The organism is Pelagibacterium halotolerans (genome assembly GCF_044811015.1).
In the GTDB taxonomy this organism is placed as follows: Bacteria; Pseudomonadota; Alphaproteobacteria; order Rhizobiales; family Devosiaceae; genus Pelagibacterium; species Pelagibacterium halotolerans_A.
In genome coordinates, this window is the sequence record NZ_CP085243.1 from 279,284 (window position 1) to 509,969 (window position 230,686).

Annotated in this window: 203 protein-coding genes, 5 tRNA genes and 1 pseudogene (2 of these 209 cut by a window edge); 120 read left to right on the forward strand and 89 right to left on the reverse strand. The window is 60.6% G+C overall.

Features of this window, described 5'->3' with window-relative positions:
- Positions 1 to 855, forward strand: the 3' portion of a protein-coding gene (locus LG281_RS01480) for a division plane positioning ATPase MipZ (protein WP_404403657.1). The gene continues 21 nt to the left of window position 1, outside the view; 855 of the gene's 876 nt are visible here — the last part of the coding sequence; its start codon lies off the left edge, out of view; it ends in the stop codon at positions 853 to 855.
- Between the two features lie 185 nt (positions 856 to 1,040).
- On the opposite strand, the gene LG281_RS01485 is transcribed toward LG281_RS01480, so the two are convergent.
- Together LG281_RS01485 and LG281_RS01490 are read right to left on the reverse strand one after the other, a co-directional pair.
- Positions 1,041 to 1,322, reverse strand: coding sequence for a hypothetical protein (locus LG281_RS01485; RefSeq protein WP_404403659.1), 282 nt, complete (start codon positions 1,320 to 1,322; stop codon positions 1,041 to 1,043).
- 50 nt (positions 1,323 to 1,372) lie between these two features.
- Positions 1,373 to 2,869, reverse strand: a complete 1,497-nt coding sequence (locus tag LG281_RS01490) for an SPOR domain-containing protein (protein ID WP_404403661.1) — start codon at positions 2,867 to 2,869, stop codon at positions 1,373 to 1,375.
- A 411-nt stretch (positions 2,870 to 3,280) separates the two neighbouring features.
- Between LG281_RS01490 and clpS the strand changes: the two genes are divergently transcribed.
- Together clpS and clpA are read left to right on the forward strand one after the other, a co-directional pair.
- Positions 3,281 to 3,640, forward strand: a complete 360-nt coding sequence (gene clpS / locus LG281_RS01495; RefSeq protein WP_404406582.1) for an ATP-dependent Clp protease adapter ClpS — start codon at positions 3,281 to 3,283, stop codon at positions 3,638 to 3,640.
- A gap of 13 nt (positions 3,641 to 3,653) precedes the next feature.
- The gene (clpA, locus tag LG281_RS01500) at positions 3,654 to 6,089 is read left to right on the forward strand and encodes an ATP-dependent Clp protease ATP-binding subunit ClpA (RefSeq protein WP_404403663.1); all 2,436 of its coding nucleotides are present in this window, start codon (positions 3,654 to 3,656) and stop codon (positions 6,087 to 6,089) included.
- A 73-nt stretch (positions 6,090 to 6,162) separates the two neighbouring features.
- Here clpA and LG281_RS01505 read toward each other — a convergent pair whose 3' ends face one another.
- From LG281_RS01505 to LG281_RS01530, 6 genes are all read right to left on the reverse strand, one after another.
- Positions 6,163 to 6,582, reverse strand: a complete 420-nt coding sequence (locus LG281_RS01505; RefSeq protein ID WP_404403665.1) for an HIT family protein — start codon at positions 6,580 to 6,582, stop codon at positions 6,163 to 6,165.
- A 66-nt stretch (positions 6,583 to 6,648) separates the two neighbouring features.
- Positions 6,649 to 7,812 (reverse strand): GNAT family N-acetyltransferase, encoded by a 1,164-nt coding sequence (locus tag LG281_RS01510; RefSeq protein ID WP_404403667.1) that lies wholly within the window; start codon positions 7,810 to 7,812, stop codon positions 6,649 to 6,651.
- A 174-nt stretch (positions 7,813 to 7,986) separates the two neighbouring features.
- On the reverse strand, positions 7,987 to 8,742 hold the full coding sequence (locus tag LG281_RS01515) for a glycerophosphodiester phosphodiesterase family protein (protein WP_404403669.1): 756 nt from the start codon (positions 8,740 to 8,742) through the stop codon (positions 7,987 to 7,989).
- A complete protein-coding gene (locus tag LG281_RS01520) occupies positions 8,742 to 9,200 on the reverse strand; it encodes a RidA family protein (RefSeq protein ID WP_404403671.1) in 459 nt (152 codons plus the stop codon). The genes LG281_RS01515 and LG281_RS01520 overlap by 1 nt, the downstream gene beginning before the upstream one ends.
- Complete coding sequence (locus LG281_RS01525) at positions 9,190 to 10,503, reverse strand: DNA polymerase IV (protein WP_404403673.1); 1,314 nt, start codon at positions 10,501 to 10,503, stop codon at positions 9,190 to 9,192. The genes LG281_RS01520 and LG281_RS01525 overlap by 11 nt, the downstream gene beginning before the upstream one ends.
- An 8-nt stretch (positions 10,504 to 10,511) precedes the next feature.
- On the reverse strand, positions 10,512 to 10,781 hold the full coding sequence (locus LG281_RS01530; protein WP_404403675.1) for a DUF3572 family protein: 270 nt from the start codon (positions 10,779 to 10,781) through the stop codon (positions 10,512 to 10,514).
- A gap of 101 nt (positions 10,782 to 10,882) precedes the next feature.
- Between LG281_RS01530 and LG281_RS01535 the strand changes: the two genes are divergently transcribed.
- Both LG281_RS01535 and LG281_RS01540 read left to right on the forward strand, forming a co-directional pair.
- Entirely contained in the window at positions 10,883 to 11,257 is a 375-nt protein-coding gene (locus tag LG281_RS01535; protein ID WP_404403677.1) for a response regulator, read from the forward strand.
- Positions 11,258 to 11,312: 55 nt separating this feature from the next.
- A complete protein-coding gene (locus LG281_RS01540) occupies positions 11,313 to 12,683 on the forward strand; it encodes a PleD family two-component system response regulator (protein WP_404403679.1) in 1,371 nt (456 codons plus the stop codon).
- Positions 12,684 to 13,077: 394 nt separating this feature from the next.
- On the opposite strand, the gene LG281_RS01545 is transcribed toward LG281_RS01540, so the two are convergent.
- The 14 genes from LG281_RS01545 to ruvX form a co-directional block, all read right to left on the reverse strand.
- Positions 13,078 to 13,464 carry a DUF1801 domain-containing protein gene (locus LG281_RS01545; RefSeq protein ID WP_404403681.1) on the reverse strand — a complete coding sequence of 129 codons (387 nt, stop codon included), beginning with the start codon at positions 13,462 to 13,464 and terminating at the stop codon, positions 13,078 to 13,080.
- Positions 13,465 to 13,484: 20 nt separating this feature from the next.
- Positions 13,485 to 13,910, reverse strand: coding sequence for a DUF1801 domain-containing protein (locus tag LG281_RS01550; protein ID WP_404403683.1), 426 nt, complete (start codon positions 13,908 to 13,910; stop codon positions 13,485 to 13,487).
- 11 nt (positions 13,911 to 13,921) lie between these two features.
- The gene (locus tag LG281_RS01555) at positions 13,922 to 14,146 is read right to left on the reverse strand and encodes a hypothetical protein (protein ID WP_404403685.1); all 225 of its coding nucleotides are present in this window, start codon (positions 14,144 to 14,146) and stop codon (positions 13,922 to 13,924) included.
- Between the two features lie 62 nt (positions 14,147 to 14,208).
- Complete coding sequence (locus LG281_RS01560; protein WP_404403687.1) at positions 14,209 to 14,640, reverse strand: SRPBCC domain-containing protein; 432 nt, start codon at positions 14,638 to 14,640, stop codon at positions 14,209 to 14,211.
- Entirely contained in the window at positions 14,637 to 14,960 is a 324-nt protein-coding gene (locus LG281_RS01565; protein WP_404403689.1) for an ArsR/SmtB family transcription factor, read from the reverse strand. Before LG281_RS01565 ends, LG281_RS01560 begins: the two co-directional genes overlap by 4 nt.
- Positions 14,961 to 15,176: 216 nt before the next feature.
- Positions 15,177 to 15,344: a 50S ribosomal protein L33 gene (rpmG, locus tag LG281_RS01570; protein WP_404403691.1), complete on the reverse strand. Its 168-nt coding sequence runs from the start codon at positions 15,342 to 15,344 to the stop codon at positions 15,177 to 15,179.
- Between the two features lie 100 nt (positions 15,345 to 15,444).
- Positions 15,445 to 15,882 carry a DUF983 domain-containing protein gene (locus tag LG281_RS01575; RefSeq protein ID WP_404403693.1) on the reverse strand — a complete coding sequence of 146 codons (438 nt, stop codon included), beginning with the start codon at positions 15,880 to 15,882 and terminating at the stop codon, positions 15,445 to 15,447.
- Between the two features lie 5 nt (positions 15,883 to 15,887).
- Positions 15,888 to 18,155, reverse strand: a complete 2,268-nt coding sequence (gene rnr / locus LG281_RS01580; RefSeq protein WP_404403695.1) for a ribonuclease R — start codon at positions 18,153 to 18,155, stop codon at positions 15,888 to 15,890.
- Between the two features lie 87 nt (positions 18,156 to 18,242).
- Positions 18,243 to 20,789 (reverse strand): type I DNA topoisomerase, encoded by a 2,547-nt coding sequence (topA, locus tag LG281_RS01585; protein WP_404403697.1) that lies wholly within the window; start codon positions 20,787 to 20,789, stop codon positions 18,243 to 18,245.
- A gap of 221 nt (positions 20,790 to 21,010) precedes the next feature.
- Positions 21,011 to 22,126 carry a DNA-processing protein DprA gene (dprA, locus tag LG281_RS01590; RefSeq protein ID WP_404403699.1) on the reverse strand — a complete coding sequence of 372 codons (1,116 nt, stop codon included), beginning with the start codon at positions 22,124 to 22,126 and terminating at the stop codon, positions 21,011 to 21,013.
- 1 nt (position 22,127) lies between these two features.
- On the reverse strand, positions 22,128 to 22,727 hold the full coding sequence (gene plsY, locus LG281_RS01595) for a glycerol-3-phosphate 1-O-acyltransferase PlsY (RefSeq protein ID WP_404403701.1): 600 nt from the start codon (positions 22,725 to 22,727) through the stop codon (positions 22,128 to 22,130).
- Positions 22,724 to 24,022, reverse strand: a complete 1,299-nt coding sequence (gene pyrC, locus LG281_RS01600) for a dihydroorotase (protein WP_404403703.1) — start codon at positions 24,020 to 24,022, stop codon at positions 22,724 to 22,726. The genes plsY and pyrC overlap by 4 nt, the downstream gene beginning before the upstream one ends.
- On the reverse strand, positions 24,019 to 24,984 hold the full coding sequence (locus LG281_RS01605) for an aspartate carbamoyltransferase catalytic subunit (protein ID WP_404403705.1): 966 nt from the start codon (positions 24,982 to 24,984) through the stop codon (positions 24,019 to 24,021). The genes pyrC and LG281_RS01605 overlap by 4 nt, the downstream gene beginning before the upstream one ends.
- A 68-nt stretch (positions 24,985 to 25,052) precedes the next feature.
- Positions 25,053 to 25,517 carry a Holliday junction resolvase RuvX gene (ruvX, locus tag LG281_RS01610; RefSeq protein ID WP_404403707.1) on the reverse strand — a complete coding sequence of 155 codons (465 nt, stop codon included), beginning with the start codon at positions 25,515 to 25,517 and terminating at the stop codon, positions 25,053 to 25,055.
- Between the two features lie 79 nt (positions 25,518 to 25,596).
- Between ruvX and LG281_RS01615 the strand changes: the two genes are divergently transcribed.
- The 6 genes from LG281_RS01615 (at position 25,597) to LG281_RS01640 (ending at position 29,670) form a co-directional block, all read left to right on the forward strand.
- Positions 25,597 to 26,136 carry a hypothetical protein gene (locus LG281_RS01615; RefSeq protein WP_404403709.1) on the forward strand — a complete coding sequence of 180 codons (540 nt, stop codon included), beginning with the start codon at positions 25,597 to 25,599 and terminating at the stop codon, positions 26,134 to 26,136.
- Between the two features lie 126 nt (positions 26,137 to 26,262).
- On the forward strand, positions 26,263 to 26,550 hold the full coding sequence (gene gatC, locus LG281_RS01620) for an Asp-tRNA(Asn)/Glu-tRNA(Gln) amidotransferase subunit GatC (protein ID WP_404403711.1): 288 nt from the start codon (positions 26,263 to 26,265) through the stop codon (positions 26,548 to 26,550).
- An 8-nt stretch (positions 26,551 to 26,558) separates the two neighbouring features.
- Positions 26,559 to 27,023 (forward strand): GNAT family N-acetyltransferase, encoded by a 465-nt coding sequence (locus LG281_RS01625; RefSeq protein ID WP_404403713.1) that lies wholly within the window; start codon positions 26,559 to 26,561, stop codon positions 27,021 to 27,023.
- A 20-nt stretch (positions 27,024 to 27,043) separates the two neighbouring features.
- The gene (gene gatA / locus LG281_RS01630) at positions 27,044 to 28,528 is read left to right on the forward strand and encodes an Asp-tRNA(Asn)/Glu-tRNA(Gln) amidotransferase subunit GatA (protein WP_404403715.1); all 1,485 of its coding nucleotides are present in this window, start codon (positions 27,044 to 27,046) and stop codon (positions 28,526 to 28,528) included.
- A complete protein-coding gene (locus LG281_RS01635) occupies positions 28,525 to 29,286 on the forward strand; it encodes a pentapeptide repeat-containing protein (RefSeq protein ID WP_404403717.1) in 762 nt (253 codons plus the stop codon). Before gatA ends, LG281_RS01635 begins: the two co-directional genes overlap by 4 nt.
- A 69-nt stretch (positions 29,287 to 29,355) precedes the next feature.
- Entirely contained in the window at positions 29,356 to 29,670 is a 315-nt protein-coding gene (locus LG281_RS01640; protein WP_404403719.1) for a hypothetical protein, read from the forward strand.
- A gap of 31 nt (positions 29,671 to 29,701) precedes the next feature.
- Here LG281_RS01640 and LG281_RS01645 read toward each other — a convergent pair whose 3' ends face one another.
- The gene (locus LG281_RS01645) at positions 29,702 to 29,959 is read right to left on the reverse strand and encodes a YjhX family toxin (RefSeq protein ID WP_404403721.1); all 258 of its coding nucleotides are present in this window, start codon (positions 29,957 to 29,959) and stop codon (positions 29,702 to 29,704) included.
- A 278-nt stretch (positions 29,960 to 30,237) separates the two neighbouring features.
- Between LG281_RS01645 and LG281_RS01650 the strand changes: the two genes are divergently transcribed.
- The 3 genes from LG281_RS01650 (at position 30,238) to gatB (ending at position 32,651) form a co-directional block, all read left to right on the forward strand.
- Entirely contained in the window at positions 30,238 to 30,552 is a 315-nt protein-coding gene (locus tag LG281_RS01650) for a chorismate mutase (protein ID WP_404403723.1), read from the forward strand.
- An 8-nt stretch (positions 30,553 to 30,560) separates the two neighbouring features.
- A complete protein-coding gene (locus LG281_RS01655; protein ID WP_404403725.1) occupies positions 30,561 to 31,076 on the forward strand; it encodes a GNAT family N-acetyltransferase in 516 nt (171 codons plus the stop codon).
- Positions 31,077 to 31,166: 90 nt separating this feature from the next.
- Positions 31,167 to 32,651 (forward strand): Asp-tRNA(Asn)/Glu-tRNA(Gln) amidotransferase subunit GatB, encoded by a 1,485-nt coding sequence (gene gatB, locus LG281_RS01660; protein WP_404403727.1) that lies wholly within the window; start codon positions 31,167 to 31,169, stop codon positions 32,649 to 32,651.
- Positions 32,652 to 32,907: 256 nt separating this feature from the next.
- On the opposite strand, the gene LG281_RS01665 is transcribed toward gatB, so the two are convergent.
- The 3 genes from LG281_RS01665 to purM form a co-directional block, all read right to left on the reverse strand.
- Positions 32,908 to 33,807, reverse strand: coding sequence for a DMT family transporter (locus LG281_RS01665; protein WP_404403729.1), 900 nt, complete (start codon positions 33,805 to 33,807; stop codon positions 32,908 to 32,910).
- Positions 33,808 to 34,132: 325 nt separating this feature from the next.
- Positions 34,133 to 34,756 carry a phosphoribosylglycinamide formyltransferase gene (gene purN / locus LG281_RS01670; protein ID WP_404403731.1) on the reverse strand — a complete coding sequence of 208 codons (624 nt, stop codon included), beginning with the start codon at positions 34,754 to 34,756 and terminating at the stop codon, positions 34,133 to 34,135.
- Positions 34,753 to 35,829, reverse strand: coding sequence for a phosphoribosylformylglycinamidine cyclo-ligase (gene purM, locus LG281_RS01675; RefSeq protein ID WP_404403733.1), 1,077 nt, complete (start codon positions 35,827 to 35,829; stop codon positions 34,753 to 34,755). The genes purN and purM overlap by 4 nt, the downstream gene beginning before the upstream one ends.
- Before the next feature lie 134 nt (positions 35,830 to 35,963).
- Here purM and LG281_RS01680 point away from each other — a divergent pair, with 134 nt between their 5' ends.
- The 4 genes from LG281_RS01680 to LG281_RS01695 are packed head-to-tail and all read left to right on the forward strand — an operon-like array spanning position 35,964 to position 41,542.
- The gene (locus LG281_RS01680) at positions 35,964 to 37,079 is read left to right on the forward strand and encodes an AI-2E family transporter (RefSeq protein ID WP_404403735.1); all 1,116 of its coding nucleotides are present in this window, start codon (positions 35,964 to 35,966) and stop codon (positions 37,077 to 37,079) included.
- Positions 37,060 to 37,815 (forward strand): hypothetical protein, encoded by a 756-nt coding sequence (locus tag LG281_RS01685; protein ID WP_404403737.1) that lies wholly within the window; start codon positions 37,060 to 37,062, stop codon positions 37,813 to 37,815. The genes LG281_RS01680 and LG281_RS01685 overlap by 20 nt, the downstream gene beginning before the upstream one ends.
- Positions 37,816 to 37,835: 20 nt before the next feature.
- Positions 37,836 to 40,010: an RNA degradosome polyphosphate kinase gene (locus tag LG281_RS01690; RefSeq protein WP_404406583.1), complete on the forward strand. Its 2,175-nt coding sequence runs from the start codon at positions 37,836 to 37,838 to the stop codon at positions 40,008 to 40,010.
- A complete protein-coding gene (locus LG281_RS01695; RefSeq protein WP_404403739.1) occupies positions 40,007 to 41,542 on the forward strand; it encodes a Ppx/GppA family phosphatase in 1,536 nt (511 codons plus the stop codon). The genes LG281_RS01690 and LG281_RS01695 overlap by 4 nt, the downstream gene beginning before the upstream one ends.
- Positions 41,543 to 41,660: 118 nt before the next feature.
- On the opposite strand, the gene rnd is transcribed toward LG281_RS01695, so the two are convergent.
- Complete coding sequence (gene rnd, locus LG281_RS01700) at positions 41,661 to 42,818, reverse strand: ribonuclease D (RefSeq protein WP_404403741.1); 1,158 nt, start codon at positions 42,816 to 42,818, stop codon at positions 41,661 to 41,663.
- Positions 42,819 to 42,970: 152 nt separating this feature from the next.
- Between rnd and aspS the strand changes: the two genes are divergently transcribed.
- The 3 genes from aspS to LG281_RS01715 all read left to right on the forward strand — a co-directional run bounded on the left by aspS (position 42,971) and on the right by LG281_RS01715 (position 48,826).
- Positions 42,971 to 44,758, forward strand: coding sequence for an aspartate--tRNA ligase (gene aspS, locus LG281_RS01705; protein ID WP_404403743.1), 1,788 nt, complete (start codon positions 42,971 to 42,973; stop codon positions 44,756 to 44,758).
- Between the two features lie 102 nt (positions 44,759 to 44,860).
- Positions 44,861 to 46,438: an EAL domain-containing protein gene (locus LG281_RS01710; protein WP_404403745.1), complete on the forward strand. Its 1,578-nt coding sequence runs from the start codon at positions 44,861 to 44,863 to the stop codon at positions 46,436 to 46,438.
- Positions 46,439 to 46,543: 105 nt separating this feature from the next.
- The gene (locus LG281_RS01715) at positions 46,544 to 48,826 is read left to right on the forward strand and encodes an NADP-dependent malic enzyme (RefSeq protein WP_404403747.1); all 2,283 of its coding nucleotides are present in this window, start codon (positions 46,544 to 46,546) and stop codon (positions 48,824 to 48,826) included.
- Between the two features lie 49 nt (positions 48,827 to 48,875).
- Here LG281_RS01715 and LG281_RS01720 read toward each other — a convergent pair whose 3' ends face one another.
- The 5 genes from LG281_RS01720 to LG281_RS01740 all read right to left on the reverse strand — a co-directional run bounded on the left by LG281_RS01720 (position 48,876) and on the right by LG281_RS01740 (position 53,865).
- Positions 48,876 to 50,354, reverse strand: a complete 1,479-nt coding sequence (locus LG281_RS01720) for an AMP nucleosidase (protein ID WP_404403749.1) — start codon at positions 50,352 to 50,354, stop codon at positions 48,876 to 48,878.
- Positions 50,355 to 50,646: 292 nt separating this feature from the next.
- Entirely contained in the window at positions 50,647 to 51,069 is a 423-nt protein-coding gene (locus tag LG281_RS01725) for a DUF1801 domain-containing protein (protein WP_404403751.1), read from the reverse strand.
- A 9-nt stretch (positions 51,070 to 51,078) separates the two neighbouring features.
- On the reverse strand, positions 51,079 to 51,663 hold the full coding sequence (locus LG281_RS01730) for a DUF1176 domain-containing protein (RefSeq protein ID WP_404403753.1): 585 nt from the start codon (positions 51,661 to 51,663) through the stop codon (positions 51,079 to 51,081).
- A 119-nt stretch (positions 51,664 to 51,782) separates the two neighbouring features.
- Complete coding sequence (locus tag LG281_RS01735) at positions 51,783 to 52,382, reverse strand: Spy/CpxP family protein refolding chaperone (RefSeq protein WP_404403755.1); 600 nt, start codon at positions 52,380 to 52,382, stop codon at positions 51,783 to 51,785.
- A 226-nt stretch (positions 52,383 to 52,608) separates the two neighbouring features.
- The gene (locus LG281_RS01740; protein ID WP_404403757.1) at positions 52,609 to 53,865 is read right to left on the reverse strand and encodes an aminopeptidase; all 1,257 of its coding nucleotides are present in this window, start codon (positions 53,863 to 53,865) and stop codon (positions 52,609 to 52,611) included.
- 127 nt (positions 53,866 to 53,992) lie between these two features.
- Between LG281_RS01740 and LG281_RS01745 the strand changes: the two genes are divergently transcribed.
- Entirely contained in the window at positions 53,993 to 55,189 is a 1,197-nt protein-coding gene (locus LG281_RS01745) for a TIGR03862 family flavoprotein (RefSeq protein WP_404403759.1), read from the forward strand.
- 554 nt (positions 55,190 to 55,743) lie between these two features.
- On the opposite strand, the gene LG281_RS01750 is transcribed toward LG281_RS01745, so the two are convergent.
- Together LG281_RS01750 and LG281_RS01755 are read right to left on the reverse strand one after the other, a co-directional pair.
- On the reverse strand, positions 55,744 to 56,517 hold the full coding sequence (locus LG281_RS01750) for an inositol monophosphatase family protein (RefSeq protein ID WP_404403761.1): 774 nt from the start codon (positions 56,515 to 56,517) through the stop codon (positions 55,744 to 55,746).
- A 9-nt stretch (positions 56,518 to 56,526) separates the two neighbouring features.
- A complete protein-coding gene (locus LG281_RS01755) occupies positions 56,527 to 57,651 on the reverse strand; it encodes an ROK family transcriptional regulator (protein WP_404403763.1) in 1,125 nt (374 codons plus the stop codon).
- 159 nt (positions 57,652 to 57,810) lie between these two features.
- On the opposite strand from LG281_RS01755, the gene LG281_RS01760 reads away from it, so the two are divergent.
- The 6 genes from LG281_RS01760 to LG281_RS01785 all read left to right on the forward strand — a co-directional run bounded on the left by LG281_RS01760 (position 57,811) and on the right by LG281_RS01785 (position 64,327).
- Entirely contained in the window at positions 57,811 to 58,833 is a 1,023-nt protein-coding gene (locus LG281_RS01760; protein WP_404403765.1) for an ABC transporter ATP-binding protein, read from the forward strand.
- Positions 58,826 to 59,686 (forward strand): ABC transporter permease, encoded by an 861-nt coding sequence (locus LG281_RS01765; protein WP_404403767.1) that lies wholly within the window; start codon positions 58,826 to 58,828, stop codon positions 59,684 to 59,686. The genes LG281_RS01760 and LG281_RS01765 overlap by 8 nt, the downstream gene beginning before the upstream one ends.
- Positions 59,683 to 60,507: an ABC transporter permease gene (locus tag LG281_RS01770; RefSeq protein WP_404403769.1), complete on the forward strand. Its 825-nt coding sequence runs from the start codon at positions 59,683 to 59,685 to the stop codon at positions 60,505 to 60,507. The genes LG281_RS01765 and LG281_RS01770 overlap by 4 nt, the downstream gene beginning before the upstream one ends.
- A 31-nt stretch (positions 60,508 to 60,538) precedes the next feature.
- Positions 60,539 to 61,639 (forward strand): extracellular solute-binding protein, encoded by a 1,101-nt coding sequence (locus LG281_RS01775; protein WP_404403771.1) that lies wholly within the window; start codon positions 60,539 to 60,541, stop codon positions 61,637 to 61,639.
- A gap of 134 nt (positions 61,640 to 61,773) precedes the next feature.
- Positions 61,774 to 62,628: a glycerophosphodiester phosphodiesterase family protein gene (locus tag LG281_RS01780; RefSeq protein ID WP_404403773.1), complete on the forward strand. Its 855-nt coding sequence runs from the start codon at positions 61,774 to 61,776 to the stop codon at positions 62,626 to 62,628.
- A 46-nt stretch (positions 62,629 to 62,674) separates the two neighbouring features.
- On the forward strand, positions 62,675 to 64,327 hold the full coding sequence (locus LG281_RS01785; protein WP_404403775.1) for a Na/Pi cotransporter family protein: 1,653 nt from the start codon (positions 62,675 to 62,677) through the stop codon (positions 64,325 to 64,327).
- Between the two features lie 472 nt (positions 64,328 to 64,799).
- Here LG281_RS01785 and LG281_RS01790 read toward each other — a convergent pair whose 3' ends face one another.
- Positions 64,800 to 65,540: a hypothetical protein gene (locus LG281_RS01790; RefSeq protein WP_404403778.1), complete on the reverse strand. Its 741-nt coding sequence runs from the start codon at positions 65,538 to 65,540 to the stop codon at positions 64,800 to 64,802.
- Between the two features lie 47 nt (positions 65,541 to 65,587).
- The gene (locus tag LG281_RS01795; protein ID WP_404403780.1) at positions 65,588 to 69,289 is read right to left on the reverse strand and encodes a vitamin B12-dependent ribonucleotide reductase; all 3,702 of its coding nucleotides are present in this window, start codon (positions 69,287 to 69,289) and stop codon (positions 65,588 to 65,590) included.
- A gap of 557 nt (positions 69,290 to 69,846) precedes the next feature.
- On the opposite strand from LG281_RS01795, the gene LG281_RS01800 reads away from it, so the two are divergent.
- Together LG281_RS01800 and LG281_RS01805 are read left to right on the forward strand one after the other, a co-directional pair.
- Positions 69,847 to 70,230 (forward strand): NADH:ubiquinone oxidoreductase subunit NDUFA12, encoded by a 384-nt coding sequence (locus LG281_RS01800; RefSeq protein ID WP_404403782.1) that lies wholly within the window; start codon positions 69,847 to 69,849, stop codon positions 70,228 to 70,230.
- 43 nt (positions 70,231 to 70,273) lie between these two features.
- A complete protein-coding gene (locus LG281_RS01805) occupies positions 70,274 to 70,663 on the forward strand; it encodes a DUF2155 domain-containing protein (RefSeq protein WP_404403784.1) in 390 nt (129 codons plus the stop codon).
- A gap of 143 nt (positions 70,664 to 70,806) precedes the next feature.
- Here the strand turns inward: LG281_RS01805 and aat are convergent, their stop codons facing one another.
- The 6 genes from aat to LG281_RS01835 form a co-directional block, all read right to left on the reverse strand.
- Complete coding sequence (aat, locus tag LG281_RS01810; RefSeq protein WP_404403786.1) at positions 70,807 to 71,439, reverse strand: leucyl/phenylalanyl-tRNA--protein transferase; 633 nt, start codon at positions 71,437 to 71,439, stop codon at positions 70,807 to 70,809.
- Positions 71,440 to 71,480: 41 nt separating this feature from the next.
- Positions 71,481 to 72,827: an acetyl-CoA carboxylase biotin carboxylase subunit gene (gene accC / locus LG281_RS01815; RefSeq protein ID WP_404403788.1), complete on the reverse strand. Its 1,347-nt coding sequence runs from the start codon at positions 72,825 to 72,827 to the stop codon at positions 71,481 to 71,483.
- Between the two features lie 9 nt (positions 72,828 to 72,836).
- A complete protein-coding gene (gene accB, locus LG281_RS01820; RefSeq protein WP_404403790.1) occupies positions 72,837 to 73,334 on the reverse strand; it encodes an acetyl-CoA carboxylase biotin carboxyl carrier protein in 498 nt (165 codons plus the stop codon).
- 50 nt (positions 73,335 to 73,384) lie between these two features.
- A complete protein-coding gene (gene aroQ, locus LG281_RS01825; protein WP_404403792.1) occupies positions 73,385 to 73,816 on the reverse strand; it encodes a type II 3-dehydroquinate dehydratase in 432 nt (143 codons plus the stop codon).
- 89 nt (positions 73,817 to 73,905) lie between these two features.
- Positions 73,906 to 74,757 (reverse strand): DsbA family protein, encoded by an 852-nt coding sequence (locus LG281_RS01830; protein WP_404403794.1) that lies wholly within the window; start codon positions 74,755 to 74,757, stop codon positions 73,906 to 73,908.
- Positions 74,758 to 74,787: 30 nt separating this feature from the next.
- Complete coding sequence (locus LG281_RS01835) at positions 74,788 to 76,161, reverse strand: M48 family metalloprotease (RefSeq protein ID WP_404403796.1); 1,374 nt, start codon at positions 76,159 to 76,161, stop codon at positions 74,788 to 74,790.
- 166 nt (positions 76,162 to 76,327) lie between these two features.
- Between LG281_RS01835 and LG281_RS01840 the strand changes: the two genes are divergently transcribed.
- Positions 76,328 to 77,482, forward strand: coding sequence for a pyridoxal phosphate-dependent aminotransferase (locus tag LG281_RS01840; protein WP_404403798.1), 1,155 nt, complete (start codon positions 76,328 to 76,330; stop codon positions 77,480 to 77,482).
- Between the two features lie 72 nt (positions 77,483 to 77,554).
- On the opposite strand, the gene LG281_RS01845 is transcribed toward LG281_RS01840, so the two are convergent.
- Positions 77,555 to 80,149: an Rne/Rng family ribonuclease gene (locus LG281_RS01845; protein ID WP_404403800.1), complete on the reverse strand. Its 2,595-nt coding sequence runs from the start codon at positions 80,147 to 80,149 to the stop codon at positions 77,555 to 77,557.
- 760 nt (positions 80,150 to 80,909) lie between these two features.
- On the opposite strand from LG281_RS01845, the gene LG281_RS01850 reads away from it, so the two are divergent.
- From LG281_RS01850 to LG281_RS01865, 4 genes are all read left to right on the forward strand, one after another.
- On the forward strand, positions 80,910 to 82,163 hold the full coding sequence (locus tag LG281_RS01850) for an N-acetylmuramoyl-L-alanine amidase (RefSeq protein WP_404403802.1): 1,254 nt from the start codon (positions 80,910 to 80,912) through the stop codon (positions 82,161 to 82,163).
- A gap of 220 nt (positions 82,164 to 82,383) precedes the next feature.
- A complete protein-coding gene (locus tag LG281_RS01855) occupies positions 82,384 to 84,804 on the forward strand; it encodes a penicillin-binding protein 1A (RefSeq protein ID WP_404403804.1) in 2,421 nt (806 codons plus the stop codon).
- 408 nt (positions 84,805 to 85,212) lie between these two features.
- A protein-coding gene (gene prfB, locus LG281_RS01860; protein WP_404403806.1) for a peptide chain release factor 2 occupies positions 85,213 to 86,332 on the forward strand; the annotation gives its coding sequence in 2 pieces (ribosomal slippage) (positions 85,213 to 85,281 and positions 85,283 to 86,332; 1,119 coding nt in all).
- A 77-nt stretch (positions 86,333 to 86,409) separates the two neighbouring features.
- Positions 86,410 to 87,336, forward strand: coding sequence for a pirin family protein (locus LG281_RS01865; protein ID WP_404403808.1), 927 nt, complete (start codon positions 86,410 to 86,412; stop codon positions 87,334 to 87,336).
- A gap of 1 nt (position 87,337) precedes the next feature.
- Here LG281_RS01865 and LG281_RS01870 read toward each other — a convergent pair whose 3' ends face one another.
- Positions 87,338 to 88,465, reverse strand: a complete 1,128-nt coding sequence (locus tag LG281_RS01870; protein ID WP_404403810.1) for a peptidoglycan DD-metalloendopeptidase family protein — start codon at positions 88,463 to 88,465, stop codon at positions 87,338 to 87,340.
- Between the two features lie 78 nt (positions 88,466 to 88,543).
- On the reverse strand, positions 88,544 to 89,092 hold the full coding sequence (locus LG281_RS01875; protein ID WP_404403812.1) for a peroxiredoxin: 549 nt from the start codon (positions 89,090 to 89,092) through the stop codon (positions 88,544 to 88,546).
- 417 nt (positions 89,093 to 89,509) lie between these two features.
- On the opposite strand from LG281_RS01875, the gene LG281_RS01880 reads away from it, so the two are divergent.
- Positions 89,510 to 92,890 (forward strand): AsmA-like C-terminal region-containing protein, encoded by a 3,381-nt coding sequence (locus LG281_RS01880; RefSeq protein WP_404403814.1) that lies wholly within the window; start codon positions 89,510 to 89,512, stop codon positions 92,888 to 92,890.
- 30 nt (positions 92,891 to 92,920) lie between these two features.
- On the opposite strand, the gene tyrS is transcribed toward LG281_RS01880, so the two are convergent.
- Together tyrS and LG281_RS01890 are read right to left on the reverse strand one after the other, a co-directional pair.
- Positions 92,921 to 94,174 carry a tyrosine--tRNA ligase gene (gene tyrS / locus LG281_RS01885; RefSeq protein ID WP_404403816.1) on the reverse strand — a complete coding sequence of 418 codons (1,254 nt, stop codon included), beginning with the start codon at positions 94,172 to 94,174 and terminating at the stop codon, positions 92,921 to 92,923.
- Positions 94,175 to 94,219: 45 nt separating this feature from the next.
- A complete protein-coding gene (locus tag LG281_RS01890) occupies positions 94,220 to 94,882 on the reverse strand; it encodes an alpha/beta hydrolase (protein WP_404403818.1) in 663 nt (220 codons plus the stop codon).
- 242 nt (positions 94,883 to 95,124) lie between these two features.
- On the opposite strand from LG281_RS01890, the gene LG281_RS01895 reads away from it, so the two are divergent.
- The 7 genes from LG281_RS01895 to LG281_RS01925 all read left to right on the forward strand — a co-directional run bounded on the left by LG281_RS01895 (position 95,125) and on the right by LG281_RS01925 (position 102,037).
- Positions 95,125 to 96,270: a cysteine desulfurase family protein gene (locus LG281_RS01895; protein WP_404403820.1), complete on the forward strand. Its 1,146-nt coding sequence runs from the start codon at positions 95,125 to 95,127 to the stop codon at positions 96,268 to 96,270.
- A gap of 31 nt (positions 96,271 to 96,301) precedes the next feature.
- Entirely contained in the window at positions 96,302 to 97,840 is a 1,539-nt protein-coding gene (gene sufB, locus LG281_RS01900; RefSeq protein ID WP_404403822.1) for a Fe-S cluster assembly protein SufB, read from the forward strand.
- Positions 97,841 to 97,932: 92 nt separating this feature from the next.
- Positions 97,933 to 98,685: a Fe-S cluster assembly ATPase SufC gene (gene sufC / locus LG281_RS01905; protein WP_404406585.1), complete on the forward strand. Its 753-nt coding sequence runs from the start codon at positions 97,933 to 97,935 to the stop codon at positions 98,683 to 98,685.
- An 11-nt stretch (positions 98,686 to 98,696) separates the two neighbouring features.
- Complete coding sequence (gene sufD / locus LG281_RS01910; protein ID WP_404403824.1) at positions 98,697 to 99,908, forward strand: Fe-S cluster assembly protein SufD; 1,212 nt, start codon at positions 98,697 to 98,699, stop codon at positions 99,906 to 99,908.
- Positions 99,908 to 101,125, forward strand: coding sequence for a cysteine desulfurase (locus tag LG281_RS01915; protein WP_404403826.1), 1,218 nt, complete (start codon positions 99,908 to 99,910; stop codon positions 101,123 to 101,125). The genes sufD and LG281_RS01915 overlap by 1 nt, the downstream gene beginning before the upstream one ends.
- A 119-nt stretch (positions 101,126 to 101,244) precedes the next feature.
- Positions 101,245 to 101,643 carry an SUF system Fe-S cluster assembly protein gene (locus LG281_RS01920; protein WP_404403828.1) on the forward strand — a complete coding sequence of 133 codons (399 nt, stop codon included), beginning with the start codon at positions 101,245 to 101,247 and terminating at the stop codon, positions 101,641 to 101,643.
- 1 nt (position 101,644) lies between these two features.
- Positions 101,645 to 102,037, forward strand: a complete 393-nt coding sequence (locus LG281_RS01925; RefSeq protein WP_404403830.1) for a HesB/IscA family protein — start codon at positions 101,645 to 101,647, stop codon at positions 102,035 to 102,037.
- A 44-nt stretch (positions 102,038 to 102,081) separates the two neighbouring features.
- Here the strand turns inward: LG281_RS01925 and LG281_RS01930 are convergent, their stop codons facing one another.
- The 3 genes from LG281_RS01930 to parE form a co-directional block, all read right to left on the reverse strand.
- Positions 102,082 to 103,155 carry a GGDEF domain-containing protein gene (locus tag LG281_RS01930; RefSeq protein WP_404403832.1) on the reverse strand — a complete coding sequence of 358 codons (1,074 nt, stop codon included), beginning with the start codon at positions 103,153 to 103,155 and terminating at the stop codon, positions 102,082 to 102,084.
- A gap of 243 nt (positions 103,156 to 103,398) precedes the next feature.
- Positions 103,399 to 104,760: a DEAD/DEAH box helicase gene (locus LG281_RS01935; protein WP_404406587.1), complete on the reverse strand. Its 1,362-nt coding sequence runs from the start codon at positions 104,758 to 104,760 to the stop codon at positions 103,399 to 103,401.
- A gap of 373 nt (positions 104,761 to 105,133) precedes the next feature.
- Entirely contained in the window at positions 105,134 to 107,146 is a 2,013-nt protein-coding gene (gene parE / locus LG281_RS01940; protein WP_404403834.1) for a DNA topoisomerase IV subunit B, read from the reverse strand.
- A 537-nt stretch (positions 107,147 to 107,683) separates the two neighbouring features.
- Between parE and LG281_RS01945 the strand changes: the two genes are divergently transcribed.
- Together LG281_RS01945 and LG281_RS01950 are read left to right on the forward strand one after the other, a co-directional pair.
- The gene (locus LG281_RS01945) at positions 107,684 to 108,577 is read left to right on the forward strand and encodes a sulfotransferase domain-containing protein (RefSeq protein WP_404403836.1); all 894 of its coding nucleotides are present in this window, start codon (positions 107,684 to 107,686) and stop codon (positions 108,575 to 108,577) included.
- A 278-nt stretch (positions 108,578 to 108,855) separates the two neighbouring features.
- Complete coding sequence (locus LG281_RS01950) at positions 108,856 to 110,370, forward strand: ABC-F family ATP-binding cassette domain-containing protein (RefSeq protein WP_404403838.1); 1,515 nt, start codon at positions 108,856 to 108,858, stop codon at positions 110,368 to 110,370.
- Here the strand turns inward: LG281_RS01950 and LG281_RS01955 are convergent.
- Entirely contained in the window at positions 110,367 to 111,335 is a 969-nt protein-coding gene (locus tag LG281_RS01955) for an AraC family transcriptional regulator (protein WP_404403840.1), read from the reverse strand. The genes LG281_RS01950 and LG281_RS01955 overlap by 4 nt on opposite strands.
- An 89-nt stretch (positions 111,336 to 111,424) precedes the next feature.
- On the opposite strand from LG281_RS01955, the gene LG281_RS01960 reads away from it, so the two are divergent.
- The gene (locus LG281_RS01960; RefSeq protein ID WP_404403842.1) at positions 111,425 to 112,273 is read left to right on the forward strand and encodes an alpha/beta fold hydrolase; all 849 of its coding nucleotides are present in this window, start codon (positions 111,425 to 111,427) and stop codon (positions 112,271 to 112,273) included.
- A 65-nt stretch (positions 112,274 to 112,338) separates the two neighbouring features.
- Here the strand turns inward: LG281_RS01960 and glnA are convergent, their stop codons facing one another.
- Both glnA and LG281_RS01970 read right to left on the reverse strand, forming a co-directional pair.
- Complete coding sequence (glnA, locus tag LG281_RS01965) at positions 112,339 to 113,748, reverse strand: type I glutamate--ammonia ligase (RefSeq protein WP_404403844.1); 1,410 nt, start codon at positions 113,746 to 113,748, stop codon at positions 112,339 to 112,341.
- Between the two features lie 99 nt (positions 113,749 to 113,847).
- Positions 113,848 to 114,186, reverse strand: a complete 339-nt coding sequence (locus LG281_RS01970) for a P-II family nitrogen regulator (RefSeq protein ID WP_404403846.1) — start codon at positions 114,184 to 114,186, stop codon at positions 113,848 to 113,850.
- A 312-nt stretch (positions 114,187 to 114,498) separates the two neighbouring features.
- On the opposite strand from LG281_RS01970, the gene LG281_RS01975 reads away from it, so the two are divergent.
- The 10 genes from LG281_RS01975 to LG281_RS02020 all read left to right on the forward strand — a co-directional run bounded on the left by LG281_RS01975 (position 114,499) and on the right by LG281_RS02020 (position 124,736).
- Positions 114,499 to 114,583: transfer RNA gene (locus tag LG281_RS01975), tRNA-Leu, on the forward strand.
- Positions 114,584 to 114,640: 57 nt separating this feature from the next.
- Positions 114,641 to 116,029 carry a trigger factor gene (gene tig, locus LG281_RS01980; RefSeq protein WP_404403848.1) on the forward strand — a complete coding sequence of 463 codons (1,389 nt, stop codon included), beginning with the start codon at positions 114,641 to 114,643 and terminating at the stop codon, positions 116,027 to 116,029.
- 380 nt (positions 116,030 to 116,409) lie between these two features.
- A complete protein-coding gene (locus LG281_RS01985; protein WP_404403850.1) occupies positions 116,410 to 117,879 on the forward strand; it encodes an NAD(P)H-hydrate dehydratase in 1,470 nt (489 codons plus the stop codon).
- A 180-nt stretch (positions 117,880 to 118,059) separates the two neighbouring features.
- The gene (locus LG281_RS01990) at positions 118,060 to 118,689 is read left to right on the forward strand and encodes an ATP-dependent Clp protease proteolytic subunit (protein ID WP_404403852.1); all 630 of its coding nucleotides are present in this window, start codon (positions 118,060 to 118,062) and stop codon (positions 118,687 to 118,689) included.
- Positions 118,690 to 118,865: 176 nt separating this feature from the next.
- Positions 118,866 to 120,143 (forward strand): ATP-dependent Clp protease ATP-binding subunit ClpX, encoded by a 1,278-nt coding sequence (gene clpX, locus LG281_RS01995; RefSeq protein WP_404403854.1) that lies wholly within the window; start codon positions 118,866 to 118,868, stop codon positions 120,141 to 120,143.
- A gap of 165 nt (positions 120,144 to 120,308) precedes the next feature.
- Positions 120,309 to 120,707 carry a hypothetical protein gene (locus tag LG281_RS02000; protein ID WP_404403856.1) on the forward strand — a complete coding sequence of 133 codons (399 nt, stop codon included), beginning with the start codon at positions 120,309 to 120,311 and terminating at the stop codon, positions 120,705 to 120,707.
- 209 nt (positions 120,708 to 120,916) lie between these two features.
- Positions 120,917 to 123,346, forward strand: a complete 2,430-nt coding sequence (gene lon / locus LG281_RS02005) for an endopeptidase La (RefSeq protein WP_404403858.1) — start codon at positions 120,917 to 120,919, stop codon at positions 123,344 to 123,346.
- A 137-nt stretch (positions 123,347 to 123,483) separates the two neighbouring features.
- Positions 123,484 to 123,990 carry a hypothetical protein gene (locus LG281_RS02010; protein ID WP_404403860.1) on the forward strand — a complete coding sequence of 169 codons (507 nt, stop codon included), beginning with the start codon at positions 123,484 to 123,486 and terminating at the stop codon, positions 123,988 to 123,990.
- Positions 123,991 to 124,203: 213 nt separating this feature from the next.
- Positions 124,204 to 124,476: an HU family DNA-binding protein gene (locus LG281_RS02015; RefSeq protein ID WP_231805397.1), complete on the forward strand. Its 273-nt coding sequence runs from the start codon at positions 124,204 to 124,206 to the stop codon at positions 124,474 to 124,476.
- Between the two features lie 184 nt (positions 124,477 to 124,660).
- A tRNA-Val gene (locus LG281_RS02020) sits at positions 124,661 to 124,736 on the forward strand.
- A gap of 22 nt (positions 124,737 to 124,758) precedes the next feature.
- Here the strand turns inward: LG281_RS02020 and LG281_RS02025 are convergent.
- Both LG281_RS02025 and LG281_RS02030 read right to left on the reverse strand, forming a co-directional pair.
- A complete protein-coding gene (locus LG281_RS02025; RefSeq protein ID WP_404403862.1) occupies positions 124,759 to 125,076 on the reverse strand; it encodes a YbjQ family protein in 318 nt (105 codons plus the stop codon).
- Positions 125,077 to 125,096: 20 nt separating this feature from the next.
- Entirely contained in the window at positions 125,097 to 125,306 is a 210-nt protein-coding gene (locus tag LG281_RS02030) for a hypothetical protein (RefSeq protein ID WP_404403864.1), read from the reverse strand.
- Positions 125,307 to 125,574: 268 nt separating this feature from the next.
- On the opposite strand from LG281_RS02030, the gene LG281_RS02035 reads away from it, so the two are divergent.
- Positions 125,575 to 125,651: transfer RNA gene (locus LG281_RS02035), tRNA-Asp, on the forward strand.
- 152 nt (positions 125,652 to 125,803) lie between these two features.
- Here LG281_RS02035 and LG281_RS02040 read toward each other — a convergent pair.
- The gene (locus LG281_RS02040) at positions 125,804 to 126,022 is read right to left on the reverse strand and encodes a hypothetical protein (protein ID WP_404403866.1); all 219 of its coding nucleotides are present in this window, start codon (positions 126,020 to 126,022) and stop codon (positions 125,804 to 125,806) included.
- Positions 126,023 to 126,238: 216 nt separating this feature from the next.
- On the opposite strand from LG281_RS02040, the gene LG281_RS02045 reads away from it, so the two are divergent.
- The 9 genes from LG281_RS02045 (at position 126,239) to LG281_RS02085 (ending at position 138,635) form a co-directional block, all read left to right on the forward strand.
- Positions 126,239 to 127,717: an ABC transporter substrate-binding protein gene (locus tag LG281_RS02045; RefSeq protein ID WP_404403868.1), complete on the forward strand. Its 1,479-nt coding sequence runs from the start codon at positions 126,239 to 126,241 to the stop codon at positions 127,715 to 127,717.
- Between the two features lie 36 nt (positions 127,718 to 127,753).
- Positions 127,754 to 128,701 carry an ABC transporter permease gene (locus LG281_RS02050; protein WP_404403870.1) on the forward strand — a complete coding sequence of 316 codons (948 nt, stop codon included), beginning with the start codon at positions 127,754 to 127,756 and terminating at the stop codon, positions 128,699 to 128,701.
- Positions 128,698 to 129,561 carry an ABC transporter permease gene (locus tag LG281_RS02055; protein WP_404403872.1) on the forward strand — a complete coding sequence of 288 codons (864 nt, stop codon included), beginning with the start codon at positions 128,698 to 128,700 and terminating at the stop codon, positions 129,559 to 129,561. The genes LG281_RS02050 and LG281_RS02055 overlap by 4 nt, the downstream gene beginning before the upstream one ends.
- Entirely contained in the window at positions 129,558 to 131,141 is a 1,584-nt protein-coding gene (locus tag LG281_RS02060; RefSeq protein WP_404403874.1) for an ABC transporter ATP-binding protein, read from the forward strand. The genes LG281_RS02055 and LG281_RS02060 overlap by 4 nt, the downstream gene beginning before the upstream one ends.
- A 95-nt stretch (positions 131,142 to 131,236) precedes the next feature.
- Entirely contained in the window at positions 131,237 to 131,890 is a 654-nt protein-coding gene (locus LG281_RS02065) for a protein-L-isoaspartate O-methyltransferase (protein ID WP_404403876.1), read from the forward strand.
- A gap of 214 nt (positions 131,891 to 132,104) precedes the next feature.
- Positions 132,105 to 133,460, forward strand: a complete 1,356-nt coding sequence (locus tag LG281_RS02070) for a TolC family outer membrane protein (protein WP_404403878.1) — start codon at positions 132,105 to 132,107, stop codon at positions 133,458 to 133,460.
- 221 nt (positions 133,461 to 133,681) lie between these two features.
- The gene (locus LG281_RS02075; protein WP_404403880.1) at positions 133,682 to 134,380 is read left to right on the forward strand and encodes a DUF2497 domain-containing protein; all 699 of its coding nucleotides are present in this window, start codon (positions 133,682 to 133,684) and stop codon (positions 134,378 to 134,380) included.
- Between the two features lie 123 nt (positions 134,381 to 134,503).
- Positions 134,504 to 137,221 carry a valine--tRNA ligase gene (locus tag LG281_RS02080; protein ID WP_404403882.1) on the forward strand — a complete coding sequence of 906 codons (2,718 nt, stop codon included), beginning with the start codon at positions 134,504 to 134,506 and terminating at the stop codon, positions 137,219 to 137,221.
- 274 nt (positions 137,222 to 137,495) lie between these two features.
- On the forward strand, positions 137,496 to 138,635 hold the full coding sequence (locus LG281_RS02085) for a tetratricopeptide repeat protein (protein WP_404406589.1): 1,140 nt from the start codon (positions 137,496 to 137,498) through the stop codon (positions 138,633 to 138,635).
- An 8-nt stretch (positions 138,636 to 138,643) separates the two neighbouring features.
- Here LG281_RS02085 and xth read toward each other — a convergent pair whose 3' ends face one another.
- The 3 genes from xth to erpA all read right to left on the reverse strand — a co-directional run bounded on the left by xth (position 138,644) and on the right by erpA (position 140,525).
- Complete coding sequence (gene xth, locus LG281_RS02090; RefSeq protein ID WP_404403884.1) at positions 138,644 to 139,444, reverse strand: exodeoxyribonuclease III; 801 nt, start codon at positions 139,442 to 139,444, stop codon at positions 138,644 to 138,646.
- 14 nt (positions 139,445 to 139,458) lie between these two features.
- The gene (locus LG281_RS02095) at positions 139,459 to 140,070 is read right to left on the reverse strand and encodes a LysE family translocator (protein ID WP_404403886.1); all 612 of its coding nucleotides are present in this window, start codon (positions 140,068 to 140,070) and stop codon (positions 139,459 to 139,461) included.
- A gap of 104 nt (positions 140,071 to 140,174) precedes the next feature.
- Positions 140,175 to 140,525, reverse strand: a complete 351-nt coding sequence (gene erpA / locus LG281_RS02100; protein ID WP_404403888.1) for an iron-sulfur cluster insertion protein ErpA — start codon at positions 140,523 to 140,525, stop codon at positions 140,175 to 140,177.
- Positions 140,526 to 140,616: 91 nt separating this feature from the next.
- Here erpA and LG281_RS02105 point away from each other — a divergent pair, with 91 nt between their 5' ends.
- From LG281_RS02105 to LG281_RS02160, 12 genes are all read left to right on the forward strand, one after another.
- Positions 140,617 to 141,822: a deoxyguanosinetriphosphate triphosphohydrolase gene (locus tag LG281_RS02105; RefSeq protein WP_404403890.1), complete on the forward strand. Its 1,206-nt coding sequence runs from the start codon at positions 140,617 to 140,619 to the stop codon at positions 141,820 to 141,822.
- Between the two features lie 47 nt (positions 141,823 to 141,869).
- Positions 141,870 to 143,621, forward strand: a complete 1,752-nt coding sequence (gene argS / locus LG281_RS02110; RefSeq protein WP_404403892.1) for an arginine--tRNA ligase — start codon at positions 141,870 to 141,872, stop codon at positions 143,619 to 143,621.
- An 86-nt stretch (positions 143,622 to 143,707) separates the two neighbouring features.
- Positions 143,708 to 145,579: an SPOR domain-containing protein gene (locus LG281_RS02115; protein WP_404403894.1), complete on the forward strand. Its 1,872-nt coding sequence runs from the start codon at positions 143,708 to 143,710 to the stop codon at positions 145,577 to 145,579.
- Positions 145,580 to 145,663: 84 nt separating this feature from the next.
- A complete protein-coding gene (locus LG281_RS02120; RefSeq protein WP_404403896.1) occupies positions 145,664 to 146,449 on the forward strand; it encodes a segregation and condensation protein A in 786 nt (261 codons plus the stop codon).
- Between the two features lies 1 nt (position 146,450).
- On the forward strand, positions 146,451 to 147,137 hold the full coding sequence (gene scpB, locus LG281_RS02125) for an SMC-Scp complex subunit ScpB (RefSeq protein ID WP_404403898.1): 687 nt from the start codon (positions 146,451 to 146,453) through the stop codon (positions 147,135 to 147,137).
- Between the two features lie 127 nt (positions 147,138 to 147,264).
- Complete coding sequence (tatA, locus tag LG281_RS02130) at positions 147,265 to 147,486, forward strand: twin-arginine translocase TatA/TatE family subunit (protein ID WP_404403900.1); 222 nt, start codon at positions 147,265 to 147,267, stop codon at positions 147,484 to 147,486.
- 38 nt (positions 147,487 to 147,524) lie between these two features.
- Positions 147,525 to 148,250, forward strand: coding sequence for a Sec-independent protein translocase protein TatB (gene tatB, locus LG281_RS02135; RefSeq protein ID WP_404403902.1), 726 nt, complete (start codon positions 147,525 to 147,527; stop codon positions 148,248 to 148,250).
- A 3-nt stretch (positions 148,251 to 148,253) separates the two neighbouring features.
- Positions 148,254 to 149,099, forward strand: a complete 846-nt coding sequence (gene tatC / locus LG281_RS02140; protein ID WP_404403904.1) for a twin-arginine translocase subunit TatC — start codon at positions 148,254 to 148,256, stop codon at positions 149,097 to 149,099.
- A 100-nt stretch (positions 149,100 to 149,199) separates the two neighbouring features.
- Positions 149,200 to 150,504 (forward strand): serine--tRNA ligase, encoded by a 1,305-nt coding sequence (gene serS, locus LG281_RS02145; protein ID WP_404403906.1) that lies wholly within the window; start codon positions 149,200 to 149,202, stop codon positions 150,502 to 150,504.
- A 9-nt stretch (positions 150,505 to 150,513) separates the two neighbouring features.
- Positions 150,514 to 151,293 (forward strand): 5'/3'-nucleotidase SurE, encoded by a 780-nt coding sequence (surE, locus tag LG281_RS02150; protein WP_404403908.1) that lies wholly within the window; start codon positions 150,514 to 150,516, stop codon positions 151,291 to 151,293.
- A 2-nt stretch (positions 151,294 to 151,295) separates the two neighbouring features.
- On the forward strand, positions 151,296 to 151,958 hold the full coding sequence (locus tag LG281_RS02155) for a protein-L-isoaspartate(D-aspartate) O-methyltransferase (protein ID WP_404403910.1): 663 nt from the start codon (positions 151,296 to 151,298) through the stop codon (positions 151,956 to 151,958).
- 88 nt (positions 151,959 to 152,046) lie between these two features.
- On the forward strand, positions 152,047 to 153,222 hold the full coding sequence (locus LG281_RS02160) for a peptidoglycan DD-metalloendopeptidase family protein (RefSeq protein ID WP_404403912.1): 1,176 nt from the start codon (positions 152,047 to 152,049) through the stop codon (positions 153,220 to 153,222).
- Between the two features lie 42 nt (positions 153,223 to 153,264).
- Here the strand turns inward: LG281_RS02160 and LG281_RS02165 are convergent, their stop codons facing one another.
- Positions 153,265 to 154,143, reverse strand: coding sequence for an ATP-binding protein (locus LG281_RS02165; RefSeq protein ID WP_404403914.1), 879 nt, complete (start codon positions 154,141 to 154,143; stop codon positions 153,265 to 153,267).
- A gap of 167 nt (positions 154,144 to 154,310) precedes the next feature.
- Here LG281_RS02165 and yajC point away from each other — a divergent pair.
- The 4 genes and pseudogenes from yajC to LG281_RS02185 form a co-directional block, all read left to right on the forward strand.
- Positions 154,311 to 154,640: pseudogene (gene yajC, locus LG281_RS02170) on the forward strand (preprotein translocase subunit YajC); the annotation flags it as partial.
- A gap of 274 nt (positions 154,641 to 154,914) precedes the next feature.
- Positions 154,915 to 157,455, forward strand: coding sequence for a protein translocase subunit SecD (gene secD, locus LG281_RS02175; protein ID WP_404403916.1), 2,541 nt, complete (start codon positions 154,915 to 154,917; stop codon positions 157,453 to 157,455).
- 9 nt (positions 157,456 to 157,464) lie between these two features.
- Positions 157,465 to 157,854 carry an Mth938-like domain-containing protein gene (locus tag LG281_RS02180; protein ID WP_404403918.1) on the forward strand — a complete coding sequence of 130 codons (390 nt, stop codon included), beginning with the start codon at positions 157,465 to 157,467 and terminating at the stop codon, positions 157,852 to 157,854.
- A complete protein-coding gene (locus LG281_RS02185; RefSeq protein WP_404403920.1) occupies positions 157,854 to 158,711 on the forward strand; it encodes a phytoene/squalene synthase family protein in 858 nt (285 codons plus the stop codon). Before LG281_RS02180 ends, LG281_RS02185 begins: the two co-directional genes overlap by 1 nt.
- 162 nt (positions 158,712 to 158,873) lie before the next feature.
- On the opposite strand, the gene trmFO is transcribed toward LG281_RS02185, so the two are convergent.
- Positions 158,874 to 160,259: a methylenetetrahydrofolate--tRNA-(uracil(54)-C(5))-methyltransferase (FADH(2)-oxidizing) TrmFO gene (gene trmFO, locus LG281_RS02190; RefSeq protein WP_404403922.1), complete on the reverse strand. Its 1,386-nt coding sequence runs from the start codon at positions 160,257 to 160,259 to the stop codon at positions 158,874 to 158,876.
- A 193-nt stretch (positions 160,260 to 160,452) separates the two neighbouring features.
- Positions 160,453 to 160,602 (reverse strand): DUF1127 domain-containing protein, encoded by a 150-nt coding sequence (locus LG281_RS02195; protein ID WP_404403924.1) that lies wholly within the window; start codon positions 160,600 to 160,602, stop codon positions 160,453 to 160,455.
- A gap of 148 nt (positions 160,603 to 160,750) precedes the next feature.
- Between LG281_RS02195 and LG281_RS02200 the strand changes: the two genes are divergently transcribed.
- Positions 160,751 to 161,407, forward strand: a complete 657-nt coding sequence (locus LG281_RS02200; protein WP_404403926.1) for a glutathione S-transferase family protein — start codon at positions 160,751 to 160,753, stop codon at positions 161,405 to 161,407.
- On the opposite strand, the gene LG281_RS02205 is transcribed toward LG281_RS02200, so the two are convergent.
- The gene (locus tag LG281_RS02205) at positions 161,404 to 162,009 is read right to left on the reverse strand and encodes a hypothetical protein (protein WP_404403928.1); all 606 of its coding nucleotides are present in this window, start codon (positions 162,007 to 162,009) and stop codon (positions 161,404 to 161,406) included. The two genes, LG281_RS02200 and LG281_RS02205, sit on opposite strands and share 4 nt — an antisense overlap.
- A gap of 185 nt (positions 162,010 to 162,194) precedes the next feature.
- On the opposite strand from LG281_RS02205, the gene LG281_RS02210 reads away from it, so the two are divergent.
- Entirely contained in the window at positions 162,195 to 162,719 is a 525-nt protein-coding gene (locus LG281_RS02210; RefSeq protein ID WP_404403930.1) for a hypothetical protein, read from the forward strand.
- Positions 162,720 to 162,725: 6 nt separating this feature from the next.
- On the opposite strand, the gene LG281_RS02215 is transcribed toward LG281_RS02210, so the two are convergent.
- From LG281_RS02215 to LG281_RS02230, 4 genes are all read right to left on the reverse strand, one after another.
- On the reverse strand, positions 162,726 to 163,253 hold the full coding sequence (locus LG281_RS02215; protein WP_404403932.1) for a hypothetical protein: 528 nt from the start codon (positions 163,251 to 163,253) through the stop codon (positions 162,726 to 162,728).
- A complete protein-coding gene (locus tag LG281_RS02220) occupies positions 163,250 to 163,696 on the reverse strand; it encodes a hypothetical protein (protein WP_404403934.1) in 447 nt (148 codons plus the stop codon). The genes LG281_RS02215 and LG281_RS02220 overlap by 4 nt, the downstream gene beginning before the upstream one ends.
- 232 nt (positions 163,697 to 163,928) lie before the next feature.
- Positions 163,929 to 164,004: transfer RNA gene (locus LG281_RS02225), tRNA-Lys, on the reverse strand.
- Between the two features lie 168 nt (positions 164,005 to 164,172).
- A complete protein-coding gene (locus tag LG281_RS02230; RefSeq protein ID WP_404403936.1) occupies positions 164,173 to 165,009 on the reverse strand; it encodes a hypothetical protein in 837 nt (278 codons plus the stop codon).
- Positions 165,010 to 165,144: 135 nt separating this feature from the next.
- Between LG281_RS02230 and glmU the strand changes: the two genes are divergently transcribed.
- The 3 genes from glmU to LG281_RS02245 all read left to right on the forward strand — a co-directional run bounded on the left by glmU (position 165,145) and on the right by LG281_RS02245 (position 169,206).
- Positions 165,145 to 166,491: a bifunctional UDP-N-acetylglucosamine diphosphorylase/glucosamine-1-phosphate N-acetyltransferase GlmU gene (glmU, locus tag LG281_RS02235; protein WP_404403938.1), complete on the forward strand. Its 1,347-nt coding sequence runs from the start codon at positions 165,145 to 165,147 to the stop codon at positions 166,489 to 166,491.
- Between the two features lie 11 nt (positions 166,492 to 166,502).
- A complete protein-coding gene (gene glmS / locus LG281_RS02240) occupies positions 166,503 to 168,329 on the forward strand; it encodes a glutamine--fructose-6-phosphate transaminase (isomerizing) (protein ID WP_404403940.1) in 1,827 nt (608 codons plus the stop codon).
- 94 nt (positions 168,330 to 168,423) lie between these two features.
- A complete protein-coding gene (locus tag LG281_RS02245) occupies positions 168,424 to 169,206 on the forward strand; it encodes a DUF502 domain-containing protein (protein ID WP_404403942.1) in 783 nt (260 codons plus the stop codon).
- Here the strand turns inward: LG281_RS02245 and recG are convergent.
- Positions 169,153 to 171,261, reverse strand: a complete 2,109-nt coding sequence (gene recG / locus LG281_RS02250) for an ATP-dependent DNA helicase RecG (RefSeq protein WP_404403944.1) — start codon at positions 171,259 to 171,261, stop codon at positions 169,153 to 169,155. The two genes, LG281_RS02245 and recG, sit on opposite strands and share 54 nt — an antisense overlap.
- A 185-nt stretch (positions 171,262 to 171,446) precedes the next feature.
- Here recG and LG281_RS02255 point away from each other — a divergent pair, with 185 nt between their 5' ends.
- From LG281_RS02255 to LG281_RS02265, 3 genes are all read left to right on the forward strand, one after another.
- Complete coding sequence (locus LG281_RS02255) at positions 171,447 to 171,725, forward strand: succinate dehydrogenase assembly factor 2 (RefSeq protein ID WP_404403946.1); 279 nt, start codon at positions 171,447 to 171,449, stop codon at positions 171,723 to 171,725.
- Positions 171,726 to 171,790: 65 nt separating this feature from the next.
- Positions 171,791 to 175,213, forward strand: a complete 3,423-nt coding sequence (gene mfd / locus LG281_RS02260) for a transcription-repair coupling factor (RefSeq protein ID WP_404406591.1) — start codon at positions 171,791 to 171,793, stop codon at positions 175,211 to 175,213.
- A gap of 147 nt (positions 175,214 to 175,360) precedes the next feature.
- Complete coding sequence (locus LG281_RS02265) at positions 175,361 to 176,044, forward strand: invasion associated locus B family protein (RefSeq protein WP_404403948.1); 684 nt, start codon at positions 175,361 to 175,363, stop codon at positions 176,042 to 176,044.
- Positions 176,045 to 176,108: 64 nt separating this feature from the next.
- Here LG281_RS02265 and LG281_RS02270 read toward each other — a convergent pair whose 3' ends face one another.
- Complete coding sequence (locus LG281_RS02270; RefSeq protein WP_404403950.1) at positions 176,109 to 177,266, reverse strand: FAD-dependent monooxygenase; 1,158 nt, start codon at positions 177,264 to 177,266, stop codon at positions 176,109 to 176,111.
- Positions 177,267 to 177,485: 219 nt separating this feature from the next.
- Here LG281_RS02270 and LG281_RS02275 point away from each other — a divergent pair, with 219 nt between their 5' ends.
- The 4 genes from LG281_RS02275 to LG281_RS02290 all read left to right on the forward strand — a co-directional run bounded on the left by LG281_RS02275 (position 177,486) and on the right by LG281_RS02290 (position 180,715).
- Positions 177,486 to 178,454, forward strand: a complete 969-nt coding sequence (locus tag LG281_RS02275) for a quinone oxidoreductase family protein (RefSeq protein ID WP_404403952.1) — start codon at positions 177,486 to 177,488, stop codon at positions 178,452 to 178,454.
- Between the two features lie 68 nt (positions 178,455 to 178,522).
- A tRNA-Ser gene (locus LG281_RS02280) sits at positions 178,523 to 178,612 on the forward strand.
- A 25-nt stretch (positions 178,613 to 178,637) separates the two neighbouring features.
- Positions 178,638 to 179,042, forward strand: a complete 405-nt coding sequence (locus LG281_RS02285) for a thiol-disulfide oxidoreductase DCC family protein (protein WP_404403954.1) — start codon at positions 178,638 to 178,640, stop codon at positions 179,040 to 179,042.
- A 5-nt stretch (positions 179,043 to 179,047) separates the two neighbouring features.
- On the forward strand, positions 179,048 to 180,715 hold the full coding sequence (locus tag LG281_RS02290; RefSeq protein ID WP_404406593.1) for a DUF4166 domain-containing protein: 1,668 nt from the start codon (positions 179,048 to 179,050) through the stop codon (positions 180,713 to 180,715).
- Here the strand turns inward: LG281_RS02290 and LG281_RS02295 are convergent.
- Positions 180,673 to 180,855 (reverse strand): hypothetical protein, encoded by a 183-nt coding sequence (locus LG281_RS02295; RefSeq protein ID WP_404403956.1) that lies wholly within the window; start codon positions 180,853 to 180,855, stop codon positions 180,673 to 180,675. The two genes, LG281_RS02290 and LG281_RS02295, sit on opposite strands and share 43 nt — an antisense overlap.
- Before the next feature lie 145 nt (positions 180,856 to 181,000).
- A complete protein-coding gene (locus LG281_RS02300) occupies positions 181,001 to 181,213 on the reverse strand; it encodes a hypothetical protein (protein ID WP_404403958.1) in 213 nt (70 codons plus the stop codon).
- Between the two features lie 175 nt (positions 181,214 to 181,388).
- On the opposite strand from LG281_RS02300, the gene LG281_RS02305 reads away from it, so the two are divergent.
- From LG281_RS02305 to LG281_RS02355, 11 genes are all read left to right on the forward strand, one after another.
- Positions 181,389 to 182,063: an allophanate hydrolase subunit 1 gene (locus LG281_RS02305; RefSeq protein ID WP_404403960.1), complete on the forward strand. Its 675-nt coding sequence runs from the start codon at positions 181,389 to 181,391 to the stop codon at positions 182,061 to 182,063.
- Entirely contained in the window at positions 182,060 to 182,968 is a 909-nt protein-coding gene (locus tag LG281_RS02310; protein WP_404403962.1) for a biotin-dependent carboxyltransferase family protein, read from the forward strand. Before LG281_RS02305 ends, LG281_RS02310 begins: the two co-directional genes overlap by 4 nt.
- Positions 182,965 to 183,687 (forward strand): 5-oxoprolinase subunit PxpA, encoded by a 723-nt coding sequence (locus LG281_RS02315; RefSeq protein ID WP_404403964.1) that lies wholly within the window; start codon positions 182,965 to 182,967, stop codon positions 183,685 to 183,687. The genes LG281_RS02310 and LG281_RS02315 overlap by 4 nt, the downstream gene beginning before the upstream one ends.
- A 207-nt stretch (positions 183,688 to 183,894) precedes the next feature.
- Positions 183,895 to 184,821 (forward strand): septal ring lytic transglycosylase RlpA family protein, encoded by a 927-nt coding sequence (locus tag LG281_RS02320; RefSeq protein WP_404403966.1) that lies wholly within the window; start codon positions 183,895 to 183,897, stop codon positions 184,819 to 184,821.
- Positions 184,822 to 184,916: 95 nt separating this feature from the next.
- A complete protein-coding gene (locus LG281_RS02325; protein ID WP_404403968.1) occupies positions 184,917 to 186,074 on the forward strand; it encodes a D-alanyl-D-alanine carboxypeptidase family protein in 1,158 nt (385 codons plus the stop codon).
- Between the two features lie 30 nt (positions 186,075 to 186,104).
- Positions 186,105 to 186,776, forward strand: coding sequence for a dTMP kinase (tmk, locus tag LG281_RS02330; protein ID WP_404403970.1), 672 nt, complete (start codon positions 186,105 to 186,107; stop codon positions 186,774 to 186,776).
- Positions 186,773 to 187,798 (forward strand): AAA family ATPase, encoded by a 1,026-nt coding sequence (locus LG281_RS02335; protein ID WP_404403972.1) that lies wholly within the window; start codon positions 186,773 to 186,775, stop codon positions 187,796 to 187,798. Before tmk ends, LG281_RS02335 begins: the two co-directional genes overlap by 4 nt.
- A 9-nt stretch (positions 187,799 to 187,807) precedes the next feature.
- The gene (gene metG / locus LG281_RS02340; protein ID WP_404403974.1) at positions 187,808 to 189,364 is read left to right on the forward strand and encodes a methionine--tRNA ligase; all 1,557 of its coding nucleotides are present in this window, start codon (positions 187,808 to 187,810) and stop codon (positions 189,362 to 189,364) included.
- Positions 189,364 to 190,143 carry a TatD family hydrolase gene (locus tag LG281_RS02345; protein WP_404403976.1) on the forward strand — a complete coding sequence of 260 codons (780 nt, stop codon included), beginning with the start codon at positions 189,364 to 189,366 and terminating at the stop codon, positions 190,141 to 190,143. Before metG ends, LG281_RS02345 begins: the two co-directional genes overlap by 1 nt.
- 2 nt (positions 190,144 to 190,145) lie before the next feature.
- Positions 190,146 to 190,979: an MBL fold metallo-hydrolase gene (locus LG281_RS02350; protein WP_404403978.1), complete on the forward strand. Its 834-nt coding sequence runs from the start codon at positions 190,146 to 190,148 to the stop codon at positions 190,977 to 190,979.
- 78 nt (positions 190,980 to 191,057) lie between these two features.
- Positions 191,058 to 192,491 (forward strand): MFS transporter, encoded by a 1,434-nt coding sequence (locus LG281_RS02355; protein WP_404403980.1) that lies wholly within the window; start codon positions 191,058 to 191,060, stop codon positions 192,489 to 192,491.
- A 68-nt stretch (positions 192,492 to 192,559) separates the two neighbouring features.
- Here the strand turns inward: LG281_RS02355 and LG281_RS02360 are convergent, their stop codons facing one another.
- The 9 genes from LG281_RS02360 to LG281_RS02400 form a co-directional block, all read right to left on the reverse strand.
- Positions 192,560 to 193,312, reverse strand: coding sequence for a carbonic anhydrase (locus tag LG281_RS02360; RefSeq protein ID WP_404403982.1), 753 nt, complete (start codon positions 193,310 to 193,312; stop codon positions 192,560 to 192,562).
- Between the two features lie 195 nt (positions 193,313 to 193,507).
- On the reverse strand, positions 193,508 to 194,707 hold the full coding sequence (gene uxuA / locus LG281_RS02365; RefSeq protein ID WP_404403984.1) for a mannonate dehydratase: 1,200 nt from the start codon (positions 194,705 to 194,707) through the stop codon (positions 193,508 to 193,510).
- A 35-nt stretch (positions 194,708 to 194,742) separates the two neighbouring features.
- Complete coding sequence (locus LG281_RS02370; protein ID WP_404403986.1) at positions 194,743 to 195,822, reverse strand: ABC transporter ATP-binding protein; 1,080 nt, start codon at positions 195,820 to 195,822, stop codon at positions 194,743 to 194,745.
- Between the two features lie 28 nt (positions 195,823 to 195,850).
- Positions 195,851 to 196,906 (reverse strand): carbohydrate ABC transporter permease, encoded by a 1,056-nt coding sequence (locus tag LG281_RS02375; RefSeq protein ID WP_404403988.1) that lies wholly within the window; start codon positions 196,904 to 196,906, stop codon positions 195,851 to 195,853.
- Entirely contained in the window at positions 196,899 to 197,867 is a 969-nt protein-coding gene (locus LG281_RS02380; protein ID WP_404403990.1) for a carbohydrate ABC transporter permease, read from the reverse strand. The genes LG281_RS02375 and LG281_RS02380 overlap by 8 nt, the downstream gene beginning before the upstream one ends.
- A gap of 78 nt (positions 197,868 to 197,945) precedes the next feature.
- On the reverse strand, positions 197,946 to 199,217 hold the full coding sequence (locus tag LG281_RS02385; protein WP_404403992.1) for an ABC transporter substrate-binding protein: 1,272 nt from the start codon (positions 199,215 to 199,217) through the stop codon (positions 197,946 to 197,948).
- Positions 199,218 to 199,267: 50 nt separating this feature from the next.
- On the reverse strand, positions 199,268 to 200,323 hold the full coding sequence (locus LG281_RS02390; RefSeq protein WP_404403995.1) for a Gfo/Idh/MocA family protein: 1,056 nt from the start codon (positions 200,321 to 200,323) through the stop codon (positions 199,268 to 199,270).
- The gene (locus LG281_RS02395) at positions 200,320 to 201,333 is read right to left on the reverse strand and encodes a Gfo/Idh/MocA family protein (RefSeq protein WP_404403997.1); all 1,014 of its coding nucleotides are present in this window, start codon (positions 201,331 to 201,333) and stop codon (positions 200,320 to 200,322) included. Before LG281_RS02395 ends, LG281_RS02390 begins: the two co-directional genes overlap by 4 nt.
- Positions 201,330 to 202,373, reverse strand: coding sequence for a Gfo/Idh/MocA family oxidoreductase (locus LG281_RS02400; RefSeq protein WP_404403999.1), 1,044 nt, complete (start codon positions 202,371 to 202,373; stop codon positions 201,330 to 201,332). The genes LG281_RS02395 and LG281_RS02400 overlap by 4 nt, the downstream gene beginning before the upstream one ends.
- A 132-nt stretch (positions 202,374 to 202,505) precedes the next feature.
- Between LG281_RS02400 and LG281_RS02405 the strand changes: the two genes are divergently transcribed.
- The 3 genes from LG281_RS02405 (at position 202,506) to LG281_RS02415 (ending at position 206,135) form a co-directional block, all read left to right on the forward strand.
- Entirely contained in the window at positions 202,506 to 203,234 is a 729-nt protein-coding gene (locus tag LG281_RS02405; protein ID WP_404404001.1) for a GntR family transcriptional regulator, read from the forward strand.
- A 20-nt stretch (positions 203,235 to 203,254) separates the two neighbouring features.
- A complete protein-coding gene (uxaC, locus tag LG281_RS02410) occupies positions 203,255 to 204,637 on the forward strand; it encodes a glucuronate isomerase (RefSeq protein ID WP_404404003.1) in 1,383 nt (460 codons plus the stop codon).
- 151 nt (positions 204,638 to 204,788) lie between these two features.
- Complete coding sequence (locus tag LG281_RS02415) at positions 204,789 to 206,135, forward strand: mannitol dehydrogenase family protein (protein WP_404404005.1); 1,347 nt, start codon at positions 204,789 to 204,791, stop codon at positions 206,133 to 206,135.
- On the opposite strand, the gene LG281_RS02420 is transcribed toward LG281_RS02415, so the two are convergent.
- The 3 genes from LG281_RS02420 to LG281_RS02430 all read right to left on the reverse strand — a co-directional run bounded on the left by LG281_RS02420 (position 206,125) and on the right by LG281_RS02430 (position 209,577).
- Positions 206,125 to 208,593 carry a heavy metal translocating P-type ATPase gene (locus LG281_RS02420; RefSeq protein WP_404404007.1) on the reverse strand — a complete coding sequence of 823 codons (2,469 nt, stop codon included), beginning with the start codon at positions 208,591 to 208,593 and terminating at the stop codon, positions 206,125 to 206,127. The two genes, LG281_RS02415 and LG281_RS02420, sit on opposite strands and share 11 nt — an antisense overlap.
- Before the next feature lie 103 nt (positions 208,594 to 208,696).
- Positions 208,697 to 209,152, reverse strand: coding sequence for a c-type cytochrome (locus LG281_RS02425; protein WP_404404009.1), 456 nt, complete (start codon positions 209,150 to 209,152; stop codon positions 208,697 to 208,699).
- Positions 209,149 to 209,577, reverse strand: a complete 429-nt coding sequence (locus tag LG281_RS02430) for a DUF411 domain-containing protein (protein WP_404404011.1) — start codon at positions 209,575 to 209,577, stop codon at positions 209,149 to 209,151. Before LG281_RS02430 ends, LG281_RS02425 begins: the two co-directional genes overlap by 4 nt.
- 1,072 nt (positions 209,578 to 210,649) lie before the next feature.
- On the opposite strand from LG281_RS02430, the gene LG281_RS02435 reads away from it, so the two are divergent.
- From LG281_RS02435 to mazG, 12 genes are all read left to right on the forward strand, one after another.
- The gene (locus tag LG281_RS02435; protein WP_404404013.1) at positions 210,650 to 212,764 is read left to right on the forward strand and encodes an FAD-binding protein; all 2,115 of its coding nucleotides are present in this window, start codon (positions 210,650 to 210,652) and stop codon (positions 212,762 to 212,764) included.
- Between the two features lie 76 nt (positions 212,765 to 212,840).
- Positions 212,841 to 213,788, forward strand: a complete 948-nt coding sequence (locus LG281_RS02440; RefSeq protein ID WP_404404015.1) for a carboxypeptidase-like regulatory domain-containing protein — start codon at positions 212,841 to 212,843, stop codon at positions 213,786 to 213,788.
- 37 nt (positions 213,789 to 213,825) lie between these two features.
- Positions 213,826 to 214,581: a c-type cytochrome gene (locus LG281_RS02445; protein WP_404404017.1), complete on the forward strand. Its 756-nt coding sequence runs from the start codon at positions 213,826 to 213,828 to the stop codon at positions 214,579 to 214,581.
- Positions 214,582 to 214,787: 206 nt separating this feature from the next.
- Positions 214,788 to 215,870: a LacI family DNA-binding transcriptional regulator gene (locus tag LG281_RS02450; protein WP_404404019.1), complete on the forward strand. Its 1,083-nt coding sequence runs from the start codon at positions 214,788 to 214,790 to the stop codon at positions 215,868 to 215,870.
- A gap of 2 nt (positions 215,871 to 215,872) precedes the next feature.
- Positions 215,873 to 217,129 (forward strand): extracellular solute-binding protein, encoded by a 1,257-nt coding sequence (locus LG281_RS02455; RefSeq protein WP_404404021.1) that lies wholly within the window; start codon positions 215,873 to 215,875, stop codon positions 217,127 to 217,129.
- A gap of 74 nt (positions 217,130 to 217,203) precedes the next feature.
- Complete coding sequence (locus tag LG281_RS02460; RefSeq protein ID WP_404404023.1) at positions 217,204 to 218,271, forward strand: carbohydrate ABC transporter permease; 1,068 nt, start codon at positions 217,204 to 217,206, stop codon at positions 218,269 to 218,271.
- Position 218,272: 1 nt separating this feature from the next.
- Positions 218,273 to 219,151 (forward strand): carbohydrate ABC transporter permease, encoded by an 879-nt coding sequence (locus LG281_RS02465; protein ID WP_404404025.1) that lies wholly within the window; start codon positions 218,273 to 218,275, stop codon positions 219,149 to 219,151.
- A gap of 20 nt (positions 219,152 to 219,171) precedes the next feature.
- Positions 219,172 to 220,170, forward strand: coding sequence for a hypothetical protein (locus LG281_RS02470; RefSeq protein WP_404404027.1), 999 nt, complete (start codon positions 219,172 to 219,174; stop codon positions 220,168 to 220,170).
- Complete coding sequence (locus tag LG281_RS02475; RefSeq protein WP_404404029.1) at positions 220,163 to 221,248, forward strand: ABC transporter ATP-binding protein; 1,086 nt, start codon at positions 220,163 to 220,165, stop codon at positions 221,246 to 221,248. Before LG281_RS02470 ends, LG281_RS02475 begins: the two co-directional genes overlap by 8 nt.
- Positions 221,249 to 221,409: 161 nt before the next feature.
- Complete coding sequence (locus LG281_RS02480; RefSeq protein WP_404404031.1) at positions 221,410 to 221,679, forward strand: usg protein; 270 nt, start codon at positions 221,410 to 221,412, stop codon at positions 221,677 to 221,679.
- A 176-nt stretch (positions 221,680 to 221,855) separates the two neighbouring features.
- Entirely contained in the window at positions 221,856 to 222,965 is a 1,110-nt protein-coding gene (locus tag LG281_RS02485; RefSeq protein ID WP_404404033.1) for an NADH:flavin oxidoreductase/NADH oxidase, read from the forward strand.
- Between the two features lie 13 nt (positions 222,966 to 222,978).
- Positions 222,979 to 223,812, forward strand: a complete 834-nt coding sequence (gene mazG / locus LG281_RS02490) for a nucleoside triphosphate pyrophosphohydrolase (RefSeq protein ID WP_404404035.1) — start codon at positions 222,979 to 222,981, stop codon at positions 223,810 to 223,812.
- On the opposite strand, the gene hflX is transcribed toward mazG, so the two are convergent.
- From hflX to LG281_RS02520, 6 genes are all read right to left on the reverse strand, one after another.
- A complete protein-coding gene (gene hflX, locus LG281_RS02495) occupies positions 223,795 to 225,153 on the reverse strand; it encodes a GTPase HflX (RefSeq protein ID WP_404404037.1) in 1,359 nt (452 codons plus the stop codon). The two genes, mazG and hflX, sit on opposite strands and share 18 nt — an antisense overlap.
- Positions 225,150 to 225,395: an RNA chaperone Hfq gene (gene hfq / locus LG281_RS02500; RefSeq protein WP_231805250.1), complete on the reverse strand. Its 246-nt coding sequence runs from the start codon at positions 225,393 to 225,395 to the stop codon at positions 225,150 to 225,152. The genes hflX and hfq overlap by 4 nt, the downstream gene beginning before the upstream one ends.
- A gap of 184 nt (positions 225,396 to 225,579) precedes the next feature.
- Positions 225,580 to 227,013, reverse strand: coding sequence for a potassium transporter TrkG (locus tag LG281_RS02505; RefSeq protein WP_404404040.1), 1,434 nt, complete (start codon positions 227,011 to 227,013; stop codon positions 225,580 to 225,582).
- A 9-nt stretch (positions 227,014 to 227,022) separates the two neighbouring features.
- Entirely contained in the window at positions 227,023 to 228,399 is a 1,377-nt protein-coding gene (gene trkA / locus LG281_RS02510; protein WP_404404042.1) for a Trk system potassium transporter TrkA, read from the reverse strand.
- Between the two features lie 14 nt (positions 228,400 to 228,413).
- Entirely contained in the window at positions 228,414 to 229,793 is a 1,380-nt protein-coding gene (locus LG281_RS02515) for a sigma-54-dependent transcriptional regulator (RefSeq protein WP_404404044.1), read from the reverse strand.
- Positions 229,794 to 230,686: the end of an ATP-binding protein gene (locus LG281_RS02520; RefSeq protein ID WP_404404046.1), read on the reverse strand. 1,423 nt of this gene lie beyond the right edge of the window; 893 of the gene's 2,316 nt are visible here — the last part of the coding sequence; its start codon lies beyond the right edge, outside the window; its stop codon occupies positions 229,794 to 229,796.

Below are 230,686 nucleotides of genomic sequence, written 5' to 3' on the forward strand. Positions count from 1 at the left end.
CTTGGCAATGAGAAGGGGGGCTCGGGCAAGTCCACGACCGCTTTTCACCTTGCCGTCTATCTGCTCAGCGAAGGGTTTCGCGTCGCCACCATCGACGCCGACAGCCGGCAACAGACCCTGACCGCCTATATCCGCAACCGGCGTGCATGGGCCAAGGAAAAGGCGCTCAGCGTTCTGCATCCGACGCATTTTCATCTGCCGCAATCACGCGGCGATTCCGTCTCTAAGAACAAGATGATGGAGTTCGAAATGCTCCGGCAGGCGGTGACCGAAGTCGAGAACGATATCGACTTTCTGGTCATCGACACCCCAGGCTTCGATACGCATCTCACGCGGCTGGCACATTCGCTCGCGGACACGCTGATTACTCCGCTCAATGACAGTCTGATCGATCTCGACGTTATCGCGCGGCTCAATCCCGATACCGCGGAGATTATCGAACTGAGCCATTATACCCGGCTCGTTCAGCGGGCACGCAAGGAGCGGTTGGCGATCGACGGGCGAAGTATAGATTGGGTGCTGGTGCGTAACCGGCTTTCGACGCTTAGCTCGCGCAATATGCGGCTGGTGCAGGCCGGGGTTGAGAACATCTCGGCGAGGCTCGGATGCCGGATCGCCGACGGCATCGCCGAGCGGGTGATCTTCCGCTCGCTGTTTCCCATTGGGATGACGGTATTCGATTCGCTGGACGAAGATTGGCTGGGGGGTATTCCGACCATGAGTTTCGTCAGCGCGCGACAGGAATATCGCCGGTTGGTCGACGCCCTGGCGCTGCCGCATGATTCACAGAGCGGTGGAGGGCGTCGTGCGTCTTTGAGCGCGACTGGAGGACAGCTCGAGCATCATTTGGCTTGAGAGCTTGACCCAAAAGTCCGACGGGTCGGCTTGGCGGGTCTTTGTTGGCCGGAATCGAAGAGGAATTTTAGCCAATATGTGCAATATATCGCCCAAAATTCCTCCTCGATTCCGACCAAAAATCCCTCGCCAATCCTCCGCTGCGGACTTTTGGGGCAGGCTCTGAGCCGTTAACGACCGGATCTTCAGGCTTCAGGTGGAAAGTGGAGTCGGACGGCGCGGCGGCCGCCGGGGGCGAACACATCGACATCGATCATGACACGGGGCATGACCATGCGGCGGGTGCGCGCTGAAAGCGCCATAACGACCCCAAGCAGATCGGTGACCCGGCGATGGACCGGACGCGGCGCCTCCAGCCCCTTGAGCATCGCTCGCAGGGCCGAGTCGCGCACGCCCTTATCTTCCGAGGCAAGCGGCGAGCCGGGCTCGAAATGGGCAAGTTGGGTCAGCGGGGTCGTGTCGCTCATTGGGGCTACTCCGTTACATCTGCACCAAGATTGGCGATAGGGCGGCGGCGTTATCCTTGTACGGCGAGGCAGCTCAGCTGTTGCCGGGTGAGCTGATCGCACGTCGCGCTCGCCTGATTGCGGTCGGCGAAGCCGGCGAACCGGGCGCGGTAGAAGGTCTGGCCGTTGCGATTGAAGGTTTCGACGTAGCTCCGTAGGTCAGCGAGCTGGGCGTAGGTGCTCGTGGCTTCGGCGATGAGCGCATTAGCACCGTCCTCACTGTTTGCCGCGCCAACCTGGACGATCCAGCCGCCGGTGGGGACCGCGTTGGCGGAGTTGGTGACCACGGGATCGATCGTAAGACCTTCTGGACGCGCTACCGGCGACGGTGCCACGATCTCACCCGCCGCATTGGTCGTCGGGCCCAGTTTGAGTGTCTCGGCGATCCAAGCGCCGATAGGATCGTTGGCCGGGTAGGAGGGCTGTTCGGTGGGCGGTACGCCTGTGGCGACATAGGTGGCCTGTTCGAGCGCGCTATCGCCCGGACGTGTTGGGATATCCTCGGCGGAGACGACCTGGAACGGGATGTCCCGGGGTTCGGGCGGAACAGGCTGTGTCGCGTGATCGATCGATGCAACCTGAATGGGTGCGCCAAGATCGATGGGTGAAGACGGCACAAGGTGCGGCGGGCGCGCCGGTGGCAGGCCGTCGAGCGGCGCCGAAGCCGCGGCGACGCGGACGCTGGAGCCGGTGCCCAGAAGCGTCGGACGCGCGATCATCGCTTCGCGCCAATAGTCGCCCGAGCGCGCCTTGGGCATATAGGTGCGCACGAGGTCGGCGACGCGGGCGTTGCGGGATGCGCCGGTGTTGAAGCCCAGGCCGATGACCACGATGTGGCGGTTGTTGGCCCGCGCTGCCGTCATGAGGTTGTAGCCCGAGGCATTGATATAGCCGGTCTTGATGCCGTCGACGCCGTTCTGGCCCAGGAGCCGGTTGTGGTTGCCGTAGGTATTGCCGTTATATGTGAAGCTGCGCGTCTGGAAATATTCGTAATAACTGGGGAAGTGCAGGTAAATGGCACGTGCAAGCGTGGCCTGGTCGGCGGCGGTTGTTACCTGGCCGCTATCGGGCAGGCCAGAAGCGTTCTTATAGGTCGTCCGGCTCATGCCAAGCGCGCGCGCGGTCTGGGTCATGCGGACGGCGAATTCACTCTCGGTGCCGGAGATGTTCTCTCCGATCACGCGGGCAACGTCGTTGGCCGAAAGCGTCACGAGCGCCTTGATCGCGTCCGCGACCTTTATCGTCGAGCCGGCGCGAACATAGAGCTTGGTTGGAACGGCGGCGGCGGCGTGGGCGGAGACGCTCAAGCGGGAGTCGAGTGAAAGCCGGCCCGCTTCGAGTTCCTGGAAAAGGATATAGAGCGTCATCACCTTGGTAAGCGACGCGGGGTAGCGCAGGTCGTTGGCGTGGTCCTGATAGAGGACCTGCCCCGTCTTGGCGTCAACAACAATGCCGGCATAGGCGCGCGGAACATTGCCAGCGCTCGCGGGCGCGGTGACAAAGGTCACTGCGAAGAGAGTTAAGATCACTGAGAGGACAAGACGCGCAATCGAACTGCGCGCAGAAAAACGACGCTCTAGGGCCTGCACCCGGAACTCCAACTCTTTACTTATCGGCGCAAAACGCAGCGCCGTTACTCAACTCGTGCGAGCAGGCCACCTTGTCCCCCAAATGACCTGTTGCCCGCAGATACCAGAGAGGAAATTAGTCCCCGCGCGGTTACAAATCGGTAAAGCACTTAAAATTTGTGCCAAATTCGCGTGTCAGGCATTCACGTGCGATTGATGTGACGAGGCCCCTTAACATGCGCCAAGATTTCCCTACATAATGGGGCCCATCTAAACGCTAGTGGACGACTCGCCGTGACCATCTTCGCTTCGGTAGCCGCACCCAGAACGCCCGATCGCCTGGCCGCTTCGATGCTGCCGGCCACAGGGTCGGATTTGTGCATGGGACCGGGCGGGAAACAGGACGATGACGGAGAGGGGCAGACCGGGCTCGTTACGAAAACCCGGCCGAAAACCAAACGTCCCAGCCTTTACCGCGTTCTGCTTTTGAACGACGACTACACGCCGATGGAGTTCGTGGTCCTTATATTGATGGAAGTGTTCAACAAGTCGCAGGACGATGCGACGCAGATCATGTGGCAGGTTCACAATCAAGGTGTGGGGGAATGCGGGGTCTTTCCATATGAGGTGGCCGAAACCAAGGTCACTCGTGTGATGGACGCCGCACGGCGCAACCAGCATCCGCTGCAATGCGTGATGGAAAAGCAATAGGAAGCGAACAGATATGCCTTCATTCTCCCGCGGCCTCGAAAAGGCACTGCACCAGGCAATGAACCTCGCGCGCGAACGCGCCCACGAGTTCGCGACACTCGAGCACCTGTTGCTGGCCTTGACCGAAGACCGCGATACGATCGCCGTTCTGACGGGCTGCGATGTCGATATCGAGGCCCTACGAGCCGATCTTGAAGAATTCATCGACGAGGAACTCGACAGCCTCGTCGTGCCCAATGGGCAGGATGCGCGGCCGACCGCCGCGTTCCAGCGCGTGATCCAGCGCGCGGTTATCCATGTGCAATCCTCCGGCCGCGAAGAGGTGACCGGGGCTAATGTGCTCGTGGCGATTTTCGCCGAACGCGAGAGCCATGCAGCCTATTTCCTCGAGCAGCAGGACATGAGCCGGCTCGACGCCGTCAACTTCATCTCGCATGGGATTGCTAAATCCGGCCGCAATGCGGACCGGCCCGTGCGCGGCGCGGAGGAAGGCGGGCCGGGGTTCTCCGAGGACACCGAGCGTGGCGGTTCAGGCGGCGCGCAGCAGAGTTCGGCGCTGGCCGATTTCTGCATCAACCTCAACGAGAAGGCCAGGAAGGGCAAGATTGATCCGCTGATCGGGCGTGGACCCGAGCTCGAGCGGACGATCCAGGTTCTGTGCCGGCGGTCCAAGAACAACCCGCTCTATGTGGGCGATCCCGGTGTGGGCAAGACGGCGATTGCCGAAGGGCTCGCACGGCGGATCGTCGAGGGCGAGGTGCCTGAAGTTCTCGAGGACGCCACGATCTATGCGCTCGACATGGGCGCATTGCTCGCGGGTACGCGCTATCGCGGCGATTTCGAGGAACGCCTCAAGGCGATCATGAAGGAACTCGAGAAGAAGGAGAATGTCATTCTCTTCATCGACGAGATCCATACGGTGATCGGTGCGGGGGCGACCTCGGGCGGGGCGCTCGACGCGTCGAACCTTTTGAAGCCCGCGCTGGCTTCGGGGGCGATCCGGTGCATCGGGTCGACGACCTACAAGGAATACCGGCAGTTCTTCGAAAAGGACCGGGCGCTGGTGCGGCGGTTCCAGAAGATCGACGTCAACGAGCCGACGATCCCTGACGCCATCGAGATCATGAAGGGGTTGCGGCCCTATTTCGAGGACTACCACAAGCTCAAATACACCGACGATGCCCTCAAGGCGGCGGTGGAACTTTCGGCGCGGTACATTAACGACCGCAAGCTGCCCGATAAGGCCATCGACGTTGTCGACGAGACGGGTGCGCGGCAGATGCTCGTCATCGAGAGCCAGCGCAAGAAGACGATCAATGTCGAGGATATCGAGGCGACGGTGGCGACGATTGCGCGGATACCGCCCAAATCGGTGTCCAAGTCCGATACCGAAGTTCTGGCCAATCTCGAAACCAACCTCAAGCGGGTTGTGTTCGGGCAGGACAAGGCCATCGAGGCGCTCAGTTCGGCGATCAAGTTGGCCCGTGCCGGGCTACGGGAGCCCGAAAAGCCGATTGGGTCGTATATGTTCACGGGCCCGACCGGCGTCGGCAAAACAGAGGTGGCGCGGCAGCTTGCCGATACGCTCGGCGTCGAGCTTTTGCGGTTCGACATGTCCGAATATATGGAACGCCACACCGTCTCGCGGCTGATCGGCGCGCCTCCGGGCTATGTCGGGTTCGACCAAGGCGGCCTGATGACCGATGGGGTCGACCAGCATCCGCATTGCGTGCTCTTGCTCGACGAGATCGAAAAGGCGCATCCGGATCTGTTCAATATCCTTCTTCAGGTGATGGATCACGGCAAGCTGACCGATCATTCGGGCAAGCAGGTCGATTTCCGCAATGTCATCTTGATCATGACGTCGAATGTCGGCGCGACCGAGTTGGCCAAGGCGCCGATCGGGTTCGGGCGCGTGCGTCAGGAAGGCGACGACGAGGAAGCGATCAACCGGATGTTCACGCCGGAATTCCGCAATCGGCTCGATGCCATCATCTCGTTCGCGCCGCTGCCGCCTGCGACGGTGCAGCGGGTTGTCGAGAAGTTCGTGCTGCAGCTTGAAGGGCAGCTTGCCGAACGGGGTATCACCATCGAGCTGACGCCGGAGGCCGCGGACTGGCTTGCGGTCCGGGGCTACGACGAACGCATGGGCGCGCGGCCGCTGGGCCGCGTGATCCAGGAGCACGTCAAGAAGCCGCTGGCCGAGGAGGTGCTGTTCGGGCTGTTGCAGAAGGGCGGTTCGGTCAAGGTCACCGTTGTCGGCGAGGGCGATGAGGCGCGGCTCGAACTGGTGTCCGTGCCGCCGCGTCCGGCGCGGCCCAAAGCCATTACCGGCCCCAAGGGCGGCAAGAAGCCCGCGAGCAGCCGTGCCAAGTCGACGGCTTCGAAGGCGAAATCCGGTGGCTCCGGCCGGTCGAAAAAGACCAAGGACGCCGAGCAGGACACCTGAACGGCACCGGGTATCTGAAATGCGAAAGGCCGGCAGGGATGCCGGCCTTTTTGCATGGCGTTGTTGGCAGAGCCTACAACGCGGCGCGGATCATTTCGGCGAGCGCGGTCAACTCGCCGGTGTCGGCCATGTCCCCGCTATGGGGGCGGAGTGGTACTCCTTCATAAATCGGGATGATATGGAAGTGCAGGTGGAAGACCGTCTGGCCGGCGGCAGGCTCGTTGAACTGGATGACCCGGAGACCGTCGGCCTCCATGGCGGTGGCGACGGCCTTGGCGACGATCTGGGTCTTCTTGACGAGATTTGCGAGGACCTCCGGATCGGCGTCCAGGAGGTTACGCGAGCCAGTCTTGGGGATCACCAGCGTATGACCCTTGGACTGGGGCATGACGTCCATGAAAGCGAGAGTTTCGTCGTCCTCGTAGACTTTGACCGATGGAATTTCGCCCCTGAGGATCTTGGCAAAGATGTTGTCCGGATCGTACGCGCTCATGATGCCCTCGCTGCTCTGAGTATTGCCCAGCTATAACGCAACGCGCGTCCTGCTCAAACGGTTCGGTCAGCTCTTGTGGAAGGGCGTATGCTCGGACAGCACGATATTTTGGTGGTCGATGGCGCGGCGTTCGCCGGCGAGGTAGTCGGCGACGGCACGGCGCAGGCCGGGATGGACGATGTGGTGGATCGAGCGGGTGACGACCGGCGCGTAGCCGCGTGACAGCTTGTGTTCGCCCTGGGCGCCGGCTTCGATGCGCTTGAGGCCGTGGCGAATCGCGAAATCGATGGCCTGGTAGTAGCAGAGCTCGAAATGGAGGAAGGGCACGTCGCGTACACAGCCCCAGTTGCGCCCATAAAGCGTGTCCGAGCCGATGAAGTTGAGCGCGCCCGCGATGTAGTCATCACCGTCTTTTGCGAGGATCAAGACGATGCGATCGGCCAACGCTTCGGAAACCCGTGAGAAGAATTCGCGGTTGAGATAGGGGCGCCCCCATTTCCGGCTGCCTGTGTCCATATAGAAGGCGTAGAACGCGTCCCAATGGGATTCAGTCAGATCGCCGCCGGTGACCCATTCCACTTCCAGCCCGTCAATGAGTGCGTCGCGGCGTTCGCGACGGAGTGCCTTGCGTTTGCGGGATTGCAGGGTGGCGAGGAAATCGTCGAAACTTTCATAGCCGTCATTGCTCCAGTGGAACTGTGTGTCGTGGCGTATGAGCCAATCGGCTTTTTGGGCGACGGTCTCTTCTTCCGCAGGGACGAACGTCGCGTGAACCGAGGACGCCCCGAGCCGTTCGGCGAGAGTTTCGGCAGCGCGCAGGAGGGTGGTGCGGGTTTCGAGGCTGCAGTCGCGTGTTAGCAGCTTGGATGCTGTGGCGGGCGTGAAGGGGACCGCGCTTTGCAGCTTGGGGTAGTAATGCCCGCCCGCGCGCTCGATGGCGTCTGCCCATGCGTGGTCGAAGACGTATTCGCCCATCGAATGGGATTTGAGAAAAAGCGGCATCAGGCCGACGGGCGTCTGCCCGCGCGAAACGAGGATATGCTGGGGCTGCCAGCCGGTCTGCGCCGTGGCACAACCTGACTCTTCGAGCGCGAGGAAGAAATCGTGCTCTAAAAAGGGGTTGTCAGGCTTTCCTCGACCATTGGATGCAAGTGCGTTCCATTGGTCTTTGGGTATCGAAGCTGTCGATGGGTGAACTGAGATTGTAAGCTCAGAGGTAGGGTCTGTCATCAATTGTAAATAGGGGTTTGACGGGCCATATCCGGAGGGTTTTGCATAAATCGTCCACTCCCGGCGGCTTTTCGCGCGCGAAGGGGACAACCCTGCGCGGCGCAAAAAGCCTTGGCATTGAACGATTTATGCAAAATCAAACCCCTATTTACAATTGATGACAGACCCTAGTAGTCACGAACCGGGGTCGAACCCTTCAAAGACGATTTGATCGGCGTGGCGTAGCACCTCGGGCACATGCGCCTTATCCTTGACCGTCCAGCTCATCACCTTGGTGCCAAGAGCGCGGCAGAACCGGATCGCGGGGAGCGCGAGTGCAGTGCGTTCGCACGAGACAAATGTGAAGCGCGAGACCGGCCAGTGCAAGAGGTGACGCAGCACAAATCTTTGTAACGGGCTGTATTGCCCGTCCCATTCGGGATTGCGGTAGGCGTAGGTGACGATGCCGAGCGGGCCTTTGTAGCCTGCGTCCCGAAGCGCCTTGAGCGTATGCGGATCGAAGGATTTGAAGACCAGTGGGCCTTGATAGGATTTTGCGGCCTCGACGGCGCGCTTTGTGAGAGCGTCGCGGGCAGCGGGATTGGCCTGGTGCTTGATCTCGACGACGAGCGGCGTGCGGTTGGCGATCTGGTCGAGGAACGCGGCGAAGGTTTGTGGGCGGTCACCGGCTTTACTTAAAAGGAGTGGCGTGTTGCAGATGTCGTCGGCGGTCACGTCGTGGATGGAGCCGCTGCGGCCGGTCAGCCGTTCAAGGTCATGATCGTGGAAAACCACGGCCTCGCCGTCCCCGGTGAGCTGCAAATCGCACTCGATGGCGAAGCCGCGGGCGATCGCGGCCTCGAAGGCGGAGGCGGAATTCTCGATAACCCCTTCGTCCCGATTGTGCAGACCACGATGGGCAATGGGTTGATCGAAGGGGGAGGAATTCATCAGGTGTCCAGCTCGATCACGGCGTCGATTTCAACGGCGGCGCCAAGGGGTAGGGAAGCCACGCCGAACGCAGCGCGGGCGTGCTTACCGGCGTCATCCAACAGTTTTATGAACAGATCGGAGGCGCCGTTCGCGACGAGGTGCTGCTCGTGAAAATCCGGGGCGGAGGCCACGAGGACCGTCAACTTGACGATGGATTTGATGTTGGAAAGAGCGGTATTGGCGTTGACTTGGGCGAGAATATTGATCGCACAGCGCTCGGCGGCTTTCTGGCCGGCGGCGGTGTCCATATCCTTGCCGAGCTGCCCTTTGATGACGGCTCCGTTGTCGTCGGTCGAGATCTGCCCGGAGACGTAAAGCAGATTACCCGAACGCCTCACCGGTACGTAGCTTGCGGCAGGGGCGGAAGGGGTGGGCAGGGTGTAGCCGAAATCGTTGAGGCGCTGGTCAATCGTCATTACCGGACTCCTTTGGTGTCTCTTTGTGCTCGGGCTTACGATAAAGCCTCCCGCTGACGAGGGCATCTCTGCCGAAGCGGGAACGGACCTTGTCCACAGCCCTTTCGGCAGCCGCCTTGCGGGCGACCTGCGGCTCAATCAGGTCGACCGGATCGATGCCGCTTGCCGGTTCGAGCCCGGTGACGCCGATTCCGAGCAGACGGAAAGCGGTGCCGTCGATTTCGCGCGCAAGCAGCTTTTCACCGGTTTCATAGAGCGTATGGGCCAATTGGGTTGGTATCGTCAAATGCTGGGCGCGGGTGCGGGATTTGAAGCCAGCGGTCTTGAGTTTCAGCGTAACCGTATCCCCGACATAGTTCTGCTTTTTGAGGCGTTCGGAAAGGCGCTCGCAAAGCGAGAAAAGCCGCTTTGACAGCGTTTCGAAGTCTGAATGGTCCTGGTTGAAGGTGGTTTCGGTGCTGATGGATTTCGTTTCACGCGCGGTCGTGACCACCCGAGCGTCCTCCCCGCGAGAAAGCCGGGCGAGGCGCGCTCCGATTTCGCCATAGCGGCGCATCAGGTCTTCGGGCGGTTGAGTCTGGAGCTGTCCGATTGTGGTGAGGCCGTCCTTGCGCAGGGTTTCGGCCATGGCGTTGCCGACGCCGTAAATCATGGTGATGGGCTTTGAGGCGAGGAATTCGACGGTTTCTGCCTTGCCGATGACGGCGAAGCCGCGGGGCTTGTCGAGGTCGGATGCCATCTTGGCGAGGAATTTGTTATGGCTCAGGCCAATTGAAACAGTGACGCCGATTTCATCTTCGATGCGCCTGGCAAAACGGGCGAGGATGACGGCGGGAGCTGCCTTGTGGACCCGCTGGGTGCCGGTCAGGTCGATGAAGGCTTCGTCGATGGAGATGGGTTGGACGAGCGGGCTGAGGCTATCCATAGCCGCGCGAATATCCCGGCTGACGGCGACGTATTTCGCCATGTCGGGCTTGATGACAATGGCGTCCGGACAGAGTCGCCTGGCCTTGAACATGGGCATGGCCGAGCGCACGCCGGACATGCGAGCAATGTAGCAGGCGGTGGAGACGACACCGCGCACACCGCCGCCGACGATGACGGGCTTGTCGATGAGTGAGGGGTCGTCGCGTTTTTCGACCGAGGCGTAGAAGGCGTCGCAGTCGACGTGGGCGATCGAAAGGTCGAAGAGTTCATCATGGTCGATGAGTCGGGGCGAGCCGCAGCGCGGGCAGCGCTCGGGGAGGGTAGGAGCGGTGCCTTCCCTAAAACAGTCACGGCATAGATATGGCGCGGTGGCCATGGTGGTGCTCAGCTTTGTGGATTGAACCGATACCAAGCGCGCATGACGCGCTCTGCCGGCAAGTTGGCGTTGGCGCACATGGCGAGCAGCAGCGGCTCGTTACGGGCGAAATAGTCAATGAGGCCGTGCTGAAGGCCTTCGGTGCCGACCGCGGCGCGCAGGCTTTGGGGCGAATAGCCGCAAAGCGACATGAAGCGTTCCAGCTCCGTCACATCGGCTGCGAGCCAGGTGAGGCATGCGTCGGCGATTTCGCTGATTTCAGTTGCCTGCTCGCGCATTGGTAAAGACTCGCCTATTTCTTGTTTCGTAACGGTTTGATGGTACCGGAACAATATAGCAACAGGAAGCATCGGCGCGAATCCGATTGCAGAGAGGCCCTATGCCCAAGACGGTAATGATCGTGGAAGACAATGAGCTCAATATGAAGCTTTTTCACGATCTGCTCGAATCGCGCGGATATGGCACGATCCAGACCCGGAACGGTATGGAAGCGCTTGAGCTTGCGCGCGAGCACAAGCCGGATCTGATTCTGATGGACATCCAGCTTCCAGAAGTCTCGGGACTGGTTGTCACCAAATGGCTCAAGGAAGACGAAGACCTCGCGCCCATTCCGGTCATTGCGGTCACGGCTTTTGCGATGAAGGGTGACGAAGAGCGTATCCGTCAAGGCGGGTGCGAGGGCTATATCTCCAAGCCGATTTCGGTGCCTCACTTTTTGGAAACGATTGAAAGCTACATTGGGAAAGCGGATTAGGTGCTAACCCTTATCCCCTGCCAAAGAGTTTCCCTGTAGCCGCGAGGACTGCCCGGTGACCGCCCGTGTCCTGATCGTTGATGATATCCCGACCAACGTCAAACTGCTCGAGGCACGCCTTCTGGCCGAGTATTTCGACGTCGCGGTCGCCTATTCGGGCAAAGACGCGATCGAGATCTGCCGGACGCAGGAGATCGATATCGTCCTTCTGGACGTGATGATGCCGGAAATGGACGGTTTCGAGTGCTGCCGGATCCTGAAGGCTGATCCGCGGACATCCCATATTCCAGTGGTTATGATCACGGCGCTCGACCAACCTTCGGACCGGGTCGAAGGGCTCAACTCGGGAGCAGACGACTTCCTCACCAAGCCCGTCGACGACGTGCAGCTTATGGCGCGGGTCAAGAGCCTCGTGCGGCTCAAGGTCCTGACCGATGAACTGCGCGCGCGGGCGATCACCAGCCAGGAGCTGGCGCTCGAGGACGCAGCGCGTACGATCAACGGCATTAAAACCGGCGACGGGCGAATCCTGATTATCGATACCGATACCGCGCGTGCCGAACGCTTGCGCGATTACCTGTCCAATTCTCATTCGGTGAGCCTTTTGGCCAATCCCGCGGATGCGGTCTTTCAGACCTCGGGCGGCGATTATGAACTGGCTATCGTGAGTATGGGGCTTGAGGGATTCGATCCGTTACGCGTGTGTTCGCAACTGCGGACGGTCGAGCAGACGCGGTCGTTGCCCATCATTCTGGTCGCTGACGAGCAGGATCGGCCACAGGTCATTCGTGCGCTTGATCTGGGCGTCAACGATTTCATCATGCGTCCGGTCGAACGCAACGAGCTCGCTGCGCGGGTCCGAACACAGATCCGGCGCCAGCGCTATACGGTCGAGTTGCGCGAGAGCCTCAACAACACCATGGCCATGGCCGTGATCGACGAGCTCACCGGGCTCTATAACCGCCGCTATTTCGACCGGCACATGGCCATGCTTTTGAGCAAATCTCAAGAGCAGGATCGCGATATGGCGCTAATGCTGCTCGACATCGACTACTTCAAGGCGGTCAACGATACCCACGGACACGACGTCGGCGACAAGATCCTCAAGGAATTCGCGTTGCGCCTGCAGCGCAATATCCGTGGCGTCGATCTGGCGTGCCGGTTCGGTGGCGAGGAGTTTGTGGTCGTGATGCCCGATACTGACGCACGACAAGCCGAACACGTAGCCGAGCGCGTGCGGGGCTCCATGGCGGATGAAGCGTTCCGTACCGGCCTCGATTTGCCGCTCAGCATCACCGTGAGTGCCGGACTTGCCTTCAACCAATTCGCTGACGATACGCCGGAATCCATCATAAAACGCGCCGACATCGCGCTTTACCGCGCCAAGCGGGGCGGGCGGAACCGGGTGGTTTCGGATGCCGCTTAGCTCGCGCGATAGTTCGCTAAAACTTTAGCGATTAGGGTTAACCTTTCATTATTAATGTCGAAACCGGGCTCTGAAAGCCCCGGTATGCTTGGCGTTTGCCGACGCGCAGATTATGTTTGAGGTGCTGCAGCGGCAACGCCATTGGCGCCCGCTACAGCAAATCTCCCTACGGCTTTCAGGTCCGCCGCAACTCCTGGTACCGTAGGGCGGCTGGTCCGGTGACGGAAAGAGTGGCCTCTTCGAAAACCGCCCCGGGCCAGCCACTTCTTAACTCCCCAACAGGTTTTGCGTTCCAGACGCGATTTGATAAAATTTGATCAAATCGTTTTGGCGCATTTGCATCGGCCACATCCGAGGACATAGCCGGGGTGTTTTGCCGGGTGCACGCTGCCTGTCAGCGTTTGGTCGCCGCCTTCTTCTCTTTGGTCTTATTGTATTCGATCGCGGCGCGAACGAGGCTCTGGAGAGCGCTTTCGTCGATCGTGTCGCCTTCGAAGATATCGATCGCGCGCCATACGTTGCCGTTAAAGCCTGCATTGAATAGGCCGTCGGGATCGGGGAGGCTCGCGCCTTGGGCGAAGGTCAGTTTCACCTTCTCCTTGTGGGCATTGCCGACGACGATGTTGCCGTTTTGGCACCATACCGGGCTGCCCATCCATTTCCATTCCTCGGTGATCTCCGGGGCGGCTTCAAGGATGGCCTTGCGGACGTTGGCAAGGGTCGCGCCGCGCCAATCGGGAATGTCTTCGATATACTGGTCAATGCGTTCGGACGGATTCAAGTTGGCTCTCCTTTACGCTTTTACAAACGTTCCCCAGGCAATTGGCTGGCTTGTTTGACCCAATCGGCAAACTGGTCTTCGTCGATCTCCTCGCCCTCGTGGATGTGGAAATACCGGACCTGCGGGTACTTGGATTTCACCGGGGGTTCAGGGTCCAAGGATGCGCCGTCGAAGAAGGTTACTTTGATGTATCTGTCGAAGCAGTGGAAGCTGAGGAACCAGACTGGCCGCGCGACGCCATAGAATGGCGAATTCCATTTGATTGCCTTATCCACGCCGGGAATTGTGCGCTCGACGATCTCGTCGATGCGGCGCCCGACGTCCTGCTTCCAGCCGGGCATGGCGGAGATGTATTCCTGGACGGGGCCGTCGCCATAGCCCTTGGCGATCTGCGGGTTGCCGCCTGAAAGCAGGACGGGTTTCTTTCCAGCAGCTTTATCCGCCATCGGACTTGCTCCTATATGTTGGTGCGCCGTGTGCTCCGCCACTTTGTCGCATAGGGCTGTATGTACATGTAAAGCCCTGTGAACATGAGAAAGGCAAGCGGGGCCAGAGGTAGGTAATAAGCCCACATTGGCGGTTCGCTTCCCATGCCGAGGGTGACAAAGATGCCAGCGACGACCAGCGTGAAGACGACGGCCATCCAGCGGTGAAATTGCCGAATCCATGAACTCCAATTCATGATGAGCTCCTTTCGATGGGGGGAGGTGCGCCCGAGATAAGCCGTCCGGGCGCTTCCAGGGACTATTCGAGCCGTTCGAGCAGGCCTTCGAGGTTGGCGAAGAATTCTTTCCAACCGGCATGTGCGCCGCCATAGGCCTGTTTCTGTTCGGGCCGGAAGCCGGATTGCTCGACGCGCAGTTGTGTGCCGTTCGCCGTTGGGGTCAGGGTGAAGACGACTACGCTGTGTAACCTGTAGGCTGGATCTTCATGCTCGAAATTCCAGGTGTAGGACAGTGTCTTGTGCGGCTCGACTTCGAGAACCTCGCAATCGAGAACGCCGCCCCAGGTTCCGGTCAATTGGAACTTGTGGCCCACATCCGGCTTGAAGTCGTTCTTCATCAGCCAGTCCTCGATCAAATGCGGTTGGGTAAGCGCGCGCCAGAGTTTTTCGGGCGGATGTGGAAATTCCCGTTCAACGACGGCTGTGCGTGTTTCGGTGGCGGTCTCGTTCATTGGTCCATCCTTTTGAGTAAGTCCTCAAGATCGTCGAACCGGCTTTGCCAGAAGCCCGCCATCTGACGGGTCCAGTCCACGAGGGGCGATAGTGCGTCGAGTTGCGCGCTGTAGTGGGTGTGGCGGCCTTCGTGGCGGTCGCGCACCAGTCCAGCCTGCTTGAGGACGCCAAGGTGTTTGGAGACGACCGGCTGGGACACTCCGGCCTGTTCGGTCAGAGCGCCGACGGTTTTTTCGCCTTCACGGCACAGGCGCTCGAAGATCGCTCTGCGGGTCGGATCGGCAAGCGTTCTAAAAAGGACATCGGGAGCGTTCGACATTTTGATATATACCTGTATAGCTATGGATCAATGTATAGCTGACGGGGTATATGTGTGTCAACGGATTGTTTATCTGCTTTCCTATGCGAGATTTTAGTCCAAATACCATATCTCTTTAGCTATGGATTTTTCTGTTCCGCAGAGGAGGCGCCGAAAACGCGCAATAAAAAACCCCGCCGGAGCGGGGTCTTTTCGTCTGGAGCGAAAGCGCCGATCTTATTTGATCTTGGCTTCCTTGAACTCGACGTGCTTGCGTACGACCGGATCGTACTTCCGGAAGGAAAGCTTTTCGGTTGCCGTGCGGGTGTTCTTCTTGGTCACGTAGTAGAAACCGGTGTCCGCGGTCGAAACCAGCTTCACTTTGATGGTGTTGGACTTTGCCATTGCGGTCGCCTTTGAAAAAATCGGCCGCGCGGCGATTTTGGCGCGCGGCAGGAAATCAGGTTGGGCGCAAACTATGCATTTTGCGCCGGAAGTCAAGTGCTCAGCTTGGCTCTCCGAATGTGTCCGGGACAGCCCGTGCATCGAAGCCGTGCATGCGTTTGGCCCATTGCAGGCCGACGACGGCGCCTTTGACAAGCGGCAGCAGCCAAAGGCACAGGAGCGTTGCGAGCGGCAGCATGGTCCAAAGGTAGAAGGTTGGATGCACCCGATAGACCATCTCGATGTGGAGCATGAGTCCGACGATGATGTGGCCGACAATGAAGATCACCAAATAGGGTGGGGCGTCGTCGGCGCGGTGGTGGAAGAGTTCTTCCCCGCAGTTGGGGCAGGTGTCGGCGACTTTGAGATAGGCGCGGAACATCTTGCCTTCGCCGCAGGCAGGGCATTTGCAAGCAAGGCCCCGCATCATGGCCCGCCCGATATCGCGATGTTCCGGTTCAGCGGGTAGATCTTGGGCGGTCGTATCGATGATGGGCATCGGTGCTATCTCCTCGCGCGCCGTCCGCGCGGGTTCGGTTTCGCCCTACGTTGCGGGCGGCCGCGTCCGGGAGGCCTGACACGTTCCCCTTCAGATAGAATCTCAAAGCGCAATGCGCCAGCCATCGGCGCTGCTTCAAGCAGTCGCACCTCGACCCTGTCGCCGATGCGGAAGCGCTCGCCGGTGCGTTCGCCGATCAGGGCCTGCTGATCCTCGAAATAGCGGAAATAGTCGGTGCCGAGCGAGGAGGCGGGGACGAAGCCGTCTGCCCCTGTCTCATCGAGCCGGACGAAGAGACCTGCCGTGGTGACCCCGGCGATCTTGCCCTTGAAACGCGCACCGATCTTGCCCGCGAGGAAATGAGCGAGCAACCGGTCGGCGGTCTCGCGCTCGGCGGCCATGGCGCGGCGTTCGGTTGCGGAGATATGCTGGCCGATCTGGTCGAGCCGGGCTTCTTCGGCTTCGGTGAGGCCATCATCGCCCAGATCGAGGGCGCGGATGAGGGCCCGGTGAACGATGAGGTCGGCATAGCGGCGGATGGGCGAGGTGAAATGCGCGTACCGGTCGAGGCTGAGGCCATAATGGCCGTAATTACCCGGTGCGTATTCGGCCTGAGCCTGGCTGCGCAGGACCATTTCGTTGACCTGCTCGGATTTGCCCGCCTTTTCGGCACGGTAAAGGATCTGGTTGAAATCGCTCGGACGTATCGCCTTGGAGCGCGGGGTGGGCAGTTCGAGCGATTTGAGGAATTCACCCAGCGCAATGACCTTCTCCTCGCTCGGGGCGTCGTGGACACGGTAGAGCAGGGAGAGATTGTGCTTTTCCAGCGTTTCGGCTGCACAGACATTGGAGAGGATCATCATCTCTTCGATCAATCGGTGCGCTTCGAGACGTTCGGGGACGTAGATGTCGGCGACCATGCCGTTTTCGTCGAGCTTGATGCGGCGCTCGGGCAGGTCGAGCGCGAGCGGACCGCGCTTGTCGCGGGCTTTCGAGAGGGCGGCATAGGCGGCCCAGAGGGGCTTGAGGATGGGATCGAGCAGGGGGCCGGTCACATCGTCGGGGCGCCCATCGATGGCGGCTTGGGCCTGGCTGTAGCTGAGCTTGGCGGCGGAGCGCAGCATGACGCGGTGGAAGCTGTGGCGCTTCTTGTTGCCGTTGGCGTCGATGACGATGCGCAACGCCATAGAAGCGCGGTTCTCGCCTTCGCGCAGGGAACAGAGGTTATTGGAAATCCGCTCGGGCAGCATGGGGACGACGCGGTCGGGGAAATAGACCGAATTGCCCCGGAGGAAGGCTTCCCGGTCCATATCCGAGCCGGCGCGGACATAGTGCGATACGTCGGCGATGCCGACATGGATGATGAAGCCGCCGGGGTTGTTGGGATCGGTGTCGGGCTCGGCGTGGACGGCGTCGTCGTGGTCCTTGGCGTCAGCCGGGTCGATGGTGACGAACGGGATCTCGCGCCAGTCCTCGCGCCCCTTCATGCCGGCTTCCTTGGCGGCGAGGGCCTCTTTTTCGACCGAGGCGGGGAAGCGGTAAGGGATTTCGAGCGCATGGAGCGCGATGAGGCTCACCGCGCCTTCGGAATGCGGGTTGCCGATGACATTGATCACCTTGGCGCGCGGGATCATCATCCTGCCGCGCACGGTGACTTCGACCTCGACAAGGTCGCCGTCGCGGGCCTTGCCCAGATCGTCGCCCTCGATGCGCATTTCGCGCGCCTTGCGTTCGACCGGGACGAGGCGCGCGCCGCCCTCATCGATCCGGACGATACCGATATCGGCCTTGCGGGGCTTGTCGAGCACCTTCATTGCGCGGCCGGTATAGACCGGCACGGCGCCCTCACCGCGCTCGATGCGGGCAAGGATGCGGTCGCCGGGGGCCGGGACGACGCGAGCGGATTTGGGGACGTGGATACGAACGACGGGCTTTTCGCCTTCGTCCTCGTTCCATTTTGCAGGGAAGGCGTAAAGATCGTCGGGATCGGCATCGGCGGGAATGTCGAGGACCGTGACGGCGGGCAGTTCGCTCGTCACGCGGATCGCCTTGCGCGAACGGGCGAGGAGGCCTTCGGCTTCCATGTCCTTGAGGAGCACCTTCAGTGCGACGCGATCGTCGCCCTTGATGCCGAAATGGCGCGCGATTTCGCGTTTGGAGTTGATCTCGGGGAATTCCGAGACCGCTTCCATGATCTCTTCACGCGTCGGGATAACGCCCGGTCCGTAGCGGGCGGGGGTTTTGGATTTTGTTGTCGTTGGGCGCTTGGCCATGAATCAGTCCTTATGACCGGCCTGCATCCCGGAAATGTGCGCTGCGCTCCTGTTTGGCACAAGAGCGCGCAAGCACGATTTGAGGGGCTAGGCCTCGGTCTTTTTCTTCGCCGCCGCCTTCTTTTTGGGCGCGGCCTTGGTTTTCGTTTTGCCCTTGGTGCCCGCCTTTGCGGCGACCAGTTCGAGGGCTTGTTCTTTGGTTACGGCTTCGGGCTCGATCCCCTTCGGGAGTGTCGCATTGATTTTGCCGTGATTGACGTATGGGCCGTAGCGGCCTTTGCGCACAGTGATTGCGCCGCCGTCCGGGTGATCGCCCAATTCCTTGATGACGCTTGCGGCACCGCGCGTGCCATTGCCGCCATTGGCTTTTTTTTCGGCGATCAAATCAACCGCGCGATTGAGGCCGACGGTGAAGACTTCCTCCACATCGGGAAGGTTGGCATAGGTGCCGTCATGCAGGACGAACGGACCGTAGCGCCCAATGCCCGCGGTGATCGGTTTACCGGTTTCGGGATGTGTGCCCACTTCTCGGGGAAGCGAAAGGAGCTTGAGCGCCTTTTCGAGGTCCAGCGACGCGGCGTCCCAGCCGCGCGGGATCGAGGAGCGCTTGGCCTCCTTGCCGTCCCCGAGCTGTACATATGGGCCGAAGCGGCCGGTTTTCAAGAAGACCTCTTCGCCGGTTTCCGGATCGACGCCCAAGACACCGTCGCCCGGAGTGGCTTCCGCCGCCTGGCCGGTGGCGCTTTCTGCGAGCTGTTGGGTGTGGCGGCACTCGGGGTAGTTCGAGCAGCCGATGAAGGCGCCGTATTTGCCGAGCTTCAATGAGAGCTGGCCGGTGCCGCAGGTCGGGCACAGGCGCGGATCTGAGCCGTCCTCGCGCGGCGGGAAGATATGGTCGCCCAGAAGGTCGTTGAGCGCGTCGAGGACTTCGGAGACGCGGAGATCCTTGATCTCGCCCGTGTGCTTGGAAAAATCATCCCAGAAGTTGCGGAGCACTTCCTTATAGTCGATGCCACCAGCCGAAATCTCGTCGAGCTGCTCTTCGAGACCGGCGGTGAAGCCGTATTCGACATATTTGGTGAAGAAGCTCTGGAGGAAGGCTATGACGAGGCGGCCCCGGTCCTCGGGGACGAGCGCACGCTTTTCAAGGCGGATATAGTCGCGGTCCTTGAGTGTGCCCAAGGTCGAGGCATAGGTCGAGGGCCGGCCGATACCGAGCTCTTCCATCTTCTTGATGAGGCTCGCTTCAGTGTAGCGGGCAGGCGGCTGGGTGAAGTGCTGTTCAATGTCGACCTTTTCGAGCGCGGGCGTATCGCCGACCGCGAGCGCAGGGAGTTCACGGCTGTCCTCGTCATCCTCGGAGGTCTTTTCGATGCCATAAACACCGAGGAAGCCGGGGAATGTGACAACCGAACCGGTGGCGCGCAGGGTGATGGCGCGACCTTGCGCAGCGACGTCGATGTCGGCTGTGGTGCGTTCGATTTCGGCCGAGCGCATCTGGCTGGCGAGCGCCCGGCGCCAGATGAGTTGATAAAGCTTATGCTGATCGGGATCGAGATTTCGCAGGGTATCGGGATGCCGGCCAAGATCGGTGGGGCGGATGGCCTCGTGGGCTTCCTGCGCATTCTTGGCCTTGGTGCTATAGAATCTCGGCTTTTCGGGTACGTATTCGCCGCCGAATTCTTTCGCGATGGTGCGGCGCGCGGCTTCTATGGCTTCGGGGGCCATCTGGACGGCGTCGGTTCGCATATAGGTGATGTGGCCGTCCTCATAGAGCCGCTGGGCGATCTGCATGGTGCGTGAGGGCGAGAGCGACAAGCGCGAAGAGGCGTCCTGTTGCAGCGTCGAAGTGGTGAACGGGGCGTACGGATTGCGCTTGGTCGGCTTCTTCTCGACGTTGGCAACGCGGAAGCTGCCGGCCTCGATGGCCTTCTTGAGCGCTTCGGCGTCCTCGCCAGTCTTGACCGTCAGCTTGTCGGTTTTCTCACCGTCGACCGAATAAAGGCGGGTCTGGAAGCTCTTGCCGGACTGGTTGAGCGTCGGGGTGACGCTCCAGTATTCCTGCGGCTTGAAGCGTTCGATTTCCTCTTCGCGCTCGCAGACGAGCCGCAGCGCCACCGATTGCACGCGGCCCGCCGAACGCGAACCGGGGAGCTTGCGCCAAAGGATCGGTGAGAGGGTGAAGCCCACGAGATAGTCGAGCGCGCGGCGCGCGAGGTAGGCGTCGACCAGCGGCGCGTCGATCTCGCGCGGGTTCTGCATCGCGCTGGTGACGGCGTCCTTGGTGATGGCGTTGAAGACGACGCGCTTGACCGGCACGTCCTTTTTGAGCGCCTTTTTCTCCTTGAGGACGTCGAGGACGTGCCAGGAGATCGCCTCGCCTTCGCGATCCGGGTCGGTTGCGAGAATCAGTTCGTCGGCGCCCTTGACGGCCTTAGCGATGTCCGAGAGGCGTTTTTTCGATGCCGTGTCGACGGTCCAGCTCATGGCGAAGTCTTCGTCGGGGCGCACCGAGCCGTCCTTGGCGGGGAGATCGCGGACATGACCAAAGCTGGCGAGAACCTCATAGTCCTTGCCCAGATATTTGTTGATGGTCTTGGCCTTGGCCGGGCTCTCGACGATAACGACTTTCATGCCTGAAAACGGCTCCGCAATAGGGTCTTGTACGTGTCGCAAAATCGGATGGAAAACGGGTATCCACTCTTCCCGATTTTGCTTTTCATGCCTTGAAACTTGGGAAATGGGGTTGATTTTCGCACCCCTCAAGGTCGGCGCAAGATGGTGAATGGCCGAGGCGCTGTCAATGTCCGGTGATAAACTTGATGTGCGCAGCCTCGTCCATACGCCGCTGATTCTCAGCCCTTGAGGGCGACCAGTTGGCCGCCCGAACGCTCCAGCCGTCCAGCCAGTTCGAGCTCCAGGAGCAGCATCTGCATTGCCGGAGCGGGGATGCCGGTGTCCTGGATCAGCGTATCGATCGCGATCGGGGTGAAGCCCAGCGCTTCGACAAGGCGGGTTCGGTCATCGCTGGAAGCCTGCATGTCGGCGGCGGGGAGTTCGATGTCGTCGGTTTCGAACAGACCGGCTTGATCGGGCCTGGCGTGTGCGAGTTCGGAGACAATGTCGTGGGCGCCAGTGATGAGCTTCGCGCCCTGTTGGATTAGCGCGTTGCCGCCTTCAGCGCGTGGGTCGAGCGGAGAGCCAGGGACCGCGAAGACTTCGCGGTTCTGTTCGAGCGCAAGGCGGGCCGTGATCAACGAGCCTGAGCGCTTGGCGGCTTCGACGATGACGACGCCTAGTGAGAGGCCGGCGACCAGCCGGTTGCGGCGGGGGAAATCGCGAGCACGGGGTTCCCAACCCATGGGCATTTCCGAGAGCAACACGCCGCCTTGCTCGACGATGGCTTGAGCGAGCGGGATGTTGGCTTCGGGATAGAGTTTGTCGAGACCACCGGCCATGACGGCGATGGTTCCGGTTGCCAGCGCGGCTTCGTGAGCTGCGGCGTCAACCCCACGGGCGAGGCCGGAGACAGCAATGTATCCGGCAGCGGCGAGGTCGCGGGCAAGCATCTGCGCCATGCGGCGGCCTGCGGTCGAAGCGTTGCGGGCGCCGACAATGCCGACGGTCCTTTCGTGGGTGGCAAGATCGCCGCCCAACACCGTTACGAGCGGAGGCGGCCCCGCTATATGCCGCAAATGCGGTGGGTACCCGGGCTCGGAAATGGCGATGAGGCGTGCGCCGATCTTTTCGGCGGCGGCGATTTCGTCTTCGGCCTGCGATTGTGACGGGACCGAAATGTAGCGCCCGCCGCCGCGTCTCGCGAGGTCGGGAAGGGCATCAAGCGCGGCTCCTGCTGACCCGAAGCGGTTGATAAGCGTGCGGAAGGTGGCGGGGCCGACGTTTTCGGTGCGGATCAGGCGGAGCCAGGCGACACGCTGATCGGGAGAAAGCCGGGAGCGCGTCGCGTCCATATCAGTTCACCGCCTCTTTCTTGCCGCCGATCTTGGTCTCGCTGCCGTCGCGCAGGCGGGCGATGTTGGTTCGGTGAGTGTAATAAAGCACTGTCGTCAAGGCCAGGGAAGCGACAGCGAGCGGCCAACCGGAGAAGATCAGGGCGAGGACGGGCGCGATTGCGGCCGCAGTCAGTGCTGAAAGCGAGGAATAGCGGCTCAGGAACGCGACCAGCAGCCAGACGGCGCAGAAGCTCAGTCCGACCGGCCATGACAGGGCGAGGAGAATGCCGATATAGGTCGCGACGCCCTTACCGCCCTTGAAGCCGAGCCAAACGGGGAAGACGTGGCCGAAAAAGGCCGCGACGCCGGCGAGCATGGCAGGTTCGTAACCCCAGATCCAGAGTGCGATCAGCACGGCGACCGCGCCTTTGCCGGAATCGCCGATCACCGTTAGCGCCGCGAGGTCCTTACGACCGGTACGCAGCACATTGGTGGCGCCGATATTGCCCGAGCCGATGGCGCGCACGTCACCGAGCCCCGCGAGCCGGGTGGCGAGCAGGCCGAAGGGAATCGAACCGAGCAGATATCCTAATATAAGCGCAAGTGCATATTCGATCATTGCGCTGCGTCCTCCCGGTAAACGATCTTTCCTCCAACGATTGTCGCCATAACCTTACCCATCATACGTGCGTTCTCGAAGGTCGTGTTGCGCGACTTCGAGCGGATAGTAGCCTCCGCGACAATCCAGGGGTAGTCTGGATCGAACAGACAGATGTCGGCGGGGGCGCCCCTGGCGAGCGTGCCGGTTTCCAGTCCGAGGATTTGCGCCGGGCGCGCGGTCAGGGCGCGCAAGAGCGTCATGAGGTCGACGTCACCCGAGTGGTAGAGGCGAAGGGTGCCCGCGAGCAGGGTTTCAAGCCCAATCGCGCCTTCGGCTGCGTCCGCGAAGGGCTGGCGTTTGACCTCAGTGTCCTGGGGGTCGTGACCCGAGCAGATGATGTCGATAGCACCGGATTTCAGCGCTTCGACCATGGCGAGGCGGTCGTCTTCGTGCCGTAGGGGCGGGGAGAGCTTGAAGAAGGTGCGGTAGGAGCCGACGTCGTTTTCGTTGAGACAGAGGTGGTTGATGGAGATGCCTGCCGAAATCGCAGGGCTACGCTTTTTGTAATGGGCTAGCAGTTCGGTCGAACGCGCGGTTGAGACTTGCGCGGCATGGTAGCGAGCACCGGTCATCAGCGCGAGCTGTAGGTCGCGGTCGAGCGGGATGGTCTCGGCTTGGGTGGGGATGCCCCTGAGGCCGCGGAAGGTCGCAAGCGGACCGGCGTTCATCACACCTTCGCCCGCGAGCGATGTGTCGAGCGGCTGGTGGACGATAGGGACGCCGAAATTTGTGGCGTAGGTCATGGCCGCGCGCATGACGGCGGCGCTCTGCAGCGACTTGCGGCCTTCGGTGAAGCAGACGGCGCCGGCTTCCCTCAAGAGCCCGAATTCGGTCAGGTCCTGGCCCTCGAGGCCTTTGGTTATTGCAGCGCTGGGGAGGACTCGGATGCAGGTGGTCGCGCTGGCGCGGCGGAGGAGGTAGTCGACGAGTGCGCCGTCGTCAATAGCGGGAGCCGTGTCGGGCATGGTGAGGATGCTCGTGACGCCGCCAGCCGCCGCAGCGTGGCCCGCGCTTTCGAGAGTTTCGCGGTATTCGTGGCCGGGCTCGCCGGTGAAGACGCGCATGTCGATGAGACCGGGACAGGCGATCATTCCCCGCGCGTCGATGCGCTCGGCGTCGGCAGGCACGCCAGGAATGGTGCCTTCGGCGGTGTCGGCTATGACGCCGTTTTCGATGAGCAGCGCACCTTTGAAATCGCGGTCCGAGGCCGGATCGATGATGCGTGTGTTTTCTATAAGGAGCGGCTTATTCATTGTGCGCCCTCCCGGTTCAAGAGCGCATCGAGGACGGCCATGCGAACAGCCACACCCATCTCGACCTGTTCGGTGATGACCGACTGCGGGCCGTCGGCGATGGCGGGGTCGATTTCGACGCCGCGGTTCATCGGACCAGGGTGCATCACGAGTGCTTCGGGTTTGGCATAAGACAGCTTTTCGGCGTCGAGGCCGTAGAAGCGGTAGAATTCGCGGGTGGAGGGGACGAGTTTGCCAGAGGCGCGCTCGTTCTGGAGCCGCAGCATCATCACAACGTCGACGTCCCTCAGGCCTTCGCGCATGTCGGTGAAGACTTCGGAGGCCATCTGGTCGACGCCGCTGGGTAGCAGGGATTTGGGTGCAATGACGCGCGTGCGGGCCTGCATGGCGCCCAAAAGGATGAGATTGGACCGTGCGACGCGGGAATTGGCGATGTCGCCGCAGATCGCGACGGTAAGTCCGTTCAACCGGCCTAAGTGCCGCCGGATGGTAAGCGCATCGAGCAGAGCTTGGGTGGGATGCTCGTGGGCGCCGTCGCCGGCGTTGAGCACTGCACATTCGACCTTCTGGCTCAGCAATTCCACCGCGCCGGAGGAGCCGTGCCGGACGACGATGGCGTCCGGCTGCATGGCGTTGAGCGTCGCGGCGGTGTCGATCAGCGTTTCGCCCTTGGCGACGGACGAAGTGCGGACGGCCATATTCATGACGGTTGCGCCGAGGCGCTTGCCAGCGATTTCAAAGCTCGCCTGGGTGCGGGTCGAGTTTTCGAAAAAGAGATTGATCTGAGTCTTTCCGGCGAGGTTCGGCAACGTCCTGCGCTGGCGCGAAACCGGGATCATCGCCTCGGCGCGATCAAGCAGGTCGATGATTTCGACCGGGGTGAGCTGGGCGATTCCGAGAAGATGCCGATGACGGAAGGGGCCGGAAGGCGTGTTCGAGGTGTCGGGTGCTGGACGTGCCATTGAGGTTCCCACTGCGACTAGCGGTGCGTACCCCAAGGCCCGTCCAACGGCAAGACCGTATTTGCCTTTTATCCCCGCCGCAGCCGCTCAAGTGCGCCCTGGAGAATGTAGCTCGCGGCGAGTTTGTCGACCACCTCTGCCTGCCTGGCGCGGGAGAGGTCGGCATCGAGCATTGTGCGCGTCACGGCCATGGTAGAGAGGCGTTCATCCCAGAAGGCGATGGGGAGGTCAGTTTTTTGCCCTAAATTGCGGGCGAAGGCGCGGGCGGATTGGGCGCGGGACCCTTCCGACCCATCCATATTGAGCGGCAGGCCGATAACGATGCCGGTGATATTGTTCTGCGCTATCAGTTCGAGAAGGCGTTCGGCGTCGACTGTGAACTTCTTGCGTTTGATGGTTTCGACGGGTGAGGCCGAATAGCGCATAGCGTCGGAGATCGCCACGCCTATGGTCTTGGTGCCGAGGTCGAGGCCCATGAGTTTGCCCGATGGGGGCAGGGCGGTGAGCGGGTTTGGGTTGTCCTCGTCGGTCATTGTTGGGCTTTCTTGCGGGAGCGCATTTATGGGCTTATCAGCGTCATGGAGCATAAAAGCAAGCATGGAGCGGTGGTGCATGAAGCTGACTTGGTTCGCCGGTATGACCTTTCGGCTTCACATTGGCGGAGAAATTGTCGTTACCGATCCGGACGGAGCCCCGGAAGCGGTCGATGCCGCGGAGCTGACGAGTGGGGCCGGTAGGGTGGTTCATAGGCGCGATGCCGGCATTGCCGCGTTCGATCCAGTCTCGTGGCGGCCTCGCAGACCCAAGCGGATGATCGATGCGGCTGCGGGGACTGCCCGGCCCGAGGTGTTTCGGCTCGAGGGCGGGTTTGCGTTCGAGGCCCCCGAGGAGGGACTGGTCGTTCTGTTGGACTGTGACGTGACTGCCGATGCCGGTTGGGACCGGTGGGCCGACAATGCGGTCGTGATTCTCGAGGGAACCGCCCAAGCCGCCAGTGCCGCCGGGATGACCCTTCTCAAAGGCGCGCGGCCGAGGCTCATTGCGCTCGGGGTTGCCGATGCTGTTGCGGATGCTGCATTCGATGCGCTGGCACCGCGTCTTGACGGGGCTGGGCTGATCGTTCTTGAACCCGGCCTCGCGGTAGAAATCTGATCGGGCCGATAAAAGGTCCTTATCCATTGCCTGAATCGTCACTTGGCAATTGCCAGCGGCGCGGAGCCGTTGCTAAAAGGCGGCGATACCACTTCGCAATTCCCGCTCAAGCGCAGGAGATTATTCATGTCGGTCGATGCCGATACCGTGCGGCGCATTGGACATTTGGCCCGCATCCGCATTTCCGAGGACGAGGTTGCAGCCTATGAGGGCGAACTGAACGCGATCCTGGGGTTTGTCGAGCAATTGGGTGAGGTCGATGTTGCCGGCGTCGAGCCTATGACCTCGGTGACTCCGATGGTGTTGCGCCGGCGCGAGGACGGGGTGACCGATGGCGGCTATCCCGAAAAGATCGTCGCCAACGCACCGCTTTCGGAAGACAATTTCTTCATGGTGCCCAAGGTCGTGGAGTAAGGCCCCCCATGGCCGTCGCAGTCGCCGTCGAAACGCCATTGCAAGACGAGGTGCGCGCGCTGATCGCGGCCCTCAATGCGCATCTTCAGCCGCTCTCACCGCCCGAATTCCAGTTTCAAATGACGGTCGAACAGATGTCGGATGCCGATACGACCGTCTTTGTCGCTCGCGATGAGGCGGGCCGTGCGATCGGCTGCGGCGCGCTTCGCATGCATGGAGATGGGCTTGCGGAGGTGAAGCGCATGTACACGCTACCTCAAGTCCGCGGGAAACGGGTGGGGGTGGCATTGCTCGAGGCGATCACAGCTTTGGCGCGAGAGAAGGGCGTTAGGACGCTTAAACTCGAAACCGGCAATACGTCGGGTTTTGAGCCAGCCTGGCGCCTTTATGAACGTGCGGGATTTACGCGCTGCGCCGCGTTTCTCGATTATCCCGACAGTGAATATTCTGCTTTCTACGAAAAAGCGCTTTAGCGCTCGAAAAGGATTTGTCCGTGACCGATCTTACCCATTTAAGCCTCAAGGATTTGCGCGACGGCATCGCGACGAAGGATTTTACTTCGCTCGAAGCGACTGACGCTTATATCGCGGCAATCGAAGCCGGGAACGAAAAACTCAATGCTTATGTCGCAGTGACTGCCGATCAGGCGCGCGAAATGGCGAAGGCGAGCGATGAAAAGATCGCGAAGGGCGAGGGCGGCGCGCTCGAGGGGGTACCGCTGGGGATCAAGGATCTGTTCGCGACGAAGGGCGTGCATACCCAGGCGGCGAGCCACATCCTCGATGGGTTCAAGCCCGAGTACGAATCGACCGTGACCTCCAATCTCTGGCGCGATGGCGCAGTGATGCTGGGCAAGCTCAACATGGACGAGTTTGCCATGGGGTCGTCGAACGAGACGTCGTACTACGGCCCGGTCGTCAATCCTTGGCGGGGTACGGGCGGCAACAAGGATCTTGTGCCGGGCGGATCGTCCGGCGGCTCGGCGGCGGCTGTGTCCGCGTGGCTCTGTGCCGGGGCGACCGCGACCGATACAGGCGGATCCATCCGCCAGCCGGCAGCGTTCACGGGCACTGTGGGGATCAAGCCGACTTACGGGCGCTGCTCGCGCTGGGGGATTGTGGCGTTCGCCTCCTCGCTCGATCAGGCCGGACCGATTGCCCGGACAGTCGAGGACAGCGCGATCCTGCTGCAGTCGATGGCCGGGTTCGATCCCAAGGATTCGACGAGCGCGGAACTCGCTGTTCCGGATTTTGCCGCCGCGGTGGAACGTGGTGTGAAGGGGCTGACGATCGGGGTTCCGAAGGAATACCGGATGGACGGGATGCCCGAGGAAATCGAAACGCTCTGGCATCAGGGGCTCGAATGGCTCAAGGCCGAGGGAGCGACGGTCAAGGATATCTCCTTGCCGAATACCAAATACGCGCTGCCCGCCTATTACATTGTGGCGCCGGCGGAGGCGTCGTCGAACCTAGCGCGGTATGATGGGGTGAAATACGGCCTCAGGGTTTCGGGCAAGGACATCACGGACATGTACGAGCTTTCCCGCGCCGAAGGGTTTGGGCGTGAGGTCAAGCGGCGGGTGATGATCGGGACCTATGTGCTTTCGGCGGGCTATTACGATGCCTATTACGTCCGTGCACAGAAGGTGCGCACACTCATCAAGAAGGATTTCGAGGATGCGTTTGCTGCCGGTGTCGATGCGATTCTGACGCCGGCGACGCCTTCGGCGGCGTTCGGGATCGCGGATCAGGACCTCCACGCCGATCCGGTCAAGATGTATCTCAACGACATCTTCACGGTGACCGTCAACATGGCCGGTTTGCCGGGCATCGCCGTGCCGGCAGGCAAGGATGGGCAGGGACTGCCCCTGGGGCTGCAGCTCATCGGCAAGCCGTTCGACGAGGAAACGCTTTTCGCCGCCGGCCGGGTGATCGAAAAGAGTGCGGGGCAAGACTTCTCGCCCGAAAAGTGGTGGTGATCGGACAGGCCCAATTCGAGGATCTGATTGCGGCCGGGCAACCGGTTGAAGGTTCGGACCTGTCGGAGATCGACTGGTCCGATTTGCCGGCCGGCGCAATTATTCTGCGCGATTGCACATTATCGAATGCGCGCGTTATCGACGCCGATCTCTCCGGTACACAGTTCGAGAGATGCCGGTTCACGAAGGTAGGGTTTCCCGGCGCAAATCTCACCGATGCCGTCTTCCGCGACTGCGCGTTCTTTGACGCCGAAAGCGGCGAAGGCTGCGATTTCGGGCGCGCCAATCTCGAAGGCGCGATCTTCGAGGGTGGCAATCTCGCCGTGAGCCGGTTCCCTCATGCGCGGCTCTACGATGCCGCGTTCCGCCGGTGCAAGGCGCAGGGGACGGATTTCGAGAACGCGGATTTTTCCAAGTCAATCGGTGGCCGAACGGCGATTTCGCGCGTGGTTTTCGAGATGGCGATCCTCGATATGGTATCGTTTCGTGATGCCAAGCTGGACGATTGCGTCTTTGCCGAGTGCAGTCTGAGGCAGTCCGACTTCAGCGGAAGCACGCTCGCGAGCGCCGACATGCGTGACTGCGATCTTTCCGAAGGCAATTTTGCCAATGCCGTTCTGGACAATGCCGACCTGCGCGGGGCGACGGTTTTCGGGCTGGACGTGACCCGGCTGGTGAGTTTTGAGGGACTCAAGCTGACGCCTGAGCAATTGTCCGATGTGGTCAAGCCGCTCGGCATACGCGTCTTTCCGCAGTAGGGGACGGATATTGCGCTAACGGTTCCAAGCGTCTAACTGGGAGCGAAACGAAGCGTTTTTGAGATAGATATGGCTGCCAATATCTTCACCACCCTCGAATGGTCCGAACCGCCCAAGGATTTGAGCCTCCCCCTACAGGCGCTCTGGTGGGTCAAGAAGGGCGAATTCCGCATGGGCCCCGAATGGGAGGAGGCGCATCGGATTGTTCAGCAGATGGAGGGTGTGCAGGCGTTTGACTGGGTGCACGCGCTGTTGCATTGGATCGAGGCGGATATGGGCAATGCCGATTACTGGTATCGCCGCGCCGGCAAGAAGCGTTCTACCCCTTCCGTGGCCAAGGAATGGGAACATATGGCGCTGACGCTGAGCGAGGGTGCCCAATAGGAGCGCGGCCGAAACCGCGCCCCAAGAATTTCTAGCGATTGTCCGGCTGGCTACGGACCAATTCAATGCCCCGGCGCGTGATGCGGTATGGGCCGCCGTTATGTGAGGCGATCGTTTTGCGGCGCCTGAGTTTTTTGAAAAGGTGCATGCCGCACTGGGTCATAAGCCATCCGTCGCGGTTGTAGCACTCGATATCGATGATTTTGCCGCGTTCGTCCTTGAGCGGCACGATACGACCGCCCTGTGCGAGTGCGTGGAGCACCCGCTGTTCGTCTTTGGAGATATCCATTTTCGAAAGTCTGTCTGCTGATGGGCAGCGCTTAATTTGCGCCGCCACTGGCCAAACGACCTCATTCCGCCCGCGAAGCGCGGGAGGACGAGGGGTTCGAAATATCAGCCCCACCCTTGCGGGCGAGGCCTCATCAGAGCTCAGACAGTGTAAACATAGGCCAGTAGGATATCCGGCGCGTCGCGTTTTGGGAAGAAACCTCGCACGGTGTGGTTGTTTTTCGGAGCGTGGCGATGCACACCTGCATCAGTTTTGATCCGGAACTGGAATGAAAAAAGATGACCGCCAGCAAATTACCCGCCGAATGCGAAACCAAGGAAGACGTCCGCGCCGAGATCGACCGGATCGATCAGGCGCTTCTTGCGCTTTTTGCTGAGCGGCATGGTTATGTGACACGCATGGCGGAGATCAAGACGGACCCGCACGAAGCCTACGATCCGGTGCGGATCGAGGCGATGATCGCGAGGGTGCGGGAGCGGGCGGTTGGGCTTGATCTGGACGAGGATCAGGCGGAGCTGATCTGGCGAACATTAATTGATTGGAATATCAATTACGAAAAGGGCATCATTATCGGGCGAACCCGGAACCGGTAGAGACCAGAATGCTCGACCACCTCACATTGCGGCGTGCTTCGATTGCAGAGGCCGACAAGCTCGGCAAGCTGGCATTCGCCGCTTGGGATTCGAGCATGCGCCATATCCTTGCCGCCGATTCCGAAAGGGGAATTGAGGCGGATCGGCAAGCGTTGCTGCTGGCGTTTCAGCTTTTCTGCATCAATGCCTCGCCCGCGATTACGGTTGCCGAGGACGAAGGTGCGCTGATCGGCTGGGGCGCGCGCGATCCGATGAGCGCTTATATCTCGGACCTCTGGGTTGGCCCGGCCTATCAACGGCACGGGGTTGGCCGTTCGCTTCTGCATGCGGTCGAGCACGATATTTTCAAGGCCGGGCACGATGTCGCCGTCCTTGAGACCCACGCTGAAAATGGCGGCGCGATTCGGTTTTATGCCCGAGAGGGCTATGAGATCGTCTGGCGCGGCGTCAAATTCTCCCGGCTGCTGGGCCAGCGCATCGAAAAAGTGCGCATGGAAAAGCAACTGGTGGTCACGACCCACTAGTTTCCCTTCCTCATTTCCGCTATCCCCGTTTCTATCATTTCCGCGCAATCCGCGCAGCGCTTGTTTCAATCTCAATAGGCCAAGTTCCGCATGAGCATTGTCGATACCCGCACGCCCAACCCGAAATATTTCATTGCCGGAGCAACCGGCGATTGGGAGATGGTCATCGGGATGGAGGTGCACGCTCAAGTCACCTCCGAAGCGAAGTTGTTTTCCGGCTCCTCGACTGAATTTGGCCGGCCGCCTAACTCGAACGTCAGCTTTGTCGACGCGGCGATGCCAGGCATGCTGCCGGTCATCAACGATGAGTGCGTCCGTCAGGCTGTGAGGACAGGCCTTGGGTTGAAGGCCCAGATCAACAAACGTTCGGTTTTCGACCGGAAGAACTATTTCTATCCGGATTTGCCGCAGGGCTATCAGATCTCGCAGTACAAGGACCCGATCGTCGGGGAGGGCAAGGTATTGCTCGACCTTGGCGAGGATGGCGAAGTCGAGATCGGGATCGAGCGATTGCATCTGGAGCAGGATGCCGGCAAGTCGATTCACGACCAGCATCCCAATATGAGCTTCGTCGATCTCAACCGGTCCGGCGTGGCGCTGATGGAGATCGTCTCCAAGCCCGATCTCCGGTCTTCCGATGAGGCGAAAGCCTATCTTTCCAAGCTGCGGACGATCCTGCGGTATCTGGGAACCTGCGACGGGAATATGGAGCAGGGCTCCATGCGCGCAGATATCAACGTGTCGGTGCGGCGTCCGGGGGGTGAGTTCGGCACGCGGTGCGAGATCAAGAACGTCAACTCGGTGCGGTTTGCCGGGCAGGCGATCGAATACGAGGCGCGGCGGCAGATTGATATTCTTGAAGACGGCGGCATCATCGATCAGGAAACCCGGCTGTTCGACCCCAAGAGCGGGCAGACCCGGTCGATGCGCTCCAAGGAAGAGGCGCACGATTATCGCTACTTCCCCGATCCGGACCTCTTGCCGCTCGAATTCGATGATACGTTTATCCAGGATCTGGCGGCTCATCTGCCGGAGTTACCCGACGAAAAGAGGGCGCGGTTTATCGAGAGCTTCGGTATTTCGCATTATGATGCGAGCGTGCTCGTCGCCGACCGTGATTCCGCGGATTTCTTCGAAGCTGTGGCCAAGGGGCGGGACGGCAAGCTGGCTGCGAACTGGGTTATCAACGAACTCTTCGGCCGGCTTAACAAGGACGGCACGGCTGTGACCGACAGCCCCGTCAGTGCGGAACAGCTTGGCGGGATCGTCGATCTCATCTCCAACGGCGAGATTTCGGGCAAAATCGCCAAGGACCTTTTCGAGATTGTCTGGTCCGAAGGTGGCGACCCGGCGAAAATCGTCGAAGAGCGTGGCATGAAGCAGGTCTCGGATACCGGCGCTATCGAGAAGATCGTTGACGAGATCATTTCGGGGAACCCTGGCCAGGTCGAGAAGGTCAAGGACAAGCCGGGTCTTCTGGGCTGGTTCGTTGGGCAGGTCATGAAACAGACTGGCGGCAAGGCGAACCCCCAGGCTGTGAACGAAATCTTGAAGGCAAAACTCGGGCTGGATTAGGAACGGGATCAGGTGCCGGGCCGTTCATCGTGCAATCACCGAATGGAGGTTTGCGATGAACAGGCCAGCGCCAGAACCCAATCCGGTTCCACCGCAGCCCGGGCCCGACCCCGTGCCGCCGCGTCCGGATAGCCCGGTTCCCAACCCGCACGATCCGCAGCCGCAGCCGGAGCCAGGACAGCCCAGCGAGCCCTATCCGGAAATTCCGCCCGAACCGACGCCTACGCCGCCACAACCGGAAACCTGGCCGGAGCGCTCATAGCGCGCGGGCGCGCTTGAGGCCGAGCCATTGGGGCAGGCGGCCATCGATCAGCAATAGGCCGGTGAAGATTACCAGCATGCCCAGAATGTGTGTGGGCAGAATCACTTCGCCCAAAAGGCTCACGCCGAGGATGATCGCGGAGATTGGGGCAACGAGTGTGGTCGTGGCGAAGTTGGTGGCACCGACGCGGGGCAGGATGCGGTACATGATCTGGAAGGTGAAGGCCGTCGAGACGAGGCCGATGGCGAGCGCGGAGAACCATGTTTCCGCAAGCGTCGGCGTGGGGACGCCTTCGCCGATCAGTGCGACTGGGATGGCCGCGAGGCTTGCGCCGGTGAAGGCGAGGGTTGCGAAGGTTGTCGGTTCGACGTGCTTAAAGCTGCGGGTGATGTTGAGGGCAACCGCGTAGCAAAGCGTCGGGATGAAGCACACGCCCATGGCCCAGAGGCTGGAATGGCCTCCGGCGGCCAGGGCTGGCGAGGCAAGGATCGCCGCGCCGGTGAAGCCGAAGACGACACCAAGGCTCTTCCAGCGGGTCGCCTTTTCGCCGCCGATCCAGAAATGCGAAACGATAACCGTGGTGACGGGTGTCAGGGCGTTGATGATCGCGGCAACGCCGCTGGCAAGGTGTTCCTGCGCGAGGGGGAACAGGGCAAAGGGGAGGGCGTAAGTGAGCGCGCCGAGGAGACCGAGCTGTACCCACAGCTTACCGTCCCGTGGCAAAGGCTTGCGCAGCACGAACTGAATGCCCCAGCAGCCGATGGCAGCGATACCGACGCGGAAGCCCGAGACCCACAATGGGCCGAGTTCCCGGATCAGCACGGCGTTGAAAATGAAGGAGCAGCCCCAGATGGCGCCCAGGGCGATGATCCAGAGCCAGTCGCGAATCGCCATCGGAATATCCCTGCCGGTAAAAAGCGAACGCTATCCGCAGCGTTCGATGAAGTCGAAGCACAATTGGCGATGACAGATATCAATCTTGCTGATGGTAGTCCGCATTTCTCACACTCATTGCGCCCTGCGTCGGATTTTCTCGCGCCGCACCCGTATGCGACTCGCCAAAATCCGACCCGAAGGGCCGCTTGAAAATGGCGACAGGGTGCGTCAGAAAGCTTGCACGATGTCCCGCATCGCACTGCGCTTCCTTCCTGCCCTCTCGCCATTTTGAAGCGGCGCAGGGCGCAAGGAGTGTGAGAAATGCGGGCTAGCGACCCGGTTTTTACGCCGGGAGCGAACGGACCACATTCTGGTCCACGTCGAGCGCGACTTCGCCGGACGCAAGCATGCGGAGGGCTTCGGGATAAAGCTTGTGCTCTTCGATCAACACACGGGCCGCAAGGGTATCGGGCGTATCGCCCGGTGCGACCGGGACGCGAGCCTGCGCGATGACCGGGCCTTCATCGAGCCCCGGCGTGACGAAATGGACCGAGCAGCCATGTTCAGTCTCGCCGGAGGCAATGGCGCGGGCGTGGGTGTCTAGCCCACGGTATTTGGGCAGGAGCGAGGGGTGGATGTTGATCGCCTTGCCCTGCCAATGGGTTGTGAACTCGGGGGTGAGGATGCGCATGAAACCCGCAAGGCAGATGAAATCGGCGTGCCAATCTTCGAGGATGCCTGTGAGTGCGCTTTCGAAGTCGAGGCGTGTTTCGAACTTGCTTTGCGCGAGCGTTGCCGTGGGAATACCTTCGGTACGTGCGTATTCCAGGCCTGGCGCGGCAGCGCGGTTGGAGAAAACGCCAACAATTTTCGCTGGATAGTCTGGGTTCTTCGCGGCCTGGATCAATGCGGTCATGTTCGAACCGCGCCCCGAAATCAGGATTGCGACGCGCTTTTTCTCGCTCATAGGTCGAGTGTGCCCGAGAATTCGACCGCGTCGCCGGTGCGCTCAACGAGGTCGCCGATCACGGCTGCGGTTTCGCCTTCACCGCCCAGCAGGTTGACCAGCGTGTCGGCGTCTTTGGCGCCCACAGCGACGAGCATGCCGACGCCGCAGTTGAAGGTGCGCAACATTTCGCGCTCGGCGATACCGCCGGATTTGGCGAGCCAGCCGAACACCGCAGGCGTCGTCACGGCGCTGAGCTCCACGCGCGCGGCGAGATGCTCGGGCAGGACGCGGGGAATATTTTCCTGAAAGCCGCCACCGGTGATGTGCGCCAGCGCCTTGATGCTGAGGCCGGCCTTGAGCGCCGCAAGGATAGGTTTGACATAGATTTTTGTAGGCGTGAGCAGGGCTTCGCCAAGGCTCTGTTCCGGCGCGAAGGGCGCGGCGTCGGACCAGGCGAGGCCGGACATTTCGACGATCTTGCGCACGAGTGAGAAACCGTTCGAATGCAGGCCCGACGACGCAATGGCGACGAGCTTGTCGCCCGCTGCGATATCGGCGCGCGGCAGGAGCGTGTTACGCTCAGCGGCGCCGACGGCGAACCCTGCGAGATCGTAGTCGTCGCCCGCGTACATGCCCGGCATTTCGGCGGTCTCTCCGCCGAGGAGGGCGCACCCCGCCTGTCGGCAGCCTTCCGCGACGCCTTCGACGATGGCGGTACCGTGTTCGACATTGAGCGCGCCGGTGGCGAAATAGTCGAGGAAGAAGAGCGGTTCGGCGCCCTGGACGACGATATCGTTGACGCACATTGCGACAAGGTCGATGCCAACGGTGTTATGTACCCCAGCGGCGATAGCGATGCGCAGCTTGGTGCCCACCCCATCGTTAGCCGCCACGAGAACGGGATCGGTAAAGCCAGCGGCTTTTAAATCGAACAGTCCGCCGAACCCGCCGATCTCACCGTCCGCGCCTGGCCTGCGAGTGGATTTGACCGCCGGCTTGATCGCCTCGACAAGTGCGTTGCCGGCGTCGATATCGACCCCCGCCTGCTTGTAGGAGAGACCGTTTGATGGCACGAAAGGGGTGTCGGACATGGGGTAGGACCATTTCCACTGTGCTGCCCACAGCTTTTGCCCAGGGCAACAGATTGACGTTGATCGCCTCGTATGGGGGCTATAATCGAAGGCTGATAGCGGCTCGCCGCGCATCGCGCAAGGACAGTCCCCGCATGACACTGCAGAATCAGATCAAAGCCTGGATCGCACTCATGGCGGTCACCGGTGTGCTGCTGTGGGTATTCCGGGGCATTCTTTTGCCTTTTGTGATCGGGATCGCGCTCGCTTACCTGCTCAACCCGATTGTGGAGTGGTTGGAAAAGCATCACGTTAGGCGGAGCATCGGGACGCTTCTCGTTATGCTTATCGTCCTGTTTCTGGTGGTTGCTGCAGTGCTGCTCATTGTGCCGCTGATCTTGCAGCAGGTATTCGGGTTGCTGCAGAATCTGCCGAACTATGTCGTGCAGTTGCAGGGGTTTATTGAAACACAGGCACCCCGGCTCGAACAATGGATCGGCGCCGACCGCATGGCCGAGCTCGAGAGCGGGCTCGAGCAGATGTTTTCCGACAGCATCGGCATGCTTACCAACATCACCGGGCAGATCGTCCAGTCGGGCGCCAGCATCGTCAATACACTCGGCATCATGATCGTCACCCCGGTCGTGGCATTCTATGTGCTCGTGGACTGGCACAAGATGGTCGAGAGCGTCGACAATCTGTTTCCGCCCAAGCACAAGACAGAGATTCGCGCATTGTTCGCCGATATGGACGTGGCGCTGGCGGGCTTCGTTCGCGGGCAGGGGGCAGTGGTTCTGGTTCTCGCGATTTATTACGGGGCGGCGCTATCGCTTGCAGGGCTGAGTTTTGGGCTTGCCATTGGCATAATTGCCGGACTTTTCAGCTTCATTCCCTATGTCGGGGCGCTTATCGGATTCGTCTTGTCGATCGGGGTCGCGCTCGTGCAGTTCTGGCCGGACTGGATTTCGATTTCGGTCATTCTCGCGATCTATCTGTTCGGCCAGTTCCTGGAGGGCAACATCCTTTATCCCAAGCTCGTCGGATCGAGCATCGGGGTGCATCCGGTCTGGCTGATGTTTGCGCTTTTCGCCTTTGCCGTGCTGTTCGGTGCGGTCGGTGTTATCGTGGCTGTGCCCCTCGCGGCGATTTCCGGGGTGCTGATGCGCTGGGCGGTGACCAAATACAAGGCTAGCCCGCTTTACGACCCGGATTACAAGGTTTTGCCGTCCGGGCAGGTCGTGGAGAAGGACGATGCAGGCAAAAGCGGTTAAACCGATGGTTGCCGAGGATAGCGACCCCGGCGTCTGGCCCGAGGGCAAGACGCAGCTCGTGCTCAATCTGGGGCACGTTGCCGCGCAGACGGCGGACGATTTCATGGTGTGCGAGGGCAATCATCTTGCCTTCGAGCATATCTGTGCCTTTCCCAATTGGTCGGCGCCGCTTGCGCTAGTCGAGGGCGCGGCGAAATCGGGCAAATCGCACCTTGCGCGGATCTGGGTCGCGCAGAGCGATGCCGTCATTGCGGCTCCGGATACCGTCGAGAGCCTTGCCGCAGTGGGTGGAACGCGGCCAGTGCTCGTTGAGGATGCCGACCGGGCTGGCTATGACGAGGTGGGACTTTTTCATTTGCTCAACCAATCGATGCGGGACGAAAGGCCTCTGCTGATGACGGCGCGCATACCGATTGCCGAATGGCCTTACGTCACCAATGACGTCAAGTCCCGCGCGCGGCTCGCGGCCTGGTTCCCCCTGACAGCGCCCGATGACATCTTGTTGTCGCAGATGATGGTGAAACTGTTTGCCGACAGGCAGTTGTCGGTCGATCCGAAGGTGATTTCCTATCTTGCAGCGCGCATGGAACGCTCAAGTGAAGAGGTTGTTGCCCTGGTTTCGATCGCAGACAGGCTTGCGCTCTCGCGCGGCCGTGCGGTTACGCGGGCGATTGCCGCCGAGGCGCTGGCTCTGCGCGCCGCTGCTCGTCGAGACAAATCCGACACGGAAGGCTGAGGGCCGATACAATGGCTGATATGGTGCAGAACGAACATCTGGTCGAGGACACCACACCCGATATCTCCGCGTTGCGTGAGAGCCCGGCGCGGTTCGTCAACCGCGAGGTGTCCTGGCTACAATTCAATATGCGTGTCCTCGAGGAGGCGCAGAACGAGAGCCATCCGCTGCTTGAGCGGCTGCGTTTCGTCTCGATTTCGGCGAACAATCTCGATGAGTTCTTCATGGTTCGCGTCGCGGGGCTCAAGGGCCAGTTGCGGGCGGGGCTGCCGCGCGAGAGTGCTGATGGCATGACGCCAACCGAACAACTCGAGGAGATCGCGACGCTTGCCCAGCATTTGCATCTTGAACAACAGGATCAGTGGCAATCGATCCGGGAAGAGTTGGGCGAGCACAATATCGTCCTCCACGAGGAGGAGGATCTGACCTCCGAGCAGGTGGATTTCCTGCAGACGATTTTCCGCGAGGAAATCTTTCCGGTCCTCACGCCGATTGCCATCGATCCGGCGCACCCGTTCCCGTTCATCCCCAATCTGGGCTTTTCGCTCGCCTTCCAGCTCGACCGCGTTTCCGACAACTCGCGGCTCAACGCGCTTGTGCGCATTCCGGCCAATCTCGACCGCTTCATCAAGCTGCCGACCGATGCGATTTCCGACCGGCGCGTCGAGATGGTCACCGTCGAGACCATGGTCAAGGTCTTCTTTCACAAGATTTTCCCCGGCTACACAGTTGTCGGGTCGGGCGGGTTCCGTGTCGTGCGTGACAGCGAAATCGAGATCGATGACGAAGCTGCCGATCTGGTGGTGGAGTTCGAATCGGCGCTGCGTCAGCGCCGGCGCGGGCAGGTGATCCGGCTTGAGATCGACCGGTCCATGCCGCGTTCCTTGAAACGGTTGATTGCCGAAGAATTGCACATCACGGCCGAGGATACGTTCGAGGTCGACGGCTTCCTGGGACTCGCGGACGCGGGCAAGATTTGTGATCTCGACCGGCCCGAACTCAAGTTCCCACGCTATCACGCCCGCTTTCCCGAACGCATCCGGGACCATCACGGCGATTGCTTCGCTGCGATCCGGGAAAAGGATATTGTGGTTCACCATCCCTATGAGAGCTTCGACGTGGTCGCGCAGTTCATCGCGCAGGCGGCGCGGGATCCGGATGTTGTCGCGGTCAAACAGACGCTTTATCGGACGAGCAAGGACTCTCCGGTCGTCAAGGCGCTGATCGCGGCGGCGGAATCGGGGAAATCGGTGACCGCGCTGGTCGAGCTCAAGGCACGGTTCGACGAGGAGGCCAACATCCGCTGGGCGCGCGACCTCGAACGCGCGGGCGTGCAGGTCGTTTTCGGGTTCATCGAACTCAAAACCCACGCCAAGCTATCTCAGGTGGTCCGGCGCGAGCAGGGGCGGCTGGTGTCCTATTGCCATGTAGGCACGGGCAACTACCATCCCGTCACGGCCAAGATTTATACCGACTTGAGTTACTTCACCGCCGATCCAGCCATTACACGCGATGTCGCTCGGGTTTTCAATTTCATCACGGGCTATGCACGCCCAAGCGAACTTGAGGCGATCGCGATTTCGCCGATCTCACTGCGTACGCGGCTGCTTGAGCACATTGCGACGGAGACGGAATTGGCGAGCCGCGGCGAGCCGGCTACGATCTGGTTCAAGTGCAATTCGCTGGTTGATCCCGAGATCATCGACGCGCTCTACAATGCCAGCCAGGCGGGCGTGAAGATCGATTTGGTCATTCGCGGCATCTGTTGCCTGCGGCCCGGCATCCCCGGTTTTTCGGATAATATCCGGGTCAAATCGATTGTCGGACGGTTCCTCGAGCACTCGCGCATCTTCTGCTTCGGCAATGGCCGCGAGATGCCTTCGCGGGAGGCTGCGGTCTATATCTCTTCTGCCGATCTCATGCCACGTAACCTTGACTGGCGCGTCGAAACGCTCGTGCCGATCAAGAACAAGACTGTGCATAAGCAGATTCTCGATAGAATTATGGTCGCCAATTTGCGAGACAATCAGCAAAGCTGGGAGGTGCTGCCCGATGGCACCGCTCAGCGCATACATCCGGCCGAGGGCGAGGACGTATTCAACGCCCACGACTATTTTATGACGAATCCGTCGCTGTCAGGGCGCGGTAGTGCTTTGCACGGGGACCAAGATGACGACGAAGAGGATGCAGGTTGATCCGCTTCTGGAGCGTTGAATCCGATCCTGCTGCTCAGGGCCGGATCTCGGGGGCCAAGCCTGTTGCGGTCCTCGATATTGGATCGAATTCGGTTCGTCTGGTGGTTTATGAGCGTCCCGCGCGGGCGCTCACCGTCCTATACAACGAAAAGTCGGCCAGCGGGCTGGGCCGTGGCGTTGCCGCCACGGGCAAGCTCTCGCAGGCCAGTATGGCGCGGGCACTCAAGGCAGTTCGGCGTTTTGCCATGGTCTGCAAACTCACCGAGGTCGGCGATATTTATGTGATCGCGACGTCTGCGACGCGCGAAGCGGCGAACGGTCCGGAGTTCGTTCGCATCGTCGAAGAGGTGATCGGCGTTCCTGTTCGCGTGCTCTCAGGTGCCGAAGAGGCTCACTACGCCGCACTTGGTCTGGTTTCCGGCATGCCGGGGTTTGATGGTGTCATTGGCGATCTGGGCGGGGGCAGCCTCGAACTGGCCGCTGTCGCCGGGCGCGAAGATCGCGCAGGCGAGACACATGAGCTGGGCGCCATTCGCCTTCAGGACGACAGTGGTATGACGCCGGCGCGGGCCGTAGAAATCGCGCGTGAGCGGTTGGCGCGGTCCAAGGTACTTAAGGCCGGTCACTACAAGGCCTTCGGCGCTGTTGGCGGCACGTGGCGCGCACTTGCGAAACTGCATCAGGCGCGAACGAAATATCCGCTGCATATGGTGCAGGATTACACAGTGCCAGCCAAGGATATGCTTGAGTTGTGCGACTTGCTGGTTAAGGGCGACAAGAAGCCGCTTTCGGGCATGGACGCGGTCTCGCGGTCGCGCAAGGGACTGTTGCCGTATGGCGCTGCCGTGCTTGCTGAGGTGTTGCGGGCGGGGGATTTCGAGGAGGTCGTCTTCTCCGCTCTTGGTGTGCGTGAGGGATATCTTTTCGACCAGCTCGACCCGAATGAGAAATCCGCCGATCCACTCTTGCAGGCGACAGCGGAGATTTCCGCGCTGCGGTCGCGGGCGCCTGATTTTTCATCCGATCTGATCGAGGGCAGTAAGGCTCTTTTCGATATGATCGGGATCGCGGAAACCAGGGACGAAGAACGGCTGCGTATCGCGTCCTGCTATATCTCGGATATCGGATGGCGCGCCCATCCGGATTACAGGGGCGAGCAGAGTGTCGATATGGTGGCGTTTTCCGACATCATCGGCATCGGTCACCCCGGCCGGGCTTTTCTCGCGCAGACGCTGGCCTACCGCTATATGGGCTTCAAACAGAAAAGCGCGTCCGAGCGCCTTCTGGCACTAGCGGGCGAGGCGCTCAATGCTCGTGCGCGACTGCTTGGCGCTTTCTTCCGTGTCGCATATCCACTGACGGCGGCGATGCCGGGCATCCTGCCGCAGACGTCCTTCGCGGTGCGGGGCGAGACGCTCGTGTTGCGTCTGCCGGGTGATCTGGCCTTCCTCGATGGCGAGCGGCTCTATGGCCGGCACAAACAACTTGCCCAGGAGGCCGGGTTTAAAACTGGCGAGATCGAGGTCGGCTAGTAGCCAGCGTCATTGAAAATGACGGGCTACTAGATTTTTCTTTGATGTGGCCTTGTTGTCCTCACCTTGAATGACGGGTTCAACCCGTCATTCAAGGTGAGGCAAGGCACTTGAAGGCTTACTCGGGTTCGATTTCAATTTCCACGACCCCCTTGCGGGTAGCTGCCAGTGCCAAGCGGCCATGTTTGATCGCAAGCGCCTTTTCGCCAAACAGCTTGCGGCGCCAGCCCTTGAGGGCGGGGACGTCGGCATCGTCATCGAGCACGATGGCGTCAATGTCTTCTGAATTGGCGATGATTCGCGTGGCGACGCCGTTCTTGTCGGCGACCGCCTTCAAAAGCACGCGCAAAAGGTCGCCGATCGCGCCCTTGGGAGAGGGGCCGCGCGGGCGGTGGGGGACGACCGGCAACTGCGATTTATCGCGTGCCTCGACTTCCTTGATGACGGCGATCAGCTCACTTCCCGCCGAAGACTTGCCGAATCCGCGCGGTACAGCGCGCAGCTTATCGAAGGCTTCGGGTGATGTCGGGCGCTGTTGAGCGAGCTCGTAGATCGCATCGTCCTTGAGGACTCGGCTGCGGGGCTGGTCGTTATTCTGCGCACGCTGCTCACGCCAGGCGGCAATGGCCTGCATCGCCGCGAGGTCGCGGGGTTTGGAGACCTTAAGCTTGAGACGCTTCCAAGCATCCGCGGGTTCGACGATATAGGTCGAGAGGCTTTCGAGGACGGCCATTTCGTCTTCGACCCAGCTTCCCCGGCGCGTCTTTTTGATCTCGCTGCGCAACTGAGCGTAGATATCGCGCAAATGCGTGACATCGGCGAGCGCATAAGTAAGTTGTTTTTCGGTGAGCGGGCGGGCGCCCCAGTCTGTAAAACGCGAGCTCTTGTCGATCTGCGTGCCGACGACGGCGCGCACGAGATTGTCGTAGGAGATCGAGTCGCCGTGGCCACAGACGCTGGCGGCGATCTGCGTATCAAAGATCGGGTGCGGCACCGTGCCGAATAACTTGACGAAGATTTCAATGTCCTGCCGAGCCGCATGGAAAACCTTGGTGATGTGCGCATCGGCCAGCAGGTCGGCGAAGGGTGCAAGGTCGATCCCGTCAGCGAGCGGGTCAATGATGACCGCCCGATCCGGTGTCGCCGCCTGGATGAGGCAGAGCTTGGGCCAGTAGGTGGTTTCGCGGAGGAATTCGGTGTCTACGGTGACGAAATCGTATCCGGCAGCATCCTTGCAGAACGCCTCTAGCGCCCGCGTCGATGTGATGACCTGCATTACAAAACTAAATCCAATTCAAAATGTGTTGTAACGGTGTTATCAGGTTGGGCGCGTCACGCCTAGTTGCCAGCGATCAGTATGCTTGACATTTTGGGCGTGCCATGCGCTTTTCGCCCGCGAATTTCCCACTCCGTTCTGGAAAGACTCCGATGACGCATCGCTATCGTTCGCATACTTGCGCCCAACTCAGACAAGCCGATGTAGGCAGCAATGCGCGCCTGTCGGGCTGGGTGCATCGTATCCGAGACCACGGCGGATTGTTGTTCATCGATCTGCGCGATCATTACGGGATTACCCAGTGCGTTGTGGACCCCGATTCTCCTGCCTTCGCGCTCGCGGAGTCCGTGCGTGCGGAATGGGTGATCCGGGTCGACGGTGAGGTCAAGGCACGAACGCCCGATACGGTGAACCCGAACCTGCCGACCGGGGCGGTCGAAGTGTTCATCCGCGAGATCGAGATTCTCGGCGCGTCGGGCGAATTGCCTATGCCGGTTTTCGGCGATCAGGAATATCCCGAAGAGACACGGCTCAAATACCGCTTTCTCGATCTGCGCCGCGAACGGCTGCATCGCAATATCGTGGTGCGCTCGCAGGTGATTTCGTCGCTGCGCCGGCGCATGGTGGAGCAGGGCTTCACCGAATACCAGACGCCGATCCTGACCGCGTCGAGCCCAGAAGGTGCGCGCGACTTTCTCGTGCCCTCGCGGTTGCATCCGGGCAAGTTCTATGCCCTGCCGCAGGCGCCGCAGCAGTTCAAGCAGATGATGATGGTGGCCGGGTTCGACAGGTACTTCCAGATCGCGCAGTGTTTCCGCGATGAGGACGCCCGGCACGACAGGGCCGGAGAGTTCACCCAGCTCGATATCGAGATGAGCTTCGTGACGCAGGAAGATGTTTTCCAGGCGGTCGAGCCGGTTCTGCGCGGGGTTTTCGAAGAGTTTGCCAATGGCTGGCGGGTGACCCAGGAGTTCCCGCGCATTCCTTATGCCGAGGCCATCCGGAAATACGGCTCGGACAAGCCTGACCTGCGCAACCCTATCGAAATGCAGGACGTGACCGAACACTTCCGCGATTCCGGGTTCAAGGTCTTCGCCAACCAGATCGCCAACGATCCCAAGGTCGAAGTTTGGGCGATCCCGGCGCCGACCGGCGGTTCGCGGGCATTCTGCGACCGGATGAACGCCTGGGCGCAGGGCGAGGGACAACCGGGGCTGGGCTATATCTTTTTCAAGGAAGGGCAGGGTTCCGGTCCGATCGCCAAGAATATCGGCGAGGAGCGGACGGCCGCGATCCGGGATCAGCTTGGACTTGAGGACGGCGATGCGGTGTTTTTCGTCTGCGGTGTTCCTGCGAAATTCTTTACCTTTGCCGGTGCCGCGCGATCGCGGCTTGGGACGGAGCTGGATCTGCTCGACATCGAACAGTTCGCTTTCTGCTGGATTGTCGACTTCCCGATGTTTGAGTGGAACGAAGAGGAGAAGCGGGTCGATTTCTCGCACAATCCGTTCTCGATGCCGCAGGGCGAACTCGAGGCGCTTGAGAATGAGGATCCGCTCACGATCAAGGCATTCCAGTACGACGTGGTCTGCAACGGCTATGAGCTGTCTTCGGGCGCTATTCGTAACCACCGGCCCGATATCATGCGCAAGGCGTTCGGTATCGCGGGGTATGGCGAGAACATCCTCAAGGAACAGTTCGGCGGCATGTATCGCGCGCTTCAATACGGCGCTCCGCCGCATGGCGGCATCGCACCAGGTGTCGACCGGATCGTGATGCTGCTGTGCCACGAGCACAACCTGCGCGAGGTGACGGCGTTCCCGATGAACCAGCAGGGCGAAGACCTGTTGTTGGGCGCGCCGAGCGCAGCGTCGCCGCGACAGTTGCGCGAGTTGCATCTGCGGGTCAACCTGCCGGCGGACGCGAAAAAAGAAGCATAGAGACGGTCGCCTCGCGGTCATCGTTAAAGAGCGGTAAAGGCTTGCCGGTTAGCATCGGGGCAAAAGATGTTAACCGGGGCAGGCTGTTTTTTGCGCTTTCATATGCCCACGATATTGCTGGTGCTTGCCGCGTTCGCGGCTTTCATTCCCGTGCTTGTGGTGGACGGGATGCTGGACAGCTATGTCCGCTCGCGCGAGACGAGTGCACTACAGGCGCGGGTCGATGCGATCGCCCAGGATAGTCAGGCAGCGGTTCACGATGCGATCCAGTCGTTGCGCCGTATCCTTGCGGCCAGCCCGTCGTTGTGCACGCCGACGTTTTTCGAGAACGTCAACGCCGAACTCTTGGGCAATCTCTACCTAAAACAGGTGATCGTCGAGAACCGCGACGGCGTTCAGTACTGCGCAGCTTATGACACGGCTGTCGCGTATCGCGTCCTTTCGGAAAGCCTTACCATTCCTGGGCACACCGAGATGCTGAGTGTGGTGCAGCTTGCCGATTCGACCCAGCCTATGCTCAAGATCACCCAGTCTTTCGGTCCCGAGCGCATGGTATCTGCGCTCGTGGTCGCATCGCCGCTTCTGGCGCACAAGACCGGCACGTTGTTTGAGGGGCTGAATTACCTTCAGCTTTCATTGACCAGCGGCACGACGATCCTGTCGCGCGGCGAGGCCGGTACGCCCGCTTCCAATAGTCAGCAGGACTATCTGCTCGCCAGATCGTTCGCGGGGGAGGTGCCGATCAAGGCGGAGGCCGCGTCGTCGTTCGAGGTGATGCGGTCGGGTTACGCACAGCTCGATATAGCGTTCACGATCGTTGCGTGTCTTATCGGCGCGATGATCCTGATTTTAGCGCTATACGTCATGCGGCGGTCGAGCGTGCCGGTATTCGATCTCGAACGGGCCATCCTGGCGGGCGAAATGAAGCCCTATTACCAGCCGGTGATCAATCTAAGGACCGGGAGGCTCGCTGGGTGTGAGGTTCTTATTCGCTGGGTCAAGCGCAGTGGCGAAGTCGTGCCGCCGGGCGCTTTCATCGACTACGCCGAAATGTCCGGGCTCGCAATTCCCATGACGCTGAGTCTTATGGAACAGGTGCGCGCCGACCTTGAGAATTTGTGCCGGGAAGTCAAAGACTTCAAGGTTTCCATCAATCTCTTCGAGGGACATTTCCGGGACGGTTCCATTGTCGAGGATATTCATTCCATTTTTGAAGGTAGTGGGATTGAGTACCGGCAACTGGTTTTCGAGATTACCGAACGTCGGCCCCTCGACGATCGCGCGGCCGCCAGCCGAATCATCTCGGCCATGCACAAACTCGGGGTGCGCATTGCGATGGACGATGCGGGGACCGGGCATTCCAACCTTGCTTACCTGCAGCCCCTGGGTATCGATATCATCAAGATCGATAAGATCTTCGTTGACATGATCAAGGACGCCGATACGCCCGTACCGGTTATCGACGGGCTGATTGCGATGGCCCGGGATATGGATATCGAGATTATTGCCGAGGGCGTCGAAACGCAGGAGCAGGCGCTTTACCTGCGCGCCAAGGACGTCAGCCTCGCCCAGGGATACCTCTTCGCACCTCCAATGAAGCTTTCGGCGTTTCGTACGCTCGCGGAGGGGTTAAGGTCCGAGGGAAAGACCTCGAATCTCGATAAGGACATCGCTGCGTAACCCAGTAGCAGGTCCTTCGTCCATTGGACGAAAAGTTAGGGCAAACAGCCTTCCCTTTTTCCCCGTTTGGTGGCACCTAAGTCTCCGGTTTTCCGAGGAGACGGCATGACTGACGAACCGCGTGATGCGCAAAAGGCGCTGAGAGACGCCGCGCTGCATTTCCACAATTACCCTAAACCGGGCAAGCTCGAGATTACGCCAACTAAGCCACTGGCGAACCAGCGCGACCTCGCGCTCGCGTATTCGCCAGGCGTCGCGGCGCCGTGCGAGGAAATCGCCGAGGATCCGGAAGCGGCGGCGCGTTACACGTCGCGGGCCAATCTCGTAGCGGTCATCTCCAACGGAACGGCGGTACTCGGGCTGGGCAATATCGGGGCCTTGGCGTCCAAGCCAGTGATGGAAGGCAAGTCGGTCCTTTTCAAGAAGTTCGCCGGTATCGATTCCATCGATATCGAAATCGACGAGCAGAATCCCAAGAAGTTTATTGAAACCGTTGCGCCGATGTGGCCGTCTTTCGGCGGGATTAATCTCGAGGACATCAAGGCGCCCGATTGCTTCGAGATCGAGGAGGCGCTCAAGGAGCGGATGCCGATCCCGGTCTTTCATGACGATCAGCACGGCACCGCGATTATCGTCGCAGCAGCGGTTCTCAACGGGCTCAAGATCGCCAGGAAGGACATTTCCAAGGCCAAGATCTGCACCTCCGGTGCCGGGGCCGCGGCGATCGCGTGCCTCAACATGCTAATGGCCGTCGGGGCCAAGCGCGAAAATATCTGGGTGGCCGACCGGGAAGGCCTGGTGACCAAGAACCGTGACAACAGCATCGACCGCTGGCGCGGCGCGTTCGCGCAGGAAAGCGACAAAACCTCGCTTGCGGAAGTCATGGACGGCGCCGATATTTTCTTGGGCCTTTCAGCCGCCGGCGCGCTCAAGCCCGAAATGCTCAAGGATATGGCGAAAAACCCCTTGATCCTGGCGCTTTCGAACCCGGTGCCTGAGATCATGCCGGAAGTCGCTATCGCGGCACGGCCAGATGCGATGATCTGCACGGGGCGGTCTGACTATCCGAACCAGGTCAACAACGTCCTGTGCTTTCCGTTCATGTTCCGCGGGGCCCTCGATGTCGGGGCGACCGAGATTAACGAGGAGATGAAAGCGGCTGCCGCACATGCGATCGCGCAGCTTGCCCATGAGCCGGTGCTCGAGGCGACGCCGAGCGGGGCGTCGACCTTCGGGCGGGATTATCTCATTCCCAATCCCTTCGATCAGCGCCTGATTTTGAGGATTGCACCGGCTGTCGCCAAGGCAGCGATGGATTCGGGGGTTGCGCAGCGACCAATCGCCGATTTCGACGCCTATAAGGACAGCCTCAACCAGTTTGTCTTCCGCTCGGGCATGGTGATGAAACCCATGATCGAGCGTGCAAAGGGCGCAGGCAAGCGCATTGCCTTCGCGGACGGCGAGGACGAACGCGTGCTGCGGGCGACGCAGGTCATTCTCGAAGAGGGTATCGCTTCTCCGATCCTGATCGGGCGGCCGTACGTGATTGAACAGCGCATCGAGCGGTTCGGGCTCTCTCTGACACCCGGCAAGGATTTCGAGGTGATCAACCCCGAGGACGATCCGCGTTACCGGGAATATGTCTCGCTGTTCCATTCGCTTGTCGGGCGCAGCGGCGTAACGCCGGATACCGCCCGTACCATCGTGCGTACCAATACCACGGTCATCGGCGCGCTGGCGGTCAAGCGTGGGGAGGCGGATGGGCTCATCTGCGGGCTTGAGGGCCGGTACATCAAGCATGTGCGCGACATCAAATCGGTGATCGGCCTGGCGGAAGGAGCTAACGACGTTTCGGCGCTCTCCATGCTGATCATGCCGCGCGGCGTGTTCTTCCTTTCGGATACCTATGTGAATGTGAACCCGACCGCCGAGGAGATCGTGGCGACTGCCCTGCAAGCCCGTGATCACCTCAAGCGCTTCAATCTCGAAGCCCGTACGGCTCTTTTGAGCTATTCGAACTTCGGTTCGCGTGAGGGCGAGACGGCCGACAAGATGAAGCAAGCCTATCAGATGCTGAAGGCTGCCGCTCCGGACATGATGGTCGAGGGCGAGATGCAAGGAGATCTTGCGCTCAACCAGATGCTGCGTGAGCGGTACATTCCGGATTCGGTTCTTAAGGGCGAAGCCAACCTTCTGCTATTTCCGAACCTCGAAAGTGCCAATCTTTCCATGACGTTGCTCAAGGAAATGAACAATGCGCTTGCGGTTGGGCCGATCCTGATGGGCACTGCGAGTCCCGCGCATATCCTCGCGCCATCGGTGACGAGCCGTGGTATCGTCAACATGACCGCGATCACCGTCAATGAGGCGCTCGACTACGCCGTTTGAACTTGACGGCCAGACAAAGAAAAAGGGCGCCGGTTTGGCGCCCTTTTTGTTACTGGAACGCCGTCTCGGCGAAGGAGCGCAGTTTGCGCGAATGGAGCCGTTCAACCGGTTGGTTGCGGAGGATTTCCATGGCCTTCAATCCGATCAGGAGATGCCGGTTGACCTGGGTGCGGTAAAAGTCCGAGGCCATGCCGGGGAGCTTGAGTTCGCCGTGCAGGGGCTTGTCCGAAACGCACAGAAGCGTCCCGTAGGGCACGCGGAAGCGGAAGCCATTGGCGGCGATGGTCGCGCTTTCCATATCGAGCGCAATGGCGCGGGACTGGGACAGCCGGCGCGCGATCTCGGACTGGTCGCGCAACTCCCAGTTGCGATTGTCGATGGTGAAGACCGTACCGGTGCGCATGATCGACTTGGTCTCGAGCCCTTCAAGATGGGTGATTTCAGCGACTGCATCCTGGAGCGCGAGCTGGACTTCGGCGAGTGCCGGAATGGGGACCGTGACCGGCAGGTCGTCGTCGAGGACGTGGTCTTCGCGGACGTAGGCGTGAGCGAGCACGTAATCGCCAAGCGACTGAGAATTGCGCAGGCCCGCGCAATGGCCGAGCATCAGCCAGGCGTGCGGGCGGAGGACCGCGATATGGTCTGTCGCTGTCTTGGCGTTGGAGGGGCCGACGCCGATGTTGATCATCGTAATGCCGCGTCCGTTGGAGGCGGTGAGATGATAGGCCGGCATCTGAGACTGCCGGGTCGGGTGCGCGCCTGTCGTGCCGCCGCCCAGGCGCTTGTTGAGAGTTATCACGTTGCCCGGCTCGACGAAGGAATCGTAGCCCTCGTGGCCTTCTTCCATCCACTGGTGGGCGAGGCGCGTGAATTCCTCGATATAGAACTGGTAGTTCGTAAAAATCACGAAGTTCTGGAAGTGCTCGGGCTTTGAGGCCATGTAATGGCTCAGCCTCTGCAGCGAATAGTCGACGCGGGGGGCCGTGAAAGCCGCGAGCGGATAGGGGCCGCCGGCGGGCGGAATTAGGGTCCCGTTGGCGATCTCGTCGTCCATATGAGTGAGGTCGGGAGCATCGAAGAGGTCACGCAACGGCACGCCGAGATCGATCAGCACATCACCTTCGACGCGCTCGGTTGGATCCACGGCGAAATGCAGCGCGATTGGGGTTTCGGATTCGCCGACCTCGATTTCAACCGAGTGATTTTTCAGGATCAGCTCGAAATTTTCGATGAGGTATTTCTTGAAGAGGTGCGGCTGGGTCAGCGTGGTCTGGTAGAGACCCGGGCTATGCAGAAAGCCGTAGGCCGCGCGCGAGGAGGCTTGCTGGAGGTAACTCGTTGAGGTGACCTGCACCTTCGGGTAATGCGCGCGCACCTTGCCTGGGGGGACGATGCCCTTGGTTAGATTGCGGAGATGGTCCTGGATGAAGCTCGTGTTGCGATCGTAAATTTCGCAGACATAGTCCCAGGCTTGGACAGGATCTGTAAAGGCCTTGAGGGGCAGGGCGGGCGGCGTAACGAGCTTCATGCAAATTTCCTTATTCTTGCTTTTGGTTTAACCCCTAGCCATGACAGTTTATCGGTGAGCGTGCAAGGATGGCGGCTACCAGGGAGATGAATCACAGTTCGGTGATGGGACTTTATGTCGCCGCATTGGCTTCCGATATCTAGTCTTGTCTGCTGGCACGGCAAACGAGCCCATGCACCGGCAGACTTACGGCTCTCGTTGTTGTCCCCCAAGCCCTCAACAGCGCAGCGGGAGCCCGAAGTAGGGGAGGCCGCAGTTGTCCGCCCGGCACTGCGGTCTCTTTTTTTGGCCCTCAATGGGTTTGGTATTTTTCCCGCATATAGGCGACGGACTGCGCGACAAGGTCTTCGAGAACATCGAGATCGATGTCCGAGAGGCGCGTGACGTAAAGGCAGGATTTGCCGATCGAGTGTTTGCCTAGCCGCGCCATAAGGCCGTCATAAGCCGAGAAGCCAGCCATGATGTAGAGGACAAGGCTGGTCTTGCGTGGCGAGAAGCCAACCAGGGGCCATTCGGCAGGCTTTTTGGTGCTATTGACATAGGTATAGCTGCCGAAGCCAATGATTGAATGCCCCCACATTCGGGCCTTTTCGCCGGTAAGGCGTTCCATCATTTCAAGAACGGTCCAGCTGTCCTTGCGCTTCTGCTCGGGCTCGACGGCGTTGAGGATGTCCGCGACGCTTTGGTCGGTGGGACGTGTCTTGGGTTCTGCCATTCCTCCGCCCTATTCGAAATCGACAAGCCTTTCGGGGTTGACCTCGCCATCATAGCTTGGGTCGACCTCATAGGAGATAAGCCGGAAGCGCCCCTCGTCGAATATCCACGTTCCGCTCGACGAGGCATCACCGATACCGCGCCACAGCGCGTGACTCGTTATGGTTTCCGTTTCAGGGTCGAATTCGGAATTGGTGAGCATGAGCTGGGTGCCGTAACCGGTCATCGGAACGTCGAGGACGGCAGCCTCGAAGTCGTCGTTTTCGTAGACCACGTCGAATTCGGGAACCGCGAAGGCGACGGGGAGGGCGCCGTCATACTCATCGACGAGATAATAAACGTGGTTCACATTATATGCGCCGGAGCCGCAAAAGAACTGATACAGCGTCGCGGTGCTGTCGGTGTCGGCATATTCGTCGCGCCAGGTCAGCTCCCATGACCGTGTTTCCGCGAAGTCGCCGAAATCCTCGCCGATGCCGAAGCAGGCCGTTTCGAAGCTTGTCTGGAAAAGCTTTGTAACGGCCTTGGTATCCTGTGCACCCGCAGGCGTTGCAATCAGCGTGGCGGCGAGGGCAATGGCAATGGTTCTGGTCATATCAAGGTGTTCCACAGCGTTGCGACCGCCGTAAGTGTGCCTTGAAAACGGCCTTGGACAAACCTCTTTTTAACGTGCGGCCCACGACCGGAGGACTCAGGGCGCGGGCCGCAGGGACGTTACTCGGATTCCGGTGCCGGAGCGGAGGGCCGAGCGGTACGGTTGCCGCCTGGACCGTGGGGGTGCTGCTGGGCGAGAAGCGCGATCTGTTCACCTTCAAGGGTTTCGACGAACGCTTCGAAGGCGGGCTGAACCGCTTCGAGAGCCTCGGCGCGCGCTGTGGTCATGGCAACCATGTCCGCGTATCGCGCGGTGATATCCTCGGCGGTGGGATCATTCTCGAGCGGCATAATGGCTTCGCGGGCTTCATCGAGACCATCGCGGGCGTTGAGGACGGCCGCCTTGAGGGCATCAAGCGCGGCGATCTGGTCGTCCGTGAGCTCAAGCCGATGGGTGAGGCGGACCGCGGCGATATCGACCGCTTCGGCGGTGGGGGCGCTTACGAGCATGGTGAGAATACCGCCCCGCATGCGCGGGCCGGCGTGCATGCGCGGACCGCCCGTATTGCCGGGACGGAAGGCGCGAGCCTCGCCGCCTTCGATACGCTCGGCCTGCCAGTCGTTGGCGGGCGTTTGCGCGTAGACCGAGGGGGCAAGCGCGCCGAGGGTCAGGGCGCCGGTGGCGAGAACGAGAAGGGCCGATTTGTTGAGCGTGGTCATTGGTTAAGTCCTTTTGTTGGCGCCGGCGGGTGTTGATGCCGACACTCGGGACTTTACGAAAGACAACCTCTCACCAGTATTTCCGGCGCATGAAATCCCGGAAAGGATTGTAAGGCCTGTCATCGATTGTAGATATGGCCTGTCAAACCCCTATCTACAATCGATGACAGGCCCTAACCCAGGGTGAAGAGGACGGAGATAACTCTGTCCTTATATTGGCGAGCGCTTATTGCGCCCATTCGCCCTTGCGGAAGACAGCCACGCGCTCGCCGTCTTTGGTGATGCCGTCGACGTCGATCTCGTTCGAGCCGATCATCCAGTCGATGTGGATCAGGCTGGCATTGCCGCCGGCAGCGGCGATCTCGTCTTCGCTCATCTTGCCACCGCCCTCGATGCATTCGGCATAGCACTGGCCCATGGCGATGTGACAGGCGGCATTCTCGTCAAAAAGTGTGTTGTAGAACAGGATGCCGGACTGCGAGATCGGCGAGGAATGCGGCACGAGCGCGACTTCGCCCAAGCGCCGACCGCCCTCATCGGTATCGAGCACCTTGTTCCAGATATCCTCGCCCTTTTTGGCGCGCACCTCGACGGCCTTGCCGTCTTTAAAGACCATCTCGATGTCTTCGATAAGCGTGCCTTGATAGGAAAGCGGCTTGGTGGCGCGAACGTGGCCATCGACGCGGTCCTTGTGCGGCGTGGTGAAGACTTCTTCGGTCGGGATGTTGGGATTGCAGGTGATTCCATTCTTCGCCTGGGATGCACCGCCGGCCCATTTATGGCCATCCGCCAGCCCGACCGTCAGATCGGTACCCGGGCCGGTAAAGTGCAGCGCGGAGAAGCTCATTTTGTTGAGCCAGTCGCGGCGGGCGTGGATATTCGCATTGTGTTCGGCCCAAGCGGCGACGGGGTCATCGTTGTCGACGCGGGAGGCCGCGAAGATCGCATCGGCGAGTTCTTTTACGGCCTCGTCCTCGCCGAGGTCGGGAAAGACGAGCTTCGCCCATTTGGTATTGGGATAGGAGACGATGTTCCAGTTGATGTCGAAGCCCGAAATCTTCCTAAGCGCCGGCTTATATGCCTTGGAGGTGGCGCGGTTTGCGCGGGAGACCTTTTCAGGATCTTCGTCGGCCAGCATCATCGGGTTGTCGCCCGCGATGGCGAGGCGGGCGGTGTTGTTGTCGAAGGCTTTGGCCATACCCTCGTAGAGCCAGTCGGTTGCCTTGTCGAAGCTTTCGTCATTGCCGTAGCGATAGCGGGCAAGGGTTGCTTGCTCGTCCGAATAGAACGTCGTGACCAGCCCGGCGCCAGCCTTGTAGGCGTGCTCGGTGATCTTACGCACAAGTGGAGCGGCGGTCATCGGCGCGGTGATGAGAAGGTCCTGGCCCTTCTGGAGGCCCAGCCCTGTGTGGACGGCGACTTGGGCAAGCTTGTCGAGCTTTTCCTCGGAGATCGCGGCGTTGGACAAGATTTGTTCATTCATGATGGCTCTTCCTCGAGACTCTTTTGTAGCGCGACCCTAGCCGGTCGAGCGAAGGGGGGAAAGGGGCTTGCGTGTGCCGAGTGTCTGGGCCAAAGGAGGCGCGGATTTGGCGAGGACATCAGGGCGCATGGCGAATATCGCGATTGTAGGCGGCGGACCTGCGGGGCTGGTGGCGGCGGAGGTGCTTTCTGGCGCCGGGCATGCCGTTTCGGTATTCGAGGCGATGCCGACCGTGGCCCGGAAATTCCTGATGGCCGGGAAGTCCGGTCTCAATATCACGCATGCGGAAGACCATGAGGCGTTCGCTATGCGCTTTGGTACGGCAGCCGAGCGCATGCGGCCGATGCTTGACGCGTTTACCGGCGCGGACGTGCGGGCTTGGGCCGAAGGGCTGGGCAGCGAGACGTTTATGGGATCGTCGGGGCGCGTCTTTCCCAAGGCGATGAAGGCGTCGCCACTCTTGCGGGCGTGGCTCAGGCGGCTCGAGGCCCAGGGCGTAGAGGTTTTCACACGGCATCGCTGGGAGGGGTTCGATAAGAATTCCCTTATATTCGCAACGCCTGATGGACGGCGGGTACTCGCGTTCGACGCGGTGATCCTGGCGCTTGGGGGCGCGAGCTGGCCGCGGCTCGGGTCGGACGCGGCTTGGGTGCCGTGGCTTGCCGAGCGTGGCGTTGCCGTGGCGCCGTTTGTGCCCGCCAATTGCGGGTTCGACGTGGGCTGGAGCGATATTTTCCGGGAGAGGTTTGCCGGCACGCCTGTCAAATCGGTCATGGCGACATCCGATGCCGGGGCGGTGCCCGGGGAGTTCGTGATTTCGCGGCATGGCATCGAAGGGGCGCTCGTATACATGCATGCGGCGGCGTTGCGTGATGCGCTGTGCACACGCGGTTCGGCGATGCTGAGGCTCGATCTGGCGCCGGGGCGGAGCGTGGAACGGATTGCGCAAGATCTCGCGCGGCAGCCGCGCAAGGCGAGCTTTTCCAATCGGTTGCGCAAGGGTGCGCGGCTCGATGCGGTCAAAGTGGCGCTGGTGCGGGAGTTGACACCAGATGCAGCCGGGGTGCCGCCAGAAGCGCTGGCGGCCCGGATCAAGGCGCTGCCGCTGCCTGTTTTGCGCTCGCGGCCGACTGCCGAGGCGATCTCCTCGGCGGGCGGCGTGGCATGGGACAGCGTCGATGCGGGGCTGATGCTCAAGGACGTGCCGGGCGTATTCGTTTGCGGCGAGATGCTCGATTGGGAGGCTCCGACAGGCGGATACCTCATCTCGGGGTGCCTTGCGACGGGACGGGTGGCAGCGCGGGGCGTGATGGCCTGGATCTGACGCTTAGCCATGAAAAAACGTCCGACAGTCCCTCGGCCTCGGTTGAAACGACGTGGACGGTATGCGGCGAGACGCGCCTCATACTGAAATAGAAATGCGAAGCGAGCCTTGCCGCGCCGTCGCGCATAGCGCTTTGGGCGTCCGCGCGCTTGAAAAGCTCCACCGGAGCTTTTCATTCGGCTATGCCGAACCGCTTCGGACTCCGGGATTTTTGGCTTGGCGTCCGCTCGGGGCTGGGGCCACCCCCGCCAGGTTTCCCCGGTGACCACAAGATCGCTGTAGCTGGCCACGGTGACGTTTGGGCCTCCGCTGGGACGACTCCCATCGGACCCGGACCGGTCCCGCCCAAACGTTCGTTGCGCCTGCGCCCATCAAGCGGGTCCGTAACAAGCATCATAAATGCGATTTCAGTGGCGGGGATAAATTGGTCCGTTACGGGTGCTGCTGCCGACGATCGCTTGGGTTCGACGACGACACGCTCGGCCTGGGTACGGCCCTCGTGAGCAGATCCTGTTCGCCCGGGATGGCCGCAATATCGCAATTGGCACTCCGGCTCAGACCGCGATCCCAGTCAATGCTCCGAAAAAGTCTTTCATGCCCGGCGCCGTTGCAAGGATTTCGTGACCCTTATGGATATCGTCGCCGGCGAAAAAGTCGCTGACGATACCGCCGGCTTCCTGGACGAGGGTGAGCCCTGCCGCGACGTCCCAGGGGTAGATGATCGCTTCCCAAAAACCATCCATGCGACCGGCGGCGACCTGAGCCAGCGCAAGGGCCCCCGCGCCGTGCATGCGGTACATGGCACCGGCTGAAAAGAGGCCATCGATTACAGCGTGGTGCCTCGTGGCTGGGGATTTGAAGCTGTAGCCGATCGAGAGGAGGGCCTGCTTGGGAGCGGATGTCGTGCTGACTCGTATGGGCTTGCCGTTGAGCATGGCGCCGCCACCCTTGTGGGCGGAGAACATTTCATCCCGGCACGGGTCGTAGATGACGCCCACGGTGGGTTCGCCGTCGACCACGAAGCCCGCGGACAGGCACCAGAAGGGGATGCCACGGACGAAATTCGTGGTTCCGTCTATCGGATCGACGATCCAGGAGCTGGCCGCGATCTCGCCGCCGCCTTCCTCGCCGAGGAACGTATCGTCGGGGAAGAGTGCGGCGAGGCTTTCACGGATGAAAATTTCTGTTTGCCTGTCGACCTCGCTGACGAAATCCTGGACGCCTTTTTCCTCAACGGAAAACGAGCGGGCTTCGAAGTGTTCTAGTGCGCGCTTGCCAGCCTCGCGCAGGATGGCTTCGGCGGCAGTGCGGCGGTGGGCGAGGGACATGGGAACTCCTTATTGGAAATAGGTGTATTTGAGGGGCAGTAGCGCGGCGCCGGTTGCTGCCGGATCGCCCGGAGCCTCGCCGATTACGAGCTTGGGGCGGGGCATCCCGACGCCGTAGCGGTGCTCGCTTTCAAAACGCGTGCGGGCGATGAGCATCTCGCCCAGGGCTGTGGGTAACTCGCCGCCGAAGACAATCGCTTCCGGATCGAGAACTGCCGAGAGGGTATTGATCATGCGGTCGAGTTGCGGCGTGACGACTTCGATCCAGTTGGCGACGCCGGGCCATCCTGGATCGAACCGCTCGCGTAGATCGGCCACACCATCGAGGGGAACGCCGTTTTCCGCGAGTGTGTCGAGCAGGGAGCGCAGGGCAGGGCGGCGTGGCGATTCGTCGGGTGTATAGATGCCCGAGAACTCGCCAGCGTTGCCGTGTCGCCCGAGATAGGGTTTACCATCGATGATGATGCCGCCGCCGAAACCGTAGTTGAACGAGAGGTAGGCGAACGTGCCGCACCAGCGGCCGGCACCCGCGAGGCTCTCGCCGATAGCGCCGGCGGTCGCGTTGTTTTCGATGAAGACCGGCAGCTCGAAAGCCTCTTTCAACTCCGGTTCGAGAGGGACGAGGGACCAATCCCGCAGCGGTTCGGGCGCATTCATGGCGCGGTCGCCATCGACGAAAAAACCCGCCATCGCATAGCCGAGGCCACAGATCGTTTCGGGCTTGATGCCGGCTTGCGCGACCATCTCGTCGAGCGTGCTGCGCAATGTGGCGATTCCCGCCTTGCGGTCGGAAAGCGGGCCGCGCAGCCGGCGCTCGAGAATCGTGTCGCAGTTGAAGTCCACCAGCGAGATGGTCATCGAGTCGGTGTTGATCGAGATGCCGACGGCGTGGACGGCGTTTTTATCCAAGAGGAGGTTCGGGCTGGGCTTGCCGCGTCCGGAGGGCGGGGCTTTTTCCGAGAGCACGAATCCGTCCTCGATCAGCCCTTCGAGCAGGCGGTGAACGGATTGCTGGGTGAGGTCCGTGAGGTCGGTGACCGCCGAGCGGGCGATTGGTTGGCGCGTCCGGACGATATCGAGCAGTAGCCGTTCGTTGTTCGAAAAGGTCAGTCGTTTCTGTGTGTTAGCCGGCATTTTGTTCTCTTCCTCAGCGTCGCACCGATCGGTCCTCACTGTCGCCTTATACAGCTTGCTGCCTTTTTTGCATTGCCTGTCACAAATATTACATGATAAGTGTAATAATTAAGATCGCGACGCAACCTTTCAATCCGTCGCATGAGAAAGGGAGGACAGATGCCAAGACTGGTGGCAGAGGACATTGCCGTTCGGTTCGGTAATTTCGACGCGCTCAAGGGGGTAAACCTTGTCGCGGAGACCGGATCGTTCATCACGCTTTTGGGGCCGTCCGGCTGCGGCAAGACCACGCTTTTGAACGTCATCGCCGGATTTCTTCAGCCCAGCCGGGGGCGGCTGTTCGTCGATGGTGCCGAGATCACGCGCCAATCACCCGAGGTCCGGGATTCGGCGATGTGCTTCCAGTCCTATGCGCTGTTCCCGCACTTAAGTGTCGCCGATAACATCGCCTTCGGGCCGCGGCAGAAGCGGATCGGTAAGGACGAAACGGTCCGCCGGGTCGAGAACCTCGTGCGGCAATTGGGGCTCGAGGATCACGCCACGAAGCTGCCTAATGCGCTCTCGGGCGGTCAGCAGCAGCGCGTTGCGCTGGCGCGCGCGCTGGCTGTGGCGCCGGGGTTGGTGCTGTTCGACGAACCGCTCTCCAATCTCGACGCCAAGCTGCGCGACCAGGTCCGGACCGAGATCCGTGCGCTGCAGCGGGAAGTCGGGTTTACCGCTATCTATGTCACGCACGACCAGGCCGAGGCGCTGGCGCTGTCCGATACGGTCTTTCTTCTGAATAAGGGCGTGGTCGAACAGCAGGGCGCGCCGCGCGAGATTTACTTCAAGCCGCGCACGCGGTTTGTCGCCGACTTCATCGGGGCGGCCAATCTGCACAAGGGGGAACTTACGGGCGGCAAGATGGTGACGCCGTTCGGGCTGTTGGCTTGCGCGCAAGCTGACACGGGTTGTGCCGAAGTGTGCTGGAGGCCTGAAGCAGCAAGGATCGGGGGCAATCTGTCGGGCACGGTCAGCGCGGTCGCGTTTCAGGGCGCATACGTCGACGTTTTTGTCACCGCTGGTGGTGAAACGGTCCGGCTGCAGCTTCCGGGGCACCTCGATATCGCGATCGGCGACACGCTCGCGTTCGACGTGCCGGCGGAGGGCATCGTGCGGCTGGAGGACGGCCCCGATGCGTAATGCGATCCGGATCACCCTGTTGCTCACGCCGACAGTCGGTGTGGTGTTGTTCTTCATGGGCTCGGTGCTTTACCGGGCCATCGTCCAGTCGTTCGGGCTTTACGATTTTTCCGGGACGAGCGAGGGGCTCTCGCTGGTCCATTGGCAAGAGGTTTTAGCGGCCAGGCGGTTCTGGCGAGCCTTTCAATGGTCGGCCTATATCGCGACAGCGTCGGCGCTGATCGCAGTCGCACTCGCCTATCCGATCGCGCTGTGGCTGAGAAAACCCTTTGCCGGGTCCATGACGCTTTCGGCGATCCTCAAGGCGCCCTTGCTGGTGCCGGGGCTCGTGGCGGCGTTCCTGCTCGTCAACGTCATTTCCTACCACGGCTTTGTCAACGAGTTCCTCGTGTGGACGGGGCTTTGGGACGCGCCGGCGCGGATGCAGAACGACGCGAATGGCTTTGCGGTGATCGGATTGCAGGTCTGGAAGCAGATGCCCTTTGCCTTCCTGCTGCTTTCGGGTGCGGTGCAGTCCATTCCCGATCAGGTGCTCAACGCGGCGCAGGATCTCGGGGCAGGGACAGTTGCCCGGTTCCGTAAGGTGATCCTGCCGCTTTCGACCAAAGCCATGCAGGCGGCGCTCGTGCTGATCTTCATTGGTGCGGCGGGGGATTTCAGCTTCCAGGCCGTTGCGGGACCGTCCTCGATCAACTCCATGGCGACCTATATGGCCTCGCTGCAGGGTGCCGAGGGCGACTGGAACGGCGCCGCCGTGGTCGCTGTCATGCTGATGGCACTCTCGCTCTTTGGAGCGCTCGGGCTCACGGCTCTCGTCCAGCTCGCGACGCGCGCGATGGGGAGGGTGGCATGAGGCGGTCTCATCTCAACACCATCCTTTCGGGCCTGCTCATCGCGGCGATGATCCTGTGGCTGGTCGTGCCCTTTGGCATGGCGCTCCTGTGGTCGCTGGTCGACCCGAGCCAGGCCTGGAGCTATCCCGATATCCTGCCGCCCAAGCTCTCCTTCGAGCGCTGGCGCCTGATGTGGGAAACCACCTCGCTTTCGACCGCCATGCTCAATTCCTATTCGCTCGCGCCGATGGCGGGACTGGGAGCGGTGCTGCTGGCGATGCCGACGGCCTATGCTTTCGGGCGGCTGGACTTTCCAGGCAAGACGGTCTGGCAGACGGTTACGCTTCTGCCGCTCATCATGCCGGGCTTCGTGACTGCGATCTTCTTTGCCTCGCTCCTGATCTCGATGGGCTTTTTCGCACGCTATCCGGCGATCCTTGTCGGTCATATCGTGATGCTGTTGCCCTTTGCGGTGCGTATCCTGTCGGTGTCGTTCTCGCTGGTGCGACAGGACGTCATCAACGCGGCGCGAGACCTTGGTGCGTCGCCGGTTGCCGTCTTCCGGGCGGCCTATCTGCCGGTCCTCAAACCCGGCATCTTTGCGGCCTTCCTCATCGTCTTCATTCTCTCGCTCGAGGAATTCGCACTCGCTTTCGTCGTCGGCTCGCCTGATTTCACGACGATCCCGACCATTCTCTATTCCTATCTCGGCTACAACTTCATCCGCCCCAACGCGGCCGTTGTCGCCCTGATCCTGGTCGTTCCCAACGTCATCCTAATGCTCGTGCTGGAGCGGCTCCTGCAGTCGGCCAACCCGGCGGGCGTTTCCGGGAAAGGCTAACCCCTTGCGCAACACATGGAGGAGCAAAAACATGCTGCGTAAACTTCTAACCGCAACCCTTGCCGGCGCCCTCGTCGCCAGTCCGGCGCTGTCTTATGAGCTTTCGGAGATGAGCTGGGACGAAATCGTCGAGCAGGCCAAGGCCGAGGGCGAGGTGACCTGGTATGTCTGGTATTTCCAGCCCGAATTCCGCGATGCTGTCCGGCAGTTCGAAGGAGAATACGGCATCACCGTCAACATTCCCGACGTCAGCGGCGGTGACGACGCGCTCAACAAGGTGCTCGCCGAAGCCGGGCGCGAGGTTGGCGATGTGGACGTTCTCGCGCAGGGCGGGCAGGCTGGCAACAGGATTGCCGTCGAGGAGATCTTCCTCGGGCCCATCCTTCCGCTTCTGCCCGAAGGCGCGAATCTCACCGATCAGGCTGAAGGTGCCGACTGGCAGGGCTATGGCGTCAAATACTGGGGCAACCAGACTGGTATGGCCTATGACAGCAACCGGGTCGATCCCGAGACGCTGCCGCAGACCCTGGCCGATCTTGAGGCCTGGATCGATGCCAATCCCTATCAGCTCGGCTTCAACTATGAGAATGGCGGCTCCGGCCCGTCCTTCATCCACAACATCGCGCGCAATATTCTCGGCATCACGCCGGACAGCGTTATCGATGAGGTTCCCGACCTGACCCCGGTCTATGACTGGTTCAACGCCCGCGAAGACAAGTACGTCATCACAGGGTCGAACGCGGACAGTCTTACGCGCCTGAATTCCGGCGAGTTTCTTCTCGCCCCGGCTTGGGAGGATCATCTTTACGGGCTGGTCAACCGGAACGAGGTGGGTAGCCATATCGGGTTCTACATCCCCGAATGGGGCATGAACGGGGGCGGCAACGTCGTCGCGATCCCCAAGAACGCCCCGCACAAGGCCGCCGCGCTGGTCTTCGCGCACTGGCTGACCTCGGCTGACACGCAGACCGAGTTCAACCGAATTTTCGGCTCCGCACCGGCCAATACCGCGGCTGACGACAGCTTCGCGATCGTGCCGAACGCGCAGCGCATCAACAGCCGCGTCTGGGCCGCGCCGCTTTCGGACCGGGATGTGGTTCCCGGCTTCATCGAAAACGTCGTCCAGGACTAACCGGGTCTAACCGGACCGGGTCCTCCCACCGGTCCCGCTTGCGGGGGAGCGTCACGCTTCCCCGCATTCCGGTATCTGCTCTTCAACACGCCCGGCGCCCATGAGCGCGGGGCTTTCACGCAAAGCAAAACGAAATGCACCAGACTTCACCCTTATCCGTTTCCGCCACGCTCTCGCGCGGCCTTCCGCTGATCGTCGCGCATCGCGGGGAATGGGCGGAGAGCCCGGAGAATTCCCTTGCCGCGTTCGCTGACGCCCGTGCTGCCGGCGCCCATATCGTCGAGTTCGATACGCAAACGGTTGCAGATGGCACACTCGTGGTGATCCATGATGAGACCGTCGACCGCACGACCGATGGCAGCGGTGCCGTGGCGGATTTGGCACTCGCTGAAATCCGCGCGCTGCGACTGCGGGCCGGTGGCGGCGGTGACGAGGCGCCCCTAACGCCCTTGTGGGTGCCCACGCTTGCCGAAGCGCTTGAAGCGGTGCGCGGGCGCGTGCTGGTCAATATCGATACCAAATATATGCGCGACCTCGATACGGTTGCCGCGACGGTGCTGGCGATGGATATGGCCGATCAGGTGGTGCTCAAGGGGCCCGTCGACCTCGATGGCGACAATGCGCGATTCCTCAACGCGCCCTGGTTCGGACAGATCCCGTTCATGCCGATCCTGCCGGCACGGGAGGGGCGGTTCGCTGAGGATGCGGCGCGGATTATTGCGGATTTCCGGCCGTCCATGCTGGAGATCGGGTTTTCACGACTTGAGGATGTGCTTGAAGCGCGCCCGGTGCTGGATCACCATAATGTGCGGCTCTGGACCAACACGCTCGATCCCGTCCATTCGCTCGATTTTAACGACACACGCGCAAAGTCGGATCCGGATGCCGTGTGGGGCAGGTTGATCGACGCGGGGATTACCGTGTTGCAGACGGACCTCAGCCCGCAGCTTGCGCGTTATCTTACCGAGCGGTACGAATCGTTCTTTTGAGCAAGAGAATCGAACGCTTGTTCCAATTGTGTCTGGAGACCAAGAGGTGAACCTTTATTCCGTCGCGTTTCATCTGGCCGGTGCGGTGATGCTGCTCCTGTGGGCCGTGCGCATGGTGCGCACCGGCGTCGAGAGGAGCCACGCGCCGGCGCTGCGGTCGCTTTTGCGCGAGAGCCGTGGCGGCAGGATGCGCGCGGCGGGGATCGGCGCCGGGATTGCCGTGTTCCTGCAAAGTTCGACGGCGGTCGCGCTTCTGGCGGCGGGGTTTGCCGGGAGCGGGGTGTTGAGCCTCGCGACCGGGCTGACGCTGATGCTGGGGGCGGATCTTGGATCGTCGCTGGTGGTGCAGATCCTGTCGCTCGACTTGCAATGGCTGGTGCCGCTGCTGTTGATTGCGGGTGGCACGGCGTTCTTCAAGGGGCAGACGCGGACCTGGCGGCAGGGCGGGCGCATTCTGATCGGTATCGCGCTCATTCTGGTCGCGCTGCAGATGATCGGGGTGGCGACGGCACCCCTGCGGGAGACGGGGACGGTTCTTTCCGGTGTTCTGGGCTATCTCGCGAGTGATTTCGTGACGGCGTTCCTGATCGGCGCGGCGTTTACGTGGCTGGTGCATTCCTCGGTCGCCTCTATCTTGATGATCGCCGCGTTCGCGGCGCAGGGCATCCTGCCGCTTGAAGTCGGTGTTTCGCTGGTGCTCGGGGCGAATCTCGGAGGCGGGATGATTGCCTTGACGCTGACGCGTAACAGCGTCGTCGAGGCGCGCCGGATCGCCGCGGGCAATCTCCTTTTCCGGGGGGCTGGCGCGGTCGCCGTGCTCATCGCCTTCCAGCTTCTCCAGCCGTCGCTTGGCTGGCTGGGCGCGGGCGACGCGGCCCGGCTGATCAATTTGCACCTGGGATTCAATATCGCGCTGCTCATCGTGTGCCTGCCGCTTACGGGGCTGGTGGCCAAGCTGATGGAGCGGATCGTGCCTTCGGCGGATACCGCGCCCGAACCGCTCGACGAACCGGGCACGCGGCTCGATCCTTCGGTCATCGGCCAGCCGCCGCTGGCCCTGGCAAGCGCCAAACGTGAGCTTTTGCGCATGGCGGAGATCATCGAGCGGATGCTGGCGCCGCTGATGGAGCTTTACGAGACCGGCGATCCGGAAAAGATCAAGCAGGTCAAACGGCTCGAACAGGCGGTGGATACAGCGCAATCGGAGATCAAGCTCTATCTGGCCAAGATCCAATACCCGGACGATCTCGACGACGACGCGCGGCGCGGGCAGGAGCTGGCCAATTTTGCGATCAACCTCGAATATGTCGGGGACGCGATTGCCAAGACGCTGATGAAGCTGGCCGAGACCCGGCGCGACCAGAACCTCAAATTCTCCCCCGCCGGCTGGCGCGAACTCAACGAATTGCATCACCGCGTGATGCAGAACATGCAGCTTGCGCTCAACGTCCTGATGTCGGAAGACCGCGAATCCGCGCGGCAACTGCTCGCGGAAAAGGAAGAGATGGGCCGGGCCGAGCGCGCCAGCGCCACCGGCCATCTCCAGCGCCTGCGCGAAGGCGCGCACCACAGCATCGAAACGAGCAACATCCACCTCGAAACGGTACGGGCGCTCAAGACGATCAACTCGCTGTTCGCGAGCGTGGCCTATCCGATTCTGGCGGAGAGCGGGGAGCTGCGGGATACGCGGCTGGCGTAGGGGCGCGCCGAAGCGCCCTCCGGCGGTTGCCTCGGGTTCAATCAGAATGGGCGGTATGCGGCGAGACGTGGCCTCATACTGTGTAGATATATAAATGCGAGGCACGCCTCGCCGCATACATCCGGGATTTTCGGCTTATGGGTACCCCGCCGGGGACGATCCCCTCCCTCTTTCGAGGGTATGGCGCGCTGAACTGACCGGGCGTCCCGGGGTCGTGTCGCCTTGGCGCGAGTGAGCACCCTTTGGGCCTCCGCTGGAGCGACCTCCATCGGACCCGAACCGGCCTACGGACACACCCGGAGCGCCGCGGGACCAAATGAGACCTCGGCCCGGCCTCACGCTTCCCGTCTCTCCAGCTCTGCCCTCACCGGAAGCTCGTATGCATCCTCGCCCTTGGTGCGGCCGTGAGAGGAAGTATGGCACGGGTTTTGGGGGGCGGGGATAAGATTGGGGTAAGGAGAGAATCGAAAGTCTACCGAGGAGACAAGCTCAAACCAAAGGAAGCCATTTGTAGGTCGTCAAAAACCTTTGATATTTGAGCAGGTTGGGGGCGGGGATAGAACTGGTGTAGAGAGCTGTCGTTCAGCGAAAGATTCATCGCGTTTCGGTTTAAGTCATGCCAGCCAAATCCCAAAAACACTTTTCGGATCGACAATATGAATACGAAGGAATCCTTGAGAGGGTCGAACGACGCTAGGTCTGAACGCGATAATACAGTTGATGCTAAGTTCGATTGAATCCACCTGATCGATTTAGATTCTGCAACATTTCCGCCGAAAACCCTCACTCTTCCTGGAATTGCTTGCCCTCTTGATAAGGATATCGGGAACGTTTCCGGCAAAATGCGCCTGTAGTTCGAGCTAAGATGAGCAATAATACCAGTTTTAACTATCCATTTAGCTATTGTAGCGCGTTCAGTTTTGCTGAAACGTCTGGGGTTTATATCCATCTCAAGGCGAGGAAGAATTGCGCTGAAGGCAACTTCCAGTCGTGACATCCAGCCATTGTTACATTCGCCGCACACAACCTTCAGTGTATGGGAATTGGGGCTGGCCTTCCGCTCGTCCAGTGGCATCCCGAAGAAATTTGCTCGAGTGCCACGAAATTCCCCTGGTTCATCTCCACCGACGTACTCCTGCAACCAAACAGGCAGGACATGTTCTCGCGTGAGGGCGTGTGGAGTTCCGCAGAATATGCACTTACGACCTGCCATCTAGATCATCGGCCATCAAAACACACCACCACAGCTGTACTATTGTCTTAACTACACCCAGTCGTCGACCCACACGTATCACACTTCAAGCACGTCCCGTTCCGCACCAGCGTGAAGTTCTGGCACTCCGGGCAGGCTTCCCCAACATAGCCCTTCATCTGAGCTTCCGCACGCAGCGCGTTCGTGTCCTTCGCCTTGGGCATAGGCGCTGCCTCGGCCTCGGCCTCCGGGGCCACCTGCGGGTCCGTCTTCAAGGCCGTGCCGGATTTGAGCGCCGTCATCGTCGAGGTTTGCAGCGCCTGGACCGGGTTGGGGAGGTTCAGATCCTGGCTGGAGACCAGCATCAGGTTCTTGTCCTTGACCCGGCCGCGGGTCATGCCGCGGGAGACGAAGCGGTCTGCCGAGACGGGTGAGGGGGCGTTGCCGCGGTCCTTGACCTGCTTGTCTTCCGAAACGCCCTGGCCGATGGAGGTCGATCCGGCGTCGGGGGTGACGTGGGCGAGGTCGGTGCGGTCGAGATAGGAGATCGCCAGTTCGCGGAACACGTAGTCGAGGATCGAGGTCGCGTTCTTGATCTGGTCGTTGCCCATGACGAGGCCGGCCGGCTCGAAGCGGGTGAAGGTGAAGGCCTCGACGAATTCGTCGAGCGGCACGCCGTATTGCAGGCCGAGCGAAATCGCGATGGCGAAATTGTTCATCATGGCGCGGAAGGCGGCGCCTTCCTTGTGCATGTCGATGAAGATCTCGCCCAGGCGCCCGTCATCGTATTCGCCGGTGCGCAGGTAGACTTTGTGGCCGCCCACAATCGCCTTCTGGGTGTAGCCCTTGCGGCGGTCGGGCATTTTTTCGCGCTCGCGGATGGTCTTTTCGATGATCTTTTCGACGATTCTCTCGGTGACCGCAGGCGTGCGCTCGGCGGCGGGGAGGGTGGCGAGCTCTTCGATGGCGTCCTCATCCTCGTCCTCATCGGCCAGAAGCGAGGCGTTCAAGGGCTGGGAGAGCTTGGAGCCGTCGCGGTAGAGCGCGTTGGCTTTCAGCGCCAGCTTCCAGGAGAGCATGTAGGCTTGTTTGCAGTCCTCGACCGTCGCATCGTTGGGCATGTTGATCGTTTTGGAGATCGCGCCCGAGATGAACGGCTGGGCGGCGGCCATCATGCGGATGTGGCTTTCGACCGAAAGGTAGCGCTTGCCGATCTTGCCGCAGGGGTTGGCGCAATCGAAGACGGGCAGGTGCTCGTCCTTCAAGAATGGCGCGCCCTCAAGCGTCATCGCGCCACAGACGTGGATGTTGGCCGCTTCGATGTCCTTTTTGGAGAAGCCCAGGAAGGGCAGGAGTTCGAAGGTGGGGTCGGCGAGCTGCTCGTCGGTGACGCCCAGCGCCTTGAGCGTATCGGCGCCCAGGGTCCACTGATTGAAGACGAATTTGATGTCGAAGGCCGACTTCATCCCCGCATTGAGCTTTTCGATGTGTGCGTCGGTCAGCCCCTTGGCCTTGAGCGAAGTCGGGTTGATGGCCGGGGCCTGGTTGAGATTGCCGTGGCCGACGGCATAGGCCTCGATCTCGGCGATCTGGTCTTCGGAATAGCCCAGCGTCCGCAGCGCTTCGGGGACGGCGCGGTTGATGATCTTGAAATAGCCGCCGCCGGCGAGCTTTTTGAATTTGACGAGCGCGAAATCGGGCTCGATACCGGTGGTGTCGCAGTCCATCACCAGCCCGATGGTGCCCGTCGGCGCGATCACCGAGACCTGCGCGTTGCGGTAGCCGTGCTTTTCACCCAGTTCGAGCGCCGCGTCCCAGGCCGCCTTGGCGCGGTCGACGAGGTTCCGATCCGGGCAGGCCGCGTGGTCGAGCGGGACCGGGGCGATGGACAGGCCCTCATAGCCATTGGTGTTGCCGTAAGCGGCATTGCGATGATTGCGGATGACGCGCAGCATATGCTTGGCGTTGCGCTTGTAATCCTTGAACGCGCCGAGTTCGGAGGCAATCTCCGCCGAGGTCGCGTAGGCCACGCCGGTGAGGATCGCGGTCAGCGCACCGGCGATGGCGCGGCCTTCCTCGCTGTCGTAGGGGATGCCCGAGGTCATCAGCAGCCCGCCGATATTGGCGTAGCCCAGGCCGAGGGTGCGGTAGAGATAGGAGCGTTCGGCGATGGCGCGCGAGGGAAACTGGGCCATCATCACCGAGACTTCGAGGACCAGTGTCCAGAGCCGGACGGCGTGCTCGTAATCGGCGGTGTTGAAGGTTCCATCCTTGTCGCGGAAGGGCAGGAGGTTGATGGAGGCCAGGTTACACGCCGTGTCGTCGAGGAACATATATTCCGAGCACGGATTGGACGCGTTGATCGGGCCAGCCTCGGGGGAGGTGTGCCACTCGTTGATGGTGGTGTGGTACTGGATGCCGGGATCGGCGGAGGCCCAGGCGGCGTAGCCGATGGTGTCCCAGAGCTCGCGGGCTTTCAGGGTCCTGGTGGGCTTGCCGGTCTGGCGCGAGATGAGGTTCCACTCGCCATCGGCCTCGACGGCGTTGAGGAACGCGTCGGTGACGCGGACCGAGTTGTTCGAGTTCTGGCCCGAGACGGTCAAATAGGCTTCGGAATCCCAGTCGGTGTCGTAGACGGGGAATTCGATGTCGGTATAGCCCTGCTTGGCGAATTGGATGACGCGGAAGATGTAGTTTTCCGGCACCAGCGCCTTTTTCGCAGCTTTGATTTCGCGCTTCAGAGCGGGGTTCTTGTTGGGGTCGAAGCAATCATCGCCATTGCCGTCGCAATTGACGGCGGCTTTCATGACGAGCTTCAAGTGTTTGGAGACGATCTTCGACCCGGTCACCAACGCGGCGACCTTCTGCTCTTCCTTCACCTTCCAGTTGATGTAGTCCTCGATATCGGGGTGGTCGATATCGACGACGACCATCTTGGCGGCGCGGCGGGTGGTGCCGCCGGACTTGATCGCGCCCGCGGCGCGGTCGCCGATCTTCAAAAAGGACATAAGACCCGAGGACTTGCCGCCGCCCGAAAGCCGCTCGCCTTCGCCCCGCAGGGCGGAGAAGTTCGAGCCGGTGCCCGAGCCGTATTTAAAAAGGCGCGCTTCGCGGACCCACAGGTCCATGATCCCGTTCTCGTTGACCAGATCGTCATCGACCGATTGAATGAAGCAGGCGTGGGGCTGGGGATGCTCGTAGGCGGATTTCGACTGGGTCAGCTTGCCGGTGAACGGATCGACATAGAAGTGGCCCTGGCCGGGACCATCGATGCCATAGGCCCAGAAGAGGCCCGTGTTGAACCATTGCGGGGAGTTGGGGGCGACCCGCTGGGTGGCGAGCATGTAGCAGAGTTCATCGTAATAGGCGCGGGCGTCTTCCTCCGAGGAGAAATAGCCGCCCTTCCAGCCCCAATAGGTCCAGGTGCCGGCGAGGCGATCGAAAACCTGCCGGCTATCCATTTCCGAGCCATAGCGCTCGTCCTCGGGGAGCTTGGCGAGCGCCTTTTCATCGGGCACCGAGCGCCAGAGCCAGGAGGGAACGTCGTTTTCCTCTATCCTTTTGAGGACCTTGGCGACACCGGCCTTGCGGAAATATTTCTGCGCGATGATGTCGGCGGCCACCTGGCTCCAGGCTGCCGGCACGGCGATGTCCTCGAGCTTGAAGACCACAGACCCGTCCGGGTTGCGGATCTCGCTCGTCGCGCTCTTGAATTCGATCCCCGCATAGGCGGACTCGCCTGCCTTGGTGAAACGCCGTTCGATATGCATGTCTATGGTTCCCCAAACTAAGCCGGTTCGCTTGTTTTGGTGCCCCGCAAGCGATTGGAGGTCCGGCCCGAAAGTGTCGATCTGGAATGGGACTCGTTGGTCCCGGAGATCGAAACCTTTTTCGATTCTGGACGGCGCCGTCAATCGCACCAATCGACTACAAATTGTGTCGCCCAAAATGGCTGAAGCTAAATATAGTGTATTTCACTGTGGATAGCGAGGAAAACGTCATCCTCGGTTCATGAGGTTAACGCATGCGCTTCCGGACCGGTTTCGGGGTCGGTTAATAAAGTCTTGTTTAGGGAAACGGGGCTAAGTGCGCGGTACGGCTATGCTCTTTGAATCGGAGCGACTCGGGGTCGGTGCGCCGAATCGCTGTCAAGCAGCTTTTTTTCGACGAAATTTCGCTTTTCCACGATTGTCACAATCACGAAGGGGAAAAGACGTATCGACGCGGTGGCGGTTCGGGGTAGGCGCGGGGATTTCCCCGTGCTAAACGCGAGGCAGATTAAGAGGCGCTTTAAGCGCCGAATCCTTCGACACGGACGAACAGTGCCATGAAGCAATTCATCTTCGAACTCTTTGGCTGGTGGAACAAGCAAACGCTCTCGACCCGCATCTTTACCGCCTTGCGCGGGATCAAGGTGGGCGAGGACGAGTTCGGCAATGTCTATTATAAAGGCAAGAAGGATGGGCGGCGCTGGGTGATCTACAACGGGCCGGCCGAGGCCTCGGCGATACCCCCGGGCTGGCACGGCTGGATGCATTACCGCACCGACGTGGCGCCGAGCGAGGCCGACTATAAGCCGCGCGACTGGCAAAAACCGCACCAGGCGAATCTGACGGGCACGTCGGCGGCCTATCGGCCTGACGGGTCCATCCTGACGCCGACCGAGCGGCCTCGGGTGACGGGCGATTATGAGGCGTGGTCGCCGGAATAGGGCTTTTTCATTCGTGATCGCGAGCGGCAGGACACATCGGCCATTGAGCTGGCTCTTAGGAGTTGCTCTGGCTTTTGGTCCCGCGACCCTTCTTGCTCAACCAATCGCCAATCCGGTCGCTGTCTTTCGGGGGCTCGACAAGATCACCGGGCGGATTACCACGTTCGACGTCTATATCGATGAGACGGTGCAGTTCGGTTCTCTACAACTGACCCCCCGCGTGTGCTATTCGCGTCCGGCCAGCGAGGCGCAGAAGATCACCGCGTTTGTCGAGGTCGATGAAGTTTCATTAAGGGCGTCGATCCAGCGGATTTTTACCGGCTGGATGTTTGCGGAAAGCCCGGCGCTCCATGCGATCGACGACGCGGTCTACGATATCTGGCTCGTCGCCTGCAAGCAGAGCTCGGATATCCCTCCGCCGGATCAGCGTTAATCCGCATTTTGTCGGCACTCCCCCCACCGTCGTCATCCACGGGTTTGCCCCGTGGACCTCGCGGCACCACCACAAGCACTGCGCGAAAAGAGAGGTCGCCGGGTCAAGCCCGGCGATGACGAAGGGAGAGGAAAGCGCCATGCTTACCGGTCCCAAGCATAAAAATCCGCCTGCAGAGCCAGTGCGCCGGCGAGGCGGACCTCGTAGATGGCGCGGGGGATTTCGATCGCGCCCAGGGAAGCAAGGTGAGGGGTGATGAACTGGGTGTCCAGTAGGGCGTAGCCGCCGGCGTTAAGGCGATCGACAAGGTGGGCGAGCGCGATTTTCGAGGCATCGGTGACCCGGTGGAACATCGACTCGCCGAAAAAGGCGCCTCCGATGGCGAGGCCGTATAGGCCGCCGACAAGGCGTTCGCCATCATAGATCTCCACTGTGTGGCAATAGCCCATTTCGAAAAGCTGGCCGTAGAGGTCTATGATGGTGGTGTTGATCCATGTGGATTCGCGCTCGCTGCCAGCGGTCGCGCAGCCTTCGATCGTGCCGAGGAAATCCTGGTCGACACGAATGGAAAATGTGTGTCTACGCAGGGTTTTGGCGAGACTTTTTGAGATCCGGAATCCGTTGAGCGGAATGACCCCGCGCATTTGCGGGGAGACCCAGAAGATGTCCGGGTCGTCCGCAGATTCGGACATGGGGAAGATGCCCGCCTGATAGGCGCGCAGGATCAGTTCCGGCGTCAGCTCGATGTCGAAGGGATCGTCGCTTTTACGGGTCATTCCTGCTCCATCGGTCCGGTTGGCGCGAGGAGCGAGGCCCCTTACGCCTTGTTGTTTTCCAGATAGTGTTCGAGCCAGTGAATGTCGTAATTCCCCGCCTGGATGTCCGGTTCCTTGATCAGGCGGCGGAAGAGCGGCAGGGTCGTCTTGACGCCGTCGACGATGAACTCGTCGAGCGCGCGATTGAGCCGCTGCAGGCATTCGGGGCGCGTACGCCCGTGCACGATCAGCTTGCCGATGAGGCTGTCGTAATAGGGCGGGATGGCGTAACCTTGGTAGACTGCTGCATCCACGCGCACGCCGACACCACCGGCCGGATGATAATATGTAATCTTTCCGGGCGAGGGTGCAAAGGTCTGCGGGTCCTCCGCGTTGATGCGTACTTCGATGGCGTGGCCGAAATATTCGACGTCTTCCTGCTTGAGCGAGAGTTTTTCGCCGGCGGCGACGCGGATTTGCTCGTAGACGATATCGAAATTGGTGATGCGTTCGCTGACCGGATGCTCGACCTGCAGGCGCGTGTTCATTTCAATGAAATAGAAATTGCCGTCCTCATAGAGGAACTCGACGGTGCCTGCACCCGAGTATTTGAGCTTGCGCATAGCGGCGGCGCAGATTTCGCCGATTTCCTGCTGCTGCTCCATTGGCACGGTCGGTGCCAGAGCCTCTTCCCAGACCTTCTGGTGACGGCGCTGAAGCGAGCAATCGCGGGTTCCCAAATGCACGGCATTGCCCTGGCCGTCCCCGATCACCTGGACCTCGATATGGCGCGGCTTTCCGAGGTACTTTTCCATATAGACCGCATCGTCGCCGAAGGCGGCCTTGGCCTCCGAGCGGGCCGTCGAATAGGCGACCGAGAGGTCAGCTTCGGTCTTGGCGACTTTCATGCCGCGCCCGCCGCCGCCTGAGGCGGCCTTGATGAGGACGGGATAACCGATCTCTGCGGCGACCTTCTTGGCGTCGGCCTCGCTCGTGATCGCGCCGGCGGAGCCGGGGACGCATGGGATACCGAGTTCGAGGGCCGTGTTCTTGGCCTCGATCTTGTCGCCCATGATTTCGATATGACGCGCCGACGGGCCGATGAAGCTGATCTTGTGCTCTTCGAGAATGCGCGCGAAACGCGCGTTTTCAGAGAGAAAACCGTAACCGGGATGCACCGCCTCGGCGCCGGTAATCTCACAGGCGGCCAGGATGGAGGGGATGTTGAGATAGCTGTCCTTGGCCGGGTTGGGCCCGACACAGACGCTTTCGTCCGCGAGCCGCACATGCATGGCGTTGGCGTCGGCCTGGGAGTGTATGGCGACGGTCTGGATACCGAGCTCTTTACACGCGCGCAGGATGCGCAGGGCGATCTCGCCGCGATTGGCTATGAGAACCTTGGAAAACATGGCGCTGCCTTACTCGATAACAACGAGCGGTTCGCCGTATTCGACCGGCGTCGCATCGTCGACGAGGATGCGGGTGATGGTGCCGGATTTGTGCGCCGGGATCTGGTTCATGGTCTTCATCGCCTCGACGATCAGGACCGTCTGGCCCTCCGCGACCTTGGAGCCAACTTCGACGAAGGCCTTGGCGCCGGGCTCGGGCGCAAGATATGCAGTGCCAACCATGGGCGATGTGAGCGTGTTGGGGCTCGCGGCCAGGTCTTCGGGCGCGGCGGGCGCAGCCGGCGTCGGCGCTGCGGCAGGCTGGGGCACTGGCGTAGGAGCCGGCGCCGCAGGAGCGGACGCATAGCCCGGTGCCGACACCTGGACGACTTCTTTTGCCGGAAGCGTGCGGGTCACGCGGATACGAAAATCGTCCTGCTCGAGTTCGATCTCGGCGAGATTGGCCTCGTTGACCAGCTCTGCAATGGTGCGGATGAGGTCCTGATCGACCTGTGAAATTTTTGCCATTTCTTCGTTCTCCACAGGCCCTCGAAAAGCGGAGGGCGCTCTCTCACGGTTTACTCGTCGGCCAGCGCTTGGATGGCCAATGTATAGCCTTTGGCCCCCAGCCCGCAAATAACTCCGGTGGCGACTGTCGACACATAGGAATGATGGCGGAACGCTTCGCGCTGGTGAATGTTGGACAGATGGACCTCGATGATCGGCATCTCGAGCGTTCTGAGCGCATCGTGGATGGCGACGGAGGTGTGCGAATAGGCGGCCGGATTGATGATCACCGCGTCGGCCGTTTTGCGCGCGGACTGGATCCAGTCGACCAGCTCGCCCTCATGATTGGACTGCCGGAAATCGCAGACAAAGCCCAGATCGGCGCACGTTTTCTTGCAGGTGGCCTCGATCTCGGCGAACGACTTGCTGCCATAGACGGATTTTTCCCTGGTCCCCAGCAGATTGAGGTTTGGGCCGTTCAGAATGAGGACACGCTTTGCCATGGATTAAGCTTGTTTCCTACCGGATGTGCTTATGCAAGTTCGCGTTATAGGAAATGCACCAAAAAGGCAAAGGACAACGGCCTATTGGGTTAAATGCACTCCGTCGATCCGCATTCGCGCATGTTGGCAATGCGGCGGGTGAGTTCGGACTTGTCGACGGCGCCGGGGATGATCTCGTCCCCGATGATGAAGGTCGGCGTGCCTGAAATACCAAGGCCCCGCGCGATCTGGTAGCTTCGCTGGAGGGCGGCGGTGACGTCGTCCGCGTTCATTTCCGCTTCGATGGCGCCAGCATCAAGGCCGATATTTCCGGCTGCCGCGAGCGCCGCATCGGCGTTAACCGATCCGCGTTCGGAAAAGAGCGCGGCGTGGAATGCTCCGTAATCCCCGCCTTCGCGGTTGACCAGAATGCCGACGCGCGCGGCCTCGACGGAGCCTTCGGAGAGGATCGGGAACTCCTTGAGGATGACGCGGAGGTTCGGATCCTCTTCGACCAGCGAGAAGACGTCCGCGACGACCCGGCGACAATAGCCGCAATTGTAGTCGAACAACTCCACGAGGGTCACGTCGCCCTCGGGGTTGCCCAGGACGATATTGGCGGGGTCGTTATAGATCTGGTCCTCGAATTGCGCGAGGGCGATGCGGGACTCCTGGGCCTGTTCGGCGCGACGCTCGGTTTCGAGTGCCAGCGACATCTCTTCGAGAATGCCGGGATTGTCCAGAAGGTAGGATTCGATCTCGGCGCCGAGGGAGGCGGTATCGAGCCTTTCGGTGTCACGCAGATCAATGGCGGTGATCCGGGTTTCGATCGTCTGGGCGACAAGCGCGCGGATGTCGTCCTCGCTCGGGCCTGGGGCAGGGCGCGTGACGAACAGGCCAACAACGCAGGCTGCAAGGATCACGACGGCGCCCGCTAAGACCAAATTGACGCTTTTCTGCATGGGGAAATCCCGAATCGTCCTGTTTCGTCGTCAGTTCATGGCGAGAATATCGCCCGCACGCAACCATTCGGGCGTGCCCTGAGGCAGTTGGCCCTGCGCCTGACGGGCGAGCCCGCGCGCCGTTGGCTCGTCGCCGCGCCACAATGCGGCTTCGGCGGCAGAGAGCGAGGCGTGCCCCGCCATGCCCAGCCCACCATAGGCTTGAGAGAGGAGGAGGTGGATGCGGACATTGCGCGGCTCGGCGACCGCCGAACGCTTGAGCTGCAGGACGGCCTCGTTGAGATTGGCCGCGCCACCGGCACCGACGAGCGCCTGGCCATAAAGAATGCGGATGAGCGTTGCGTCCGGTGCGAGGTCCACCGCACGCCGCAGGGGGGCGAGCGCTTCGCCAGGCCGTCCGAGCTCGTAGAGCATCTGGCCGTGGAGCTCGCGCAGATAGGGGTTCGAGGGGGCCGACGAGATCAGCGACGGCATGATCTGCAGTGCACTGATCCCGCCACCGGCCTTGTAGGCGGCGATAACGCGGGCATAGCGGGCAGCGAGCGAGCCGTCGGAATTGGGATAGCGGTTGGCGACGGTGGCGGTGCCTTCGAGGAAGCCGGCGAGTTTGGCCTTGGCCATGTCGAGCGCCTGGATATCGGCACGCGAATCCCCGCGCGACCAGTAAGGGCTTTGCCGGGCTGCTGCTTCGACTTGTTGCAGGCGATCCTGGGCAAGTGGGTGGCTGGAGAGATAGCCCGAGGCGCCGGCGCGCTGGACCTGATTCTGCAGAAGGATGGTAAGGGTGTCCACGAGCCCGCGTGGCGTCTGCCCTGCCGCCTGGAGGATGCGCAGCGCGGCAGCGTCCGCCGCGCTTTCCTCGCCCTGGCGGTAGGCCATCAGCGAATTCATGGACGCGGATTGGGACGCCATGATCATGGCGGTCGCCATGTGCGAGACATCGCTGGAACCCGACCCCGAGGCCGCGGCGATGGCACCGATGCCCATAAACATGGTTATGGCCTGGACGCGGGCGCGGATGTCCATCTGCTCGCGCAGGCGCGCGACGTGGCCACCCGCGAGGTGGCCGATCTCATGGGCGAGTACGGCCTTGAGCGCCGCCGGGGTTGGCGATTCCAGAACGGTGCCGTAATTGACATAGATGTCGCCCTCTTCGGTGACGAAGGCGTTGAAGCGGCGCTCGTTGACGATGACGATCCGCGGCGTACGCGGCATGCCGGCGGCGCGCAGAAGCGGTGCCGCGAAGTCGGCCACCATGGCTTCGATTTCCGCGTCCCGGATAATCGCGAGTTGCGCTTGAGCCGGAGCGGTGGCGGAGAGGAGGACGAATACGAGGAAGACGGGAGCAAGGCGCGCGGCGAGAGAACGGAAGAGTGGCGGCATTGCGAACGCGTTCCTTGTCATTCAGTGATTTTCTAAATTTTACTCTAGAATTAGAATATTATTCTTCTTAAGTTCTTATTTACAGTGCAAATTTTCGTATTTTTCGGGATTAGTGGAATGTACTAGGTTCCCTTGCCTTCCCGGGCAGTGTAACGTCTCAGTGATGTGGCGCAAGTAGGACGATTTGATGACGTTGGAGACGATCCGCCCTTTTTATGCAATGGAAATCCTCGGTCGCGCGCAGGCGCGTGAGGCTGACGGGCACTCGGTTTGCCATTTGGAGATTGGCGAGCCGGGCGGCGCGCCATCGCCGGCCGTACGGGCGGCCGTCAAGGCGTGTATCGATCGTCCGATGGGCTACACCTCCGCCAAGGGCATGCGGCCGCTGCGTGAGCGGCTCGCGCGCTACTATGACGAGCGGCACGGGGTTGCCGTCGATCCTGAGCGCATCATGATCACGATGGGGTCCTCGAGCGGTTTCATCCTTTCCTTCCTCGGCGCGTTCCCGCCGGGCGCGCGGATCGCGGTAACGCGGCCAGGGTATCCGGCCTATCTCAACATCCTTTCGAGCCTCCACATGCAGGTCGCCGAAATTCCGGTGCGGTCCGAGACGGGCTGGAAGCCGACGGTTGAAGATATCGAGACTGCCTACGCCCAGGCGCCGTTCGATGGCTTTCTGCTTGCTAGTCCGGCCAATCCCACAGGTGCGGTGCTCGATGCGGACGAACTCGCGCAGATCGTTGCGTGCTGCGAGCGGCTCGGGGTGCGGTTCATTTCCGACGAGATTTATCACGGGCTCAACTATGTCGGCCGGGACGTGAGTGCGCTCGAGACGAGTTCAGCGCCGATCGTCGTGAACAGCTTTTCGAAATATTACTGCATGACGGGTTGGAGGATCGGATGGCTGGTTCTGCCCGAGGATCTGGTGCGGCGCGTCGAGATGATGGCGCAGAGCCTTTTTATCTCCGCATCCAGCGTATCGCAGATGGCGGCACTGGCCGCGCTCGATGAGCGGACGTTCTACGATGCGCGGCGCGATGCTTATGCACAGAACCGGCTGCTGCTTGCGCGGGGATTGGAGCGTCTCGGCTTTAAAGGGGCCCGGCCGTCGGATGGCGCGTTTTATGTCTATGTGGACGCTTCGCCCTTTACCAACGACACCATGGATTTCTGTATCCGGCTGTTGGAAGACACCGGTGTCGCCACGACACCAGGTGCGGACTTCGACAGGACAGACGGACATCAGTATGTGCGCTTTTCCTATGCGGGCACGCGGGAAACGATTGAAGAGGCGATCGAGAGGACTGAAAGGTTCCTGAGGCCTGTTGGACGCTATGGATAGAGGGACCGGCGCACCGATACAAGCAAACACCCCGCCGATGGCGGGGTGTCTGTTATCTGGTATATTTCGGCCTTAACCCAGTCCGAGCCGGCGCTGCCACCAGCCGACCTTTTTGGGTTTGCTTTCGCCTTCCTCGGGGGTCGATGAGGATACTACGATCTCGTCCGAAGAGACCTTGCGCTTGGGTTCGGCCTCAGCCTCTGCCGGTTGCGCGGCCGGTTCGCCGGCGGGCGCGCTTTCAGCCTCCCCGGGTTTCGGTTCCTCGGTCTTTTTCGCTCGTGAGGGCCGTTTGCGCGGCTTTTTAGCCGGCTTTTCTTCGACGGTGGCTTCGGGCACCTCGCTGGCCGATGTCGCTTCGGAGACGGTCTCTGTTTCCGTCGTTTCGGCGGCCTTGGCCGTCTTGCGGCTGCGGCGGGCCCGTTTGGGCTTTTCGGCGGTGGTTTCAGCCGCCTCGACAGCTTCGGTACTCGCGCCCTCAAGATCCTTGGCGGCTGCGGTTTCCTCGGGTTCCGGCGTCGCCGTTTCGGAGGTCATTGCCTCGCGCTCTTCGACCGCCTGCATCGCGTCAGCATCGCTGGCCGCCTCCATAGATTCGTTAGAATCTTCGGCGCCCGTCTGCTGATCGTCACCCTCCTGGCCACGCTTGTTCCGGCGGCCGCCGCGACGGCCGCGGCGGCGGCGTTTGCGGGGCTGATCGTCATCCTCGGACACGGCTTCGGGCCGCGCCTCGTCTTCGGTATCGCCGTCCTCGGCGTCGGGCGTCGCGATTTCCGTCGCACTGACAACGGCCTGTCCACCGCTGCTGCCGCGCCGACGGCGGCGGCGGCGCTTGCCGCGCGCCGGCTGTTCGTCCGCCTGACCGGCGTCTTCCCTTTCCTCGGCGGCTTCGGCAGCATCGGCTTCTTCATAGTCTTCCATCGAGGCGGCGTCGGCACGGATGTGCTGGACCTGCGCCGCGTTGGGCAGCGGGCCGCGTGACTCGCCGCGCTCGATCGTGAACTGATTGCCGACCATGGCGTCGGATGCCGAGATCGTGATCGAGAGGCCGTATTTCTCTTCGAGCATCGACAGTGTATGGCGCTTGGTGTTGAGGATATAAAGCGCGACTTCGGCGGGCATGTTGACATTGATCGACTGGCCGGGCTTGCGCAGCACGTGGTCCTCGATGGCGCGCATGATCATCAGCGCGAGAGAGGACACAGAGCGTACCAATCCAGTTCCCGCGCAGGTCGGGCAGCTGTGCGTCGAGCTTTCCAGAACGCCGAATCGGATGCGCTGTCGGCTCATCTCCAAGAGGCCGAAATGGCTGATATGGCCGACCTGGATGCGCGCGCGGTCGTTCTTGAGGCAGTCCTTGAGCTTGCGCTCGACAGCCCGGTTGTTGCGCTTTTCCTCCATGTCGATGAAGTCGATCACGATCAGCCCGGCAAGGTCGCGCAGGCGGAGCTGGCGTGAGATTTCCTCGGCGGCTTCGAGGTTCGTCTGGAGTGCGGTGTCCTCGATATTGTGTTCCTTGGTCGCGCGGCCCGAGTTGACGTCGATCGATACGAGCGCCTCGGTCGGGTTGATCACGATATAGCCGCCCGAGGGCAGGGTGACCTGCGGGTGGAACATGGAATCGAGCTGCGCCTCGATATTGTATTTCGAGAAGATCGGCGCATCGTCCTTGTAAGCCTGCACATTTTTGGAATGGCTCGGCATGATCATGCGCATGAAATCCTTGGCCTCGCGGTACGCCGCGTCGCCCGCTACGAGGACCTCGGTGATGTCCTTGTTGTAAAGGTCGCGGATCGTGCGCTTGATCAGGCTCCCTTCCTCGTAAACAAGGCACGGCGCCGAGGATTCGAGCGTCAGGGTGCGTACGTTCTCCCAAAGCCGCATAAGGTATTCGAAGTCGCGCTTGACTTCCGCCTTGGTCCGCGAGGCGCCGGCGGTTCTTAAAATCACGCCCATGCCCTGGGGTACGTCGAGATCGGAGGCGATTTCCTTGAGGCGTTTGCGGTCCGCCGCGCTCGTGATCTTGCGCGAAATGCCGCCGCCACGGGCGGTGTTGGGCATCAACACAGAGTAGCGCCCCGCTAGTGAAAGATAGGTCGTCAGCGCAGCACCCTTGTTGCCGCGCTCTTCCTTGACGACCTGAACGAGCAGCACCTGGCGGCGCTTGATCACTTCCTGAATCTTGTACCGCTTGAGGTTGCGGCGCGGACGCTCCTGGAGGTCCTCCAAGGCATCGCCTTCGCCGATCTGCTCGACCTTCTTGCGCGAGCCGCCGTTTTCGGCTTCGAGGGCCTCGTCGCCGTCTTCAGCATCGGTTTCCGTCTCGTCGTCGATGGGTTCGGCGCCGTCCTCATCGTCCTCGGACGCTTCGGCTTCTTGCGCTTCCTCTTCGGCGCGCATCAGAGCTTCGCGGTCGGCGACGGGGATCTGATAGTAGTCGGGATGGATTTCGGAAAAAGCGAGGAAACCATGGCGGTTGCCGCCATATTCAACGAATGCCGCCTGGAGGGACGGTTCGACCCGCGTTACCTTGGCAAGATAGATATTGCCCCGCAATTGCCGCCGTTCGGCGGATTCAAAGTCGAATTCCTCAAGTCTGTTACCGCTGGTAACGACGATCCGTGTTTCTTCCGGGTGGGTGGCATCCACCAGCATTCTTTTTGTAGCCATATAGAAAAACTCCGCGCGCTCGCGCGCCCTGCCGCATTCCCATTGAAGGGGGCGTGCAGGCGTCATGCGAGGCGAATGTTATGGGGGTTGTAGCGCTGGAACATTTCGGCGCTTCGTCGAATCGCCATAATGTTCCGGATTTTTGCCTTGTCGCGTTTCCGAACTGGAAAAGTCTGTCAACTTTTCCTGGAAACGCTCCATCCGTGCTCGGGGCTTTGGAAGCGAGGGGCGTCGTTGAACCGGGCAGCACGCTGCGGCACACATTTTCTTTTGCGTTGCCGATAGCCAGCGCTCTACCCATACGACCTCGTTCCAGGGGGGACGGCGATAGGGCGATGCCGATTACCGCGGTCCTCCAACTCTTCAAATGCGCGGCACACAAGGGATGCTGCCGCTTCCGGTCCCCGGCCGATACGTCGTGGGGGCCGACTGTTCGTTTTCGGGGTGTCATTGTTCCTGTCGCGCGTCCTGTTCCCAATCCGGCCAAGTGAGCCGGCGGGCCCGCCGCAGACAGGTATGCACCGCACCTACAGTCCTTACGAGTGTTCCCAAAAATTGGCAATAGGGAATGTTTTTGGAAGCACTAGGAGCCATATGGTGCGCCAGTTGCGCAGGTGCAAGCCGCAGATGACACGCCCCGGCCCGCAGGGCACAAGGAGTGTGAGACTCGAAGGGCCGTGCCAACGAAATGCGGGCCAGGCAACAAGCGTCCGATTTTTGCCCGAGAATCACTTATGGTGCGCGCGAAAATGGAGACTACATGATGGATCTGGCCGGGCGCGTATTCCGCGCTTTGTGTGTTTTGCTCGTAGCCGGGCTCGCCAGTGCTGGCGCGTTCGCCCAAGAGGCGGAAGAGGCCGCTCAGGCTGACGGGCAGGTCGCGCCCGCGCTGCTCGATTCGCGTGTTACCACGACGCCCGAACGTGCGCGTCTCGTGCTCGACCTTACGCAGCCCACTGAATTCGCCGTCTATACGCTCGCGGCGCCCAACCGCGTCGTTGTCGAGGTTCGCGCGCAGAGCGGGCCGGACGAGGACGATGCTCCCGCGATTGGCGGGGAGGGGCTGGTGACGGCCTATTCGATCCAAAACACCGGTCCGGAGCGCGTGCGCGCCAGTCTGACGCTTGCCGCGCCGGCGCAGGTCCAGCAATCCTATGTGCTCGAGGCGTTCGAGGGGCAGCCGGCGCGGCTCGTCATCGATCTTATTCCCGATACCGAAGCCAATTTTCTCGCCAATGTGCGCACGGATCTCGAAGGCGATCCAGAGGCAGCGGAGAGCGCTGAACTCGACGGCGAGCAGATGGCGCCGGGGGAAACCGCGACGGCGCACTCGCAATCCCGTCCGCTCATCGTCATCGATCCCGGCCATGGCGGCGCCGATAGCGGTGCGCGGTCGGACAGTGGTATTGCCGAAAAGAACATCGTGCTCGCCTTCGCGCTCAAGCTGCAGAATCTTCTGGCGGCCACGGGGCGGTTTGAAGTGGCGCTCACGCGCGACACCGACGTGTTCCTGGGGCTAGGGGAGCGCATCGGTCTTGCGCGCGCCAACCAGGCCGATCTGTTCATTTCTTTGCACGCGGACTCCTTCGATCAAGAGGATGTGCGCGGAGCGAGCATCTACGTACGCGGTGAACTTGCGACGAGCGAACTCGACCGCGTGCTCGCCGAAGAGGAGAACCGCGCGCAGCTTGTTGCCGGATACGGCCCGCCCGACGATTCGGCGGTCGTCGACATCCTTGTCGATCTCCTCGGGCGCGAGACACGCAGGGAATCCTATCTTGCCGGACAGGCGTTGATCGAACAGCTCGAACCCTCGATCCAATTACGGCGTTTTCCGTTGCGGCGGGCCGATTTTTACGTCTTGCAGGCGCCGGACGTACCGTCCGTGCTCATCGAACTGGGCTTCCTCTCCAACAGCGACGATACGCAGAACCTAACCACGGATACCTGGCTCGACCGCGTTGCGGCGGCGCTGGCCCGGGGCGTCGCTATCTATTTCGACGGACGGGAGTAGGCCTCGTCTTGGCGATCGTCATCCACAAACCCCCATCATTTAAGATGAATGGGGGCTTGTTTCTGGCCGCGTGGTTCCGTCGCCTTCGTTCAAATCGTCAGGCTGCCGCCTGGCAATTTGAACGAAGGGGGACACTAAGGTATCCAATTCTGATAGTTTGCGGATTCGTGGAGCCATGGGAGCGGCTCCGCTGCGCCGTATCCAACGGGAACGCATAAAAATGGTACGCTTGGTGAGCTGGCTCTTTGGGATGGCGGCCTTTTTCGGGCTGATCGCATTGGGCGGCGTTGCGTTTTTTATCTGGACCCTGACTCAAGACCTTCCCGACTACACCGTCCTCCTGGACTACCAGCCGCCCGTTACGACGCGCGTTCATGCCGCCGACGGTACGCTTCTGGCCGAATTCGCACGCGAACGGAGGCTGTTCCAGCCCATCGAGACCATCCCGCCGCATGTGATCGAGGCATTTCTTTCGTCCGAGGATAAGGACTTCTACAGCCATTTCGGCATCGATGTCGGCGGCGTTTTGCGGGCGGCACGCGATAATATCGAACGGCTCGCCGGCGGTGGGGGCGGGCCTCTCGTGGGGGCGTCGACGATCACCCAACAGGTCGCCAAGAATTTTCTTCTGACGTCGGACCAGACATGGGAGCGCAAGATCAAGGAAGCGCTGCTTGCGCTGCGGATCGAGAATACGTTCTCCAAGGACAAGATCCTGGAACTCTATCTCAATGAGATCTATCTGGGCTTCAATTCCTACGGTGTTGCCGCCGCCGCGCTCAATTATTTCGACAAGGCGCTATACGAACTCACCTATGCCGAGGCGGCCTATCTCGCAGCGCTGCCCAAGGGACCGGCCAACTATCATCCCTTCCGCCAACCGCAGGCGGCTATAGAAAGGCGCAACTGGGTGCTCGACCGGATGGCGGAGAATGGCTACATCACCTTCGCCGAGGCCGAGGACTACAAGGCGCAGAACCTTGATGTCGTTCCGCGGATCGGTGGGTCACAGCTTTATTCGGCGGAATATTTCACCGAAGAGGTCCGGCGGCAGCTCGGCTCAATCTATGGCGAGGATCAGCTCTATGGCGGTGGGCTTTCGGTGCGCACCACGCTCGACCCACAGATGCAGAACTATGCCCGGCGCGCCCTGATGGACGGGCTCATCCGGTTCGACCAGGCGCGCGGCTTCCATGGCGTGGTTGCGACAATCGAGCTGGGGGAGGACTGGGGACGGGCGCTTGCCGCGATCGAGCCCTTGAGCGACGTGCCCGAATGGCAGCTCGCTGTCGTGCTCGAAATGGAGAGCAATCGGGCGCATATAGGGTTGCGGCCGGATATCGATGTCGACGGGCGGATCAGCAATGCGCGGATCGAGGCGGAAATCCCCGGCAGTGCCGTAAGCTGGGTGAGTGAGCCGTTAAGCGCGCTTCTGAGCGTCGGTGACGTCGTCTATGTCGAACCGGTAGAGGGCGATGAAGGCGTTTATACGCTGCGGCAAACGCCGGAGGTGCAGGGCGGGATCGTCGCGATGGATCCGCGCACGGGACGGGTGCTCGCTATGGTGGGCGGGTTTTCGTTCGACGAATCCGAGTTCAATCGCGCAACGCAGGCGATGCGGCAGCCAGGCTCCTCGTTCAAGCCGTTCGTTTATGCCGCCGCGCTCGACAATGGCTATACGCCCGCTTCAGTGATCCTCGATGCGCCGCTCGAAATCGTCAACGACGACGGCTCTGTCTGGCGACCGGAAAACTACGCTCAGCAGTTTTACGGGCCGCAGACCTTGCGGCGCGGGATCGAGCGGTCGCGCAACGTGATGACGGTGCGGCTCGCCAAGGATCTCGGAATGCCGCTGGTTGTGGAATATGCCCGTATGTTCGGGGTGTCCGACGATCTGCCGCCTTATCTCTCTTCGGCGCTCGGTGCGGGCGAGACGACGGTGCTGCGCATGACCGCGGCTTATGCGACGATCGCCAATGGCGGGCGCAAGATCACCCCGACGCTGATCGACCGGGTTCAGGACCGGTACGGCGAAACGATCTATGTCCACGACCAGCGCATCTGTGACGGGTGCGAAGCCACCGAATGGGTGGGCCAGAGCGAGCCGCTCGTCGTCGACAATCGCGAGCAGGTGCTCGATCCGATGACCGCGTATCAGATCACTTCGATGCTCGAAGGTGTGGTGCAGCGCGGGACTGGCACGGCTGTCCGCCGCGTCGGGAGACCGGTCGCGGGCAAGACGGGAACGACGAACGACTATAAGGATGCCTGGTTCGTCGGGTTTACGCCGGAACTCGCGGTGGGGGTTTATGTCGGCTACGATATCCCGCGCTCGATGGGCCGGTCCTCGACAGGCGGCGAACTCGCGGCACCGATCTTTGCCGATTTCCTTGTCGCAGCGCTCGAAGGCCAGCCCGCAACACCCTTTGCGGTGCCACCAGGCATGCACCGGGAATGGATCGATCCGTCCTCGGGCGTCGAGATCGTCGCCGGCGGCGGGGGCATCCAGGAGGCCTTCAAGCCCGGTACCGGGCCGAACCTCGTCACGTCGGTGATTGGCGTGAATTCGGAGGCGTTCACGAATATTCAGAGCGGAGAAGTGGGCCAGAACCTCGATGTGGGGCGGGGTGGGCTGTTTTAAGGGCGGTTGGCGATGGTACAGGGAGGTAACCACACCATTCCAGCGGAGCGACGTGAAGCGCGAACGCCCGGAACGTCAGCGCAGGATCGGGAGATCGCTTGAAGGGACGTTCAATTTGCCCGGATGGAGGTATGCTTTTGCACCTCCATCCTCCTCGCGGCCTCCAACTTGATCCTACGAGATTCACACATCTTCTTGCGGCTGCGTGCGTGCCGCGGGGTGGGGATGAGTTTGGCGGAAAATCGTTTCGGTTGGGGCCCCAGGGGCGCCGGGTGCTCGGTGATGCGCGCGAAGAGACTTTCCTGCACACGAGTTGAGCTGGCGCAAGGGTAATTGCCGCGCGCGGCTTGATCGCAGGGAAGGGCTCGTTTAGATCATCGCTCCGAAGACGGAAGGAAAGACCACGGTATGCGTGCTGAAGTTCAAAAGACGGTCGACGAAATCAAGCAGGCTCTAAGCCTGCTGAGGAGGCATCTTTGACTGGGATACAGCCCAGAGACGTCTCGATGAACTGAATGCGCGTACCGAATCCGGCGACCTGTGGAACGATCCGGAGGCCGCGCAGGCGGTGATGCGCGAGCGCCAGGCGCTCGAAACCGCGATTGCGGAGGTCACACGTCTCGATACGGCGCTGAGCGACAATATCGAGCTGATTGAACTCGGCGAGGCCGAGGGCGATGATGAGGTCGTCGCCGAAGCGGAAGCCGCCATCAAGGCGCTCGAGGGGACGGCGGCGCGTATGCGTGTCGAATCGCTCCTGTCGGGCGAGGCGGATTCGAACGATTGCTATCTCGAAGTCCATTCCGGCGCCGGTGGCACCGAGAGCCAGGACTGGGCGCAGATGCTTTTCCGCATGTACACCCGCTGGGCGGAGGCGCGGAAGTTCAAGGTCGAGACGATCGAATATCACGCCGGTGAAGAAGCGGGCATCAAATCCGCGACGATCCAGATCAAGGGCCACAACGCCTATGGCTGGCTCAAGACCGAATCCGGCGTGCACCGGCTGGTGCGGATTTCGCCCTATGACAGCCAGGCACGGCGGCATACGAGCTTTTCGAGCGTATGGGTTTATCCGGTGATCGACGATTCGATCGATATCGAGGTCAACGAATCCGACTGCCGCATCGATACCTATCGCGCATCAGGTGCGGGCGGGCAGCACGTCAATACGACCGATTCGGCGGTGCGTATTACGCATATTCCGACCGGTATCGTCGTGCAGTGCCAGAACGAGCGCAGCCAACACAAGAACCGGGCGCAGGCATGGGACATGCTGCGGGCGCGGCTCTACGAGCTCGAACTGCAAAAACGCGAGGATGCGGCGAGCGCCGAGGCGGCATCGAAAACCGATATTGGCTGGGGACACCAGATCCGATCCTACGTCTTGCAGCCCTATCAGCTTGTCAAAGACCTCCGGACAGGCGTTGAGAACACCGCGCCGCAGGACGTGCTGGACGGTGATCTCGACGCATTCATGGAAGCCTCGCTGGCCCAACGGGTTGGCGCGGACAAGGCCGAGGACGAGTAACACCGCTGTGCCCTCTGTCCGGACGGGAGTCGGAAGCCTATCTTGGGGCCGGCGTTGTCCGATCGAGAGGAGCCATCATGACCTGGTTGCCGGATTACGATCCCGTTCAGGGGGATCCCAAGAGCTGCGATGCGCTCGAGCTGGTCGTTGTGCCGCGTACACGCGACCTTGGCGAAGGTTTCGCCGTCCGTCGCGCCCTGCCGCACGGCAAGCGGCAGATGGTGGGGCCGTTCATCTTTTTCGATCAATTCGGCCCGGCGCAGTTTATCCCCGGGCAGGGGATGGACGTGCGGCCGCATCCGCATATTGGTCTCTCGACGGTCACATATCTCTTCGATGGCAAGGTGATGCATCGTGACAGCGAAGGGAATATCCAAGAGATCGTGCCCGGAGCGATGAACCTGATGACCGCCGGCCGCGGCATCACCCATTCGGAGCGCACGCCTGAGGTCGAGCGCGCGGCCGGTCAGAAGATGCTGGGGCTCCAGAGCTGGATTGCGCTGCCAACCGACAAGGAAGATATCGCCCCGACGTTTCAGCACTTTTCCTCCGGCGACCTGCCGACGGTCCGCGACAACGGGTTTTCAGCCCGTGTGATTGCGGGAAAGGCGTTCGGCAAGCGTTCGCGCGTGCAAACGATCACGGACTGGTTCTATGCCGAAGTGAGTCTTGCGGAAGGCCAGTCGGCGCCGCTGGATACCGACTATGAGGAGCGCGCGATCTATCTGATCGACGGAGAGGTCGAGATCGCCGGTGACAGGTTTGAAGGGCCGAGGCTTCTGGTATTCCGTCCAGGTGATGCGATCACTGTCAAGGCAACGCGGCCAAGCCGGATGATGTATCTGGGCGGCACGGCGCTCGAGGGGCCGCGCTACATTTGGTGGAATTTCGTGTCCTCAAGCAAGGAACGGATCGAGCAGGCGAAGGAAGATTGGAAGCAGGCGCGTTTCGGTATCGTGCCGGACGAAACGGAATTTGTTCCACTTCCGGATAGTTCGTATTGAACTACAGGAATTTGGCGAGGTTTCTTCCAGCGGTGAGGAAGCGTGACGGGTCGACTGCATTGCCATTGCGGCGGACTTCGAAATGCAGGTGAGGCCCGGTGCTGCGGCCCGTCGATCCAGCCTTTCCAACACGCTGGCCGGCGGTGACGGTCTGGCCGTTCGAGACCGTGATTGCGCTTAAGTGCGCGTAACGGGTGACGATGCCGTTGCCATGATCGACTTCGACCATGTTCCCGTAGCCCCCATTGCGTCCCGCGTGGATGACCGTGCCGGACGCCGCGGCGAGGACCGGGGTTCCGGTTGCGGCGCGGAAGTCGATGCCGGCATGAAAGGCGGCACGGTTGAGAAACGGATCATTGCGGCTACCAAAGTTCGAACTGATGCTGAGATTGCCGGCGATTGGGCGGCGTACGGGGGCTGAGGTCAGTGCGTTGCGGGCAGCGTTGAAGCGGGCGAGGGCGGCCGCGACAGCATTGGCTTCGTCAATGATAGAGAGTTCCGCGGTGCTTTCGGCGGGAATGAATGGGCCGCCAACTCCGGTTGTGTCATCCAGATCGGGTTCGAGGCCAACGCTTTGAAGGCCGGAGACGATCTCCCGGGTGGATAGCGTCGCCGCGTCGGAGAGTGCTACGAGCGCCATGCGCGTTTCCTGCTGCATGGTATCGAGGGATTCGACAATTCCCGGAATGTCGGAGGGCGGCTGCGCCGGGTCCAGGGCGCCGGTGGTCATCACGTCCTCGGGGGCGGTTCCGTCCATTGCGATACCCATCTGGCGAGCCATGTCGGTGAGGGCACGGACGTATTCGTGCTGTTCGAACAGAACTTCCTGCTGCTCGACCAGTTCGTGCATCTGCAGGTTCATATCGCCCATCTGGGCGTATTGGCGCGAGTGGAGCCGGTCGACTTCGAGCCGCAATTCGGTGATGCGCTGCTCGTAGGCATGGATCTGGGCGGAGTTGTCTTCGCGGAAAAGCGCGTTGATATCAGGCGCGAGATAGAGCCCAAGCCCCGTAAGGATATTGGTCAAAAGCAGGAGAGCGAAAAGGCCGTAGAAAAACGCGTAGGACCGGCGTGGCCCCTCGGGTTTCGGGGCCCTGCCCAACTCCATCTTCGCGTTTTTCTTCGCCACTGGCCCACCCCGCCACTCACGACCAACTCAATGACCGCCATATTGCGGGGTTATGGTTAACGAAGGTTCAAAGTGCGCTTAACCGAGAGCCTTGAGAACCCGTTCGACGTGGCCTTTGGCGCGGATATTAGGCCAGATCTGCGCGATCTTGCCGTCTGCACCGACCAACACGGTGGTGCGGATCAAGCCGGTATAGGTCCGCCCATAATTCTTCTTTTCACCCCATGCGCCATAGGCGTCGATCGCGATGCGGTCAGGGTCGGAGACGAGGATTGGCGAAAGGCTGTATTTTTCGCGAAAGGCGGCGAGCTGTTTCGGGGTATCCGGCGAGATGCCGACGAGCACGATGCCTTTTTGATCAAAAGTGCCTTGATGCGCCGTGAAGGCGATGTTTTGGTCGGTGCAGGCGGGGGTGTCGGCCTGAGGATAGAAATAGAGCAGCACGGCCTTTCCGGCGTAGGCGGAAAGCCTGAAGCGCTCACCGGTGTCGGTGGGCAGGTCGAAATCCGGGGCAGACATGTCCTCTTTCAGGTGCGGCATGAAGGGTCTCCCAATGGCCGGTTTAGCAACAAATGTATGGTTTGCCTTATTGCAGCCGATTTGCTTGTCAAAGACACTCAACGGCAATTAGCCGATTCTTCCCGGTATTTTTTCATCGCGAGCTTAGGGCCTGCCATCAATTATGGATAGGGGTTTGATTTTGCATAAATCTTTCAATGCCAAGCGTTTCTCGCGGCTCGGGGTTGTCCCCCGTGCCACGAGAAACGCGCCGGCAGTGGGCGATTTATGCAAAACCCTTCGGGCGGACCATAGTCCGGCTCGTTTCGCGAAAAGTTCCGTTTGTGGACATCAGTCCACGGCACGGCACTTTCCACGAAACGCGCGCGGACTATGGTCCGTCAAACCCCTATCCATAATTGATGACAGGTCCTAGACATACGGCCGTCATTGACCGAATTTCCGCGCGTTTCCACTCAAAGCAAATGGCGTGGTCTTCGCAGGGTGCTCGCGGGACTGCGTTGGGGAGTTTTCGGGCTCGCAGTTGTGCTCGCACTCGTCTACGTCCGGCTGCTGTTCGGACCGATATCACTCGATTTTTTGTCCGACCGTGTACAGTCTGCCGTTGCCGGCCTGGTCGAGGACGACTTCGAAGTCTCCTGGGATGAATTCGGATTGTCTTTGGACGGGCCGCTCAATCCCGTTTTCCGTCTCGCTTCGGTCGAACTGCGGGACGTTGCGAGCGATGCAGTCATCGGCATGGATGCGCTCGAGATCGGCGTGTCGCCGATTGGCGCTCTCATGGGACGGCCTAATGCGCGAATTACGCTCGATAGCCCGCATTTCCAGCTCGTGCAGGATCTTTTGGGGCCGCGCACATCGAATTTCGAGGTGAGCGAAGACCCGGACACCGGAGAGATGACCGTTGCCGTTCACGAGGGTGAACAGGCGACGCCGGTCGTCCGGATCGAAAGCGACGGGCTCGAAGTGAGCACCGGGGAAGGAGCCCGTTCGGCGGCGTTGCGGTCGGACAACGCAATGATGGTTGCGACCGTCGAAGCGATCAATGCCGGTCTGGCGGATCTGGCCAATCAGGCCCAAAACGGGCAGGTCTCGCGGATCAGCGTGCGAAACGGGTCGGTGGCCATGCTCGATACGGTTTTTGGCCTTTACCGCGAATTCCATGCCGTTGAATTCGATATGCGGGCGGGGCAGCGCGTGAATGGTGTATCGGCGCGGTTTTCGGCCAGTATTGCGGGCCGCGAGACCAGCGGAACGATCACACGCGTCCGGGACGGCGCCGTCGCGACTGTCAATTTCGCACTGACGGGCCTCGATTTTTCGACGCTGCTGCCATTCCTCGACGATCCAGTGGGGATTGCCGCCTTGCGGGGGCAGGGTGGGCTTTCGGGTACGCTGCGATTTGCGGCATCCCAGGGGCGGCTTACCGAGGGACGGTTTACGATCGATGTTGACGGCACCTATCTGAGGCTGGCCAACGATATGTTCGCTGTCGATGCAGAGCCGTTCCCTGTGAGCTGGTTTCCCGGCGAGGCACGGTTTCATTTTTCGGACGCCCATGTGTCTGTCGGGCAAAGCCATGGCACGATATCGGGTGACATCCTTTTGGGATTCGACCGGCAATTCGGACCGACGCTGGCGATGAGCATCTCGGGGAGCGATGTCTATCTTCACCCCGACGACATGGAGGCGCCCGCAAGGCCGATTGATTCCATTCGCTTTGAAGGGTGGTCCGCACCGCTCTATGGGGCGGTGGGAATCGATCGCCTGACTGCATCGGAAGGTGAGGCCAGCCTAGCTCTGAGCGGGCGGCTGGATAGCCTAAGGGCGGGGATCGGGCTCAAGCTTTCACTTACCGGTCAGGGTTTCTCGGCCGATACGGTCAAGCGGCTCTGGCCCTATATTTTTGCGCCCGAGGGGCGGGCATGGTTGGTGGACTACGTCAAATCGGGGCGTGTCGCGAGCGCAAACATGGTGTTCGATTTTCCCGTCGGGTCGATTGCAATCGACGGTTCGCCCAAGCCCATGCCCGAAGGCGCAATACGGGTCGAGATGGCGGCAGACGGCGTTGAGCTCCTGCCCTTTGCTGGCATGCCACAGCTCGACATCGCCGGGGACACGCGGGTTCTCGTGCGCGACGAACAGGTCACGGTGGGTGTGGACCGAGCCACAATAGCGGGCGCCGCAGGCCCGATCCTTGTCGAGAATGCGGCGTTTCTGAACCAGGATACCACTGCGCGGCGGCCGATCTTCGAGATTTCGGGGGATATTTCCGGTGCCGTTCCGGACCTGCTCGCGCTCGCGGACGATCCGGCCTTCGGAACTCCGGATACCGCCACGTCGCCCCTCGATATCGCGGAACTCAAATCGAAGCTGAGCGGCACTGCGCATGCCACTGTCATCGCGACGTTGGGCCTCGACGACATCGGGCAGGTCGAACGGGTCGACTATACGCTCAACGGGACCGTCACCGGTCTCTCGACGCGGGAGCCGGTCGGCGGGTACGAGGTATCGGACGCCAGTCTCTCCTTCACTGCGTCCCAGGCCGGGTTCAATGCGAACGGCAATGGCAGGTTAGGCTCGATCCCGTTCGATTTCGAGGCGAGCCAGAACGGAGACGAGGCACCCGATATTCGTGTTGCATCGACGTTCCGTGCAGAGGATGCAGCGGCGTTCGGTGTGGACTTGAGCGAATATATCGAGGGCGACGTGCGAGTGGTCGCTGAACCGCTGGGAGAGGATCGGTATCGGATTTCAGCCGATCTGACCAATGCTGCGCTGACGCTTGCGGACGTCGGAATTCAGAAGGCGCAAGGCGTTGCCGGTGGCGCAAATGCCGTTGTTGAGATCGGTACCGATGGGATCTCAGTGTCGGAGGCGGGGCTGGGATTTGGCGAGGTCAGGCTGGCCGGATCGTTTGCGGTAACCTCCGAAGGCAAGCTGGAAGAGGCCCGCTTTTCCACGTTCCAGATCAGCCCCGGCGACCGTGCGCAGGCGGTGATCACTGCGGATGGTGGTGGGTACGCGGTTTCAGTATCGGGTGCGCAGCTCGATCTGCGACCGATGCTGAGGCGGTTCATCAGTCTGGACACGCAAAATGCGGCGGGTGCCAGTGAGAATTTAGGTGACGAACGGTTCTCGGTGAACCTCGCGCTGGATCGCGCGATTGGCTATTACGGTGCCGTCGCCCTTGGCGTCGAGCTCGACTTGCAGGTGCGCGGCGATACGCTTGAGCATATCGCGCTTTCCGCCGGCCTCGGCGGTGGGCGTTCGGTCTCTGCGACGACCAATCGCGGGGATGGCGATCGCGTTATGAGCTTTGCGTCGAACGATATCGGCGGGCTGCTGCGCTTTGTGGGGCTCTATCCGCGTCTCGTTGGCGGCGAGGGGAGCCTGGTCATCCGGCACGACATAGCAAGCGATGCCGATTCCGGTGCGTTCGAGATGCGGAATTTCTCGATTGTCGATGAAGCCAACATTGCGCAACTCCTGCAATCCAGCCAGGGGGCGGAAGCTTATACGGCGCACGGGAATTCGCTCGATTTCACGCGTGGGCGGGCGGAATTTGTGAGGGTCGGCAAACGGATCGAGGTGCGCGATGCGGCGCTCTATGGCGACAGCGTCGGTGGCACGGCGCGGGGCAATATTCTGCTCGACGAGGGCCGGTATGATCTTACAGGAACCTATGTGCCGCTTTTCGGGATCAACAATGCGTTCCAGCAAATTCCGCTGATTGGGCCGATCTTCGGCGGCCGCGAAGGTGAAGGGTTGATTGGGGTGACGTTTGCCGTGCGCGGGCCGCTCGCGGAGCCTGAATTGCTGGTCAATCCCGTGTCGATCCTCGCGCCGGGGGTCTTCCGGTCGCTATTCGAATACCGGGCGCAGGGCGAGGCGGCGGCGCAATAAAAGGCCGCCCCCAAGGGCGGCCCGTTTTCGTCAGATCGGCTTGAGCAGGATGTGACGCTTCTTGCCCACCGAAAGCTTGATCACGCCTTCAGGCAGAACGTGCTCTTTGCCCAGCGACAGCTTTTCGTCATCCACGGAGGTGTCGTTGACCTTTAACGCACGCGCCTGAATGTGCCGACGGGCTTCGCCGTTCGACCCCGCAAGGCCAGCGGTCACGGCCGCCGCGAGAATGCCGAGACCACCTTCGAGTGCTGTCCATCCGATCTGGATCGTCGGTAGCGACAGGTCGAGTTGCCCAGCCTCGAAGACGGCAGTTGCCGTTGCCGCGGCTTCCTTTGCGGCCTCTCGGTTGTGGACGAGGGCAGTAACCTCGGTGGCGAGGATTTTTTTGGCTTCGTTGATGTCGGTCGCGTCACCGTTGACGATCCGTGCAATCTCGTCGAGGGGCAGGGTGGTGAAAAGCTTCAGGAACCGCTCGACGTCAGCATCCTCGGTATTGCGCCAGTATTGCCAGAAATCGTATGGAGAAAGCATGTCCGCGTTGAGCCAGACCGCGCCATTCGCGGTCTTGCCCATCTTCTGGCCCGAGGCGGTTGTCAGAAGCGGCGAGGTCAAGGCGTAGAACTGGGTGTCGAGCATGCGATGCCCAAGATCCAGGCCGTTGACGATGTTGCCCCATTGGTCCGAGCCGCCCATCTGGAGCGTGCAGCCATAACGGCGGTTGAGCTCCACGAAGTCGTAGGCCTGTAGGATCATGTAGTTGAATTCGAGGAAGGACAGCGACTGTTCGCGGTCCAGACGGAGCTTGACCGAATCGAAGCTGAGCATCCGGTTGACCGAGAAGTGCTGGCCGACGTCGCGCAGGAATTCGACGTAGCCAAGGCCCATCAGCCAATCGGCGTTGTTTGCCATGATCGCGTCCGTCGGACCGTCGCCGAAGATGAGGAAGTTTTCGAACTTCTCTTTGATGCCTTCGATGTTCGACGCGATGTCTTCGACCGTCAGGAGCTTGCGCGCCTCATCCTTGAACGAGGGGTCGCCGATCATGCCTGTGCCGCCACCCATGAGCGCGATGGGGCGGTGGCCGGTCTTTTGCAGCCAATGGAGCATCATGATCTGCATCAAATGCCCGACATGCAGGCTCGAGGCAGTCGGATCGTACCCGATATAGCCGGTTACGGTTTCGCTCGCGAATTTCTCGTCGAGCGCTTCTGCATCCGAGATCTGGTGGATGAAGCCACGCTCATCGAGCGTGCGCAGGAAGTCGGATTTGAAGTCCGTCATGGCGTAATCGGCCTCGGCTTTCGTTCTTCGGGTTTGCAGTGACGCCTAGCGCCCGCCGCCCGCGGCAATCTCGGCGCGGCGCTTGTCGAGATAGTCGCCGCAATTTTCGAGCAGTTCGTCGATCTTGCCTTCGTAGAAATGGTTGGCGCCTTCGATTATGCGCTGCTCGATGGTGATGCCCTTTTGAGTCTTAAGCTTGTCCACAAGCTTCTGGACGGACTCGGGGGGCGCGACACGATCCTTGTCGCCGTGAATGATGAGCCCCGAAGACGGGCAGGGTGCCAGGAACGAGAAATCGTAGAGATTCTCTGGAGGCGACACAGAGATGAAGCCTTCGACCTCTGGCCGCCGCATCAAAAGCTGCATGCCGATCCAGGCGCCGAAGGAAAAGCCCGCAATCCAGCAGCCACGGCTTTCGCGGTTGATGGCCTGAAGCCAGTCGAGCGCGGCTGCGGCATCGGACAATTCGCCCACGCCATGGTCGAACATGCCCTGGGAGCGGCCAACACCACGGGAATTGAAGCGCAGAACGGCGAAGCCGCGCTCCACGAACATATAAAAGAGGTTGTAGACGATCTGGTTGTTCATCGTCCCCCCGAACTGGGGGTGCGGATGCAATATGATCGCCACAGGCGCGTTAGGCTCCTTGCCTGGCTGATACCGGCCCTCGATACGGCCTTCGGGACCATTGAAAATCACTTCAGGCATAATACGCTACCCTTGTCGCCTGCCCGGAATTCGAATGGACGCCAGCAAAGCGTGGCGCCCGGCTTGACGAACGCGCCGGGGCTTCATAAAACTGACTGCAAATACCAGTTTAGAATTATTCCAAACGTGGGATTTGGCCGGTCACCCGGCCTTTGTGAGCGCTCCTTTTACTTAAGGTGCGAGTCGAATTTCAAGGATTGTTTGCTGGTGCCGGAAATGCCGGCTGCAACGCGATGGACCGGATGCGCCATTATCTCGACCATAACGCTTCCGCGCCGCTTCTGCCCGAGGCGCGCGAGGCAGTTATTGCCGCGCTGGAATTGACCGGGAATCCGTCGTCCGTGCATGGCGCGGGACGGGCGTTGCGCAAGGTGATCGACGATGCGCGCGATTCTGTCGCGAAATTAGCCGGCGCGGAAGCCAAGCAGGTGGTCTTCACCGGGTCGGCGACCGAGGCGATCACGCAGGCCATTGTCGGTGGGGTCAAGGTGTTCAATGTCGACCGGGTCGTGGTCGGTGCCACAGACCACGCAGCGGTGCTCAAGGCGGCGGAGGCGAGTGGCGTTTCGGTGCGGGTTCTAGGCGTCGATAAGGATGGGCTTATCGACCTCGATGCGCTTCGGCGGACGCTGGAAGCCGCTGAAGTGGCGGGGGAAACGCTGCTTGTAGCAGTTGGCTGGGTGAACAACGAGACGGGCGTCGTGCAGCCGCGTGCGCGGATCGAGGCCACGGTCGGGCCGACACGTCATGTGCTTTTGCTCGATGCGGTGCAGGGATTTGGCAAGCTAGACCTAGATTTTTCCGCTTCAGCTACCGATATGGTGGCCATATCGGGTCATAAGATCGGCGCGCCGGCGGGCATTGGTGCTTTGCTGGTGAAAAGCCATGCGGATACGGTTCGGCTGGTGCCCGGCGGCGGGCAGGAGCAGGGCCGGCGGGGGGGCACGGAAGCGGCGGCGTTGATCGCCGGGTTCGGAGCTGCCTGCGACGCATTTGCGGTACGGTTTGATCGCGAGGCAGTCGGTCAGCTTGTCGCGGAGGTTGAGCACAGGTTGCGTGACGTTGCACCGGAAACCGTTGTGTTTGGTTCGGACGTGGAACGGATCGGAACGACGATCAATTTCGCGGTCCCGGGACTTAAGAATACGGTCGCGATGATGGCGCTGGATTTGGCTGGCGTCGCGGTTTCGTCGGGCTCGGCGTGTTCGTCCGGCAAAGTTGGACGCAGCCATGTGTTGAGCGCCATGGGGGTCGACCCGGCGCTATCGGAATGCGGCCTTCGGGCCAGTCTCGGATGGAATTCGACGCAAGCAGACGTCGATGCCTTTTTCGAGGCGTTTGAGATCGTGCTGGCCCGGCATAATAGCCGGAGCGGCGCAGCGGCGTAGAAGCGCTACGCTTTAGAGTTAGGAGACGTTCATGTCGGATTTTGACATCCCCACCCTCAAGGAGAACATCGACCGGGAAACCGTCGAGAGCGTTCTCGCTTTGGATGTCGACAAGTACAAGTACGGGTTCGAGACGGTTATCGAATCCGACAAGGCACCCAAAGGGTTGAGCGAGGATACGATCCGGTTCATCTCGGCCAAGAAGAACGAGCCCGAATGGATGCTCGAATGGCGGCTAGAGGCGTTCCGCCGCTGGCAAACCATGAGTGAGCCGACCTGGGCGCGCGTCTCTTATCCCGAGATCCCCTATCAGGACACGTATTACTATTCGGCGCCCAAGGGGGCGACGGGGCCGAAGAGCCTCGACGAGGTCGATCCGGAGCTGTTGAAAACGTATGAGAAGCTCGGCATTCCGCTATCCGAGCAGAAGATACTGGCGGGCGTTCTCGAAGACGGCGAAGGTGCGGAGCAGCACGTTTCGCCTTATAGCGGCAATGTGGCTGTCGATGCGGTGTTCGACTCGGTTTCGGTTGTCACGACGTTCCGAGAGGAGTTGGCCAAGCACGGGATCATCTTCTGTGCGATCTCCGAGGCGATCCGGGAGTATCCGGAACTGGTCAAGAAATATCTCGGCTCGGTCGTGCCGGTCTCCGACAACTTCTTTGCAACGCTCAATTCAGCGGTCTTCACCGACGGGTCGTTCGTCTACATCCCCAAGGGCGTGCGGTGCCCGATGGAACTCTCGACCTATTTCCGGATCAACGAGAAGAATACCGGACAGTTCGAGCGCACGCTGATCATCGCCGAGGAAGGCTCGTATGTGAGCTACCTCGAGGGCTGCACTGCGCCGATGCGCGACGAGCATCAGCTTCACGCGGCCGTCGTCGAACTCGTTGCGCTCGATGAAGCGGAGATCAAATATTCGACCGTGCAGAACTGGTATCCCGGCGACAAGAACGGTAAGGGCGGAGTTTATAACTTCGTGACCAAGCGCGGCGATTGCCGGGGCAAGAATTCCAAGATCTCCTGGACGCAGGTCGAGACCGGTTCGGCGATCACCTGGAAGTATCCGAGTTGCGTCCTCAAGGGCGACGGGTCGCGGGGCGAGTTCTACTCGATCGCGATCTCGAATGGTCACCAGCAGATCGACAGCGGCACCAAGATGCTGCATCTGGGCAAGAACACATCCTCGCGCATCATCTCCAAGGGGATTGCCGCCGGGTTCTCGGACAATACCTATCGCGGCCGCGTCTTCGCGCATCCCAAGGCGACGAACGCACGGAATTTCACGCAGTGCGACAGCCTTCTGATCGGCGACACGTGCGGTGCGCATACAGTGCCCTATATCGAGAGCCGGAATGCGACGGCGGTTTTCGAGCACGAGGCGACGACGTCCAAGATCTCGGACGATCAGATGTTCTACTGCCTGCAGCGCGGGCTTTCCGAAGAAGAGGCCGTGGCGCTGATCGTCAACGGGTTCGTGCGGGACGTGCTGCAGCACCTGCCGATGGAGTTCATGGTCGAAACCCAGAAGCTCATTGGGATTTCTCTCGAAGGCAGCGTCGGCTGATCGCTTCGCTGCTCTTTTGAATTTGCATTGCGCCCCAGAGGGGCAAACTGAATGGGACGGCGGAACGCGCCGAAAATGACATGACCACACCGATGCTTGAAATCAAGAACCTGCATGTGCGCGTCGAGGATCAGGCGATCCTCAAGGGTGTCGACCTGACGCTCAACCGCGGGGAGCTGCATGCGATCATGGGCCGGAACGGCTCGGGAAAATCGACGCTCTCCTATGTGCTGGCGGGCAAGGAAGACTATGAGGTGACCGAAGGGGAAATCCTCTTTGAGGGTGAGAACCTTCTGGAGATGGAGCCGGACGAGCGCGCCGCCGCCGGGGTGTTCCTTGCGTTCCAGTACCCGATTGAAATCCCGGGTGTCTCAACGATGACGTTCCTCAAGGCCGCGATGAACGCACAGCGTAAGGCGCGTGGGGAAAGCGAACTTTCGACGCCGGAATTCATGAAGGCGGTCAAGGAGGCTTCGGGGCTTCTGGAATTCAAGCAGGATATGCTCAAGCGCGCGCTCAATGTCGGGTTCTCCGGTGGCGAGAAGAAGCGCGCTGAAATTCTGCAGATGGCGCTTCTGGCGCCCAAGCTGTGTATCCTCGACGAGACGGATTCCGGGCTCGATATCGACGCGCTCAAGGTTGTCGCCGAGGGCGTCAACAAGCTGCACGGCCCCGAGCGGACGATGCTGATTATCACTCACTATCAGCGCCTTCTGAACTACATCGTGCCCGATATCGTGCATGTGTTCTCGGATGGCCGTGTGGTCGAGACGGGCGACAAATCGCTGGCGCTTGAGCTTGAGGCCAAGGGCTATGCCGAATTCGAAACCACCGACGCGGCCTGAGGACGGTACCGATGAACGTGCAAACGCCAATCCGCCTGACTGCGGCGGAAGAAAGCCTTGCCGCCCAGCTTGAGAGCGTCGGAGCGGGCGATGCCGCGATGCGGTTTCGTGCGGCCGGCCTGCCGACACGCCGGGTCGAGGCCTATCACTACACCGATCTCAAAGTCCTGCTTTCGGACATTCCGCCGCTGGCCGGTGCCGTGACGGGGACCGGCGCTCCATCGTTCGATATTCCGGGTGCGTATAGGGTCGTCGTTACCAATGGCGCGGTACAGAACGCGGGCACTGCGCCGGCGGGCGTTATCGTGGGGAAAGTCGCTGGATCGACGCTCGGCCTGCGTGACGACACCGTCGTCCGACTCAATTCCGCGCTGGTCAAGGAAGCGGTGACTATCGAATTGGCCGGTTCGGTCGATCCGGTGATTCATGTCGACCGCCGCACCGATGGTGATGCGGCGCATGTGGCGACGGGCTCGAAAATCACGGTTGCTCCGGGTGCCAGCGCGACCATTATCGAGACGGTTTCGACCTCGGATGCCGGGCATATGGGCAATCTTGGAACGTATGTTGCGGTCGGCGAGGGGGCGAATGTCACCCATATCGTTGTCGATCTGTCAGCCAATCAGGCGACCCAGTTTTCGACGCTCGAATATCGAATCGACGCTGAAGCCAGCCTCAAGTCCATCGTGATCCAGGCCGGTGCGAACCTCGCTCGGGCGCAGGTTTTTGCCGATTTCGTAGGCGAGGGCGCGCATAGCGACTTCTTCGGGCTCAACCTTGTCGATACCAACCAGCATCGCGACATCACGCTCGATGTGACGCATAGCGTGCCAAATACGACCTCGACCGAGCTCTTCAAGCAGATCGGGCGCGGGCGTGGCAAGGGCGTATTCCAGGGCAAGATCACCGTGGCCAAAGATGCGCAGAAGACCGACGCGAAGATGATGAGCCAGGGGCTGATGCTATCAGAAGGCGCGGAAATCCTGACCAAGCCCGAACTCGTCATCTATGCGGACGACGTGGTGTGCGGGCATGGCGCGACCTGCGGCGATCTCGATGAGACGTGGATGTTCTATCTCATGAGCCGCGGCATCCCGAAGGCGGTGGCCGAGACGATGCTGATCCGGGCGTTCCTGGAGGAAATCGTCGATGCGGTCGAGGATGAGGCTCTCGCCGAGGCGTTGAGCGGGATCGTGGATGGCTGGCTGGCCAAGGGCGCGTAATGGATTTCGATCTCGAAAAGGCACGCGCGGACTTTCCGATTCTCGAGGAGAAAATCCACGGGAAGCGGCTGGTCTATCTCGACAGCGGCGCGTCGGCGCAAAAGCCGGTGCAGGTGCTAGACCGGATGGATCACGCCTTCCGGCACGAATACGCCAATGTGCACCGGGGATTACACACGCTCGCCAACCGGGCGACGGAAGCCTATGAGGGCGCGCGAGAGACCGTGCGGAAATTCCTCAATGCGGGGCGCGTCGAAGAGATCGTTTTCACCCGCTCGACGACAGAGGCGGTCAATCTGGTTGCCAATGCCTTTGCCGACCCGAAGGTCGGGGAGGGCGACGAGATCGTTATCTCGATCATGGAACACCACTCCAATATCGTGCCCTGGCATTTCCTGCGTGAGCGCAAGGGGGCGGTGATCAAGTGGGTGGACGTGACGGATGACGGTGAGCTCGATCTCGATGCCTTCGCCGCGGCACTGAGCGACAGGACGCGGCTGGTCGCGATCACGCATATGTCGAACGTGCTGGGTACGATCACGCCGGCCAAGCAGATCGTCGAGATTGCGCATGCGCGGGGTATCCCCGTGCTGCTCGACGGAAGCCAGGCTGCGGTGCACGAAAAGGTGGACGTGCGCGATATCGACGCCGATTTCTACGTCATGACGGGACATAAGCTTTACGGCCCGACCGGGATCGGTGTTCTTTATGGCAAGTACGACCTTTTAGCCGAGATGCGGCCCTATATGGGTGGGGGAGAGATGATCGAGGAGGTGACCAAGGATATGGTCACCTATAACGCTCCTCCACACAAGTTCGAGGCGGGGACGCCGCCGATCGTTCAGGCGATCGGGCTGGGGGCCGCGCTCGATTATATGGAGAGCATCGGGCGCGAAGCGATCTCGGCGCATGAGCATGACGTCGCTGAATATGCGCGGGAGCGGTTATCGCGGATCAATGCCTTGCGGGTGATCGGCGACGCGCCGGGTAAGGGCGGTATTTTCGCCTTTACCATGGACACCGCGCACGCACACGACGTCGCGACGCTGCTGGACCGGTACGGTATCGCCGTGCGCGCCGGAACCCATTGCGCCATGCCGCTTCTTGAAAGATTCGGCGCGACCTCTACATGCCGGGCCTCTTTTGCCCTATATAACGGCAAGGACGATGTCGATGCGCTTGTCGAAGGCATCGAGAAGGCGCAGACTTTTTTCTAGAGCTATTCCGATTTTGATAGCATCAAAATCGGGCTCTAAGTGTTTGTTTTGTCACGTGTCCGAACCGAAAAAGTGGTGTCCACTTTTTCTGGACACGCTCCAGCTATTCGGGAGTGACCATGAGCCAAAGTGCAGCGCCTGAAAAAGAAACGACTGCCGAGACGGACGATCACCTGATTTCCACTTCGGGCTCGTCGTTGCCTCCTGAAGAGGTGGAGCGGATCACGGCCGATCTGATCAGCGCGCTCAAGACGGTGTACGATCCGGAAATCCCGGTCGACATCTATGAGCTGGGGTTGATCTACAAGGTCGATATCGACGATGATCGTCGATTGACGATCGATATGACACTAACAGCGCCGGGATGTCCGGTCGCCGGAGAGATGCCGGGCTGGGTCGAGCATGCGGCGCGCAGCGTCGAAGGCATCCAGGATGTCGAAGTCAACATGGTCTTCGATCCCCCTTGGGGACCGGACCGGATGAGCGAAGAAGCGCAGGTTGCGCTCAATTGGTGGTAATATGCCCTTTGCAATCATGAGCCTCACGGAGCGGGCTGCGGACCGCATCAAGGAGATCATCGAAGATAGCGACAAGCCCGTTGCGGGCGTCCGGGTCGGCGTTAAGAATGCTGGCTGTGCGGGCATGGCCTACACGCTGGATTACGTCGAAGCGCCGGTCGACGGGGACGATCACATCAGCGACAAGGGCGTCGATGTCTGGGTTGAGCCCAAGGCGACGCTGTTCCTTCTTGGCACGGTGATGGATTTCACTGAAGACAAGCTCAAGTCGGGGTTCACCTTCAACAATCCCAACCAGGATGGCGCTTGCGGGTGTGGGGAGAGCGTGCAGCTCAAGCCCGCCGACCTTGCCGAGTTGGCAAAGGCGCGTGCTGCGGCGGAAGCCACTCACTGAAGTTTTCGACACAGCTGGAAGGAAGGCGCCGCAAGGCGCCTTTTTCACGCGACGTCGATGCTGCCGGGCGCGTCGGGCAGTTCACGCTCGGAGACAACCTGATTGCGACCACCGGATTTGGCTGCGTAGAGGCATTTGTCGGCGCGTTCAATCAGCTGGGCGGGCTTTTCTGCCGGGCGCCATTGGGCAACGCCGACCGATAAGGTGATGCGACCGAGCTTTTCGTTTGTCGAGCGCTTGAGCAGTTCCTTGGACTGTACGGCGCTGCGGATCGTATTGGCTATGGTGATGGCGCCATTGAGTTCGGTCTCGGGCAGGACGGCGACGAACTCCTCACCGCCGAAGCGTGCCGGCATGTCGCGGCCCTTGAGGTTGGCCTTGAGGACCTGGGCGACGAGGCGAAGGACCTGATCGCCGGTCAGGTGACCGTACGTATCATTAAAGGCTTTGAACCTATCGATATCGAGCAACAGCAGGCAAAGCCGCTTTCCGTTGCGCTCCGCGCTTTCAAGCTCTAGCTCGAGTTGCTCGTCGAAGCACTTGCGGTTGGGGATTTTGGTGAGCGGATCAAGCATAGATTCGCGACGGACCTCATCGAGGTCGCGCTGGAGGAGCGAAATATCGTCGCGCGAGTTCTCGAGTTGGGCTTCAAGACGGCGATTCATGTCCTGCATGCGCCGCGTCTCCTTCAAGAGGCGGCTCGAGAGCATCTTGAGCGCATCGTCATCGATGCCGCTTTCAAGATCGCCGGATGCTTGCTGGAGCGAACCGGAGTAAGAGTTCGCCGTCGCCATGGCAAACTCGATAGCTTCGTTGATGTCGGAAATCTTGCGGCTCATAGCCTTGGACATGGCCCTGAGCTTTTCGTCCATATTGTTGATATCGAGAAATTGTTCACACAACGCCGATGCGTCTTCCGCGGTCAGCGTGCTGTTCTGGGTGAAAAGCTGATTGATCCGGGCGTTGAGTTCGGCGTTGGCGCCGGTGGTGTAGGTATAAAAGAGCTCGTAGTAGACAGGGAATGCAGGAAGATGACAGCGCTTGAGCAGCGCCATTGCCGCATTGGCAAACCCCGACGCGCGCTCAAAGTCAAACTCTGTCAGGTGCTTATTAACCACCGCCGGAAATACTTCCTACGTTTCTGATCCTGGCCAGTTCGTTGGTCTGTAAACTCGTAATGCCGGGCAATCTAACGCCGCGTGCATTCCTTTCGCGCACGCAATGTTGGGCAATGAAATATACGTACGCGACTTGGCGCGCAAGATGCTCAATTTGTGCCGTGCGTTTCAAGACAAAAATGCAAAATTGTTCGCATTTTTTGCCATCAACTAAGGAAATTTGAAGTTAACCAACTGGTTCGGCTATGCGTGGCGCCGAACTGGCCGAAGCAGAAAGGCCGGAATATGGCCTTCAGTTTCGAACGTCGCAGGCGAATCATCGTTGCTTGCCTTGCGCGCCGTATCGCGGCGTTTCTTTTTGGGCTCGGCACTTTTCTGCTTTGCCATGTCCGCGGAAGCAACGTCGCGTTTGGGCGCTTCGGGCCGTCTGCTGGAACGGCTGCGGCGGGCTGGCTTGGCGTCCGGCGTATCCACAGCCGGCGCTTCGCCATCGATCCATGCAATATCGCGCTGGATGAGCTTGGTTATTGCGTCGACATACTTGCCTTCGGAAGGCGTCACCAGCGTGATGGCGGAGCCCGACCGTCCCGCGCGTCCCGTGCGGCCGATGCGATGGACATAGTCTTCGGCGTGGGTGGGGACGTCGAAATTGAAAACGTGGCTCACCGCCGGAATATCGAGTCCGCGCGCCGCGACGTCGGACGCAACCAGAATGGGGAGGTCACCTGTGCGGAAGCGGTCCAGGGTCTCCATACGACTTTTCTGGTCCATATCGCCATGCAGCGCGCCAGCCGAAAAGCCGTGGCGTTCGAGCGAGCGGGCAACCGTCGCCACGTCGCGCTTACGGTTGCAGAAAATGATCGCGTTCTTGAGATCCTGGGCAGAGCGAATCTGGTCGCGCAGCGCGGCGCGCTTTTCCTTGGGCGTGGCACCGACTTTCAGAAGCTTCTGATCGATGGTCTCGGCGGTTGAATTCTGCCGCGCGACTTCGACTTTTACAGGATCGTTGAGGAAGCGTTCGGTGAGTTTCTGGATTTCCGGTGGCATGGTGGCCGAGAAAAACAGTGTCTGCCGACGAGGCGGCAGAAGACCGCAGATGCGCTCGATATCGGGGATGAAGCCCATGTCGAGCATGCGATCGGCTTCATCGATGACCAAGATGTCGACGCCGGTCAGAAGCAACCGGCCGCGCTCGAAATGGTCGAGCAGACGGCCAGGGGTCGCTATCAAGACGTCGGCACCACGGTCGAGTTTCTTGTTTTGATCTTCGAACGATACGCCGCCAATCAGGAGCGCCACCGTGAGGCGATGGTTCTTGCCGTATTTTTCAAAGTTCTCGTGGACCTGTGCCGCGAGTTCGCGCGTGGGCTCAAGGATCAGCGTGCGCGGCATGCGCGCCCGGGCGCGGCCTTTTTCCAGGAGCGATAGCATGGGCAGGACAAAGGACGCGGTTTTGCCCGTTCCGGTCTGGGCAATGCCGATCAAATCCTTCTTTTCCAGAACGTGCGGGATCGCTTGCGCCTGGATGTCCGTGGGCTTGGTATAGCCTGCAGCGGTAACGGCGTCTGTCACCTTGTCGCCAAGTCCGAGCTCAGAAAATTGCACTGTCAAATCGGGTGTCCATCTGTGTCAGCCATGAGCGGTGCCGGCAGCAATCCGCTCAATGCGATAACTGTACGTGCCGAATGCAAAGCGCATGAGAACGTGCCAGCATATGCAAACAGTCCAGAGCCTTCTGCCTCGGCTGAAACGAGGCGTTTGCTCACTAAAGTGATTGTCGCACGCTTCGGTCCTGCGGACGGGAGATGTCCGGTGTACCGAAATGCGCTCCACCCGGCTTAATGCCGATGCCGGTGAACGGGAGAGGCCTCTGACGGGCGCGACCATAACGCACAAAGTGGGCGAGTCAACGTAGATATCGTTGGAAACCTTAACGCAGAGCGGTTTTTAGCCGAAACAGACGCATTTCGACCCGCCGTCAGACGTCGATTTCGGTCACGAAGGCCGCGTGTTCCTGGATGAATTCGAACCGCGCCTCGGGCTTATTACCCATCAACCGGTCGACAGCGCCTTTGGTTTCCGTACGGTCGTCGACAAGCCGGACCTGCAACAGCGTGCGGGTCTTGGGGTTCATCGTGGTTTCCTTCAAATGAGCGTGAGGCATCTCGCCGAGACCTTTGAAGCGTGTGACCTCGACCTTGCCGCGTCCGGTAAATTCGGACTGCATAAGCTGATCCTTATGCTTGTCGTCCATCGCATAGGCCGTCTTGGGGCCCTGGGCAATGCGGTAGAGCGGGGGCAGGGCGAGGTAGAGGTGCCCTTCATCGATCAGCTGCGGCATTTCCTGGAAGAAGAACGTCATCAGGAGCGATGCGATGTGTGCGCCATCGACGTCGGCGTCGGTCATGATGATGATCTTGTCGTAGCGCAGGTCGTCTTCGCGATAGCGGTCGCGGGTGCCGCAGCCCAAAGCCTGCAAAAGATCGGCGATCTGCTGGTTGGCGGCGAGTTTATCGCGGCTGGCACCGGCAACGTTGAGGACCTTGCCGCGCAGGGGCAGAACCGCCTGGCTGGCGCGGTCGCGCGCCTGTTTGGCCGAACCGCCCGCGCTGTCGCCCTCAACGATGAAGAGTTCGGCACCTTGGGCCGCTGACTGGCTGCAGTCGGCGAGCTTGCCCGGCAGGCGCAGTTTGCGGGTCGCCGACTTGCGGTCGATTTCCTTTTCCTTGCGCCGGCGCAGACGCTCCTCGGCTCGGTCGATGGTCCATTCGAGGAGCTTGTTGGCCTGATTGGGCGCGGCCGTCAGCCAGTGATCGAAGGCATCGCGGATGGCGTTGTCGACGATGCGCGTGGCTTCGTTGGAAGCAAGCTTGTCCTTGGTCTGCCCCACGAATTCCGGCTCGCGGATAAAGACCGAGAGCATGGCGCCGCAATGGGCGAGAACGTCCTCGGAGGTGATGATCGACGCACGTTTGTTGCCGGTCATCTCGGCGTAATTTTTAATGCCGCGCAACAGGGCAGTGCGCAGGCCCGCTTCGTGGGTGCCACCATCCTGTGTGGGTACGGTATTGCAGTAAGATTGGGTGAAGCTATCGCCCAGATACCAAGTGATTGCCCATTCGACCGAGCCGTGCCCCCCGGGCTTGCCGGCCTTGCCGGAAAAGATGTCGTCGACGATCCGGGTTTCACCTTCGATGCGCCGCTCGACAAAGTCACGCAGGCCGCCAGGGAAATGGAACGTCGCTTTAGCGGGTACGGTGTCGGTTGCCAGGGGCTCATCGCAGGACCAGCGGATTTCGACGCCGCCGAAAAGATATGCCTTGGCGCGCGTCATGCGGAAGACGCGATCCTGGCTGAAACGGGCGTGGGCGCCAAAGATTTGTGGATCGGGGTGGAATTTGATCGTCGTGCCGCGCCGGTTGTTGACCCGGCCCGCATTTTCCAACCCGCTCATTGCTTTGCCGCGGGAATAAGTCTGACGGTAGAGTGCCTGATCGCGGGCGACCTCGACAATGAGATCGTCCGAGAGCGCGTTGACCACGGAAACGCCGACACCGTGCAGGCCGCCAGAGGTTTCGTAAGCCTTGGAGTCGAATTTTCCGCCCGCATGCAGCGTGGTCATGATGACCTCGAGCGCGGAAAGATGCGGTTGCTTTGGGTGCGCGTCGACGGGAATGCCGCGGCCGTTGTCGGTGACACTGAGATAACCGTTGGCATCGAGATGAACCTCGATACGGGTCGCGTGGCCGCCGATTGCTTCGTCCATCGCATTGTCGATGACTTCGGCAAAAAGGTGATGGAGAGCGTTGGTGTCAGTGCCCCCGATATACATGCCTGGGCGCCTGCGAACCGGTTCAAGACCCTCGAGGACCTCGATATCTGCGGCGGAGTAGCTGCCGCTCGCAACATTGCTGCCCGCCTGCTTTTCGGGTTTTGGCGCCGAAGGGGCAGGTGGGGGGGCGTTTGCAAACAGGTCGTTGTCGTCGGTCATGAATGCCTTTGGGTCGTTACGGCGCGCCAAAATGCGAATCAGGTACTTTCTGGCTTAACACATGGTGAGCGTCTGCGCCGCAAACACCACAGTTTTCAGGTCTCTTCAACAGTTATGGTCGCTTTGGCGCGCACTTGTGGACTGTGCGACAACGGCGTTGCCGTGTTCCCAAACTGGGACAGTGTCGCGGGTAAATTTGTGCACCCGATTTACCATCGGTTTGCACCTCATCAGCACTTTCTTAAATCCGTGTGCGTATAAATTTCGTCATACGGTTCATGTGTTTGGAGTTGCCGTATGCGAACGGATCTGGTGGCTGCGTTGCGTATCCTGGCCCTTGGTAGTCCGTTTTTCGAGTCCCGGTGGGAGCAGGCCGGATGAATGGTATTGCGTACCGGCTTGCCCACCTTCATCTCCCGCGCCCGGTGGTGCTGGGACTTCTGTTTGTAAGCTTTTTCCTTTTATAGCTGCAACTCCCGGTTGCACGTATTAGAGTGTACGGGTAGAGCTTTGCGCATCTTTCCTGGGGAGATGCGTGTGTCCGAGCCGCAAGCCAAAACAGTGCGTCCGCTTTATTTCATCGCGTCCTATCCGCGATCGGGCAGCCATTGGGTGCGTTCCGTCGTCTTTTTGCTCGCGGCAATGCGGTCCGCTCCCAAAGGGGGAACGATCGATCTGCGGAACATCGACAATATCATCCCTTGGGACGTACATGGCGCGCTCTACGAGAAGGCAACCGGGCAAAAACCGGGGCAGATGAGTGAGGTCGAGATTGCGGCGGCGCGCGCGGATGTGCATCGGTTGCTCGCGACGGAGTTCAAGGGGCTGCCGGTGGTCCGGACCCACGCCGTCCGGGGTACGTTCCATGGCCATCCGACCATCAATCCGCAGGTGACGCGCGGAGCGGCCTATATTGTGCGCAATCCGCTCGATGTTGCCTCTGCCCTGATCGATGAGACCGGCACGCCGCCGATGAAAATCATCGAGATGATGATGAAGGCGGACCGGCGGGTGCGTCCGCATAAGGTCGCCGTAACCGAACCGCAAGGCTCCTGGAGCCAGAACGTGGCGAGTTGGACGGGACGGGAAGAGAAAGCCATCCTGGTTCTCAAGTTCGAGGATATCGCCAAGAACCCAACGCACCAGTTTCGCAAGCTGGCTGAACATATGCGTCTGCCGATCACCGAGGAGGCCCTGATCCAGGCGGTCAAGCTGATCGACGCGCAGCGTAAGAAAGCGGGGCGCCAAGGGCTGGCTCGAGACTACCGCAAGACGCTGCAGCCCATTCACGCGCGGGCGGTTATCGAAGGCCACGCAGTCGAGATGAACCGGCACGGCTATCTTACGCCATCGGTTCTCGACTATGTCGGGTTGACCAAGGAGCAGGCGCTCGAAATTGGCGCCCGGCACGCGCCGAGAGCGGTACAATAGGATGCAGTGATTGCAGCCGTACCATCGTCGCACTATAAGATTTTTATCTTGTCTCTAACGCTAATGGAGGGCTGCGTGATTACGTTCTTTCGTCACCATCGTCAGCGTGGCCCTGTTTGTGCCCTGCAGCAGACGTTGCAGGGCTGACCGGCACAGAGACACCTTTCAGTTTCGTCTCATAGAAACGGTCCGCCTTGTTCATGGCGCTCGGAGTTTAATTCCTGGCGCTTTTGATGAACGCGCGCCCGAGCTTGGCGCATTGTCGGCGAGACGATCCAATGACAGTCCTGATTTTGAAAGACGCGACCTACGTCGCCAATGTTCCCCTTTTTCGTAATGTGAACCTTACGCTTGGCCCTGGAGACCGGCTGGGGCTGGTAGCCGCCAACGGTGCGGGCAAAACCACGCTGCTTAAGTGCATTGCCGGAGACCTCGACCTCACAGCCGGTGAGATCACGCGCTCGCGCGGCACCCGGATCGGCTATGTCGAACAGCATGTGGCGTCGGATATTCTTGGCTGGAGTTTCTATCGGGCGGTTCAGGATATGCTGCCCGAGGACACGCGAGAGAGCGAGAGCTGGCGGGTGGATGTCGTACTCGACACGCTTGGCGCACCGGACGATATCCGGCATCTGCCGGTCGCCGAACTCAGCGGTGGTTGGCAGCGGCTAATGCTGTTGGCGCGAGTGTGGGTGACGGATCCTGACGTCCTGTTGCTCGACGAGCCGACGAACCATCTGGACCTCGAGAAAATCCTGCTTCTTGAAGACTGGCTCAGAACCGGGATTGGCGATGTTCCGGTCGTTATCGCAAGCCATGACCGCAGCTTTCTCGACGGCGCGACGAACCGGACGCTGTTTTTGCGGCCGGAAACTTCCCGCTACTTCAGCTTGCCTTATAGCCGTGCACGAACGTCGCTTGAGGGGGAGGATGCCGCGGACGCCGCGCAGCGGGAGCGTGACCTCAGGGAAGCTCAGCAGCTGCGGCGGCAGTCGGCCAAGCTCAAGAATATCGGCATCAATTCGGGGAGCGACCTTTTGCAAAAGAAGCAAAGGCAGCTTCGGGAGCGAGCCGAAAAGATCGAGGATGGCGTCAAGGCGCTGCACAAGGAACGGCCTGGCGATATTCGGCTGGCGAACCGGGGGACGCACGCCAAGGTTCTGGTTGCGATCGAGGACTTTACCGTTTGCAAGTCCGACGGAGGAACGCTGTTCAATATCCCGAAACTTCATATCTTTCAGGGCGACAGGATTGTGCTTTTGGGGCGCAACGGGACGGGTAAATCGACGTTCGTCGGGGTGCTGCGGCAGGTTCTGGAAGATGCAGCGGATGTCTCCGGTATCCGGGCAACACCGAGCCTTGTCACGGGCTATATGGACCAGGGCCTCTCGAACGTGCCCGACAAAGCCTCGCCGTTCGATTTCATTGCGGCGTTCGGACAAGGGGACAAACGCACGCGGGCGTTGCTTGCCGGGGCCGGTATTGCAGCCGAAAAGCAAGGGCGACCGATCGCGGCGCTGTCATTCGGTCAGAAGGCGCGGCTGGGACTTATGGCGCTGCGGCTCCGGGAGCCGAACTTTTATCTGCTCGATGAACCAACCAATCATATCGATATCGCGGGGCAGGAAGCGCTGGCGGCGGAGATCGCGGAACATCAGGCCAATTGCGTTCTTATTTCGCACGACAGGGCGTTTGTCCGCGACGTCGGGACCCGCTTCTTCATGATCGAGACGGGCAGGTTCACCGAGATCGACGATCCGAACCGCTTCTTTGATGGCATGAGGGATGGTTAGCCGAGCCGTCGGGCGGCACCCGGCGGTATTCCATACTGTGCCTTGAAGCGGCGGTGGAAATGGGCCGCATCGCGAAAGCCACAGGCGAAGGCTATGTTTTCGACACTGCGCATACAAAACGCGGGGTTTAAGAGCATGTGCCGGGCCCGATCGAGCCTTTCGGCGATCAGCCAGCTCGAGAAGGTCTCGTCGTTACGGGCAAACTGTTTCTGGATCGTACGTGTCGTGCAGCCGAGGGCCCGCGCAAGGTGGACGATGCTGAAATCGGGTTCGGTCAGGTACGGCCGCGCGCAGGCCTTGATGGTTTCGAGTGGCAGGGCATGGGGTGGTTCGGCGGCAGCTTCGGGTGCATCTTCGAGGAGGCGCGCGATGAGCCGGACGACCGAACGGCTCATCGGACCGGCGGCGTTCGGGTCGCCCAGCCGGAAGGCATCACATAGCAGGCGCAGTTGCGTGCCGGCCATCCGGCCCAACGGCGTCTGCGAGAACGCGGCGTTGGCGTTCCGGATGCGCGCCGGGGAGAGGTCGATGCTGAGCGCCGTTCTTGAAATTCTCAGCGTGTGCAGGCTCATCTGAGCGGGACCTTCGAAGTGGACTTCGAAGGGGTGGGTATTGTCCAACAGCAGCGGAATGCCAGGCTGGACGGCGATGTCGTCCCCCAGATGGGAGGCTTTGTACGGCGCGTGTTCGGATATGTTGAGAAAGAGGCTGTCGTCGGGTTGCCGGCGTAGGGCGGCCGCGTCACGGCGGGCGAGGTGCCCGGGCGCGGTGATGTGGGCGAATATGCCTGCATCGACCGGCGCGGCAGCGAAGCTTGCGTCGAACGGCGCTTCGGGTGCTCGCTGAGGCCTTATACCCGTATAGGTGTCGCAGATGGCTTCGCAGAAGAAGGCGAAGCGCTCGCGTTCGCGGACGGCGCCTGTCCAGCGGTGAGTAATCCAGCCTTCGTGTTCGCCCAGGGTCATGAGTGTTCGTCCTCGGCACCTTTGTCCGGACCTATCCTCGGATAATTTTGGAAAAGAGCAAGACCGTAAACCGGAGGAGGGTTTTGGCGATGAGCGATGTCGGGTTGGTGCTGGTGCATGGAGCGTGGCACGGGGCGGCGACGTGGGATCAGGTGATCCCGTTGCTGGAAGCGCAGGGCGTTCGGGCGAAGGCGCTCGATCTACCGGGCGCCGGAGGCAATGCGCGTATGCCGCGGGCCTTTTTCGAGCGTCCGCTTGATCTCGGGGCGTTTGCGACGGAGATTTCGCCGAACGCGGGCGTGACGCAGAAGGAACGGACGGATGCTGTGATCGCCGCTATCGACGAGACGGCGGAAGACGTGGATAAGGTCATCCTTGTGGGGCACTCGCTGGGCGGGTTGACCGTTTCCAGCGTCGCCGAGGCCGTTCCTGGCAAGTTGTCGGCTGTCGTCTATCTTACTGCATTCATGTTGCCGCCAGGCATGCCGGCGATTGCGATGATCCAGCATGAAAAGATGGCGGGCGAACTTGTGGCGCGGCATTTCCTTTCGGACCCGCAGGCGACTGGAGCGCTGCGGCTCGATACGGCGCCGGAGGATCCGGACTACCGGGCCGGGCTCAAAGCGGCGTTTTATGCAGACCTCACTGAGGCTCAGTACGCGGCAGCACTAGAAACGCTTCACTGCGACGAACCGGCGGGCGTTGCCGTCGAGCCTTCACCGATCACGGTGGGCCAGTTTGGAGCGGTCCCGCGGCACTATATCCGGTGCACGGCAGATAACGCCATTCCGATTGCGGGGCAGGACTTCATGGTCGCATCGGTCGATGCGGCAATGGGGAATACAACGCGTTGCCATACGATGGAGACGAGCCATTCGCCGTTCTATTCGCAGCCGGCGGCGCTGGCGGATATCCTTGTGGGTATCGCGCGAGCATAGCCGGAGTTTGGCATGAACAAAAAGGGGCCCGCCGCCGGGCCCCTTCGCGTTTACTGCCGTGCCGCTTAGGCGGAATAGTACATTTCGTACTCGACCGGGTGCGGGGTGTGCTCGAACTTGATGACTTCTTCCATCTTGAGCTCGATGTAAGCGTCGATGAAGTCGTCGTCCATCACGCCGCCGGCCTTAAGGAACTCGCGGTCCGCATCCAGAGCCTCGAGCGCTTCACGCAGCGAGCCGGAGACGGTCGGAATGCCCTGGAGCTCTTCCTTGGGGAGTTCGTAGAGGTCCTTGTCCATCGGGTCGCCCGGATGGATCTTGTTCTTGATACCATCGAGGCCTGCCATCAGGAGTGCGGCGAAGGCGAGGTAGGGGTTCGCCATCGGATCGGGGAAGCGGACTTCCACACGCTTGGACTTGGGGCTCTGGCCGAACGGAATACGGCAGGAGGCCGAACGGTTGCGGGCCGAGTAGGCCAGCAGAACGGGGGCTTCGAAGCCCGGAACCAGGCGCTTGTAGGAGTTGGTCGTCGGGTTGGTGAAGGCGTTGATTGCCTTGGCGTGCTTGATCACACCGCCGATGTAATAGAGGCACTCGGTCGAAAGACCGGCATACTCGTCCCCGGCGAAGAGCGGCTTGCCGTCCTTCCAGATCGACTGGTGGCAGTGCATGCCCGATCCATTGTCTCCATAGACAGGCTTGGGCATGAAGGTTGCGGTCTTGCCGTAAGCCTGGGCGACCTGCTGAGCGGCGTACTTGTAGAGCAGGACGTGGTCGGCGGCACCGATGATCGGCTGGAACTTGATACCAAGTTCGTGCTGTGCCGAACCCACTTCGTGGTGGTGCTTTTCAACGACGACACCCATTGCGGCCATAGCTTCAAGCATTTCGCCGCGGATGTCCTGAGCGCTGTCGAGCGGCGGGACGGGGAAGTAGCCTTTTTTCAGGCCGACGTGATGGCCGGAGTTGCCGCCTTCATAATCGGCGTCGGAGTTAACCGGAAGTTCGCCGGCATCGACCTGGAAACCGACCTTGTAGGTGGTGTTGGAATACTTCACGTCATCGAACAGGAAGAATTCGGGTTCGGGGCCGAACACGACGGCGTCGCCGATGCCCGAGGTGCCGACATAAGCTTCGGCCTTCTTGGCGATCGAGCGGGGGTCGCGGTTATAGGGCTGATAGGTGGCCGGCTCGAGGATGTCGCAGTTAACGACGAGGGTCGGGGCCGAGAAGAACGGATCGACGTAGCTGGTGGCGGTGTCGGGCATCAGCACCATGTCGGATTCGTTGATGGCCTTCCAGCCGGCGATCGAGGAACCGTCGAACATCACGCCTTCTTCGAACATGTCGGCGTCGGCGACACTGGCGTCCATGGTGACATGCTGCAGCTTGCCGCGAATGTCGGTGAAACGCAGGTCGACGTATTTGATGCCCTCGTCCTTGATCTTCTGGATAAGGTCGTTTGCTGAGCTCATAGTGTGATCCCCAGTATGTGTTTGACTTTTTTGGGTTGTTTGCCCGCCGGTCCGGGAAGAGGGTGCCGGCGCGTCCAGGTTTAGGCGAAGCGTACGGCTTTAGAGCGCGTCATCGCCGCTTTCACCGGTGCGGATTCGAATGGCCTGTTCGACCGTGGAGACGAAAATCTTGCCGTCGCCGATCCGCCCGGTCTGAGCGGCGCTGCGGATGGCTTCGATCGCTTTGTCGGCCAAATGATCGGGCACGACAACTTCGACCTTTACCTTGGGCAGGAAGTCGACGACATATTCGGCACCACGATACAGTTCGGTGTGCCCCTTCTGCCGGCCGAACCCTTTGGCTTCCGTAACCGTGATGCCCTGGAGGCCGACGTCCTGCAAGGCTTCCTTGACCTCGTCGAGCTTGAACGGTTTGACGATAGCCTCGATCTTTTTCATGTCCACGTCTCCTCTTGTTCGGGACCGGTTATCCTCGCAAATGCACGCGCTATGCCAATCGCGTTTCCGTTTGCATTTATCCAAGAATTACAATTTGTTATGTTAATATGTTCAACGTACTGATGCGTTTTGAACTGCATTGATTGTCTATAAATTGTGCATTGTGATTATGTTTTGTGCAGTTTGAGTTGAGTGCGTTTGCGCGGCTTCGGCTGTCGTCGTTTGCCGATGGGCCTGGCGCGCAATGAGGCTTTGACTGGTCCTTAAACTTGGGATAGACCGCGTGCCAACTCGCGCCGGACGGCAAGAGATGCGGGTGTGGCGGAACTGGCAGACGCACTGGATTTAGGTTCCAGCGCCGCAAGGCGTGGAGGTTCGACTCCTCTCACCCGCACCATTTCCCTCCGCGGCACATTATAGAGACAAAGCTGAACGTAAAGACGGGATCGACCAAATGAACGTAACTGAAACTCTGAACGAAGGGCTGCGCCGCAAGCTCGATGTGACTGTCCCTGCGACGGTCCTTTCGTCGCGGCTCGACGAAAAGCTCGACGAGGTTCGGGGCAAGGTGCAGCTGAAGGGCTTCCGGCCTGGCAAGGTGCCTATGGCACACCTCAAAAAAGTCTATGGCCGCTCGGTCATGAGCGAAGTCATGCAGGACACGATCAACGAGACCGTCTCCAAGACGCTCGAGGACCGCTCGGAAAAGGCCGCAACGCAGCCTGAGATTGATCTTTCGGATGATCAGGCCGTTATCAATCGCGTCCTCGACGGTGAAGCCGATCTCGCGTTTACGGTGAGCTATGAGGTGCTGCCGCCGGTCGACCTTATGGACTTTTCGAAGATCAAGCTTGAAAAGCCCGTCGTTGAAGTCACCGATGAAGAGGTGGACCAGGAGGTCGAAAAGTTCTTCAAGGCTAATCGCGGCTATGAGGACAAGGGCGACGGCGCGGTCGTTGAAGACGGCGACAAAGTTGGAATTTCCTTTGTTGGCAAGATCGACGGGGAGCCATTCGAGGGCGGCAGCGCCGACCATACCCATCTCGTGATCGGTTCGGGCCAGTTCATTCCTGGCTTCGAAGAGCAGCTCGTCGGGATCAAGAAGGGTGAGGAAAAGACCATCGAGGTCACGTTCCCGGAGGATTACCAGAACGAAGAGCTCGCCGGTAAGAAGGCAACTTTCGACGTTAATGTGCTTCACGTCGATGGACCCCAAAAGGATGTCGAGCTTAATGACGAGTTTGCCAAGACTTTGGGGCTTGAAGACCTGGCGGCGCTCAAGAAGGCCATTCGCGACCAGATCGAGGGGCAGAACGAGTCGCTGTCCAAGCAGCGTGTGAAGCGGCTTGTGCTTGATGCGCTCGATGAAGGCCATAAGTTCGATGTGCCCGAAAAACTCGTCAATGCCGAGTTCGATGCCATCTGGAACCGCGTCAAGCACGAGGTCGAACATCACGGCAAGACCTTCGAGAGCGAGGGCACGACCGAGGAGAAGGCTCGTGAAGACTACCAGAAGATCGCCGAGCGCCGCGTGCGCCTGGGGCTGGTTGTCGCCGAGATCGGAAACAAGAACGAGATCGAGGTGACCGACGAAGAGCACCAGCAGGCACTCATCGGCGAAGTACGCCGCTTCCCGGGCCAGGAGCAGCAGGTCTACGACTACTACCGGCAAAACCCGCAAGCGCTCGCCAGCCTGCGTGCTCCGATCTTCGAGAACAAGGTGATCGACTTCGTGACCGAACTTGCGTCGGTCAAGGACAAGAAGGTGAGCCGCGAAGAACTGGTCAAACTGGTCCGCGAGGGCGAAGACAGCTTCGACATCGACAGCGATCACGCGCACTAAGGTGCGTCGCGCTGAATTGCATTCAGCATGACACCCTCAGGTCCTTGTTTGCCGCGTGTCCGAACCGACTCCAAGGGCCGCGCAAGCGAAAAAGTCGCAACCATCCCCGGATCACGTTCGAGGAGACGCTTTTTCTGGACACGCTCTAAGGTGTGAGCCGGCGTTCGGCCGGCCACACATTCGTCATAGTTTGACTCAGTATTGCGCTAAACCCGACCTGAAATATGGTCGGGTTCAGTCGTTTCAGGGGGAAACTGGCGCGTTCGGGTATCGAAAATCCGAATTGTCGCCGGGTTTTTGGCTTGGCGTATTGCGGAGAGGCGGGCGGCTCCCCACTTCCCCAAAAAACGTCAAAAATGTGCTCTCAGCGAGGTTGTTGCGTGCAAGAGCTTCTTACCCCCTCCCAAATGGCGCAGGCCGATCGGCTTGCCGTCGACTCCGGTGTTTCATCCTTGACATTGATGGAAAATGCGGGTCAGGCGATCGCATATGAGGTCACCCAGCATTTTGCGGTTCAGCCGGTCCTGGTTCTCTGCGGCCCGGGGAATAACGGCGGCGACGGTTTTGTGGTGGCCAGGCTTCTGGCGGAACGGGGTTGGCCGGTGCGCGTCGGTCTTTTCGGTGAGAAGGCCGATCTTAAGGGCGATGCGGCGATAATGGCGCGCAAGTGGAACGGCGCTGCCATCGAACCGGCGCTGGAGTGCCTTGAGGACGACTTCGGCGTCGTGATCGATGCTCTGCTCGGCGCCGGGTTATCACGGGACATCGATGGGGAATTGGCCGAAATCATCGAAAAGATCAATGCCAGCGGCGCCGACGTGGTTGCCGTCGACGTGCCGAGCGGGGTCGACGGGGCAACGGGTGAAGAGCGCGGCATCGCGGTAAAGGCGAAATTCACGGTGACGTTTTTCCGATGCAAGCCGGGTCACCTGCTGTACCCGGGTGGGGGGCTCTGCGGAGAGGTGCTGCTTGCCGACATCGGAATCCCCGATCACGTCCTTACCGATATCATGCCGACGGTGTTCGAAAATGATCCGCATCTGTGGCATCTCCCCCGGCGCGATCCGGCGGGACACAAATATAGCGCCGGGCATTGCCTTGTCGTTTCGGGCGATGCGCTGCGCACGGGCGCCGCGCGCCTTGCGGCCAATGGGGCGGCGCGTGTCGGTGCAGGGCTGGTGACGCTGGCCGGAGACCGTGCGGCATTGTCTGTGCACGCAAACCATGTCACCTCCATCATGCTTGCCGAGGCCGACGATCACGAGGCGCTTGCGGAAATCTTGCGCGATCGCAGGAAGAACGCGGTTGTCCTGGGCCCCGCCCTCGGTATTGGCGGGCAGACGCGCGACATGGTTCTTGCGGCGCTTCGGAGCGAAGCAGGCGTTGTCCTGGACGCCGACGCGATCACCAGTTTTCAGGAAGATCCCGAAACGCTGTTTGCTGCGATCAACGACCGTGGACGGGGCGGAGTTGTTCTGACGCCGCACCAAGGTGAATTCGTGCGTCTGTTCGGTACGTTGGCAGGTTGCAAAACCGATCGCGCCCGCCGAGCGGCGCAACTGGCTGGCACGGTCGTTCTCTATAAGGGGCCAGACACCGTGATCGCGCGTCCCGACGGTCGCGTGGTCATTAATGGCGTGACGTCGCCGCTGCTTGCGACGGCGGGGGCTGGCGACGTTCTGGCCGGGGCAATCGCGGGACTTATGGCGCAGGGAATGTCTGACTTCGATGCTGCGTGCGCGGCCGTTTTCCTTCATGGGCTGGGCACGCGCATTTATGGCAAGCCCGGTCTCACGGCCGACGATCTGCCCGGACTGATTCGCGACATCCTCATACGCGTTCTGGAATAGGAGCCTGGGCATCGCGCATTTTAGACATTAAGCATGTGCCTTATTTGAGCCACTCTCGGACTTGCTATTGAACGCGAATACCGCCAAGCCTATGTGACGGTTTAGACGTCCCTAGGCCGGTATCGCCAGCATAGGCGAGAGGCCCTTCTGAATTCATTTCCCCGGGGGAGATAAAGATAAATGAAAGATCCCGTCGATCTTTACATGAACACGCTCGTGCCGATGGTGGTCGAGCAATCCAATCGCGGCGAGCGCGCGTTCGATATCTATTCGCGGCTTTTGCGCGAGCGCATCATTTTTGTGACGGGTGTCGTCGAGGACAATATGGCCTCGGTCATCGTTGCTCAGCTTCTGTTCCTTGAATCGGAGAATCCGAAAAAGGAAATCGCGATGTACATCAATTCGCCTGGCGGCGTGGTGACCGCGGGGCTGTCGATTTACGACACCATGCAGTTCATCCGGCCCAAGGTGCAGACGCTGTGCATCGGACAGGCGGCCTCGATGGGGTCGTTGCTGCTAACGGCTGGCGAGAAGGATATGCGGGGGTGTCTGCCCAATGCCCGCGTGATGGTACATCAGCCATCCGGCGGTTATCAGGGGCAGGTCACCGATATCATGATTCACGCCCGTGAGGCCGAGAGCCTCAAGCGCCGGCTTAACGAAATCTACGTCAGGCACTCGGGCCGTACGTATCAAGAGATCGAAGACCTTTTGGAACGCGATCGGTTCCTGAGCCCGGATGAGGCCCGGGATCTGGGGCTTATCGACCACGTTCACCAGAAGCGGGACGTGCCGGAGGCGGGGGCTTAGGCCTCGCCTTTTTCACAAGTGATTGACAGAGGCGCTGCTGAGCCTCTGTCATGATTGCACCGCAAGCCAGGGACCTTTAAGGTCGAAGTGAATTACATTTTGTTCATTCGTCGTCGGCTAGCGTTGTAAACGGCGGGGTGGAACCAAGCGCAAACTGGCGCTTTTGGAGTTGCTATATGTCGAAGGAAAATTCGAGCGGAGAATCCTCAAAGAACACGCTCTACTGCTCGTTCTGCGGGAAGTCCCAACACGAAGTCCGCAAGCTGATTGCCGGGCCGACCGTATTCATCTGCGATGAATGCGTCGAATTGTGCATGGACATAATCCGTGAGGAATCCAAGACCTCAATGGTCAAATCCTCCGATGGCGTGCCGAGCCCGGCGGAAATCTGCAAGGTGCTCGACGATTACGTGATCGGCCAGGGCCGCGCCAAGCGCGTGCTCTCGGTGGCGGTCCACAATCACTATAAGCGCCTGCATCACGCGGCCAAGAATCAGGATGTGGAGCTTTCGAAATCCAATATCCTGCTGATTGGACCGACCGGCTGTGGCAAGACGCTGCTCGCGCAAACATTGGCGCGGATTCTCGATGTGCCGTTCACCATGGCCGATGCCACGACGCTTACCGAAGCGGGGTATGTCGGCGAGGATGTCGAGAACATCATTCTCAAGCTCCTGCAGTCGGCCGACTACAACGTCGACAAGGCCCAGCGCGGTATCGTCTATATCGATGAGGTCGACAAGATTTCGCGCAAGGCGGACAATCCGTCCATAACCCGGGACGTCTCGGGGGAGGGCGTGCAGCAGGCGCTTTTGAAGATTATGGAAGGCACGGTCGCTTCAGTGCCGCCGCAAGGTGGGCGCAAGCATCCGCAGCAGGAATTCCTGCAGGTGGATACGACTAATATCCTGTTCATCTGTGGTGGCGCGTTTGCGGGGCTTGAGAAGGTCATCGCGGCGCGCGGGGAGAATACCTCGATCGGGTTCACTGCGCAGGTCAAGGATCCCGAGGATCGGCGCGTGGGTGATATTCTCGCGGAAGTCGAGCCCGAGGATATGGTCCGGTTCGGGCTGATTCCGGAATTCATCGGCCGTCTGCCGGTGATCGCGACTCTGGAAGATCTCGATGAGGATGCTCTGGTGCAAATCCTCACCGAGCCCAAGAACGCGCTTGTGCGGCAATATCAGCGGCTCTTCGAAATGGAGAGCGTCGAACTCACTTTCCACGAAGATGCCCTCAAAGCCATTGCCCGGCTCGCGATCGCGCGCAAGACCGGCGCGCGCGGACTGCGCTCGATCATGGAAGGCATTCTGCTCGATACGATGTATGACCTACCTTCGCTCGAAGGGGTCGAAGAAGTCGTCATCAGCCAGGAAGTGGTGGAAAGCAAGGATGTCCGGCCGCTCTACATTTACGCCGAGCGGGCCAAGGAGGACGTCAAGCCCAGCGCTTGATACGGTCCAGTCATAAATGATTTGAAGGGCCCGGGTTTCCGGGCCCTTTTTGTTTGTCCGAGCAGTATCGTGTTAGGCATTGGCGGGTTTAAGCCTGTCAACCCGAGCGACGAATTGCTAGAATTTGCGTGAGGCCGAGTGCATCTCCAGGGGGGACAGAGGATTATGAAAACAAACCAATGGCTTGCCGGAATACTTCTCGCGATCTCCGTGGGGGTGCCTTTGGGCGCCTTGGCCCAGCCTGCCACCAAACTCGTTGACGGTCTCGATGACGATGCCATCGGTATCATGTGGTGCAGCGCGGTGCTTTTCGAGGAATCGTACTGGTATGAGGAAGGCGATGCCTGGAGCGTCTACTATGACGAGGTGAGCTACGCGCTCGAATTGATGGCGCGTGACATCATGGAGGCCGAGGGCTGGTCTCAGGAGCGGCAGGATGCGCTCTGGGAAACATACGATGGAGCGGCCTTCGACCTTGCAGAGACGGAGGATGGAACCTTCCTCGATCTGGTTGGGGTCTGCGAGGATGATTTCGGTCACCTCGCCGCGCGGCCAAAAAAATAGGCACTTCCACGTACGCACACATAGCGGGTTGCAAGCGCACCCACAGAAATTGAACCAACGCAACTTGTGGATGGGGTTTTATGCCCTATCTTAGGGGGCGAAGAGTCGCCGCCGCCCGAGCGAGTCCATATTGGTCTCACGGGCGGCGCGGCGCCATAGGAATGCCGCCGACACTCCTCCCTTTGCCGGCGGCGGTGAAAGGATAGTTCATGTCCGACAACAAAACGCCCGAAACCCAATTCGACCGGGACAAGGTCTACCCGGTTTTGCCGCTGCGCGACATCGTGGTGTTTCCCTCGATGATCGTGCCGCTGTTCGTGGGCCGGGAAAAGTCCGTGCGGGCGCTTGAGGAGGTTATGCGCGAAGATAAGCATATCCTCGTCGTAACCCAGAAGAATGCCCAAGAAGACGATCCGGCTCCCGATGCCATTTATGAGATCGGTACGATTGCCTCTGTCCTGCAACTCTTGAAGCTGCCCGACGGAACGGTGAAGGTTCTGGTTGAAGGCCTGCACCGTGCGCGGATCGCGAATTACGTCCAGACCGAAGATTATTTCGAGGCGCAGGCCGAGCAGCTTGACGTCGTCGACCACGATGCCGTCGAGGCCGAGGCGCTCGCGCGCTCTGCGGTCAGCGAGTTCGAGAACTACGTCAAGCTCAACAAAAAGATCTCTTCCGAAGTGGTGGCCGCGGTCACCCAGATCGAGGACCATTCCAAGCTCGCCGATACGATTGCGAGTCATCTGGCCGTCAAGATCCAGGACAAGCAGGACATTCTTGGCACCCCGTCGGTGACAGAGCGGCTTGAGCGCGTTCTGGGCCTGATGGAAGGCGAGATCGGTGTGCTGCAGGTCGAAAAGCGTATCCGTAGCCGCGTCAAGCGCCAGATGGAAAAAACCCAACGTGAGTATTATCTCAACGAGCAGATGAAGGCGATCCAGCGTGAGCTGGGCGACAATGAGGACGGGACCAACGAGCTTCAGGAGCTCGAAGACCGTATCGCCAAGACCAAGCTCTCCAAAGAGGCCCGGCAGAAGGCCGAGCAGGAGATGAAAAAGCTCAAGCAGATGAGCCCGATGTCGGCGGAAGCGACCGTCGTGCGGAATTATCTTGACTGGATGCTCAACCTGCCTTGGGGCAAGAAGTCCAAGATCAAGAAGGATCTTAAGTTCGCGGAAACCGTGCTCGACAATGACCACTATGGCCTTGAGAAGGTCAAGGAGCGGATTGTCGAGTATCTAGCGGTGCAGAGCCGGACGGGCAAGCTTAAGGGCCCCATCCTATGCCTTGTCGGCCCTCCCGGCGTCGGCAAAACCTCGCTGGCGCGTTCGATCGCCAAGGCGACCGGGCGCGAATATGTCCGCATGTCGCTCGGCGGTGTGCGGGACGAAGCGGAAATTCGCGGCCACAGGCGGACCTATATCGGGTCGATGCCCGGCAAGGTGATCCAGTCGCTCAAGAAAGCAGGAAAGGCGAACCCGCTGTTTCTGCTCGATGAGATCGACAAGATGGGGCAGGACTTCCGCGGCGATCCGTCCTCGGCGTTGCTCGAGGTCCTCGACCCCGAACAGAACAACACGTTCAACGATCACTATCTGGAAGTCGATTTCGATCTCTCGGATGTGATGTTCGTTACGACGGCCAATACGCTCAACATCCCCGAGCCACTGATGGATCGTATGGAGATCATCAGGCTCTCGGGGTACACGGACGAGGAAAAGTGGGAAATTTCCCGTCGGCACCTCATCCCCGAAAACCTCAAGGAGCACGGGCTCAAGGACGACGAGTTCATCCTTCCGGACGAAAGCCTTCAGCTTCTGACGCGCCGTTATACGCGCGAAGCAGGCGTGCGTAACCTCAAGCGTGAGATTGCGAACCTGATGCGCAAGGCGGTCAAGGATATCCTGATCTCGGGCAAGAAGAAGATCGATGTAACGCCCGAGCTGGTTGAGGAATATCTCGGTCCTCCGCGCTTCCGTTATGGCGAGATCGATCTTGAGCCGCAGATTGGTGTCGTCACCGGGTTGGCTTGGACCTCTGTGGGTGGCGAATTGCTCACCATTGAGGGCATCATGAGCCCGGGCAAGGGCAAGATGACCGTCACGGGCAATTTGAAGGACGTGATGAAGGAGTCGATCTCCGCAGCCGCGACCTATGTGAAGGCGCGGGCCGTCGAATACGGGATCGAGCCGCCGCTTTTTGACAAGCGGGACATCCACGTCCACGTGCCGGAAGGCGCAACGCCCAAGGACGGGCCTTCGGCGGGCATCGCCATGGCCACGGCCATCGTTTCGGTGATGACCGGAATTCCGGTGCGTCACGAGGTGGCGATGACCGGCGAGATCACCTTGCGGGGCCGTGTGCTGCCCATCGGCGGGCTCAAGGAGAAACTTCTGGCCGCGCTTCGGGGCGGGATCAAGAAGGTCCTCATTCCCGAGGAGAACGTGCGCGATCTCAAGGAGATTCCGGATAACGTCAAGCAGGGCCTCGAGATCGTTCCAGTTTCGCGCATGGGTGAGGTTCTGGAGCATGCTCTGGTCGAACAGCCTCAGCCTATTGAGTGGAATTACGATGAGGCCGCCAGTACTGTTGCCGACAAGAACGAAGGCGACGATGCGGGAACTGTACTGCCGCACTGACGTGCGTGGCGACTGTATGCATGAAGATGAGACGGCGCTCCTTTCCGGGGCGCCGTTTTTCTTTGTCCGGAGTTTGACACCGTATACCCGATTGCCGAATAACAGTTCTAAGGAGATCACCTGATAAGGGGACGACGATGCGACCATTTGGATGGGTGAGCGTGCTCGTTTGTGCGTCGATGGCGGAGCCAGCTCTGGCGCAGGAACGCTGGGAGACGTATTCGTTCCCGGAAACCGGCACCGATGCAGCGATTGTTGTCCACGACAGCGATGCCGCACTGGCGGTTCGGTGTCAGGACGACGTTCTCGATATTCTCTACCAAATCCGGCGCGAAGATCTCGATAAGGTATTCAAGGGACATCTGAACGATGCATATCTGGTCCTTTACGCCGACGATGCCGACGCGGGTTATCTCTGGGCCGAGGTGTCAATTGAGGTCGATGATCAGGATGCCTGGGCGATCTTCGTGCATGAGAATGTAACCGAATGGGCGCAGGAAGTCGCATCGGCCCGGCAGACGGTGACGGCTGCGTTTTCGCTGGACGCACTGGCCGACCGGCTGGAGCTTTACAACGAAACCGAATTTACCGCGCGCGGCTCGACCGCCACCAGCAATGAGATCGTTGCCGGCTGCGGGCGCTGAGTCGCCCGGATTGTGGGATGTCCCGCGATTTTGGGTTAATGGACGTTTATAAGTCTGCCACATTTTGACCGAGGGGTGGAAAACTCGGGTATTTTCATCCCAGAAGGCTCCGAAACCCGCAGTTTTCCTTGCTTTTGCCCCGGAATCGTAAAAGGGTGATGCCGCTTCCGCTCATCGGATCACGTGATGAGCAATTCATTGTGAGGAAACGCTATGAACAAAAACGATCTGAGCGCGGCAGTTGCCGAGAAGGCCGATCTTACCAAGGCTCAGGCCGGTGCAGCTGTGGATGCCGTCTTCGACGCGATCACTGCAGCCCTCAAGGGCGGCGACGAAGTTCGTCTCGTTGGCTTCGGTACGTTTGCTGCCGCACAGCGCAAGGCCACCAAGGGCCGCAATCCGGCAACCGGCGCGGAAATCGACATTCCGGCTTCGGTTCAGCCCAAGTTCAAGGCCGGTAAAGGCCTCAAGGACGCGCTGAACTAAGCCATCGGGCATTAGCGCACCCTTCGGTTTGGCCTCGGCATTGTCCCGGGGCCTTTCCTTTTTTTGCGGTGATGAATGTCAAAGGCCGCCCGCGGTCTATTGACGGGGCAGGGCATTGCGCATAATCAAATCCCGCGCCGAACGGGTTTCCTGCATTCGGCTTTCTCAGCACGATGCACGTGCGGGGCGATTAGCTCAGTTGGTAGAGCGCCTCGTTTACACCGAGGATGTCGGCAGTTCGAGTCTGTCATCGCCCACCATTTCCCCTGGGAATTGTTGCGGCTACCTCTCCAGCGTCACGGCCGTCCCATACGCCAAAATCTCGGCGGCGCCCTGCGTGACCATTGAAGTGGTAAAGCGCATGGCGATGATGGCGTCGGCGCCCATCTGTCGCGCGTCGGCAACCATGCGGTCATAGGCCTGTTCTCGGGCCTCGGCCATGAGTTTGGTGTATTCTCCCACTTCGCCGCCCACCAGATTGCGCAGGCTCGCTATGATGTCCGTGCCCACATGACGGGCACGGATGGTGTTGCCGCGCGCGATACCGAGCGTATCGGAGATGGCGCGGCCGGGAATGGCTTCGGCGGTCGTTACGATCATGGCAGGAGCTCCGTTGGCGGCTATTTGTCGACGTTCTTGTCGTAGTAGTTGTCTTCGGCGTTGGTGACGCGCTGATAGATGACCACGGCCAGAAGGCCAAGGACGATCGCTATGGGGATGAGGCCCAGAAGGCCGAAAGGCACGGCTGCGATCAAGCCGGTCATCGTGACGATCAGCCAAAGCGCGCCGAAAGCAACGACGATGGCCAGTGCGAGCGTATCGAGGCGCATTTTTCCGCAGCCCTTTTCGATTTTCGGCGCATACTAACAGGGATTCGCGGAAGGCCCTATCGCTTTGTGGCCAGGAAAACAGTTTCTTTTCCAATGCCTTACGTCAAGATCGCAATTGCCACGGTGACGTACGCGTCCCAGTATACCGGCGCTGGTTGCGCTATTTTAAATTTCTTTCACAAACCGCGTTCGATGGCGCTTGACTTGGGGCAAGGCGACGGCTAAACGATGCCCACCTTGCCGGGGACGACGCGTTCCCGAGGCGCAAGGGGGTGTAGCTCAGTTGGTTAGAGCGCTGGCCTGTCACGCCAGAGGTCGCGGGTTCGAGTCCCGTCACTCCCGCCACCTTTTGGTTGGCGATGTTTTTCTTCATTCCCCACAATCTTTTCAGGAATCGATAGGTGCCGGGGCGCTATGTGTCCGGGCCAAGCGAAAAAAGGCACCTTGGGGTGCCCGTTTTCGTTCCGAGGACGCTATCTGGAGATTTGGAAGCGGTCTTAGCCGCCGCGCCGTGAACCTATTTTGCGCAAAGCCCAACGCACGGACCGCTTGATATCTGAGAACCCGTCCGCCAGATCGCCGCGCAAATCCTGATAAATACCTGAAAGCATGTCGCCGATGTCGCGCAGTGAATCACGCCATTGGGACTCAGCGAAGGCCGACTGCGCGCGCTTTCCCCGGCGGCGGGAAAAGAGCTGTATCTGATTGCCGGACATGCGTCCCTCCTTGTCGTCATCGAACAAGCGTTGCCAATATAATCATGGCATCTTTTAGAACAATGCTGAAATTAAACGCAAAGTTCCGCGTGTGATTCCCCAACTCTTTGCCATTTGGCACAGGGCCGCGCAAAGGTTGCATCGCAAATGGACGATTGTTCGGTTAGGGTTGCCTTGCCGGAATTGGCATGGCGAAAGACGGAGGTGCTGAGGTTGATGAGAATCCTGGCTAGAGCGTTGATCGCGGTATGCATAGGGTTTGCACTTGGGGTGCCAGCGCAAGCGCAACGGACGGACATAACCGTAGGGCTGGTGCTCGAACCCCCGCATCTAGACCCCACCGCAGGCGCAGCGGCGGCAATCGACGAGGTCGTCTATGCCAATGTTTTCGAGGGGCTGACGCGTTTTGCGCCGGATGGCGATATCGTGCCGGGACTGGCCGAAAGCTGGGATATTTCCGAGGACGGGGTGACTTATACCTTCCGCTTGCATGACGGCGTCCGTTTTCACGATGGGACGGCGATGACTGCGAAGGACGTTGTGTTCGCCATTGAACGCGCTCAGGCCGCGGATTCGGTTAACGCGCAAAAGGCGCTGTTCGCCGATATTGCCGAGGTTACCGCGTTGGATGATCTCACGGTGGAAATGACGCTTTCGAAACCCAACGGCAATTTCCTGTTCAACCTCGCCTGGGGTGATGCCGTGATCGTGGCGCCGGAAAGTGCGGACACCAATACGACCGAACCGGTAGGGACCGGACCGTTCCGATTCGTCGATTGGGTGCAGGGGGATCGCGTGATTCTGGAAAGGAATGACGACTATTGGGGCGATTCGGCGCATCTTGAGCGGGCAATTTTCCGGTTCATCTCAGATCCTTCCGCTGCGTTCGCGGCGATGATGGCTGAGGATGTCGACGTGTTCCCGAATTTCCCGGCCCCCGAAACGCTCCCGGTGCTCGATGCCGATCCTCGGTTTGAGGCTGTGGTGGGGACGACCGAAGGCGAGACCATTCTGGCGATGAATAACGCGCGGGCGCCTCTCGACGATGTGCGGGTGCGCGAGGCGATCGCGCGTGCGATCGACCGGCAGGCGATTATCGATGGCGCGATGTTCGGTTATGGCACGCCGATCGGGACACATTTTGCGCCGCATCACCCGGCTTATGTCGATCTGACGGCACTGTCGGCATACGACCCGGAGCGCTCGCGGGAGTTGCTCGCGGAGGCCGGTGTTTCGAACCTCAAGCTCTCACTGGCGTTGCCGCCTCCGACCTATGCACGAAGGGGCGGGGAGATCGTCGCAGCACAGCTGCGCGCCGTCGGGATCGAGACCGAAATTACCAATATGGAATGGGCGCAATGGCTTGAACAGGTCTTTGGGGCAGGGGATTTCGATCTCACTATAGTCTCGCATACGGAGCCCATGGATATCGGGATTTACGGCCGCGAAGACTACTATTTCGCTTATGGCGACCCGGGCTTCCAGGAGCTCATGGCGGAGCTCGACGTCACGACCGACCCGGACGCACGCATCGCGCTTCTGGGCGAAGCGCAACGCAAGATTGCCGAGGATTATGTCAACGTCTATTTGTTCCAACTCGCCTATACGGGAATCAAGAACGTCGATATCGAGGGGATGTGGGTCAACGCACCAACCCAGGCGACGGACCTGACGGCGGTCTATTGGGCGCAATGAGCCTGCAACGGGGCGGGCGCATGTAGAGGCTCCGGCATGATTGCCTTCCTGCTCCAGCGCGCGCTTTCATTTGGCATCAGCCTCGTTGTGGCGAGCGCCGCTATATTCGTTGTGCTTGAAGTCGTTCCCGGCGATCCGGCAGCGTTCATGCTGGGCCTCAATGCGGCGCCGGATACGGTCGCGGCGTTGCGCGAGCAACTCGGGCTCGATGCGCCGGTCTGGGCGCGGTATCTGAGCTGGATCGGGGGGCTTTTCACGGGCGATCTGGGGATCAGCTATACATACCGTGTGCCGGTAGCAGAGCTGATCGGAGCGCGGCTCGGGGTATCGGTTCCGCTTGCCGTTTATGCGCTGACGCTATCGACACTGATCGCCTTTCCGGTCGGCGTTCTGGCTGCCGCGAGGCGGGGCTCGCTGATTGATGCAGGGGTAATGGGCGGCACGCAATTGGGGATCGCGGTACCCAATTTCTGGTTCGCGATGCTGCTCGTTCTGGTGTTTTCGGTTACGCTGCGCTGGTTTTCCGCTGGCGGATTTCCCGGATGGGACGCGGGGGGCTTCACCGCTATGCGCGCGCTGACACTTCCGGCGGTTGCGTTGGCATTGCCACAGGCGGCGATCCTGGCGCGTGTTATGCGCTCTGCTCTGCTCGATACGCTTGACGAGGACTATATCCGGACGGCCCGTGCGAAGGGATTGACCCGGGGCCAGACGCTCTGGCGCCACGCGGTACGCAACGCGCTCATTCCGGTCCTGACTATTCTGGGGCTGCAGTTCTCTTTTCTGCTGGCCGGGGCGATTATTATCGAGAACGTTTTTTTTCTGCCTGGGCTGGGACGGCTGGTTTTCCAAGCGATCAGCGCGCGGGATCTCATCGTCGTGCGCTCGGTGGTGATGTTGCTCGTCGTTGCAGTCATTGGGGTGAATTTCCTCGTAGAGATCGCCTATGGTCTCGTCGATCCACGGTTGAGGCGCCGGGCATGAGAGCATTTTCTGCCCAATCCCGGAGGTTTTGGCGTTCCGCATTACGGTCACCGGCGATCGTCGTTGGGACAGCCTTGAGTCTTGCCATAGTTGTCCTAGCGGCAGTTTCATTGATCTGGACACCCTATCCGGTCGACAGTGTATCGATCGGCGCCAGGCTCGCGCCTCCTTCATGGGGGCATTGGCTGGGCACCGATCATTTCGGTCGTGACATCGTCTCAATGATCATGGTGGGCGCACGGACTTCGATTGCCGTCGCCCTTGTTGCGGTCGGGGTCGGTGTGGCGCTTGGCGTGCCGCTTGGGCTGGCCGCTGCCGCGCTTCGCGGATCGGCGGTCGATGAGATCATCATGCGGGGCAATGATCTGGTCTTCGCATTTCCGGCGCTGGTCATTGCCATCCTGATTACAGCCGTATTCGGGCCGGGCGCGATCAATGCCATCATCGCTATCGGAGTGTTCAATATTCCCGTCTTCGCACGTTTGGCGCGGGGGGCAGCATTGAGCCTCTGGATGCGCGAATTCGTGATGGCTGCGCGGCTTTCGGGCAAAGGACGGGTGTCGATATCGCTCGAACACATCCTGCCCAATATCGCCAATACACTTATGGTGCAGGCGACCATCCAGTTTTCGCTCGGTATTCTTGCCGATGCCGGGCTTTCGTATGTGGGGCTGGGGGCGCAGCCTCCTGTGCCGAGTTGGGGCCGGATGCTTGCGGAAGCTCAGACGATGATCGCCTTGGCGCCGCACGTGGCTATCGTGCCTGGACTAGCGATCGTGCTGACGGTCCTGGGGCTCAATCTCTTGGGGGACGGGCTGAGGGATTTGTTCGATCCGCGGCTGCGCGGCGTGCGCCGATGAGTCTGCTGCGCGTAGAAGGGCTTGAGCTCTCGATCGGCAAGACGCCGATCCTCGAAAATATTGCCTTGTCGCTGGATGCAGGAAAGATTCTCGGCGTTGTTGGAGAGTCCGGTTCGGGCAAATCGCTCACGGCGCTGTCTATCATCGGGCTGTTGCCAGACGGCGCGAGGCTTTCAGGGCGTATCGCAATTGACGGGCGGGAGATGGTCGGCGCATCCGAAGCGGTGCTCACGGACTTGCGCGGCGACACGGTTGGGATGATCTTCCAGGAGCCGATGACCGCGCTGAATCCGCTGATGACAATCGGCGATCAGGTGGCGGAAACCATAGTCGTCCACGGACGTGCAAAGTGGAGGCGGGCCCGCGAAATGGCAGCGGAGGTGCTTGCGCGCGTTGGGTTGCCTGAGAACAGCGTGTCGCAGGGCCGGTATCCGCACGAACTTTCCGGCGGACAGCGTCAGCGTGTCGGAATCGCCATGGCCATTGCGCTCAAGCCACGGCTTCTCATCGCAGACGAGCCAACTACGGCGCTCGATGTAACGACGCAGGCACAAATCCTCAAGCTTCTGCGTGATCTGGTGCGCGAGGATGGTATGGGCTTGATTCTCATTACCCATGATCTCGCGGTCGTTGCGCAAATGGCCGACGCCATCGCCGTTATGCACGACGGGAGGATCGTCGAGCAGGGTGAGGCGGGCGCGGTTCTGAGTACACTCAAGCATCCCTATTCTCGCGCGCTTTTCGAAGCCTCGACGCACACGCCTGTCCGGCGTGCGCATGAGCGCGGAGCAACACTTCTGTCCGTGTCCGGCGTGGTGCGTGAGTATACGTTGCCACGGCGGGCGTTTTGGGAGGCAAGGCGTGTCTTCAGGGCCGTGGACGGTGTCAGTCTGGAGATCGCCCGGGGCGAGAATGTCGGGCTGGTTGGCGAGAGCGGATCCGGGAAATCGACGCTTGCGCGAGCGATTGTCGGGCTTGAAACGGTGCAGGGCGGCTCGATTGCGCTTGCGGAACGACCGGTTTCCGGTCCACACGACACCGCGTTTGTTACGCGGCGAGACATGCAGATGGTGTTCCAGGACCCGTACGGATCCTTCAATCCACGGCACAGGGTCGACAGGCTTGTTGCGGAACCTCTGCATTTGATGGGACGTGATGCGCCGAAGGGGGAAGGGCGCAAGCGCGCGGTTTCCGACGCCCTCGAACAGGTAGGGCTGCAAGCGCGGGACGCGGACAAATTCATTCACGAGTTCTCGGGGGGGCAGCGGCAGCGTATCGCTCTGGCGCGGGCATTGATCACTGCGCCAGCTCTGGTAGTGCTCGATGAGGCCGTTTCGGCGCTGGATGTTTCGATCCGCGCGCAAATCCTTGATCTTCTCGCCGAGCTGTCCGAGCGCCTGGGGCTTTCGTATCTGTTTATTTCCCATGATCTCCATGTCGTGCGCGCAATCACGGATCGTGTTCTGGTCATGCGTGCGGGCCAGATTGTCGAGGCCGGAGAGACCGAGGCCGTTTTCGCCGCGCCGCAACACACCTATACGCGCGCGCTTGTCGCCGCGGCACCGACGTTGAATCGCTGAATGACGCACCGGTGCACTGCTCCCTTGCACAAGGGGGCGGGCGAGGGTAAGACCCAAACAGGTCGGGCCTCATTTCGATGAAAAGGTGACAGTAAATGATGGATTTCGCGCACGCACGCCGGACGATGGTGGACAATCAGCTGCGGACGAGCGGGATCACCAATTGGCACATTCTCGATGTGATGAACCGTGTTCCGCGTGAGAGGTTCGTTTCCGAGGCGCGCAGTGCACTTGCCTATAGCGACGAGGAAATAGCGCTTTCGGAGACCCGGACGATGCCAGCACCGGCAACGTTCGGAAAGCTTGTCCAACTTGCCGAAGTGGGCCCCGACGATGTCGTCCTCGATATCGCGTGCGGTACGGGGTACTCCACCGCAGTCCTTGCGGGGCTCGCGAATGCGGTTGTTGCTCTCGATGACGAAGAGGCACTGGTCGTCCAGGCCAACGATATTCTGGCCGATCTCGATATCGGCAATGCGGCAGCGGTATGCGGGCCTCTGGAGGCTGGCGTCGCCAAAGAAGCGCCGTTTGATGTTATTCTCATCGAGGGTGCCGTCGATGAGGTGCCAGAAACCCTGTTCTCGCAATTGCGGGACGGCGGGCGGCTGGTTGCGGTAATCGGCTCAGGCAACGCTGCTGTTACACACCTCTATGTCAAATCTGGCAAGAGCGTGGTTTCGCGCGCGGCCTTCAATGCGAGTCTACCGGTGCTCGCCGCTTTCAAACGCGCACCGTCTTTCGCGTTCTAGCCCGGGCTTCCCACCAGCCAGTCGATCGCCTTTATGGCGTAAACAGGGCATTTTTGCGTTTCAAAACCGTTTAGTCGAGTCAGTAAGCGACAGGAGTGTTGCCAAGTCGTCACGCCTCGCGACTTGAGGTATTAAAAATTGCCTAAGAGCGATCTTGAGCGTTGAAAGCGGCCCAGCGGCACCTTACGTTAGCGGCGCGCTGGAGGCGGTTGTTATGTCTATTTCTCGTGTTTTTCGTGTGGGCGCAGTCGCGCTTCTGGTTTCCGCTACATCCTTGGCTGTAAAAGCGGAATCACTGTCGGAGGCGCTTGCCTATGCTTATTCCAATAATCCCCAAATCGCGTCCGCGTTCCTTTCGGTTCGTTCGGCGCGGCAGTCTATACGGTCGGCTGAAGGTTCACTGCTTCCGACCATTGGTGCGTCGGGCAGCTATCAAGCGAGTTGGACCGATACGCCGCAAATTCCCGGGCAGAATTTCAACGACTCGGTTTCTCTGGGCCTGAGTTACAATCAGACGCTCTTCGATAATGGCGCCAGCCAACTGGGTATCGAGGTCGCCAAGGCCAATTACGAGGCTGCAACGCATGCGGCTTCGAACACTGAGCAGAACGTGCTGCTCAACGTGGTCATGGCCTATTACAACGTCATTTCCAATCGGCGGATTGTCGGTATCCGGCAGGAAAATCTATCATTCGTTAGGGCCCAACTCCAGGCAGCAAGGGATCGGTTGGAACTCGGCGAGGGCACAAGGCTCGACGTTGCTCAGGCCGAAAGTGCCTTGGCCCAGGCGAGCGCAAACTATCAGGCGGCGGTCAATAATCTGCGGACCAGCGAAGCGACATATGAGCGCTATGTCGGTCGTGCTCCGAGCAACCTTTCGGGAGGAATGGGGGTATCGCATCTTCTACCGTCATCCATGGATGCGGCACTTGCGGTTGCAACAAGCGAGCATCCCGGTCTTCTTGCTTCCCAAGCGCAAATCCGGTCGGCACAGCTCGAGGCGGAACAGACGCGGGCGGGCTTCGGGCCGAATGTATCGGTGCAGGGGCAGGCGGGGGTTAGCGGGTTCACCTCCGGTTCGGCGGCGAGTTCGGCCAGCGTCACGCTTAGCCTTACTATTCCGATTTATACCCCGACACGTGACCCCTCGATCCAGCTTGCGAACATCGGGCGTATGCAGAGCGAGCTCGATGCATTCGTAACCCGTGATCAGATTGTCGAGGCGGTGCGGCAGGCCTGGGCTGGCATGCAGACAGCGGGCGCGCAGATCGAATCGGCGACCGCCGCCGTGGCCGCGAGCCGTTTGGCGGTACAGGCTGTTGTCGATCAGAGCGAAGTCGGGCAGGCGACGACGCTGGATGTTCTTGATGCGCAAAGCGGTCTTCTGACGGCTGAGGAAACCCTGGTTTCTGCACAGGCGCAGCGCAATATCGCGACGTTCTCTCTGGTTTCGGCGATGGGCAAACTGACCGCGGCTGACCTGGGTCTCGCCGTGCAACCGCGTAATGCCGAAGGCACGCCGGTTGCGGAAAGTCAGGCCCCGGAGGATAGCTGGGCCGGCCTGCGGTAACCCGCATTTCGTAAAAACTGACAGTTTTTCGTGGAAGAACGCCGCTTGCACTGCAAAGCGGCGTTTTTTGCGCGCTGGTGCTACGTTAATGTATTGTAAAGCGAATCAATGGCGAGCACCTCGCCTTTGGGCGCTTCAGTTATAGAGTACCGGTCCAGCGCTAGGCGGGCCATATTCCGAGCGGGGCAATGATGAATCAGCCGGCATCCAAAGAACCGACAATGGATGAAATCCTGTCGTCCATACGGCAGATCATCGCCGATGATGACGAAGCCGCAGCGAAGGCACCTGCCGCAAGTGCGGCACCGGCCAAGCCGGTTGCAGTCAATCCCACGCCGAAAGCGGAACCGGAAGAGGTGGAGCCGATACCGGAAACCAAGGCGGAAGAACCCCTGATCGACCCCTTCAGCGACGATGATGACGACGCGGCGGTTACGCCCTTGGAGCTTTCGCCGGAGCAGATCGTGTCTGGCGAGGCGGATTCGGATGCGACCGACGAGAGTGCCGAGGATGCGCTTGAAGCGGAAATGCCATCCGCCGAAAGTCTCGAGGCGGCGGCGGGGTTGGTCGTGCCGGACGATATCGCCTTTGAACAGGATGCGGATCTCGAGCCCGAGCCCAAGGCACAATCACGCGTTTCCGAAGGCGCGCCAATGCCCGATGAAAGCTTGAGCAGTGATCTTGCGGATGAACTGCTTGAACCGGCAACGCAGGCAGCGGTCCGCAGCGCATTTTCGAAGCTCAACACTCCGAAATTGACGCCTGACATGGCGCTTGGGGCGAGCGGATTGACGATCGAGGCGATGATCCGCGAGATGCTTCGACCGATGCTCAAGGAATGGCTCGACGAGAATTTGCCGTCTATGGTCGAGAGGATCGTTGCGCAGGAAATCGAGCGGGTTTCGCGCGGCGGGAATTGATTTCGCGATAGACCGGCCCGTTGCGGTTGACTCTTGCGCGCGGCTTGGCTTTACAACGTAAATCGTACATTTCGCCCGTCCCAGAATTTGGGGCGGGCTGTTCTTGTGACAGGTATTTCATTCATGATCGAGAAGACCTACGAGCCGGCGACGGTTGAAGGGCGCATTTACGAGGAATGGGAGGCTGCGGGGGCCTTTGCCGCGGGCGCAGGAGCAAAGCTGGGCGCCGAGAGCTTCACGATCGTCATCCCGCCGCCGAACGTCACGGGATCGCTTCATATCGGGCACGCGCTTAACAACACGATCCAAGATGTGCTGGTGCGCTTCGAGCGCATGCGTGGCAAGGACGTGCTCTGGCAGCCGGGTATGGACCACGCGGGCATCGCCACGCAGATGATCGTCGAGCGGCGCTTGATGGAAGCCCAGCAGCCATCGCGGCGTGAACTCGGGCGCGAAAAGTTTCTCGAAAAGGTCTGGGAATGGAAGGCCGAGAGTGGCGGGAACATTCTCAACCAATTGAAGCGCCTCGGGGCGTCATGCGATTGGTCGCGCGAGCGGTTCACCATGGACGAGGGGCTCTCGAAAGCCGTTCTAAAGGTCTTCGTCCAGCTCCATAAGGAAGGGCTTATCTATCGCGACAAGCGGCTGGTGAACTGGCATCCGGGGCTGCAGACGGCGATTTCGGACCTCGAGGTCGAGAACATCGACGTCAAGGGACATATGTGGCACCTGCGCTACCCTCTGGCGGATGGCGTGACGTTCGAATTCCCGGTCGAATTCGATGAGGACGGCAAGCCGACGGCTTATGAAACGCGCGACTATGTCGTTGTCGCCACGACTCGGCCCGAGACGATGCTGGGCGACGTGGCCGTGGCTGTCCACCCCGAGGATGAGCGCTACGCGCCGCTTGTGGGCAAGTTCGTCGACCTGCCAATCGTGGGACGCCGTATTCCTATCGTTGCGGACGAATATTCCGACCCCGAGAAGGGTACGGGCGCTGTCAAGATCACGCCTGCGCACGATTTCAACGACTTCGAGGTCGGCAAGCGGCAGGGGCTCGAGCCGATCAATATTTTTACTCCCGAGGCGACGATCAACGAAAACGCACCGGCGGACTATCAGGGTCTCGACCGCTTCGAGGCGCGCAAGAAGGTGGTCGAACATTTCGAGACTGCCGGATTGCTGGTCGAGATCGAAAGCAAGGTGATCTCGGTGCCGCACGACGAGAAGTCCAAGCAGGTCGTGATCGAGCCCTATCTGACCGATCAGTGGTTCGTGAATGCGGGCGAACTGGCCAAGCCGGCTCTGGCTTCGGTCAGGGAAGGGCGCACCGGGTTTGTACCGAAGAATTGGGAGAATACGTACTTCTCCTGGCTGGAGAACATTCAGCCCTGGTGCGTGTCACGGCAGCTTTGGTGGGGGCATCAGATTCCGGCGTGGTATGGGCCTGACGGGCATTTCTTCGTTGAAACCAGCGAAGAAGAGGCTCGCGCCGCAGCGAAGGTTCACTACGGTGAGGAGGTCGAGCTGACGCGCGATCCGGATGTGCTCGACACGTGGTTTTCGTCTGCGCTCTGGCCGTTCTCGACGCTGGGATGGCCCGATCAGACGCCCGAACTCGAACGTTATTACCCGACCAGTGTCCTGGTGACTGGGTTCGACATCATCTTCTTCTGGGTCGCCCGCATGATGATGTTCGGTATGCATTTCATGAAAACCGAGCCATTCTCGACGGTTTATGTGCACGCGCTCGTACGCGACGAGCACGGCCAGAAGATGAGCAAGACCAAGGGCAACGTCATCGATCCGCTCGAATTGATCGAGACTTACGGTGCCGATGCGACGCGCTTTACGCTTGCGGCAATGGCGGCGCAGGGGCGCGACATCAAGTTGGCGATCAGCCGGGTTGAGGGGTACCGTAATTTTGTCACCAAGCTTTGGAACGCCGCCCGTTTCCTTGAGATGAATGCGTGCGTTCGGGTCGAAGGGTTCGACCCGAGGACCGTCAAAACGTCGCTCAACCGGTGGATCGTGGGGGCCACGGCAAATGCTGTCGCCGACGTGACGCGGTCCATCGAGGATTATAAGTTCAACGAGGCAGCCAATTACGCCTACGATTTCGTTTGGGGTACGTTCTGCGACTGGTTCGTGGAACTGGCTAAGCCTGTCTTTTCGGGCGAGGATGACGACGCAAAGGCGGAAACTCGCGCGACGGCGGCTTGGACGCTCGATCAGATCCTCAAGATGTTGCATCCGTTCATGCCGTTCGTGACCGAGGAACTCTGGGCCGAAACCGGCAAAACTGGCCCAGCCCGGAATGGGCATCTGATGCTTTCCGAATGGCCTCAGCTCGATGGACTGACTTTCCCCGAGGCGAGCGCGGAGTTGGAGTGGCTTCTGGAGGTCATTTCCGCAATCCGTTCGGTGCGTACCGAAATGAATGTGCCGGCCGGTGCCAAGGTGCCGCTGGTCGTGGTTGGCGGTAACGCGACAACGGCGGAGCGCATCGGTGTTCACGAGTCGGCCATCGCGCGGCTGGCGCGTGTCGCAGGGATTTCGCGTGCCGACACACCGCCCGAGAGTTCGGCGCTGTTCGTTGTCGGGGAAGCGACATGGGCGCTTCCGCTTGCGGATCTGATCGACATCGACGCGGAAAAGAACCGGTTGGCCAAAGACATCAAGAAGCTTGCCGGCGAAATAACCGGGCTTGAGAAGAAGCTCGGTAATGAGCAGTTCCTCGCCAAGGCGCCCGAGGAGGTCGTCGAGGAGCAGCGCAGCCGACTGGCGGATGCTGCGGCGCGTCGTGAGAAGCTCGAAAGCGCGCTTGAGCGGTTGAATTGATGTGTCGCTATACACGCAGCGGATAACACCGTTGAGCTCAAACTATTTGTGGCAAATTTACTACAGTTGCCGATGACTCGTGCCGGGCAAGGTGCGAGTCACCTTTCGGTAACCTGCGCTGCCACAATCTGACCCTAAACGGGCCGGACAACGTCGGCTGAGCGGGGTGTGCTGTCTTGCGGGTATGGCTGCAAGGACTGGCTTCCCGTGTACTAAACGTTTGCTCAAGCCCCGGTGGCAAGGGGCGAATGGCGGGGAGAAACGGTTGACTGCGGTGACGGCGAACGCGAACTTTGAACCCGTTCAATTGCGGCAAGGCAAGCCCAATACCGCCGCACGCGGGCCTGTAGTTCGCTTTAATCCCGACACAAAAGCCGATTATTCTGTTTTGAAAGCATGGCACGCGCAGCATGCGGCCAGCAAAATAGTCCGGGCGGCCAAATGGCGGATTTTTATCGCGGAATTAGCCCGGCGAATGAACAAAAACAAAATCGACAGGTGGGCGGCAGGCATCGAACTTGCCGACCGGAAAAAGACGGTTGAGTACCTTGGTAAATTGGGCGACGCGCGCAGGCGTGTATCGCTTATGCCGGGGATGAGAAGGTGTGTGATGCCAATAATAAGAAGTGTTGCGATTGCGGTTGCGGCATTTTCGGGAACCTGGATAGCCAGCGTTGGCACGCCGGTTTATGCGCAGAGCGCAGCCGATGCAGCCCATGAGCTGGCCATGATGCTCGACAGCGCGACAATGGATTTGAGCGGGGACAATCTCGTTTCCGCGCTTGAGAATGCCGCTGCGGCCGGCCAGCCGATTGCGCTTTGGCAGTTGGGCTTAATGTATGAGTCCGGCGTCGGCGTGGAAAAGGACCAGGCTAGGGCATTCCAGTATTTTTCCCAGATCGCCAACGAAAACGCAGATGCGCCGCCGCGGTCGCTCGATGCGGATATCGTAGCGCAGTCCTTCGTGAAGATGGGTGAATATTATCTCAATGGCGTGCCCGATGCGGGCATTGCTGCCGACCAACGTCACGCGCAGAACCTGATTTTGCATGCCGCATCCTATTTCGGAGATGCGGACGCACAGTATCGCGCGGGCCTGCTATATCTCGACCCGGATCAACTCGGGGTCAATCCGCTTCAAGGCGCACGCTGGCTGTCGCTTGCCGCGCGCAAGGGGCATCCGGGCGCGCAAGCGCGTCTGGGAGATCTGCTCTTTCGAGGCGACGGGATCGAACGGCAGCCGGTCGAGGGGCTGATGTGGCTCATTCTGGCGCAGCACAACGCCGCCGGCACAGGCGATGAAGGCTGGATCTCTGACATGACGGAAGCTGCTAAAGCCAACGTGTCCGAACAGAACCTGACCGCCGCACAAGGTGCGGCCGACATGCTCGGTTCTCAGTTCGCCGGATACTGATGGTCTGTTCAGGCGGCGGCGCTAACCGCCGTCATGGCGAAATCGCCCTCGACCGGAACGTGGTCGGATGGTTTGTCCCAGCCGCGAACGTCCTTGTGGATTTTGACCGCTTTCAGCCGGTCCGCGGCCTGGGCCGAAAGCATCAAATGGTCGATGCGGATGCCATTGTTGCGCCTCCATGCACCGCCCTGGAAATCCCAGAACGTATAGGCGGCATCGTCAGTCGTTGCGCGCAGCGCGTCCGTCAGGCCGAGATTTGAAAGTGCGCGAAATTTTTCGAGACTTTCAGGCCTGAACAGCGCATCGCCCCACCACACCTTGGGGTCGTGGCAATCGTGCCTGGTGGGGATAAGGTTAAAATCGCCCATCAGCACGAAAGGTTCTTCGAAGGCCAGCCGGGTTTGCGTGAATGCATGCAGACGCTCCATCCAGGCGAGCTTATATGGAAATTTTTCGCTTTCGACGGGATTGCCGTTTGGCAGGTAGATATTGCACACGCGCACGACGCCGCCCTCAGTCGAGAAGACACCCTCGATCAAGCGGGCCTGTTCGTCACCATCGTCTCCAGGCAGACCGCGATGGACCTCGTCGAATGGAATGCGGGAAAGCAGCGCAACGCCGTTGAAGCTTTTCTGGCCATGGGTTTCGACGTTGTAGCCGCGCGATTCGAATTCGGCGCGGGGAAAGTTCTCATCGATACACTTGATTTCCTGCAACCCGACGATGTCGGGTTTGACTTCGTCGAGCCAGGTTAAGACGGCATGAAGCCGTGCGTTGATGCCGTTGATGTTCCACGTCGCGATACGCATCGAGTGTCCTGCCTTTAGGTGTCGGTAAGTGCGAGGCGCAGGCCCAGAAAGCCGAAGATTCCAGCGAATCCGCGCTTAAGCCACGATACGACCCGGGGGCGGGCGATGACATAGTCCCGCGCCAGTGCCGCACAGGCACCATAGCCTATGAATCCCACAAAGGTGATCGCCATGAAGACGAGCGCATGGCCAAGCATCAGCGCAGTCGCGTTGGCGCTCTCGATCGAAACAAATTGGGGCAGGAAGGCCAAGAAAAACAGCGAGAGTTTCGGATTGAGGATGTTGAGCAGCATGCCGCTGACTGCAACGCGACCGAGGCTAACGGGCTCGCGCTCTGCGTTGACGGTGAGCGCGCTTTTGTCCCGCAAAATGCTCCAGGCCATGTAGAGTAGATAGACCGCACCGGCATATTTGATGAGCGTGAAGGCCACGGCGCTCGTATGGAAGATCGCCGCTAGCCCGACAATGCTCGCGAGTGCCGCAGGCACAATACCCATCGTACAGCCGAACGCTGCGGCGATACTGGCCCGGAAGCCACGGCCGAGGCCGATTGCGAGCGTATAGATGACACCAGTCCCCGGAAGCAGGACCACGACGAGGGATGTCAGCAGGAATTCGATACTCATGAAGTCCTCCTTGTCTCAAGGAGGAACCGTAACGCAGCCTCACATCCTTCGGCCAGTGCTATTTCAGGGTTTGCAGAGCAAAGACAGATAAATGGGTTTGAATGCTAGACTGAGAAGCTGGTGCCGCAGCCGCAGGACGCTACGGCGTTCGGGTTCTTGATCTGGAACGACTGGCCGATGAGGTCATCGACGAAATCGATCTCGGCGCCGCCCATGAATTCGAGGCTAAGCGAATCGATATAAACCGTGGCATCGTCCCGGGTCAGTACAAGATCGTCTTCGTTCGGCGCGTCCTTGACCAGATCGTATTCGTACTGAAAGCCCGAACAGCCCCCGCCCGATACGGAAATGCGCAACGCAGTCCCTGCCTCCTCTTTGGAAAGAATGCGGCGGATGCGTTTCGCAGCACGTTCTGTTAGAACGACTTCATGAGAAGGGAGTTGGACGTCGGACATTGCTTTGGTAACCCGGTTGCTGTCACACGCAGTTGCGTGTGTCTCTGTAACATAAGAACATCGGCGCGCGCTGAAAAGGGGGTGGGGCCTAATGGTTCAATCTGGAATTGGTCTCGCGCCATATGCTTCGGATCCGGCAAAGACGCGCGGGCGCCTTGTTGCGCCCAGCGCAAGTCCGACGCGTTCGGATTTTCAGCGCGATCGCGACCGTATCATCCATTCAGCGGCGTTCCGACGCCTGCAGCATAAAACGCAGGTCTTTCTGCACCACGAAGGCCATCACTATCGTACCCGGCTGACCCATACGCTGGAAGTCAGCCAGATCGCGCGGTCGATTGCGCGGGCATTGCAGCTTAACGAGGACCTTGCCGAGGCAGTTGCGCTGGCGCACGACCTTGGGCATACCCCTTTCGGGCACGCTGGCGAGCGCGTGTTGGCCGATTGCATGGCGCCTTGGGGCGGGTTCGACCACAATGTGCAGGCGCTTCGCGTCGTCACTGTGCTCGAAAACCGCTATGCGGGCCATGACGGGCTCAACCTTACTTGGGAAACGCTCGAAGGAATATTGAAGCATAACGGCCCGCTTGTGGACCGCGCCGGCAATCCGGTGGGGCGCTACGAACGCGAAGGGATACCGGCGGGCATCGATGCGATCCCGGCTCGTGAAGACCTGATGCTTTGGAGCCATGCAGGCCTTGAGGCGCAGGCGGCGGCAATCGCCGACGATATCGCCTATAATGCACATGATATCGATGATGCCGCACGGGCGGGATTGTTGCTGATCGAGGATCTCGTGGATGTTCCCATGGTTGGTCCGATCGCCACGGAGGTGCTTCGCGAATGGCCGGATCTCGAACGGGGGAGGCAGATTCACGAGGTGCAGCGCCGCTTAATCACGCGGACGATCGAGGACGTTATCACCGAAAGCGAGGCGCGCATCGCACGTGCTGCGCCACAGAGCGCAGACGCGGTGCGTACTTGCGGCAGGACGCTGATTGGATTCTCCGCTGCCATCGCGGGTGAGGAGCGCGCGTTCAAGGCATTTATGTTCTCGCGCGTTTACCGTAGCGAGGATGTGATGCGGCCCGTTCTGACAAGCGAGGCGGTCGTTGCGCGGCTGTTCGACGCTTATCTCAAGTCCGGCGACATGCCTGGCCGGTGGGGGCGCGGCTATGCCATGGCGGAAAACGACAAGGATAAAGCTCGCATCGTTTGCGATTTCGTTGCCGGAATGACCGATCCCTTTGCGCTCGACGAGCACCAGCGTTTGTTTGACGACCGTCCGGAATTCCGTTAACCCGCTCGCGGACGACCGACTGCATATTAACAGGCCCTAGATCCGACATGGATATTTATGCCCTTTTTGAAGGGCGCGTCTCCGATGCGCTGATTGCCAGTTTTCCAGAGCTCAAGGACAACGCGGACCTTACGTCCCGCGTCGTGGTCGAACCACCCCGCGATCCGGCACATGGCGACCTTTCGACCAATGCCGCACTTGTCGTCGCCAAGCCGCTGGGCAAAAACCCGCGCGAGGTGGCAGCGGCGCTCGCTGCGCATTTCGAAACGGACGAGGATGTCGCGTCGGTGGAGATCGCCGGGCCGGGCTTTCTCAATTTCCGTCTCAAGGTTGCCGTATGGCATCAGGTGCTGGCGTCGATCGCGCGGCTTGAAGGGGATTATGGCAGATCCGATGTGGGGCAAGGCGAGAAGGTCAACGTCGAATATGTGTCCGCCAACCCCACCGGCCCGATGCACGTGGGTCATACACGAGGTGCTGTCTTCGGTGACGCGCTGGCATCGCTCCTGAGCTATACAGGTTACGACGTCACCAAAGAATATTATATCAACGACGCCGGCGTGCAGGTCGATACGCTCGCACGGTCTGCCTATCTGCGTTACCGCGAGGCGCTGGGCGAGGCGATCGAAATCCCCTCCGGGTTTTATCCGGGCGACTATCTGATCCCCGTAGGTAGGGCGCTCGTCGAAGAATTCGGCAATACTCTGCTCGATCAACCCGAGAGTGCGTGGCTTGCGCCGGTCAAGCAGTACGTTCTTGCCGCCATGATGGAGCTGATCAAGGCGGACCTTCAAAAACTTAACATCGAGCATGAAGTGTTCTTTTCGGAAAAGACGCTGCATGGACCGGGCGGGGAGATCGAAAAGACCTTGGCGTGGCTGCGGGACGAGGGGCTTGTCTATGAAGGCCGCCTCGAGCCACCAAAGGGCAAGACGCCCGAGGATTGGGAGGATCGCGAGCAGACCCTGTTTCGGGCCAGCCAGTTCGGCGATGACGTCGACAGGCCGCTGATCAAGTCAGATGGCAGCTATACCTATTTCGCCGCCGATATTGCCTATCACCGGAGCAAGGTGTTGCGGGGCTTTACGACGCTGATTGACGTGCTCGGCGCGGATCACTCGGGCTATGCCTCGCGGATCGCCGCAGCGGTGAAGGCCGTTTCGGGCGGCAAGGCGAAGGTCGATGTGCGGTTCTGTCAACTCGTCAAACTTCTGCGCAATGGCGAGCCGGTCAAGATGAGCAAGCGCAGCGGCGATCTTGTGACGCTCGCGGATGTCGTCGACGAGGTGGGGCCGGACGCTACGCGGTTTATGTTGCTGTTCCGGCGGAACGATGCGCCGCTCGATTTCGACTTCGCACTGGTCAAGGAGCAGACGCGCGACAATCCGGTCTTTTACGTTCAATACGCGCATGCGCGGTGCTGGTCCGTGTTCCGCAATGCTAACAAAGATATGCCGGACCTCGACGTGTCGTCCGAGGCGCTGCTCAAGGCGGATTTCAGTCTTCTGTCGAGCCAGGACGAAATCGAGTTGATGCGCATGATCGGCTCCTGGCCACGGCAGGTTGCGGCGGCCGCGCGGGCGCACGAACCGCATAGACTTGCGTTCTATTTGCATGAACTCTCTGCGATTCTGCATGCCTTTTGGGCCAAGGGGAAGGAAAATCCAGGTTTAAGGTTTGTTAACCAAGACAATCCAACACTGACAATTGCACGACTCGCACTTGTGGATGGTGTGCGTCAGGTCCTTGCCAATGGTCTTGGTTTGCTTGGCGTGAGTGCGCCGCAAGAACTTTCATAATTAAGGCGCATTGCTGTGGACAAGTGCCCGATTAAGCTCTCACTATTGCGCGGCTTTGGGCAAAGACGAACCGGGGCGATGCTCTTATGGACACTTCCAAGCAACGGCAAACATCGACGGACACGGACACCTCCGACGACCTGATTGCAGAATTGGCGCGGCTGGTCGCTCAGGACGCAAGACCGGAGAACACTGGCGCGCCGCAGCGACGGGTTGAGCCAGGCTTCGCTACTGAACGCTCCGAGTCGGCTGTCGAGGCCGAACCTGGACCGCATGGGGATATTGTCGCCGGAAGCGGGGAGCCAGAAGTCGCGGCCCAAGCCGAGCTTGAGGAACAGGGTGCTGATAACGCTGTTGCGCCCGTCTTTGATTTTGGTTTTGGCACCGCTCATAAGGTCGCCCAAGCCAAACGCGAAACGGACCGGCCCGCACAACAGCCCAAGCACGATCCGATTGCTGACCTCATTGCCGGTGCCGAGGCCGAGCAGCCTGGTGCTGAACGCGGCGAGGATGACGGCGACCTGTTCGAGGCGCCGCCGGTTGCCACAACCAACACAGCTCCCCGCGCCAATCCGGACATGGCTGCGACGAGATATAACGCCGGTCAGCGCGACCGCGATCCCTTGAGCGAGATCGAGGCTCTGATTGGCGAGGCGGCTCGGGTAAGCGCTGCAGGGGTGGGCGGACGTCGGGTGCGCTCCGCGTTTCTTGACGAGGATCAAGATCCGCAGACCGTCGAGCGGGCGGTGGATATGGCTGAAGAGTCGATGCGGGTGGCCAACGAGGCTCGCAACCGGAACGATGATGACCGGAAGCAGGTCGAGCTGCCCATACCGGATATGACCCAGGTGGAATTTTCCGCCGGTCGGTCCAGAGAAACGAATCCGGGTAAGCGGGACGATAGTGAGCATGTCGAGGCCGCGGCTATCGCGCCGGCGCGCGAGCGGCGGCGGTCTGGCGGTTTCCTTATCCCGGCGCTGGGGGGCGCCGCCATCTTCGTGCTGCTCGCCGGTACGTATGTCCTGTTTTTTCCGCCGCACCCGGAAACCGGCGAACCGCCGGTCCTGACGGCGGATTCGGGGCCACTGAAGGAAGAGCCCGAGCAGCCGGCGTCCGGGTCGACAGCGAGCGATTCGGTGGTCTTCAACGAAATGTCTGGAACAGCCAATAGCGACGGTGAAGCACTGGTTTCGCGTGACGAAACGGGGGGTGTGACCGGCAATGCGGTCTCCAGTCTCATTACGAACGAGGATGGTGTCGGTGAACTTGTGAACCGATCGGTTCGCACGGTGACCGTGCGCCCGGACGGCACCATTGTGAGCTCTGATGATGGGGTCGCCGGCGGTACGGTACTGCCCGTCGATCGCCCGGACGTACCGGCGCTTTCGGACGATACGGCGGGTGAAGATCCGATTGGCGATGCGATTGTGGCGGCGATCGGTGATGACGTGGCGGCCGGTTCGCCGTCAACAAACGCCGATGCTGCTGAAACGCCCGCCGAAAACGAAGCTACGACTGCGGGCGTCGATGATCCCAATGCGCCTCAGCCCATACCGCGGCCCGAGGGCCTTGTCGCGTCCAACGTCACTGCGCCGAATGTTGCCGACCTGACAGGCAGTGGGCAAACTACGACGGCGCCGCAAGCGGCGACTGCCGGTGCAGCCGCAGCACAATCGGCCACCAGTACGACGGCGACCAATGCTGGCAGCGCGCCAGCGGCGTGGGTTCAACTCGCCTCGCAACGGAGCGAGGAGGTTGCCCGGGCCGGGGTTAGCGATCTGCAAGCCCGATACGGGCCGTTGTTCAACGGTGCTGTACCTGAGGTCAGCCGTGTCGATCTCGGCGACCGCGGGATTTATTACCGCGTAAGGCTGCCGCAACCGACCCTGGCAGATGCCAACGCGGTCTGCGATGCGATCAAGGGGCAGGGCGGGGACTGTTTCGTACTGAACAACTAGTCGGCCACGGCCTGGAAGGCTTGACGTGCTTGAGGGGAGTGGCAATGCTCGCGCAAAGCGTGTTTCTCCCGTTGTGAGCCCTTGATGGCCGATCCCTTGCATAGCTGGTTCGATGAAAACCCCGATCCGAAGCCGGATGCGGTAATGTATGTCGATGTGGGCGGCTATGAAGGTCCGCTCGATCTGTTGCTGGACCTTGCGCGCAAGCAGAAGGTCGATCTTTCGCGCATTTCCGTGTTGGCGCTTGCGGAGCAATATCTTGCATTCATTGAGACGATCCGGAAGCAGCGGATCGAGATTGCCGCCGATTATCTGGTGATGGCTGCGTGGCTCGCTTATCTTAAAAGCCGTCTCATGGTCCCCCAACAGGTCGATGACGAGGAGCCGAGCGGCGAGGAAATGGCTGCGATGCTGCAGTTCCGGCTCGCACGGCTGGAAGCGATGCGGGAGGCCTCCGAGAGGCTGATGAACCGGCCGCGTCTCGGCCGCGAGGTCTTCGCGCGCGGCATGCCCGAGCCGGTCTCGATCACGAAGCACAGTCTTTGGGAGGCCGATCTTTATCAGCTTCTGAGGGCTTATGCCGCCCAACGGGAACGGAATATCCCAGCCGATTATGCCCCTAAGCAGCGCACCGTTTGGGCGTTGCAGGAGGCGCGCGAAATTCTGGAGCGACTGATCGGACAAAGTTTCGAATGGGTTTCGCTCGATTCCTACCTCACGGAATATCTTGCAAAACCCGAAGAGCGGACGACGGCACTGGCCTCGACCTTTACAGCTTCACTTGAGCTCGTGCGGCTGGGCCAGGTCGAACTGCGCCAAAGCCAGGCATTCGCGCCTTTGATGCTGCGGCGGCGGAGCGAACAAGCCTGATATGGACCACGAGGAAAAGACTGAAGAACGGATGGAACTCCATGCCCGCAATCTGCGGATCATGGAGGCGCTGCTATTTGCTTCCGCCGAGCCCCTGGCGCTCTCGGAGATCCAGCCCTATCTCAGTGACGGCGCGGACCCCGAGGTGCTCGCGCGCGAATTGCAGGAGATTTACGCTCCACGTGGAATCGATCTTGTGCGCCGAGGCAGCAAATGGGCGTTTCGCACTGCCGAAGATCTAAACTTTCTGCTGCGTCGGGAGGAAACCGAGAACAAGCCGCTTTCACGCGCCGCGCTCGAAACGCTCTCTATTATCGCCTATCACCAACCAGTGACCCGGGCAGAGATAGAGGAGGTGCGCGGGGTTTCGATTTCCAAAGGCACTCTCGATGTTTTGATGGAAGCGGGATGGGTGCGCATGCGGGGGCGGCGGCGGACGCCGGGGCGGCCTGTGACCTACGGCACGACCGAAGCGTTCCTCGATCATTTCGGGCTTGAGACGCTGGGTGACCTGCCTGGGCTCGAAGACCTCAAAGGGGCCGGCTTGCTCTCGAGCCGCATTCCACCGAGTTTTCAGGTGCCACTGCCGCATGATGGCGGCCTGCGGGAAGACGAGGATCCGCTCGACCCCGATGACGCCGGCGATGAAGACATTTCTGCCGAGGACGACGATCGGACACGCGAATAACGGCCCTGCGGCAAACCGAGCGGCGCTTTTGGATCAACTCGTCCTTGTTTTCGGCGCCAATTGACAATATCTCTCAAAGAAAATCCGTTGGCCGAACAGTGCGGCCGACCACAGGAGGTGCAGTTACATGAATCCAGGACCCTGGGGCATTCTTATCATCGCAGTCGTCGTACTGCTGCTTTTTGGCCGTGGCCGGATTTCAAGCCTGATGGGCGAGGTTGCCGGCGGCATCAAGGCTTTCCGCAAAGGCATGGCTGATGAAGAAAAGCCTGTAGCCGAAATCGATCAGTCGAAGTCCGAAGCTCCGATGTCCGAAGCCAAGGACGCCGAACGCAGCAAGGATGCCTGAGTTCGGCGCTGTTGCCGGCAGACAAGGATAACTAATCGATGCTTGGCCTAGGCTGGAGCGAAATGCTCGTGCTTGCCGCGGTTGTGCTCATTGTGGTGGGCCCGAAAGACCTGCCTGTGATGCTGCGCAATCTGGGGCGGATGATGGGAACCGTCCGGCGTATGAGTAACGAGTTCCGTCGCGAGATCGACAAAGCCATTGCGCTTGACGAGGTCAAGGAGGCTAAGCGGTCGATTACCGAACCCTTGCGGCAGACTTCGCAGGACATCAATCGCGAGTTCAATGCCATCAGGGACGGCAAGGTCGAGCCGACCGGCAAGCTTAAGCCGTCCGAACCGGGCAAGGAAAGCGTTGCCGACGAAATCCGCGCACGCGCGGGTATGACGCCGGTCGAGCAGGAGGCGAATGGGGCTGATGGTGGCGAATCATCGATCAAAACCAAGGCCGCAACACCATCCGCGCGCGTAACGGCTGCCGCGAGGGCCGAAGCCAAGGCGAATGAATCGGCGTCCGCAAGCGGATCCAAACCCGCCAAGTCGACCGGAAAAGCGAAACCGTCCGCGGCTGGCGCCACGAATACCAAGGCATCCGCAACGAAATCGGGCAAAGCGAAATCCAAGCCGACCGCATCCGGCGGCGACGGTCCGCCTAAGTCCGGTACCAAGGCGACCCGCGCCACGCCCAAGCGCACGGCGTCGCCGCGCAGGGCGACGCGTGCGAAAAAGGCCGAAACGGGCGCGGCAGCGGATTCGGGGGAAAACTAAGCCATGGCCTCAACCGAATCCGAGCAGAAAGCCATCGGTTCCGACTCGCATCCAGGCTCTGACGACGAACTCAAGGGCAGCGAGGCGCCGCTTATCGAGCATTTGGCGGAATTGCGGACGCGGCTGATCTATTCCGTCGTTGCGCTCGCGATCCTATTCGTTGCGTGCTTTTTCGTCGCGGATCAGATCTACAACTTCCTCCTCGGTCCGTTCATTTCGGCAGCGGGGAGTCCTGAAGATGTGCGGTTGATCTACACCGCTCCGCAGGAATTCTTCTTCACCAAGCTTTCGGTCGCGCTGTTCGCGGCGATATTCCTCGCGTTCCCGGTCATTGCGAGTCAGATTTACCTGTTCGTCGCGCCGGGACTCTACAAAAATGAGCGCTTGGCGTTTCTGCCGTATCTCATTGCAACGCCGGTGTGTTTCATAGCTGGCGCGGCCCTCGTCTATTACGGTGTGATGCCGCTTGCGCTGCGGTTCTTCCTCGGGATGCAGCAGACCGATACTGGCGGCGTGACGATTGAAATGGTGACGCGGGTTTCCGAATACCTGTCGCTCACAATGACATTGCTGCTCGCATTCGGCGTTTGTTTTCAGCTTCCGGTTATTCTGACGCTGCTGGCGCAGGTGGGATTGATCGGGGTCGAGGACCTTAAGCGCTGGCGCAAATATGCCGTCGTTGTCGTCATCACGCTTGCTGCTTTCCTTACACCGCCGGATCCGATTTCCCAGATCGGATTGGCAATCCCGTTGCTGCTTCTCTATGAGCTTTCGATCATAGCCGTGCGGTTCATCGAAAAACGGCGGCTGGCCAGGGAAGCGAAGTTGGCCAAGGATCTGGAAAGCTAAGCCTCGTAGTCGGCTTGTCTTTCCCCCCGGGCTCGGTTAGGCACGAGCGGTTGCAAGTTGTGCAACCGACATCAATTCATGCCAACCGGACCTATGAGACATGTTCGACATCAAATGGATCAGCGCCAACCCTGAGGCTTTCGATGCCGCGCTCAAAAAGCGCGGGATGGAGCCGCAGGCGTCGTCCCTCATCGCCATCGACGATGAGCGCCGGTCCGTGGTGACCGAACTCAATACCATCCAGGAAAAGCGCAACGCCGCCTCCAAGCAGATCGGGCAGGCCAAGGCGCAGAAGGACGAGGCGAAAGCCGAAGCGCTCATGGCCGAGGTCAAGGCGCTCAAGGATACGCTCGGAGACCTTGAAGTTCGCGAACGTGAGTTGACCGAACAGTTGCGTGAGGCGCTCTCGGTCATTCCCAACCTGCCGCTCGATGAGGTTCCGGAAGGTGCGGACGAGAGCGATAATGTTCCCTATTTCCGCGCGAACGAAGGTGAGACGACGCGGCCTGCCAAACCGGAATTCGCGTTCAAGCCCAAAGAGCACTACGAGCTTGGCGAGGCGTGGGGCACGATGGATTTCGAAACCGCGGCCAAGCTTTCGGGCAGCCGGTTCGTGGTGCTCAAGGGGCAGTTGGCGCGGCTCGAGCGGGCGCTGGGGCAGTTCATGCTCGACGTGCAGACGCTTGAGCACGGATATTTGGAAGTCCAGCCGCCGCTTCTGGTACGGGACGAAGCCATGTATGGCACGGGCCAATTGCCCAAGTTCGACGGCGATTTCTTCTTTGCCGGCCACGGCGATGGACGGCTCGCACTGATCCCGACCGCCGAAGTGCCGCTCACCAACACGGTGCGTGAATCGATCCTTCCCGAATCCGACCTCCCCCTGCGCCTCACCGCGCTTACCCCGTGCTTCCGCTCCGAAGCCGGCTCCGCCGGTCGCGATACGCGCGGCATGATCCGTCAGCACCAGTTCACCAAGGTCGAGATGGTCTCGATCACGACGCCGGAGACCTCACGCGAAGAGCTCGAACGTATGCTCGGCTGCGCGGAAGAAATCCTCAAGCGGCTCGGGCTTCACTATCGTGTCGTGACGTTGTGTACGGGCGATATGGGGTTCGGCGCGCAGAAGACCTACGATATCGAGGTCTGGCTGCCGGGACAGAATGCTTATCGCGAAATTTCCTCGGTCTCGCTGTGCGGGGATTTCCAGGCACGGCGCATGGATGCACGCTACCGGGACGGCGAGGGCAAGCCACGTTACGTCCATACGCTCAACGGGTCCGGACTTGCCGTCGGCCGGACGCTGGTCGCAGTGCTGGAGAACTACCAGAACGAAGATGGCTCCGTCACAATCCCGCCAGCGCTGCGGCCCTATATGGGGGGCATCGAGACCATCGGTGGATAGGAGATCCTCGTGCGCATCCTTTTGACCAATGACGATGGCGTGGATGCGCCGGGGCTGGCTCTCCTGCGCGAAATCGCGCTGACGCTGTCCGACGATGTCTGGGTGGTCGCGCCTGCGCATAACCAGAGCGGGACCGGGCATCGGTTCACCTTCGGCTATGAAATCGAGCTCGAAGAGCGCGGAGACCGCATTTTCGCGCTCGACGGGACGCCTGCGGACTGTGTTGTCGCGGGGGTGACGCATCTGCTCAAGGACAAAAAGCCCGATATTGTCCTTTCGGGCGTCAATCGTGGCCAGAACCTGGGCGATATCCTGCATTGCTCTGGCACTGCGGCGGGCGCGCGCGAAGGGGCGTTGCACGGGGCTGTCGGAATCGCGCTGAGCCAAGGCATGGACTATTCGGACGGGCGCGACGAGATCAGCTGGGATTGCGCGCGGGCCTTCGGAGCTGAAACGATCGAATCCGTTTTGGCGCTACCTCGAGGTGGCGATAGCTATTTCAATGTCAATTTCCCGCTTTGCCCACCAGAGGCGGTCAGTGGCATCCGGCTCGTACCGCATCAGCGGTTTTCGCATTCGCCGTTCGAGCTTTATCCCAGCGACAACGCCGGAAAGCATTTCGTTGCTATCCTGCAGACGCCTAAACCTCTGGACCCCGGCGCAGATTTCCATATCCTGCACGAAGACAACGCGATCACGGTGACGCCTTTGCTCTTGCAGCAGACCGATATGACGCTGATCGAGCGGTATGACGGACGGTTACCGTTTTCCGGACGCATGCGCAGGTGAGCATGAGCGACCAGGATGGGCCAGCCGAACTCTTTGAAGCGCGGGCCAGCCTGATCCTGCATCTTCGCCAACTCGGCATCACCGATGCCGACATCCTTCGCGCCTTCGAGACAGTGCCGCACGAAGCGTTCGTGCCCGAGCAGTTCGAACAATACGCCTATCGCGAGGGCTCCTTGCCGATCGCGTGTGGGCAGTCGATCACCTCACCGACGATTCTCGGGGGGTTGATTGCCGGGCTTGAGCCACAGGGCGCCAACAAGGTGCTCGAGGTGGGGACGGGGTCGGGTTATTCGGCTGCGCTCCTCTCGCGCATGGCGCGGCGGGTCTTTAGCCTAGAGAAATACCGTGTGCTGGCAATCGACGCCCTCGAGCGCTGGCGAGGGATCGGGTATAACAACATCGTTGGGTTGCACGAGGACGGATTCAACGGACTGCCGCAGCAGGCACCGTTCGACCGCATCCTCTTTACCGGTTCGGTCACGGATGTGCCCGAGGAGGTGGTTGAGCAACTCGCCGATGGGGGGATTGCGATCCTGGCGCTTGGGCCCGCAAGTGAAAAACAGGCAATCCTCCGAATCGAAAGAGCGGAGGACGATTTCATCGAGACCGAGATCGGCAGTGTGCGTTTGCCCCCTCTAACACCGGGGCGGTCACGAACGCTTTAATATCGTTGGCTTTTTGCTCCTTAAGCTCGTCTTTACCTTAACAAGTTTATTCTAAATGCATCGAGTAGACGAGTTGATGAGTAGCCCCATGAGTTTCCGCGTATATGGATCTCTTTCCCGAACCGCTGCATCCGGGCTGGTTTTTGCGGCCGCATCTCTGGCTCTTGCCGGATGCGCCAGTTTGGGACCTCAGGGCAGCGATCCCACGGTGACGAGTTCGACGAGCCGCGTGGGTGGGGCGCAGATCGGTCAGATCATGCCAAGCTTCCTGCCGCCAGCCAATGTCGGTAACGGGACGCAGGTTACTGCCGGTCAGCCCGGGCTTATCGATCGTACGACGGGGCAGCCAGTCGGTGTGCAGCAGTCGGGCGTCGTCTCCTCGGATCTTCCTGCTCTTTCCTCATCGCCAGTAACGAGTACCCAAACCATGCCAGCGCAGACCGCAGTTGCTTCCGCGTCCCCGAGTCCCGTAATACCCCAGCAGCCCGCTGCGACGCAGACGCCGCAGCTTGCCGTGGTGTCCGGGGATACATACCGCCATACCATCGTCTCCGGTGAATCGCTCTATACGATCGCGCGCCGCTACGATGTGAGCGCGACCGACATCATTGCGGCAAACAATATCGCCGCGCCGGATCAGATCCGCGTCGGCCAGCAGCTTATCATCCCGGGGCGGCCCGATCTTCTTGCCGAACGTGGGCAGGAGCCACAGCAGGTTGCATCCGCCAACGGTACCCAGACTCTCACCGCGCCGAATGGGTCGCAGGCTGCGAACACTGTGACACAGACCGCTGCGGCGCCGGCCGCGGCAACGCCCACAGCAGCAGCGGAAACCCAACAGCCAGCCCAGACCGCCTCCGTTGCACCTCAGCAGAACGCTCCTGCGGCAGCGGATTCCGGTGACACGTTCCGTTGGCCGCTTTCGGGCCGGGTTATTACGGATTTCGCCGCGTCCAAAGGTACCGGCATCAATATCGAAGCGCCGGAAGGCACAACGGTCCGAGCCGCGGAGACCGGCGAGGTCATCTATGTCGGCAATGCTGTTGAGGGCTACGGCAATCTTGTTCTGGTCAAGCATGCGAACGGCTTCGTTTCGGCCTATGCACATCTTCAGAACATCAGTGTCGTCAAGGGTGATTCCATTTCTCGCGGCGACACCATCGGCACCGTAGGGATGACGGGCTCGGTCAACCGCCCGCAGCTACACTTCGAGCTGCGCCGCGGCGCCACACCTGTCGATCCGGTCCCGCACTTGGCCGGCTAGATCCAACCCAACGGAATAATTCTAGAAAATGAGGCCGTGCGGCTAAACCGCATGGCCTTTTTCGCCCGCCAGATGCCGCACGAACTGGATGGCGACACGGCCCGAGCGCGCACCGCGCGTAGCGGACCATTCGATCGCCTTCGCGCGTAACTCGTCCTCGTCAATTTCGATACCGTAGTAGCGCACGTAGTTGCGCACCATGTCGAGATAGGTGTCCTGGTCGCATTTATGGAAGCCGAGCCAGAGACCAAAGCGGTCCGACAGCGATACCTTCTCCTCGACCGCTTCACTGGGATTGATCGCCGTCGAGCGCTCGTTTTCGATCATGTCGCGCGGCATGAGGTGCCGCCGGTTCGATGTCGCGTAAAAGAGCGTATTGGCCGGACGGCCTTCAAGGCCACCGTCGAGAACCGTCTTTAACGCCTTGTAGGTCGTTTCGTCGCGGTCAAAACTCAAATCGTCGCAATAGAGGATAAAGCGCTCAGATCGCGTCACGAGAAAGCGCAGCAGGACCGGTAGCGAACCGATATCCTCGCGGTTGATCTCAATGAGAATAAGCTTTGCAACCGCCGGGTCGGCGAGCGCGTTGATATGGGCGTGCACCGCCTTGACCATCGAAGACTTTCCCATGCCGCGCGCGCCCCATAGCAGGGCGTTGTTGGCGCCATAGCCGCGCGCGAAAGCCAGGGTGTTTTCAACGAGTTGATCGCGCAGATGCGCGACTCCTGCGAGCAGTTCGAGTGGAACGCGGTTCACCTTGGCGACCGGCGAGAGTCTCTGCCGTCCGGCGTCCCAGGTATAGGCGTCGGTCTCTGCAATGAGTTCAGGCGCCGTGGTGGACAGTCCAGCCATACTACCGAGCGCAGTGGCGATTTGCTCCAGCGCTGATGAAATGCGGGAGAGATTTTCGGAATCGGTCACGAGGGGAAAGGCTCCTTGTTTGGGCCGATAGGCTTTGCCTTTCAACGGGCCCAATTGTATAGTCCGCGCGATTTTTTGGGCGGCGGGGGCTGCCCAAACCCGCACGCGGCCCTTATATGGGCCAATCAGCCATGCTTTGACAAGCAGACCGCAAGGAGTCCTTATTTATGTTCATTTCGCCCGCTTATGCGCAAGGCGCCGGTGGTGCATCGGGAGCGGATTTCATCACCAGCTTCGTTCCAATCATTCTGCTCATCGTGATCTTCTGGTTCCTCATCTTCCGGCCCCAACAGAAGCGGATGAAGGCGCATCAGGCGATGCTCGGCGCGATCAAGCGCGGTGATACTGTCATCACGAGCGGCGGCATCGTGGGCAAGGTCACCAAAGTGACCGAAGGCGATGACCTTGAAGTCGAGATTGCTTCGGGCACCAAGGTTAAGGTCGTGCGTTCCATGATTTCCGACGTGAGGACCAAATCTGAACCGGTCAACGACAATACGCCAGACGAGGCGAAGGTCGAAAGCACTCCGGCCAAGAAGTCGCCCGCGCGACGTGCGACACGCAAGAGCAATCCAAAGCAGACGGCAGCGAATGAAAGTTCGGATACCGCTGATGATGCTTCGGGAAGCGATAGCGATGAAAGCAAGTCGTAAAGCCGCATAGGATAAGTGGCCCAGCATAATTTGGCCACATCAACGGCATTACACGCAGTGCGGGCCGCACATTTGGATGGCCCGCCAGTTATTCTCGACCCGTCAGGATGGTCACACTATGAAATTCTCGCCGATCCGGTCCGCAATCATCATTTTCGTTGCGGTGCTGAGCCTTGCTATGGTGATCCCGAACTTCCTCGATGAGGATACGGTTGCCGGATGGCCGGATATTCTGAAAGAGCGCATCGTGCTCGGGCTCGACCTGCAGGGCGGCTCGCATCTTCTGTTGCAGGTCAATCGCGAAGAGATTGTCGAGAACCGGCTGAGCGAAATTCGCCGTGACGCGCGCTCCATCCTGATTGCGGCGGGAATTGGCTCCATCATTACCACTCAGGGCGATACGCTCAATATCGAACTGACCGATCCGAGCCAGGTCGATACGGCGCGTCAGGCGCTGGAGCCGCTGGAAACCACGATTGGTGGAACTGCTTTTTCCGCCGGCACGACGCCGGAGACCGAGATCACGGTAACGCCGGACAACCGGATTCGGATCGCGCTCACGGAGGAGGGCATTGCGAGCCGGATGTCGTCTTTGGTGACCCAGTCCGTCGAGGTCATCCGTAGCCGTATCGACGAGGTCGGAACCACCGAGCCAGTGATTGCGCGGCAAGGCGACGATCGTATTCTCGTGCAAGTGCCGGGCTTTGACGATTCGGAACGGCTCAAGGACCTCATTTCGCAAACTGCCCGGCTGACCTTCCATCTGGTCTATCCCAACATGTCCGTGGCACAGGCCCGGCAACAGGGACTTCCGGTAGGCACCGAGATCGTGCCGACCCGCGAGGGCGGCGAAGAGCTTATTTATGAAGATGTCGCGCTTGGTGGCGAGCAACTGGTGGATGCACAGCCTGCCTTCGACCAGAGCAACCGGCCTGTCGTTTCGTTCCGGTTCAATACCCAGGGTGCGATAACGTTCGGCGAGATAACGAGCGAAAACGTCAATCGGCGCTTTGCCGTCGTGCTCGATGGCGAGGTGATCACAGCACCCGTTATCCAGCAACCGATCACGGGAGGGCAGGGCCAGATCTCGGGCAATTTCACGTCCGAAAGCGCCAGCGACCTCGCAGTTCTGCTTCGCGCAGGCGCGCTGCCCGCGACGCTCGATGTGATCGAAGAGCGCACGGTCGGACCGAGCCTCGGTGCGGACTCGATCAGCGCCGGTGTCACGGCGGGTGTGATCGGAACGCTCGGTGTCGCGCTCTTCATGCTCGCGGCCTATGGACTGTTCGGGTTGTTTGCGAATATCGCGCTCGTCATCAACGTCGGCATGATCCTTGCGGCGCTTTCTACTTTAGGGGCGACGCTTACCTTGCCGGGTATTGCGGGTATCGTTCTGACCATCGGCATGGCGGTCGACTCCAACGTTCTGATCTTCGAACGCATCCGGGAGGAATTCGGGGCGGGGCGAACCGCGTATCAAGCGATCGAGACCGGCTTTAAGCGCGCGATGACGACGATCGTTGACGCCAACGTGACGACGCTGATCGCGGCGGGGGTTCTCTTCTTTCTGGGCTCAGGGCCGGTCCAGGGCTTTGCGGTGACGCTCGCGATCGGTGTCCTGACCACAATGTTCACGGCCTATCTCGTGACTCAGTTGCTCGTGGGGTACTGGTTTTCCTGGAAGCGGCCCAAGACCCTTAGGGTCAATATCCTCGAGCGTTTCCTGCCGACCGAACCGAAAATTCCGTTCATCGGTTGGCGTAAGATCGGCTTCGCTTTCACGATCGTTTTGATTCTCGGTACCGTCGGGCTGGAAGCGACGCGGGGGCTCAACCTGGGCATCGACTTCACCGGAGGCAGCTCTATCGAGCTTCAGGCGAAGGAAGGCGAGGCCGATATCGGTGCGCTGCGTGCTGAGCTCGGCGCACTTGGACTCGGTGAAGTGCAGGTTCAGGAATTCGGAGCGCCTCAGGACGTTCTGGTACGAATCGGAACGCAAGAGGGTGGTGACACCGCTCAGCAAGAGGCCATGACCCTGGTGGCCGACACGGTCTCGGATCAGTACGACGTGCGCCGCACCGAGGTTGTCGGGCCAACGGTTTCAGGAGAATTGGCCTTCAATGGTATCGTCGGCATCCTTGTGGCGATGGTCGGTATCGTCATCTATGTCTGGCTGCGGTTCGAGTGGCAATTCAGTATCGGCGCTATCCTGGCGCTTGTGCATGACGTGATCCTCACCGTGGGGCTTTTTGCGCTCCTGCAGCTTGAATTCAATCTATCGAGTATCGCGGCAGTGCTGACGGTCATCGGTTATTCGCTCAACGATACGGTGGTGATTTACGATCGCATTCGCGAAAACCTTGCCAAATACAAGAGCATACCGCTTGGCGACATCATCAACATGTCGCTCAACCAGACCCTTACCCGCACGATCCTCACAGGGGGCACGACTGCGCTTGCTCTTTTGGCGCTGGTGTTCTTCGGCGGCGAAGTGATCCGCAGCTTTACCATAGCTATGGCTTGGGGCGTTCTGGTCGGGACGTACTCGTCGCTTTTCGTCTCCGCGCCCATTCTTTTGTACTTGGGCGTCAAGACGCGGAGCGAGGCCGAGGCAGGGCCAGCTAAACCGGAAAAGCGGGCTGACGGCGCCGCCGTATAGGAGCCATTCTTGAGTTGGGAACCAGGGCAAGGCCACTATCCCTATCAGGCCGCGATTGAGGCCTATGGCAATCTTGGGTTCCGGTTCGCGGGCATGTCGCACCGCGGCTCGGTTCTCTGTCTGCCCTCAGGCATGTTTGCCTGGGAGGTTGAACGGGCGGAAGATGTGACACTCGCTGCACTCGAACGCGTGCTCGCGCATGAGGACCTCGACGTTCTGCTGATCGGGCTCGGGTCCGATATCGCGGCGATCGACCCGGCAATCCGGGCGGCATTTCGCGAGAAAGGTATCATCATCGAGGCTGTTGCTACCGGTAGTGCTGTGCGGACGTACAACGTCCTGCTCAGTGAAGACCGGGCTGTTGGCGCCGCGCTGATTGCCGTTGAACAGGCCCGCTGATGGCGGAACATCGTCACTCTGAAAGCTTCCGGCACGCGACCGACGCATTGCGCGAGGCCGATCCGGACCGCTATGCGGCAACGCTGATCATCCCACCGGCGTACAGGGCCAACGTTCAGGCGCTTTACGCCTTTGCCGCCGAGGTCGCCGGCATCCGCGAGCGCGTATCCGAACCAACGCCGGGGGAAATTCGCCTGCAATGGTGGGTTGATGCGCTGGAGGGCAAGGGGCACGGCGAGGTGACGCAGAACCCTGTTGCCGATGCGCTTTTCGTAACGCTCAAGGAATATGAGCTACCGGCAGGACCGCTCGTGCGGCTCCTCGCCGCGCGCCGGTTCGATCTCTATGACGACCCGATGACCGATATGGGGCAATTCGAGGGTTATGCTGGCGAGACAACGTCGATCCTCTACCAGTACGCAGCGATGATTCTTTCGGGTGGTCCCGCAGAGACCGCAGCCGATGCAGCAGGCCATCTCGGTGTCGCGCAGGCGCTTACCGGTCACATGAAGGCGTTCGGCTTCAACGCGGCGCGGGCACAAATATTCCTGCCTTTGCAGGTTTTTACCGCACACGGGGTCACCGAGCGAGACATCTATGCCGGCAGAGCGACGGACCGCATGACTGCGGCGCTTGGACAAATCGTCGACATGGCGCAAGAGCATGCCGAAAAGGCACGGCGCGCGATTTCAGAACTGCCCAAGCCCATGCGTCCGGCGTTTGCGGCTCTTGCTCTGGTTGAGGCCGATCTGGCATGGCTCACGCGCGACCCGATATCGGTTCTAAAAGCCCCGCCGCGCCCGGCACCGCTCCGGCGGTTACTGCGGCTGATCTGGTGGGGCCTGAGGAACGGCTAGCGCCTTGCCTCGCCTTGAATGACGGATTGAGCCTGTCATCCAAGGCGAGGATACAATCCACTAGAGCATATTGGCGCTTCGTTGAATCGCCAACATGCTCTAAGTCTTTGTTTTGTCGCGTTTTCGAACCGGAAAAGTCTGCCAACTTTTCCTGAAAACGCTCTAGGCCGACTTCAGCCAATCCTCGAGATCGGCCAGCGCGCGGGAGGTGATCGCCTTTTTCTTGGCCTTAGCCTTTTCCGGTCCGCGCCAACGTTTGGTGCCCTCGGGCTTTTGCAGCGTGATTTCGGGAAACAGCCCGAAATTGACGTTCATGGGCTGGAAGCTTCGGGCGCCCGAATAGGATTCGGCTTCGAGGTGTCCGCCGGTGATATGGCGGATGAGCGCGCCGAAGGCGGTCGTTGCGGGTGGAATGCCGGCCTTGCCGCCTTTCGCTTCGGCGGCGGCGAAGCGGCCCGAAATGAGTCCCATGGCGGCGCTTTCGACATAGCCCTCGACCCCAGTGATCTGACCCGCAAAACGTAGGCGCGGGTCGGCCTTGAGCCGGAGATCGGGTCCGAGCACTTTTGGCGAATTGAGGAAAGTATTGCGGTGCAGTCCGCCGAGCCGGGCGAACTGGGCGTTTTCGAGGCCGGGAATCATGCGGAACACTTCGGTTTGGATACCGTAGCGCATCTTGGTCTGGAAGCCGACCATGTTCCAGAGCGTGCCGAGCGCATTGTCCTGCCGCAATTGCACGACGGCATAGGGACGGTTATCGGGATCGCGTGGGTTGGTGAGGCCGACTGGCTTCATCGGTCCGTGTCTTAGCGTTTCTCGACCGCGCTCGGCCATCACTTCGATCGGCAGGCAGCCGTCGAAATAGGGCACGATCTCCCAGTCCTTGAATTCATGCAGCGGTGCGTCGAGCAGTGCGTCGATGAAGGCGTTGTACTGAACTTCGTTCATCGGGCAATTGAGGTAATCCGCACCGGTTCCTGCCGGGCCAGGCTTGTCGTAGCGTGACTGAGCCCACACGATGTCCATGTCGATGGAATCGTAGTGAACGATCGGCGCGATAGCGTCGAAAAAGGCGAGCGAATCTTCGCCGGTAAGCGTTTGGATCGCACTGGCAAGGGCTGGCGACGTCAGCGGCCCGGTGGCGACGATGACGTTGTCCCACTCCGCAGGCGGCAGGCCCGCGATCTCCTCGCGCGCGATTGTGATCTTCGCGTGTCCTTCAATTGCCTCGGAGACAGCCTGTGAAAACCCCTCACGATCGACGGCCAGCGCGCCACCGGCAGGCAGGGCGTGGGCGTCTGCGCATTTCATGATCAGCGAGCCGGCGCGACGCATTTCTTCGTGCAAGAGGCCAACGGCGTTATGCTCGTGGTCGTCCGAGCGGAAGCTGTTCGAGCAGACGAGTTCGGCCAGGCCATCGGTCTGATGCGCGTCGGTTTTCCGTACCGGCCGCATTTCGTGCAGCACGACATCGACGCCGGCTTGCGCCGCCTGCCAGGCCGCTTCGGATCCGGCCAGACCACCGCCGATCACATGGAGTACGCTCATAGGTTCACCGCATTGGATTCATGTGCGGCAAGCCTATATCGGCTCCCGCCCGTCGAACCAAGCCCGGTGTGCGCGATCTGATGAACTTGTGAGGATAGGCGAAGAGAAGCGCCTGCATAGCCAGGCTAAAAGAAGAAAGGCACCCTTGGAACAGGGTGCCTTTCAGAATTCGTGTCCCGCAGTCTTTGAGCAATCAGATGCTGTTGGCATGGTCGCGGGCGATACGCTGAATGTCGCTACGGGCGATACCGAGGTCGTTCAACTCACGGTTGCCGAGTGCGTTCAGCTCACGAACGGTCTGCTGGTAGGCCGACCACTTCTTGAAGGTCTTGCGAATATCCATTTGATGTCTCCTTTCGTTTGACGCCCAATACGTAAGCGGAATCGGCGACGCTTTGCAGACCGGATTTGCTCAAGCCCGCCTTGCAGTTTCTGCATGCCTGCGAGGCAGTGCCGATAACCGACTATTAACTGTGCATGAGAGGCGAGAGATGAATGCCGGAAATTTGACGCTGTGGGGGCGGGCGAGCTCGGCCAATGTGCAAAAAGCCGTATGGGCGCTCGAGGAATTGGGCCTTGCTTACGATCGCAAGGATGTTGGTGGACGGTTCGGCGGGCTCGATACGCCGGAATTTGGCGCCATGAATCCCAACCGCCGCGTGCCGGTGCTTCAGCACGCGGACCTGACGCTCTGGGAAAGCCATGCGATCGTGCGCTATCTCTGTGCGACATTTGGCGGGGAAACTTTCTGGCCTGGCGATCCGGCAAAGCGCGCGCTCATCGACCAATGGACCGATTGGACAGCCACCACGTTCCAGCCGGCCTGGATCGCTCTGTTCTGGCTGGTGGTCCGCACGCCCGAGCCCGAACGGCAAGCCGACGCGATCATGGACGCGCATAACCAGACGATCGCAGCGTTCCGTATTCTGGAGGCGCAGCTTCAAAAGCATAGCTTCGTGGCTGGCGATGGGCTCAGTTATGCCGATTTTGTTGCCGGTGCGTCGCTATACCGGTGGTTCACCATGGAAATCGAGCGCCCGGCGATGCCTGCCGTCGAGGCCTGGTATCAGAGACTCCTCGCGCGGCCTGCGTTCGAAAGGGCAGTGTGTGTTTCTTACGAGGAATTGCGGGCGCGCAAGACGTACTAAAATTGATAGCGCAGTCCGATCGTTGTCGCGTTTGCCGTGCCGCCCCCAAGGGTATTCCAGGCAGGCGAGCGATGATGAAGCCGCCAGAACACCTCGACCTCGGGGTGATCCGTATGCGCGATACTTATTTCGGGACTGAGATAGAAGACGAGGTCGCCGGACAATTCATCCGCAGCTTCGCGCTTGGCCTCGACGCCCATGGTGTCCGTTACGGTGCTCAACCCGAAAGTGAGGGAGGGAGCGACGCGGAAATCGCCCAGGACGAAGCCGTCGTAGCGCCCGACGATACCCGCCCAAAGCTCGCCAGTTGTCTCCTCCTCACCAAGGCGAATAACGGCGCCTAGTTCGTCGCCGATTTTGAAATTCTCGGGGACTTCGAGAACGAACTGCTGATATCCGCCGCCGATCACCGCTGCACTTTCGTAGTCCGCGGTGATTGGAAACAGCATTTCGCCCATCGTTGACTCGCCCATTGGGCCGGCGAGAATAAACACCTTACGCTCGTCGATTGAGTATGAAGGCAGCAATTGATCGCGCGATTGGGCAAGCACGGGCATCGCCGCCACGCATAGCGCAGCAGCCAGAATCGGCAAGAGCTTCATTTTTTGCCTATTGTTATTTAGTTATAACAACGTTCTGGAGCGATGTTTTTATCGTCTAGTTTAATTGAAAAACGTTGTTGGACCGACTTCGTTCCCATGGTCGTGGCGATGTTGACGATCGGGCCGCGACGCTTACACAATCGTTGGCGGCGGCATCGGGTTCCACGACATGAAACGAGAGCAGAATGATGAATAAAGAACGCTTCGCTGAAAAGACCGGCAGGAGTTGGGAGCAGTGGCTTGCGTTTCTTGGCGAGATCGGGGCTGCGGATTTGCCGCACCGGAAGATCGCCGGGCGCATCGTCGCAACAGGGGATGCCAACGGCTGGTGGGCGCAGTCCGTGACCGTCGCATTCGAGCAGCATATCGGCCGGCGAGTGCCTGGTCAGCGTAGCGATGGCGCATTTGAGGTTTCAGTGACGCGTGCCGTGCCAGGCACGATGGATGCCGTGCTGAACCAATGGAAGCAGGCGATGAACGGACGGACCGCATTCGGCGGGGTCGGTATTACTGAAGGCCCAAATCTCAGCGCGAGCGAGAAATGGCGCTATTGGAGGTGCGCGCTTGAGGATGGCACGCGGGTGTCTGTGACGATCAACCAGAAGACACCGGACAAGGCTGGCCTTGCCGTTACGCATGAGAAACTCGCCAGCGAGGTGGAAAAGGAACGTTGGCGCGCATTCTGGAAGGATGTTGTGATCTCGCTCTGAGGTCAGTTATCCCAGATTGAGCAACAGCAAGGGGCCAGCCAGCAGCAATACAATCGCACTGAGCAGCCGCACGAAGATGTTTGCGCGGAGGCGATGGGGTGGGATCAGGCTCAGCACGAAGACCACGAGCGCGCAAATACCGATTGTGCGCAGGGCAGTGAAATCGAAAGCGTTCATCGATCCCAGAAGCCGGAGCATGACCCAATATCCCGCTGCAAATCCGACCGCTGCAGCAATTGCCATCAAGAGTACGTCTGCGAAGATTGCAAGCATGCGGTCGCAATATTGCGTATCGATCGCGACAACGATTGCGCCGGCGACAAGATAGGCTGCGCTAAGTGCGACGAAGACGGGCGCCTGCGTGATACCTGCCAGTGTCGCACCGGGCGCGTAGTCTGCAAGCGCTCCGAATCCGGGCAGTGTTAAGGGCAGGGTGTCGAGGCTCCAAATAGCGCCTAGCAATACCAAGCCGCTCGCTGCAAAGAACAGCGCTGTAACAGCAATGGCGCGAAGTCGGCTCCCGGTCGAATTCACGGAGCGTCAGTTTCCCGAATGAAGACCGAATAGGCGACGTAGCAATAATTGGCTTCGCAGACCTTGAGATCGAGTTCGATATCGACCCGGGTGATCTCGTCGGAATTGAAATCCACGATTGGGTAATAGTCGTCCGCGCGATCCTCAGCAAGGAGTTTGCCTTGCGCGGAATACACCGCAATATCGAGATCCATGCAATCTTCGTCGCAATCGCCCATGATCGTGACGGGCGTGCCGGCAGGCAGATCGAGCGTGACGTGGGTCGTCTCGCCGGCATTCATGCGGTTTATGCCATAAGAATCGAGGCGATAGCCGTCGCCGGCGATCTCGATATTCTCAAGCACCTGCTCGTGAAGCGTCGAAATATGGACGTTTTGTCCCAGAGCGGGAAGCGTTATCGCAAGGCCGGAAACGATGGCCACAACGGCTTTGAGCGGTGACATCGGAGAGCGTCCCCCAGTGCTTGATCTTGTTGCTGGCAAACCTACGAGAGCCGGATGGTGCGGCGCAAGGAGAAACCGCGCGGACCGATATCAATTGACCCAGATATTACGGGATCGTCAGGAATTTTCCGGACGAGGAAGTGGCACTGTATTGTCGAGTGAATGGAGAGGTATCCAAGCGGCCTAGTACGTCGCCTATGGGCCAGCCATGGACGCTCCGGGCGACTTGTAGTGGTAGGCTCGCCGGGATTCGAACCCGGGACAACTCGATTAAAAGTCGAGTGCTCTACCAGCTGAGCTACGAGCCCCTACCAATATGCCGCGATTGCTGGCTGGCGACGCGCGGAACATAGTGGCTCGGCTCTGCCTGTCAACCGCTTTTGTCGGGGCACCAGATTCCGTCTTGAAACACGTCGGCCGGGTCGGACCGAAAGTCAGAGCGGGTGAAACCAACATCGGGCGTTTCAAGGCAGGCTTTAGCGTGGCGGCAGCGATGCGCCATCGAAGGGGGCAGGTACACAGGTCAATCCAGCGCGCTCAATCCGGTCGCACAATGTTTCGGCAGCTGAGAGGTCGGGAAGTGGCCCGGCCACGATTTGGCTACCGGTTTCATCGTTTGCAGCGACGCGGGGCTCAAGTCCAAGAACCAGCGGTCCCACCGCAACCAGAATTTCCTGCCACGCCGTTTCGATCGTATCGAGGGGGTGAGGCTGACCGATCGCGATGCCTTGGGGCAACGTGCCAGGGATATCGGTCGATGTGGCGACGGTCTCAGCATCAGCCAGTTGCGCTTCAGTAACCTCTGGCGGCATGGGTTGGTCCGAGGGTGGGGCCTGGGGTCCATTCGCATCGTCCGGATTGCCGGGGAAAAGCTCGGTTTGCTGGACGCGCATCTCGCCGCCATCGACGTCGGTGAGTTCGTCTTCTCCTGACGAGATTGAGGCCGTGAGCAGTCCGCGGTCGATGTCGCTGTCGAGCGGCAAAGCCTCGATCAATAGCGGCAGACTGTTTTCTACTGCGGCGAGACGCCGGATCGCGTCGCCGCTGTTGTCGTCAAGGAGATTGAACCGAGTGAGCAAGGTCGCATATTCACGATTCATCTGGAGGGTTTCCTCAGCGACCTCCGCGAGTTGTGAGCGCAACTGATTGAAGCTGCCGCCCTGGATGCGCGTGGCATGGAGCCCCGCCAGTAGATTCGGCGGCACGAAGGCGGCCAGATTGGCGCTCAAAACGGCGAGGGCGCCGCAGATCATGGCAGCGATGCCCCAGCCCGCGACATCGAGCTGACGTATTTGATTGCTGATGCGCCCCAAGCTAACGGTCCCGTAGTTAGCGAATCACAGTAGGAAACAGTCTATCATCCGCGCAGCGTGTTATAACTTTTCCAACACCTTACTGCCACAAAGATGCGCGATGTCCGCGCCAAACACCAACCGGGGGCTTTGATCATGCCGAACCTCTTGTCGATCATCCTTGCTGCTGGCGAAGGCACGCGCATGAAGTCGGATCGGCCCAAGGTTCTTCACGAAGTCGGCCATCTGCCCATTGTCGGTCACGTACTCAACGCGGCAACGGCAGCGGGATCGACAGATATAGCGGTGGTCACCGGCCCAGGCCATGAGGCCGTGCATGCGGCTGTCGCGGCACTTAATCCCAGGGTGCGGTTCTTCGAACAGGTCGAACGGCGCGGTACCGCGCATGCCGCGATGATGGCCGAACCGGCCTATCGAGCCGCCGAAGGCTATGTTGCCGTCGTTTACGGCGATCATCCCCTCCTTCGGGCCGAGAACTTTTCTCAAATCGCCGAGCGCCTGGAGCAAGGATTGGATGCGGTTATTTTGGGTTTCGAGCCTGAGGATCCGACGGGTTACGGACGGTTTATTACCGACGGTGAGAAGCTTCTGGCCATTCGGGAGCATAAGGACGCGAGTGCGGCCGAGCTGGCCATCGGACTTTGCAATGCGTGCGTCCTGGGGTTCAAGGCGGAGGTCTTCCGCACGCTGATCGGGCGGGTTTCCGACGATAACGCGCAGGGCGAATATTATCTCACCGACCTTGTCGAACTCGCAAATGCGGCCGGATATTCGGTAGGCTATACGATTGCGCCCGAAGCCGACGTCATGGGTGTGAACGACCGGGTGCAGCTCGCGCGGGCCGAGGCGATCTTCCAGGCACGGCGGCGGATGGAGATGATGCGCGGCGGGGTTACGCTGGTCGATCCGGCGAGCACCTATTTCGCTTTCGATACGCAAATCGCGCCGGATGTCACTGTCGAGCCGCACGTCGTGTTCGGTTCGGGCGTAACGGTACAAACCGGCGCGACCATTTATGCTTTCTCTCACATCGAAGGCGCGCATATAGGCGCGAATGCCAGCGTTGGTCCGTTTGCGCGTCTGCGCCCGGCGGCGGTTCTTTCCCAAGGCGCCAAGGTGGGCAATTTCGTCGAGATCAAGAAGGCCAATGTCGGGATCGGCGCAAAGGTCAATCACCTGACCTATATTGGGGATGCCGATATCGGCGCGGGCTCGAATATCGGCGCGGGGACGGTGACTTGCAATTATGACGGCTACAACAAATCGCGTACCGTGATCGGGGAAAACGCTTTTGTCGGGTCCAATTCAGCGCTTGTTGCGCCGGTGGAGATCGGCGAAGGCGCCTATATCGCTTCCGGCTCGGTGATCACCGAGCCGGTTGCAGCGGATGCGCTCGGGATCGGGCGGGCGCGGCAGACAAACAAGCCGGGATATGGCAAGGCGCTCAGGGAGCGCTTTTCGGCACACAAAATGAAAAATTAGGGGTAGGGCGCATGTGCGGAATTGTCGGCATTATTGGAAACCAGCCGGTCGCCGAGCGGTTGGTCGATGCCCTCAGAAGGCTCGAATATCGTGGCTATGACAGCGCTGGCGTGGCGACGCTTTCGGATACGGGGATCGGGCGCCGCCGCGCCGAAGGCAAGCTCAACAATCTCGCCGCGAGGCTCGCCGAAGCGCCGCTTTCGGGAATGACCGGCATCGGTCACACCCGTTGGGCGACACATGGCGGGGCCACCGAAGGTAACGCGCATCCCCATGTGACCGACAAGGTTGCTGTCGTCCATAATGGGATCATTGAGAATTTCCGGGAGCTTCTCGAAGATCTCGAGCGGGATGGCTACCGTCCCCAAAGCCAGACCGATACCGAATCCGTGGCCCTGTGGGCAACCCGCGAACTCGACCGGGGGGCGAGCCCTGAAGAGGCCGTGGCGCGCACGCTGCCCAAGCTGAATGGCACCTTTGGACTCGTGTTTCTGTTTCTCGGGCATGACGACCTCCTGATTGCCGCGCGGCAAGGATCGCCGCTGGCCATCGGGCATGGAACAGAGGAGATGTATCTGGGCTCCGATGCCTATGCGCTCGCGCCGTTCACCAACCGCATCACCTATCTCGAAGAGGGGGACTGGGCGGTCTTGCGCCCCGGTTCGATTGTCATCCGAGATTTCGACGGCAACCCCGTCGAGCGCGTGCAACAGATTTCCACGGCCTCGGCGGCGCTGGCCGATAAGGGCAACCACAAGCACTTCATGGCCAAGGAGATCTATGAGCAGCCCGAGACAGTTTCCCATACGCTGGCGCATTACGTAGACCTGTCGTCCGAAAAAATCGCGCTGCACGAAACGCTGCCGTTCGATTTCGCCAAGCTGTCGCGGCTGACGGTGACGGCGTGCGGTACGGCCTATTACGCCGGGCTCGTCGCCAAATACTGGTTCGAGAAATACGCGCGGCTGCCAGTAGATGTCGATGTCGCCTCCGAATTCCGCTACCGCGAGCCGCCGCTTGCCGAAGACGGGCTGATGCTCGTTATTTCACAGTCCGGAGAGACGGCGGATACCTTGGCGGCGCTGCGTTACGCGGCGCAATGCGGGCAGCATATCGCGGCGCTCGTCAACGTGCGCGAATCGACGATTGCACGGGAAGCCGAAGTCGTGTTCCCTATACTGTGCGGGCCGGAAATTGGCGTGGCTTCGACCAAAGCCTTCACCGCGCAGCTGACTGCGCTCGCCGGACTTGCCATAGCGGCAGGCCAGGCACGGGGAGTACTGAGCGCATCGGAGGCCCATACGCTGGTGCGGGCGCTGATCGAACTCCCAAGCGCAGTATCCGAAGCGCTGCGGCACGAGAACCGGATCGAAGCCATTGCGCGGCAGCTCGCCAAGGCCCAGGACGTGCTCTATCTTGGGCGCGGGCAAATGTTCCCGCTAGCGCTTGAAGGTGCGCTCAAGCTCAAGGAAATTTCTTATATCCACGCCGAGGGCTATGCGGCTGGCGAACTCAAGCATGGGCCAATTGCGCTGGTGAACGAGGAGATGCCGGTCGTCGTTGTGGCGCCGTCGGACCCGCTGATGGAAAAGACGCTCTCGAACATGCACGAGGTTGCCGCGCGCGGCGGCAAGATCGTGTTGATCACGGACAATGCGGGGGAAACCGAGGCGGGCAATGGGATCGGGGATATTATCGTGATGCCGCAGGTGCATCCTTTCGTCGCGCCGATCGTCGCGGCGGTGCCTGTGCAGTTGCTAGCATATCACACCGCGGTTTTCATGGGCACGGACGTCGACCAGCCGCGTAATCTTGCGAAGTCGGTCACGGTGGAATAACTCAATTGCGCGCCCCAAAGACGCAGTTACTACCTTGCACCGGTGCGGTCCGTGCCACATCTAAATCAAATGAAACACCCGGAGCGGCCCCCGCGTGAAGGACCAGAACAAGCACGACGATAATCCGATGGACGTCATTCTGCCCGCAACCCGGCCATCGCTGGGGCGGCGGATCGTCAATTATTTCCTCGCAGGGCTGGTTCTTGCGGGGCCGATCGCTATTACGCTTTATCTTTCGTGGACGGTGATCGGGTGGATCGACGGCCTCGTGATGCCGTTCCTTCCCAGAGAGCTCGACCCAAGGACCTATCTGCCGTTCGAAGTGCCCGGAATCGGGCTCATTGTGGCGCTCGTCGCGATCACGCTGATCGGGTTCTTCGCGGCCAATTTTGTCGGCCGGCGGCTCTTTACCTTCGGCGAGCGGATCGTTTCACGTCTTCCGGTAATTTCCTCTGTTTATCATGCGCTTAAGCAGATTTTTGATACACTGATTACCCAGCGTGGCACGAGCTTCAAAAGCGTAGGACTGATCGAATATCCGCGTCCGGGTGTATGGGCGGTCGTGCTCATTGCTTCGGAAGCTCGAGGCGAGGTGGGGCACAAGATTCCGGGCGATGAGGTGATGGGCGTATTCATGCCCACGACCCCGAATCCCACGACAGGTTTTCTGATGTTTCTGCCGCGCGAGGACATCATTTTCCTCGATATGACCGTGGAAGATGGCGCCAAACTGATCATTTCGGCTGGGCTCGTAACGCCGGTCTATCATCCCGATGTTGAGAAGCTCGCTGCAGAGGCAATTGCCAAACGGAATGCCGAGTCCTCAGCCGGCCTTGATGAGCGGGATCGCGAGGTCCTTTCGGAAAAGGTAGAGTAACGTGCGGATGGCCTCGCCTTCAGGGCCGGTCAGGCCTGGATTGCGATCGAGGAGGGCTCGGGCGTCTTCGTGCGCGAATTCCAGAAGGTGCTTGTGGACATCGGGCACAGCGAGGCGATAGCCGGGCATGCCGGATTGCCGGGTACCTAGAAGGTCGCCTTGGCCGCGAAGTTCCAGGTCCTTTTCGGCAATGAGAAAACCGTCTTCGGTGTTTTTGATGGTCTCGAGGCGGGCCTTGGCGGTTTCGCTCAAGGGCTCGTTATAGAGCAGCAGGCATGCCGAGCGAGCCGAGCCGCGGCCGACGCGCCCCCGGAGCTGGTGGAGCTGGGCGAGACCGAAGCGTTCGGCATGCTCGATGATCATGATCGTGGCGTTGGGAACGTCGACACCTACTTCGATAACGGTCGTGGCGACCAGGATTTGGGTATCGCCCGCCTGAAAGCCTTCCATCACCTCCTGTTTTTGTGTGGCGCTCATGCGGCCATGGACGAGGGCGACCTTGTCGCCGAAGGCGTCCTTGAGCGCGGCAAAACGGTCTTCTGCCGAAACGACGTCCAGAGTTTCGCTTTCTTCAACGAGGGGGCAAACCCAATAGGCTTGAGCGCCCTCCTCAAGGCGTGCTGCTAACCGGTTGATAACGCGATCGTATTCAGACGAGGACAGGACCGCCGTATCGACAGGTTGGCGGCCAGCGGGCTTTTCCCTGAGGACCGAGACGTCCATATCGCCGAAATGCGTCAGGACGAGCGTGCGGGGGATCGGCGTTGCGGTCATGACCAGCAGTTCCGTGCGGTTGCCCTTGTCAGAGAGCGCAAGGCGCTGGTGAACGCCGAAGCGGTGCTGCTCGTCGACGACCGTGAGGCCGAGGTTTTTGAAGGCTACACTGGATTGAAAGAGGGCGTGCGTGCCTACCGCGATCTGGATTGTGCCGTTCTCCAAACCCGCGATGGCCTTCCGTCGTTCTGCGGCTGGCATTTTTCCGGTCATCAAGATGCAGTTGAGCCCGGCTTTTTCACAGAGCGGTTGGATCGTCCGGTAGTGTTGGGCGGCCAGAAGTTCGGTTGGAGCCATAAGCGCCGATTGGGCACCGCTTTCGGCTATCGTCGCCATGGCGAGCAGCGCGACCACGGTTTTCCCCGATCCCACATCGCCCTGCAGGAGGCGCGACATACGGTGAGGGGAAGCGATATCGGTCTTGATATCCTCGAAAGCCTGGCGCTGACCATCGGTGAGGGCAAATGGCAGCGCTTCTTCGATGCGATTGGCGATGATGCCGGTAAAATGACGTTCGATGCCCTTCGATTGCACCATTGTAGCGCGTATGATGGCAAGGGCGAGCTGGCCGGCGAGGTATTCGTCATAGGCAAGGCGCATGCGCGAGGGGGAGACGATATCACCCTCGCTCGGACGCTCGGGCGCATGGACATGGCGCAGCGCTTCGGTGAAGCCCGGCCAACCCAAAAGCATGCGGCGATCCTTGCCGATCCATTCGGGGATGATCGGAAGCGTTTCGAGGGACGCAAGAATCACGCGCCGCAGTACCTTGGAGGACAGCCCATGAGTCAGGGGGTAAACCGGCTCGACCATGGGAAGGGTGTCGAGCTTTTCAGGTTCGACGATATAGTCCGGGTGCGTCATCTGCTTGTCGTGGCCGAAGAAGCCGATTTCGCCCGAGACGTAACGCGTTTCGCCAATGGGCAGGGCGCGTTCGACCCAACCGCCCTTGGCGCCGAAGAAGACCAACGTGATCTCACCGGATTCGTCGTGCGCTTTGACCCGCAGGGGCGTTCGCGTATTGCCGCGCGGAGGCACTATATGTTCGTCGATGTGAAGCTTCAGGGTTGCAATCGAACCGACGGGCGTGAAGGCTATGCCGTTCTGCGCGCGGCGGTCGATAACGCCGGAGGGCATATGGAAGAGTACGTCGAGGACGACGGCGTCCTGCCCATCGGGCGCGCCGAAAAATTTCGCGAACAACGCACCCAGTTGCGGGCCGACGCCTTTCATCGACTTCAATGACCGGAACAGCGGGTTGAGGAGATCAGGGCGTGGCACGACTCGTCCTGTTGCAGCGGAGCGAACGGAGATAGGTTAGAGCGTTTTCAGCAAAAGTGGGAACCGCTTTTCCGGTTCGAAAACGCGACAATATAAAGATTCTATCCGGCGGTTGGATCGAGCAAAAGGCTGACAAATCGGGTTTGACGCCTTATGTAGTCCGTCCAAATCGGAAAGTACTCTTCATGAACGATACCGAAAGCCTCGAAACCCGGCGCAAGCGCGTTCTCTACCGAGCGCAGCATCGCGGGACGCAGGAAATGGACATCCTCATCGGCGGCTTTGTCGCGGACCGGCTTGAAACGCTCGATTCAGCCATGCTCGACCGGCTCGAAACGCTGATGGATCGCGAGGAGACTGACCTGCAGGCCTGGATTATGGGACAGCGCGATATTCCCGATGATGCAGATATGCCGCTCATTGCAGACATTCGCGCGCACAGAATTGCAAAGGCCGGCTCGTGACCCAGGCCGAAGCGATACATCTTTTGGATCGGCCCACGCAGATTCTTGCGAATCTGCCCGACGGCATGCAGCCGGCGGTTCTGGTGCGCGAGATCGAGAGGCGGTTAAACGAAGCTCCACAGGCACCTGTTTCAATTGTGTTTGTCGCACGCGATGGGCGTCGGCTTTTGCGCATGGCGGAGACTTTGGAGCGCATGCTTCCGGGCCATCCGGTGCTGATGCTTCCGGCGTGGGACTGTCTGCCTTACGACCGGGTTTCGCCCAACGCGGTAACGATTGCTTCCCGCATGTCTACGCTCAGCCAGCTTGCTTCGGGCGAAGCGCGCGGGGCTGTTGTGTTGACGGCGGTCAATGCACTCGTCCAGCGGCTGGTCCCTCGCGCAGACGTTGCCGAGATGACATTCACGGCGAAGGCTGGCGCGATGGTCGACAGCGAAAAGCTGGTAGCATGGGCCACCGATAACGGATATCTGCGCGTGCCGACGGTGCGGGAAGCCGGCGAGTTTGCCGTGCGGGGTGGTTTGGTGGACCTTTATCCCGCCGGGCGCGAAGCGCCGGTGCGGTTCGACTTTTTCGGCCAGCAACTCGAAACCATCCGGTCGTTCGATCCCGAGAGTCAGCGCACGACGGCCAACATCAAGCGCGTAACCCTCGTACCGATGAGCGAAGCGCGGCTCAATGAAGAGACGATCAGGCGGTTCCGGCGTAATTACACTACGGCATTTGGCGGGAATACGGTCGATGATCCGCTCTATGGAGCGATCAGCGCTGGGCAGCGATTCGCCGGAATGGAGCACTGGCTGCCCTTCTTTTATGAAAGGATGGAGGGGCTCGCCGACTATGTCGGGGATGCGCCGTTTTATTTCGACGATCAATCGCGGGAAGCGTTTTCCGAGCGGCGCGATCAGATTCTCGATTATTTCGACGCCCGTCAGCAGGCGCGGGAGCAGGGCAGCACGGCAGGCGCGCCCTACAAGCCGATCCGGCCCGAATTGCTCTATCATACCGATGCTGGAGCCTTCGATCTGGCGCGCGGGCACGAGATCAACGAACTGACGCCCTTTATGCCAGCGGACGAGAGTCTGCCGGTCATCGATTGTGCAGGGCGCATGGCACCCAATTTTGCCGCCGAGCGCCAGGCGGCGGAAACCAACCTCTTCGAAAGCGTGATTGCGCGCATCAAGACCGAGGCGCGGGCAGGACGCAGGACGGTCATCACCTGCTGGACCGAGGGTACTCGGGATCGCATGGGGCAAGTGCTCAAGGACCATGGGCTCAAGGCCATCCGCATGGCCGAGAACTGGCAGGCCGTTTTCGACCTCAAGGTAGGACAGCTCGGGCTCGTCGTGCTGCCGCTCGAGACCGGATACATCACCGACGATATCGCGGTCCTTTCCGAGCAGGATATTCTCGGGGAGCGGATTATCCGGACGACGCGGCGGAAAAAAGCGTCCGATGCGCTTACCGAGGCGACGAGCCTTTCAGCAGGCGATCTCGTGGTGCATGTCGATCACGGTATCGGCCGGTTCATCGGTCTCAAGGCCATCGAGGCCGCCGGTGCACCGCATGACTGTGTCGAGATCGAATATGCCAAGGGCGACAAGCTCTATCTCCCAGTCGAAAATATCGAACTGCTATCGCGCTATGGCGCCGAGGGCGGGGAACTCGACCGGCTGGGCGGCGTGGCCTGGCAGGCGAAGAAATCCAAGCTCAAAAAGCGCATCCGCGATATGGCCGAGCAGCTTATCCGGATCGCTGCGGCGCGCCATGCCGCGACCACCGCTCCGGTGGAGGTGCAGACCGGGCTCTACGACGAATTCTGCACCCGCTTTCCGTATGAGGAAACCGAAGATCAGCTCACGACCATCGACGCGGTGTTCGACGATCTGACCTCGGGCCGGATCATGGACCGTCTGGTGTGTGGCGATGTAGGGTTCGGCAAGACCGAAGTCGCGTTGCGGGCTGCGTTTGCCGTCGCGATGGGCGGGCGGCAGGTGGCCGTTGTCGTGCCGACGACGTTGCTCTCGCGCCAGCATTTCAAGACGTTCCAGGAGCGCTTTGCGGGATTGCCAGTTACTGTGCGGCAGGCTTCGCGACTCGTGCCCTCCAATGAGCTCAAGGCGACCAAGGAAGGGCTCAAGGACGGCAGCGTCGATATCGTCGTGGGGACGCATGCGCTTTTGTCCAAGTCGATCAACTTCCGCGAACTCGGATTGTTGATCGTCGATGAGGAACAGCATTTCGGGGTGGCGCATAAAGAGCGGCTCAAGGAGCTCCGGTCCAACGTGCACGTCCTGACACTATCGGCGACGCCGATCCCGCGCACGCTGCAACTGGCGCTAACGGGCGTGCGCGATCTGTCGCTCTTGGGGACGCCGCCGGTCGACCGGCTGGCCATCCGCACCTTTGTATCGCCCTTTGATCCACTGGTCGTGCGCGAGGCTCTGTTGCGCGAGAAGTATCGCGGCGGGCAGGCGTTCTATGTTTGCCCGCGCATTTCGGATCAGCCCGATATCGCAGAATTCCTCAAGGAGCACGTTCCGGAGGTCAGCTTCGTCGTTGCCAACGGGCAAATGCCGCCAGGCCAGCTCGATGACACGATGAACGCCTTTTACGACGGCAAGTTCGACGTTCTCGTCGCGACGACGATCGTTGAATCCGGGCTCGACGTGCCCACGGCGAATACGCTCATCGTCCACCGCGCCGATAAGTTCGGTTTGGCGCAGCTTTACCAGATCCGGGGCCGGATTGGCCGTTCCAAAACCCGGGCCTATGCAATCTTCACCGTGCCACCTGACAGAAAATTGAACGATCAGGCGCAGCGGCGGCTTCAGGTGCTCCAGTCGCTCGAATCCCTTGGTGCCGGTTTCCAGCTGGCGAGTCACGATCTCGATATTCGCGGGGCGGGCAACCTTCTGGGCGAGGAACAGTCAGGCCATATCCGAGAGGTCGGCTTCGAGCTCTATCAATCGATGCTGGAGGAGGCGGTAGCTTCGCTCAAGAGCGGGGAGACCGAGGAGGAGCAGGCGGGCCAGTGGTCGCCGCAAATTTCGCTCGGTATGCCAGTCATGATCCCGGAGGATTATGTACCCGATCTGCAGGTGCGCATGCAGCTCTATAGGCGTCTGGGTGACCTGACGGAAGCGGCGGAAATCGATGGGTTCGGTGCGGAACTGATCGACCGGTTCGGACCATTACCCGAGGCTGTCGAGGGGCTTTTGAAGGTCGTCCTGGTCAAGTCGTTGTGCCGGACCGCCAATGTCGAGAAGGTCGATGCCGGGCCGAAGGGTGCGCTCATCACACTTCGTGATGGTGTTTTCCCAAATCCTGCCGGATTGGTGCGGCATATCGCCGATCCAGGGCAGGCCGCCAAATTGCGGCCCGACCAGAAGATTATGTTCGCCCGGAACTGGCCCACTGCCGAACAGCGGCTCAAGGGCAGCGCGGCGATTCTTTCGCGGCTCGCTGCGCTTGCTTGCGAGAAGTGACGCGTCAGAGCCACAGAGACGGCATTGACCATTGGATTGAGCCGGGCGTCATGTTATTGCCCGATTCCCCGGCTCTGGAATGGCGTGAAAATGCGTAATCTCGCGGGGTCGTTCTGTGCCTCGCTTACAAATTAAACAGGGATGTCCATGACCTTTTTAAGAGCAATCCTGGCGGGTGTCGTAGCGGTTGGCCTTGTCCTGCCATCTTTCGCACCGGCCTATGCGCAAAATGCCGATGCCGGCACGGTCGAGGAAGGCCAGAACACCGCGGGCAACCCCGAAAACAACTGGCTCAAGGTTTGTGACGAACTCGAGGACGGTCGTCAGGCGTGCATTATGCGCCAGGTGGTGACCAGTGGCGGGGTCTTTACTGGTTCTTTCCTGCTGCGCGACGATCCGAGCCAGGAAAGCAGGCTGTTGGCCGTCGCAGCAGTGCCGCTGGGCGTGCTGTTGCCGTTCGGGCTCACTTGGCAGATCGACGGTGGCAAGCCGGTGCGCGTACCCTATATGGTCTGCGACCCTCAATCCTGCGCCGCGCAACTTGTAATCAATGAGGCTTACATCCAAAGCCTCAAGCGTGGTGCAACGCTGAAGCTGACCGCCAAGAACCGCCGTAACGAGGATATTACGATCAATATCAATCTCGCCGGGTTTACCGCTGTCTACGATAGCGAGGACGCGCTGACGATCGAAGAGCTCAACTCCGCCAATTCCTCAGCCAATGCGCTCGAGCAGGTCCTGCAGGATCGCGCGGAACAGATGCGCCAGCAGATGGGTGGGGACGGCGCTGCGCCTGAAGGCGAAGCACCAGCCGAAGGTACTGCCCAATAGGGTCGGCCAGGCGAGCCATGATTGAAGAAAGCGGGCTTTTGGGCCCGCTTTTTTGTTTTGAGGATCAGCTCCGGCCCATACCGAAGCCGATGGCGAACTTTCGTAGCGGCGGAACGGATTTCAGCATCCACAGACCCGCGGTGCGTAGAGCCTGTGCGGGCAAATGGTCCGATAATAGCGAACGGAATAAGGTGTCCACGAACGTGCCGGTACGCATCAGGTCCGCGGCGCGCATATGGGCATATTTGTCCGCGGCCGCACTTGCCCAGCCATAAGCATCGCGGTTGGCAAGTTCGAGCGCCTGCAGGAGATCGGCAACGTCGCGCAGACCGAGATTGAGGCCTTGGGCGCCTATTGGGGGGAAAGCATGGGCGGCCTCGCCCACGAGCACGGCAGCATCTTTGCCGGCCTTGTTCACGAAGATCGAGGAGAGCGGAAAGACGTGAGCGCCTGTAAGCGGTGTCAATTTGCCGAAGAGACGCTGGCTCTTTTGCGCCAGGGCGGCGGAAAGCGCCTCCGGGGTTGCGCGTGCTGCATTGAGCGTTTCGGGTGTGTCGATCCACACGAGATTGGCCTTGGCGCCACCGGCGGGAACGAGGGTGAACGGGCCATCGGGGTAGTGGAATTCGACCGAACAGCCGCCGACGGGACGTTCGAGCTCGAGATCGCAGACAAGGGCTGCTTGCTTGAAATCGTGCTGGCGTACGCCGATCCCCGCAAGTTTGCGGACCTTAGAGTCCCTGCCGTCGGCGCCTACGAGGAGTTTGGCTGTACATGTGGAACCGTCCGCAAGCGTCAGATGCCAGACATCCCCGGTCCGCTCCGCTGTTGCGAGGCTGGTTTGCCGGATCTCCAGCGCATCGAGATCGGCTGTCGCGGAATCGAAGGCTTCGCCCAGACGGACATTGGCGAAGTTCCAGCCGAAGGCTTCGAGGTCGAATTCTGCGGCGTCGAAAAGCGTTTCGGGCGCGCGCAGGAGGCGATCGGTGGCGTCGATGATGCGAATCCGGGAGAGCGGTACGCCGATCGCTGACGGATCGGGCACCAGCCCAACCTTTTGCATGAGCTCTACGCTGGGCCCCATCAGCGCCGAGGTGCGGCGGTCGGGCGGCGTAGCCGGAGCGATGTGAACGACCGAAAATCCGGCCTGTGCGGCGGCGAAGGCCGCAGCTTTTCCGACGAGGCCACCACCTATCACGGCGATATCATACTGGCTGTCCATCGCGATTTTCCCGATCGGTTGGCCTGGAAAAGACATAGGCTCTCGTGAGGCGGGCCGCAAGCGTGGGGGACGCCATGCGTCGAATTGTCGAGTGCGGTCGTAACGCTTGCGGGGGCCTTGTTCTTTGCGGTCAGGCTATGCCAATGTCCGGCGTTGGGCGCTTCGGCGTCTTACAAGCGTTTATTCGGAATTCCCGCCGCCGAAAGGACTGCCCAAATCATGAAAGCTATCGTCATCGACACTTTCGGTGGTCCGGACGTCATGGATTACCGGGACTTCGATATCGCCGAGCCGGGTTCCGGCGAACTGCGCATCCGGCATACCGCGATCGGCGTCAACTTCATCGATACCTATCACCGTACCGGACTATATCCGAATCCGTTGCCGTTGATTCCGGGTTCGGAAGGCGCCGGGGAGGTCGTGGCCGTGGGGCCGGGGGTGACCGGGTTCAAGCGCGGCGACCGCGTGGTCTATCAGGGGGCAATCGGGGCATATGCCGAAGAGCGAAACCTTCCGGCAATGCGAGCACTGCATCTGCCCGATTCGATAGACTACGAGACCGGTGCCGCAATCGCGCTCAAGGGGCTGACGGCGTATTACCTTCTGTTTCTGACGTGGCCGGTGCGCGCAGGGGAAACGATCCTTTTTCATGCCGCTGCGGGTGGAATGGGGTTGATCGCTTGCCAATGGGCGCATTCCATCGGTGCGCGGGTCATCGGGACGGCGGGATCGGCCGAAAAGGCCGCCTTGGCCAAAGCCAATGGCTGTGACGAGGTCATCAACTACGCCGAGGAAAATTTCCCCGAGCGCGTCCGCGAATTGACCGGCGGCAAGGGCGTGGATGTGGTCTATGACGGCGTCGGGCAGGCGACGTTCGAGGGATCGCTCGATTGCTTACGGCCGATGGGTCTCATGGTGAGCTACGGGAACGCAACGGGACCGGTCTCCATACCGGATCTAGGCATTCTGGCGCGCAAGGGGTCGCTATTTCTCACGCGTCCCACGGGCGCGCACTACTATGCGGAACGCAACGCGCTTTTGGCAGGCGCCAAGGCCTTGTTCGCCGCCGTCGAATCCAAGGCGATCAAGCCCCATATCGGGCAAACCTTCCGGCTTTCGGAGGCCGCCGACGCGCATCGCGCGCTTGAGGGGCGCAAAACGGTCGGCTCGACGATTTTGCTGCCGTAGACGGCGAGCGCTGGACAGGGCCCAAGTCACGGGGTAAACGGCTCGCAGGAACGCGATGCGGTTCTTTAGGAGGGATGGCCGAGTGGTTGAAGGCACCGGTCTTGAAAACCGGCAGGCGGGTGACCGTCTCGTGGGTTCGAATCCCACTCCCTCCGCCATTTCGCCGCTTGGAAGGATGGTCGTGTGGAGCTGACCGAACGTCCGATAATTGTTTTCGATGCGCAATGCGTTCTGTGTTCGGCGAACGCGCACTTCGTGCTCAAGCATGACAAGGCAGGGCATTTCTACCTCGCTTCGATGCAGGGTGAGGTCGGGGCGAAGCTCTACAGGAAGCTCGGCATTGATCCCAGCGATCCTGAGACGATGGTGGTAGTCGACGGCGACAGCGCGCTACGCAACAGCGACGCCGTGCTTGCTATCTATGCTGAACTCGGCTGGCCCTGGCGGGCGATGAGCATCTTCCGGGTCGTGCCCAGGGTGGTGCGCGATGCGATCTATCGTTTGGTGGCACGCAACCGCTATCGCCTGTTCGGACGCCGCGAGACCTGCTGGGTGCCGCGCGCCGATCAAGCGGGGCGAGTCCTCTGAGCCTTATTCTCGTCCTCGGCGGTTATGGCGGTTTTGGTGCGCGGCTGACACATCGGTTGGTCGGACACGGCCACAGCGTTCTGGTAGCCGGTCGCAATGCCGAGAAAGCCGCAGCCTTCTGTGCAAGTGTTGTCGGAACAACGCCTATCGTTGCGGATCGCGATGGGGACATCGGCAGGGTGCTTGCAGATCATCGCCCGGATCTGCTGATTGATGCTGCCGGGCCGTTTCAAGGAAGCGGCTATCAGGTTGCACTTGCGTGTGCGAAGGCGTCAGTGCCCTATATCGACCTAGCGGATGCGCGTGGGTTCGTTGTCAATATCGGTACCTTGAATGAGGCTGCGCGCGCTGGAAACGTACCGATCATTTCCGGAGCGTCGAGCGTGCCGGCCCTTTCGGGCGCGGTTGCGCGACACCTCGCCGAGGGAATGGATACAGTTCGCTCGGTGGAGATGGCAATCAGTGCATCGAATCGTGCCACGAGTGGCGTTTCCGTCGCGGCTGCAATCCTGAGCTATGTCGGCAAGCCGATATCGCTTTGGCGCGGCGGGCGGTGGACGCAGGGTTGGGGCTGGCAGGAGCTCAGGCGCGATAGCTTCAGGATCCCAGGAAAACCACCGCTTCCGGCCCGTTGGTTCGCTTTGGCCGATGTGCCCGATAACGAGCTTATGCCTGATATGCTCCCCGGACGCCCGGCGGTCACCTTTCGTGCGGGAACGGACATTTCCCTTCAAACGCTTGGTCTATGGCTGATCAGCTGGCCCGTACGCTGGCTGAGGATCGCTTCGCTCGAGAAGCTTGCCCCTCTGATTCCACCGTTACAGAGACTGACCCGCTTCCTCGGTAGCGATCGCTCGGGAATGCGTGTCACCTTGAAAGGTACGATCGCGGGGCGGCGCATCGAACGTAGTTGGATTTTGCTTGCCGACAATGGCGACGGACCGGAAATCCCCACACTTGCCGCAGCGATCCTCACCGAAGTGCTCGTAGCTGGAAAGCTTCCCGCCGGCGCATATGATGCAGGACGCTTGCTCGCGCTGAGGGACTTCGAGCCCGTATTTACATCACTGTCGATTGATCACGACATCGCTGAAGCCGAACTGCCCCAACCGCTTTACGGGCGCATTCTGTCTGCGCGCTTTGCAAGACTACCGGACGCCGTTCGCGAATTGCATGATATTTGTGCCGATGGCGGGGCGGCCGGTGAGGCGTATGTAGAGCGCGGCCGAAGCCCTGCGGCCGGTCTCATTGCGCGTGTCATGGGATTTCCGCCTGCGGGCAAGCATGCGCTTCATGTCGCTTTTTCGGAGAGAAATGGCGTCGAGACCTGGACGCGCGAATTTGGGCGTCACAGGCTCAGAAGTTATCTCAGCGAGCGGGATGGTCAACTCGTCGAACGGTTCGGACCCCTCCGGTTTCGGTTTGCGTTGGTGGCCGACCCGGCAAGTCTTGAAATGCAGATGCGTGGATGGAGTTGGCTGGGTATTCCGATGCCGATGCTATTGGCGCCAAGGAGCTATGCGCGCGAATGGCAGGAGGGAGGGCGTTTTCGGTTCGACGTATCGGTATCGCTACCGCTGATCGGGCTGATCGTGCGCTATACCGGATGGCTCACGCCGCATGCGCATGCTCACATCGAAGGACAATCGTCGCGGCGCGCCTCTGCGCGATAGGTTGCCAGCGAAATCACGTTCGAGTGGGCGGATACGCTGGGCTTGTGATAGGCGATTTCCCAAGCGGTTTCGAGCAGCTCTTCGATCGAAAGGCATAGCGGCACAGGCAGGCTCTGCGTTCGCCAGAGGCTATTGAACACAGCCTCCGCCTGACCGCAAAGCACTTCGCGTCCTTGCAATGTTTCCCGCTCTACTCTCATGCCCCCCAGTGTGCCTGCAGGCGGACCAACGGGCAGCAAACGCCGGGATTGCGATTTTAATCAAAGCGTTTTGTCCACAACACGTTCAAAGCTTGGGCGGTATGCGGTTGGAGCGATCGCGCTCCCGTATTCGTCGGCTGCGCTGGCGGCGCGTGAGGATGAACATCACTACAGCCACGACCAGCGCGCCACCCAGCATGACCAGCCCGAATTCAGTGGCTGAAAGTCCGGCGCCGAGCAAAAGGAGTACGGCCAGCAATAGGCCCCCGGCGATCATTATAAGGCGCAGATTGCTCATTATACTCACCTCTTCGCTCACCAGGGCCTGTGATCGGCTATAGATAGAGGGGGCGGGTTACAGTCCGACCCTGTCTATAGCTGATCACAGGCGCTAGACAGCGTGCCGGGTTTGGGTTGTCATTGCAAGGGTGGCGGGGTACGGCATGGGCAGTAGACGTCTGGGGCCTTTCAAAGTGAGTGCTGCGACATCAGACCCACCGCTTACCCCCTTGCTGGTACCGCTCGGGGAGAGTGCACTCGTCATCAAATATGCTGACCGCTTCGATCCTCATGCAAACAGAGTGGCGATCGCGATGGCGCGGCTTTTGGCGACACGGGATGTGCCCGGCGTCCTTGAAGTCGTGCCTAACCTCGTATCGGTATTGGTGCGGTTCGACCCCGCCGCGACGCGCTTCGATGCCGTAGCGGGGGAGGTCCGTCTGCTAACTTCGCTCGATTTTCCAGAGACCGGCGTGCCGAAACATCACCGCGTCAGCATTCGGTTCGGCGGTCCTGATGGGCCCGATCTCGACGCGGTCGCCGAGGGGGTGGGCATGAGTGTTGAGGCCTTCATTGACGCGCATAACGCTACACCTCTGCACGTTCTGGCGACCGGCTTCGCGCCCGGTTTCGTGTATTGCGGCATGCATGACGAGAGGCTGCATCTTCCCCGGCGCTCGGAGGTCCGGACATCCGTAAGTGCGGGAAGCGTCTTGTTCGCCGCAGGGCAAACGGCTATCGCCGCGACGCCCATTCCGACCGGATGGCATGTGATCGGGCATACGGATTTCCGTAATTTTGATCCCGCTGCCGTTCCGCCGACCCACCTACGCCCAGGCGACATTGTGTCGTTCGAGGCCATGCCATGACTGCAGTTGTCATCGAAAGAGCGGGGCCGTTGACGACCATTCAGGATATGGGACGGCCCGGAATGCTGGCGCATGGGATCAGCGCGTCGGGACCGATGGACCGTAGCGGCTTCATACGGGCAGAAACCGAAACAGTCGATAAGTGCGGGGCGGCAATCGAGTGCGGGAGCATGGGTGTTGCGTTTCGTGTTGAGGATGGCCCGGTGCATATCGGATTTGCTGGTGGCGTTTTCTCGGCGACCCGAAACGGGATGCCGCTGGATTGGCCCGGGGCCATCGTTGCCGAAGACGGCGATATAATAGACATCAGTGCCGGACCTGCCGGGAACTACGGCTATATACGGTTCGATCGGGAAATTGGGGTGCCGCTGGTTCTAGGCAGTCGTGCGACAAACGCGGCAGTCGGCCTTGGCGGGTTCAAGGGCAGGGGGCTTGTGCCCGGCGACCGGATTGCACTGGCGCCGCTGACGGAGTGTTCGCCAGTACCGGTTCCCGCCAGCTCTGAAGGCGATACCGGCCCGATACGTATCGTCTGGGGGCTTCACGCGGAGCTTTTTCCAGAACCGGTGCGGCAGAGATTCCTCACGAGCCGATTTGCCGTGACCGCCAGCATGGACCGTATGGGCGTCAGGCTCAGGGATATCGATGCAGTATTCGCCGGCCGGCATATCCTGACTCTGGTTTCCGATGCGGTCGTTGCAGGCGACATTCAGATCTTGGGTGACGGCACTCCGGTCGTTCTGATGCGGGACCATCAGCCGACAGGCGGATATCCGCGTATCGGAACGATCATCGGCGCGGACCTCGACAGATTTGCGCAGATGAGGCCTGGAACATCATTTTTGTTTCAGAGCATTACTGCCGAACATGCGCGTAGAACATTAATTGAACGGAGGCGAGGTTGATCGATCTCAATGCCGATATGGGCGAAGGGATGCCCGGCGATATTGCATTGCTGCAGGTCGTCACCAGTGCATCGATTGCATGCGGGGGGCATGCCGGAGACGAAACGACGATGCGCGAAACACTGCGTGCCGCCAAGGCACGTGGCGTGCGCGTGGGCGCACATCCGGGCTTTGCCGACCCCGAGCATTTCGGCCGCAGACGGTTGGCGCTGCCAGTCGGTGCGATCAAAAAGCAGGTGCGGGAGCAGGTCGGACGACTTTTGAAGGTTGCCGATGAGGAGGATGTGCCAGTTGCCTATGTCAAACTGCATGGGGCCTTGGCCAATATGGCAGCCGAGGACGATGCGCTGGCAAGAGTCGTCTTCGCGGACGTGAATGCTCACTATCCGGGGATGGCGGTGATGGCGCTGGAGCGCTCCGGGGTGCATCGCGCAGCCTTGGCTCTGGATATCCCCATTATCATTGAGGCGTACGCAGACCGGGCATACGATGAGAATGGACTTCTGGCGTCGCGGGAGATCGAAGGCAGTGTTCTGACTGATCCCGAGGCTGTCGTCGAGCGATGCGTGCGATTGGCGGCTCGGGGAGAAATTGTTGCGATGGATGGAGCGGTGCTCAAGTCGTCGGCGGAGTCGATTTGCGTTCACGGGGATACGCTCGGCGCCTTGGAGTTGGCCAAGGCCGTACGCGCGGCGCTCGACACTATCGGCGCAATTTAAGCGAATACGCCTTATTACGGACGCAGTTGTTAATACTCTGCACACAAAGCTGTGATTTTTGTAAACGGCTGCGGGCTAGCCGTATCGCGTATTTCCGACGGAAGCTTTTGTATGATTGTGAGCACGAGTGGCGCGCGCAAGCGCCGGACTGCAGTGGCGTTTGTTTCGTTTATGGCTGCAGGCGCCTTACTTGCCGGATGCGGCTCGGTGGCAGACATATTCAGCGGGTCGAAATTTTCTGAAAGCGCGATGGGTGTGAACGCGTCGCCACGTTTGACGTCTTCGAGCAATGTGCCGAAGGGTGGCGGGCGCTATCAGATCGGAAAGCCGTACAAGGTTGCCGGGCGCTGGTATGAGCCACACGAACAGCCTGATCTCGACGTGACCGGCCAAGCGTCGTGGTATGGCCCCGCCTTTCACGGTCGGCTGACGGCCAATGGTGAGGTTTTCGATCAGTATCATCTTTCCGCGGCCCATCCGACGCTACCGCTTCCGTCCTACGTTCGGGTGACAAACCTGGCGAACGGCGTATCCACGCTTGTGCGCGTTAACGACCGGGGACCGTTTGCGCATAACCGCGTGATCGACCTGTCGCGGCGGACGGCGGAAGTGCTGGGGTTCATCAATGACGGCGTTGCCGATGTCCGCGTGCAATATGTCGGACCTGCGCCGCTCGAGGGGGACGACACCAGGTTCCTCGTGGCTTCGATCAATCAGATCACGCCCATTGAAGACCCGACCGTGCAAGTCGCCTATCAGCAAACACAAGTGGGGCAGGCCGGGACAGGAACGGCGCTTGACGCGATTTCCGGGGCCGCGGCACCGGTTCCAAGCGATATTCCGTTCCAGGTTCTCGGGTATAGTGCCATGGCCGAGGGTGCCGATACGATGGCAGTGTCTGAGCCGACGGGCACGCCCGTGCAGATCACGCTGGGCAATTTCGAGGATCTCACGCGGGCCGGCGAGATCGCCCAGGCCTTCGCGCTCTATGGCGCTGTCGATCAGACGGACGTTGCGCTCGGCGACGCCGTGACGCGCCAGCTCACGTTGAGCCATCTTCGCGAAGGTGTGGCTATCGAGGATGTGACCGGGCTTGCTGCGGAACTTGGCTTGAACGCGACGGTTTTGTATTAAATACTTCCATTCTTGCCTTCGAGGCTGAACGCACGGCGTCATTTTCGTGCGCGGAGGCAGAAAAAGGAGGGCGCGCCTGACGCGTCGGAAGTATTATGCGCGTATTGGGGTGGGGGCTTCCCGGTCTCTTTTTCTTTCTGTTTCTTTTGACCGGCGCGGCGCGGGCGCAGGTCGATTTCGATACGCAGGCGCCGTACGCGATCCTCATGGACTATGAGTCGGGAGCCGTCCTGTTCCAGAAGAACGCGGATGCGCAGATCGCTCCGGCCAGCATGGCCAAGCTCATGACGGTTGCAGTCGTGCTCGATATGGTCGAGCGGGGGGCGCTGGACCTCGATGACGAGTTTTTCATCACTGAGCATGCTTGGCGGACGGGCGGTGCGCCTTCGGGTGGATCGACGATGTTCGCCGAGTTGGGGTCATCTGTGAGTGTAGATAACCTTTTGCATTCAGTGATCGTTCAATCGGGCAATGATGCAGCGATTGCGTTGGCGGAAGGCATCGCGGGCTCCGAGGCCGCATTCGCAAGCATCATGAACGAGTTTGCCCTCGATATCGGGCTTGAGAATTCGCATTTTACCAATCCGAGCGGTTTGCCGGACGAAGACATGTATGTAACCGCGCGCGATCTTGCTCAACTCGCGCGGTATATCATTCGTGAGTTTCCAGATTACTATCCCGTCTTTTCGGTTGAGAGCTTCGAATGGAACGGGATTGCGCAATCGAACCGGAACAACCTTTTGGGCATGGGGATCGGGATTGACGGACTGAAGACCGGGCATACCGAGGCAGCGGGCTATGGGATCGTGGTTTCGACCGAGGAGGGTGGACGGCGACTCGTAGGGGTGCTGCACGGGCTTGAGAGTTCGAGCGCCCGGACCGAGGAAGCGCGCAAATTCATGACGTGGGGCGCGCGGAGCTTCGAGCGCATTCCAGCTTTCGCAGAAGGGGCTATCGTTGGCCAGGCGAAGGTATACGGCGGAAATATTGCCGAGGTTGGACTCGTCGGTGAAGGGGCGATCGACATTTACCTGCCGCGGGGCAACCGGCGATGCTTGTCCGCGGAGATAGCGTATCAAGCGCCGATCCTGCCACCGGTCAACCAAGGGCAGAGGCTTGCGCAACTGCGCATACTCTGCAATGACCAAATCATCCAGATGGCGCCGCTCTACGCTGCCGAATCCGTCGAGGAGGGCGGCCTAACGCGTCGTGCGACGGACGCGCTTTTCGAATTGATCTTCGGGTGGCTTTGACGCCCACAACCGCAGCGAACGGGCCCTAACATGACATCAGCGCGCTTTGTGACGTTCGAGGGCGGGGAGGGCGTTGGCAAGTCCACCCAAGTCAAGCGGCTCGCGGCTCGGCTTTCCGAAATGGCAATCAGTTCGGTCCGTACGCGTGAACCCGGCGGGACGCCTAAGGCCGAGGCGATCCGCTCTTTCATTCTGCAGGGTAAACCCGAGAGTTGGGGTGCTGGCGCCGAAGCTGTGCTTTTTGCGGCGGCGCGGCACGATCACGTGACGTCTCTCATCGGACCATCGCTCAAGGCCGGAAAGTGGGTGATATGCGACCGGTTCGCAGATTCAACGCGTGCCTATCAAGGATCGGCGGGGGGCGTCGATGAGAAGCTCATCGACGCGCTTGAGGATCTGGCGCTTGAAGGGCACGTGCCGGATCTGACGATCGTTCTGGATATGGACCCCGAACTGGCATTTGCGCGTGTGCGGCAACGGGCTATCGAGGATGGTATGCCCGCACTTGCAGACCGGTTCGAAAAGGAAGATCTCGATTTCCATCGTAGGTTACGAGCGAGCTTTTTAGAGATCGCCGACGCCAATCGGGAACGATGCGTCGTGCTCTCGGCGAACCAAGATCCGGACGATCTCGAGGAGGCAATCTGGCTGATCGTGACCAGCCGGTTTCCGGAAATTTCGCACGGGAGGCGGGAGGCGTGAGTTTTGAACGCCGCGAGGCCGATGGCATTGAGAACGTAGCACCGCCCGAGATGCAGGAACTTGTAGGGCATGCGGATGCGTTTGCCGGGCTCGAGGCGGCATTCGATGCTGGGCGCATGCCTTCAGCGGTCCTGTTGCACGGACCGCGGGGGGTCGGCAAGGCGACGTTTGCGTTCACTGTGGTGCGGATGGTTCTGGCCCGAAGCGGAGACGAGCCATTCGATCGAGTCGCGGCGCAGGTTTCAGCGATGTCGCATCCGAACCTTTCGGTTTTGCGAAAAGCCCGCGATCCCTCCAATGCGGAGCGGTTCTATACGGCAATCCGGGTCGATGACGTGCGTGCGGCGCGTGACGCCCTGCATCAAACACGGGGACGGTCGGGCTATCGAATCTGCGTCATCGACAGCGTCGACGATTGTAACGTCTCCTCGGCAAACGCGCTTTTGAAGACGCTTGAGGAGCCTCCTGCGCAAACAGTGTTCATCGTCATTTCTCACCGGCCTGGAGGGTTGCTGCCGACGATCAGGTCGCGATGCCAGACGCTGGGGTTGCGGCGGCTTTCGGACAACGACGTCGCGACGGTTCTCCGTCGGGCCCGGCCCGAGCTCCCTGATAGCGACGTGGCGCGGGCAACCGAGTTGGCCAAGGGGCGGCCCCGGCGGGCCTTCGAAACGCTGATGCTTGCAGAAGGTGACGTGCTCGATGCCCTCGTCACCTGGCTTGCCGCGCCAGCGCATCAGCCCACCAGAGCCCAATTGACGATCGCGGAAGCGCTAGCGGCAGCCAAGGGCGCGGAGCTGGCCTTTGCTCAGGACATGGTACGCGATTGGATCGCGGCGCAAGCCGAAAACGCCGCCCGCGCAGGCGCGCGTTTCCACCTTGCATCGGCTAACGCGCTGTGGGACAAGGCCAACGCCCTGTTCGCCGATGCCGATATCTACAATCTCGACCGGCGACAGACATTGGTCGCGGTCTTCGATCTTATCCGCGACCACGCGCGCAAGACCATTCCAGTCAGCTGATTTCAGGCGATGAGCAAGCCCAGTTTTTATATTACCACGCCGATCTTCTATCCCAACGGCGTCCCGCATATCGGGCACGCCTATACCGCGATGGCGACGGATACTATCGCCCGGTTCCACCGGCTCGATGGCAAGGACGTGTTCTTTCTGACCGGCACGGACGAGCACGGCCAGAAGATGCAGCAAACGGCGGAAAAGCAAGGCATTGCGCCCATCGAGCTTGCGACCCGAAACTCCCAGGTGTTCCGCGACCTGTGGGATGCGCTGGAGATTTCCTACGACGATTACATCCGCACTACCGAACCGCGGCACCACAGGGCATCCGAAGCCATCTGGGAGCGGATGGCGGCTAACGGGGACATCTATCTCGACACATATTCCGGCTGGTATTCAGTGCGCCAGGAAGGCTTCTTCGATGAGAAGGAAACCTCTGTCGGTGAGGACGGTGTGCGGCGCGAGCCTTTGGGCTCACCGGTCGAATGGGTCGAGGAGGAAAGCTACTTCTTCAAGCTGTCAGCCTATGGTGACAAGCTGCTCGAATATTACGAAACCCATCCGGAATTCATCGCACCGGCGGAGCGTCGCAACGAGGTGATGAGCTTCGTCAGGTCGGGCCTGCGCGATCTTTCGATCTCACGCACGACTTTCGACTGGGGCATCAAGGTGCCGGATGATCCCAAGCATGTCATGTATGTGTGGGTCGACGCGCTCACCAATTACATCACGGCGGCGGGTTTTCCGGACGAGAGCAACCCGCGCTGGCATTATTGGCCAGCCGACGTGCATCTCATCGGCAAGGACATCATTCGCTTTCACGCGGTCTATTGGCCAGCTTTTCTTATGTCGGCTGGCATTGATCTGCCTAAGCGCGTCTTCGCGCACGGATTTCTCTTCAACCGCGGCGAAAAGATGTCGAAATCGGTTGGCAACGTCGTCGATCCGTTCGAACTGGCGCAGCGCTACGGCGTCGATGCGATGCGGTATTACTTCCTGCGTGAGGTTTCGTTCGGCCAGGACGGCTCATACAGCCACGAGGCGATCGTCAACCGGATCAACGCCGATCTTGCCAACGATCTGGGCAACCTTGCCCAGCGTTCGCTTTCTATGGTTGCCAAGCATTGCGAGGCCAAGGTGCCTCAGCCCGGTGAACTGACTGCCGAGGACGAGGCGATCCTCAGCGCTGCGGACGCCATGCTCGAAGCTGCGCGCGAGGCGATGGACGTTCAAGCCATCCACTCCATGCTCGCGACGGTCTGGCAGGTCGTGGCCGACGCCAACCGTTATTTCGCGGGCCAAGAGCCTTGGGCGCTGCGCAAGACCGATCCCGCGCGCATGGCGACAGTGCTCTACGTCACCATTGAGGTCGTGCGGCAGGTCGGCATCATGGTGCAGTCGGTGATGCCGAAATCGGGTGCGAAACTGCTCGATCAACTGGGGCTGGACGAAGACGCCCGCGACTTCGCGTCGCTCGGCACCGCGGGACGGCTGCAGCCGGGCAGGGACCTTCCAGCGCCGCAGGGCGTGTTCCCGCGCTATGTCGAGACTGACAGCGGAGCAGCGGAATAATGCTGGTCGACAGCCATTGCCATCTCGATTTTGACGTCCTCTCCGCCGATCTCGACGGCGTTCTGGCACGCGCCAAGGAGAATGGCGTTGGGGCGATGGTCACGATTTCGACGCGGATCAAGCGCTTCAACGCGATCAGGGCGATTGCAGAAATACATGATAATATCTGGTGCTCGGTCGGCACTCATCCGCATAATTCACATGAGGAACTAGACGTAAGCATCGAGGATATCGTGTCTTTATCGTCTCATCCTAAATGCGTCGCTATTGGTGAGGCAGGGCTCGACTACCACTACGACTCGTCGCCACGCGCGGCGCAGGCGGAAGGCTTCCGCAATCATATCGCGGCGAGCCGGGAAACAGGTTTGCCTCTGGTCATCCATGCGCGGTCGGCCGATGACGACATGATCGCGATCCTTGAAGAGGAGACGGGGAAGGGACCTTTTCCCTTCGTTCTGCATTGCTTTTCGTCCGGTGCGGAACTGGCGCGGCGTGGGCTCGCTCTTGGGGGGTACGTATCGTTCTCTGGCATCGTGACGTTCAAGAACGCCGCCGAAATTCAGGATGTCGCCAGGTTCGTGCCGGAAGACCGATTTCTTGTCGAGACCGACGCGCCGTATCTGGCGCCGATCCCTCACCGGGGCAAGACCAACGAGCCGGGATATGTGCGGCATACGGCCGAGAAGGTCGCGGAACTGCGTGGGACGACGCTGCAGGCGGTTTCCGAGCAGTCGACAGCCAATTTCTTGCGTCTTTTCAATAAAGTGCAGCTGTCCTGACGATGAGCGTACCGAACGCGGACCGCATTGTAGCGACGATATTGGGCTGCGGGTCGTCGGGCGGCGTGCCACGCGTCGGCAATATCTGGGGCGCGTGTGACCCGGCCAATCCGAAAAATCGGCGCAGACGGTGTTCGCTTCTGGTCACGGGCACGCACAGGGATATGCGGGGCAAGACGCGCATTCTTATCGATACCGGATGCGATTTGCGCGAGCAGCTTTTGGATGCTGAAGTCGACGAGGTCGACGGTGTCTTTTACACGCACGAACATGCCGACCATACGCACGGGATCGATGATCTGCGCGTTCTGGCGCTCAATGCCAAGCGCCGTGTCGATGTCTATATGAGTGTTTCGACCGAACTGCGGTTGCGAGAGGCGTTCGGCTATTGCTTCACGGCTCCTCAGGACAGTCCGTATCCGCCCATTCTCAATGCGAATTCCATTGCCGCCGGTGAAACCGTCGAAATCGAAGGGGCAGGGGGACGCATTACGGTAACGGCATTTGAGCAGGAACACGGCAACATCACCTCGCTCGGGTTTCGCATTGGCGATTTTGCGTATTCCTGCGATGTTTCAGGAATTCCCTTGGCCTCGCAATGGGCTGTTCAGGGACTTGACACCTGGGTGGTCGATGCCTTGCGCTATACGCCGCATCCGAGCCATCTCAGTCTTGAGCAGTCGCTCGCGCTGATCGCCGAGTACAATCCGAGGCGCGCTGTTTTGACCAATTTGCATGTCGATATGGACTACGCCGTTGTCGATGGCGAGACGCCCACACATGTATGCCCGGCGTATGACGGAATGAGCATCGACGTGCGCTCGGGCGCGGATTGACAGACATCTGGGGTGGCGTTCGACGTGTCGATGTGCCACCGTTCGTTCGCGTGCACATCAGCCGTCGCGAGGTCAGAAATGGTCGGCCCCCAGCATCCGCCTTGCGAAGCGCCGGATGCCATAGAGCCAACAGGCCGCGATACCCGGTGGGTCTTGCCGGCAACGATTTTGGGCTCAAGTCTCGGCTTTATCGATGGATCGGTGGTCAACGTCGCGCTGCCGGTCATTCAGCGCGATCTCGAAACCGGACTTGCAACCGCGCAATGGGTTGTCAACGGCTATATGCTGATGCTGGGGAGTCTCATTCTCCTGGGCGGCACTGCGGGCGACCGCTTCGGGCAGCGGCGTGTTTTCCTTTTTGGGCTTATCGGATTTGCGGTCGCCTCGGTGGGGTGCGCGATTGCGCCGGGCCCGATCGAGTTGATCATCGCACGTTTTATCCAGGGCACGGCTGCCGCGTTGCTCATACCGGCGAGTCTTGCGCTTATCGGATCGGCCTATACCGGCGAAGACCGGGGCAAAGCCATCGGTACATGGGCAGCAGCGGGTGCCCTGACGACGGCGCTCGGGCCGCCGCTCGGCGGTTGGCTGGTCGATACGGTAGGATGGCGCGCGATCTTCATGATCAACGTGCCAATCGCTGCGGCAGCGCTTTATATGGGTTGGCGAATCGTGAGCAATCCGAGCCAGCGCGAATACCAGTCGCTCGATCTAACGGGGACCGGCCTGACGGTCGTCGCGTTGGGGCTTTTGTGCTACGGGCTGATTACCGCCGGGGAGGGGAATACAACGCCCGGATTGGCAGCGATTGCGCTTTCGGTGCCGTTCGGCATTGCCTTTATCTTCGTTGAGCTGCGCTCGGATTCGCCCATGGTGCCGATGTCGCTTTTCGACAACAGGGATTTTTCCGGCGCGAACGGATTGACGTTGGTGCTTTATGCGTCGCTGTCGGGCTCGCTCTTCCTGCTGCCGTTCGTACTGATCTATGCGCATGACTATAGCGCGGCGGCTGCCGGTGCGGCGATGTTGCCGTTTTCCATTCTACTGGGCGCAGGCTCCCGCTGGTCGGGTGCGGTATCCAAGCGCGTGGGTGTTCGACCGATGCTGATCATAGGGCCGGCTCTGACGGGTGTTGGCTATCTGGTGCTGGCGGCTTTGGTCGAGACCGGCTGGTATTTGATCGGATTTTTCCCGGGCATCGTCGTTATCGGGATCGGCATGACTATTACGGTTGCGCCGCTCACGACCACCGTGTTCGACGCGGCTCCGGACGACGCAGGCGGCACGGCGTCCGGGATCAATAATGCCGCAGCCAGGATTGGCGGGCTTGTCGCCGTGGCGGCATTGGGGTTCGCTTTTGGCGGGTCGGACCTCGCCAATCTTCCCGCTGAGGTGCTGATGGCATCGTACCGTTGGGTGATGATCGCCGCCTCGATTATGGCGCTGGCCAGCGCCCTGGTGGCGTGGCTCGCTATCGGCAGGGGCGAGGCTGTTCCGGCCGCGCAAGAATGAAGCCGTCGTCCTGAAAAGGCGTGCCGCCGGCGCAAATGGCGCGGCGGCGGCAGTCAGGGAAACGTGCGTTATGAAGAAATCAGGACGAAGCGGCGGTTGGTATCGAGCACCGGCCGGGCGTTACCCGAATAGATTGCCGTAAAGCGCTCGATATCGCCCGCGGCCACCTCCAGCGGGTCCGTTGCGACCATCCAGGTGACGATTTCGCTGCAGGGAGGCGTTGTCAGCGACCCTTCGTAATTCCAGTAGCGCAGCGTTGCCGGCAGCAGACCGTTCGGATCGACCATGTCAACATCGGCTTGTGCGCCGGCCTCGGAGGGAAATGCCGCTGCAAGGCTGGCGAAGGCCGTGTTTGTTTCGCCGGGTTTCAAGAATACGCCCAAAACGCCCAGGTCGCCCGTTCCACGATCCTTATGCACGAAATGAGCTTCCATCGGATAGGCCTGGCCATCGACGAGGTGCTCGCTCGGAGCGTGGAAATGATACTGAAGCAGATCGTAGACTTTATTACCGCGTGTGAGCGTGCTTCCATCCGGCGTGTTGATCACGATCGTATGGCCGTTGTTGACCATCGTGCCACCGGTCTTCCAATCGATCGCGATCTGGGGAATGTCGGCATCGATCGCGCCTGTGATGTTGATCGGCGATTCCTGGGTGCCGGTCGCACACGTTGCATACGATTCGTCCAGATCGCCCCAGTGCTCAGGGCCGGTGTCGCCGCCATACGACCAATGCACGCCTTCGGAGGCCCGTGCGGCCTGGGCGCAAATTGGACAGATGCCGGCAACCGCCAGTGTTTTGATAAAATGACGCCGTTTCATAGGTAAGTTCCTAAAATTTACTCGATATTGTAGACGCTTAGCTTCAAAGCGTCTCTGAAACGGCTAGGCTTCGAGTGCGGCGTATATGTGGCGGCTTGCAATTTCCGGCAGCCACAAAAGTTCCATAATATATATTATGCGAAATATATGCGGCAGGATGGATGGAACATCTCATCCTCCGGCTACCACCGCTCCTCAGGCGCTGAGCGCTGCCATGATGCCGCGCAGTTCGGCAAGACCTCGCAATCGGCCAACAAGAGGATAGCCTGGCATCACTGGGCGTTCGAGGTCGGAAAGCAACGACTGGCCGTGGTCGGGTCGCATCGGGATCTTCCAGTCGGCGCGACCTTCCGTTTTGCGTCGGGTCTCTTCAGCCAGCAACGCGCGGATGGTGGCAACCATATCGGTGTCGCCGTCCAGATGCTCGGATTCATAAAAGCTATGCCGCCCGCTAATCCCCTCTCCGACCCGCCGGGTGTTGCGCAAATGAACGAAATGAATGCGCGCACCCAGTCGGGTCACAAAGCGCGCGGGATCGAAATCCTTGGCTACGCCCAGTGACCCCGTGCAGAAGGTAATGCCGCTGGCAGGGCTATCGACGGCCTCCATGATGTGGGCATAATCGTCCTCGCTCGACATGACGCGCGGAAGCCCCAGCAGCGGAAACGGCGGATCGTCGGGATGACAGCAGAGCCGGATTCCCAGCTCTTCGGCAAGCGGTACGACTTCTGACAGGAAATCCACCAGGTGGCGGCGCAGCCGGTCGGCGTCGATCCCGTCATAGGTACTCAGATGGCCGCGCACCTCCTCCAGCGTCCAGGCATCGTTGGCCCCCGGCAATCCGGCTACGATGTTATCGGCCAGTTGAGTGCGGTCGGCGTCGGTCATACTGGCGAATGCCGCCTCGGCCTCGGCCAGGAGGGCCTCGGGATAGTCGTCCGCTGCGCCTGGCCGGTCGAGGATGAAACGGTCGAAAGCGCAGAACTGCACAAGGCCGAAGCGCATCGCGCGCCCGCCATTGGGCATGGGTGCCGCAAGCTCGGTCCGTGTCCAGTCGAGCACGGGCATGAAATTGTAGCAGACCGTGGAAATCCCCGCGGCTGCGAGGTTGCGCAGACTCTGCCGATAGGCGTCAAGATGCGCTTTGAACGGGCCGGTCTGAGTCTTGATTGCCTCCGAGACCGGTAAGCTTTCGACGACATCCCAGGCGAGTCCCGAGGGTACGCCCTTCGGTTGCGCGACCTGATCTTGCCGGAGGGCAATTTCCTCGGGCGTCCAAACCTCACCTGGCATCACGTGATGCAGCGCCGACACGATCCCCTCGGCTCCGGTTTGACGGATTTCGGCAATCGAAATCTCGTCGGCAGGTCCGAACCACCGCCAGGTCTGCTTCATCTGTCGTCCTTTCCCGAAGGCCTCTTGGCGAGGTCTTATTCCGCGCGCAGGCTGAGCCCGCCTTGTGTGTCGAAGAGATGGATCCGGGCGGGCGTGAGTGCGAGCGAGATGCCCTCACCCGGCTGCACCTCTGTCTGACCCGGGCTGTGAACGGTTAGTCTGGTCCCGTCACTGGCCTCGCCATAGATATAGGATTCGCCGCCGAGCTGCTCGACGGTCCGTACTTCGATCCGGACTGTTCCGTCGTCGGCTGGCCGTACGTCCGTCGGACGGATGCCGAGCGTGATGTCCTGGCCTGGCCGGTGCTCGAACCCCTCCTCTGGAATCGCCACGCGTTCTCCAGTGGACAAAACAAGGATCCCCCGGTTGCCTTCCTCGACCCGACCGGTAAGGAAATTCATCTTGGGCGAGCCGATGAAACCCGCGACGAACAGGTTTCGCGGCCGGTTGTAAAGGTCGAGCGGAGCGCCGAACTGTTCCACCTCACCGAGCCGCAGCACGGCGATCTTGTCGGCCATGGTCATCGCCTCGACCTGGTCATGGGTGACATAGATCATCGTGTTGCCGAGGCGGCGGTGCAGCGACGCGATTTCGCCGCGCATGTCCACGCGCAATTCCGCGTCGAGATTGGAAAGCGGCTCGTCGAACAAGAACACCCTGGGTTCGCGCACGACCGCGCGCCCGATCGCGACGCGTTGGCGCTGTCCGCCCGAGAGGTCTTTGGGCCGCCGGTCAAGCAACTGGTCGATCTGCAGCATCTTGGCAACCGCGGTGATCTTCTCGGCAATCTCGGCCTTGGGCGTGTTGATGTTTTCGAGCCCGAAACTGAGGTTCTGGCGCACCGTCATATGCGGGTAGAGCGCATAGGACTGAAACACCATCGCCAACCCTCGATCGGCGGCGGGGATCGTGTTGACCACCTCGCCGCCGATGACGATATCGCCGCTCGTGATCTCCTCCAGCCCTGAAATCATCCGCAAGAGCGTGGATTTACCGCAGCCCGACGGGCCGACGAAGACACAGAACTCTCCGTGCCCGATAGCCAGGTTGACGCCTTTGATCACGTCGGCGACGCCGTAGCTCTTACGGACATCTTTCAGCTCGATACTGGCCATTCTCAGACCCTCCCTTCCCGGTCGCCGGTCACTTGCCGCCCGTCGATGCAATGCCGGTGGCGATGTATTTTTGCAGGAACATGAAGACGAGCGCGATCGGCAGGAGCGTCAGCACGGTCATCGCCAAAAGGTTGCTCCATTCGGTCCGCATCTCGCCCTGGAACGAGTTGAGCGCGAGCTGGAGTGTAAAGTTTTCGCTTTCGCTCAAGACGATCAGCGGCCAGAGGAAATCGTTCCAGCGCCACATGATCGCGAGGATCGCCAGCACAGCGATGGCCGGGGCCGAGAGCGGCAGGATGATGCGCCAGAAGATTTTCCATTCGCTGGCCTTGTCCATCCGCGCGGCGTCGAGGATCTCGTCGGGGATGGTGAGCATATACTGGCGCAGGAGGAAGACGCCCGTCGGCGTGGCCGCTCCGGGGATGATTACGCCCCAGAGGCTGTTCAGCATCCCCAGTTCGCGCGTGATCAGAAAGAGCGGTACCAGCACCACCGTATGCGGGATCATGAGGGTGCCGATCACCAGCATGAGCACCGTGGTGCGCCCTCGGAACTTGTATTTCGAGAGGGCAAAGGCCGCCATCGAATTGACCAACAGCATGATTGCCGTGGCCATGAGCGTAATGAAGGTGGAGTTCCAAAGATAGCGCGGGAAATCGAAGCGTTCGAACAGCTCGGTATAGTTCTCGGTGGCCAACGAGACGCGCTCGACAGGCCGGTAGTCGTCCACGTCGACGCGCAGCCGCTCATCGGGGGCCGCCGGATCGACCATCTGCGCGACAAGCCCCACGCGCCTGATCAGAGCCAGTCGTTCGCCCTCGTATTCGCCGTCGACGATATCGAATAGCGGAAGCGGCTCGTCATAACCCTCGACGGCGGCCATTTCCTGCGCATAGGGCAACAGGCGCGGCGGAAAGCGCTGTAGGTCGGTTTCGGTCTTGAACGAGGAGAGGATCAGCCACACCACCGGGCCGAACATCAAGAGGATGCCCAGGAGCAGATAGCCGTAGGTCAGCCAATCGGTCCAGTCCATCCGGCCTTTGCCGGCCCGGGTCCGGGTCAGGAATCCAAGGATTTTAGCCATCGACGTTTCTCCGATTGACCCAGAGCTGCACGGCCGTCAGCACCACCAGTACCAGTGCCAGCAGGATTGAGGCTGCGGCCGCCAGCCCGAACAAACGTGGATTTCCGGCAAAGCCTGTCTGATAGATGAACTGGATGATGAAAGTCGTGGCGGAACCCGGACCACCACCAGTAAAGGCATAGACTTCGTCGAACGTTTGTACGCCCTTGATCAGCGCCAGAACCAGCACCACCAACATGGTGGGGGACAGGAGCGGTAGCGTGATCTTTGTGAAGGTCCGCCAGTTCGAGGCGCGATCCATCAGCGCGGCCTCGTAGACGTCGCGCGGGATGGCCTGCAATCCAGCCAGCAGGATGAGCGTATAAAAGCCCATATGCGCCCAGACCGAGAGGAAAACCGACCAGCTGAACGCCCAGCGCGTATCCAGAAGCCATGTGTAGGGTTCGAAACCCAGGCTATCCAGCCCCGCGTTGAGTACGCCATTACGCTGCAGGATCCATTTCCAGATCAGCGCCACCACGACCGGTGAGAGCAGCACAGGAAAGAAGAAAACGCCGCGGAAAAAGCCGCGCGCTCGGATCTTGCGGTTGAGCACCAGCGCCGTCAGCAAGGAAAATGCCACCATTAGCCCCACCTGTAAGGCGACGAACCAGACCGAGTTCCAGATCGCGCGCCAGAACAGATCTTTCTCGCAGCTGTTGGGGTCGAGATAGTTCGCGCAGTTAGCAAGGGTTTCGAAATTCCCGGCGCCCACAAATGGGCGGTCGCCAAGGAGCACTTGATCGCCCCCGGTCAGTGCGTAGAGCACATTGAGTATGATGGGCAGAAAGGCGAAGAGACCGAAGAGTATGAGGTTTGGGGCCAAAAACAGCCAGGCCAGACGCCGAATGCCCAGACGACTCTGTACGAAGGCGAAGGGGATCTCGATGATCCGCATCACCGGCGCGATAATGCTGTACATGATCCGAGGCCTCCAACGCTCGTTCTTGTCAGCGGCGGGGCCCTGAACCGGGTCCCGCCGATCGTTTTGGGATATTGGTTACTCGGTTTCCGCCAGCGCGGCCTCAAGGTCCGACTTGGCGCGTTCCATGGCTTCCGCGACGGTCAATTCACCGACGATCGCCTGGGTCACGCGCTGTACCGTGATGTTGAACATGGCGCGGTTGCGGCCATCGCCCTGATAGGCAAAGGCAATGGGAGAGACGCGGCCCACTTGGGCGCCCCAAGCGTTTAGTGCGGCGGCAGAAAGCGGAGACGCTCCCTCATACTGTGCACCCGCGGCTGCAACGGCCCGATGTGCCGGGATGTTCTTGGTGCGCCCCGAGAACTCGGCATAGTTCTCTTGGCTTGCGATGTAATCCATCAGTTCCGCAACGATCTCGGGATGCTCGGTCTGAGAGAAGCCCACGAGGCCTGAACCGCCCGGCATGCCGGAGCAGCCACCTTCGCCGCAGGGCGATCCCACGACCTGCCAGTCGAACAGATCGCCGATCTGCTCGTCGAACCGGCCGGTCTGCCAGCTTCCGGAGTAGTAGTAGACGAGCTCGCCATTGATGAATTCCTGGGCCGCATCGCGGTAGCTCGAACCGCCCTGCCCGGCCCAGACGTCGCGCGCCATGGTGCCGTCTTCATGCCAATCGACAAACTTCTGCACATAGGCAGTGAACGCGTCGTCCACCAGCATCGGCTCGCCGTTCTCGTCGAAGATCTTCGCGCCATATGAAATCGCTGGACCGGCGATCCGGTGGCCCGAACGATCCATGGCCATCGGGAACGTGACGCCGGTCGCCTCGGCAACTGCGCGCGAGGCTTCGGCCCATTCGTCCCAGGATGCGTCCTCGCCCGGCACCTCGACGCCGGCCTGCTCGAACAGCGTGCGATTGATAAAGGCACCAGTCACGGTCATCTGGATGTGCAATCCGTAGATGCCGTCGTCATCGGGGCCGGCGCGATACCAGTCCAGAACGTCCCCGAAGCTGTCTTCCCAGTATGCACGGTCCACATAGGGCGCGAGGTCCAGATAGTACTGGTTCAGCCCTCCCAGATCGGTAACAGTCGCGAGATCCGGGCCGGTTCCTGCGGCCAGCTGTACCGGGAGGCTCTCGAGGATCGCCTGATACGGCACCACGTCCATCACCACGTCGACGCCGGGATGATCGGCCTCAAAGCGTGTGGCCATCTCGTTGAGCACGTCGCATTCGGTGCCGTCGGACGAGCACATAAACCGGATTTCCTGCGCGTTGACTACGCTCATGCCTCCGGCGAGAAAAGCGGCCGTAAGCGCCGTTGTCGCCAAAATTTTCTGTTTCATTCTGCTTCCTCCCTGATCCGCAGATCGTTCGTTTGGGGACCCTTCCCCGATTACGGCAGCCAGCTCTCGTAGAGCGGGGCTGCCTGGCTCAGCGGCAGCGAAACCCGCTGCCCCGTACGCGCGGCGTGATAGACAGCTGTCACCAGCTCGATGGATCGCCGCCCATCCTCCAAAGTCACTTCACGGCCTCCGCGCCCCTCCAGCGCGTCGGCAATCGCGTCGAAAAAGCCTGCATAACCCGCCAGCGGCGTATCGATCGAAGCCAGAACGGCGTCGATTGCCGCCTGCTCGTAAGGCGCGCGGGCGGTAAACGTCCATGCCTCGGTGGCTGGCGCATAAGGCGCGGTGCCGCTTTCGGCGGTAAATCCCTCGAAATTGAACCTCAGGCGAGAAATCTCGGTCGCCGAGCCGAGCGTGATCGAACTGGTCGAAAGCGCACCGGACTCGTGGACCATAAGAATTGCGCCGCAATCCTCAACTTCGATCGCGTTCACGAGGGTGGCCGTGCTGGCAGACAATTCGGCTATTGGTCCAAAGACGCTGCACAAGAGGTCGTGGTTATGGATCGCATGGCCCAGAACCGCCCCGCCGGATTCGCCCGCCCAGGTGCCGCGCCACGGAACGGTGTAGTAGTCGGGACCGCGATTCCAATGCGTCTCGAGGCTCGCTGCGAAAGCTTTTCCGGCCAACCCCGCCTCTATAAGCGCACGGATTTGCGCCGTGCCGTGCCCATAGCGGTACTGGAACACCGGAAAGACCTGACGCCCGGTTTCCTGGGTAACGGCAATCAGCGCGTCGGCCTCGGCCAGAGAGCGTACCAGCGGTTTCTCGCAAACCACGTGCTTCCCCGCCTTCAGTGCCGCCTTGGACACCGGAAAATGCAGGTGTGGCGGCAGGCAGACATCGACGAGATCGATATCCGGATCGGCCAGAACCCCATCGAGATATTCCGTTACGGTGACGCTGTCATCTTCGCCCACCACGCTCTGTGCGCGGCCGGTGTCGAGGTCGCAGAACGTCTTTACGGCAAAGCGTTCGGGCAGCGCCCGGTAACCGTCAAGATGCTGGGAGCCGATCCCCGCGCCGACAATCGCAACGCGGATCATGCGCCCGCTCCTTCGGCCAGGGCCTGCGCCTTGAGCGCCAGTTCACAGACCTTGAAGGCGTGCGCCTGCGGCATGGAGGTTTCGGTACGGTTGCGGATGTCGTCGATCAGCCGGAAGAAATACGGCAAGCCGGCGTCGGGACAGGCGATCTTCTCGCAGCGCTCACCATTGACGAGAATGAGGTGATCGGTGCCCTCGGCGCCGCCCACGTCCACATATTTGCGCAGCTCGATATAGCCCTCGGTTCCCAGAATGGTCAGCCGTCCGTCGCCCCAAGTGGGCAGCGCGTCGGGCGTATACCAATCCACGCGGATATAGCAGTGGCCCTTGTCGCTTTTGAGCGCGACCTCCCCGAAATCCTGAAGGCCGGGATCGTCCGGATTGGCGTAGTTGGCGACATTGGCCATCGTCACCTCGGCATCGGTCGACCCGGTGAAGAACAGGAACTGATCGATCTGGTGGCTGCCGATATCGGTCAGGATACCGCCATAGGCGTCGCGCTCGAAGAACCACCCGGGCCGGGTCGGACGGTTGAGCCGGTGCGGCCCAAGGCCCACTGTCTGAACCACCCGGCCAATCGCGCCCTCGGCTACAAGCTCTGCGGCCCTGGTAACGGCTGGCACCTCGAAGCGTTCGGAGAAATCGATGGTCCAAATCCGCCCGGTGCGCGCGACGGCCTCGCGGATTGCGTCGAGTTGCGCCATGGTGGTGCAACCCGGCTTATCCACCATCACGTCCTTGCCCGCCTCCATCGCCGCGATGGCCAACGCGGCCCGGTCGCGGGGGATCGCCGAAATCAGAACGAGGTCGATTTCAGGGTCGTTGAGGATTTCATCCTTGCTGGCGAGACGGGGCACGTCGGGGAACCGCTTAACGAAGCCCTCGAGTGTCTCGGGTTCGCCCTCGGTCCACCAGCATTTGAACTCGGCGCCCTCGGCCATAAGGTTGCCCGCCATGCCGAAGATATGGCGATGGTCGATGCCAAGTGCGGCGATTTTCAACGGTTTCATTGAGATACTTCCATACTACGCCCCTCGGAGGCCGAGCGGGCAATTGCGTCGATCAGATGGTGAGCGGCCAGCGCTGCGCGGCCCGAAGCCGCCGGCGCCCGGCCCTCGGTCAGGGCATCGGCGAAATCCTCGATGATCGCCTGGTGCCATTCATGGGTGAACGCCATCGGGTCGGCACCGCCGCCGGTCGTGGCGGTCGCGCCGAAGCTTTCTTCGCGCCCGTCACGCCAACGCACCGTGAGCACGCCGGAGCCCAGATGGAGGCTCGCCTTGTCGAAATGCAGGATGATCGTCTCCGCCCCGCCCGGAAAGCTGGCCGTGCTGGCAACGAGCGAACCCACGGCGCCATTGGCAAAGCGCAGCCCCGCCGTCGCAAAATCTTCCGACTCCATCTGGTGAAACCGCGTCGTTGCGGTCATTGCCTGTACGGCGGCGACCGGTCCGGTGAGGCTCAGGGCCAGATCGATGGTGTGAATCGCCTGGGAGATCAGCACTCCGCCCCCGTCGCGCGCATACGTGCCGCGTCCGGGCTCGTCGTAATAGGCCTGCTCGCGCCACCAGGGCACAGTGATCTCGGCAAGACCGAACGAACCCAGAGCGCCAGAGTCGACCAGTTCCGCTGCTTTGAGTGACGCCGCGCGCATCCGGTGTTGGAAAAAGACGCCGAGCGTGACACCCGCCTCTTCACAGATCCGCACGACCTCCTCCGCCTCGGCCGACGTTCTGCCGACGGGTTTCTCCAAGAGGATGTGCTTGCCTGCAAGCGCGAGTGGCTCGACAACCATGGCGCGGGCATTTGGGGGTGTGGCGATGACCGCTACGTCGACGTCATCGTCCGCCGCGACGGCGGCAATGTCGGGATAAATCGTCAAGGTTTCGCCGCCAGCCGACTCAGCAAAGTCCTGCGCGCTTTTTACGTGCCGGGCCGTTACCCCCTTGAGCCAGACGCGCGGCGCAGCGGCGCGCAACGCAGCCAAATGGGTGCGTGCAACCATGCCGGTGCCTACCAAAACGCAGGTGAGTCGATCGCTCGTGGTCACCGAGACGTGCCTCCCATCTTCTTGTTGGCTTCATGTTGCACACCGGTATACCGGTTGTCAAGCACTCTGGATACCGGTATACAGGACTAGAAAAATGTCCCTTTCCAGGGAAGAACACGTAAGGCCGCTGGTATGAGCGAAAAGTTGCAAGCCGACGAAACGACAAACGATCTTCCGGCCATTTCCTTCCCACCGCTAGACCTAAATCGGCCGGCGGGAGAGCAAATATTTGCTGCGCTCAAGTCTGCAATTTTGCGGACCGACCTGCCGCCGGGCTGTCTCGTTTCGGAGAACGAGATCGGCCAGCGTTTCGGGGCCAGCCGTACGCCCGTGCGTGAGGCATTCACCCAATTGCGCAACGATGGGCTGATCGTGACCCGCCCGAGCCGGGGCAACTACGTTTCGCTCCTCTCCGAGGAACGAATCCGGGAGGGGCAGTTCATCCGCGAGGCGCTGGAACTTGCGAATGTGGAACGGCTTTGCCAAAACGGCCTTTCCGACAAGATGGCGCGCGAGTTGACCAGCATCCTGGACGCGCAGGAACGCTGTGCGCTCAATGGCGACATGCTGGCGTTCCAGGAACAGGACGACCGCTTTCATACCACCCTCGCCCGTGCGACGGGCTTTGCCCGCGCCGAAACGCTGCTGGTGCGGGAAAAGGCGGCGCTGGACCGGTTGCGGGTCTTCTCGCTCGGCGACACCGACCATACCATCCGCCTGTTGGGCGAGCACCGCGCAGTGCTCGATGCCATCCGCGAGCGCGACGCTGCCGCCGCGATGACGGCTATGCGGGTGCACCTGCGCTCGATCCTCGGCACGCTCTCGAGCCTCATCCAGGCCAATAGAGACTATTTCGAATAATGCCCCGAAAGGACGGCCCCATGTCCCCGCTTCCCGCAACGGCACTGCCCGGCCTTGCCCAGCCGCTCTACGAGTCGATCGCCGACTTGCCCATCGTTTCGCCCCACGGCCATTGCGATCCGCGCTGGTGGGCCGACGATAGCGCCTTTCCCGACCCGGCCGAACTGCTGATCGTACCTGACCACTATGTGTTCCGCATGCTCTATAGCCAAGGCGTGGCGCTTCGGGACCTGGGCATTGGTGTCGCGCGCGCGGACCGCAACCCGCGCGCCATCTTTCGGCTCTTCGCACAGCATTGGGACACATATCTCGGCACGCCGAGCCGCGGCTGGCTCGAGCATACGCTTTATCGTACGCTCGGCATCGATGTGGCGCTCGGCCCGGACACCGCGGACGCGGTCTACGATCAGATCGCGGCAAAGCTGGCCACGCCCGAATTTCGTCCGCGCGCGCTTTTCGAGCGCATGGGGATCGAGGTGCTCGCCACCACAGATGCCGCGCTCGACCCGCTCGAGGCGCACGAGGCAATCAGCGCATCAGAGTGGACCGGCCGGATCATCCCGACCTTCCGCCCCGACGATGTCCTCAACCCCGCCCGCGCCGGCCACGCGGACAACATCGCCCGGCTCGGCGCGATGACCGGCGAGAATACTGCGCGCTATGACGGCTTCCTTGCCGCGATACGCTCCCGCCGGGCCGCCTTCCGGGCGCTCGGGGCCACAGCAACTGACCACGATGTGCCTGACCTGATGACGCATTGGCTAGCCCCGGCCGAGATCCACGCGCTACACGGCAAGGCCGTTCAGGGCGCACTCAGCAACGCCGAAGCGCTGGCCTATTACGGGCACATGCTGGTGGAGATGGCACAGATGTCGGCCGATGACGGCATGGTCATGCAGCTTCACGCCGGGAGCCGCCGTTCGACCAACCGGGCGCTACTGGCGGAATTCGGCCCCGACATGGGCGCCGACATTCCCCACGCCGTCGATTGGGTGGCGGGCCTTGATGCGCTGCTTAATCGCGTCGGCAACGACCCGCGCTTGCGCGTATTGCTCTTTACGCTCGACGAAAGCACTTATGCCCGCGAACTTGCGCCTATGGCAGGGCATTGGCCGTGTCTGCGGCTCGGTCCGCCGTGGTGGTTCCATGATAGCCCCAACGGCATACGGCGCTATTTCGATCAGGTGGTGGAGACCGCTGGCTATTGGAACCTCGCAGGCTTTAACGATGACACGCGCGCGTTCCTGTCGATTCCCGCGCGGCACGACACCTGGCGCCGTGGCGTTGCACTGCATCTGGCAGATCAGGTGGAACGCGGCGTGTTTGACCGGCGCGATGCCGAGCGCCTCGCGCCACTGCTCGCCCGCGATCTCGCCAAAGACGCCTACCGGCTGGAGGACTAGGGTGCCGCACAGTGATTTTGAAAGGTTGGCACCGTATCTGCCCCCTCCGCCGTCATCCTCGCGTCAAGCGCGAGGATGACGGCGGAGGGGAGGCGAGGCGAGGTCGTGCAACCCGTCAAACCCCTATCCATTGGTATTGAAAGGCCCTCCCATGCCCCGCATCGTTCATCTCGGATTCGGCAATTTCCACCGCGCGCATCAAGCGTGGTACACCGCTGCCGCCAACGCGCTCGGCGGTCCGGCGTGGACCATCACCGGCGTGTCCATGCGCCGTTCCGATCTACGCGATGCGCTGGCGTCCGACGGGTTCGCTTACACGCTCGGCATTCGCGGAACGGAGGGTATCGAGGTCCAACGTATCGCCGTGCACGACAGCGTTCTCGTTGTGCCTGAGAACCCGCAGGCCGTCATCGACGCCATCGCGGACCCCGAAACGCAGATCGTGAGTCTCACGGTAACCGAGAAGGGCTATCATCTGCACCCCGCAACCGGCGAGCCCGACCTCAAAGGCGCGGCGTTGGCTGCTGATCTTGTGAACCCCCTACCCTCGACCGCTATCGGCATCCTCGCGCGGGGCCTTGCACAGCGGGCGGCAACGAACGCTCCGATCACGGTGCTGAGCTGCGATAACGTCTCGGGCAATGGCCGGAAGCTGCGCCGGGCGGTTGAAGGCTTCGCCGCAGCAGCCGGGCTGGACATCGGCGCTTACATCACGGCGCACGTGCGTTTCCCCGACAGTATGGTGGACCGCATCACCCCGGCGACCACGGACGCCGCCCGCGCCGAAATCGCCGCACTCACCGGCCGGTCCGAGCCGCAGCCGGTGTTGACCGAAGCATTCTCGGAGTGGATCGTCGAGGACGATTTCGCGGGCCCGCGTCCGGACTGGGGCGCCGTGGGCGTGGAGATCGTGCCCGATGTCGCGCCATTCGAGGCCCGCAAGCTCCGGCTCCTCAACGCCGCGCATTCCTGTCTCGCCTATGCCGGCCAGCTCGTGGGGCACCGCTACGTACACGAGGCGATCCGCGATCCCCATCTGCGTCGAGTGGTCGAAGGGCTATGGGACGAAGCCGTGAGCACTCTGCCCGCCAGCGTCGCCGCCACCATCCCTGCCTATCGCGCGGCGCTGCTCGATCGTTTCGAGGTTGAGGCGATGCGCCATGAATTGGCACAGATCGCACAGGACGGCAGCCTGAAACTGCCCTTGCGATTGGTGCCGGTCCTCGAGCAACGCGCGGCCCGGAACGAGGCGTCGCCAAATGTAACGCAGGCCGTCGCTGCGTGGCTCGCTTTTATCCGGCGTGAAGTGGAGGCGGGCCGCGATCTGGCCGACCCTGCCAGCACGGACCTGACCGCGATAGTACAGGAGGCTACGGATACCCCCGCACTCTGCCGCGCGGGGGTGACGTTTCTCGACATGAAGGTGCCCGGCCCTGCCTGGCTAGCCGAGCTGGTTCGTGCCGTCGACGCGTTCAGCCGACCATCCGTCACGCCTTGAGCCGGATGGCGCGCAACCGCAACGCGTTGCCGATCACCGAGACGGACGAAAAGCTCATGGCCGCCGCTGCGATCATTGGGGAAAGCAATATCCCGAAGACGGGATAGAGAACGCCAGCCGCAATCGGCACGCCGATTCCGTTATAGACGAAGGCCAGGAATAGGTTCTGCTTAATGTTCCGGATCGTCGCCGCCGAGAGTTGCCGCGCGCGGACGATGCCGTTGAGGTCGCCCTTGACGAGCGTGAGCCCGGCGCTTTCCACCGCAACATCCGCACCTGTGCCCATGGCGATGCCGACATCGGCGGCGGCCAGCGCAGGTGCGTCGTTGACACCGTCACCAGCCATGGCGATGGAGGCGCCACGGGCACGCAAATCGTCGATCAGCTGCTTCTTGTCCTCGGGCAGAACGTCGGCCCGGACTTCGTCGATCCCGAGCGCATCGGCGACCGCTTGCGCTGTGCGTTTGTTATCGCCCGTCGCCATGATGATCTTGAGCCCGCTGCGATGCAGCGCCTCGATCGCCGCTTTCGTGGTCGGCTTGATCGTATCGGCAACAGCGACAAGGCCGGCGACCTTGCCCTCAAGGGCGACAAACATCACCGTTTTCCCGTCGCCGCGCAGGCTATCGGCCTGCTCACGAAGTGGGGCGGGATTGACGCCGATGGTTTCCATCATCGCGGTATTGCCCAGCGCGATCTGCATGCCGGCAACCGTCCCTTTAACGCCCTTCCCGGTAACCGAGTCGAAGCCTTCGGCGGACTCCACGCGCGCTCCCCGCTCGCGCGCGCCCTCGACGATGGCTTCGGCAAGCGGGTGTTCCGATCCGTTTTCGAGGCTGGCCACATTCGAGAGGAAGTCCAACTCGTCGATACCCTCAAGCACGACAACATCGGTGAGCTTGGGCTTGCCCTCTGTCAAAGTGCCCGTCTTGTCGACGATCAGCGTATCGACCTTCGCAAACCGTTCCAGAGCTTCCGCGTCCTTGATCAACACCCCTGCCTGAGCGCCCCGGCCTGTGGCGATCATAATGGACATTGGCGTTGCGAGACCCAATGCGCACGGGCACGCGATGATCAGAACCGCAACAGCCGCAAGCAGCGCATGAACCATGGCGGGCGCTGGCCCGACGAGGGACCAGATGATAAAAGCGATAACCGCGACGGCGACGACAGCGGGCACGAACCACGCCGCAACTGCATCGGCGAGCCCCTGGATGGGCGCGCGCGAGCGCTGAGCCTTCGCCACCATATCCACGATCCGCGAGAGCATCGTATCTTCGCCAACGCGTTCAGCACGCATGACGAAGCTGCCGGTCTTGTTGAGCGTGCCGCCGGTCACCGGATCGCCGGGCTGCTTCTCCACCGGGATCGGCTCGCCGGTGATCATGGACTCGTCCAGCGTCGAGCCACCCTCCTCAACTACGCCGTCCACCGGAACGCTGTCTCCCGGACGCACGCGTAGCCGGTCGCCCTTATGGAGCGCATCGAGCGGCACGTCGGTTTCCGAGCCGTCCGGCGCGATCCGACGTGCTGTTTTCGGGGCTAGGTCAAGGAGCGCACGAATAGCCGATCCGGTCCGTTCGCGGGCTCGCAGTTCCAGCACCTGGCCGAGGAAAACCAACGTGACGATAACAGCGGCCGCTTCGAAATAGACCGGCACGGTCCCGCCATGATCGCGAAACGCGGGCGGAAAAATCCCGGGAAACGCGGTTGCGACCACGCTGTAAAGATAGGCGACGCCAACTCCCAGCCCGATGAGGGTCCACATATTCGGGCTTCGATTCAGGACCGATGCCCATGCGCGCTTGAAAAACGGTATGGCAGCCCAGGCAACGACCGGCGTTGCCAGGGCCAGTTCGATCCATGAAGCAAGGGAGTGGCCGATCCATGACCGGAACGGCAGGCCGAGCATCGGCCCCATCGTGATCGCGAGTAACGGAATGGACAGCGCGGCGCTGATCCAGAACCGTCGCGTGAAGCTGACCAGTTCCGGGTTGGGGCCCTCGTCGTCCACCGGTCTTCCCATGGGTTCGAGCGCCATGCCGCAAATGGGGCAGTCGCCTGGGCCATCGCGCACGATCTCTGGATGCATCGGGCACGTATATTGCGTGCCTTTTGGCATCGGCTCGGGTTTGGGACGATCTTTGAGATACACTTCCGGCTCGGCGACGAACTTGTCGTGACAGCGCTCCGAGCAGAAATAGTACTTTTCACCCTCATGGCGCGCCATATGCCGCGCGGTCGCGCGATCCACCGCCATGCCGCAAACCGGATCCTTGGCCGTGAGATAGGCATCGGGGTCGTTCTGGAATTTTGTCCGGCAACTCTCCGAGCAGAAATGGTAAGTATGCCCGTTGTGTTGCACCGAAGGCTTTCCCGCGGCGAGATCAACGGTCATCCCGCACACGGGGTCGCGAACGATCTTATCCAGTGCCTCGTGGTGTGCGTGAGCGGCCATTGCGGTATTTCTCCGAACCGTTTGATCTGTCCCGACCTTTTGCACCTTACAATGGTTGGAAGGTCAATAGGGGTTCCGTGGCAACCGAACACGAATGTTCATACTAATCCAGATCGGACCTGCTCACGCTCTGCTCCCGCTGATAAGCTCTCTCGCGGTCTGGCCATGTCGACCTGATGAATTCAAGCACCGCGGCGATCTGCTCGTCGGTGAGGACATCATTGAATGCCGGCATATCGCTTTCATAGTCTCCGCCGACAACGGCAGCGCTACCGAACTTGACGATTTCGAAAAGGATGCCGTCGGCGTGGTGCCACGTGTGGCCTGTTTCGTCGTGAGGCGGTGCTGGAAACCGTCCCGAGGGAAGCGGTGTTCTCCAGTCCGGTTGCCCTTCGAGATTGGCACCGTGACACGACGCGCAATACTGACCGTAAAGCTCTCGCCCTTGGGTAATATCCACCCTGTTCGATTGCTGAGGGCCTCCAGCGATCCAGAGGCCTACCGCCACGGCTGCGAGGGTACCGGCAATGCCGGTACCCCGCCAGATGGTCGCCTTCACAGGCGCATGAACACTGACACCGTGTTCCCTTCGCCGGAAACGGCCTTGATTTCGAAGGGTGCGTCCTGCGTACCACCCATCCCCGGGGAGCCCATCGGCATCCCGGGTAAGGTGATCCCGTCAATGTCGGGCTTTTCGGCGAGGAGGCGTTCGATAGCTTCAGCGGGCACGTGCCCGCTCACTGCATAGCCCTCGATCATCATCAGATGGCAGCCTTGCAGATCCGCCGGAATACCGGCTTCGACACTCATCGAGACCACGTCGAATGAGTCCTCAACGACAATGTCGTACCCCATCTCCCGCACATATTCCCCATATGCGGTGCAGCACCCGCAACGCGGGTCCTTGTAGATGGTCGCAGCCGAAGCGGTTGTCGCGAACAGGGCTGCGAAGGCAGCGACAGCGATAGATTTGATTACAGTCATAGGTAACTCCGTCTGATCGCGCGCGGTGTTTCATCGGATGAGTTGAACCACGCGCATGGATAGCAAATGCGGACTGCATCCCCCAAAGATGCAGAAAGGGTCAGACGGAAAGCCGGGGAGGCCGGGGATCGGGCGAGGCCGTTACGCTTTGACCGTCCTCAAGGGCCCAATCGAATGCAAGCAGAAGTTCACGATGCCATCGATCAGGCACAGAGGCCACAGGCGAGACGGCGGTCCAGCCACATTGGAGCAGGCAAATCCCGATAGCGTGGGTATTTTGTTCGCAGTTTTCGCAGGCCGTGTCCTGCGTCGCGCTCGCCATCATATGCGGCGAGGATATATCTGCACCGGCGACGCGCGCGCTACCCATCGTCATGACGATGATCAGCAAAAGGAGCGTCGATGCTTGCCGGACTAATGTGATCATAATCCCAGTTTATGTCTCGCGCCGGAGCCCGTCCAGCGAAGGAATGCCGCAGGCTCATTCACACCCTGGTAAAGGACTCGCGACTGGCGCCGATAAAGCTTGTAAGGTCCCGGCGATTGCGCAACAATTTCGCTTGCGACACCCCAAAGGGAGGGGGTGGATCGATGGCTTGTCGCTGGATTTGCCTGGCGTGCGCTTTACCATTTCTCTGGTCAACGGCGGTGTTTTCGCAGTCCGGAGAGAGGCAGGATGTGTCCTGCGTCGTCTCCGGCTACGATATCTCCATTGTCAATACGGGTGAAACGGTCGTCGACAAAGGCACCGTTATAGCTTGGTCCGTGCCGTTCGCTCGGGCCGAAGGTGAATACACCCTAAGCAGCCCACTTAAATCTGGCGATAGCAAGTTCCTCGCGGGAGTACTGGGAAGTTCGTATCTCGAACCTGATACGCCTTGTGAGGTGATCCACCAATAAAAGTGGATCCCGATACGGTTCCCTAAAGCTGGAACCAGGCATTGAACATGCCAACCGGCCGTTTTTCGATTTGCGCAATGCACTGGTTCCCGGCGACCCGTCAGGTGGGCTGGATGTGCCTGCCGCCGGCCGTTCGGACCATGCAGTAGACACTCAGGTCAGGGAGGCAAACATGACTCGTCATGATGATAAAGTTCCCAAATCCAGGGAGAACGACGTCGGTGATAAGACCGCCGGCGCCGAAACGAAGCTTGATCGGCGCGATTTCTTCAAGCAAGGCGCCGCTGCCGGCATAGGTGCGGTTGCGCTCGCCGGCGGTGCGACGTCGCTCCAGGCCCATGAGGCCGATGTCTCATCGAGCGACGACGAATGGGACTATGAAGTGGACGTTCTTGTTGCCGGCGCCGGGTGCTGCGGACTGATGGCCGCATTGCGCGCCAAAGAACAAGGCGCGGGATCGGTGATGATCATCGATCAGAACTTCGATATCGGTGGCCGCATGCTTCATAGTGGTGCGTTCACCTCGCTCGGTGGTGGCGATGCGATCCAGATCCGCGACATGGAAGGCCGCGCGGACCCCGAGGGGTTCATCACGGTGGAACCACAGCATGAGCCCGAAGAACTCGATGACAGCGTGGACTTACTGTTCACCGACATCACCGACTGGTCGATCGTCGATGCGGCTGGGCATACACCCTACCGCTACAATGAACGTGAACAAAACCGCGCCTGGGCCGAAAACTGCCCGCCGACCCGCGAGTTTCTCATGGACAACTACGTGCGGTTCTCACGCGTTGCCGGTACTCACGGCGGTGGCGGTCTGTCGCGCGCCCGCGCGCCATTCGCGTTCCTGATGCTTGGCGATGTGACCGACTTCAGGGCCGGAACGATCACCGAAGAGGATGCCGGGGTCGCTGATGACGAACGGACAAGTCCCCTTGCCCCGGTCAAGATGGCGGATGCCAGTTCGGTCGTGGGGCCGGGTTCGGTGCGTAATGGCGTCGCTCTCGCACGCCCGCTCGAATTCTCGGCACGCGAGAAAGGCATCCAATTCATGCTGCATCGGCATTTGGACGAGTTGATCCGTGAAGAGCCCTTTGCGGGGCGGGTCATCGGGGTGAAGGCGCATTACTCGCCGCGCATCAACCCGGAAACCGGCGAACGGCTTGAAAGCTACCACCGGTTGGGCAACATCGATGAGCGCCGCGAAACGATCAGGATCAAGGCCAGAAAAGCCGTTATCCTCGGCACCGGCGGGCATGCGGGTAATCCGCAGTTCCGCTCGATGTTCTATCCGGCGCTACGCGAGCCGGCGTTCAACACCAGCGGCTATGCCCTGCAAGGCCCGAACGGCCAGAACGCAAGTGGCATCATCGCGGGGATGAGGGTCGGTGCCAATCTTGCCGGTATGCAGCAGAACCTGTCCTATCCCACGACGTTCCACATCTCGACACGTATCGCGACACGGGACGCCTATACGGACATGTTCCCCGGGCACCCGACCTTCGTGTTTCGCGGTTCCGTGGGGCTCAATATCGGCAATTCGGGCTTTGAGCATCTGATCGCCGTCAACCAGGTGGGCAAGCGGTTCTATAACGAGATCCGGCTTCCCATGCGTGTGGGCTCGTCGCGTTATCCCGGCGGACCGGATGCCGGCGTGCCCAACGAAGGGCTCGACCATATCCCGCTCGACTGGCGTAACTGCCGTCCCGAATGGGTCCGGCAGATGTACGATTACAGTGCCGGCATCGACGCCGCGCTAGCCATGAACGAAGGGTCGGTCGCGCCCCATTATTATTCAGGGCCGCTCTGGGCCATCTTCGACCAGGCTGCGATTGACCGCATGGGATGGCAGGTCCGCTACCCTTACGTCGCGGACAACGGGTATTTCTTCTCGGCTGACACGATCGAAGAACTCGCCCGGCTGATCCACGAGGGGCATCCGTACCAGCGCGTGCCGCTCACCTATCTGTCGGAAACGGTCGAAACCTGGAATGGCTATGTCGAAGACGGCACGGATCCCGATTTCGAGCGGGGCGAAGACGCGCCCATGCACGACATCACCGAGCCGCCCTTCTACGCCGCTTCGATCATGGTGATCTGGCACGACTCCTATGGCGGGCTCCGGATCAATGGTCAGGGGCAGGTCATCGATATGGAAGGCCAACCCATCCGGGGCCTTTATGCCGGCGGCGAGGTTGCCGGCGGTATCAACAAGCACGGATTGGGGCGTGGCTTTACTCAGGGCTTCATCGCGGGCACCAACGCCGCGCGGGAGCCGCACTAAAGGCTATCGACATATTGCCCGGCGGAGCGTCTGCCCCGCCGGGCTTTTTTCAGTACGACACTTGGGGAGGTGAGCTGTGACCAGCAAAGAACAGATCCCTGCAGCCGTAGGTACCTGCAGCATTGAAATCGCGCCGGTAACCATCGAAGCCGGTAGGGATTTCACCTTAAGCGCTCGCGTCTCCTGCGCTCCGCCGTGTGACCGTGAGGGAGAGCGGCTGTTCATTTTCGACGCGGAGGGCAAGGAACGCGGGCATCTCGTCCTTGCAGCCTATGACGGAGCGGGGGCGAATCCATCCGGCGAGATAACGCTCACTGCACCGATTGAGGCTGGTCCGCACCAGTGGCAGGTTATCGCCCCGGCCTGCGACGCCGGGACGGTGCATTTCGAGGAGGCTTTGACCGACCTCATCGTCACTGTTGAACCGCACAAGATAGACCTCGTTGCCTGGGATATTCCCAAAACCGTCGTTGCCGGCGAGCGGTTTTCCGTGAAGCTCGGCGCCAAGTGTTCTGGACAGTGTGCCCCCAACGGCTGGAAGTTTCAGATCACCGACGAAAGCGGTTCCCCGATCGCAGAGGCGCCGCTCGGGGATACGCCATGGCCGCGCACCAAAGCGTTGCACTATGCGGAGGTGGATCTCCCTGCCCCCGCCCAACTGGGCCATTTCCGGTGGACCGTGGCCCTGGTCGACGTCGCGGAAGACATGCCGCACGAGGTGAGTGAGACCCATTTCGGCCTTCATTGCACCGCGGCGCCCGAATGCACGGTGGAAATCGAGGCCATGGATCTTGTTTCCGGGGCCCCGGTCGTAGGCGCAACGGTGCGATTGCATCCGTACCACGCCCGTACCGACGCGACCGGCATTGCGCGCCTTGCCGTGCCCAAAGGCGAGTACACGCTGCTGGTTTCAGGTGCCGGACACTTTGCCCATCGCGAAACACTTGCCATTGCGGGGAACTTCAAGACGCGCATCGAACTTTCAGAAGATAGGGAACTCACCGAGGCTGACATCTGGTCCTGAACGAAACGTGCTCAGGCGAAACGGAAAGGAACGCGGAATGAAATCGATAGCGCCGGTTTTGGCCGTCGTCCTAGTTTGGGGTGCTGCGGTGCATGCGCAGGAGTCTTCAGTCGATAGCGCAGCGTTCGACACGGGCCAGGATCTGTTCGAAACCAATTGCGCCACCTGCCATCAGTCCGATGGTACAGGTATACCCCCGACATTCCCGGCGCTAGACGGCAATGGCAATCTCGAAGACCTCGAATTGATTGTCAGCCGCATCAATCAGGGACAAGGGGCAATGCCGCCCTTTTCCAACCTCGCTGCCGACGACGTCACGGCGCTCGCCACTTACATCCGCAATGCCTGGAGCAACAGCTTCGGCCCGGTCGATGCCGCAGCTGTCTCGGACATCTTGAGTTCATCCGAAGGCGGCGCGGAGACCGTATCGATCTGGTCGGGCGTTTATACCGAGGAGCAAGCCGCACGAGGTGAGGCAGTTTATTCGGGCGCTTGTGCACAATGCCACGGCATCCGGCTCGACGGTGCTAACGCCGATCCCGATCAACCCTCAGGAGCGCCGCTTGCGCGCTATGCCTTCCTGCGCGATTGGGATGGGCAAACGCTGTCCGCGCTCTATGAGTACTCGCGCACGACAATGCCCCAGAATACGCCAGGCGCGCTCGACGACCAGCAATATGTCGACGTCATCGCTTACATGCTCGAGGTAAGTGGTATGCCTCCGGGTGAGACCGAACTGCCGGCCGACGGCACGGCGCTTTCGAACATTGTTATCCATCAGGAAGAACCCTGAGCGTTATTTCATGGCAGGTTGGCCGAGGCACTAGCGGTCCGACGCGATCCCGGGGCATCGCGCACGAAATCATCGACGTCCCCTTGACTCTGGAATAGCCTGCTCGTTATTAATGACACCGATGTCATGACATCGGTGTCATATGCACCGGAGTCGCGATGTCGGAAGCCGCGAAAAGCAAGAACGCGGCATTGGGAGGAAATCGCGTGGCAACCATTTACGACGTCGCTAAGGCGGCGGGTGTTTCGCCGAAGACCGTCAGCCGGGTCCTGAACGGCGACGCGCCGGTTGGTGTGCGTACGCGCAAGTCGGTTCAGGCCGCGATGAAATCGCTCGGCTATGTCCCCTCCAGTGCTGCGCGGTCCATGCGCTCGAACAAATCCGGCCTCATCGGTCTTATCACCGGCGCCATCACCAACAATCCCGAGCCGACCGAGCCAATGGGATTGCCGGATCTTTTCATCGTCCAGGGCATCCAGAAGGTGATGGCCGGAACCGGCAAGACGCTGATGATCGCCGATACCGGCGGGTTCTCGGACAAGGTTCCGGACCTCGTCCAGACCTTCCTCGAGCACCGCGTCGAAGGGCTGATCTATGTCGCTGAGCATCACCAGCAGATCACCCTGCCCCCGATCCCTTCCGACTGCCCCTTTGTGCTGGCCAACTGCTTTGACGATACCGGCCGCCCCGCGATCCTGCCAGACGACCGCGCCGGGCAGCGCGATCTTGTGCGCAAGCTCATCGAGAGTGGCCACCGGCGCATTGGTCTGTTGACGCTCGACCGCACCATGGTCGCAACGAGCCTGCGCTATCAAGGTTATCGCGACGCCCTTGCCGAATACGGCATCCCCTACGCGGACGAATTGGTCCGGATGGGCTTTGAGTTGGGCAAGGAGAAAGATAGTCCGCTTCTCACGTCGTCGCTCGAAAGGCTTCTGGCGCTCGACGAGCCGCCAACAGTGGTTTGCTGCGGCAACGACGAGATGGCGATGCGGGTTTACGGGATTTTGCGCTCACGCGGCGTGCGCGTGCCCGAAGACATATCCGTAGCGGGCTACGACAACTACCGCGTCATCGCCGAAACCCTGTTTCCGCCGTTAACGACGGTCGATTTGCCCTATCTCGAGATGGGAACTGCTGCCGCGAACACGCTGCTCAGCCTCATTACGGGCCGTAGTGATCGCGCCGAGGTCAGGACCATGGTGCGTGGCCCGGTGTGTTGGCGGTCCTCCGTGACCGCTCTCAATTCAATCAGTGTCTTACAATCAAAAGGGAGGAGCCCTCTATGAAAATGACGAAGCTGTTAACTGGTGCGTTGATCGCATCGACGAGCCTGTCTGCGCCTGCATTTGCGCAAACCGAGTTGACCATGTGGTACCACGGCGCCGGCAACGAGGTCGAAAGCCAGATCATCAACAATATCATCGCCGACTTCAACAATAGCCAGTCCGACTGGGTTGTCACCATCGAAAGCTTCCCGCAGGAAAGCTACAACGACAGCGTGGTCGCCGCCGCGCTTGCCGGCAATCTTCCCGATATTATCGACGTCGACGGTCCCGTCATGCCCAACTGGGCGTGGTCGGGCTATCTCCAGCCGCTTCCTATCGATGAGAGCCTGATCGAGGACTTCCTGCCCGGTACCAAGGGCTATTGGAACGGCGAACTCTATTCGGTCGGCCTTTGGGACGCCGCCGTGGCGATGATCACGCGCCGCTCATATCTTGAAGAGGCCGGCATTCGCATCCCGACGCTCGATGAGCCCTGGACGCGCGAGGAGTTCGATGCTGCGCTTCAGACTTTCAAGGACAGCGGTGAGTTCGACTATCCGCTCGACCTGGGCATGGCCTGGACCGGTGAATGGTATCCCTATGCCTTCTCCCCGTTCCTGCAGAGTTTCGGTGGCGACATCATCGACCGTGAAAGCTATGCGACTGCGGAAGGCGTACTTAACGGCGACGCAGCCATCGAATTCGGCGAATGGTGGCAGGGCCTCTTTGAAAGCGACATGGTGCCTGGCACCAGCCAGGACCCGGCCGACCGCGATAACGGTTTCCAGGAGGGAAAATACGCAATCTCCTATAATGGCAACTGGGCGGCGTTGGGTATCCTCGATGCCTATGGCGACGACGTGCTGTTCCTGCCCAATGTTGATTTCGGCAATGGTCCGACGATCGGCGCGGCCTCTTGGCAGTTCGGCGTGTCCGCCGCCTCCGAGCATCCCGAGGGGGCTGCCGCCTTCATCGAATTCGCTTTGCAGGACGAATACCTGACGGCCTTCTCCGACGGCATCGGCCTCATCCCCTCGACACCGAGTGCGGCGGCAGTGAGTGAGTACTATTCCGAAGGTGCCCCGATGGAGGTCTTCTACGACCTCTCCGCCGAACAGGCCCTCGTGCGGCCGGTGACGCCGGGCTATGTGGTGGCCGCCAAGGTTTTCGAGAAGGCGCTTGCCGATATCGCAAACGGGGCGGACGTCGTCGATACGCTCGATGCGGCTGTCGATGAGATCGACGCAGACATCGAAGCCAACGACGGCTACGGCCACTGAGAGCTCTCCTCCCCTCGGCGAGGCCCGCCATTGCGTGGGCCTCGCCACCTCAACCCGCTCGCGGAATATGATCCATGGCCTCGAAACTCACGACATCGAACCGTGCCGGCTGGGCCTTTGCGTTGCCTGGTTTCGCGCTGATCGCAATGTTCATCATCGTCCCGTTCTTTTTCGCGTTCGGCCTGTCGCTAACCAATCAGCGCCTGGTTTCGCCAAATCCCACGCAATATGTGGGCTTTGAAAACTACCGGAGCCTTCTGGGGCTTGCCGTTGTTACCATCGAGCCCGAACGCGACGAGTCAGGCGCCCTCGTTCGGGACGAGGACGGCGCGATCCAATATCCGCGTCTGCGCACGATCACGCGCAGCGATGACTATCCGCAATATGCCGGGATGCGTGAGTGGTTCCGTTGGCAGTCTGGCGAAAACGCCATGGTCGTCATCGCCAGCGACGTGGTCTTCATGAAAGCGCTGGTGAACACGTTCCTGTTCGTTCTGGTGGTCGCACCCGTCCAGGGTGGGCTCGCACTCGTTCTGGCGCTGCTCATTAACCAGAAGCTGCGCGGCATCAACGTGTTCCGCACGATCTATTTCATGCCCGTGGTGGTCTCGATCGTTGTCGTCTCGCTTCTGTGGCGGTTCATCTACGACGGCAATAACGGGCTCCTGAACAATATGCTGGGCGCTCTGACGCTCGGGGTGTTCCAACCCATCGACTGGCTGGGGAACACCTCGACCGCCCTGCCCGCGATCATGGGGATGTCGATCTGGCAGGCCGTCGGCTTTCACATGGTCATCTGGCTTGCGGGTTTGCAAACCATCAGCCCTACGCTTTACGAAGCTGCGGCCATCGAGGGTGCCAGCAAATGGCAGACCTTCCGGTTTGTCACCTGGCCGGGGCTTCGGCACACTGCGGTCCTGGTGCTGGTCGTCATCACCATGCAGGCTTTCGCGCTCTTCGCGCAGATCGACGTCATGACCAATGGCGGACCGCTCGACAGTACGCAGACCCTCGTCTTCCAGACCGTCGAGCGAGGCTATGGCAAGCAGGACATCTCCGGCGGCGCGACGATCTCGGTCATCCTCTTCATCATCGTCCTGACGATTTCACTCATCCAGCGCTGGCTGACACGGGAGCGGTAAGATGGCGGCAATAAACCCCGACAACCAAGGTTTGCGGCTCTTTGTGCGCTATCTGGTATTGTGCCTCGTCGCGATCATCTTCATCTTCCCTCTCGTCTTCATGATCATGTCGAGCTTCAAGCCACCCGCGCAATTGCTCTCGGACACCGCGAGTCTGCGCGCCTTCCTGCCGGTTGGCGACTTGAGCCTCAACAACTACGAAGCGGCATTCAGGCGGGCGCCGATCCTGCTTTTCGTGTTCAATTCGGTCCTGGTGACGGGTTTGACGGTGCTGCTCTCGCTCCTCATCTGTTCGCTGGCGGCATTCTCCTTCGTCTTCCTCAACTGGAAGGGACGCGATGTGGTCCTCTCGATCATCATCGCGACGCTGATCATCCCGTTCGAAACCATCGCGATCCCACTGCTTCTGCTGGTTTCGAAGATGCCCTGGATCGGGCTTGAGGGGATCGAATGGGGCTGGCTCAACAGCTATCGCGTGCAGATCATTCCCTGGATCGCAGACGGCCTCACGGTCTTTCTCTTCGTCCAGTATTTCAAAGGCCTGCCCGGCGAATTGATCGAGGCGAGCCGCGTCGAGGGCGCGAGCTGGTTCCAGATCTACCGCACGGTCGTGATGCCGCTGTCCGGCCCCGTGCTGGCGACGGCAGCCATCCTCAAATTCCTCGTTATGTACAACCAGTACCTCTGGCCGCTGATCGTTGTGCAGCAGGAGAGCTACCGCCCGGTCATGGTCGGGCTGGGCTACTTTTTCCAGCTCAATATCGCCTGGGGCGAGGTCATGGCTTACCTCACGCTCATCACCGTCCCTGTGCTGATTTTCTACCTCTTCCTGCAACGCGCCTTCATCGCCTCGATTGCATCGACGGGCGTCAAAGGCTGACGACCACTAGAAAGATAAGAATGGTTCTCGCTCTCAAAGACCAGTGGATCTGGGATAGCTGGTACGCCCATGACGGCAAGCGCTGGCACGCCTATTTTCTTAAAGCCGACAAGTCGCTCGGCGACCCCGATCTGCGCCATATGAACGTTTCCCAGGGGCACGCTATCAGCGATGATCTTGTCCATTGGGAGCACCTGGGCACATGCCTCGCTCCCTCGACCGGCCCGGCTTGGGACGACAAGACGACCTGGACGGGGTCGGTCGTCCAGGATGCGGACGGTCTATGGCACTTGTTCTATACCGGCGCACGCGCGTCGGAAGATGCGCTTTATCAACGCATTGGCCACGCAACTTCAACCGACATGCACAATTGGCAGCGGGTCGGCGACGGGTTCTGTCTCGACCTCGTCGGCCCCAACGCGCAGCACTACGAAGCCGAGCACGCGATCGGCCACTGGCACGACCGCGCCATGCGCGACCCCTGGGTTATGCGCGATCCGGACGGTGATGGCTGGCTCATGTACTTCACTGCCCGCGCGCCGGGCATCGCCGAGCCTAATGCCGGCGGTGCCATCGGCTTTGCTACCTCGCCCGATCTTTATACCTGGACGCTGCAACCTCCCGTTTTCGTCGGCGGATACGGGCAACTCGAAGTCCCGGAGGTCTTTGAACTCGATGGGACGTGGTACTGTTTGTTCTGCACCGCAGCACAGCATTGGTCTGAGGACCGCAAGGCCAATGCGGGCGTTCCGCCGGTCACGGGCAATCACTACCTCATCGCGGACAACCCGCGCGGACCGTGGCGCATCGCGCCGGGCTTTTTCGACGGTGGCCTGCCCTGCCGGCGTTACGCCGCGCGCATTCTCAAGACGGATGCCGGCCCGGTCATCATGGGGTTCGACGACAATGGCCGCGAGACCTTCGTCGGCCATGTCCGCGATCCCGAACCGGTCGTGGTGGACGCCCAAGGCTACCTACATGTCGCCAGCCAGAACGCAGGAGCAAAGAGCTATGGCTGAGATTGCCCTTAAGAACGTCAAGAAGTCCTATGGCCGTGTCGAGGTCATCAAGGACATCGACCTCGCCATTGAGCACGGTGAGTTCGTCGTCTTCGTCGGCCCCTCGGGCTGCGGAAAGTCGACGCTCCTGCGCATGATCGCCGGGCTCGAGGATATCACCGACGGCGATCTCTTTATCGGTGACAGGCGGGTCAACGACATCCAGCCGCGCGACCGCGGCGTGGCGATGGTTTTTCAGTCCTATGCGCTCTTTCCGCACATGACGGTCTACGACAATGTCGGTTTCGGATTGCGGATCAGCAAGATGCCCAAGCCCGAGCGTGATGCCAAGATCCGCGAGGCGGCCCGCATCCTTCAGATGGAGAACCTCCTCGACCGCCGCCCCTCGCAGCTTTCAGGCGGTCAGCGCCAGCGCGTCGCCATCGGACGTGCCATCGTGCGCAATCCTCATGTCTTCCTCTTCGACGAACCGCTTTCGAACCTCGACGCCGCCTTACGCGGTTCGATGCGCATGGAGATTTCCAAGCTCCACCAGCAGCTCGACGCCACGATGATCTATGTCACGCACGATCAGGTGGAGGCTATGACCCTGGCGGACAAGATCGTGGTGCTGAACGCCGGTGTCGTCCAGCAGATCGGTTCGCCGCTCGAACTCTACAACCGCCCCGCCAACCTCTTTGTCGCCGGTTTCATCGGTTCACCGAAGATGAACCTGCTGCCGGTCAAGGTCGAAGCTGTCGATGGTCAGACCGTCACCATTGCAAGCGAAGATATCCCAAGCGTCGCCATTCCCGTCGCTGATACGCAAGGCGTCAAGGTCGGCGAGACGATCACGATTGGCCTGAGACCGCACTTTCTGTCCGGCACGCACAATGGCGGACTTTCGGGCAAAGTCCTCCTGACCGAGCACCTGGGTAACGAGACCATCGTCAATCTGGAACTCAATTCCAAAGAGCAGCTCGTGGCGGCGCTGCCGGGGAGTGCGGATTTGAAACTCGACCAGATGGTCTCGCTCGGTTTCGATGTTGCAAACGCACGGCTCTTCGCTGCCGACGGGAACGCCATTCCGTCGCTGTAAGTGCAATGTGTGCGGTTGACCGGTTTTTTGCCCGGTCGCCTGGGCAAATCCATACCGGTTTGCCGCACATGTGTTACTCCTGCTCGCGGAGTGCTGATTTGCCCTAACCTTCTGTTTGTGCTGAACTTATTAAGGTTCCACGAGCAAGGAGGATCGTGACCGTGGTTGACCGCGCATTCTTGAGGCAAATCGAGGGATACGGCCTGACGACGGCTAAGATCCACTACCACCTCCCCGACCAGCCGTCGCTGCTCCAGCTTTACGTCTGGCAGGAGTACGATTTTGCACCTAAGTTCCCGGAACTCAAAGGCTTTCTGGACTTTTGGACACGTGAGCTCGACGGCCCCGTTCATTCCGTCCGCATCGCCCATGCCCGCCTCATCCGGCCCGTCGAGATTCGCAGCGTCGAGGAAATCGGAACGCTGCACTGACACAACGGCAAATCACCGCGGCAAACCGATGGATATTCGTTCCCATCGAGCCAAATAGCCCGTTGCATGACCCTTGCGTGCCCTCAGCGCTGCCCTAACATTGATTCCCGCGCACCCGAGTCGGGACCGTCCCATCCCCCGACAAACGTTTATGCCTACCCTCCGAAAGGGCCGCCATGCAGCCTCAGCTTTTCACGCCGTTCCAGCTTGGTCAGCTCGAACTGGCGAATCGAATCGTCATTGCCCCCATGTGTCAGTATTCGGCAACCGACGGATGTATGAGCGACTGGCACACGATCCATCTAGGAACGATGGCGCAGTCCGGCGCCGGACTTTTAATCATTGAAGCGACGGCGGTTTCCCCCGAGGGGCGAATTTCCTATGCGGATGTGGGGCTTTGGGACGATGCGACAGAGACAGCGATGGCCGGGGTTGTCGAAAGTATTCGCCGGTGGTCGGGCATCCCAATCTCGGTGCAACTCGCACATGCGGGACGCAAGGCGTCGACTGAAAAGCCGTGGCTTGGCGGCGGACAGATCGCGCCAGATGTCGCCAATGGCTGGCAAACGCTTTCGGCGAGCGATCTTCCTTTCAGCGCCGGGCAGAATGCGCCTATCGCGATGGATACCGGGCAATTGTCCACGGTCCGCAACCAGTTCGCCGAAGCGGCGCACCGGGCCGCGCGGCTCGATCTCGACAGCATCGAAATCCACGCGGCGCATGGCTATCTTTTGCACCAATTCCTTTCGCCGCTAAGCAACCGCCGCACGGACGCTTATGGCGGATCGCTCGAAAACCGGATGCGGTTTCCGCTCGAGGTGTTCAGTGCGGTGCGGGATGCGTTTCCGGCCGAAAAGCCGGTGACGCTGCGGCTTTCGGGCACCGATTGGGTCGAGGGCGGTTGGGATGTCGAACAGAGCGCCGTCTTCGCCAAGGCGCTTGAGGCGCGCGGATGTGCTGCGATCCATGTGTCGAGCGGCGGGCTGGACCCGCGGCAGGCGATCCCCACCGGACCGGGCTACCAGGTGCCTTTGGCTCGTGCGATCAAGCAGGCGGTTTCGATCCCGGTGATTGCCGTTGGACTGATCACGGGATACGAGCAGGCCGAAGAGATCGTCGCGACCGGCGATGCGGACCTTGTCGCGCTGGCGCGCGGCATCCTTTACGACCCGCGCTGGCCGTGGCATGCGGCGGCCCATCTTGGGGCCAAGGTCTGGGCCGCGCCGCAGTATCTGCGTTGTCAGCCTTTGGCGCTCAGGGACTTGTTCGATACGAAAACCGGATAGTTTGGAATCTACGATGGAACCTTCACGCGATATTTCCCGGCTGATTGAAATTATGGCCGCGCTCCGGACGCCGGTGACGGGGTGTCCCTGGGACCTCGAACAGGATTTCAAGGCGATTCGGCATTATACCATCGAGGAGGCCTATGAGGTCGCCGACGCTATCGAGCGAGAGGATTATGAAGATCTGCGCGATGAATTGGGCGACCTGATCCTGCAGCCGGTCTATCACGCGCAGATGGCTTCGGAAAAAGACCTGTTCGACATCGGGGATGTCATCTACGCGGTCACCGAAAAGCTTATCAGGCGCCACCCGCACGTGTTCGGGGACGCCGAGGCCGGAACCGCGATGAGTTCCGAGGCCCGCTGGGAGAACATAAAGGCCGCTGAACGCGCAAAAAAGGCTGAACGGCGCGGCGGCGATAAGCCCCCGTCCCTGCTTGACGATGTGCCGGCCGGGTTGCCTGCCTTGGCGCGGGCGGGAAAGCTCGCCAAGCGCGCGGCGCGGGTGGGGTTCGATTGGCCGGATACCAGCGCCGTTCTGGAGAAATGCCGCGAAGAGTTCGACGAGGTTGCAGAAGCGCTCCCCGGTGCCGACGAAGACGCGCGCAAAGAGGAGATCGGCGATCTTCTGTTCTCGATCGCAAATCTTGCCCGGCACGCTGGCATCGATCCCGAAGCGGCGCTACGGGATGCCAATGCAAAATTCGTGCGGCGGTTCGAGCATGTCGAAGCGCGGTGCCGGGAAGATGGCATCGACATCGCCGATGCCGGGCTCGAACGGCTCGACGGCTATTGGAACGAGATCCGCGCGTCGGACAAGCGCGCGAAATCAGCGGTCGAGGGGTGAAACGCGTCCGGCGAAACGCGTAAGGAATTCGGCCCGGTTGCGCTGCAGAACCCGTACGGTGAACATTGTGCCGCTCTCGTCGGGCTCGCCGCGCGAAAGCACTTCGGCATTGGCGTAAAGCCAGCCGGTATCGGCGCTCGAGGTGTGCGGCACGTGAACCGTGAACTCCCGTGCGTCCTGCGCGAGGTGTTTTTCAACCGCAGCGAGCAACGTGTCCAATCCCTGCCCCGTCAGTGCCGAAACCGGAACCGTCGCAGCGACTTTTCCGGCAGGCTTTATGCCGTTGAGCGCGTCGGGATCAGCGAGGCTGTCGATCTTGTTCCAGACTTCGATGATCGGCGTCGTCTCGCCGGTCACCCCCAGATCGGCGAGAACTGCCAGAACGTCGGCCGCCTGCGCGGCGTGATCGGGATTGGAGACATCCCGGACGTGCAGGATCACGTTGGCCTGAGTTACTTCTTCGAGTGTGCCGCGGAAGGCTGCGATCAGGTCGGTCGGCAGGTCGGAGATGAACCCGACGGTATCCGAAAGCACGATTTCGCGCCCGTGTGGCAGGGTTGCCTTTCGCACTGTGGTGTCGAGCGTTGCGAACAAGAGATCCTGCGCCATCACCGCGGCACCGGTCAGTGTATTGAAAAGGCTTGATTTACCCGCGTTGGTGTACCCGACCAGCGCGACGACGGGATACGGCACCGCGTCGCGCGGTCCGCGCTGGAGCTCACGGGTCTTACGGACCTTTTCGAGCCTCTTCTCGAGGATCAGGATGCGATCCTGGATCTGGCGTCTGTCCGATTCGATTTGGGTTTCACCCGGACCGCCTAGGAACCCGCCGCCGCCGCGCTGCCGCTCGAGGTGGGTCCATGAGCGTACGAGCCGGCCCTTCTGGTAGTTGAGATGGGCGAGTTCCACCTGTAGCACGCCTTCGCGTGTGGCGGCGCGCTCGCCGAAGATTTCGAGAATCAGCGCAGTGCGGTCGAGAACCTTGACCGCGAGTTCCCGTTCAAGATTGCGCTGCTGGATGGGCGACAATGCAGCGTCCACGACCAGAAGTTCGACCTTTTCGTCCTTTATTCGCGCCGCGAGCTCTTCGACCTGTCCACCGCCGATATAGGTTGCGGGTTTGATCTCGCGGACACGAAGGATCTCGGCAAAAACCAGCTCGAGATCAATTGCGCCCGCCAGCCCGATAAACTCGGCGTGGCGGGTTTCAGCAGTGCGTGCATTGCGGGCACCTTTGACGTCGGGCGTAACAAGACCAGTGCGCGTTTTCTTCTCGCGCAGATCGAGGAGACCCTTTTCATCGCGGCGCGTGTCGGCGTCGCGATTATCGGAAGCGATCAATCTTGGTTGCTCTCAGGATCGAAAAGCTGGATGGGGGTGCCGGGCATGATGGTCGAAATCGCGTGTTTATAGACGAGTTGCGACTGCGCATCCCGGCGCAAAAGCAGGCAGAAATTGTCGAACCAGGTGATGACGCCCTGGAGCTTCACGCCGTTGACGAGGAAAATCGTCACCGGGACTTTCTGCTTGCGAACGTGATTGAGAAAGGAATCTTGCAGGTTTTGCACCTTTTCACTGGGCATTTGTCAGCCTCTTGTTAGCGATGAATCCTTTGGCTGGCGGACCGGCCGGCCGCGGATCCTTTTGATTGTGGGGCGGTCATCTTGAGTAGTGATGCCCCTGCCCGATTATGTGTCGACGTATGCGACTATGGCACATGTAAATGTGGCTGCATATAGGACCGCGTATTAGAATTCCCGTGGCATCCTACCACCGATTTCCCGTCAGGGCAGCGAGGACCACAAGGATTTCGATCCGCGCGATAATCGCGAGCCCCGCAATCGTGAGCAATGTCGCGTCTGGCACCGCGCCCACACTCAGGCCCGGAAGCGCGCTGGTAACGATATTGCCGACCTGTGAAAACGATCCGGTCGCAAGCGCCATGGCACCGGGCAGCGCTACCCCCTGCGCAGCGAAGAGCAAAATGCCGATGGTGATCGCGAGCACGGCAAGAAAGAACGCACTCCACACCGATTTGGCGATCGCGCGGGGCTTGGGGTCATACTGAACGTCATCGCGGAGCATGGCGTTGGGATAGACAAGCCGGTTGAGCTCATTGCCCAGGTGCCGGAGCATGGTCCCCAGGCGAAAAATCTTGACGCCGCCGGCGGTCGAATAGGAACAGCCGCCGATAAATACCACCAGTAGTACGAGTTCGAACGGCAGGCCTACGCCGACCCGCTTGTCGTGGGTGATGCCGGTTGTCGTCATGGTGGATATCGCGTCGAACGCGTAGGTGAACGCACGCCGCCCGGCGCCATTTCCCTGTTCGGAGACGACCAGCGCGCCCAGAACGGCCAGCGCGACGAATATCGCCATCGTGATGAGGAACAACATACCTTCTTCGTGATCCCGGGCTCCCGTCCAACGGCGCTCGCGAAGCATCTTCTGCCAAATGATGCTGGTCGCGCCTATGATCATGAAGATCATCATGACGATTTCGCCGCCGGCGTTGTTGAGAACGCTCGCGCCGGTCTGGTGGGGCACGAAGCCGTTGGTGGACAGGAGGCTCATCGCAACGATGAGAGCATCGCGCGGAGGCACGCGGAACAGTATAAGCAGCAAGGCGCAGAGCGCTGTAAGGCTTGCGTAGGGCACGACGACGGATTTCATGGTCTGGAAGACCTGCGGATCGATCTCTGTGCGTGCATGTTGCACCAGTCGGAGATTGCCGCTTGGTGTGCCGCCGACCTCGTAGGGCCCGAGGATATAAACGGCCAGCAACAGCGTCAGGAGTCCGCCGATCCAGGCTGTCATGCCACGGTAAAACCCCATGGCGATTGATATATCCTCGACCGGTCGCAGCGTGACGCCCAGGGTCACCGAAGCTGACGCCGCTTCGAAAAAGCCCCGCGCCAGGGAGTGGCCCTCGACGAGAATGAAGACCGGCGTTGCCGCTACGACGAGCGCGAGCCAGATCGCGATCGTCGAACTGAAGACGCCTGCCCGGTTAAGCCGCCGCCGTCGCGGCCAAAGCGCAAATGTGGTAATCGCCGAAAGAAAGGCATAGCCGGTCATCGTCAGCGCAAGGGCTTCGAATGTGCGCCAGTTGCCTTCGAGTATCGCCGCCGTCGCGGGGACGACGAGTCCCAAGGCGAATATGGCGAATACCCCCGCGGCGAAAATCCCGATTGTGGGCAAGGGCTGTCCTCAGAAAAAGTCGATGGAAACCCGGAACATGCGTTCGACCTGGCGCAGGCTCTCCGCCAGCGCGAACACAATCACGAAATCACCCGCCTGTACTGTCACGTCGCCGCTGGGCATGATCACTTCGTTGCCCCGAATGATGGCGCCGATGCGAATACCGTCAGGCACGTTGAAATCCCGCAACGGCTTGCCCACGAGTGTCGATGTTTCCAGCGCCTCGGCTTCGAGCAGTTCGGCAGCGCCGTTCGCGAGCGTATAGACGCCCCGGATACGGCCGCGCCGGACATGGCGAAGAACTTTCGAGACCGTAATCGCGCGCGGGTTGATGAAGGCGTCGACGCCGAGCCTCTGGGCAATACGCGGGTATTGGCTCTGGTTGACGAGCGCTATATTGGCGCGGCATCCCATTTCCGAGGCGAGGACGGACGTCAGAATATTGGTCTTCTCGTCGTTCGTGAGCCCCAGGAACATATGGGCATCGCGTATGTCGACTTCGCGCAGGATGTCGCCCTGGAGCGCATCGCCGAAGACAACGATCGAATGACTCAACTCCTCTGCGGCGCGTTGCGCGTTATCCCGATTGCTCTCGACAATACGCACGGATACACCGGGATCGATCTCCTCGACACGGCGTGCGACATAGCGCCCAACATTGCCCGCCCCCGCGATGACGATACGGGAGGGCGGCGCTTCGTCTCGGCCGAAAAGCCCCAGGACGCGGCTCACCTGATTACGCGCGACCGCGACGACCGCCTGATCTCCTGCAATCATGTGCTCGTGGGAATGCATTATCCGCATCTCCCCGTTGCGGCGCACGCCCATGACCGTGGCATTGAGGTTGGGGAAAAGGTCCGTGAGGTGCTTAAGCGGCGTGTCGATCACGGCGCAGTCCTCCCGGACGTCGACCTCGATGACGACGACCTTGTTGTCCTCGAACGTGATGATCTCGTTGGCGCCGGGATACGCCATGCGCTGGATGATCAGATCGCCCACCTCGACTTCGGGCGAAATGATCACGTCGATTGGCAGGTGGTCGCGAGAGAACAGATTGCTCCATTCGGGGGCGAGATACGTCTGGGAGCGGATACGCGCGATGCGGGTCGGCACTTCGAAGATCGAGTGCGCCACCTGGCAAGCCGTCATATTGACTTCATCGACCTGGGTAACGGCGATCAGCATATCTGCGTCGCGCGCGCCGGCTTGGGCAAGGACGTCGGGGTGCGAGCCGTGGCCGTGCAGGCCACGCGCATCAAGCGTGTCACGGACCCGCTGAACCAGCGCGGGGTTGTTGTCGATGACGGTGATTTCATTGCCCTCGGCCGAGAGGCGCTCGGCAATGCCGTAGCCGACCTGACCGGCACCGCAGATGATGACGCGCATTTATGGTCCTGACGTTAGAGCCCCAATGACTTTATCTTGCGATGAAGCGCGCTGCGCTCCATGCCGACGAATTCCGCCGTCTTTGAAATATTGCCGCCGAAGCGCTCGATCTGGGCGATCAGATACTGCCGCTCGAAAACCTCGCGAGCATCGCGCAGGGGCAGGCTCATAAGGTGCGCCGAAGAATCCGTATCTCCGATCGTCGGCAGGACTTCCGAGATATCCGAGGGCAACATGGCAGCGGTGATCACGTTGTCGGCCGGCTTCTGGTCACGTACAAGGATCAGCAGACGCTCGATAGCGTTGCGTAGCTGCCTGGCATTTCCCGGCCAATCCTGCCCTTGCAGCACCGCGATTGCATCGTCGCCGAAAACGAAGCGCGGCAGGTTATGCATGCGCGAGAGCTGAGCGACGAAAAGATCGACAAGCGCCGGGATATCCTCGCGGCGTTCGCGCAGCGGTGTGAGCTGCAGCGGTACGACCGAAAGCCGATGGAAAAGATCCGAGCGAAACCTGCCCTCTTCGATCAACGCGGCGACGTTCTGTGAGCTCGAGGAAATGATGCGAACGTCGATTGGCACCGGCCCGGAACCGTTGATGCGCGTGAACTTGTTCTCGACGAGCGTCCTTAGGAGCGCGGTTTGCGCCTCGACGGGCAAGGATGTCACTTCGGAAAGATAGAGCGTTCCGCCATGGGCGCGTTCGAGCGCTCCGACTTCCGTCCTTATGCTGGCTTTGTCGCGGTTTTCCTTGCCGAAGAGGACGACGGGAATTTCCTCGGGAGCATAAAGCGCCGCGTTGATTTCAATGAACGGCCCGTTTGCGCGGGGGCTTTTGAGGTGCAAAAGCCGTGCGCAAAGCCCTTTTCCGGACCCGGCGCCGCCCGAGATGAAAACGCGCGAGCGTGTGCCGGCGGACTTTTCGATGAGTGAGCGGACCTGGTTGATTGCGACCGAGACGCCGGCAAGCTCGGATTCATCACCGCCTGCGCGCTCTTTGAGGTCGGCGACCTCGATTCGCAATTTGCTCGCTTCGATGGCGCGCTGGGTGATCAGGAGCAGCCTGTCGATCTTGAAGGGCTTCTCGATATAATCGTAAGCACCGCGCCGTATGGCCGAAACGGCGGTTTCGACGTTGCCGTGCCCGGAGATCATGACGACCGGTAAGTCCGGATGGTCGGCCTGCAAGAGGTCGAGAAGCTGCAACCCGTCAAGCCGCGAGCCCTGCATCCAGATGTCGAGAAAGACGAGGTTCGGGCGGCGGCGCGTGATTTCCGCAAGGGCTTCATCGGCGTCGCTGGCCTGACGCGGCTCGTAGCCCTCGTCTTCCAGTATCCCTGCGATGAGTTCGCGGATATCTTCCTCGTCGTCGACGATCAGAACGTCACGGGCCATCTATTTGAATCCCATCGCTGCAGCGCGCGATGTCTCCTCGTTGTTCTTCTTTGATACGTCGGGCTCCGGGTCACCGGGAATGTCCGGAGCCTGTTTTCCACTTATGTACAAAGGCAATGTGAAGGCGAAGCAGGCGCCGATGCGGCCATTTGTATCGGGCTCTGCGTCGCGCAGGTCAACCCTGCCGCCGTGCTGCTCTATGATCTTTGCGACAATTGCGAGGCCCAGACCGGTCCCTTTCTCGCGGGTGGTCATATAGGGCTCCAGCAATTTGTGGCGATCGGTATTGGGCCAACCCTTGCCATTATCGGAAACCGCAACCACGGCTTCGTCGCCCGAAACCGAAGCCGAAACGATAACCGTTGGCGCCTTGATCGTGCCGAGGCCTATGGATTCAATGGCTTCCACTGCGTTCTTGATGAGATTTGTGAGAGCCTGCGAGATAAGCCGGGTATCGAAATAGGCTTCGATCGCGTCTTCGGGCAGATCGGCCCGAATTTCGATTTCAGGCTGGCGCACGCTTTCAAGGAACACCGCTTGACGCACGGCATCGGAGAGGTCTGCACGGGCAATTGTTGCGCTGGGCATGCGGGCAAACGACGAGAACTCGTCGACCATGCGGCCGATATCGCCAACCTGCCGTACGATCGTTGAAATGCATTTGTCGAAGACGTCGCTGTCGTCCTCGATCTTGGATGCGTAGCGGCGGCGCAGGCGCTCGGCGGAAAGCTGGATCGGAGTCAGCGGGTTCTTGATCTCGTGCGCAATACGGCGCGCGACGTCTGCCCATGCGCTGTTACGCTGCGCGGCGACGAGCTCTGTGATATCGTCGAGGGTGATCACGTAGCCCTTGGATTCGGTCATCGTACCTTCGCGGGTCAGACGGACTTGAT

Bases quoted from the DNA above. Each gene is read 5' to 3' on its own strand.
- tatA (WP_404403900.1), top strand. From the start codon at position 147,265: ATGAATCCAGGACCCTGGGGCATTCTTATCATCGCAGTCGTCGTACTG.
- argS (WP_404403892.1), top strand. From the start codon at position 141,870: ATGGATATTTATGCCCTTTTTGAAGGGCGCGTCTCCGATGCGCTGATT.
- LG281_RS01720 (WP_404403749.1), bottom strand. From the start codon at position 50,354: ATGAAGCTCGTTACGCCGCCCGCCCTGCCCCTCAAGGCCTTTACAGAT.
- rpmG (WP_404403691.1), bottom strand. From the start codon at position 15,344: ATGGCAAAGTCCAACACCATCAAAGTGAAGCTGGTTTCGACCGCGGAC.
- LG281_RS02045 (WP_404403868.1), top strand. From the start codon at position 126,239: ATGAGAATCCTGGCTAGAGCGTTGATCGCGGTATGCATAGGGTTTGCA.
- LG281_RS01710 (WP_404403745.1), top strand. From the start codon at position 44,861: ATGCCCACGATATTGCTGGTGCTTGCCGCGTTCGCGGCTTTCATTCCC.
- LG281_RS01575 (WP_404403693.1), bottom strand. From the start codon at position 15,882: ATGCCCATCATCGATACGACCGCCCAAGATCTACCCGCTGAACCGGAA.
- aroQ (WP_404403792.1), bottom strand. From the start codon at position 73,816: ATGGCAAAGCGTGTCCTCATTCTGAACGGCCCAAACCTCAATCTGCTG.
- LG281_RS02265 (WP_404403948.1), top strand. From the start codon at position 175,361: ATGACCTTTTTAAGAGCAATCCTGGCGGGTGTCGTAGCGGTTGGCCTT.
- LG281_RS02405 (WP_404404001.1), top strand. From the start codon at position 202,506: ATGAGCGAAAAGTTGCAAGCCGACGAAACGACAAACGATCTTCCGGCC.
- sufC (WP_404406585.1), top strand. From the start codon at position 97,933: ATGCTTGAAATCAAGAACCTGCATGTGCGCGTCGAGGATCAGGCGATC.
- LG281_RS02050 (WP_404403870.1), top strand. From the start codon at position 127,754: ATGATTGCCTTCCTGCTCCAGCGCGCGCTTTCATTTGGCATCAGCCTC.
- LG281_RS01770 (WP_404403769.1), top strand. From the start codon at position 59,683: ATGAGGCGGTCTCATCTCAACACCATCCTTTCGGGCCTGCTCATCGCG.
- LG281_RS01645 (WP_404403721.1), bottom strand. From the start codon at position 29,959: ATGGATATCTCCAAAGACGAACAGCGGGTGCTCCACGCACTCGCACAG.
- LG281_RS01655 (WP_404403725.1), top strand. From the start codon at position 30,561: ATGCTCGACCACCTCACATTGCGGCGTGCTTCGATTGCAGAGGCCGAC.
- LG281_RS01715 (WP_404403747.1), top strand. From the start codon at position 46,544: ATGACTGACGAACCGCGTGATGCGCAAAAGGCGCTGAGAGACGCCGCG.
- LG281_RS02095 (WP_404403886.1), bottom strand. From the start codon at position 140,070: ATGAGTATCGAATTCCTGCTGACATCCCTCGTCGTGGTCCTGCTTCCG.
- LG281_RS01855 (WP_404403804.1), top strand. From the start codon at position 82,384: ATGGTACGCTTGGTGAGCTGGCTCTTTGGGATGGCGGCCTTTTTCGGG.
- LG281_RS02310 (WP_404403962.1), top strand. From the start codon at position 182,060: ATGACTGCAGTTGTCATCGAAAGAGCGGGGCCGTTGACGACCATTCAG.
- trmFO (WP_404403922.1), bottom strand. From the start codon at position 160,259: ATGAGCGTACTCCATGTGATCGGCGGTGGTCTGGCCGGATCCGAAGCG.
- trkA (WP_404404042.1), bottom strand. From the start codon at position 228,399: ATGCGCGTCATCATCTGCGGTGCCGGTCAGGTCGGCTACGGCATTGCC.
- LG281_RS02385 (WP_404403992.1), bottom strand. From the start codon at position 199,217: ATGAAACAGAAAATTTTGGCGACAACGGCGCTTACGGCCGCTTTTCTC.
- LG281_RS02115 (WP_404403894.1), top strand. From the start codon at position 143,708: ATGGACACTTCCAAGCAACGGCAAACATCGACGGACACGGACACCTCC.
- rnd (WP_404403741.1), bottom strand. From the start codon at position 42,818: ATGCAGGTCATCACATCGACGCGGGCGCTAGAGGCGTTCTGCAAGGAT.
- LG281_RS01895 (WP_404403820.1), top strand. From the start codon at position 95,125: ATGCGCCATTATCTCGACCATAACGCTTCCGCGCCGCTTCTGCCCGAG.
- gatC (WP_404403711.1), top strand. From the start codon at position 26,263: ATGTCGGTCGATGCCGATACCGTGCGGCGCATTGGACATTTGGCCCGC.
- clpA (WP_404403663.1), top strand. From the start codon at position 3,654: ATGCCTTCATTCTCCCGCGGCCTCGAAAAGGCACTGCACCAGGCAATG.
- LG281_RS01510 (WP_404403667.1), bottom strand. From the start codon at position 7,812: ATGACAGACCCTACCTCTGAGCTTACAATCTCAGTTCACCCATCGACA.
- LG281_RS01760 (WP_404403765.1), top strand. From the start codon at position 57,811: ATGCCAAGACTGGTGGCAGAGGACATTGCCGTTCGGTTCGGTAATTTC.
- LG281_RS02355 (WP_404403980.1), top strand. From the start codon at position 191,058: ATGGTCGGCCCCCAGCATCCGCCTTGCGAAGCGCCGGATGCCATAGAG.
- scpB (WP_404403898.1), top strand. From the start codon at position 146,451: ATGGACCACGAGGAAAAGACTGAAGAACGGATGGAACTCCATGCCCGC.
- LG281_RS02345 (WP_404403976.1), top strand. From the start codon at position 189,364: ATGCTGGTCGACAGCCATTGCCATCTCGATTTTGACGTCCTCTCCGCC.
- LG281_RS01745 (WP_404403759.1), top strand. From the start codon at position 53,993: ATGGCGAATATCGCGATTGTAGGCGGCGGACCTGCGGGGCTGGTGGCG.
- LG281_RS02030 (WP_404403864.1), bottom strand. From the start codon at position 125,306: ATGCGCCTCGATACGCTCGCACTGGCCATCGTCGTTGCTTTCGGCGCG.
- rnr (WP_404403695.1), bottom strand. From the start codon at position 18,155: ATGGCCAAGCGCCCAACGACAACAAAATCCAAAACCCCCGCCCGCTAC.
- LG281_RS02000 (WP_404403856.1), top strand. From the start codon at position 120,309: ATGAAAACAAACCAATGGCTTGCCGGAATACTTCTCGCGATCTCCGTG.
- LG281_RS02275 (WP_404403952.1), top strand. From the start codon at position 177,486: ATGAAAGCTATCGTCATCGACACTTTCGGTGGTCCGGACGTCATGGAT.
- erpA (WP_404403888.1), bottom strand. From the start codon at position 140,525: ATGTCCGACGTCCAACTCCCTTCTCATGAAGTCGTTCTAACAGAACGT.
- LG281_RS02160 (WP_404403912.1), top strand. From the start codon at position 152,047: ATGAGTTTCCGCGTATATGGATCTCTTTCCCGAACCGCTGCATCCGGG.
- LG281_RS01535 (WP_404403677.1), top strand. From the start codon at position 10,883: ATGCCCAAGACGGTAATGATCGTGGAAGACAATGAGCTCAATATGAAG.
- LG281_RS01505 (WP_404403665.1), bottom strand. From the start codon at position 6,582: ATGAGCGCGTACGATCCGGACAACATCTTTGCCAAGATCCTCAGGGGC.
- LG281_RS01690 (WP_404406583.1), top strand. From the start codon at position 37,836: ATGGTGCAGAACGAACATCTGGTCGAGGACACCACACCCGATATCTCC.
- LG281_RS02060 (WP_404403874.1), top strand. From the start codon at position 129,558: ATGAGTCTGCTGCGCGTAGAAGGGCTTGAGCTCTCGATCGGCAAGACG.
- LG281_RS01850 (WP_404403802.1), top strand. From the start codon at position 80,910: ATGATGGATCTGGCCGGGCGCGTATTCCGCGCTTTGTGTGTTTTGCTC.
- LG281_RS02065 (WP_404403876.1), top strand. From the start codon at position 131,237: ATGATGGATTTCGCGCACGCACGCCGGACGATGGTGGACAATCAGCTG.
- LG281_RS02185 (WP_404403920.1), top strand. From the start codon at position 157,854: ATGGCGGAACATCGTCACTCTGAAAGCTTCCGGCACGCGACCGACGCA.
- mazG (WP_404404035.1), top strand. From the start codon at position 222,979: ATGGAACCTTCACGCGATATTTCCCGGCTGATTGAAATTATGGCCGCG.
- glnA (WP_404403844.1), bottom strand. From the start codon at position 113,748: ATGAGCTCAGCAAACGACCTTATCCAGAAGATCAAGGACGAGGGCATC.
- tmk (WP_404403970.1), top strand. From the start codon at position 186,105: ATGACATCAGCGCGCTTTGTGACGTTCGAGGGCGGGGAGGGCGTTGGC.
- parE (WP_404403834.1), bottom strand. From the start codon at position 107,146: ATGACCGACGACAACGACCTGTTTGCAAACGCCCCCCCACCTGCCCCT.
- LG281_RS01845 (WP_404403800.1), bottom strand. From the start codon at position 80,149: ATGGCTACAAAAAGAATGCTGGTGGATGCCACCCACCCGGAAGAAACA.
- LG281_RS01740 (WP_404403757.1), bottom strand. From the start codon at position 53,865: ATGAATGAACAAATCTTGTCCAACGCCGCGATCTCCGAGGAAAAGCTC.
- LG281_RS02010 (WP_404403860.1), top strand. From the start codon at position 123,484: ATGCGACCATTTGGATGGGTGAGCGTGCTCGTTTGTGCGTCGATGGCG.
- accC (WP_404403788.1), bottom strand. From the start codon at position 72,827: ATGTTTTCCAAGGTTCTCATAGCCAATCGCGGCGAGATCGCCCTGCGC.
- LG281_RS01780 (WP_404403773.1), top strand. From the start codon at position 61,774: ATGCACCAGACTTCACCCTTATCCGTTTCCGCCACGCTCTCGCGCGGC.
- LG281_RS02040 (WP_404403866.1), bottom strand. From the start codon at position 126,022: ATGTCCGGCAATCAGATACAGCTCTTTTCCCGCCGCCGGGGAAAGCGC.
- LG281_RS01830 (WP_404403794.1), bottom strand. From the start codon at position 74,757: ATGCAGAAAAGCGTCAATTTGGTCTTAGCGGGCGCCGTCGTGATCCTT.
- LG281_RS01775 (WP_404403771.1), top strand. From the start codon at position 60,539: ATGCTGCGTAAACTTCTAACCGCAACCCTTGCCGGCGCCCTCGTCGCC.
- LG281_RS02155 (WP_404403910.1), top strand. From the start codon at position 151,296: ATGAGCGACCAGGATGGGCCAGCCGAACTCTTTGAAGCGCGGGCCAGC.
- LG281_RS01625 (WP_404403713.1), top strand. From the start codon at position 26,559: ATGGCCGTCGCAGTCGCCGTCGAAACGCCATTGCAAGACGAGGTGCGC.
- lon (WP_404403858.1), top strand. From the start codon at position 120,917: ATGTCCGACAACAAAACGCCCGAAACCCAATTCGACCGGGACAAGGTC.
- LG281_RS01615 (WP_404403709.1), top strand. From the start codon at position 25,597: ATGAAGCTGACTTGGTTCGCCGGTATGACCTTTCGGCTTCACATTGGC.
- LG281_RS01840 (WP_404403798.1), top strand. From the start codon at position 76,328: ATGACGTTGGAGACGATCCGCCCTTTTTATGCAATGGAAATCCTCGGT.
- LG281_RS02470 (WP_404404027.1), top strand. From the start codon at position 219,172: ATGGTTCTCGCTCTCAAAGACCAGTGGATCTGGGATAGCTGGTACGCC.
- LG281_RS01735 (WP_404403755.1), bottom strand. From the start codon at position 52,382: ATGACCACGCTCAACAAATCGGCCCTTCTCGTTCTCGCCACCGGCGCC.
- LG281_RS01565 (WP_404403689.1), bottom strand. From the start codon at position 14,960: ATGTCGAACGCTCCCGATGTCCTTTTTAGAACGCTTGCCGATCCGACC.
- LG281_RS02350 (WP_404403978.1), top strand. From the start codon at position 190,146: ATGAGCGTACCGAACGCGGACCGCATTGTAGCGACGATATTGGGCTGC.
- LG281_RS01640 (WP_404403719.1), top strand. From the start codon at position 29,356: ATGGCTGCCAATATCTTCACCACCCTCGAATGGTCCGAACCGCCCAAG.
- LG281_RS01950 (WP_404403838.1), top strand. From the start codon at position 108,856: ATGACAGTCCTGATTTTGAAAGACGCGACCTACGTCGCCAATGTTCCC.
- sufD (WP_404403824.1), top strand. From the start codon at position 98,697: ATGAACGTGCAAACGCCAATCCGCCTGACTGCGGCGGAAGAAAGCCTT.
- LG281_RS02080 (WP_404403882.1), top strand. From the start codon at position 134,504: ATGATCGAGAAGACCTACGAGCCGGCGACGGTTGAAGGGCGCATTTAC.
- LG281_RS01750 (WP_404403761.1), bottom strand. From the start codon at position 56,517: ATGTCCCTCGCCCACCGCCGCACTGCCGCCGAAGCCATCCTGCGCGAG.
- LG281_RS02220 (WP_404403934.1), bottom strand. From the start codon at position 163,696: ATGTCACCGCTCAAAGCCGTTGTGGCCATCGTTTCCGGCCTTGCGATA.
- LG281_RS01990 (WP_404403852.1), top strand. From the start codon at position 118,060: ATGAAAGATCCCGTCGATCTTTACATGAACACGCTCGTGCCGATGGTG.
- purM (WP_404403733.1), bottom strand. From the start codon at position 35,829: ATGTCCGACACCCCTTTCGTGCCATCAAACGGTCTCTCCTACAAGCAG.
- topA (WP_404403697.1), bottom strand. From the start codon at position 20,789: ATGAAAGTCGTTATCGTCGAGAGCCCGGCCAAGGCCAAGACCATCAAC.
- LG281_RS02255 (WP_404403946.1), top strand. From the start codon at position 171,447: ATGAACGATACCGAAAGCCTCGAAACCCGGCGCAAGCGCGTTCTCTAC.
- metG (WP_404403974.1), top strand. From the start codon at position 187,808: ATGAGCAAGCCCAGTTTTTATATTACCACGCCGATCTTCTATCCCAAC.
- LG281_RS02210 (WP_404403930.1), top strand. From the start codon at position 162,195: ATGATGAATAAAGAACGCTTCGCTGAAAAGACCGGCAGGAGTTGGGAG.
- pyrC (WP_404403703.1), bottom strand. From the start codon at position 24,022: ATGAATAAGCCGCTCCTTATAGAAAACACACGCATCATCGATCCGGCC.
- LG281_RS01955 (WP_404403840.1), bottom strand. From the start codon at position 111,335: ATGACCCTGGGCGAACACGAAGGCTGGATTACTCACCGCTGGACAGGC.
- LG281_RS02370 (WP_404403986.1), bottom strand. From the start codon at position 195,822: ATGGCCAGTATCGAGCTGAAAGATGTCCGTAAGAGCTACGGCGTCGCC.
- aspS (WP_404403743.1), top strand. From the start codon at position 42,971: ATGACGCATCGCTATCGTTCGCATACTTGCGCCCAACTCAGACAAGCC.
- LG281_RS02270 (WP_404403950.1), bottom strand. From the start codon at position 177,266: ATGGACAGCCAGTATGATATCGCCGTGATAGGTGGTGGCCTCGTCGGA.
- LG281_RS02025 (WP_404403862.1), bottom strand. From the start codon at position 125,076: ATGATCGTAACGACCGCCGAAGCCATTCCCGGCCGCGCCATCTCCGAT.
- LG281_RS02435 (WP_404404013.1), top strand. From the start codon at position 210,650: ATGACTCGTCATGATGATAAAGTTCCCAAATCCAGGGAGAACGACGTC.
- LG281_RS01665 (WP_404403729.1), bottom strand. From the start codon at position 33,807: ATGGCGATTCGCGACTGGCTCTGGATCATCGCCCTGGGCGCCATCTGG.
- LG281_RS02380 (WP_404403990.1), bottom strand. From the start codon at position 197,867: ATGTACAGCATTATCGCGCCGGTGATGCGGATCATCGAGATCCCCTTC.
- LG281_RS02015 (WP_231805397.1), top strand. From the start codon at position 124,204: ATGAACAAAAACGATCTGAGCGCGGCAGTTGCCGAGAAGGCCGATCTT.
- mfd (WP_404406591.1), top strand. From the start codon at position 171,791: ATGCAGCCGGCGGTTCTGGTGCGCGAGATCGAGAGGCGGTTAAACGAA.
- LG281_RS02200 (WP_404403926.1), top strand. From the start codon at position 160,751: ATGAATGCCGGAAATTTGACGCTGTGGGGGCGGGCGAGCTCGGCCAAT.
- LG281_RS01515 (WP_404403669.1), bottom strand. From the start codon at position 8,742: ATGAATTCCTCCCCCTTCGATCAACCCATTGCCCATCGTGGTCTGCAC.
- LG281_RS02195 (WP_404403924.1), bottom strand. From the start codon at position 160,602: ATGGATATTCGCAAGACCTTCAAGAAGTGGTCGGCCTACCAGCAGACC.
- LG281_RS02515 (WP_404404044.1), bottom strand. From the start codon at position 229,793: ATGGCCCGTGACGTTCTGATCGTCGACGACGAGGAAGATATCCGCGAA.
- LG281_RS02395 (WP_404403997.1), bottom strand. From the start codon at position 201,333: ATGAAACCGTTGAAAATCGCCGCACTTGGCATCGACCATCGCCATATC.
- xth (WP_404403884.1), bottom strand. From the start codon at position 139,444: ATGCGTATCGCGACGTGGAACATCAACGGCATCAACGCACGGCTTCAT.
- LG281_RS02375 (WP_404403988.1), bottom strand. From the start codon at position 196,906: ATGGCTAAAATCCTTGGATTCCTGACCCGGACCCGGGCCGGCAAAGGC.
- LG281_RS01970 (WP_404403846.1), bottom strand. From the start codon at position 114,186: ATGAAAAAGATCGAGGCTATCGTCAAACCGTTCAAGCTCGACGAGGTC.
- LG281_RS01835 (WP_404403796.1), bottom strand. From the start codon at position 76,161: ATGACAAGGAACGCGTTCGCAATGCCGCCACTCTTCCGTTCTCTCGCC.
- LG281_RS02105 (WP_404403890.1), top strand. From the start codon at position 140,617: ATGGTTCAATCTGGAATTGGTCTCGCGCCATATGCTTCGGATCCGGCA.
- LG281_RS01725 (WP_404403751.1), bottom strand. From the start codon at position 51,069: ATGGCAGAACCCAAGACACGTCCCACCGACCAAAGCGTCGCGGACATC.
- LG281_RS02430 (WP_404404011.1), bottom strand. From the start codon at position 209,577: ATGACTGTAATCAAATCTATCGCTGTCGCTGCCTTCGCAGCCCTGTTC.
- accB (WP_404403790.1), bottom strand. From the start codon at position 73,334: ATGGCAAAAATTTCACAGGTCGATCAGGACCTCATCCGCACCATTGCA.
- LG281_RS02300 (WP_404403958.1), bottom strand. From the start codon at position 181,213: ATGAGCAATCTGCGCCTTATAATGATCGCCGGGGGCCTATTGCTGGCC.
- LG281_RS01865 (WP_404403808.1), top strand. From the start codon at position 86,410: ATGACCTGGTTGCCGGATTACGATCCCGTTCAGGGGGATCCCAAGAGC.
- glmU (WP_404403938.1), top strand. From the start codon at position 165,145: ATGCCGAACCTCTTGTCGATCATCCTTGCTGCTGGCGAAGGCACGCGC.
- LG281_RS02325 (WP_404403968.1), top strand. From the start codon at position 184,917: ATGCGCGTATTGGGGTGGGGGCTTCCCGGTCTCTTTTTCTTTCTGTTT.
- LG281_RS02445 (WP_404404017.1), top strand. From the start codon at position 213,826: ATGAAATCGATAGCGCCGGTTTTGGCCGTCGTCCTAGTTTGGGGTGCT.
- ruvX (WP_404403707.1), bottom strand. From the start codon at position 25,517: ATGACCGACGAGGACAACCCAAACCCGCTCACCGCCCTGCCCCCATCG.
- LG281_RS01765 (WP_404403767.1), top strand. From the start codon at position 58,826: ATGCGTAATGCGATCCGGATCACCCTGTTGCTCACGCCGACAGTCGGT.
- LG281_RS01550 (WP_404403683.1), bottom strand. From the start codon at position 13,910: ATGGCGGATAAAGCTGCTGGAAAGAAACCCGTCCTGCTTTCAGGCGGC.
- plsY (WP_404403701.1), bottom strand. From the start codon at position 22,727: ATGATCGAATATGCACTTGCGCTTATATTAGGATATCTGCTCGGTTCG.
- LG281_RS01680 (WP_404403735.1), top strand. From the start codon at position 35,964: ATGACACTGCAGAATCAGATCAAAGCCTGGATCGCACTCATGGCGGTC.
- serS (WP_404403906.1), top strand. From the start codon at position 149,200: ATGTTCGACATCAAATGGATCAGCGCCAACCCTGAGGCTTTCGATGCC.
- LG281_RS02485 (WP_404404033.1), top strand. From the start codon at position 221,856: ATGCAGCCTCAGCTTTTCACGCCGTTCCAGCTTGGTCAGCTCGAACTG.
- LG281_RS01795 (WP_404403780.1), bottom strand. From the start codon at position 69,289: ATGCATATCGAACGGCGTTTCACCAAGGCAGGCGAGTCCGCCTATGCG.
- LG281_RS02420 (WP_404404007.1), bottom strand. From the start codon at position 208,593: ATGGCCGCTCACGCACACCACGAGGCACTGGATAAGATCGTTCGCGAC.
- hfq (WP_231805250.1), bottom strand. From the start codon at position 225,395: ATGCCCAGTGAAAAGGTGCAAAACCTGCAAGATTCCTTTCTCAATCAC.
- clpS (WP_404406582.1), top strand. From the start codon at position 3,281: ATGCTGCCGGCCACAGGGTCGGATTTGTGCATGGGACCGGGCGGGAAA.
- LG281_RS02360 (WP_404403982.1), bottom strand. From the start codon at position 193,312: ATGAAACGGCGTCATTTTATCAAAACACTGGCGGTTGCCGGCATCTGT.
- clpX (WP_404403854.1), top strand. From the start codon at position 118,866: ATGTCGAAGGAAAATTCGAGCGGAGAATCCTCAAAGAACACGCTCTAC.
- purN (WP_404403731.1), bottom strand. From the start codon at position 34,756: ATGAGCGAGAAAAAGCGCGTCGCAATCCTGATTTCGGGGCGCGGTTCG.
- aat (WP_404403786.1), bottom strand. From the start codon at position 71,439: ATGACCCGTAAAAGCGACGATCCCTTCGACATCGAGCTGACGCCGGAA.
- LG281_RS02390 (WP_404403995.1), bottom strand. From the start codon at position 200,323: ATGATCCGCGTTGCGATTGTCGGCGCGGGGATCGGCTCCCAGCATCTT.
- LG281_RS02475 (WP_404404029.1), top strand. From the start codon at position 220,163: ATGGCTGAGATTGCCCTTAAGAACGTCAAGAAGTCCTATGGCCGTGTC.
- tig (WP_404403848.1), top strand. From the start codon at position 114,641: ATGAACGTAACTGAAACTCTGAACGAAGGGCTGCGCCGCAAGCTCGAT.
- LG281_RS01730 (WP_404403753.1), bottom strand. From the start codon at position 51,663: ATGACCAGAACCATTGCCATTGCCCTCGCCGCCACGCTGATTGCAACG.
- LG281_RS02460 (WP_404404023.1), top strand. From the start codon at position 217,204: ATGGCCTCGAAACTCACGACATCGAACCGTGCCGGCTGGGCCTTTGCG.
- tyrS (WP_404403816.1), bottom strand. From the start codon at position 94,174: ATGACGGACTTCAAATCCGACTTCCTGCGCACGCTCGATGAGCGTGGC.
- LG281_RS02120 (WP_404403896.1), top strand. From the start codon at position 145,664: ATGGCCGATCCCTTGCATAGCTGGTTCGATGAAAACCCCGATCCGAAG.
- glmS (WP_404403940.1), top strand. From the start codon at position 166,503: ATGTGCGGAATTGTCGGCATTATTGGAAACCAGCCGGTCGCCGAGCGG.
- secD (WP_404403916.1), top strand. From the start codon at position 154,915: ATGAAATTCTCGCCGATCCGGTCCGCAATCATCATTTTCGTTGCGGTG.
- LG281_RS01560 (WP_404403687.1), bottom strand. From the start codon at position 14,640: ATGAACGAGACCGCCACCGAAACACGCACAGCCGTCGTTGAACGGGAA.
- LG281_RS01650 (WP_404403723.1), top strand. From the start codon at position 30,238: ATGACCGCCAGCAAATTACCCGCCGAATGCGAAACCAAGGAAGACGTC.
- LG281_RS01685 (WP_404403737.1), top strand. From the start codon at position 37,060: ATGCAGGCAAAAGCGGTTAAACCGATGGTTGCCGAGGATAGCGACCCC.
- tatB (WP_404403902.1), top strand. From the start codon at position 147,525: ATGCTTGGCCTAGGCTGGAGCGAAATGCTCGTGCTTGCCGCGGTTGTG.
- LG281_RS01790 (WP_404403778.1), bottom strand. From the start codon at position 65,540: ATGGCAGGTCGTAAGTGCATATTCTGCGGAACTCCACACGCCCTCACG.
- LG281_RS01800 (WP_404403782.1), top strand. From the start codon at position 69,847: ATGAAGCAATTCATCTTCGAACTCTTTGGCTGGTGGAACAAGCAAACG.
- LG281_RS01525 (WP_404403673.1), bottom strand. From the start codon at position 10,503: ATGGCCACCGCGCCATATCTATGCCGTGACTGTTTTAGGGAAGGCACC.
- LG281_RS01530 (WP_404403675.1), bottom strand. From the start codon at position 10,781: ATGCGCGAGCAGGCAACTGAAATCAGCGAAATCGCCGACGCATGCCTC.
- LG281_RS01890 (WP_404403818.1), bottom strand. From the start codon at position 94,882: ATGCCTGAAGTGATTTTCAATGGTCCCGAAGGCCGTATCGAGGGCCGG.
- LG281_RS01520 (WP_404403671.1), bottom strand. From the start codon at position 9,200: ATGACGATTGACCAGCGCCTCAACGATTTCGGCTACACCCTGCCCACC.
- LG281_RS02455 (WP_404404021.1), top strand. From the start codon at position 215,873: ATGACGAAGCTGTTAACTGGTGCGTTGATCGCATCGACGAGCCTGTCT.
- uxuA (WP_404403984.1), bottom strand. From the start codon at position 194,707: ATGAAGCAGACCTGGCGGTGGTTCGGACCTGCCGACGAGATTTCGATT.
- dprA (WP_404403699.1), bottom strand. From the start codon at position 22,126: ATGGACGCGACGCGCTCCCGGCTTTCTCCCGATCAGCGTGTCGCCTGG.
- LG281_RS02205 (WP_404403928.1), bottom strand. From the start codon at position 162,009: ATGAAGCTCTTGCCGATTCTGGCTGCTGCGCTATGCGTGGCGGCGATG.
- LG281_RS02075 (WP_404403880.1), top strand. From the start codon at position 133,682: ATGGATGAAATCCTGTCGTCCATACGGCAGATCATCGCCGATGATGAC.
- LG281_RS01925 (WP_404403830.1), top strand. From the start codon at position 101,645: ATGCCCTTTGCAATCATGAGCCTCACGGAGCGGGCTGCGGACCGCATC.
- LG281_RS01485 (WP_404403659.1), bottom strand. From the start codon at position 1,322: ATGAGCGACACGACCCCGCTGACCCAACTTGCCCATTTCGAGCCCGGC.
- uxaC (WP_404404003.1), top strand. From the start codon at position 203,255: ATGTCCCCGCTTCCCGCAACGGCACTGCCCGGCCTTGCCCAGCCGCTC.
- LG281_RS02415 (WP_404404005.1), top strand. From the start codon at position 204,789: ATGCCCCGCATCGTTCATCTCGGATTCGGCAATTTCCACCGCGCGCAT.
- LG281_RS02070 (WP_404403878.1), top strand. From the start codon at position 132,105: ATGTCTATTTCTCGTGTTTTTCGTGTGGGCGCAGTCGCGCTTCTGGTT.
- tatC (WP_404403904.1), top strand. From the start codon at position 148,254: ATGGCCTCAACCGAATCCGAGCAGAAAGCCATCGGTTCCGACTCGCAT.
- LG281_RS01960 (WP_404403842.1), top strand. From the start codon at position 111,425: ATGAGCGATGTCGGGTTGGTGCTGGTGCATGGAGCGTGGCACGGGGCG.
- LG281_RS01920 (WP_404403828.1), top strand. From the start codon at position 101,245: ATGAGCCAAAGTGCAGCGCCTGAAAAAGAAACGACTGCCGAGACGGAC.
- LG281_RS02055 (WP_404403872.1), top strand. From the start codon at position 128,698: ATGAGAGCATTTTCTGCCCAATCCCGGAGGTTTTGGCGTTCCGCATTA.
- LG281_RS01605 (WP_404403705.1), bottom strand. From the start codon at position 24,984: ATGGCACGTCCAGCACCCGACACCTCGAACACGCCTTCCGGCCCCTTC.
- sufB (WP_404403822.1), top strand. From the start codon at position 96,302: ATGTCGGATTTTGACATCCCCACCCTCAAGGAGAACATCGACCGGGAA.
- gatB (WP_404403727.1), top strand. From the start codon at position 31,167: ATGAGCATTGTCGATACCCGCACGCCCAACCCGAAATATTTCATTGCC.
- LG281_RS01755 (WP_404403763.1), bottom strand. From the start codon at position 57,651: ATGCCGGCTAACACACAGAAACGACTGACCTTTTCGAACAACGAACGG.
- LG281_RS02465 (WP_404404025.1), top strand. From the start codon at position 218,273: ATGGCGGCAATAAACCCCGACAACCAAGGTTTGCGGCTCTTTGTGCGC.
- LG281_RS01915 (WP_404403826.1), top strand. From the start codon at position 99,908: ATGGATTTCGATCTCGAAAAGGCACGCGCGGACTTTCCGATTCTCGAG.
- LG281_RS01555 (WP_404403685.1), bottom strand. From the start codon at position 14,146: ATGAATTGGAGTTCATGGATTCGGCAATTTCACCGCTGGATGGCCGTC.